Below are 230,686 nucleotides of genomic sequence, written 5' to 3' on the forward strand. Positions count from 1 at the left end.
ATGGAGCGCCTGGCCGAGCGCCGGCAGCGGCACCATGAAAATATATTTGAAGACATAGCCGATAACAAGGACTGCCAAAGTGTACGGGATGAAATATATTGCACGGAACCCATTCTTAAAAGCAATGCGTGAGTTCAGCAAAACAGCTAGGAACATTGCGATAAGGTTGATAAGGACCGTGCATATGACAGCGATAAAAATCGAAAAACCGTACGCATGCCATACACGGTCGTCCTGGAACAGGGCAATGTAATTTTTCAGCCCGATCCATTTATAGGTACCGAAACCCTGCGAATTCGTAAATGAATACAGGATACCCTGGATGAACGGTACGTACAGGAAGAAAGCAAAGATCAGCGCTGCAGGGACCGTCATCCAGTAATAGGTACGGTCCAGCCGCCTGCCTGCCCTCCCCTCTTTTTTGGAGGATACGGGGCCCGCACCTGAACGTGCAGATCCCGGCCCTGGATGCAGAGAAGTTGACACTGTTGTCATAATGGTCTCCTGTTGCCCTACTCAAAAGTCCTGGACTGGACTTTATCCCATTCTTTCTGCATGGCATCGGTAAACTGCTTCGTATTGCCTGTTGTTACCAGTGCCTGCAGGAAGCCTGCGAGATTGATGGATGAAGGTATCTGATGGTCGCAGAAATCTACGATGCGGCCCGAGCGGAAGAAAGGAAGTACGGGGGCGATCTCCCTGCCGCCTGCCTGCGTTTCCTTCAGCGGCGTAAAGGCGTACTGGGCTTTAGCATATTCAGCTACATTCTTCTCACTGAGAAGGAATTCTATAAACATGCGTGCTTCCTTTTCATGCTTGGTGTTTGCGCCCATAGTGAGGAGCACATCGTCACCGGCAACAAGTTTCTGCTCATTGGCATTATTGGTTGCAGGCATGTTGGCGAAGCGCAGGCTGATATCCTTATTGACCGATGTGACCTGCGGTATGGCATACGTCCCGAGAGGGAGGATGGCAGCCTTGCCGTTGGCGAAGTCCTGCGTGGCCTGCTGGTATGTTACGCCTTTGTTTGGCTGCGCATACGTATACAAAGTATGCTCCTTCTGAGCAGTCTCAGTCCACAGCTTGCTGAAATCGGTTTCCTTTTTCTTGAGTTTCGTATAATCGCTCAGCGGTACAAGGGTACCGTTCAGGGAAGCCAGGGGGGCCTGGAGGGTCCATGTATCCGCCCACGATGCCTCAACCGGCGTGATCCCCGCGCTTTTGAGCTTCTGCAATGCTGCGATAAAGCTGTCCCACGTCTGCGGGGGATTATCAGGGTCAAGTCCCGCTTTTTTCCACAGGTCAGTATTGATGATATAGCCTGAAGCATTGCCGGCGTATGGGAGGGCATACAGCTTTTTCTTTGCCGGATCGGACGTCTGGACGAGATCCCTTGATATCTGCAGCATGCCGGTATTGAGCCTTTTCGTGATCGGGTCGCCTTCCCAGTTATGATAGACCCCCGAAGCTGCAAAATATCCGTAGCTGATATCGCCGTTCAATGTGATAACATCGGGTACCCGGCCTTTTACCAGCCGTGTGCGCATATCGGTCTGCGCATTTGCCGTGTTATTGACATTGATTGTAATATTGGGATGAAGCTTCTCAAATTCACGCGCCTTCTGGGTAAACCATGAAGCAGCTTCCGCCTTAAACTGGAAAAAATCAAGGGTGACCTGCTGTGACTGGAAGCTGCCGCACGCCGCGAGCGCTGAACCTGCTAACGCTACGGTAGCCACTGTACTGATAAGCCGTCCTATTATCTTCCTCATTTTAAGGGTGCCATTCCTCATAATGACTCCTTTTACCATGGTACGGCAGCCATGCCGCAACTCACTACAACACTGCCCAGTCTAATTTCTTTCGATTTATATTCCTACTTTGGGCATGTTCCTATTGTTTTGAAAGTAAAGCATGATAATTTAGTATATATGGAAAATAATCGCATACCTTTATGGTTCAGTCACTCAGAAAATACACACGCAATCGCTGCCGATATCATGCGGAACAGCCCTGTTTCACGGTCGCAGCTGGCACGGAAACACAAGCTGTCACAGGGGACATTATCGAAGATAACCAGCGAACTGCTGTATGACGGCATCATCGAAGAAAGCGATGCCGCAGCTTCTCCCGGCAGTGCAGAAATGCGCACGGGAGATGCCGGCAGGGGGAGGCCGCAGACCGCACTGCAGATAGCGGCAAAATCCCGGACTTATATAGGCGTCAATATACACACCTACGAATGCATAATGGCAGTGACCGATGCAATGTGCTCTGCAATCTGTGAGCCCCTTATCATCCACTATGCCGATAACCGTCCGGAAAACCTTACGGCCCTGATCTCCCAGGGAATAGGGCAGCTGTCACAGGCTGCTGCAGAGCGCGGTTTCCCCCAGCCCTCGGCAGCAGGGGTCACAATAGGCGGGCATATCCTCAACGACAATACTGTGACTTTCGCACCGTTCCTCCAGTGGAACAAGAATGTCGATTTCGGCAATATGGTACAGGAAGCCGCACATATGCCGGCAGCAGTATTCAATGATCTGGATTCCCTGCTCGCATACGAAAGCTGGTTCGGTGCAGGCCGCAGTTCCCGGCGGTTCGCCCTGCTGACCGTCGGTCTGGGGATCGGGTATGCGCTGTGCGACGGCGGGGAGCCTGTTGATTACCCTGATAAAAGTTACGGTATGGCAGGGCATGTGCCCGTTGACCCCGACGGGCCGGTCTGCTACGCCGGGCACAAAGGCTGCTCGCAGTGCCTGACTTCACCGTCAATAGCCATGGAATATTCGCAGCTTATCGGGCATGCATCTACATTCGAGGATTTCGCCCGCAACGCGGAATCAGGCAAACCCATAGCCCGCTACCTTGTGGAACGCACATGCTACAGGCTTGGGGTCCTCATAGCGACAGTTGCCAATATGGCGATGCCCGAAAAAATACTTATTGGGGGCGAATCAGCATATCTGGCTGAAAGCGCACTGGAATCCATCAGGACGGGTGCCGGCCGCTACCGGCACAGCAGGGCTCAGCAGGTGCAGTTTGAGATCCTGAAATACGGGTGGGAACGCTGGGCACTCGGCGGGGCTGCGCGGGTTATCGCCATGTCTGTTAAAGGATAGGGCGCAGTGTACTGCTCTATCCCCTCATGCAGGCCTCGCACACACTTACACTTTTTCAGCTGCAAAAATAACAGCCTGTGCAGGATGGAGCTGCGGAGGGCGGATACCGTAATTGGTGAGCGACTGCGCAGACAATGTGACCCCCTCGGGCGTCCACCAGTATAACGGCCCTTCTCCATTGCCTGTACCGGAAAGGTCCCGGCTGGCCGCAAGCGGGTAAACACGGTATGACCCGTCCGGGTCAAGGCCGGGCAGGCGGACAGGTGCAGCAGGGTAATTCGGCGATGTGGACACCTGGATAAAGCGGAAATACCCGCGCGACCTGTCGGCAGAGACCACACCGTCCACGCGGACGGAATCATCGTTGGTATCAGACTGGACCAGGCTGCCTTCAGCAACCAGGGGACGTATGTTTTTATACAGCGAGATCCATGAGGATAATTCATCAAGCTGATCCTGCCCGACAGCATTAAGGTCCCATTCCACACCAAGATGGCCGAAAAGCGACGTGACGGCCCTCATCGACAGCGATGTTGCACGCCGGGTAGAATGTGCAGGGGAAGCGCCAATATGTTCGCCTATCATTTCAGGCGGGACGAGCAGGGCCGTGTACTGCTGTATCGCAGCGCGTTCAACAGGGTCCACGCAGTCAGATGCCCAGATACGGTCGCAGAATGCGAGGATCCCCATATCTACACGCCCTCCGCCCGAACTGCACGACTCGATCTCAAGGCCCGGATGGCGGAGTTTCAGCGCTTCAATGATCGCATAAACAGCCAGGGTCTGGTTATGGACTGCCGGGGTTCCGGAATGCCGGGAAACGGCTTCGGATACAAGCTTGTTATGGTCCCACTTGATATAGCTGATCCCTATTTCGCTGACCAGGGAATCCATAGCATGGAAAATATACGACAGAGCAGCAGGATTGGTCAGGTCAAGCACCTGCTGGGACCGGCCCTGGACGGCACTGCGCCCCGGCGTAGGGGACAGTACCCAGTCAGGATGGGCACGGGCGACCCGGGAATCGGGATTGACCATTTCAGGTTCAAACCACAGGCCAAACTCCATACCCCGGCTGCGGACATAGTCGGCAAGCGGGCGGAGGCCTTCCGGCCATACGTCTTCAGAGACCTGCCAGTCGCCCAGCCCTGAAGTATCATCCCTGCGGGATCCGAACCACCCGTCGTCTACCACAAAACGTTCCACACCGCATGACTGCGCAGCATCGGCAAGCTTCTTCAGCGTATCGAATGAATGGTCAAAATATACGGCCTCCCATGTATTCAGGATGACCGGCCGCGGCTTGCTGCGCAAATTGGGGTGGAGCCGGCGCAGGGTCCTATGGAACCTGCGTGCAACTTCGTTGAGCCCCCGGCCGTAGCTGCCGTATACCCATGGAGTCGTATACCCTTCGCTGGCCTTAAGCTCCACTTCACCGCCCAGAAGCAGCTCTCCGCCGCCTAAAACAGGCAGGCTGAACGGCGTCGAATCTATGCTGAGCGTACTGTTCCCGCTCCATCCCACATGCACGCTCCATACTTCGCCTTCCTCGAAGCCGAATCCGCGGGTACCGGCGCTCATCAGCAGGGATGCATCAAAATCAGGCCTGCCCATGACTGAATTCTTTTCAAAACGGCCTTTAACAAGAGGCTGCCGCTGCGGCGAGCGTTCCCGGAGATGATGCCCTGTCGCAGTCATGATTTCGCTGGCCGCGGGCGGTACCGGGAAACCCAGCTCGACAGCCTGCACAGAAAGGGGGGTTCCACCTTCCGGCTTCCCAATATTCCTGACCTCGGCTTTCTGCCTGACTAACCCGGAATCAAGAACCTGTATTTCCCAGACAAGCTCCACACCCTGCTCGCTGTCACGCGCCACAACTACAGCATGGGGCACTGCAGCCTGATCCGGATATGTACTGCTCTGCGCCTGTGCGGAACGGAGCTCATCATCACCGAATCCGGCAAGGGTGCGCGCCTGCCGGGAAACTTCATCAACAAGCCTGCCGGCATAGTCTGCTGTAAAACTGGTTACGTCAAACTTGCAGAAAAGCTCTGTCCCCTGTGAACGGACAACAAAACGGGATCTGCCGCTCCACGCTTCAGCCTGTACCGGCATGATGCTCGGGAATGGCGTTATATCAAGATTGCCTGAGACCCTTTGGGGGTGGAGCGCATCATACAGGCCCCGGGACGAAGACGGATCGCCCATCTCCCTGCCCCAATGGACTATATGCGGCATATCGGAACCGCACGCCGCCAGGGCAAGCGCGACCCCGCCATTGGCGAGGTATACCGTGCGCAGCGGCATGCCGGCGGATGACTTGGAATCGAATGTATGGGCAGCAGTGGCCATTGGTACCGTTCTCCTGATATATCCTACATTTTTTACACTATAGCTTTTATAGCTTTAGCTTTACAGTGTGCCTGCCTGCGGGGGATACGCTGCATGGCTGGCCCCCATAAGCGTTTCCACTGTTTTCCTTCTGCCACTATATAAGCTGAGCTAACGATACGGAAGGTTACTTTCCCTGCCCGGGCGTGGCACGGTACAAGGGAAAGTAAAGCCAGACCGATTAGCATGGACTGCCGGGATGATGCCGGGAGCGCGGGCGGTGCTGTTCAAAAAAACTGTTGAGCAGCCGGGAGCATTCCTCTTCGCGGATGCCGCCTGTAACCTGCGGATGCGCCCCGATATGCGGGTCGCGGGGGATGTCCCACACAGACCCGCAGGCACCCATCTTAGGGTCCCACGCACCGAAAACGATACTGCCTACATGGGCGCTGACAGCTGCGCCCGCGCACATGGGGCACGGTTCAAGGGTCACAACTAAAGTAAATTCTGCCAAATTCCAGGACCCATTGACGGCGGCGGCAGCACGGATAACTTCGATTTCAGCGTGGGACAGCGGGTCGCCTTCCTGCTCACGCCTGTTATAAGACCGCGCGGCTATTGCACCATCCCTGTCAAGCATCACAGCGCCCACAGGGACATCTGCGTTCTTCCCAGCCTCGCGGGCGCAGCGCAGCGCCTCTCCCATTGCTGTAGCCAGCGCTTCTCTGTTGATGCCCATATCCCGCCTGACTGTATCTGCAATAACTTACAGCACCAGTATAAGACACCGGCATGGAGAGGATGGTATGGATGGATCGGGGGCGGGACCGTGAACGCCTTCAATCAGGTATCTTCCGGAAGGGAATGCCTTATTATTGTTGTTTGCGCAATTGTTATTGTTTGCGCCTGCGTGATATGCCGCTGCCCAGCCGCTTAAAATGCTGTTCAAGGACCAGGGCTGCAGAAAACAGCTCCGCAGGAGTGGCTTCCAAAGCCGTGCACAGCTGCCATATCTTATCGAGGCTCACTGATTTTTCGCCGCGCTCCACGCGCCCAACGTACGACCTGTCCATTTGAGCCGAAAGTGCAAGATCCTCCTGGCTCATATTCTTTCTTTCGCGGAATTTCCGGATAGCCCGACCAAAAGAAAGCCTCTTAATATAAGCATCGTTCGCTTTCATGCGGTTCATCGTCCGTCCGAATCGGCGAGATATCAACGGATTATAAGCCGTAAATCTAAAAACAGCCTGTGAACTTCCCGGCTGTCCCGTGCCGCTCTCTAGCCTATGCCGTGACGTATCATAAAAGTATGACTATGCATCTTACAGTTCTGGATCATCCGCTGGTAGACCACAAACTTACTGTCCTGCGGGATAAAAATACGCCATCCAATATTTTCCGCGAGCTGGTCAGCGAGCTGGTGACCCTTGAAGCATACGAGGCGACCCATGACCTTGCCGTTGAAGACCGGCCTATTGAGACCCCTGTAGCATCTGCAACGGGAAGGCATCTTGCCGGCCCCAGGCCGATGGTCGTGCCTATACTCCGTGCCGGGCTGGGCATGCTCGACGGCATGACACGCCTGCTGCCCACAGCCGAAGTTGGCTTCCTCGGCATGCGGCGCGATGAGAATACGCTTGATATCATCACTTATGCAAACCGTCTGCCCGATGACCTGACTGACCGCCAGTGCTTCCTGCTTGACCCGATGCTCGCAACAGGCGGGACACTTGTTGCTGCAATCAAATACCTCAAAGAACGCGGCGCCAAGGATATTACCGCCATTGACATCCTTGCCGCCCCGGAAGGGCTGGACCGCCTTGAAAAGGAAGTGGACCCGTCCATAGACTTCAAAGTGGTCGTCTGCGCGGTGGACGAAAAGCTTAACGATAAAGCGTATATCATCCCTGGCCTGGGCGACGCCGGCGACCGCCTGTACGGGCTGGCAGAGTAACACAGCTCTCCCCTATCGTCCAGGGCCTGACGGCAGTATGCCCGGCAGCAGTTTTATAAGACCTATATGAGGTGAAACATGCTCAGCATTTTTGACATGTTCAGCGTGGGCATCGGTCCGTCGTCATCTCATACTGTAGGGCCTATGCGCGCGGGGAAAGCTTTTTCCGATGCCCTTGTCCGGAAGGGCCTGCTCGGCTCGGTTGCGCGGATACATGTTGTACTGTACGGATCGCTGTCGCGCACAGGCAAAGGCCATGGTACAGACCGTGCTGTCGCTGCCGGGCTTGGGGGCTGGGAACCTGAAACCGTTGACCCCGGGCACGTATTGGCCGTGCTTGACGAGTGCTGCCGGAAGCAGGAAATAACCCTTAATTTCACCCATACGATCCCCTTTTACAGGGAAGACATCGAATTCGACCTGTGGCGGACCCTTGATTACCATCCTAACGGTATGGAGATGAAAGCCTTCGATTCGTCCGGCAATGAACTTTACAGCGACACAGTCTATTCGGTTGGCGGCGGTTTTATTATCCACGGCAGTGAGATCAGCGGGGTTTGCTGCAAAACTGCAGAAGGGCAGGGTCCGGCTGCGGTCCCCTACCCTTTCGCTAATGCGGCAGAACTGGTTGATATCTGCGGGCGCGAATCAAAATCCATTGCTGACATAGTATTGGAAAATGAGCTGGTGTCCCATACGGAAGACGAGATAAAGGACTATATCCACAGGGTCTGGCACTTTATGCATGAGTGCATCACAACCGGGTGCCTCAGCGAAGAAACCATACTGCCGGGCGGACTCCGGGTACACCGCCGGGCGCCGGGCCTTTACAGGGCCCTGGCAAAGACCGGCGATACCGCCATATTCGGAGAAAATAAAGAGCTTATCAGCAGGCCGCTGAGTACAACAAACGGCAGCGTTATGGAATGGGTTGACCTGTTCGCGCTTGCGGTCAATGAAGAGAATGCCGGCGGCGGACGGATAGTGACTGCCCCGACAAACGGCGCTGCAGGCATCGTCCCGGCTGTCCTGCACTACTACTGGTATTTCATTGACAATGCTGACGAGGCAGGTGTAACGGAATTCCTCCTCACTGCCAGCGCTATAGGCTACCTGTTCAAACGCAATGCATCCATTTCCGGTGCTGAAGTCGGATGCCAGGGTGAAGTGGGCAGCGCCTGCTCTATGGCTGCCGGCGGCCTGTGTGCAGTCCTTGGCGGAACGCCTGCCCAGGTGGAGAATGCTGCCGAAATAGGGATCGAACACAATCTTGGGCTGACCTGCGACCCAGTGGGCGGGCTGGTGCAGATCCCCTGCATTGAACGCAACGCTATGGCTTCCAATACTGCCGTCAATGCCGCACGTATGGCGCTGCTCAGCAACGGTTCGCATATCGTATCGCTGGATTCCGCAATTGAGACAATGCGCCAGACGGGGCATGACATGATGTCGAAGTACCGTGAAACTTCCGAAGGCGGGCTTGCCGTTAACGTTGTTGAATGCTGAAGCCGGTGCGGGCTGACCTGACTAGCCGGCTATCCGGCGCGCGCAGGCTGTCCGCCCTATTCGACTTCTAAACCGTAGTTTTCTGCCATGCTCCGGATATCAGGGGCGCCGTATCTGTCAACAAGCTCATGCCAGCGCCGCACATTAGCTTCCCCGAAACGCGCACAACGGCGGGAATACCCCTCAACAGATACGAATACGATGGGATCTGACTTGCTGTTGAATTTATCCGCATACATGACGATCTCCTGCTCACGGGTAAGCGGCACGTAATCAGCCGCGGGGAGATCCAGATGCTGCCGCTCAACCATATCCCTGGTCAGCCCAAGGCCTGTATGGTTGCGGGCAAACTGCGCCACCGCTTCATCGGCGCCGGAATCACGCAGATATGTATATCCCAGTATCCCGTGCCGAATATAGTCCCTGCGGAAAGTCACAGGATGGGCAGGATCAGCCTCCCTGCCCCCGTACGATCCCAGATCATCGATGACCTGATACGTACCGATGTCGTGGATAAGCGCGCCTAGCACGGCCAGGGGAAGGTCAACCGGGCGGCTGCCGTCCGTTGCTGTCCCATAGCCCCCGGCACTTCGGCCCGCAGTATCTTGCCCATAGGCACCATGCCCTGCAGTGTTCCTGCTTGCAGTACTGTGGCCTGCGGCGCTTCCCCCTGCGATACTTTTGCAGATGCGCTGGGTAAGGAGCGCAACGATTGCACAATGCGAAGCGATAAGGTCGAATGCCCTGTCGCCCGGCGCCTGATCGCTGTGGAGGCTGAGGGCCCAGCCCAGGGCTTCCTCTGATATCTCAAGCTGCGGAAGTATATCGTCGAGTATCCGCGTATTCCATGTGCCGCTCCGCGCACCAGGCCAGGGGATACCTGCTCCACCGGTTGCGTCGGCCTCGCCAGCCGCGCCTGCCTTACCGGCCATTCCTGGCACGCTGGCTGTATTATGCCTGCTGTCCCTGCCGGTTTTCCCCGACCCAAAACCCAAATCCATATCCCTATCATAAAACGCGCGGAGCACCGGCAGCATTTGCTGCCTGCATGTGTGCCGTCCATAAGCGGTTCCGGCGGAAATAGGCGGACAGCACAGTTCAAAAATCGTTACCCCTTATCGTTACCTTTATACTGGATACATAATGTTTTAAAGTGTTCATCAAGCTTAGCGATAGCCTATATGTTACGTTACCGCAGCTTCATAAATTCCACTCTGTTCAGCGACAACCCGGAGGCTGCCGGCAAAATGCCGCCTGGCATTTACCTCAGGCGGATTGGATAAAATGGATGCATGATTGGAAAGCCGCATATCAGGGCCGCCGACTGGCGGGCGCATAAGCACGATTTTGCGGCGCTCGTTGTCGGCATGATAGCGGCAGCGTGCATCATCCTCGGGGCGGCAATAGGCATTATCCGCCTGTTCCAGTCTTCACAGCAGGGGCGCACCCCCAATGATGCAGGCATAACAACACTAAGCTCGTCAGCCACACCCGGAAATACAGCCCAATCAGCACGGTCCGCGAAGCCTGCCCGATCATCCGGATCTGCTGCAAAGACGGCAGAACCGAAGGCGCCGGGCAGAAAAATCGACTGGCATGGCCCAACCGGCGGGGTGCAGCCGAACCTTGCCGACTACGGCGATCTCTCAATTGACGTAGACCTCAAAAAACAGCGCGTATATGTTAAATCAAACGGCCAGACTATTTACACGATGATCGCCAGTACAGGGATGGACAACACTACGCCAACCGGCAATTTTGTAGCAGGCGGGTATGCGCCCAACCCTCGCGGGGCATCTTTCTACAATACTGCGGAGCGGATGGGCGCGCAGAACTGGATCTGCATCCATGACAATATCCTTTTCCATTCCGTCCCTACTGACATCAACGGCGAATACATCACCAGCGAAGCTGAAAAACTGGGCAGCCCGGCATCGCACGGCTGTATCCGCCTGAGCATCGCAGACAGCAAATGGCTCTACGACCAGCTCCCCACGGGGACGCCCATCCATATCTACTGAGCACTAAAGTGCTGCTATAGGTATCCCGCTTTTCTAAGAAAATTCGCCAACATATTTTCTACCTGGCTTGAACCAGCTCCTGAACTTCTTCCGTTTCGCTCACCAACTCTGGTAATTATTAAACCTCTTTTTGCCCGAGAAATCGCTACGAAAAAGGTGCTCATTGCCTCTAAAATACTACCCTCTGTATGCTTATTGTCCCACCACGAATTTCCCTCAAGACCAATCAGATAAACATATTCATATTCAAGCCCCTTACTCCTATGTATCGTCATAATCGGTACAATACCAATTCCGCGAAGGGAATCAATAGCCTCCGACCAATCATTCTCAGATATCTCAAGCTCTTGCTTGAAACAATGAATAAATTTTTTACGGCACGATTCCAAAACCCCTTCCTCCTCATATTGAGGATATGCTTTTTTCAAAACCGCTTTACCCCCTAATGCAGTATCAAGCTTATCAAGCACCTTAAGAGAATTATAGGAGCGCCCTTCATTACAAATACTGATGCATTTAGAATATACTAGCTCTAATTTTTCAAGTTGCTTATCATCCTCTCTGGCGTCAGGGAGCCCACAAATTCTCATTAATTCATTTTCAACATTCCTTCTGATATCATCAGGATCGCTAGGGTTGATACTCAACCTAATTAGATCAATAACTAATCGGGTAAATGGATCATCAAGAAGCATCTGGAGCTTAGCTGCATCTTGGGAACGGATATTGAATTGATCCAGTTTTTTCTGAATTTTTGATGTATACTCTCTAACCTTCTTCCGCGTTAAAATACAAATATTTTCAGGGGCAATACCGGAATTAATTTCCTTTTTTATACTTTCAGCCACTTCGTCTGATTCGATGTCGTCATTCCTTGAACTTAGAACGCAGATATTCGTATCATTTCTGTCACCCATTACCCCTGTCTTCGGGCACGGCTGTTTAAGCAAAGGATAAAATTTCCTCTGAAAATCTACTAATGTCTCTGTAGAACGATAATTTGCTAAAAGTATATAATCGTTTGGAGAATAGTCATCTTCGAAACATTCAAACGCATCCTGTTTAGCTCCCGCCCATAGCATTATCCTTTGCTTAACGTCACCAACGGCAGTAATCCTGCTATCAGTATCTTTAAAAACTTTTTTGAGAAAATTATATTGCGCACTTGTCGTATCTTGAAATTCATCAACAAAAACATAAGGATAGGTAGCACGAATTGCCCACTTCACGTATGTATTTCCAGTAATGCTACCCGCAAGATAAAATATCATACGAAACGTTAATTCACTTGATGAACCATCGGAAGGATGTAGCAATTTATTCCATAGCCTTTCCCACTGTCTGGTATTTTCATCCTTCATGTATTGTTCTAATGCCTTATCTATATCCTTCCTTCTTTTATTATCATCTATAATTTTATAATTATAACTTGGACGTAATTTATCCGGCAGGATATTTAGAAACTGATCAACAAGCTTCTTCGCAAAAGCATCAAAAGTGTAAGAATCAAACCTCCTATACTCATTGTTTTTGCAGCGCTCCGAAACACGAGCTCTAAGGTTATCTGCTGAACTATTTTTAAAACTTATGGCTAAGACACGATATGGAGACGGGCAGAGTTCTGTCTGTAACAAATAACATGCTTTTTGAGCTAAAAATTCTGTTTTTCCAGCTCCTGGGCCTGCTGTTACCACAACATTATGGTCAAAATCGCGAAGCGCCTTAACGGCTTCCTGCTCAAGTACAATACCACCTACAGTTTCCCAATCACGACTATGCATTTGTATCTTCTCCATTTTGCTTTAGTATTTCCGAGACTTTACTCACTAACCTTTTTAGAACACCTGGGACATTTTTCTGGAAAGTATCCTCGTCTAGCAATGAAAGGACACGTATATGAGTAGCCGGTTTACCACGATTTAAAAATAAATAACGATACCAAACCATATATTTCTTTTGCTCACTATTATATGTCGCACCAACACCTCCTTTTTTATGTAATACAGCCCGTATAGCATCACGTATCGCATTTTCACCTTCAGTGTTTCGCGGACCTTGCAAGCCTCTAGCCAGCGACTTATATTTTTCCGGGTACGCCTCTAACATTAAAAAATCAATATCTAATGGCGCAGAAAAGAAAACACCATACTTTTTTTCCAGATAACCTATCCACTTTTCTATATCTTCCGCAGTAGCACTATCTCTCGCTTCAAGCTCTGGCAATTCTATAATTTTTCCTGTTACTGGATCCGCATCCGCAAAATCATTATCTAAAAGCTGCAACTGTTCTACAATATATACTATTCGTCCCCAGCCACCTCCATAACGCTCCTGATCAAAATCTAGAAGCGTGACATAAGGGATATTTAATCTACGTAGCAATTTCCAAAAATAGTTGACATGCCGCCCGCCTAAAGGAACAACTGATATTCTCTGGCTGTCGACATTTCCTCCCAGACTCTCCAATACCTTAGGAAGAATTATTTCTTCGCTGTCTCCTTCCCCTAGAACTACTAAATCAGCAAAATACAGTTCAGGATAAGCCATAATGGCCTCCTTTACATATTTTTGATCCTCTGCATCGCTATTATGATCCAAGGTAATCGGTACACAATTTGTGCAAGAGCCCTTATCTAATCTAAAGTAACAAATGCTTTCAGGATCTACTCTTTTCACAATCGAAGAAGAATGTGATGTAATAATTACCTGGCATGCTTTTTGGCCTGCAATCTGTTTCAAGCGATTAACCAACTGTCCAAGTAAATGGGGAGCAACATGATTCTCTGGCTCTTCTACTGCAATAAGAGTCAAGCAACTAGTAGGCTTATTACGAATAAACATCTTTTGTTTATTCTGGTACTCAAAGTCAATCGCACTCCCGATAAGCGAAAAATATAACAATGATCTCTGTCCATCACTAAAATAATCAATTGTGTAGTCTTTATTATTAATTCCAGGAGAAAAGGTTACCTGGGGGGATTTAACCGTTGACGCAAAATCAGTTGTCGAAAAACTTAAAGAAGCTTCCTTATACCTGGGATCATTCTCATATCCGCCCCAAGACTCAGTAATAAAATTTCCCAGTTTCTTGGCATCCTCCTCATTCATAAATGTATCATTGAGTTCCTTAATTTTCTTCTCAATAATGTTTTTCGTGTCTAGGCTCCAGCCAATCTGCTGGATGCTTTCCTGAAGAATATTCCTTGAACCACTTCTTAAAAGATCCCCCGGATTCCTAACGGCTGGAATATATATTAAACGTATTCTATTCAGCCTGGTACGCTCCGCCGGTTCCTTTCTCTCATCTTCCTTCTTAACATTTTCAGGGTTCTTAACAAAATATGTCTTAGAATCAATATCTCCCTCAATTGACGTGCCGAAAGACCACGTAGCTTCAAGCCGGACCCTTAATATAGGCTCCTTCTCCTCCTTATCAATTACAAAACTATCAAAATATTCAGGGATATCTTCCTTAAAGGAACTTTGTTCAAACCCAAAAACCGCCTCTATAAACATTTCAATATTCTCAACACTTGAAGGATCCCGATCCTCATCAATATGAAAATCTTCACGAACTAATGCTCTTACCCGCATATCTGTAGAAAAGATTTTAGAGAGAGCAACCAAGGCAGCCGTTTTACCCGATCCATTCGAACCAATAAACGTCGTGCATTCATTAAAATTAATAGTCTGTTCGCTGCCGAATGACTGAAAATTCTTAATTTTTACTTTTTTCAAATACACAGTAATATCCCTGTCCTTCCCTGAATTACCAGTAGGTTTACGCAATAAATCTACCACTCAACCCCTACTGATATCAATAGCCCCTAAGCCAAAAGAACTTGGCAGACAGATAGCCTATGATTGTCTGACTACCAGCAAATGAACACAACGTATATCCAATCTCCTACTTATCAGTATGCAGACATACACTATTGAAGGAAAGGGAACGTAATGGCATCACAACTTGAGATAAAAACAATTGAAGAATTTATCAACCGTTGGCAAGGACATGGGGATGAGAAGCAAGAGACACAACGTTTCTGGATAGACCTTTTACAAAATGTTCTCCACCAGGATAAAGTAACTGAAACTACATTATTCGAGCATAAAACAAGTGCCAACGGATATATAGATGTGTGGGTTCCTAATGCACGTTTCCTTGTAGAGCAAAAGAGTGCGGGTATTAATCTTGATAAGCCAGAAATTCGGCAGAATACTCCCGTAACCCCCATAGAACAGGCACTACGTTACGCTAATAGTCTTAGACCTTCTCAAAAACCAGCAATAATATGTACCTGTAACTTTGAAAAGTTCAGATTTTACGATCTCGAACAAGATCCCGCAGCAAAATCACCTATAGATGAGTTTACACTTAAAGAACTGAAAACGCATATTGATACTCTCCATCAGATTTTCAGCGAGACAAATTCTAAACTTGTGGTCCAGCAAAAGCTATCCGAAAATGCTGGGCTTTTAGTCGCAAATCTCCACAAGTCGATTGCTAAACAATACGGAGATTTTGATGATAAGGGTATACGCCGTAGTCTTGCAACTCTGACCGTACGCCTTGTTTTTTGTATGTATGCTGAAGACTCTGGATTATTTCAGCCAGACTCATTCACTAATTACATCAAAGAAACTCCAGCTCCACAATTACGGCGTGCTTTGATTGAACTTTTCACAGTCCTAGATACAAAGCCAGAAAATCGCGACAGGTATCTGGAACCTTTCCTTAAAATCTTCCCTTATGTTAACGGCGGGCTATTCAGTGATAGTATCGCTATCCCTCCACTTACGGAAGATATCCGTAACGCAATATTAAATGCCAGCGAAACATTTCAATGGCACGATATCAGTCCCGTAATTTTCGGCTCGCTTATGGAAGAAACTCTTTCACACACTGAACGTCGACGTGGAGGTATGCATTATACTTCCGTAGAAAATATCCACCGTCTTATTGACCCTCTATTTTTGGATGATCTCAAACAACAATTTTCCAATATCGAGAATAATAATGCACTCACCGCAAGGCAAAAAGTAAACCGATTTACAGAGTATCAAAATATGCTCGCATCATTAAAGTTTCTTGATCCTGCATGCGGTTCAGGAAACTTTCTGACAGAAACTTATATCCAATTACGTCAGCTTGAAAACAGGGCACTCCAATACATTCTCAAGGACCAAGGCATGTTCGATCTTGGTGGCAGTGAATCTCCGATCAAGGTTAGTATCGACCAATTCCATGGCATAGAAATCAACGATTTCGCAGTACAAGTAGCTAAAACAGCCCTCTGGATAGCAGAGCAGCAGGCACTTGACGCTACAGAGGCTATTGGCGGGCAAGCTCTGCCCCATCTACCACTTCATGATTCGGGGAACATTGTGGAAGCAAATGCCGTACGCTATGACTGGAATGACCTTCTCCCAGCAGAAGAGTGTTCCTATATCATGGGAAACCCGCCATTCATCGGACATTCGCAGAAAACCAAAAGAATATCTGAAGAACTTCGAGATATCTGTGGAGTAAAAGATGTAGATTATGTTGCTGCATGGCTACATAAAAGCTCAGCATACTTGCATAAGAACTCTTCTGCGAGCTTCGCCTTTGTATCTACTAATTCAATCACACAAGGCGCTCAGGTTACACCCGTGTTTAAACCATTATTTGATTCCGGATATCGTATTCACTTTGCCCATCAAACTTTCAGGTGGAACGCACAATCAACAGACAATGCTAATGTTCACGTTGTAATAGTTGGATTAACTAAACGGGTAATATCAAAAGCAAAGTTATATTCCTACACAAATATATCTGGAACTCCACAAATCAGGATAGTAGATAAGATCAATGCTTACTTAATCTCCGCACCAAATATTTTCATTACCGCGAGATCGCAGAAGAACGGAACACGTAATACCAATTTAGACATAGCAGTTTTCGGCTCGATGCCTGTAGATGGTGGAAATTTATTAATCAATACCCAATCTGAGTACGATGAGATAACGCAAGATCCAGTAGCATATAAATACACAAAGCGATATGTTAACTCGAAGGAGCTAATAAACAATATTAACCGTTGGTGTTTTTGGCTTGTTGATGCAGAGCCCTCAGAAATACGAAATTCAAGTATTTTGGCACTCAGAGTTTCAAGATGCAAAGAGTTTAGAGAGGCTTCCCCTAAAACCGGAGATGCCTATAAAAACCGGCACACACCATGGTTATTTAGAGATAACCACCAACCATCTAGTAACTATATTTGTATACCCAGCGTATTTAGCGAACATAGAGAATATGCAACTTGTGCATATCTTTCAAAGGAATATATTACTGGTAATGCCTGCTTTGTCTGCCCAGATCCGAAAGGTTTAACTTTCTCAATCATTGAGTCCAAAATGTTTATGGTCTGGCAAAAAACAATTGGAGGAAGGCTGAAATCAGATTGCAGATTCTCAAACACTCTAGTCTGGAATAACCTTCCTCTACCTCCTCTTAGCGAAGAAATGAAACAACAACTCATCCTAGCAGGAAAGAACGTTCTTGAGGCACGCAAGAATCATCCCGGACAGTCATTAGCAGATATCTACGATCCCAATTTTATGCCACAAGATTTACGTAAGGCACATCTCGCACTTGACAAAGTAGCAGATGTGGCATTCGGAGCAAAACAGCTGTGCACTTCCGATGATGAACGCCTTGAAATTTTGTTCAGAAGTTATGCGCAATTAACTAACAACTGATATCGGATTTGAATTATTCTTGCAGTGCGCGAAATTTCCCGATATCAGGACGCTGCGGCTACAGCGGACGTTAGAATAGCAGATATGATTACAGGTTCAACAGGTTCAATAAACTCAGCAGATTCTGCGCGCACCTCGCAATGGAAGAACCCGCTCCGTGATTCGCGCGATTTAAGGCTACCCCGTATTGCAGGGCCTTGTTCCCTTGTACTGTTCGGTGTTACCGGCGATCTGTCGAAAAAGAAACTTCTCCCGGCCGTATACGACCTTGCTAACCGCGGCCTCCTGCCGGCAGGGTTCGGGCTGGTCGGTTTTGGACGGCGCGACTGGTCGCATGACGATTTCGCGGGATTCGTTAAAGAAAATGTCCGGGAACACTGCCGTACTCCCTTCAATGATTCCACCTGGAAGCATCTGAGCGAAGGGCTGCGTTTCGTTCAGGGCACTTTTGATGATGCTGATGCATTCGCACGGCTGAGCAGCACAGTCGCAGAGCTGGATCAGATAAGAGGCACCGAAGGCAACCATGCTTTCTATATGTCCATCCCGCCGAGGGATTTCCCTGTCGTAGCGAAGCAGCTTGCCGATTCAGGGCTTGCGAGGTCTGCCGGCGACGCATGGAGGCGCGTTATTATTGAAAAACCTTTCGGGCGCGACCTGGCGAGTTCGCGGGAACTTGACCGCGTTGTGTCGGAAGTGTTCGACCCAAACTCGGTATTCCGTATTGACCATTATCTCGGTAAGGAAACTGTGCAGAACCTTCTAGCGCTGCGTTTCGCCAATATGATGTTTGAGCCGGTATGGAATTCGAACTATGTCAGCCACGTTGAGATAACTATGGCTGAAGATATCGGCATCGGAGGCCGCGCAGGATATTACGACGGGATAGGTGCCGCCAGGGATGTCATCCAGAACCATCTTCTCCAGCTGATGGCGCTCACTGCCATGGAGGAGCCGGCCAGTTTCAACGCGAAAGACCTGGCGATAGAGAAACTCAAAGTCCTTTCCTCTGTACGGCTGCCGGAAGATCTTGCGGCACATACTGCGAGAGGGCAGTATTCAGCAGGCTGGCAGGGCTCTGAGAAAGTTGTCGGATACCTGGAGGAAGCCGGCATCAGCCAGGATTCCACTACAGAGACTTATGCAGCCGTAAGGCTTGATATTGATACCCGACGCTGGGCGGGAGTCCCGTTCTACCTGCGCACAGGCAAACGGCTGGGCAAGCGCGTCACTGAGATCGCCGTAAACTTTAAGCGCGCCCCGCACCTGCCGTTCGATTCCACGTCAACGCAGGAACTTGGCGAGAACGCTATCGTCATACGGGTGCAGCCCGACGAAGGCATTACCCTGCGGTTCGGTTCCAAGGTACCGGGCACTGCCATGGAAGTGCGCGACGTGAATATGGATTTCACCTACGGCAACTCGTTCACTGAAGCTTCCCCCGAAGCCTATGAACGCCTGATCCTGGATGTCCTGCTTGGAGATCCGCCACTGTTCCCCACATCCCGGGAGATCGACCTGTCATGGAAGATCCTTGACCCGATAGAAGAGTTCTGGTCGGCCCAGGGCCAGCCGGAGCCATACCGTGCAGGAACATGGGGTCCGGCGCAGGCAGATACCATGCTGGCTAACGATGGGCACAGCTGGAGGATCCCGTAAACCCGGAAGGGATCTCACCCATCCCTTATCCCCAAACCCCTGTTCCGCGGGTGCTGCGGAATGCGGAGTGCAGGATCCGCAGCTGATACAGGGACCTAAGAACAGGATTCGGGGCTGCAGGGTGTGGGGACTGGAGAACCGCAGGGACATATACAGGAACAAAAACATACAGGAGCATATATGAAAGCCAGACTTAATAACTGCACTACAGCACAGATCACTGCAAAGATCAAAGACCTTCACGAAGAACGCGGAGAATCGACGGAAGGCCGCGTCTTCACTATGCTTATCCATACTTCAGAAGATGATCTGGAAGACGCACTTGCTGCAGCAAACGTAGCGAGCCGCGAACATCCATGCCGCATTATCGCCATAGCAACATGCAGCGGGAAGGGCAGCGACCCCGACACCCCGCTCAATGCTGAGATCCGCTTCGGTGCCGATGCGGGCGCGGGCGAGATAATCGTCCTGTTCCCGACCGGCGGTCTCCTGCGGCACCTTGATACCCTTGTTATCCCTCTGCTTGTGCCTGATGCCCCGGTACTCGCATGGTGGCCGGAAGAAGTGCCCGGAAATCCGTCTGAAGACCAGATCGGCAGGATGGCACGCAAGCGCATTACCGATGCCCAGCAGACAGAAGATCCTGAAAGGACCTTTGAAAACCTGCGCGCGCACTGGACAAAGAATGACACTGACCTGTCATGGACACGCCTGACTATCTGGCGCGGGCAGCTTGCAGCGCTGATCGACCAGCCGCCGCATACAGCTATACAGTCTGTAACCGTCCGCGGCGCCAGGCATTACCTGCCGCTGGAGCTCCTTGCCGCATGGCTTGCATGGTCGCTGAAAGTCCCCGTTACCGTTGACCGCCAGGATGATGCCGCCAGTGTGACCAGCGTTGAGATCACGCGTGAGAACGGCGTTGCCAGCATCCAGCGGACGGGCATTGACGAGCTCCAGGTACAGGAGCCAGGCAGGAACCCGCAGAAAATATCGGTCCCCCACCGCACACTTACTGACAGCATCAATGAGGAGATGCGCAGGCTTGACCCCGATGCCATTTACGCGGCCGTCATCAGAGATGGCTGGGATCTCGTACCGCACGAGTAGGCAACACGTCCCCAGAACGCAGATTATACATTATGCAAAGCGTCGTCTAAACTGGGTATATGAGTGTCAGTACATGGGAATTTGGGTTTAAAACTGCTTATGCGTATTCCAGCCGGGAAGAAACCGTTGCTGCTGTAACTGCTGCGCTTTTCGAGCGCACTGCACAGCTGTGCATGTCACAGAGCCGTGTTGATATCGCCCTGACCGGCGGGACTGACGGTATCGCCGTCCTGTCTGCAGCGCATAGCGTTATGTCCAGGGTCCGGAAATCCGATGCAGATCCGCTGTCCCACATCATTAAGGCGATCGATTTTTCTAAAGTTCATTTCTGGTGGGGCGATGAACGTTTCGTCCCCGCAGATGACCCTGACCGCAACGCTCTGCAGGCGCGGACAGCCTGGCTGGACAGCCTTACAGCGCACCACGGCCTGCCGGAGGGGAATATCCACGAGATGCCTGCTGATACGCGGCCAAAAGGGCTGATCGAACAGTGCCGCAATGATCCCGATGCCAATTTGAAAGCCATGAGGGCAGCTGCTTCACATTACCAGGATGAGCTCGGTTCACAGCTTGGGGATAAGGGGCATCTGGATATCGCACTGTTCGGGGTAGGTCCGGACGGCCATTTTGCTTCGCTCTTCCCTGATCGCCCTCAGATATACAATACGGACAGCGGTACGCTTGTACTCCCTGTTACTGATTCCCCTAAAATGCCGCCGCTCCGGCTGACCCTGACCGCGCAGTTCATCCAGACAGCTTCCTGCGTATGGGTAGTCGCTACCGGCCAGCGTAAGGCGGAAGCCGTCGGAAGGGCACTCCGCGAGGCAAATAACGGCGATGTGCCAAGCTCATTCGCGCAAGGTGCTGAAAGGACTATCTGGTTTCTTGACCGGAAATCCGCAGTACATCTTCAAAAGACAGCGGAAGCGCGCCTGTAATCAGTTCCACGTCATGGGTCACCCCAGCAAGACGCCCGCTGCCGATCGCAGTATAAGTTGACACCCAGGCATCAGGCTCCCAGTCCGGCACATCGTACTGTGCCCTGCGGCTGGCGTACGCTTCTTCAAGGGTCTCATTTTTATAGGTGACTGCTGTGCCGGTCTCCCTGGACAGTATCCCGGCAATCTCACCAAGCGTCAAAGACTGGGGGCCGGTAAGGGTATAGGTCGTATTGCTGTGCAGGGCGGGATTCCTCAATATCGCCGTGACCGCTGCAGCTACATCCCTCTGCGATACCGCAGACACCCGCCCGTCGCCGGCAGGGCCTGCAATAATGCCGGACTTTCCCCACTCTATAAAAGCTTCGATGTAGAAATTATCGCGCAGGAACGTATATGGCAATCCTGATTTTTTGATATATTCTTCAGTTGCATAGTGGTCGCGGCCTAAGGTGAAGTCAGCGTCTTCGGAAGCACCGTCGAAAGACAGGTAAACAAGATGCCTGACACCCGCCTCCTGTGCAGCGTCAACGAATCCCTTATGTTCCTGCACCCTGCCGGGGCCTTCATGCGCGGAGACCATAAACACAGTCCCCACACCCCGCAGGGCTTCCACTGTCTGAGGATCATACCCGAATATGAACGGGGCCGCCTGCGCACCTTTAAGCCGCGGAACCCGGCCCAGGGAGCTAACACGCGCCAGAAGCCTGAGCGGGTACCCTTCGGCAGAAAGTGCTGCCGCTGCGGCGCCGCCGATATTCCCTGTTACCCCTGTTACAGCAATAAGCGGCAACTGATCCATATCCTGCCCTGCCATAGTATCCATATTTTCAGAGTATCCTTATCTTTGCTGCCTGGTGCCTGTATATTACGCCTGCCCACCTTACCGTACCGGGTATTGTATTGTGTTCTATGCATTGCGTCACATCAGGCAAAGCCTATTTCCGTTTGCGGGCAAATCTTTTGCCTGCCTTACGCGGCTGCCCGTTTCCTGTCCCGGCCTGTTACCGTCATCAGGAGACGGTCTATCCCCTTGATCACCCAGCATACGGCAATCGCGATCACAATAATAATGAGGATATTCCGGGCTGCAACCAGGTAGCCGATCCTGACCACATTGACGAAAGCATACGGATAAGCATGGAAAACCAGGCCGTGCAGGAACATCCAGCCGACCCAGATGAGCGGGATAACTACACATCTCGGGATGATACCCGGGCCTGACATATCGCGCGGTCCCCAGATGAGCCAGACAGCCCAGGTCAGCGCCGGAGTAACAATATGCTGCCACGGGTTCGTGACCAGGGACCAGCCGCGGAGGGGGTTCGTGGGCGCGATAGCAACCGCATACACAACAGCGGTCACCAGTATCATCATGAGCGCGCACATATGGAGCGCCTTGCGCCATGGGGTACGTTTCTGCGGGTTCAATGCAAGCATGAGCGTTACGGCAGCAACCATAATATTCGACCACATGGTGAAATAGGTGAGCTGCTGCATACCGCGTAAAGCCATGCCGGGTGTGCCTTCCGGCAATCCTCCGAAAAGGCCTTCGCCCGTTTTCTTATTGTCAGCTTTGCCGAGAAGCGTAATCGTATTGGTGAGGATCACACCGCCCCACGCAACAGCAGTATTTACCCACAATGCAGGGCGGGTACCTTTAATAAGTTTCACAGATACTAGTTTTCCTGTATCTCTCGACGTCCTTCCTGAGCCCACAATGTATGGAAAGTGCCGGGCCTGTCTACCCGCTTGTATGTGTGCGCGCCGAAAAAGTCACGCTGCCCCTGGATAAGCGCCGCGGGCAGGCGTCCGGAACGCAGCCCGTCATAGTATGCGAGTGAGCTTGAGAAAGCAGGGACGGGGATACCCGCCTGCGCGGCCGCAGCCACCACCTGGCGCCAGGCATCATGGGCGTTTTCCACTGCATCCTTAAAATACTCGTCAAAAAGGAGGGAGGTGAATGTGCGGCCTGAACCGTAAGCGTCCGAAATGCGGTTGAGGAACTTCGCGCGGATAATGCAGCCCCCGCGCCAGATACGGGCTACAGCCCCAAGGTCGATATCCCATCCATACTGCCTGGCGCCGGCGCTGATCTCGTCGAACCCCTGGGCATACGCCACGATCTTAGAGGCATACAGCGCCTTACGGACAGCTTCGATAAACGCATCCTTCCCTTCGTCCCCAAGCGCGATATGCCCGTCAGGCCCCGCAAGCGGCGTCCTGCGGCTTTCCTCACGCTGTTCCTTCTGCCCGGAAAGCCCTCTGGCGAATACGGCCTCGGCAATGCCCGTAACCGGTATGGCGAGGCTCAGCGCCGTCTGGACTGTCCAGGTCCCCGTCCCCTTCATACCTGCTTCATCAAGCACAATGTCAACAAAAGGCTTGCCCGTATCCGCATCCGTGTGATGCAGGACTTCCGATGTGATCTCCACAAGATAGGAATCAAGCTCGCCCTTATCCCACTCGTCAAAAATGTCACCGATCTCCTGGGGGGAGAGCCCGAGGCCGCGGCGGAGCAGGTCGTAGCTTTCGCCGATCAGCTGCATATCCGCATATTCAATGCCGTTATGCACCATCTTGACAAAATGGCCGGCCCCATCCTCACCAATATGTGTCACGCATGGTTCGCCTTCAGCCTTGGCAGCGATAGACTCGAATATCGGCTTCAGGTAATTCCACGACCAGTCCGTGCCCCCCGGCATCATCGAAGGCCCATTCAAAGCGCCCTCTTCACCGCCGGAAATACCGCAGCCGACGAAATGCAGGCCGCGGGCACGGACATCTTTTTCACGGCGGATAGTATCTTCAAAATACGAATTGCCGCCGTCAATAATAATATCTTCAGGTTCGAAAACGCCCAGAAGCTCTTCAATAACAGCATCCGTAGCACGGCCTGCCGTGATCATCAGGATCACTTTGCGCGGTTTTTCAAGTGAATCTGCCAGGCCCTGCAGACTGTCCGAAGGGATGAATGCACCTTCGCTGCCATAGTTCTTCATGAACTCTTCGGTCCTGTCAGTATGCCTGTTATACACCGCGACTGTATTGCCGTGATGGGCCAGGTTACGGGCAAGGCTCGCGCCCATAACACCCAAACCTATAACACCGATGTTTGCCTGAGCACCCTGGGAAGCTGTGGAAGCCAGCCCGGCTGCACCGTTATCTGCTTCTGTTGTATCCGTCATTGAAACCTCCTGTATGTTGCCTGCCTGGATTGCAGTACTATCTACAATTCTAATGCAGGCTGCGGAGGCAGGGGCCGGTTCCCGGTGATTTCGGCTCAGAGAAATTTCTTCCTGGCAACAGCGTCATCTGCCTCTTCGCGCAGGTCTGAAGAGACTGTCTTCAGTGTATGGATATCAACAGGGTCGATTTCGCCCGTATCTGCCTTATGCTGTTCAGCCTTGCGGGTAAGGATAGCCTCAAGGGTGATAGGCCGTTTCGTTTTACGCAAAGGTACATATTTCAGCGGAGGGATCGGCTGCACCCTGACGAACAGCGGCTGCACTTCCACCTTCGGGTTGAAGGCAGACAGCCCGAACCATTTCACAGGCGACCCTGCTACACGGCGGATCGCATACTTCACACGCAGCGAGAATGCGCCGCGGGTATCGATCTTCGATTCAGGCATAAGCGCTTTATGGATAAGCACATAATTGATCGTCCCCAGCTGCGGGTCATTGTCTATCTTCGGATAAATCGTTTCCTGAGGCGGCAGGGTGCCCGAATCGATCAGCTCATGCATGATCTGATGCAGGTATGTAGATATATTCTGATTGACCTTGAAACCGATCCTCACACGGACCCTGAACAGGAAATCGGTGCCGAAATTCTCTACAGAATATTCGCGCGTATACGGATCATCAGTTACCAGCACGGAGACTGCCCACCATGCGTGCGCACGTTTAGGATGGTCCGCAAAGATCGAGAAGAAAATATCTGTATCAAGCCTGCGCAGCTCGCTGTCAGATGTCAGATAAACCAGGTTGTCTGCATACAGCGGGACAGATTTATCCTGGTGGAGGATATTAAGCGCGGGGAGGAAATCTTCAGGGGCCATATGGCGCCGCTGGGACCGCTCCACTTTGGTGCCTGTGTCCCACGTGTACATGATAAAGAAGATCAGCAGCGTGATAATAGTAGTGAACCAGCCGCCGGTAAAGAACTTCGACAGCGACGAAATAAAGAAGAGCGTCTGGATCGCCAGGAATACTATACCGAAAATGACTGCAAACAGGCGCCTGCGCTGGACAAACCACATATGCGCCATAAGCAGGACGACCGTAGCGATCATCGTTATGGTGAGCGCAAGGCCGTACGCATTGGTGATACGTTCGGAATCCCTGAACAGGAGGAGCACGATCAGGGTGGCCGCGCACAGGACAAAGTTGACCAGAGGGATATAAAGCTGCCCCCGTGTACGTGCAGGATAGCGCACCTGAAGATGCGGCATCCAGTTCAGGCCGGTAGCTTCGGAAACCATAGTGAACGCGCCTGTTATCAGTGCCTGTGAAGCAATGACGCCGGCAGCCACGGAAAGGATCACGGCCACATACCGCAGATTGGGGCTGATCGTCTGGAAGAAGGGGTTCAGGTTCTCCACGTTCCACAAAGACCTGTTATTCTGGTTGCGGATCATCCATGCGCCCTGCCCGAAATAGTTGAATACAAGGCAGATGAAAATGAACGGCCATGTAGCGTATACATTGCCGCGGCCGACATGCCCCATATCGGAGTAAAGGGCTTCTGCACCGGTTGTCGCCAGGAAGACAGTCCCCATGATGGCGATCCCTGCACGGTTGGCACCGTTGAGGTTAAGCAGATATTCAAGCCCGTACCACGGGTTGAGCGCCTCGAAGACCGACCAGTCGTGGCCTATGGAAATAACGCCTACAACTGCCATGAAGGTGAACCAGGCCGCCACGACGATGCCGAAGACGCGGCCTATCCGTTCTGTGCCGCGGGACTGGACAGCAAAAAGTATAACGATGATAACCACAGTGATGATCACCGTGAGGTTAGAGTTCTGAGCAAAGACCCCCTGTATTGCAGGAAGCGTTTTCAGGCCTTCGACTGCGGAAGATATGGATACTGCAGGGGTAAGCACGGAATCGGCAAGGAAAGCCGCGCCGCCTACCATTGCGGGGATCCACAGCCATTTTGCAAAACGTTTGACCATGGAGTACAGGGCGAAAATGCCCCCTTCTCCTTTATTGTCGATCCGCATGGCGATCAGCACATATTTTACTGTAGTGATAAGTGTGATGGACCAGAAAAGCAGGGAAAGCATGCCCAGGACGGATGTGCGGTCAACATACCTGATACCACCCTGCCCTGCTACGAATGACTGGGAAAGGTACAGCGGCGATGTGCCGATATCGCCGTACACAACGCCCATGGTGACGATGCACATACCGAGAGAGATCTTGTCAGGCGATGCCTGCACCCTGTTCCACCAGCGGCCCAGCGGCGTGCGGGCTTTGACGGTTTTCATGCGGGCAGACTTGCGGGCTTCTTCTTTAGCACGCTCCGTCTCTTCGCGCTCCTCCTGCGAGATCGCCTCCTCGGAGACCTCGGAACCGCTGATGATCTCTTCTTCAGGGATTATGGACCCTGTCTCGTCCAGGACAGCAGCAACTTCTGCAGGTTTCGCCTCTTTTGAAGCTGGGGAGATCTTCTTTTGGGGAGTACTGCTGCGCGGGGCAGCATTTACAGCTTTTGCCAGATCCGTGTCATGCACAAGGTGCTGGAGGCCTTTGTCGTTGCCCTGCCCGTTATGGATCTCCGGCCTGGGGTCCGGTCCGGTGCCGGCAGGGTCCTCCTGCCCGGTACTGCCATCCTTCCGGCCGATACCCTGTCCGGCATCCCGGTTCAGGCCAGTACCGCTGCTATGGCCCTCGCTGTCCTGGGGGCTGGCATTATGGCTGGTACTGCTGTTCTGGTCAGCCCCGGGGCCTTCTCCGGCATCCTGCCTCCGGCCGGACGCCTGCTTATGGCCATCAGTACTGCCGCCTCCGCCATTCCCGTTCTCAGCTGCCATACGGCTAACGCGCTTACTATCCTGCTGCGCCATGTGAAATCCTCCTGGCTTTCGCCGCGCGGTCTGCGTACACACGTCCGTGTGCATGCCTCCCGCGAATCACCCATGCCATGCCTATATTGTCACGCATACTGCCATGCTGCGCATGGACCCTCGGGGCATATCATCTCATGTGAGCTGATACCCGCAGATGGCTACTTTATCACGGTATACTCACATTTTACCGGCTGGAATGCGAAAAACCATTGTTTCCAAGGGGTCTGGAGAGGATTTGGCGGTTCATATGCCGTAAACTTCACGGGTATTGGCTTCAGCCATCCGGGCAAGGCTCGCAGCATCCATGCCCAGCGTACCTGCCATGGAACGCAGGGTATACGGGATCATATACGGGGAATTTGTCCGGCCGCGGTACGGCACAGGAGGCAGGTAGGGGGCGTCTGTTTCTACAAGGATATGATGCCTGTCAATGATGCGCAGGGCCTCGCGTATACTGTCGTTGCCTTTGTACGACACCGTTCCTGAGAAACTCAGATACCAGCCATGTTCGTTGGCGGCGCGCGCGACATCAGGCCCGGCTGAGTAAGAATGGAATACGGTCCGTTCGGGGGCGCCGTTGCGCAGGAGCAGGTCAATAACATCGCCATGGGCATCGCGGTCGTGTATCTGCATGGGGAGGCTGAGCTCCCTGGCAAGCGCCATATGGGCGCTGAACGCTTCGCGCTGGAAACGGCGGGCAGCCTCCCCCGTCCTGAAGTAGTCGAGCCCCGTTTCGCCAATAGCCACTACAACCTTCGGGTTTTCACGGGCAATACGTTCAACTTCGCTGAGCGCCTCATCGAAGGGCACATCATGCCATGGCTTGTAATCCAGCTCCAGCCCGTCGGGGCCAACCGCTCCGCGATGCCCGTGCAAAACCGCTTCATTCGGATGGATCGCAACGGCGCTGAACACTGTCCCGGGATGCGCGCGCGCCAGATCAACTGCCGTGTGCAGATACGGAAATTCACATCCTACGTCTATCACCCTGTGCACACCCACAGCTGCGGCCTGGTCCAGCATGATGTCAGGCGTGTAGACAGGAACCGGTTCCTGGCCGCGCTCCGCAGCTTGGCGGCTCATCTCTTCGGCAAATTCCTTCACTGCAGCCAGATGTGTATGGTTATCAGTTACAGGGGTCCCCAAAGGTTCCGGCGCCGGCGGCCAGGACCTGTCCCGATGTTTTTTCGACATGCCCATCGCCCCATTCCATAGTCCTATAGTTCCCGTGGCCTCATACCGTGGCCCCATAAGCGGTTCCAAAGCGGCCCCATGATCTGCAAGCCGGCAATGCCGGCCGCCTCCGGAGGCCTGCCGCCTGGCGGCTTACCCGCGATAATATACCATCCCCATAGCTTCGCGCACCTGCCGGAGCGTTTCTTCAGCTATGGCATTAGCGCGCTTATTCCCCTCACGCAGAACATCCCGGACATAATCCATATCCTGTGCGAGCTCAGCACGGCGTTCGCGGTGCGGGGCGAGGAAACTGTTGACAGATTCAGCAAGGTAATTTTTCAGCGCGCCTGCACCTGAGTCACCGATCTCTTCGGCAATAGTGCGGGGGTCCCTTCCCGTAACAAGCCCTGCTGTTGTCAGGAGCGCTGATACCTGCGGCCTGCCGGCAGGGTCGAATGTAATGCGCCGCTCAGAATCTGTGGGGCTCTTCTTTATAAGCTTTGCCGTTTCTTCAGCAGTAGCCCCAAGTGAAATAGCATTCCCGTACGATTTGCTCATCTTGCGCCCGTCAAGCCCGGGGATCTCCGAGATATCAGACAGGACTGCCTCCGGCTCGGGGAATACCGGATCACCTTTAGCATATCGTTCGTTGAACCGCCGGGCGATAGTCCTGGTCAGCTCAATGTGGGGCAGCTGGTCCTTGCCCACTGGGACTATATTCCCTTTGCAGAATAAAATATCGCACGCCTGGTGCACAGGATATGTCAGCAGCAGCCCAGTCAGAGCATGCCCGGATGCTTCCATCTCAGATTTCACCGTAGGGTTGCGGTGCAGCTCGGCTTCAGTCACCAGCGACAGGAAAGGAAGCATCAGCTCATTTTCTGCCGGTACTGAAGAATGCGTGAAAATCATCGTCTTTTCAGGGTCTATGCCTGCCGCAAGATAATCCATGATTATATTGAGCACGTTATCTTCAATATGCTCTGTCGTATCCCTGTCAGTGATCACCTGGTAATCAGCAATAATAATATTGGTATGCACACCGAGGTCCTGCATTTTCACGCGCTCAAGGACCGTCCCAAAATAATGCCCCAGATGCAGGCGTCCGGTCGGCCTGTCCCCGGTAAGCATAGTAAACTTCCCGGGATCTTCATGCAGCTTCTGAAGCGTTTTATCTGAACGCCTCTTTGCTTCTTCATAACTTGCACTGATCTCATTCCCCGCCGCAGTCAGCCGGCGGCCGGTATCCTGCGATATGCTGCCTGTGTTCGCCATGAGTCAACTCCTTCGCGGGGAAGCGCAACACCCCGAAAAACGTAAAAAAATAGTTAAAATCTTGCTTTAATCATAAAAATTTCGGCAGACAATCATAATTCGTGGTATCCTACTTGTTGATGATCAAACACTGTGTGAGATAGCCGTAATCGGCAAAGGAGTTTTTATGGGCCGCGGACGTCAGAAGGCAAAACAAACAAAGATGGCTCGGAAACTCAAATATATGACCACCGATACGGATTATAACGAGCTTGAAAGGGAGCTGTCTTCCCGCGAATCTGACGCTGCCGGTACAGCTGATGACGGTATCAGTGCTGCGAACCCCGACCATGACGCACAGGAGACCGGAGCCGGCGGCGCCAGCACCAGTCCTAACATGGCAGACAGCAGCACGGCGCTTGACAGAACTTCACCCGAAAACACTTCTGATGATCTTGATGAGTACGCAGCATGGGCTGCAGAAGCGGCTAAAAAAGCCGGATCACAGCCGCCGAAAAAACCTGCCATGCATAAGCCATTCCCCAAAATGCCTTTCCCGGGCAAGCTGAAGCCTAAATCCGGCCGCGATAAGGAATAGCTGTTTGCGGGAATACTGAGCGGATCAGCAGAAGGGCAATACGTTTACAGCTCTGAGAGTGTATGCCCTGTTCGCTCCTGTTCTGCAGCCTGATCATGGGCTGCTTCACGTCTGTATCTTACGATCCCCCATGTTCCCCGGATGATCATATAAGCAGACAACATCAGGAGGAGCACAAAAACCGCGGTGCCTGTCCAGATATTCATCTGATGCTGCTGTACCCTGTCCCCGCCGAAAGTAGAAAACATGGCAAGCTGCAGGGTAAACATTGAGAAAATTGCTGTTGACAGGGTAACCATCGTGCCTGCTGCGTACACAGGATTGCTGTATTTATGGTATTTGACCATGTTGATTATCGCTGAAGCCAGATTACAGAACGAACACAGGGCAATCACGTATATCATATGGCCCGGGTATGTGATCGTCCTGCCATCATGGATAGCGATCGCATTCATCCCTGCTGCCGCAACGGTAAGGGCGATAAGGAGGATACCGCAGAACCTGTACCGTTTATACAGCTGGACAGTATTATGCCTTCCTTTACGTATGTATCTGAACAGCGAGAACCGTTCAGCGCTCAGGATTGCATAATAAAAAGCCAGGGTTATAAACCAGGCGGAATGGTAAAAGACACCGGAAAAAGCCTCATAAAGCGAATACAGTACGTTGACAGCCAGCGCGGTATATAACGAAACCTCCGCCTTGAATTCCATATCCGTTACATACTTATTAAAGTAATAATACTTCTGCAGCTTCTTTTTCCACGCAAGGAGGTATTCCCTGATGCGCAGGATAACCGTTACCAGGGTATAGGCGGAAAACGCATAAAAAACATAAGCAGGGATAGTATCTTTTATACCCCAACCAAAAAATGAGGAACAGGCAGGCCGCTGTGACTGCACACATAACTGCTATACCAGGAATCGGAGGATACAGCAGCTTCCTCATAAACCGTTTCCATCTGCCCATGTAAGAAAGTATATGTTATCTGCGAAACTTCCCCGTCCACACTTATACGTCATAGCGCCAGCTGCGGTCTGTGAGGATGCGTGCGGCAGCCAGGCCTATCGGGAGGCATACCACCACAAGCAGGGCGCGGAAAGTCCAGTCCAGGGCCGCGGCAGAGTTGAACTGCCCCAGATAGTAGACAGCCTCATACATATACAGCCCCGGCACCATGATCACAATAGACGGCACAGTCAGTGTGATACGCGGGAAACCATATTCTGCGGGGATAAGCCCGTGACGCACAGCAATGCGCCAGCCGCTTGCCAGCAGCCCGGCGATAAGCGCCCCCAGGAAAGCTGCAGCCTCAATAGGCATATGCCACAGATCAATGATCTCCAGGCGGAATGTGTCTGCGGCTGCACCGATCAGGGCAGCAATACACGCCATTTTCTGCGGTGAGTTGAACAGTACCGAGAATCCCCATACGCCGCCGAAAGCGGTGATAAACCGCAGGCCTGCGGTCAGCCAGGGAGCCATATATAACGCCTCGAACCCTCCGGGGGTCAGATGGACGATATCCGCCACAGCCCACGCAGCCAAAGTTGCGGAAGTGATGATAGCAAGGAAATATACGCCGCGCTGGATCCCTGAAGAAATATCCAGCTTAGCAATATCAAGCCCTCCTGTGATCAGCGGAAACCCGGGTACAACAAATAGGATCGCACCGATATACGCTGTATCATGCGCAAGCGCAGGCGGGTATACGAACCCAAGCAAACGCAGCGACCCAATACTGACAGCTGCCGCTGCAACGACTGCCAGGGCGGTAACAAAAAACTGGTTCATATGCCGTCTGCCGAGAAGGCTGCGGACGAACTGGCCGCAGCCGGCGCCGATAAAAGCAGCAAACATATCAACTATCCCGCCGCCCAGCAGGAATGTGAATGATGCGCAGGAAACCGCAGAGGCCAGTACCTGCATTGCCGGTTTGTACAGCCGATGGCGGTATTCAATGGCATCCAGCCTTTCATGGACTTTCCGCACTGTAACACTTCCGGCATCTGCATGAACACTTCCGGCACCCGCATGCATGCCGGCAGGACGGGCAGTATCCGCTTCCCCGCCGGCAGGCTGGCTGCGGCCGCCGCCAATAATATCGGAATCCGGCGCAACAGCCATGCTCTTTTCATTCGGAAGCCCCGCAATGAAATTCTGCGATGCATCCGCAGCCTTGTGATACGTGCCCTTCCGCCCGAGGCTCACCGAAAGCCAGTCAGTAAAATGCTCCATCAGCCATATCCGCTCAGTGTTGACACCTACTGTAGGCAGATCTACAACTTCAGTTATCCTCTCGCTGCTGTCAGAACACGAAACTTCGATATCAGCAATATTGACATCGGAACGCACATCAACATCAAGATCCTGCCCTATACGGCCCATAAGCTCACGGACGCGGTAGCTCCCCGTGCCGCTGGCAAGTTCCAGAGCACCCGCCCGGACAATAACGCTGGCTTTCGCCGCCAGGTTCGCCTGGCCAAGCGGCTTGTCAAGGTCTGAGACCACATCATCAACAGCCAGAGGGACAGAATGGCTGTGCAGCCGCCGGGCATCAAGCAGGCTCCTTTCGCGGATACTCTCTTTACTGTATTTTTCGCGGTATTCTTTCACCGAATCTGTTATAGAGTCTTTTAAGCCCATACCCTCATTGTTGCCCTCAATAACGACAGTAACGACAGCCGGTGCAGTACAGCCTGCGGCAGCAGTCAGCCCTCTGGAACCTGCCTGTGCGTAGAATAGTACCGTTATGGCCACAGGATTTAATACGAAAAATACGCGGAACAGGCTCATCAGCCTTGCTGTACCTACTTTCGGGCAGCTTATTGCTGAACCGGCTTTTGTGCTCATTGATACGGCGATCGTAGGGCATATATCAGTCAGCGCGCTTGCAGGGCTTTCCGCAGGGTCCACTATTATCCTTACCGCAGTGGGGCTGTGCAATTTCCTCGCCTACTCCACGACCTCCCATGTATCCAAACTTATTGGTGCCGGGAAAACCGTGGAAGGCCTGCGCTCGGGGATAGACGGGATGTGGCTGGCACTGGGGATCGGCATTGTTTTAGCTTTTGGGCTATTTACCTGGGCGGGACCCCTGTGCTGGGCTATAGGTGCGCGCGGTGCCGCCCTTGGACAGGCTGTACTGTATACGAAAGCGGTCGTACTGGGCGCGCCGGGGATGCTTCTCGTTTATGCGGCCAACGGAATATTCCGCGGCCTCCAGAAAGTACAGGTCACGTTATGGGCAGCGGTTGCGGGTGCCATACTGAACACTGTTTTGGATTTTACGCTGATCTACGGCGCGCATATGGGGATACTCGGGTCAGGTATCGCTACAGGCATTGCCCAGTGGGCCATGGGGGCAGCCCTCGCTGCGGCAGCCGCATGGCATGCCTGCCGCCATCATGTCAGCCTTCTGCCGTCAAGGGGAGGCCTTGCCCAAAATACTTCTGACGGGCTGCCGCTGTTCATCCGTACACTGGCTTTACGCATCGCAATGGTGTCTACTGTGGCTGCTGCCGCTTCAATGGGCACCTACGTTTTTGCAAGCTACCAGGCAGTGAATTCTGCATGGAATTTTGCCCTGAATGCCCTGGATTCAGTGGCGATTGCCGGCCAGGCGCTTGTAGGCGCTGCCCTTGGGGCAAAGGATATCGGGCAGGTGCGGTATCTGACACGTTTCATTGCGCGGTGCGGAGCTGAGCTCGGCGTTATTGCCGGGCTGGTTTTTGCAGCTCTGGGGATATGGGGGCCGGGGCTTTTCAGCCCGGACCCGCAGATACAGCATCTGATCAGCATATCCATGCTTGTTGTAGCTGTTTTCTTCCCGCTCCAGGGCTGGATGTGGGCCCTTGACGGGATACTTATCGGGGCAGGTGATTTTGCTTATCTTGCCGCCGCATGTTCCGCAGCGGCTGCAGTATATATCGCCGTATTGTGGGCGGCCGGGACCGCCTTATCCCTGCTGCATGCAGGTTCTGCAGATATAAAAATCGCTGTTTTATGGCTGGTGTTTAATATAGCCCTTATGGGGCTCCGCGGCCTTGCCAACGGCCTGCGGGCGTACAGCGACAGGTGGATCATCAAAGCTACGGCCCCGTGATCCGGAGGGTTGGGGCGGGCACCGGGATTTGCGGAGCCGCCGGATCCGAGCCGGTCAATCGCCGAGGATACCGTCTACAAAACCTTCGGGATCGAACGGGGCAAGGTCATCCGGCCCTTCACCCAGCCCGACAAGCTTAACGGGAACGCCTAAAGCTTTCTGGACGGAGACCACTATGCCGCCGCGTGCAGACCCGTCAAGCTTGGAGAGCACAACACCGGTTATGCCTATCGCTTCAGCAAACACCCGCGCCTGTTCCATACCGTTCTGGCCTGTTGTAGCATCAAGGACGAGCAGGACCTCATCTACAGGCATAGTCCGCTCTGTTACCCTTCGGATCTTCCCAAGCTCATCCATAAGGTTGGCCTTATTCTGCAGGCGGCCTGCAGTGTCAATAATAAGCACATCTGAACCGGTTTCCTGTGCTTTTTGCGCTGCATCAAAAGCGACTGACGCAGGGTCGCCGCCTTCCTGGCTGCTGCGGATAACAGGAACGTCAACACGGCTCCCCCATGTTTCCAACTGGTCTGCTGCTGCAGCACGGAAGGTATCAGCCGCTCCCAGGACAACGGATTTCCCTTCAGACACGAACAGCCGAGCCAGTTTTCCCGCTGTAGTCGTTTTGCCGGAACCATTGACGCCGACCATAATTATTGCAGACGTCCTGCCTGAGTTGCTGTCCCGTTCAGCAGCGAGGGAACGGTCAAGGCCGGGATCGACCATTTCCAGCAGCTTGGTGCGGAGCATCTCATGGACTGCCGCAGGGTCTTTCTTCCCCTGGACGCGGGCATCAGTGCGGAGCTCATTGACCAGCTGTTCACTGGTCTCGGCACCGACATCAGCAAGGATCAGGGTATCTTCAACATCATCCCAGTCTGATTTGGTCAGCGTATCCTGCGACAGGATAGTGAACAGTGCCCGGCCAAATGGGTTGCTGGTTTTAGCAAGCCTGGCACGCAGGCGGACCAGCCGGGACTGTTTGGATTCAGGCTCATCGCGTTTGCCGCCAGTTTCACTGCCTGCAGAAGACCCGACAGAAGTCTCTGCCGTCGCATGGTCCTCGACGGCAGACGGGAACCCTGCTTCGGAAGGTGCAGGACCGGCAGCAGGCTCGCTTTCAGTACCGGCATCGCCGGGCGTATCAGAAAGCCCTGATGGGGATGTACTTACAGCAGTGCCTGTACCGGTGCCCTCATCATGTTTCCTGCGGGACCTGATAAAAATAAAGATCCCTGCTGCCGCAGCTGCTATTACGGCCACAGCAACGCATATACCAATCACTGCCAAAGAATTCATAACTCTTCCTTACATTAAACCTGTTTTAACCATCAGCCCGCACGATACGGTCAAACGTACTGTTCGCATCATCGTCCAATGTCTTCTCTGCCTTACTAGTATCAGCAGCCTCCACAGGTCCCGCTTCCGGTTCGGCACTGTCCGGTGCCGGCCCCTCCACATTCGCTGTGTTCCTATCAGGACTATTATACCCCCTGCCGCCTTCACGGGGCTGGACCGCACGTACTGCAACAGCAGTCGAGCCTTTCCCCAGATACACGGGTGATTCCATCGTAGATTCCGTCGAAGCCTCTTCACGCTCCTGCCGGGCGCGTTCACCGATATCCGGCTGCGGGGAAAACGACATAGGCCTGTGTCCTGTCATACGGTTTGCCTGAGGCCTTGTATCCTTCTCATCGTCAGCGGTGCCGTCATCATGCTCGACTGAACTGATACCGCTGAGCATGCCTGTACGCTTGGAATCACCCTGGACCCGCCACAGGATAAACCCGAACGCCGCTATAACAACCAGCGCCCAGAAAAGGATAATCACCAAGCCAACACTCATGGTTCTTATTGTACCCATCTGTACGTGAAAAAATAAACATGGCCCCAACACGCCATAAGCGATGCCGTACAGGCGCTACATAATTACATTACCATTACATAACACCGCTTGATGCGCCCAGGTCCATCAGCCACTGACGTATATCGTTGCATTCGTCAAGGCTGACAGCATGATCCAAAGGGGCGTATTCGCACAGCTTCAGAAAAGTCTTCTCTTCAAGGAATGCTGCGAGTGCTGAGGATTCAAACCGGGCAATCATATCATCCCGAAGCCCGTAGCCATAGAAAACAGGCGGAGCGATCTGCGCAAGCCGTGCATCTGCAGGGGCAACCCCGGGGACAACAGCGGGGGCAAGGAAACCTGACAGGCAGACAGCACCTTTATACCGTTCAGGGCGCATCCGCAGCATATGGACTGTCAGCGCGCCGCCCTGAGAAAAACCGAACAGGACAATATCACGTTCCTGCGGGACTGACTCCTCTATCCACCGGTCTACTGCGCGTGCAGCCTGATATATGTCACGGTCAAGGTCATCCCCGTGCGGGACCGGATCATGGAACCATGTGTATGCGCCAGGCCCTCCGTCCGCACCCGCATCCTGCGGTCCGGCCAGGGCCAGCGGGGCGCGGAGCGAAACATAGTCGCTGAAGGGCGATACGTAGCTTCCGAAGAATCCGGCGATATCCTCCTCGTTGGAACCCCACCCGTGCAGAAGCACAAAAAGCGGCCGCCGGGGGCTGTTCATGCCGCGCCCCCGCGAAAACAGTGCTTCACTGACCCTTACGGGGTCCCCAAAATGCCCCTGTACAACACCTGATTCCCGCCCTATGCCAATATCCGTAAAGCCTGCCATACCTTTACGATAGCAGCGAGTATGCCAAATACTCCATGGAAATGACATACTTCACAGTTACACTGGATATGTAGGATGTACATCAGATACACAAGGTATCTGTATCACCTTAGAAACGAAGGATGTTTATGCTTCTGAGCGATCGCGATATCAGGAAGGCTTATGCCGGCGGACGCATCAGCCTGGCTCCGTGGGACGACACCATGGTCCAGCCTGCATCTGTCGATGTCCGTTTAGACCGGTTTTTCAGGGTTTTCAATAACCATAAATATACTTATGTTGACCCTGCGGAGAGCCAGGGCGACCTTACGCAGCAGTTTGAAGTCGCAGCTGACGAACCGTGGATACTGCATCCCGGAGAGTTCATTCTGGGGTCTACCTGGGAATACGTAAAACTTGACCCGACGATTGCCGCACGCCTGGAGGGGAAAAGCTCCCTCGGGCGCCTGGGTATCCTCACCCATTCGACTGCCGGGTTCGTTGACCCTGGTTTTGAAGGGCATATCACTTTGGAGCTGTCCAATGTCAGCAATCTTCCGGTCAAACTGTGGCCGGGGATGAAAATAGGGCAGATGTGCTTCTTCGATCTGTCGTCGGAAGCTGAATTCCCTTACGGCAGCGGTAAGAACGGATCCCATTACCAGGGGCAGCGCGGCCCAACACCGTCGCGCTCTTACGAGAATTTTTACCGTGCCGATGTCAGCGGGCAGGAAGGGAAAGCCGGCAGCTAGTAACACGCCCGTGCAATACTAGGTAATATGACAGAACGAATCCACTACACTGCAACGCGGGCGAAATACCCTTCATCGGTGCACCCTGTGCGCACGGCTCTCCCCCTTTTCTTTCTTGCAGCCGGAGGGCTGGTTGCGGTAATTGACACCATACTTATTTTTACACATGCGTCCCAGGGGATTGACAGTACTGTTTTAGCAACGATGGTAGCTTTCCGGTTCAACGCCCTGGTGAAAGTCGCACAGGCTTTTACTGCTGTGGGTTCGATTAAGGTCACTATTGCCCTGGTTGCTGTGGCTGCTGTGGCTTTGTGGTTTACCAAACACCGCACCCAGGCATACGTCCTTGCGGGGGCCGTAGCAACTTCTGCTGCTTTCACATGGGCCGTCAAGATTTTTGTACACCGTGGGCGGCCTGATCTCCAGTACCGCATTGGGCAGGTAGAGGACCCCTACTCCTTCCCTTCCGGGCATTCGCTTAATTCAACTGTTTTCTATGGGACGCTTGCAGTAATTGCCTTGTATTCTGCTATTTCTATGGCTAAAAAAACCGTTATAACTATCCTATGCGTCCTCATGCCCCTGCTTATCGGCGTCGGCCGGCTGTATCTGGCGCACCACTGGTTTACCGATGTGCTTGCCGGCTGGGCTGTGGGTATTGCATGGGTAGGGATAGTCGGGCTTGTGTATGCACGGCTTGAACAGCGTGCATATAAACGCAGCCAGCCCGTGGGCGCACAAACACAGCAGGCTTCCCATGCCGTACATACGCCGCAGCCAAAGCATCAGGTGCAGGCACAGACACAGGCACAAATGGCGGACCACCCCCGGCCGCAGCCCTCTGCGCATCCGGGGAGCTCTGCCCAAGTAGAGGTACACAGGTATCCTCAACATCAGCCGCAGCAATCGGAGCAGTCCCGTCAGGTCCAGCGTTTCCCTGCGCACAACGAACCGGCTGGCGGCCCCGCATCATACCCGCCGTCTTATCCGCCGCAATCCAAAAATTGAAAATACCTAATTCGCACCTGTGCGCCACACTACCTCAGGCTTAAGAAGCCTATGCCATTTTTCATCGGCAGTGACAGCCTGGCCGTTAGCCATATCAAGGATCATCCGGATAAGCAGCTGCGATACTTCACCCAGCGGCTGCCGTACTGACGGTATAGAAAATGCACGGGCGAGGGCAGAATCATCAAAACCGGTTACGGTGGCTGCCTGAAGGCTTGGGACAGAAGGGATACCGCCATCTATATTAAGCGACAGCTCCTTATCGGAGAACCTGCTCATAGTCCAGATCACCCCAACAGCCAGTGTGTCTGAAGCGCAGACCACAGCATCTATATTATCGTGGCGCGAGAAAAGCTCAATTGAAGCATGCGAACCCGCATCGATTGACTCCTGCGTCCCGATAGACCATGAATCAAGGTCTTCCGTATCGGCTGCAAGATTGGCTTCAAGCATAGCATCCCGCCAGCCGCTTTCCCTGTCCTGCGCGGTGCCGGTACCCGAATCCCAGCCGATGAAGCCTATACGCCGATGCCCTGAGGAAATCAGGCGGGACGTTACTGCCTTGATCCCTGCATATCCGTCAACATCTACCCAGGGTATATGTTCTGCTGTTTCCGCCGGGATATTCCATGGACGCCCAAACAGCACAAACGGCTGATGATGGTTAAGCATCCACTGCGGCCTGCCGTCATACTTTTCAAGTTCGTTGATAATAATGGCGTCAACATCGGACTGTTCACGCAGGCTTGCAATATGCGCCAGCTCACTCTGTTCATCTTTGCGCGCATACAGGACGATCTGCTTGTTGAGATCATTTGCATGCTCTGCCAGGAGATGCAGGAATGCGTCGAAAATCGGCGATGGCGCACGGTTCTCACCAATGGAGATACCAAGCGCAATTGTGTCCGACTGCCCTGACCTCAGCCTCCGGGCTGAAGCGTTAGGACGGTATCCGAGCTGTTTGATTGCTGCCTTGATGCGTTTGCGTGTACTGTCTGAAACCATATCAGGCGAATTGATGGCGTTGGATACGGTTTGATGGGACACCCCTGCTACACGCGCAACATCGCGTATGCTGACCATGGCATCCCCTTTTTTGATTAATATGTAATCTTATTACATAACTATGTTTTGATTATATTTTGTTGTCCAATCATTTTAAATCCATATAATTAACAGCCAAAATGCCTGCTGATGACTCCGTCGCCTCGTTATATGAACTTGGAAATGGTTCCTGAGAGCTATCTTAGCAATAATTATGAGCATACGGGATACGGCGTTTCTCATATTCTCATAACACCGGGGCATGGAATGTATTCCGGTCTTTCAGAACCTCGCCCGGGCTCAGGAATTTATAAAAGCACCTGCCCCTTTTTACTGAAATTTTTGCTGAAAACGCGGACGGCAAGTTTATACAGCTCGGAGGCGGCCAGCACACAGGCTGCCAGTGCTATTGCTTCAAACCACTGGTGCCAGTGGAGCGGCGTTGTCCCGAAAGCTGTATTCAGCACAGGTATGTAGATCACCGCGAGCTGCAGCACTATTGACAGTGCAATAGCGCCCCACAGCCAGCGGTTGGTGAACATGCCGCTGAATGCAGATTTCACGGCGGACCGCGAAGCCAGAGCATTAAACAGCTGCGCAAACACGAGGATCGTGAACCCCATCGTACGGGCCATAACCATCTGCTGATCGTGGGAATGCCCAGCTGCGGCAGCAAGCGCAGGGGTATCAGTAAAAAGCCCGCCAGGCAGGTACAGGTCCATGCCGATAAGCGTTACAGCAGCCATCACTATGCCGATAAAAGCGATGTTGCCCCACATTGCCGCATCGATCACACGCTCGGTTGTTTTGCGAGGCCTGCGCGACATAACATCATCAGTCTGCACGTCAACGCCCATGGCAAGCGCGGGCGCCGCGTCGGTAAGGAGGTTGATCCACAGGAGCTGTGTTGCCAGAAGCGGCACAACGACACCGGAGGAATCCCCGGACGTGATCCCCAGGAACCCTGCGAAAATGACCCCGAAGAAAACTGTGAATACTTCGCCGACATTCGAGCTGAGCAGGTAGCGCAGGAATTTACGGATATTGTCAAATATCACGCGGCCTTCACGCACTGCAGCCACGATAGTAGCAAAATTATCGTCGGCAAGGATCATTTTGGCTGATTCTTTGGTGACTTCGGTCCCTGTGATACCCATTGCTACACCGATATCAGCTGTTTTTACTGCCGGCGCATCATTAACCCCGTCGCCTGTCATTGCAGCAATATTGCCCTGCTTTTGAAGGGATTTGACAATGCGGAGCTTATGTTCGGGAGACACCCGCGCATACACGGAAACTTCATTGACTGCCTTATCAAACTCAGCTGTATCCATGGCGTCAAGCTGGCCGCCGGTGAGGGCGTGCGCCCCTTCTTTGGGGATGACACCAAGATCGGTGGCGATCCGCGTAGCCGTCAGCGGGTGGTCGCCTGTGATCATAATAGTCCGGATACCCGCACGGTGGGCCTCGGCAATGGAACCTGCCACTTCGGTCCGCGGAGGGTCAATAATGCCTACCATACCCGTCCAGATATATCCCTGTTCAATGATGTCAGCCTGCAGCGAGATATCAGGCACGTTACCTGATGCATCAGTGCGCACGCCCTCCACATCGCCAAGTGCGCGCACGTGCAGCGGCCTGTAAGCCTGCCCGAGCGTACGGTATGCCTGCAAAGAAAGGCGCTCCACATCGGCCAGGATATCCTGGCGGTCCCCTTCGGTCAGCCTGCGCACAGCACTGCCAACGAGTATCTGGGTGCAGTGCGCGAGCAGCACATCGGGAGCGCCTTTCGCGAGCGCGGAGAGCTCATTATTATTTGATTTATCCCGGAAAATCACGGTCTGCATTTTCCGCTCAGATGTAAAGGGGATCTCTCCTACGCGCTCGTATCCCTGGAACCGGTCGAGCGCGCGCACTTTCCGCGCCGCTACGATCATCGCCGCTTCCGTCGGATCCCCTATGATCTCCCACTCATCCCCGCTCTTCCTGCCTTCCACTTTCCCATCACGGGTACCGTTCCCCATGTTCCCAACTCTGCGCAGGTCTGCATTATTGGCCAGCGCCCCGTCAGCCAGTGCGGTAATGATCTCATGATGGAGGTCTGACCCCTCTTCGATCTGGGAACCGTCTGCTGCAGCCAGATGCCCTACGGGAGTATAGCCGGATCCGGTGAGGGCCGCTTCCCCGCTGGGGGTGACGACTGTCTGCACAGTCATTTCGTTGCGCGTCAACGTGCCGGTCTTATCTGAACAGATGACCGATGCCGATCCCAGTGTTTCTACGGAGCTCAGCTTTTTAACGATCGCATGGTGTTTCGCCATCCGCTGCACTCCTGAGGCAAGCACAACAGTCATGATGGCGGCAAGCCCTTCCGGCACGGCTGCTACGGCAAGGGATACTGCCAGCAGCAGGGAATCGATGATATCTTTGCCGGAATGGAACCCTTCTGTGAGCCACAGGGCAAGCACAACAATAACAGCAATGGCGATGACCGCGATGCCGAGCATTTTGGTCACTTTATCCATTTCTTTCTGCAAAGGCGTGGCATCTTCTTCTGTTTTCGACAGCATGTCTGCGATCTTGCCAACCTGGGTGCGCATGCCTGTATTTGTGACTATAGCCCGGCCTGTGCCCTGTGTAACGGATGTACCGTTGAAAACCATATTGGCCCTGTCTCCCAGGGCCTTCGCAGTTTTCAGGGTTGCAGGGTCTTTAGCTATGGGGAGGGATTCACCGGTAAGGGATGCTTCAGCGACCCGCAGGCTTGCGGCGGCAAACAGGCGCCCGTCAGCAGATACGGTATCGCCTTCGCCTAAAACAAGCACATCGCCGGGCACTATATCCGTCGTACTGACAGTTATGACGCGCCCATCGCGCAGGACTGCAGACTGCGGGGCCGTCATTTTTGCCAGCGCTTCCACTGACTGCTCCGCCCTGGCCTCCTGGACGTATCCCAGAATAGCGTTGATAATAAGGATCAGTACTATAACGATGCAGTCAAAAGGTGCGCTTTCAGCAGCCTGCGGGCTTGTGGACTTCTCAACAGCCCATGCGATAAAAGAAATCACCGTTGCTGCAAGAAGCAGATAGACCAGCGGATCCTGGAACTGCTGCAGGAACTTCTTCCATGCAGGGTCTTTGGGCGCGCTTTCCAGCTCGTTCTTCCCGAACTTTTCAAGCCGCCGGGCTGCTTCTGCAGAGCTCAGCCCCTGCCGCATATCTGTATTAAGCTCTTTTTCGACGGCTTCCGCACTGGCAAGCGATGGATCCGGGCCGTCCTGGCCCCAATCCCCTTTGCGCATCTCCCCTTCAGTAGCCTGTGGAGCATTGGTGCTGTTGAGCGTACCCGACATCATTTCTCCTGATTATGCCGCGGAGTAGTCAGCATACGGAGCCGCCGCATGCTGCGCGGATATGGATAACGTAATTGCCAATCTTATATAATTGCGTTGACTGCTGCAGCAGCACCAACAGCTCAGTTTTCCGGCTTTTCACAGCTGTTCCCCAGCTGTCGGTCTGTTTCCTGATATGTAGCCGGTATATTGTTACAATACAAAGAAGAAAAGAGGAACGTTATGACACAGATGCACCCACAATCCCATATACCGCAGGAAAATCCGCAGCAGGAACGCGATGGTGAAACCGGCAAAACACTGCCGGCGTATATCCGGCAGGGGCAGCACCTGCCGCCGTCAGAACAGCAGGGCTCAGCCTGGTATCAGCCGGCACCGCAGGCCGGGCAGGGGAGGCAGTCAGCGCCTGCAGCCGCACCACAGGCACAGTACAGTCAGTATTCCGGCCAATCCGCGGCACCGCAGGCTGATGAATCGCAGACGCCTTCTGCGGGTTACGTGCCGCAGACAGGGCAGCGGACGTTCGCTGCGGGCTACACTGCCGTCCAGCCGCAGCAGGCCCCTCAGCCGCAGGCCCAGGAGCACCACGGGATGCAGGCGCAATCGGCACCTTCCCCCTACCAGGCTCCGCCATCCCCGTATCAGACAGCTTCTGCCCCTGCGGTCGGCGCTGCTTTCCAGCCGGCACCGCAGGCAGCCCGGGGTTTAACCCCGCCATTTGCGCAAAAGCCTGATAAGAACCGCCTCCCACGTGATTTCGGATTCTTCCACTTTACCGATGCGGTCAGTTATCTCCGCGAAATAGCGGGATACCAATGGTGGCGCCCCCTTTTCACACTCCTTATCGTACTCGGATGGATAGGGGTGTTTGAGCTTGCCGCCGTACTTACGCTGCGCAGCATCATAAGGGAGCTGGTATACGGCGGCGCGATCCGTTACCTGGCAGCCATGGAAGGATCTGTCCCCCTGTGGCTCTACATACTTATCAACTTCGGGGTGACGGCTGTTATTTTCCTGCCGCCGACCCTTATCGGGACTGTTATGGCTGACGGAAGGCCTGTCAGCACGCTTACCAGCCGTTACGGCAAAATGCGGTGGAAAACACTTGCATGGTGCACAGGCGTTGCATTCTTCTGGGCGTTCCTCATCATACTTCTCCCGAAGATAATAGCAGGCCCTGATTTCCTCATTTCCAGGCTTGATACCAGCGGTTTTCTTGTCAACTTCATTGTCGTGATAACCGTTATCCCCGTGCAATGCGCTGCCGAAGAATACCTGTTCCGCGGCGTTGTCCTCCAGGCTTTCGGGCGCTGGATACCCCCGCGTTACGTCCTTACCGCACCTGTTATCCCGGCAGTGATATTTGCTTCACTGCATACCCAGTATGGGTTCTGGGGAAAGTTTGTAGTCTTCATTATGGGGTTATGCACAGGTTACCTGGTGCTGTTCACGGGCGGCCTGGAAGCCGGCATAGCAATACATACCGCTAATAACTGCACTATCGGCCTCGCACTCATTCTGGGCCTCACCAACCGCAGCGGGAGCGGAGCGCTGAGCGAACCCGTAAGTATAACCTTGGATATCCTTATGGAGGTACTTTTCTTTGTGACTGTCCTTGCCCTTGGGCACCGTTTCAAGTGGTTCGCCGGCACCCCGGTGCCTCCCTACGCTATGCGCAATTTCAAGAAGCCTGTACGGCCAGCCTTCATAGGCGGGCAGGTGCCGTATCCCCCTCAGCAGACGCTGTGGCAGGGGCAGCAGTCCGGTATGCAGCCTCAGCCCGCATATGCGTATCCATCTGCACCGTTTGCACCATTTGCAGCGAACGCGCCGGCCCAGTACGGCTATCCGGATGCCAGCCAGAACCAGAGGGCAGGGGTACCGGCAGGTACAGGAGGCACGGCAGGGCCATCGTCGGCACCGTACCAGCCATATCAGCCGCAGCAGCCGTCCCCATCACCGGCACCGCGGCCCTATTATCCGCAACAATAACTGATAACGTCCGGGCAGATCCACACAGCCAGGGCCTGCCCGGACAGCCGTTTGAAAGGCTCCATAAAGTGCTCCCTATTATTTAACGAAGTCATACAGGATCACATTACAGGGTCCGCAATCCTCACAGAGCCTGTATGCCCTGACCGCGGTGTGCCGGACAAACGCCTGGCCGGCAGCAGCGGTTTCCCCTGCCCCCGCCCGGGTTGCTACGTCCGGGTATTATAAACAGTTATGGTTTCAAAAAAAGGCCCTGCTAAAGGTTCGGGCGGCAAACACCGCAGCAAGCTTCGCGGGCATGGCCCCACTCCGAAGGCTGAAGATCGCGTATATCACAAGGCGTACCGTGAGAAGAAAGCGGCTGAACGCAGGAAAATTTCTGACCCCCGCCTTGCTGCCCGCCGGCGTGTGGCAAAGTTTGTATCTGACTCTGACGAGCTGGTCATCGGCAGGAATTCGGCGCTGGAAGCGCTGCGCGCGCATGTGCCGTCTACAGTGCTCTACATACTGAACCGTATTGAGCATGATGGCCGTACCCGCGAAATAATACGCCTTGCAGGGCTTGAAGGCTTGAAAATACTGGAAGCTGACCGGTTCGAGATGGACCGGATAGCACACACAGGGAACCATCAGGGTGTAATCGTCAAGGCTGCCCCTTACCGGTACCATTCGCTTCTGGAGCTTGCAGACCGCGCAGAAACGAAGGCGCGTGCCATGGAATCCGCCCCTGCAGGTACGCGTGCCCTGGCACGTCCGCTGTTCATTGCCCTTGACGGCGTTACTGACCCTCAGAACCTGGGGGCGGTTATCCGTTCCGCCGCCGCATTCGGCGCAAACGGTGTCATCCTTCCGGAGCGCCGGAGTGCTTCTGTGACTGCTGCTGCGTGGAAAGTGTCTGCCGGTGCTGCTGCGCACCTGCCCGTTGCGCGCGTAGTTAATCTGACTAAGGCGATCGAAAGCCTTAAAGAGCGGGGATACTATGCTATAGGCCTTGATGGCGGCGGAACGGCCCAGGTGGGAGGCAGCGGTTTTGAGACAGACCCTCTGATCGTTGTTTTGGGTTCAGAAGGCAAGGGGATCAGCAGGCTTGTCCGCGAACAGTGCGATGCTGTCGTGTCTATCCCCATGACTGCTATGGTGGAATCCCTTAACGCTTCTGTTGCGGCGGGTATCGCCCTTTACTGCGTACATGCTGCCCGCAGGACTGCTGAAGAGGGGTAGCCGGATCCGGGGAAGCGGATGCCCGGTTACCCGCCGCTGCCCAGTTATCCTGCTGCCCACACGGCGGCATCAGGATCATCTTCCGGATCGTAGGGCCGCCCCTCCGTCCCTCCGGCATGCGCAGGGTCATCAGCGTCATAACTCTCACGGTCATCAACGACCCCTGAATCCTGTTCTTCAACAATGGCTTTCATAACCTGGGTATCTATCTTGTAATCGGGGAGATACTCTTCAATATAGCTCTGCACCGCGGCGCCCATCGGGACGTCGTGCCCTGCCGCTTCAGCCAGATACCAGCGGTGGGTAAGCACTTCATGGAAGAACTGGGCGGGTTCGATCTGATTGTGGTATTCAGGCGGGATCATGCGCACGGTCGGTTCGAAGACTTCCCGCATCCAGTCTGTTGCCACGATCTCCAGAGGCTCATCCTGCCGCCATGTGGATGCGCGGTACGCATCCAGATCGTTGAGCAGGCGGCGGGCCTGGTTCTCCTGCACGTCCAGCCCGGTAAGGCGCAGCAGCTTGCGCGACGCATACCCTGCGTCCACGACCTGCGGCCGTACATGGATATGCGCCCCGTCTTCATCCGTATTGACAGCAAGCTCATCGACGTAAAAGCCAAGCTCATTAAGCTCATTGACACGCTTTTCGATTTTCCACATCTCGTCAGGCGTAAATGTATCTGTCCCTGTCAATGCTTCCCACAGTGAATGGTAGCGGTCTGCCAGGCGGTTGCCGACTTCGACCTCATCCACTTCGCTGGGAAGCAGCGCACCTGCCTGCAGATCCATCAGTTCACCGATGATGTTGGTCCGCGCCAGATCAATATCATATTCACGCTGACCGTCGCTCAGGTTGGCATATAATGCGCCGGTCTCCGCATCTACAAGCACGGCAGTAAAGGAATCGGCATCGCGCAGGAAAAGGACGTTCGACAGCGACACGTCCCCCCAGTAGAACCCCTGCAAATGCAGCCTGACCATAAGCACCGCCAGGGCATCGATAAGGCGCTCCGCCGTATCTTCGCGGATATTGCGCGCAAACAGTGCGCGGTACGGCAGGGAGAACTTCAGCTGCTCAGTCACGAGGATCGATTCAAGCGAGTCCCCCTGAGGGTCATGCCTGCCGGAAACTACGGCAACAGGTTTGACTGCCGGAAGATCAAGCTTTTCAAGGCTTCGAAGGAGTTCATACTCCCTTTCCGCAACATGCATGTTGATCTCTTTCATTGCCATAATGGAATCGCCAACACGCACGAACCGCACGACATGCCTGGAGATACCGCGCGGCAGGTTGACCAGGAGGTCTTCGGGCCATTTGGCGAGGGGAAGGTACCACGGCAGGGTGAACATACGCGGGTTCGATGTTGCTGCAGTGATTGTCAGAGCTTTAGGTTCTGCCGACGGTACGGCTTCCCCTTTCGGCGGCGCATCAACGAGTGCTCCGCTTGCCTTCACAGACGTAGCATTCCTTAAACGGGGATCCAGTGAGCTGTCCATATATACCATGCTACCTGCCCTCTGCCCTATAACACTCGCGGCGCATCAAAAAGCCCCGGCTGGCAAAGCCAGCCAGGGTGATAGTAATAAATAATATCCGATCAGGGACAGTCCTGAAACTAGTTCAGACGCATCTCAGTTGCAGGAGAGAACAGATGCATCTTCGTCGGGTCAATATGGATACGTACAGTATCACCAACCTTCGGAAGCTGGCGCGGGTTCACGCGAACAGTTGTCATCTTGTTCTGGTCAGACATCATCGTATCCTGCGATGAATCACTGTCACCGGTCACAATGTTACCGTAAATGTAACCATCCGAGCCAAGATCTTCAACATTGAGAACATCAAGCTTGAATGCATCCGGATCAGCATCGGAAGCAAGGGAAGCATCCTCCGGACGGAACCCGAGGACAATCTTGCCGCCGTCTTCTGCAGTGAGTTTATCAACAACTTCAGTTGGAAGCGTGATAGTATCATCACCGATCTTTGCCTTGCCGTCCACTACCGGATAAGTATTGATATTCATGGAAGGCGAACCGATAAATCCGGCAACGAACACATTCGCAGGACGGTCATACAGCTCAGTCGGTGCACCGACCTGCTGCAGGACGCCGAGCTTGATAACAGCAATACGGTCGCCCATCGTCAGGGCTTCTGTCTGATCGTGGGTCACATACAGTGTGGTGACTCCGAGCTGACGCTGCAATGCTGCGATCTGTGTACGTGTCTGGACGCGGAGCTTTGCATCCAGGTTTGACAAAGGCTCATCCATAAGGAATACCTTCGGCTTGCGGACGATTGCACGGCCCATAGCTACACGCTGGCGCTGGCCGCCGGACAGTGCCTTTGGCTTGCGGTCCAGATACTCGGTCAGATCGAGGATCTTAGCCGCCTCTTCCACGCGCTTGCGGATCTCAGCCTTAGGCGTACCGGCAATCTTCAGGGCGAAGCCCATATTGTCTGCAACAGTCATATGCGGATACAGTGCATAGTTCTGGAAAACCATTGCAATATCACGGTCTTTTGGCTGCATATTGGTGACGTCGGTATCACCGATCATAATGCTGCCCTGATTGACTTCTTCCAGGCCGGCAAGCATACGAAGCGTTGTAGACTTACCGCATCCAGATGGACCAACGAGGACGAGGAACTCGCCATCCTTAATTTCCATGTTCAGGTCATCGACTGATGGCTCTGTGTTGCCCGGATAGATTCGGGTGACATGATCGAATTTTACTTCTGCCATAACTTTCCTTTCATAGGCAGGTACGTGCCTAACGATCCGTTGTGAGAGGTTTCTTTTTACTTGTCAGGCCTTGGCATACCCGTCCTGTCGTCGGAGCACGCCGATGGTCCGATGGTTCTCGAAAGTAACTCTTCCTTGAGCCATGTGTTAACTCTACACGATAGTACAGATAATTACAAATATGCAAACATGGCGGGGATACCGGACCGGAGAGGATTGGGTGCCTCCGCAGCCCGGGCAGGGGCGGGCCGGTCAGATGTGAAGCCTAGAATAGAACCATTATGTCGGATATGAATACTCTGGACCTTGAACCCGGGAATATCGTCGGCGGGTATACGCTCGTATCCCGGCTTGGCGGCGGGGCTATGGGGACAGTATGGCGCGTAAAGGACGACGGCGGCCAGATCTACGCTATGAAGATCCTCAGGGATTCCTTTGCCGAAGAAGATGCCGGGGACCCGGGCTCTGCAGAATCGCGCGAACGCGCGACTGCCCGCGAAAGGTTCCGTCGGGAAGGCCTGGCGCTGAAGCGTATCGACCATCCGGGAGTATGCCAGATCGTTGATATGGAACTGGATGATTCCCTTGCATTTATTGTTACGGAGCTTGTCAATGGGCTCAATCTGCGCGATGATGTGCGCGACAACGGGCCGTACGCCGGGGAGGATCTCGCCCGGCTGGCTGAAAAGCTGATTGACGCTGTGGATGCTGTGCACGCTGCGGGGATTATTCACCGCGACATCAAACCGACAAATGTCATGATCTCCGCGCGCGGACCGATCCTTGTAGATTTCGGCATTGCAATGGGCGAAGGTGAATCCCATGTTACCCGCACTGGCCTTGTTATGGGGACACCAGGGTTCATTGCTCCTGAGATCATTGATGGTGCGGAGTCCGATGAAGCGACAGACTGGTGGAGTGTTGCCAGCGTCCTCGGTTTCGCAGCAATGGGTGAACCTGTATATGGAACAAAACCAATGATGGCAGTCCTTGAACGTGAAGCCGCCGGCAACGCGAACCTATCCGGCCTCCCTCCCCGGACAACATACATGCTGCGGGAGGCGCTTGACCCTGACCGCATGAAACGCTGCAGTGCGCAGGAACTCCTCCATACGATCAGGCAGGATGCTATGGAGGGCGCGTGGGAAGAAGATTCCGGGGACCCGGGCACAGACGAGGTGGTGCCCCCTTTTTACAGTAGCTCCGCGGGGCCAGCAAATCCGCGGAAGCTGTGGACAGACCCTGTTGCAGACCCTGTTGCAGACCCTGCCGGCGGCACCCCTGCTGCAGATGGCACCCCCGGCAATGCAGACGGTCACGACGGCCGTACACGTATTCTGGCGTCGCACCGGTATCCTCTGATACATGACGTACATGACGGCAGTACCGAAGCCCTGTCATCAGCATCCATGCCCGGCGAAACACAGATCATACAGCCGGATACCCCTGCAGCGGGAAGGGAAAGCAGATCTTCCTATTCCGGGGATCCCATGAAGGAAGATACATATGTTTCGCCTACGCGGGTGTACCGGCCGGATGTACCAGATATATCCGCCCCCCGGACAGAATTATATCCTCAAGGTTACGTGCAGGCTCCCCCGCCATACCCTGCAATGATGCCGGTACAGGCTGCCCAGCCGACATACAGCCAGATGCAGATGGGCCAGCCGCTGCTGCAGCCAGCCTTTACGGCACCGCCGGCCATGCAGCAGAATCCTGTTATCCCTGCTGAACAGGTGATGTGGTGGTACCGCCGGCACAGCCTTCTGCCAATCGTTATAACGGCTGCCCCGCTTGCCCTGCTTGCCGCTGCTGCCCCATGCATATCATTCATTTTCGTGTTCCTCATTTTCTGGGGCATGGCTACAGCAGGCTACGCTGCGCATGCACGCGAACGCCGCCGCGAAAATAATGGGGGCGTATTCAAACGCAGCGACAACGCACGCACTCTTATCGGGCTTCCTTGGAACGCAGCAAAAGGGCTCATCCCTGCCGCAGGGGCAGCCGCTGTTGGCTGGGCAGGCTGGGCAGCAACGCTGGCCTTCCTTTCCCTCGTATGCAATGCTGTATCCGGCTACACACATGTATCCCTGAAACTGGGCTCCGAGCCCAGCACACTTTTTATCCCCCTGCCGGCGGGGCGTCTGGCTTCTCTATCCGGCGGTATCCTGGTCCTGTCGTTCCTTGCAGGATGGGTGTGTGCACTGGCCAGCCGTCCTGCGCTGATCATCAGATGCGGATTCGGGGCAGTGCGGAACGCTGATATCCCAGGCTACCCTCAAAACAGCCATCTTCAGGGCAGCCGGGACAGTGCAGGCGGCTATTCCCCTCAGAGCATAGGAGGCAGCAGCCCTAGCCAGAGCAAAGCCCTCGGCATCAGGCGCAAAACACTGGTATCAGCTATTATCTGGCTTATTGCTGTGCTGATCGCTGCAGGCTATATCCTGCCCGGCATAATCGACTGGGCACCACTCGTAGTCAGTTATGCCGGATAGGGTTGTTATAATAGCAGGCGATAAATATGCCGCAGGTATACGGCAAGGAGAACTATGGCACAGCCTAAACAGTCTAAAAACAGTACGCGGGATTCACGGCAGCAGGGACGTATCCGCGCCCGGCAGAAACGGCGTGAGGCGCAGCTCGAAGAAGAACGGCTCCTGCAGGAGCAGCGCGCCTTGGAACGCAGGCAGCAGACGGCCATCGGCGCTGTAACCGCTGCCATTATTGTTATCGCCATCGCTGTTATCGCAGGGACTGTTATCTATAACAATATCAGGAACAGTAAGGCCAGTATCAGGGATTCTGCCTATGCGGCCATGCAGGCTGTAAAAAATAAGCCGTCCTATGCAAACAGTGAGGGCGGGTTCGTTTTCTCCAAAAACGGGATCGGCAAAAAAGTCAAAGGCGCCCCGACTGTTGAAGACTACATGGATTTCATCTGCCCTGCATGCGGCAGTGCGAACCGTGCACTTGATGCCACTTTCATCAAAATGGTTGATTCAGGCCAGCTTAATCTGGAAGTCTATCCTGAAGGGTTCCTTGATGCGTCATCAACGGATAACTACTCCACCCGGGCTGCTGCCGCAGCCATCTATGTCATCCAGAATGATCCTAACCATGCGCTGCAGTTCATTTCCAAAATGTTCAGCACCGAGAACCAGCCTCAGGAAGCATCCGGCTATATCCCTGTGACAAATGCCAGGATACAGCAGATCGCAAAGGATGCAGGGGTAGACGCAGATGTTGCGAAGAAATGTACGGACGGCACCTACACTGAATGGGTCAGGACAGCTGCAAAGTACACCCCATACCGTTCTGAACTCTGGAACGTATCGGGCTCCAATAAAGGCTCAATGACCACGCCTACGTTCCGTATCAACGGCCATTACTGGGATTTCTCACGGGCAACGGGCCCGGACTGGCAGACAAACCTGCTCAGGGCAATAGGCATGAAAAAAGCCGATATCGGCATCGCAGGGAAGATGCCGTCCATCGGCTCAGACAAAGGCCCGATCTACTAGATCCGGGCCACTTTCACTTCTAGGTATTCTCAACAATGACCTGTCCTGCGGGGCGGTTTCTCCTCACACGTCGTCAACTATATCCCGGTACACCACTGTGGAATCATACACCGTAAAGTACTTACAGCGTTTAACCTTGATTTCCCAGCAGCATTGAAACATGGGGGATACCGTCCAGAAGGAAAACATCTGAGACCGCCCGGAAGCCAAACGATCCGTAGAAATCCTGCACATAATCCTGCGCTTCGATCTGTAGTTTTTTGCCTGGGAATAAAGCCTGTGCGATAGTGATGGCTACAAGCTGACGCCCATAATGATGCTTACGGTATTTCTGGAGGACGAGGACCCTTCCAAAAGTTACATAATCGCCCCTGTCAATGATCCGCGCATAACCTACGAAATTTCCAGTATCATCGGAAAGGGTCACATGATAGGCACAGTAGTCTTCTGAATCAATCTCCTGATAAGCGCATTTCTGCTCAACAACGAAAACACGTGTCCGTTCCTCAGCAATTTTACAAAATTCCTGGGCCGTCAGCTCCTGCAAAGTTTTAACAGCAGCCTTCATATCTGCCATCCTTTCAGAGGACTGGAGTTTTAAGACTTTTATTAAGCCTTTACACTGTATACCTGATTCACCCTACGCCGCACATAGGTAATATGCATATTGCCGGCGTGTTATCCAACCATTCGGCTATTGTGTATTAGGTCGCAGCAAGCTGCGAGTGCCCCCCTAGCTCAGCTGGCTAGAGCAGCTGATTTGTAATCAGCAGGTCGACGGTTCGAATCCGCCGGGGGGCTCCGCTAATACACGGTCTGGGAGAAAGGGAGTATGGAATATGAAAAGATACAATAAGAGCTATATCGGTTCCCTGCTTGGCTTAATGCCGTCACTTATCCTGATCATATTCGATATATGGTTCACCCTATGGTTCAATCCCTCCATTATCTCAAAACATAACTTTGATACAATCGGAGCCAACCAGGCTTACGGCTGGATGATGCTTTTCATACACTTTTTTGCCATACCTATATGCCTAGGAGGGGCAGTTATTGCGTTTATTTTCTCTATTTTAGGAAAGCAGAGGCAGGAACTGAACAAGCCTCTGCAGTTAAGCAATATTATTTCTGTTGCAGCGATTATTGCTGCAATAGCATGGGTATTTGCCGGTGCGGTATTTCCTGACAGTTTATCAGGCTACATGCGTGCAGTTATACTGATCTTCTCCCTAAACACGATATCCGGGATAATATCGTCAATAGTGCTCCTTACTCCGCGATCGGGAGGGGTACGGTTCGGCCGTATCTGGCTTATTATCACTGCCATCATTATTATCGCGCCTATTGCCGCAGACACCATACAAAACGCTGTCCTGCAGCAATAAATAATAAAGCAGCTTGCCGAGCCCACAGAACGGAATAAAAGCGGAACTGTATGGGAAAGGGGACCAATCCAGCCTGCTTCAATACACCGTCCGGAAGCCCGGCAAGCTTTGCTGCTACTGGGATATTCAATTATGAGCTGACTCCGGCTGCATATCCTGCAGCCGGTGTTTACAGCCGTCTCAGGGTTATCGTGCTGCTTCAGTTACCTGTTTGGTAATGCCGATCATCCATTCTGAAAGCGTCGAATACTGGGAAGGCATCGATTCGGTAATATGGACTACCGGGACCTTCGCAGAATCTGCTGCTTTAGTGATCGTTTCAGTTGTGGAATCAGTCTCCTGATCGTTGACGAAAAGGAAGGATACTTTCTTCTGCGACAGGATATCCGTGAACTCCTTGATATCGTTTGCTGAAGGTTCGCTCTCGTTAGCCGCAGCATTCGCATATCCGGAAGGGGTAGAATCTTCCAGGCCCAGATCGGAAGCCAGGTAGCTTGCCACTGATTCGGTTGCTGCGTACTTTTTTCCTTCTATGCTCTTTTTAGCTTCCGCAGCTGCCTGGGTGAATTTCTCTTCGGATTTCTTCCACGCATTATACTGGCTGTCAAAGTAAGCGCTGTCAGATGGCCTGGCTTTCTTGAAAGCTTCCGCCAGTTTCTTAGCGGCGGTTTCACGCGCTTTTGCCATAAACCAGATATGGGGGTTCCCGCCTTCCTTGACGCCGGACTCCTCGGCAACATCAATGACTGTTGCTTTGGTGCCTTTGGCAGCTTTGGCTGCCCATGGGTCATAATCAGCACCGTTATAAATAGTGACGTCGGTTTTGGAGAATTGCGCAACATCATTAGCCTTCGGCTCAAATTCATGCGCCTCAACATTGGGGTTGCTCAAAATACTGGTAACTTTTACCTTGTTCCCGCCGATCTCTTTAGCCAGCGATCCCCACTGGTTTATGCTGGACACCACATTGATAGCCGATCCTTGGGTACCGGAACCGCTGCCCTGTTGGGATGCATTATTCCCGCAAGCACCTGCCGCAATAATCATGCTTAGCCCTGCAGTAAGTGCGAATGCGCTGCGGATTGTTTTCTTTCCTGCAAACATAGTATTCTCCTGATAGTTCGTATACCTTGCCTGTATTCTGCTGCCTGCGGATGTTCCAAAGCATCGGGTACCCGCCGGCTTTTCTCTTATGTGTTATTAATAATAATTCTCATTACCGACATAAACGGATAATCCGGCCCTGTCGGCGATTCGCCCCGACAGGCAAACAGGCCGGAAAGCCGGACGCGCTGTATTCCCGGCAGTATGCCGCACTTCCGATATGCGCCCGGGCCATAACGTCGGGATTCAGGCTTTCGCCTCCTTCGGCAGACGGTGAAGGTTTTTCGCAGTCCATGAAAATTGGGAAACATACGGGTTGCCGGCAATAACAAAACGACGGAGACGGTTGGTTTCCTTGGAAATACCTATGCGTACAGTTGCGGCCGCACGCTCCCTTTTACCCAGCTCGGCATACGCGAGGCGCAGGGGTTCCTGCGACAGATCATGGCCGTAAAGTGCCTTATCAATATCCAACGCTTTGCACAGCTTTGCCGGACCGTTGGTCAGCTCATACCCTTTTCTGCTGCGGCGTTCCTCCATAAACCCGATTCCGCTCACAGGCTCGACCGCACGGATAAGGGCCCCTGCGCCGAATCCGTCATCATTGCATGCGATATTCATACAGAAATGTATGCCGTGGATCTGATACACATAAGCATGCCCGGCGGGCCCGAACAGCGCCTTATTCCTCTCACTCTTACCGTGATATGCATGGCTCGCCTGGTCATTTTCGTCATAGGCCTCAGTCTCGACGATCCGCACAGCAGATCGCCCCTCATACTTGCCTTCAGCATCATAAAAGTCGCGGACAAGGAGGCAGCCTAACAGGCGCACCGCAACATAATCCGCAGTCCCGCCCAGGAAATCAGGGAATACCAGGCCACCGTACGCCTGGTTCCTGCATCCAATATCCGAGATCTTAGTATCCTTATCTGCCATTGCTGCCCTCGCTTCCTTGGTTTTAACTTCTGCTGCCAGTTTCCTGTCCTCTTTTAATCCATTAGCTCAGTTGAACCCGACAAAATGGTTGGCGATCGCATACACGCGCCTGACAAGCGCACGCCCCACGGGGCTTGGCATATTTACCGCCCTGCATAATGTAGTTTTCCGGACATCGTGGCTTATCTGCGGGGAATATTCATACAGATCATCCCACATATGCGATTTCCGTACGTAATTCTCCTTCTTTTTCGACAGGATAAGGAAGATCGACACTACTACGCAGTTGATCGACAGATAGTGGATCATATATTTATAAAGCCCGTAAGGGACTGTAGACGCATCAGGCGTTGCATGTACCATGAACGAATTGACCCTCAGCAGCTCGTCCACACGCCGGATCATCGTCTCTTTCGCTACGGACTGACCCTCACGCCCAATAAAATACCTGTAGAAATCTACATCAAGGTATGTCATCGTTTTGACATACGGCAAAGGCTGATATGCATAAATAAAATCCACATAAAATGTTTTCTCGGGGAGACGCATTCCCGATTCCCTGAGTACGGAAGCCCTGTATATGATTGAGTGCATAAGAAGATACTGGTTGATATAGAACGTCCTCAGATCATCCCAGGTCAGGACGCGCCCTGTGGGGATAGCATGCTTATAGTTAATAACTGTCTGGATATTCTCTGCCTTTTTCTCATAAACATAATTTGTGACAACCATATCTACCGGCATTGTATTCATGGCCTGCAGACGCAGGAATCTCAGGACTTTTGCATACGCACCGGGATCAAGCCAGTCATCAGCATCAACGATTTTGATATACATGCCCTGGGCAGCATCTATCCCGGCGTTTACAGCACCGCCATGGCCTCTGTTCTCCTGATGTATGACACGGACCACCCCCTGGGAGCCTTGTGCCAGTTCGTCTGCAAGCGCAGGGGTGGAATCCGTGGAGCCGTCGTCAACAATAACTATGTCTATATCGGCAGTACTGTCACAGTTAAGCAGGGAATTGACGCATCGGCGCAGGCATTGCTCAACATTATACGAGGGCACAACAATAGTCAGGGTCTTCTGCCGCACTGCAGGTATTGCGGGATGAGGAGCAAGGCCAGAGCCAGCATTTTCAGGTATGTCCGGATTCTCGTCATCCGACGGACCTGCTGTGCCTGCCTTATCCCTCAGATCCATAATTATCCTTTCCCCGCATACACCTGCCACTTTCCAGCTTCAACAGCAGGTATCTGCTCAAAACCGCGAATATCCCTTTATATTTTACACATGATGCATTATCGCCAGAAAACGTTTCACGTGGAACATTTCCTGCCATACTTACAGCCTGTTGTCTTTCCAGGATGTAGGTACCTTATCCGATCCATCAGCACATACAGATCACGCCCGGGAAGCTTCCTGCCGGGCTTTTCTGATCTCCTCCTCATGCTTTTTGCTTTTCGGCATGATCCACCATTTGAGCAGCGGATAGCTGACAATGACAGCCAGAAGGGTGTTGACAACAGAAGCGACTGTTGCTGCAACCTGGTCATTCCAGCCCCAGCTATGGCACAGGCTGGTGACCCATGGAGGAAGCACAAGGTTAACGATAACAATGATTACAGCCAGGATAATATATTTCCATGCAGCATTTTTAAAGCTCGAATCAGATTTGAATACCCATTTCATCTGGACAAAGAAGTTGACCACCTGGGCTATGGCTTCCGCCATAAGGAATGTCAGGAACCCGCCCAGGCCATTGGATTTGGGAGAACTGTAATTGAAGATAAGGAAACTGAACGGCTGCGTTATATGTAAGGCATTGACAAAAACAGCTGTCCCAACCCATGCCAGGATAAAGCGCGTGATCGTGGAAATATTCGACAGGATGTTGAAAAGGATGAATTCCCACAGGTTTGGATAGCGGTCCATAAAACGCCTGAATGGGTTTGAAGGTTTCTTTGCTCCAGGGCTTCCCGAATGGATATCCGGCGCCGCGGGATCCGCCGGAGTACTGCTGTCCCGGGCAATCCTGCCGGTAAATACCTGGCTGTCGTCTGGATTAGTATTACTCATTGCTGATCATTCCTCGATTTCTTTGTGAGTCTGTTTATTTTTTATCTGGTTACCGGCATAGCCGGAAACAAGATGCCCGATACCGCGCCAGAAATGCTTATTAGGGATATCCAGGATGCCTTCCCTGACCATCTGGGGACTGACCATGCCATGGGTCATTTTTGCTATCGCCCGTGCAGGCATATTAAGGGTGAACAGCATATTGAGGTCCGGGGAACCTGTTTTCCTGAGCACCGCTGCAGCCCTGCGCTCCAGTATCCGGACGATCATCCTGGCAACCCAGCTGCGCGAACGCGACCATGAAGAGATGATATCTTCTGCCTGGAAAACCCCGTGATTATCATACTTTTTCTGACGGTGCCCCAGAAGATAGGCAACATCACCGTCAGTAAGATGCCTGATATCAGCACCGCGGTAATGCCCAAACTGCCCAGGAAGCACGCCGGGATCGACTGTCCCCCTGACAACATGGGTGATATGCAGAGGAAGCGTATCGGCATCAGTCCCGACCCACACATCCCACGCTCCGGATTCTACCTGCCATGAACCTGTCTGCGTATCAAAATGGCGGAAAGTGTATCCATCAAAACTGAAGCGGATATCTTTGCTCTCACCGGGCTCAAGGTGGACTCTCCTGAACCCTTTGAGTTCACGTACCGCACGCAGCACACCGGATGTATCCTGGCTGCGCCCAACATACATCTGTGCAACTGTATCTCCTGCCACCTGTGAAGTATTTCTAACAGTCACGGACACGCCGTCATCATCCGCCCGTATCGCATTGTATTCAAAAGTGGAATAGCTCAGGCCGTATCCGAAGGGGTACCGCACAGGGATACCTGCAGTTGAATAATACCGGTAGCCGATGAAGGGGCCTTCACGATACACTGAATCGCGCTCGGCAGAAGGGAAATTCCCTGCACTGGGGACATCCTCGTATCTCAGCGGCCACGTTTCCGCCAGATGCCCTGAGGGGTTTACATCGCCCATAAGTATGTTGGCGGCTGCGCATGCGCCAGCCTGCCCTGACAGCCCGATATACACAGCAGCCTGCGTACCTTCAAGCCAGTCAGTTTCCACGCTGGAGCCCGATACCAGCACAATAATGATTGGCTTGCCCGCTTTTTTAAGCTCTTCAAGCATACTGACCTGCGCACGGGGTATCTGCATAGTACTGCGGTCAAGCCCTTCAGATTCCGACCGTTCATCAAGCCCCATACACACAATCAGTTCGTCCACATCCTTACGGCGTGCAAGTGCTGCAGCTTCAGCAGCCAGCTCAGGGTGCGATGCACCTTGCCGGTCGTATCCCTGGGCGTATCCGGAAACCGTGATCCCCTCCCTTCTGCTTAACTCATCAAGGAGGTTATCCACGCGGGCGGCATTGACTTTGGAAGACCCGGATCCCTGGTACCGTGCTGTTTGTGCCATATCACCAATAACAGCCAGGCGCGCCCCCCACCGTATCGGCAAAACCGGGACACCGTCTTTACCCGGTTCATTCTTGAGAAGGACAATGGACTTTTCAGCGATCTCCCGCGCGATCCTGTGATGTTCTGCGATCTGCCGGTCTGTGAGGAACCCATCCTTCCGCTGTCCGGAAGGCTGTGTGCGGCCAATAAGATCAAGGACTTCCTGGGCACGCTCAGTAACATCTTTCTCACTGAGCTCCCCGCTTTCCACGGCCTGCATGATCTCGCGGACCGACGCCAGCCCCGCAGCAGGCATCTCAAGGGATGCGCCTGCAGCTGCTGAAGCCGCAATATTATTGGAGCCGCCCCAGTCCGAAACGACCATGCCTGTATAGCCCCATTCCCCGCGGAGGATATCTGCGAGCAGATGCTTATTTTCGTGTGCATACACGCCGTTGACCATGTTGTAGGACGTCATCAGGGTCCAGGGGCGCGCTGCTTTTACAGCGATTTCAAAAGCTGTCATATATATCTCACGCATCGTGCGCTCATCAATAACGGAGTTTGATGCCTGGCGGCGCAGCTCCTGGCTGTTCACCGCAAAATGCTTGGGGCATGAGCTGACCCCCTGGGACTGTATCCCCCTGATAAACCCTGCTGCCAGATATCCGGCAAGCTGCGGGTCTTCGGAATAATATTCAAAATTCCTTCCACACAGGGGGTTCCGCTTCATATTGATCCCTGGGCCCAAAAGCACCTGGACTCCAAGGGTCCTGGCCTCTTCCCCCAGAGCTTTGCCCATTTTTTCTGTTTCCTTGGGATCCCATGAGTTAGCCACCGTCCCGGCAGTCGGGAAACATGTTGCAGGTTTGGATGCCCCTAATCCCAGATGGTCTCCGGAACCAGTCTGCCTGCGTATCCCGTTCGGTCCGTCGGAAAGTACAATCGGCTCAATACCCGCCTTTACTATCCTCCGTGTTTCCCATTCAGATTGGCCGGAAAGCAGTGCTGCCCGCTGAATAAGAGTAAGGTCCTGTGCACGTAGGCCCATAAAAATCACTTTCCTCATATAATAGTTGCAATAGTATTTCCATCGGGTGCAGATAACAGGATCCGATCCTGTTATCTGCACCCGTATATAGCCGGGACGCTGTTTTATGATTGCTCAAAGCTACAGCGCTAAAGCATAAGACGGACGGATCCGTTAATTATCCGGCTGCTTTTCAGCAGAGCCTTTCTGCATATCTGAAGCACCTTTGAGCTCCCTGCGGCGCCTGAAATAACGGCGGAATGCCAGGACCTCAAGCAGGATAACAAGCACTGCCACTACTGCCAGAGCGATATAGAATGCTTTCTTCCACCACGAAGCATCCATGCTTGGCTGCCCATCTTTGTACAGCCAGCTGTTCACAGCTGTATACAGGATATTATGGGATGCTTTGCGCATCAGCTGCACAGTTTCCGCCTCATTCGTCCTGGTAATGTAGTTGGTCGTCTTCGTAGTAGCAAGCATTGCATCATTGCCGCCGCGGATGGCTTCATCTCCAATCATGGGGCCGCCGGCAAAGTAATCAGTTTCAACGAAGCCTCGGAACCCCCACTCCCCGCGGAGTACGTTATTCAGGAGATTGGGATTGGAAGCAGACCAGCGCGCGCCAATATAGTTGAAGGAACTCATCACAGCCGTCGCGCCGCCGTCTTTGGCAGCCATTTCAAACTGCCTGAGATACACTTCACGGATCGCCTGCTCGTTGGACCATGTGCACAGCATATTCATGCGGTTATCTTCCTGATCGTTCAGGGCAAAGTGCTTCATAAAGCCGTACACCCCTTTGGCCTTGGCGGCTTTCAGCTGCTGTGCCGCCATACTTCCGCCAAGTACCGGATCTTCTGAGAAATACTCGAAATTGCGGCCGGCAAACGGGGTCCTGTGCGTATTCATCGCAGGGGCATACCAGCCGGTTACATGCATCTCCCGGCCCATCTGCCCGATCAGGTCGCCGTACCTCTGTGCAAGGCCCTTGTTGAAAGTATTGGCTACCGTCGCAGAAGCGGGGAACCCGATCGACCCTACCTTGGTAAAGTTGTTATTCAGCGCTGCAGGGCCGTCAATATCGCTCTGGCGCGGCTTGCCGATAGAAGAGACTTCTGCATTGTTATAGCCTGCCATAGAGATGAGTTCGTTCATCTCGTTCACAGTCAGGTTATCAAGGAGTTTGTCCCACAGCGGGTCATCATATGATTTCCCGTACAGCTGGTAAAGCCTGGTACCGTTTTTCGCACCGGTCACCGGCATTTTTGCAGATGATTTCCCTTCGGGTGCCTTATAATCTGCGCCGACAAACTCTTTCATCTGGTCTTTCGGCATCGTGCTGGAAGCCGGTTTTGCTGTCGCCTGGCTGTAATTTGCAAAACTGTCTTTGCGCGACAGGTAGGTAACATGCCCTTCAGCATTATCAAACTGGTTAGTCACATCAGCCCTGTCGCTCCTGCGATGGTTGCCTTTGCCATAGGTAACAGGTGAATCAACGGTTACAGCTTTGGAATCGATCATATTATGGGAATCCCTGTTGATGGATATCCCGTATGATCCGGATTCAAGCACATATGCTTTCACGTTTTTGTAATCGTAAGAGGCCATCTCTTCAAGGTCAAAGCTGATCTCAAACCTCTGCGAAGCGCCGGGGGCAAGCTCTTTTGTCTTTTCGAAACGGATCAGGTTAGCAGATGCTTTTTCGATCCCTCCGTTGGTATAAGGCGGATTATAGTAGACCTCAACGGTATCTTTGCCTGCTGTTGTGCCGGTATTCGTCACAGTCACATTAAAAGTGACCTTGCCGTTATTTACCTGCGGCTGGGTCATTGTCTGGCTGAAGGTGGTGTAGCTCATACCATAGCCAAACGGATACTGGACAACATCATCATAAGTGATGGCACCATCCATGGCAGCGGTCTCGTAGAACCGGTACCCCACATAAATGCCTTCAACATAATTGACATAAGAGGGGACAGACGTGCCGAACATCCCTTTGACTTCATACTTCTGCATATTGTCATAATTGAAACTCCCAAAATTATTCCACCATGGGGTTTTGGTGAAGTCCTTGACAAAAGTATCTGTTGTACGTCCCGAAGGGTTCTGTTTCCCTGCAAGGATCTCGCCCAGAGCATCAAAACCGGTCTGTCCTGCAGGCGGGCACCATAAAACAGATTTGATCTGCGGATACTGCGAAACAAAATTCAGGTTAAGGTTATTGGCGCCGTTGTACACAAGGACTACCTTCCGGAAGTTTTTTGTCACATAGCCGATAAGGTTCTTTTCTGTCTGGCTCAGGGAAAGATAGCTGTCGCCGGCCTTGAAATCGGCATAGTCATTAGAATTATTGACGTAATGGGTCCCGCGCAGATCGAACCCGCTTCCCTCTATTTTCGTGCCGGGTTTGGAAGTTTCTACTGTGCCCATATCTGAGGGGAGGTCTGCCCCTTCACCGCCGGAGCGTGCAATAGTGATGACAGCAGTATCAGAATAGTTTTTTGCCTTGGACAGCATAGAATCCGGATACGTATCTACAGGAGGTTCCGGGAGTGTCCAGTCCTGCCCGTTCATACCGACTACGGGGCGGGTGCTGTTATATTTCGTATAGAAATCAGAAAGCTCAGTGTTATAGCTGATGCCTGCATCTTTTAAGCCCTGAAGCAGTGACGTTGTTGCGTAGCTGTCATTCATTGACCCGGAACCGGTGCCGCCATAGATCGGGTTTGTTGAAGCCCATCCGAATACATTGACTTTCTTTGTCTGCAGCGGCAGCTGGGAATCGTTGTTCTGCAGCATGACAATGCCTTCACGCTGGATATCGACAGCGAGTTTGCTGGCTTTTGTTATGCTTTCCTTCGAAAGTTCATATTTTGGAGTAGTTACCGATGTTACTATGGTGTTCAAAGGCCCGAACAGCATTGTTGCCACTGCAGCGAATACCGCGATCAGTGCGGCAATCCATGTCTGGGAACGGACCATCTTTTTAGCTGCGACATCCTTTACTGTTCTTTTGTTGACAAAAATACTGATAAGGACGGCAAGGATCAGGACAATACCTATCACAATAAGCTGAGGCCGTACTGATTTCAAGACATTAATAACATCGCTGATATTGATGCCAAGCATGTTTTTCCTTTCTTTAGCTTCCGTCCATCCGCGCAGATGGGCAGGAACCTGGTCATTTTAATACGGCGGGTCTTGCATATCCTGCTGTACACCTTCGACAGCCCAGGAAACCGGCCCTATACTTCTACAGTACCCGCAAATCTGAAGGGAGAGAAAGGATTTCGCCATAAAACCGCAGCCTGGGACCGGTTCTGAGCACAAACAGCACTTTTAGACGCACAAACAGCATGACTAAGGAATACAATAAAACCCTGCTGCTTTCAGACCGCAGGCAGCAGGGTAGAAAGGGCAGAAGGATATTTCAGGCTGCAGGGGTGCCCTGAGGATACCCTTTAGAAATGCCCGTTAAGCCGATAATACACATCGCTGAGCTGAAGCCCTTTCTCGAAGCCGGCAGCGGATGTATCCTCATCAATAATAGCAAGCTCTACACCGGCTATGCGTGCAAAATCTTCCCAGGCCTCACGACCGGCAGCGGTAGTCATGCATGTATGGTGGGCGGCACCCGCAAGAAGCCAGCACTGGACAGATGTTTTCAGCGACGGTTTAGGCTCCCACAATGCACGTGCGGTAGGAAGCTTGGGAAGCTCCCGGTCCGGCTGCACAACGTCCACCACATTCATAACAAGGCGGAACCGCTCGCGCATATCGGCAAGGGAAACAACAACAGCGTCTTTCTTAGGCGTAGCGGTAAAAACCAGACGCACCGGATCTTCTTTCCCGCCAATACCAAGCGGATGTATCTCAAGGCTGGCTCTGCCGTCAGTCTTCAGCGTTGGCGAGACTTCCAGCATATGTGCTCCCAGTATTTTTTCTTTTCCGGAAACGAAATTGTAGGAATAATCTTCCATCAGCGAGCAGCCGCCTTCAAGGCCATACCCCATAACATTCCCCACGCGCACGAGTACGGAAGTTTTCCAGTCTCCCTCTGCGCTGAAACCGTAACCGTCCGCCATCAGACGCTGTGCACCGACACCGGGGAGCTGCCTGAGCGGCCCGAGGTCTTCAAAATTATCCGTTGCTGCCGCTGCGCCAATATCAGCAAGCATATTGCGCATGCCTGCTTCCTCCCGGGCAGCTGTAACCAGGGAATCATACCGTGAATCAAGAAGCTCAGGGGCTATATCATATTCACGCTTATAATCGTCGATGATCGCCCTGACCTGGTCATCGCCTGCCTTATCAACATATGCTGCCAGTTCATTGACCGGCCAGGTATTGACGGAAGTCCCGAATACACGCTCTGCTTCCGTTTTGTCGCCTTCAGTCACAGCGACATTGCGCATATTGTCGCCCCAGCGGCAGACCTTCATAGTGTTGGCGGCATTCCAGCCCGCACATGCCCGTGCCCACACACCGATACGCTGTGCAACATCAGGGTCGGTGTAGTGTCCCGCAACGATTTTACGCGGTATCCCAAGGCGGGTGACAATATAGCCGAATTCACGGTCGCCATGGGCAGCCTGGTTAAGGTTCATGAAGTCCATATCCATGGTATCCCAGGGGATCTCAAGGTGATGCTGGGTATTGAGCTGGAGCAGCGGCTTATGGAGTTCGTTCAGGCCGCGTATCCACATTTTTGCCGGGCTGAATGTGTGCATCCATGCAATCACACCGATGCATTCCGGGTGCGATGAAGCATCGATCATAAAATTCCTTATAGAGTCGGAATCTTTCAGCGTCGGTTTCAGGACCAGCTTCACGGGGATATCCGGAGAGGCATCCAGCGTTTCCACAATATCATGGGACTGTCTGGCTACCTGCTGCAGGGCTTCTTCGCCATACAGATCCTGCGATCCGACTGCAAACCAGATCTCTTTGCCCTCAAACGGGTTTTCCATTGCCATAATTACTCCTTGGTTATTAACTATTTGCCTTGCTGGCCGTATACGTTCTGATAACGGTCATTGAGTCTGTCGATATCTTCCTGCGGGATAGGGATCACTCCCCCTATCATCTGCGCTGCCCACACTGTATGGGCAACTTCTTCCGTCATAGCTGCCGCCTTGACTGCTGCTTCAGCACTCCTGCCAATAGTGAACGGGCCATGGTTCTGCATGATGACAGCGGGGGATTTCGGATATTTTTTCAGTGTTTCGACCACACCTTCGCCGATAGCTTCAGAGCCGATAAGCCGGAATGGCCCTACCGGGACTTCTCCGCCAAATTCATCACCCATCATGGTGAGTACGCAGGGGATATTCTTCCCTGTCGCTGCCCAGGCCGTGGCATATGTGGAATGGGTATGGACGACACCGTATACTTCCGGCATCATGCGGTAGATATATGCATGGGAAGCAGTGTCGGAAGATGGGGCTGCCTCGCCGTCTACCACATTCCCTTCCAGATCGCACACCACCATAGATTCCGGCGTAAGGTTTTCGTACCTTATGCCCGAAGGTTTGATAACCATGAGATCCGCGGTATGCAGGCGCTGTGATACATTCCCGGCAGTCCATACTACAAGGTTCCATGCAATCAGCTGCTGGTGGAGGTCTGACACTTCTTTCCGCACGCGCATGACTTCGCTGCGGGTTTCCTGAGGATAATCATTGAGAGTTGGCATATTGCTCCTGTCTGTCTATTTGTTTTCCCAATAGTTACGGCATCGTAGTTTTCACTGCTGCCGGTTTCCGACGCTTCCCACCTCACTGTTGCTGTGCAGTGTTTTCATCGGCACTGTCATCACTGATAGTCCTGACGGCTTCCTTTTCCACAGGAAGGGCTGCGGTAAAACGCCTGAAGAACTTTTTAAAACCTTCAACGTCGTCAGGGCAGGGCTGCTCTGTGGATGGCCGGGCATCAGCGAATACTTCCGTATCAAGGAAATCCGCAAGATCCTGCGTTTCCCCGGCTCCCGCGCAGCGCAGCAGATATGCTGCAAGGACTGCCATGCCCCAGGCACCGCCTTCAGAAGCAGTGGGCATTACTGTGACAGGAACGTTGAATGCTGCGGCAAGTATGCGCTGCGCGACTACAGGGGTGGTGAATATACCGCCATGGCCAACCAGGGTATCTATAGCCACATGCTCATCTTTCACCATAATATCCATGCCGATTTTCACCGGACTGAATGCAGAGAACAGCTGCGCCCGCATAAAATTCCCCAAAGTCATGCGGCTGTGCGGGCCGCGGGCAAATACCGGCCGCCCTTCTTCCAGGCCGGCGAGAAACTCCCCGGAATAGAAACAGTAGTTGATAAGCCCGCCCGCATCAGCATCCGCACTTATGCCGGACGGAAACTGCGGACTGGAACGATCAGAAGGGCTGTCAGTAAGCGCCGCAGTGAACAGTGTGGAATACACAGTATCCATATCCATTGCCATACCTGCAGCCTGTGCAAACTGGCTGAAAATACCCACCCATGCGTTGAGGTCTGAAGTGAAATTATTGGCGTGCGACATCCCCGCAGGATCCCCTGAAGGGGTAGCGACGATATCGATTTCAGGATGGAGCCGTTCAAGCCTGTGTTCCAGGACGACTGTAGCAAATATCGATGTCCCTGCTGATACATTGCCTGTACAGGGACGTACTGAATTTGTCGCTACCATGCCGGTCCCCGCGTCGCCTTCCGGAGGCGCCATCGGGATGCCCGGTCGAAGCCTGCCGCTGGGATCAAGAAGCTGCGCACCTTCTGCAGTCAGTGTCCCTGCATCCTCCCCTGCTGCAAGCGGCTGAGGCAGGATACCCCGGATGTCCCAGGGCTGCTGTGATACTTCCGGAAGACTTCTGAACCGGCTAAGGAAGCCCTCTTCCCATGTATGTGTCTGAGAGTCTATGGGGAACATGCCCGATGCATCGCCGACCCCCAGGACTTTACGCCCGGTAAGTTTCCAGTGGACATATCCTGCAAGCGTAGTGAAATACGCCAGCTCAGGGACATGCTCTTCCTTGTTGAGTATCGCCTGGTACAGATGCGCGATAGACCAGCGTTCGGGGATATTGAACCGGAACAGATCCGACAGCTTTTCGTGCGCTTCGCGGGTACTGGTATTGCGCCATGTGCGGAACGGTACGAGAAGTTTGCCATCTTTGTTAAAAGCCAGGTATCCGTGCATCATTGCAGAAAAACCGAGCGACCCGACAGCAGTAAGCTCTGCCTCGTATTTCCCTTTAAAATCATCAGCCAGGCTGGCATATGCATCCTGAAGGCCGGACCAGATATCATCCAGTGAATACGTCCACAGCCCGTTTTCCAGACGGTTTTCCCAGCCATGCTCCCCTGAAGCAAGAGTCTCATACCTGTTATTAATCAGGACAGCTTTGATCCGCGTGGAGCCGAACTCGATCCCCAGTGAAGTCCTGCCTTCGGCAATATCCTCGGCAGCACGCCCCGTATTCGGCAACATATGTGTTTCAGCTGCCATTCCCGCTGCCGTATCAGCTACTGTGCCAGCCATGCGGCACCACCTTTCGCGTATCCGGCCCGCAGCACTGTAAATGCGGACCCGTCCAGTAGTCCAGTACCCCTTAGTACTGTTTTTGGAACCGTCTCACCGTTCCCGTCTGTGGAAACATTACGGATGGATTCTGTTTCTGCTTTTCTTTTCCGTATTTATATGTGAGCGCTCACACATCAAGTATAGCACTAAAGAGATTCTATACACGCGCCGTGTTGTCTATTCCACTATCTTTACAGGTACTTTTACAGGCTTTCCCGTCGGATAAACTGTGCAGGGACCTGGATAACACCGTGCCGCTGAGGCAATACAGCAGCATCCCTGTTCCCTGTGAGGCCTTTCTTCCAGCCCTTTATCCCATTCCCTGCTTCTGCGCCACTGGATACATCCCCTGCAGTTTCTTCCGGACCTTCTGCGCTTCCGGGATCCTCAACAGCATTAAGGAGTATCTCCATAGCCGTTGATCCGAGCATCCCAAAATCCGGTTTTACTGTGCTCAACGGCGGGCATGTACTGTCTGACCCGGGCATATCATCATATCCGGCGATTTTTACCAGCCTCCGGCCCGTATCCCTGTTATCTATATCCAGGCCCGGGTATTCGCCTAAAGCGCGTAAAGCACCAAAGGCAAGCAGGTCATTGGCACAGACAACTGCGATATTACGGCCTTCACGGAACTTGCCGCTTTCAGGCCCTTTGTCCCCGAAAGTCTCTCCCAGTATGGCCTCTACTGCCGAATACCCTGCCTGGGCATCCCATGAGTCCGCGTCAATAACAGTGCTCTCCATCCCGAGTTCCGTACACGCTGCTTCCCATGCTGCACGCCGGGTATACGCATCGCGCCACTGCAGGGGCCCTGCAAGATAATAGGCTGCATTATTCCTAGCTCCGGCGGCTGCGGAACCCGAATCCTTAGCCCCCTGATGCCTGAAACAGTCAGAATATACTGTTTCTGCAATACAGCCCACTGCATCCCATTGGTCAATACTCACAGCATACACGGTACTGTTTGCCTCAAGATACCCTTCAATATCCTCATCCCCATCCGATCCGGTAATGATCACACAGGGGACATCAAACCGCACCTGCTTAACGGCATGGAGCATGGCATCAGTCGGAGCAACGATCACATATGCCTCGGCACCAAGCTGGGAGAAACCTTGCATAATAGAGGAAAATTCAGTATCTGACAGCCCCCGTTCGTCAACATTGGCCAGGGAAATAAAATATCCGCGGGCACGGGCCGTCTGTTCCAGTGCTGATATCGTAGATAATGGCCCGAAATAATTGATGCCGCCTGCTATGACTGCGATCATCCGCGAATGCCGTGTTGCAAGTGCACGGGCAGACTGGGAAGGCTGATAATGCAAGTGCCTGATGGCATCTTCAACTTTCATCCGCGTCTGTTCAGCTACATATCCGGAATTATTGATCACACGGGAGACTGTCTGCCGGGAAACACCGGATGCATATGCCACATCATCAATCGACGCACGCCTGCTGCCTGACGGATTATCACGTTCCATAGGACCCGCCTTTACCTGCTGTTTCCAGCCTGGCATAACCGGGTACCCGGACCTGGTCTGTTAATCATCACCAAGCGTTACGTGGATCCCGCCTACAAGGCGGCTGGAAACATTGTACAGAAGTGCCCCAATTGCTGCCATCACGCAAATAATAACGATTTCGAATACCGACAGGATCGTTATTGCACCAATGACCCTTGGAAGGCTGAGGATATCTGTCAGATTGAATGAAGAGCTGATCCTGGTACCAAGCTCGTTGACAACATCAAACAGGCCTACCGCATCTACAATAAACCAGATAAGGGTTACGGCAACAAGCTGGATTATGGCTCCGGCAATAGAAAGCATGAACGCCATTTTGGTGACAGACCATGGATCCACCCGGGTTATTGACAGGTTCATCCGGCGGGCGCGGGGCACACCTGAGCCTGTACCGGCTGAGGAAGAGCTTCCGGCACGGCTGGTATCCCCCGGCTGCTGGGAAGTTCTCGCATGACCTCCGGAATTTGCTGCCGGACGGACAGCAGACCTTGCCGCAACCTCCTGGGCATCACGTGTAGTGTACTGTGTTTCGGCATTAGGATCCGCCATCTGCTGGGCAGATGCGTCCTGCCGGGCGTCGTACCGTGGATCCTGCGGCTGCGGAGTTTCTGCCGTCATAATACCCTCCTACTCAGCTGAGCTTGTGCCCGCTGCGCTATCGGTTGTTATTCCTTGTTCAACTGTACTCCTGGTGCTGCCATCCCGGTCCGCAGCGTCAGAGTTATTTACTGAATCTTCAGTATTCTGTCCGTCACCAGTTTCATCATCTTTTTCAGCATTCCGGGCGATAGACAGGATCTCATCATCCTTACCGGTTTTCGCTAGGGTCACACCCTGTGTATTCCTGCCGGTACGTTTGATCTCCGAAACATCCGAACGGATGACCTTGCCTGATTTCATAATGGCCATCACCTGGTCATCTTCATGGACTACCATAGCGCCGACAAGAGATCCCCGGTCCTCCACAAGATTGATGGCTTTAACTCCATAACCGTTGCGCCCCTGCAGACGGTATTCGCTTAACGCAGTACGCTTGGCAAAACCCTCATTGGTAACTACAAGAAGGTCTGAATCCGAATCAGCCGGGATAACGTCCATGCTCAGCAGGAGGTCATTGCCGGGCTCTCCGCGGAATTTCATCGCCTGGACACCTGCAGTCTGGCGTCCCATAGGGCGCAGGGTCTGGTCATCTGCCTGGAACTTAACGCTCATGCCTTTCCGCGAAACAACAATGATTTCATCATCACTGTTGCATAGTGCGGCACCGATAAGTTCATCAACGACCGCTACCTTCTTGCCGTCGGCATCAGTCCTGTAAGCACCTTCGATCTCGCGCAGACGTACGGCGATCAGGCCTCCCTGGCGGGCAGAATCATATTCTGAGAGATGGGTCTTCTTGACTCTGCCGCTGCGGGTTGCAAGGACCAGATACTGTGCTGCGGAATAATCCCTGATAGAGAGGACCTGCTGTATTTTCTCATCAGGCCCCAGCTGCAGGAGGTTAGCAACGTGCTGGCCTTTGGAATCGCGGGAACCTTCCGGGACCTCATAGCCCTTGATACGGTATACCCTGCCCTGGTTGGTAAAGAACAGCAGCCAGTTATGGGTACTGGTAAGGAAGAAATGGTCCACAACATCATCTTCACGCAGCCGGGTCCCTTTGATCCCTTTGCCGCCCCGATGCTGAGCCCGGTATTCATCAGCTTTTGTACGTTTGATATAGCCGGAATGCGTTACTGTTACAACAACATTCTCCTCAGCTATAAGATCCTCAACATTGACTTCGCCGGAGAACGGGAGTATCTGTGTGCGGCGCTCATCACCGTATTTGTCAACGATTTCATCCATTTCATCGCCGACAATGGCGCGCTGGCGCTCCGGGCTGGCAAGGATATCATTATAGTCAGCGATCCGGCGCATCAGCTCATCGTGCTCATCAATGATCTTCTGCCTTTCCAGTGCAGCCAGCCTGCGCAGCTGCATGGCAAGGATGGCGTCCGCCTGTACCTGGTCAACATCAAGCAGCCGCATCAGGCCCGCACGGGCCTCATCTACATCCGGCGACCTGCGGATAAGCGCTATGACTTCCTCGATCATATCCAGCGCTTTCAGATACCCCTGGAGGATATGGTCGCGCTCTTCCGCCTCACGCTTCAGATACCGGGTGCGCCGTTCCACAACATCAAGCTGATGCGATACCCAGTGACGGATGAATGCGTCAAGGCTGAGCGTACGCGGCACGCCGTCCACCAGGGCAAGCATATTGGCGCCGAATGTCTGCTGCAGCTGGGTGTGCTTATAAAGATTGTTGAGCACTACCTTCGGGACAGCATCACGTTTAAGGACGAGGACCAGACGCTGGCCTGTACGCCCGGAAGTCTCGTCGCGCATATCAGCGATACCCTGGATCTTCCCGTCACGTACTGCTTCCCGTATTGAAGATGCCAGCCGGTCAGGGTTCACCTGGTAAGGGAGTTCAGTCACCACCAGACACAGGCGGCCGTTGATCTCTTCAGTATTGACTACGGCACGCATAGTGATCAGGCCGCGCCCGGTACGGTACGCCTGCTCAATGCCTCTGTGGCCGAGGATCGTTGCTCCTGTTGGGAAGTCAGGCCCCTTAATAATGGCGATCAGATTGTTGAGGAGCTCTTCACGGCTGGCATCCGGATGGTCCAGCGCCCAGTGGACCCCCTGCGCGACTTCACGCATATTGTGAGGAGGGATATTCGTCGCCATGCCTACAGCAATACCTGCCGAACCGTTCACCAGAAGGTTGGGGAACCGGCTTGGCAGCACTGTAGGTTCCTGGGTCTTGCCGTCGTAGTTGGGGACAAAATCGACGGTATCTTTATCAATATCACGTACAAGCTCCATAGCCAGCGGTGCCATGCGGCACTCTGTATATCGCATGGCAGCTGCAGGATCATCTCCAGGAGACCCAAAATTGCCCTGGCCGTCCACAAGCAGATACCGCATCGACCACGGCTGTGCCATACGTACCAGCGTGTCATAGATAGCAGCGTCGCCGTGGGGATGGTATTTACCCATCACATCACCGACAACACGGGAGCATTTGTTATAACCGCGGTCCGGCCGGTATCCCCCGTCGTACATCGCATAGATCACACGGCGGTGCACAGGCTTCATGCCGTCGCGGACATCAGGCAGTGCGCGCTCAACGATCACTGAAAGGGCATATGCAAGGTATGATTCCCGCATTTCCTGCTGCAGGTCCATTGCCCTGATACGGGTGCCTTTCAGCAGTCCGAAATCTTCGTCGCCTGCCTGAGGGCTTACAGGTTCAAGCGAATTATCCGCACCGTCTGCCGGTTCTTCGCTGCTGAGATCTACTTCATTATCGTCTGCCACGGTTCTTCCTTACCTTTGATGTTCCTGTTCCTGTCGATATCTGCACTATAGGGATTGGCTATGCATCTATGAAGCGCGCATCACGGGCATTACGCTGGATGAACAGACGGCGCGGCTCCACATCCTCACCCATCAGCATGGAGAATGTCTCATCCGCCTGTGCAGCATCCTCAATATGTATCTGCTTCAAAATGCGGTGCTCAGGGTCCATTGTGGTTTCCCATAATTCCTGGTATGTCATTTCACCCAGGCCCTTATACCGCTGGATACCTTCGCCTTTAGGAAGCTGCCTGCCGGAAGCCCGCCCTTCCTCCAGCATACGGTCACGCTCAGCGTCGGTATAGACGAAATCGTGCGCGCCTTTCGTCCATTTCAGCCTGTACAGCGGAGGCATTGCAACATATACATAGCCTTCAGTGATCATAGGCCGCATATAGCGGAAGAATAATGTCAGGTTCAATGTTGCAATGTGGGCGCCGTCAACATCAGCATCAGCCATAATGATGATCTTATGGTAGCGTACCCTGCTCACGTCGAAATCTTCCCCATATCCTCCGCCAACTGCGGTAATAAGGGATTCAATGGTGTCTGACTTCATCATACGGTCAAGCGAAGCACGTTCTGTATTGAGGATTTTCCCGCGTAAAGGAAGAATAGCCTGGGTTATCGGGTTGCGCCCCTGGATTGCGGAACCGCCTGCCGAATCACCCTCTACAATGAACAGCTCGCATTCTGCAGGGTCTGAAGACTGGCAGTCTTTCAGCTTGTCAGGCATCCCGGCTGATTCAAAGATCGACTTGCGCCTTGTTGATTCACGCGCTTTTTTGGCTGCCAGGCGTGCCCGGGCGGCTTCCATGCCTTTCTGGATGATCGACTTCGCTTCGCTCGGATGGGCATCGAACCAGTCGGCCATCCGTTCTGTCATAACGCGCTGGACGAAGGTTTTAGCGATCGCATTGCCGAGCTTGGTTTTCGTCTGCCCTTCGAACTGCGGGACTGTCAGCTTAACGGAAATCACCGCCACAAGCCCTTCACGCACATCATCACCGGAGAGGTTTTCATCTTTATCTTTAAGGATGCCTTTTTCACGGGCATACCGGTTAACAAGGCCGGTAAGCGCGGCGCGGAAGCCTTCTTCATGGGTCCCGCCTTCAGTTGTTGAGATCGTATTGGCAAAAGTGTGGACAGATTCAGAATACCCTGAAGTCCACTGCATGGCGATCTCAGCAGAAATACCCTGCTGCGTATCTTCTGCATCAATATCAATGATATCTTCTTCGATCACAGCGGATTTTTTGGCTTTGACCAGATAATCGACATAATCCTTAATGCCGTTGACGTACTGGTACGTAACCGTACGATGCCCATTTCCAGAAGGATTATTATCCTCTGAGGCAACTTCATCTACAGCTTCATCTACTGTGCGCAGATCAGTCAGGGATATTTTCAGCCCTTTATTCAGGAAGGCCATCTGCTGGAAACGCGCGCGGAGGGTCTCGAAATCATATTCTGTTGCATCAAATATCTGAGGGTCTGCCCAGAAAGTTACAGAAGTACCTGTGCTTTCGCCCTCATCCATAGCCCTGCCTTTTTTCAACGGGGCTGAGGGCCTCTGATCGATATACGTCTGGGTCCAGTGGAATCCCTGGCGGCGCACTTCAATATCCACTCTGGTAGAAAGCGCATTCACAACGGAAATACCTACACCATGGAGGCCGCCGGACACAGCGTAGCCGCCGCCGCCAAATTTGCCTCCTGCATGCAGTTTGGTCATAACTGTTTCCACACCGGACCGGCCTTCTCCCGGAACTTCATCAACAGGGATTCCGCGGCCGTCATCTATTACCTGCACACCATTATCCGGCAAGATCGTCACTTCAATATGCGAAGCATACCCCGCAAGCGCTTCATCAACTGAATTGTCAACTATTTCATAAACCAGATGATGGAGCCCCCGCGGGCCTGTAGACCCTATATACATTCCCGGACGGATACGTACAGCTTCAAGCCCTTCAAGGACTCTGAGATCGCTCGCATCATAATGGTCCGGTTTTATATCGTCGTCAAGCTGCTCGCCGTTGCCCTCACGCTGAGTTTCCTTCTGTACCTGTCCATTTTCTTCACTGCCAGCCAAGCTGTCCTCCTTAAACCCCAATATCGCCTTTGCCACATAAGCAATTTCGGAGTACTTTCCGCAAGTACTTCACGCTAAAAAGCACAGAAACGGCTCTTAAACGCATTCACACACAATATATATAGGGTACCAAAAGAAGTAGACGTTATGCTGCTGAAAAGCCTTCAGCGGATTATTTTGATGACCGGAGTCGGATCACAGGCCCCGCCGGTTTCCCCGATGCCTTCCTGCCGAAGATTGCGGACCAGTCACACGGATCTGGGTTACAGGAAGCCCCTGAAGCCGCTGTGATATTACTTTTTTCAGCTGCGGCACCATATATGTCAGCTGGGTAGCCCACACAGGGGAATCTGCTGTAATAACCAGAAGCCCGTCCGAATACGATCCCACACTCGTGTGCTGCGCAATATGGTTTCCGACAACGCTTCCCCACTGCGTCTGCAGTTTGGCAAGCATAAGGTTCTTTTTCCATATACCGCTGCCCGAAGTAAACAGTTTTTCCAGAGCTGTATCAAGATCCTTGGGGTCGCGCCCTTTTTTGCCGAAGCTGTCCCTGGCCTTTTCATTCATCAGGGCATAATCACGTTTCTGGGTAAACAGTTTTCTATACCGGCCGAATATCTGCGCAGGAAGCTTTTTCTGCGGCAGCCCGAGCCGCTCTGCTACGGGTGTTACAGATTCCCGGTTATTTTCTGCCATCAGCCGCCCCATATATCATCAGTATTGTCCCTGACTTTTTCAACATCAATAAGCTCTACGCCAGCATGCGTATCCATGTTGCCGGAAATAAATTCATCAGGTATATCGCTCTGTGATGCAGCAGTAATGATAACCTGCCCCTGACCTGCAGCAAAATCAACGATTTTTGTGCGTCTGTATATATCAAGCTGGGAGAAGACATCATCAAGGATAAGGATAGGCTTGTTCCTGGTCCCGTGAAAATTATTGTCGGAGTCGGACGGTGTATTTCCGGTATCATTATGGCGTTCATTATGCCCGGCAGCCATTTTCTCTGATAATACTTCAAACAGGGCCATTTTCAATGCTAAAGCCAGGGTCCATAATTCACCGTTTGACGCATATTCGCGTGCCGGCATTGAATTGAGGAAAAAGCCTATATCGTCGCGATGCGGTCCTATCAGGTTCCGTGCCTGGGCGGCCTCCCCTTCAAACAGCCGCTGGAAATGGCTGCTTATAGCGGAAAATGGATCATCAGGGAAATCATACACTTCCGTAAAAGACGGGGAATATTTCAGCGTTGCTTTCTGGCTGTCCCCTGCAATATGGGAATAGATCCGCGAAAACGGCCCTTCCAGCTGATCACAGATACTGGCCCTTAACCGGGTCAGCTCTATACCTGTGCTGATCAGCTGCCCGGTCCATACTTCCAGACTCGAATAATCCTGCGCGATACTCTGGCTATCATACCCCTGGCTGCTATATCCGCTGTACCGGCTATCGCCTTCAGGACCATAAGTACTGCTGCCCATATCCCTTCTGTTCGCAATGTTCTTCAGAAGTGCTGACCTCTGCTTTGAGACATGGGCATACTTCTGCAAGACCCTAAAATAATCCCGTATTATCTGTGACCCTGCACTATCAAGGAAACTGCGCCGCCTTGCCGGATCAAGAGAAATAAGCCATTGGTCTTCAGGGGTAAAAGAAACAGTTTTGATATTCCCCACTATATCGCGCAGATAAAGTGCAGGGCCGTTGTTGATGCGGGCACGGTTTGCACCTTTTGCAGGAATAGTTACCGTATACTGATCAGGTTTTGTTCCCGTCTTTTTTTCAGAGCCGGAAATATCAGGATCAGAAACATCCCGGCCTGATTCCACATTTGCCCGTATAACTGCACTTTTCTGCCCATGCTGTATAAGCGGCTGTGATGAGCCCGCCCTGTGGCTGGACCCTGTTGAGAGGAACTCTACTGCCTCAGCAATATTTGTTTTGCCCAGGCCGTTATGCCCAAAAAGTACATTGACATGGCTGCCCAGATCAAGGACGCAGTGGTCCCACGACCTGAAATAGTCAAGGGCAAGCCGCGAAATATGCACAGAATACTCTTTACTTTGGTTCAATAAGCCCGGGATGGTCAGTCAACAAACCGGACCGGCACCAGCAGATACCGGTAATCCAGCGATTCATTGCCATCCTGCTCCTGTTGTCCGTTAAATTCCACTGCCTTTATAGGAGAGACCATCTTTACGCGGACATACGGTTCATAAATTGCCCCCAGGCCTTCAAGAAGATAATTAGGGTTGAAAGCGATCGTAATGGGGTCTCCATCCATATCAACCGGGATCACTTCTGTTGCCTGGGATTCGTCAGCCGATCCTGCAGACAGGGTCACTTCGTTATTATCGAAAACCATACGGATAGGGGCATTCCGTTCTGCTACAAGGGATACACGCCGTATAGCATCAATAAGGGCATTTTTGTCAATAACCGCCTGGATCGGGTATTCAGAAACAAAAAGGCGGTCAACTGACGGGAACTCGCCATCAATAAGCTGAGTCGTTGAAACTTTCCCAGCGTTGGTAAAACTTACCAGTGTCGGCGACTCGCTGTTGAACCCAAGAACAACGTTCTGTGCAGTATCCAGGGAGCGTGAAATATCACGCAGGAGGTTTCCCCGCACAAGCAATGCTGTATCAGTATCATCCTGCGCAGGAGACCACGTAAAGGTTGACCGTGACAGACGGAAACGGTCTGTTGCAGTCATTTGCACTTTATCACCAGAAAAGGCTACACGGACCCCGGTAAGCACAGGCCTTGATTCTTCACGGGAAATAGCAACAGCTGCCTGGGCGATAGCGTGCGAGAAAGTATCTCCGTCTATAGCGCCTAAAGAGGAAGGTATTTCAGGAAGTTCAGGATAATCGGATTCAGGCATCAGCTGGAGGGAGAAGGTGGATTTTCCTCCTGAAACTGTTAATTTTGAGCCATTTGTTGATAAGTAGGTCTTCCCGCTCGGCAGGGCTTTAGCTATATCTGCAAGGAGCTTTCCCTGTACTATAACAGTGCCGTCTTCATCGATTCCTGCTTCAATGTGATGGCGCGCAGAAATTTCATAATCAAATGCTGAGAGCTGGAGGGTACCGTCAGCTGCTTCGAGCTTTACACCTGTAAGGATAGGTGTCGCAGGCCTGGCAGGGATAATACGGGTAGTCCATGATACAGCCTCTGAAAAAGCAGAGGAATCAATCTCAACCTTCATTAGTACCTCAGTTCGTAGTCTGGCAAACTTTAAGTCTTATGAGTCTATTGTAACGGGCGAACGAACATATACGAAACGGGATGGTGCATGCGGTTATGGCTAAAAGGGCAAGTATATAAATTAGATAGTAGTCGTAGTAGAGGCTGTGGAAGATGTGGAAATGGTGTATGAACCGCATGATATCAATTGTGAAGGCAACGGTTGCATGTGGAAAATCAGTTTAGAAAATGTGGATAACTTTGATGTTACTCACATGCAATATGTTATGGATTTTTTATCCTCAAAAATGTTAATTTTATTAACGTTTTTTGCCCATGTTTTCCACGCCAATATCTTACTTATCCTCAGGGTTATCATATATCTGTGGAAAGTATTGTGGATAAGTTTCTTCACAAAATGGAGAGGATGTAAAGGGAGGCAGCAGAAAAATAAAGCAAAATAGAAGCACAGTATATTTCTGTGAAAAGACGTAACAGGGAATTATTAATGAGGAAACCGTATAATCTATATATTTCAGGGATCGGCAGAATAGGCAGAACTGTACTGTTACATCCGTCCTGATGTATCTGAGCCGCGTAAATACTGGTCAATTACGGGAAACAGGGCTGATTGAATCTTTCTGTTTGATATACATAGTGATTTCATTGACGTTATTGTAGAGGGCGCGTTTTTTGCCCATCTCATTTGCGATCTTCTTGCAGGCATGCATGACTGTGGAATGGTCGCGCCCTCCGAATATTTCACCGATATCAACAAGGGAAAGGCTTGTCATTTCACGGATAAGATACATGGATACCTGCCGGGCTTCGGCAACGTTTTTTGTACGCGAAGGCCCGACGATATCGTCAAAAGTAAGTGTATAGTGATGCGCTACATTGGTGATAATGCTTGTAGGGGTAACTTCCACATCGGAATTGAAAAAATCATGGAGAGTCTGTTCTGCTAAAGTACGGCTCACCGGCTGGTCATTAAGCGTTGCTATAGCTGTAACGCGGGTAAGCGCTCCCTCAAGCTCGCGGACACTGTCTGTGATTTTGTCGGCGATATAATCGAGTACATCATTAGGGACAGGGACAGTACTGTTGGAGACCTTCAGCCGCAGTATTGCCAGCCGTGTCTCTTTTTCCGGCGGTGCAACATCAACAACGAGCCCTTTGTTGAAGCGTGTCCTCAGCCTTTCATTGAAGCCTTTGAGGTTATTAGGTGCAACATCGGATGCGATGACTATCTGCTTGCCTGTACTGGTCAGTTCATTGAACGTGTGGAAGAACTGTTCCATTGTTTCAGTACCGCGGAAAAACTGGATATCATCAAGCAGCAGGACGTCGACATTCCTGTATTTCTTGGTAAAATTAGCTAAAGCTGCCTGTTTCCTTGCCCCTGCAGCAAGAGCACTGACGAAGTCATTGACGAATTCTTCTGCGGTAACATACCGCACTGTTGCTTTAGGGTCCTGTCTGAGCACATAATTGCCGACAGCATTGAGCAGATGGGTCTTCCCCAGACCTGAACCGCCATAAATAAATAATGGGTTATAGTCTGCAGTTCCCGGAGCCTCAGCAACTATTACTGCTGCTGATTTTGCAAAGCGGTTTGATGTCCCCTGGACAAAAGTATCAAAAGTCGCGTAAGGGTTAAGGTGGGTGACGGCATTCCGCGATATCTGGGTTTTAGGGAGATGCGGCTGATTTTGTATATTATCGGCCGGCTGAGGTTCCCTGCCGCCTTCATATATCGGGTCATGGAACGGTGCATCCTTATGCTCTGCGGACGGCTCATTATGTAAAACCTCAGATGCGTGCTGCCCGTAGTGGGCAGGTGTGTACGGCTCTGTGTAGCCTTTTGTTTTACGCGGTGCAAAAGTGCTGCTGGTCCCGGTCCCTTCCGGGTTTTCCACATTTCCGATGAGGCCCGGATCAATACCGATATTTTCCGATATGCTCAGGTCCGGCTCATAAGGGTTTATCCCTGTTTCGGTTCCCAGTTCCGCATATCCGCTGCCGCCGTTATCTTTATACCCTGCATTGTTTCTGTTGATATCGCTGTCCGCAGTATTTGCAGTATCCGTATAGGGATTGTTCGGGGTATTGACTTTAACAATGAAAGTCATGGGTTTGTCAGACACAGTTGACAGGCATTCGTTGATATCATCATGGAGCTTGTTTTCCAGAGTAGAACGGAGTGAATCTGCGTCAACTGAGAGGATAATCATATTATCGAACACGCCCAGTGCGCTTACTTCGCTAACGAGGTTTGTATCGCGGGGACTCAGATACCCCTGGTCCTTCATATAATTCCGGGTCCGCGACCATAGCTGTTGAGCGGTAGGCTCAGTATTGCTATGATGTAAGGCCATAGTCCCTCCAATAATGAATCTTTCCGGTTCCAAATAAGTTCTCTGATGTGTACCAACATTTATAATCGCACCCACAGAAGTTATCCACAATTGGGCGTGTTGTAAATACATGAATGTGAATAACACGCGTGTAATTTGTGGATAAATTAAAATCAAGATCCTTGAGATATCCACATATTCACAGCGTTGATGTTGATAAGTTACATCAGTGTAGTTTTACTGTTGCTTACTGATACCCATTTTCAAATTGATCACAAAGAGGGGAAGAATGTGAAGAAGTTTGATTACGGTGTGATTCGTGGTATAAAGTAGAGGTTCTCCATAAACATAGTCATACGATTATGTAGAGTGGTAATAGTAACTTAATAGAGATTGACTCATGAGGAGCCACGTTTAAGCGTGGCAGGAAACGGGAGCGTTTTACTATGAAGAGGACTTTCCAGCCGAACAATCGCCGCCGCCATATGAAGCACGGTTTTCGTCAGCGTATGCGTACACGCACAGGGCGTGCGCTGATCAACCGCCGCCGTGCAAAGGGGCGTAAGGTACTCTCCGCTTAAGGATATAGTCTCAGGAGAGTGTGGACAGCAATATAGCCAAGGCTGCAGGCAGAGGTAAACTGCGGCTTTGGCTGTTTTACTGTACCTGCAAGTGCAAAGGTACACAGGTTTACAGGAAATACAGATAATGCAGCATAGTAACATAGCTCTATAAACAGGCACTGCACAGCAGCGCTTTGTTCATAATAGCCGTTTACTATTATCCATTTATTATTTGGGCGGTACTGGACCGGAGGCAACAGCGAATGGACAGACTTAAGGGCCATAAAGATTTTGTTGCTGTTCTGAAAAAGCACCAGAAGTTTTCCTCCCGGGATATTGTGCTCCATTACAGTATCTATCGTCAGCCGGAGCCTGGCAGTCCCCGGAAAGGTATAAAAAGCAGCCCTGTTACTGGATGCCGGGATATTGATATCAGGTTAGGGCTTGCCGTTTCCAAATCTGTTGGGAATGCAGTGATGCGTAATACAGTTAAACGGAGGCTCCGCGTACTGGCGAAGAAATATGAAGGCTATCTTACTGACCTTCCTTCGGCAGGAACGCTCTGTATTGATATAGTTGTACGGGCAAAGCCTTCAGCAGCTTATGCGCGTTTCGATGCGCTGGATTCCCAGATGGAAAAAATATATGCAGGGTTAAGGGAAAAATCCGCCGAATATCCTGCAGACAAGCCCGCCGCGTAATACGGTTTAGCAACTGGCTTGTAGAGGATCAGCACATGGCATCACAAGTACCGCAGGTATCACAAGGCCCCAGCAACGACGTACCTGAGGGAAATCCGCGCAGCAGCACAATGCTTCTTTCCAAGCATAAGGGTAATACCAATGCTGCGGATGCTGGCAGAAATACTGACGGAATACATAGGATACAGGTAATGCGCAAAGATCCATCTTGGGCACAGAAGGCCGTTATACGATGTATCAGTTTTTATCGCCGCTGTATTTCCCCCAACACTCCCCCATCATGCAAATATTATCCAACGTGTTCCACGTATGCACTGACCGCGGTAAAACGGTTCGGGGCTTTCCGGGGGTCGGTTCTGGCACTGCTGCGGCTGGCCAGATGCCGGCCATGGAGTAACGGCGGCATTGATGACGTGCCTCAGAAATTCTCGGTTTTTTACCGGTTCACGTGGTCGAAGGCGCATGAAGAACTCCGTATTGCTCCGTTAGCAGGAACAGATAGTTATGACGATAATAGTTCGCCACACGTTCATGTATAATTTAGACAGTACGAAATACGGAAAATAGCGAAATAGCAAGGAATACTGAACTTTTATTCAGATCTGCGGTATTAAGGGGAACCTATGTTATTAGATAGAGGCTTTTTCGGCTGGTTCTATACGATCCTGCGCCCGATCGAAGCAGCAATGGCGTACGTGATCAAGTTTTTCCACGATGTCCTTACAGCAATCGGATTGAGCGGGGCTCAGGGGCTCGCATGGTCCATTGCAGTTATGCTCCTGGTGGTGCTGGTCAAACTGATCATCCTTCCGCTGTTTGTACGGCAGATGCTGTCCATGAGGAAAATGCAGGCACTCCAGCCTCAGCTGCAGAAAATACAGAAAAAATATAAAGGCAAAACGGACAGGGCAAGCCGCGAGGCAATGAGCCGCGAAACAATGAAGGTGTATCAGGATAATCATGCGAACCCTATGGGTTCCTGTGTACCGTCTCTGATACAGGGACCTATATTTATGGCGATGTTCTACACGCTGTCTGCGGTGATATATATTGCCGATGGCAGGCGCGGGCCTCTGGGGGCGTTCGATAAGGCGGCTGCCCAGGGATTCTCCAATGCGCAGCTGTTTAATATCAAACTGTCATCAACATTTGCAACAGCTGATTCGGGCGGTAAAGTCACTATCGGTATTTTCGTTGCATTGATGTGTCTAACTATGTTTTATTCACAATGGCATAATGTCCGCCGCAATATGCCGAAAGCGTCTATGCAGGGCACGGCTTATCGGACGCAGATGCTTATGTCGTTCATTTTCCCTGTTATGTATATCTTTTCTGGTATCACATTCCCGTTCGCGGTACTGGTCTACTGGCTGACCAATAACATCTGGACTCTGGGCCAGACCCTCTGGCAGGTTTACAATATGCCAACTCCGGGCTCCCCTGCTGCTGAAGCTAAAGAGAAACGCGATTACAGGAAAGAACAGGCCCGCCGTGAGCGTGCCGGGGAGATCTCCCTTGAAGAAGAAGAGCTCCTCAAAGCGAAAGAAGCCGAGGAACGCCTTTCCGTTGAGGGTCACCAGCGCAAGCAGCCTTCACGGAAAAAGAAGAAAAAGTAGGGTCCGGGGCGGAACCTGTTATGTAAGGGAGTGTGCGTATTGTACAGAAAAGGTGCAAATATGATACATTACAAGTAGCAGTTAAAATTGACGGCGGTCCGTAAAAGGCCCGGAGAAAAATATTAACGGAAAATAATAAAGAAATATAGTTATTTATAAGAAGTACAGAAGCCTGGATCATAAAGGAGCATATTATGGCAGATGAGGACGTAAAGACAGTAGACCAGCTCAATGAGGAAGCTGATATCGCTGCTGATTATCTTGAAGAACTGCTTGATATCATTGATTACGATGGGGATATTGAGCTTGCTGTGCGTAATAACAGGCCGACCGTACAGATAGTGGCTGACGATGATGAGGATATCAAAAATCTTATAGGCAGGCATGGTGAGGTTGTTAACGCACTGCAGCAGCTTTCCCGCCTTGCTGTTCAGCAGAAAACAGGTGACCGCTCACATCTGATCCTCGACGTTGACGGTTATCTGACACGCAGGCGGAAGCATGTAGAGGATATTGCCCTGGATGCTGTTGATGAGGTACGCGAAACAGGTGAGCCGGTTTCACTGCGGTCAATGAACTCTTTTGAGCGCAAGATCGTCCATGATATTGTCCGCGAAGAGGGATTGAAATCGCGGTCCCATGGTGTTGAGCCGGACAGGTACGTCACTGTTTACCTGAGGGCGCAGGACAGCAGCGTTGATGATGGCTATGATGGTGAACTTGATAATGGCGGACCTGATGATCCGGAGTTTGATGAAGCTGAAGATTTCGTCAGTGGATCCCAGGACGGTTCCAGCACTGATGGTTTCGCAAACCGGTATGCCCATAATGCTGCAGATACGGGCAGTGTTTCCGTTTCGCGTGATTATGCTGATGAAGATAACGATGATGAGACTGAAACTGATGCTGATGAGATTGATACTGCCAGAGATGGCGATGCCAGTGACGCAGGTTACGTTTATCATGCAGGTGATGCCGATATTGCAGGGAACAGTAATGTTTCAGAATAACGGCAACTGAAATACCGGCAGAAGTACGGGTATCCTCACTATAAAATAAGGCTTGCGTCACATAAGGTCGTTGCAGTATATGGCTGATCAATTTGATAACTCCCCTCTTATTAAGAGTATTTTCAGGGATTCTTCAGAAAGGATGGAGTTTTTCCATAAAAAGCTGGAAAGCGAGGGGGTATTACGGGGAATTATTGGGCCGCGTGATGTTGATATCCTGTGGGAAAGGCATATCTTTAATTCGGCTGCCCTCCTCCCCTATATCAAAGCTGCTGCGGGGCAAGTCAGTAAAAAAGGAGGATCTGGGAAGAAAGCTGCTGTAGGTGATATTGGCAGCGGCGGCGGATTTCCTGGTATCGTGCTTGCATCCACCCTTCCTGATATTAGTTTTTTCCTTATTGAACCCATGGAACGGCGTTGTGAGTGGCTTTCTGAAGTAATCGATGAATTAGATCTTGTTAACACACAGGTCGTACGTGCCCGTACTGAAGAACTTATTTCTTATAAGAAGGCTGTTAATGGTGTATCTGGGGCACAATACCGCGGTGATCGGAAACAGAAGAGAAATCCAGGGTGTCGTTTGAAACGAAACGGCAAAAACAGCTATAACCGGAACCAGGATTTTATTGGGAATCCGAAGCTTGATCACAATCACGAGGCTGTTTTTAAGCAGGAGTTGGCTTGGGGCCAAGAACCGGTCTGGGATCGGGAACCTGCTCCAAACCGTGAGCCTGCCTGGAACCAGGGCTTAGCCCGGAGCCAGAAGCCTGATCGAAGCCGGGAAGCGGCCTCTGAACAGGATAATGGAAGTTCTTTTGATTCATTCAAAAGGGAAAATCCTCATTTTATGGGGTTTGATATTGTTACGTGCCGCGCTGTTGCACCAATGTCTAAATTATCTGGAATGGCTTTGCCGCTATTGAAAAGGCATGGTGAGCTGATTGCCCTTAAAGGCAAATCTGCACAGAGTGAGCTTAATAAGGCTGAAAAAGAGATGAAAAAGAATTATGCCGTATCGTGGAAAGTGGAGGAAGCATCTGTGGCTGAGGGGCTTGAGCCCACACATGTAGTTACAGTAGTAGTGCGTTGATTGTTGGTCATCGATTCTGTGTGTATTCCATTATGTATGATCTCTCGTTGAGTAGTATACGCCTGGAGCAGGGATTTCTGTGAAAAACCGTAAATAGGGTTCCATTACGTAAAGTGGTATCTTGGATTAGCGGCATCTTCGGAGAATACAGTAAATAGCCGAATACCATTAGCAGTATCGTATTGTGTAAATTATGTAAGATACTTTTGTCCATATACCTTTTTTACTCTTCCTCATCCACTCTTAATACTTCTTATATTCCTATATTTCCTATGCTTTCTATATTCCAACTCTCCATATACCTGCTTATATACTTTTTTACTTTATATCTGAGACCTTTTCTACTCAGTTTTCCACAGGCCTTATCCACATCAGCTTTTGAAAGTTGCGTGTGTCGAGGAAGTATAGAAGAATAGAAAAGACGACCAAGGAGGTATTATGTCCGATGTTTCACGTGAAACATTTTCAGACGAAAACGTCAGAGACGGTTCTGAGGAGCCAGTTTTTGAGTCTGCTCAGGACATACTGAAGCGTATTTTTGGCAATTCCTCCAGCGGTTTTGGTTCGGAACTGGCGGATGAGAAAGACAGGCTCCGTAAGCTGGACGAAATTGAATTCCAGCATCCCAGCGAGACCCGATACATTGCTATATCCAATCAAAAAGGCGGAGTTGGGAAAACAACTTCGGCTGTTAATCTTGCAGGAGCATTTGCTGACAGCGGATTGAATGTCCTTGTTATTGATATGGACCCTCAAGGGAATGCTTCCACTGCTTTAGGTATCCCCCATGGTTCCGATGATATCACAGTTTACGATGTGATCGAAGGCCGAAGCAGCATACAGGATGCTGTAAAAGCGTGTCCGGAGTTTGATACTTTGGATGTAGTGCCATCAAGTATTGACCTAAGCGGCGCTGAGCTGGAAATTGTTGATATGGATAACCGTACGGGGCTCCTTAAACAGCAGCTTGATAACTATATCAATAACAGCGATAAGCATTATGATTATGTCATCATTGATTGTGCACCGAGTTTGGGGCTGCTGGTTCTTAATGCTTTATGTGCAGTACATGAAGTACTGATTCCTATCCAGGCTGAATACTATGCACTTGAAGGCCTTGGGCAGTTACTCAATACTATCCAGCTTGTCCAAAATTCATTAAATCATAATCTGGTCATCTCAACTATGCTTGTAACGATGTTTGATAAACGTACACTTTTGAGCAGAGAGGTTTATGGTGAGATTAAGGAACATTACAAAGATATTGTCCTTGATGCCACAATTCCACGGTCAGTGAGGATCTCCGAGGCTCCTAGTTTTAATCAGACTATTATTACGTATGACCCTAAAGGGAACGGATCGATTGCATATCGTGAAGCGGCGTTAGAAATCAATAACAGAGCAGAGGGAATTATTGCAAGGCTAACAGAGAAAGGAAATAAATAATGGCGAAAAAATCACGCCTTGGTAAAGGTGTTGGAGCGTTGTTTCCCACGCTCCCAACGTTTGAGGAAAATGCAGGCGATGTTTCGTTCAACGAAGGACAGAAACATGGATTCGAAGGCAAGGATGCATCAGATAGCCCGAAGAGGCTGCATGGGAAGGATACTTCGTATTCTAACGGACAAAATGTTTCACGTGAAACATTCCACGGTGATGATGCTTCAGCTGAAGCAGACAGCAGTGATGTCCTGAGCAGGATCCGCGTCGGGAAGCGCCGTATGCCTTCGCTTGCTGAATCCATTCATCCAAGTAATTTCTTTTTCGAAGCAAGCGGTGTCCGGGAAAGCGATGTTGCAGCAGACAGCGAACAGTTAAGTGATACTGAGAACCATAAAGCTAAATCGGATACCACTGATCTTGAGGATACTGCAGCTGATAAACATAAGGATAACAGGGCAAAAGCAGCGGTTTCGGAGAGCGTGCAGCAACCGGAGCGGAATAGCGGTACAGCGGATGGCAGCGGAGTAAAAACTTCTGCTGTAAAGCAGCAGAAAAATACCAATACAGCGGAGAACCATACAGAAGACCTAGTTCAGAATCCGTCTGAAAATGTTTCACGTGAAACATCGGCTGCGAAAATTGTGGAAAAGAGCAAGGATCCTCATAAACAAGGTACATCTGAAAGGAATGTGCATAATAAAGGCAGTAAAGCAAAGCAGGGATCAAAAGCATTTGTCGCCAAAAATGGTAATGTTTCACGTGAAACATTAAAGCGCAAATCTTCTGCGCATGGAATTGAACCTTCTGTGAACAATGATGAAGAGCGGACTCAGCATAATAGAGAGGGACAGGCTCAGCATAATAGTATTCACAGTGCCGGCGAAAGTTCTCAGGAGATAAAACAGGAGTCTGCGAATCCTGAAAATAAGGGAAAGGACACCGGGGCTAGGCTCAGCAGCAGTGCAACCGGGAAAGTTAAAGCAGAAAAGGATAAGCAGCTGACGGATAACGGCAGGGATAAAACAAACGACGGGAATAAAACAAATAAGGATAAACAGGATAAGCCCTTAGGCTCAGCAGATAAGGAGTCTAAGAACAGTAAGACTCCGGTTAACCGCAGCGGACAGGGTAACCCCGATCAGCTTTTGCCGGTTCAGGGCGGGTACCTTGCTGAAATCCCGATATCGGAAATATCACCAAATGAAAAACAGCCCAGGACAGTATTTGATGATGGTGAACTCAGGGAATTGGCTGATTCAATCAAAGAAGTCGGTGTCCTTCAGCCGGTAGTCGTCCGCCGTCGCGGCACGGAACATGATGATAACCGTGATTTGGGTAGGAACAAGCGTACCGTGCAGCAGCCTGATGGCGATGCACGGAGACAGGATCAGGAACGTAGCCGGAAATATATGCGCCAGGAGCAGGATCGCAGCAGCCCTGCACCTCAGTATGAGCTTATTATGGGTGAACGCCGTCTCCGGGCAAGCATTTTAGCGGGGCTTAAGACGATCCCAGCTATAGTAAAAACTGCTACAGACGATAGTATGCTGCGCGATGCCTTGCTGGAGAACCTCCATCGGGTTGCATTGAACCCGCTTGAGGAAGCGGCAGCATATCAGCAGATGATGGAAGATTTTGGCCTGACCCAGGAGCAGCTGTCAAAATCTATTTCTAAATCGCGCCCGCAGATCGCGAACACACTGCGTCTGCTGCAGTTGCCGGCCTCCGTCCAGAAGAAAGTAGCTTCCGGCGTCCTTTCTGCGGGGCATGCTCGCGCATTGCTGTCTCTCTCGTCTTCTGAATCGATGGAAAAGCTTGCTACCCGGATCGTTGCTGAAGGATTGTCAGTCCGAAGTACGGAAGAACTTGTTGTGATGCAGTCGCACAGGGCAAGCCAGAAGAAGCATAAGCCTTCTCAGAATGTCTGGGCATCGGCACCGGAGATTGAGCAGTTAAGCAACTATTTTGATACAAAGGTAGATATTAAAGGTACGTCCAGGAAAGGGCGTATAGAAATAACATTCACATCCCAGGAAGACCTTCATAGGATCATCAGTGTCATCCAGCAGGGAAGCGGACAGCAGGACGGCAGCCAGGGACAAAGCTCATCACAGGGTACTGCAGACGGCTGGTTTTGATCTGATTGTGACCAAGATCAGTCATCTTTGCCTATCTTGTCTGGTGTCCTGGCCGGCTGGGTACTGCCCGCATTGTACTTTTAGTAAAATTGCAATTATGCGCATATAAATACATCAAGCTGCGTCTGTTAAATGGATGCAGCTTCCCTGGAAAACCGTTAAACTGCTGGTCGGAGGCCGCCTGTCATCCCGATATTTTCCAGATATCCCTGTGCGTCAAGTGCCGCCCGGCTGCCCATACCGGCTGCTGAAATTGCCTGCCTGTATACACTGTCAACAACATCACCGGCAGCAAATACACCGCTCAATGATGTCTGCGCAGTCGCCCCGGATGTCCTGATGTATCCGCCATCATCCAGGTCAAGCTGCCCTGAGAGGAAACCTGTGCGCGGTGTGTGCCCAATCGCAATAAATATACCGTTAGCCGGCAGTACGGTGTCAGTACCGTTTTTAAGATCGTGGACATTAACAGACTGGGCTGAAGTACCGTCCCCATTGATTTTGGAAACAGTACTGTCAAGAACAAAAGTAATATTTGGATCCTGTTCAGCACGGTCAACGAGGATCCGGGAAGCCCGGAAAGTACCCCTGCGGTGGATAACAGTAACAGATAAGCCGAAACGTGAAAGGAACAGGGCATCCGACATGGCGGTATCACCACCGCCAATTACTGCAATAGGTTTGCCCCTGAAGAAATAGCCGTCGCAGGTTGCGCAATAGGAGACCCCTTTGCCGCTGTACTCTTTTTCACCGAGGACTTCCAGCTTCCGGTAGTCTGATCCTGTTGTAACGATAACCGTTCGCGAGCGGAAAATCCCGTTGTTATCTGTCTGAAGGGACTTGATGCCTCCTCTCAGATCTGCTGAAACAACATCATCATTAATAACCTGCGCCCCGAACCGTTCGGCCTGTTTGCGCATGTTATCCATAAGCTCAGGGCCCGCTATGCCATCGGGGAAACCGGGGAAGTTTTCAATTTCTGTAGTGTTGACCAGCTGGCCTCCGGGGGACAGTGCGCCTGCCAGGACAATAGGGGAATAGCCGGCCCGTCCCAGGTAGATTGCTGCAGTATAGCCCGCAGGCCCGGACCCTACGATAACTGCATTGGCAACTGCAGGACCTGTTTCAGCTGCCTGGGCAGCAGATGCGGCAATTTCTGCCGAATTTTTCCGGCCAGCCGGGTCTGCCGGATCATTAACCTTCCGTGATGGACTCAGCGATATAAGGTTTTCCATGGTTCCTCCAATGCTTCTGCCGTCAGGACGGCTCATTGCTGAGGATAGTCCACAGTATCATCCGCCATTATCGGTACTGTAACTTTCCTGATGCCGCCTTTATAAATCTATCTACAGGTAAGAACCGCCTGAATGCCGTATTATTCCTTCCTATGCTCTGGGCAAGGCCTGCAGGATTAGTTCGTAAACTATGCGGGCGCTGTGCAGGAATGGACGGCAGCCACATTAAAACAAGATACAGCCGGTACAGTTGCACGGGGAAAAGTGTATATTCGGCGTGAACCCAGCTCTGTATATAGCGTGAGCTGGACTGTGCCGGCTTACCGGTCAGGACACAGAGATGCGGTTGAAATATACCCTGTTGTTTGAGGGCATTGATTCAGATGGGACCCATAGCACCAGCCGATCCGTGGAAACAGGACGGCTGAGTGTAATCACCGTATCCCCGGATCCTGAGAAGCTGAACTGCCCGACCGGATACCCGTTATTCGGGTTTGAGGAATCAGAATCCGCATACACGTATCCTGTGCCGCCGGAAGAACGCGAGCTGAGCCGTATCTTTGTAATGGTCTGAGTGCCGCGGAAAGTCAGTGCCATTCCGTATCCTTTGAGCCCGTTAGGCTTATTCAGGAAACGTGTGCTGGCAAGCCGAATGGTGGCCGTGCCTGAAGGCATATTCGGATCAGGGACACCCTGTGCGGCCTTGGTCTGAGGGAAAGCTGCAGCGCTCTGGACACCCTGTGCGGCAGGCCCTGAATTAGCTGGCTGAGATGATGGGGAAGAGGATGATGGCGCAGCCGGGGATGTGCTCTGCGAACTACCCCCAGATGATGAGGTATCCCCGGAACTTGACGGTCCGGAACCGGAAGAAGAGCTTGATGATGGTGCGGAGGGGCCTGAAGACGATGTATCCCCGTTAACACTTTCATTCGCCTGCAGGCTTGGCCAGGGAGAGTTCCCGTTACTTATTGAGGAACGGAAGCGGAACAGCCCCATAGTGTAGGATGCGGCAACCAGCGCAACAATGAGTATGACGCCGACGATCATAACTGTTACAGTCCTGTGGCGTACAACAGAATCCCTCTGTTCCCTGGCAGCACGTTTTTGCTGCCTATCATATGATCTTTCGAGCTCAGGATCATTGGCAGCGCTTTCATTTAGCCTTCTGTCCCCAACGGAGCGGCCTGGCAGGCCGGATACAGAAGGTCTGGTATGTGATAGCTGGGCAGCATATCCGTGGGAAGCGTCAGACTGTGCATGGGAAGAGCCAGCCTGTGCTTCAGCCTGACGCGGGCCGGAGGAAAGCGGATTCTGGGGCTGCTGTGCTGCAAGACGGGCGAGCCTTTCTGAAGTTGATGCAGCAGTACCATACTGGTTATCATTGGCTGGCGTAGATCCTGGACCTTCCGTCCCGGAAAGCGGTCCGCTGGTATTTGTATACGTATCCTGCAAAGATCCGATGTTGATTGCATGGGTACTGCTGTTAGCTTCTTCCGGATACGCTGCCGGGACTATTTTCGGCGAGTTCCCTGTAAGAGGGGAAACATCAGCGCCTCTGCCGGAATCATCGAATGCGCCGAAAAGGTCATCTCCCTGAGGGCTGAGTTTTACTTCATTATCTTTCTGGAAAAGCTGGTCACGGTTCCATGACGATGAGTGGATGACACGCGCACTCCTGCGGGCAGATGGAGCCGCTGAGCTATGGAACAGATAGCCGGGGACTGTGAGTTTATCATTGATGCCGGCAATCTGCAGGCTTATCTGTGATATTGAAGCCCGGGAATCAGGGAAAGGCCCATGGGCGTCAGAGAATGACAGCCCTTTCCATGGGGTATAGGAACCAAGGAGTACTGACAGCTCAAGCAGCGTAAAGATGGGGGTAGGCACTGTCCCGCCTGATGTTTCCTGGGATACTCCCTGGGACTGGGATGGATCAGGAGAGCCGGCATCCCTCAGTCCGAGTGCGCGCTCGCAGATCAGGAGGAATTCCGGCGGGATCTGTTCACCCTGGCCGAGAAGTGAAGAATACTGTATACCTGCTGTCTCCGGTACAGGATTTGCCTTTCCTGAAGCTGCAGGCGTACCTGCTTTTGCTGAAGCCCCCGCTGCAGTATCTGAAACAGCAGGCTTGGCGGTAGGGCCAGAAGCAGGATCATTCCCGGATCCGGAAGCAGCCTGTGCGGAAGATGGCTTCAGGGTGAGTGCCGCCGAAGTCGTATCTGCTGAAGGGTCAAATTCCCTTCCTGTAATGAGCTGGAACAGGACTGCCGCTATCTGCCTTACAGTAGCCAGTTCCGGATCTGTGACGGTATCCTGGATGCTTTCATTGGCGTACGTGCTGACCATGCGTGAAACCGCTGTATCGGCGATCATAAGCTGCGTACCGGTCAGGCGTATTGTTTGCGCAGTGATAGCGTGATGTGCGATACCATGGTCTTTGAAGGTCTGCCCGATCTGTACCAGTTCGCCTATAATGCTGCGGACTCCGGCCACACTGACAGTATGCTGCCGGGCATCCGGGCCATGTGCAGCCTGCCCGTGTGCAGCTGCTGTCTGCGTGGCTGATGAAGCCGGCTGGGGCAGATTACGCCGGCCAGGCTGCTGCCCTGTGCTTTCCGTGCTATCGAGCCGCGTATAATCAGCAAGGCTTATGCCTTTATCACGCGGAATCGCAACTATATAAGCCTCGGTATCACGGTATGACTGGAGGATCTGCTCACTGAAAGTAAATTTTGCCAGAGTCAGCTCTGAAGCGCTGTTGCCTATTTCATCGAACAGATGCTTATTAGTGGTTATGAAAATCTGGCATTCCTGCGAAGAAGAGATATCAAAAGCCCTGAATGCAGCGATCCCGGTCCCTTCGTTAAGAAGTTCCAGCAGTTCATAACGGTTGAGGACGGTATCTCCCGGATGGATATTCATAGTATGGCTGTCCCTGTGCGCAGTGCCGGACTGGTGCAGGATACCGGATGCAGTATTACCCCTGCCAGTTTCTGCCCCTGTTCCCGCCGGGACAAGAGGGGACGCCGCAGATGCTGCTGCGGCAGGAGAAGAGGCATCCTGTCCGGCAGCGCGTACAGCGGAGGGGATGCGTGCGGCTGCAGGTGATACGGTATCAGATGAAACAGTCGTCTTTCCGATACCGTCAGTACCCGCAATACCCTGCCGGACCTCATCCGGTACGGCCCGGGGGGCAATATCGGATACCGGAAGATCAGACGCACCAGCAGCTGCTGTACCTGCACTGTTTCCAGAACCTCCTGCAGTATGGATATCCGTACCGGCCCGGCTGGTGAGGCCGGCGTTTTCCGGACGGCCCGTACGTCCTGCATCACTCTTGTCCTTTCCGGCTTTCCGGTCAAGGCCTATAAAAGCCGCATTGCGTGAGGCCACCGTGCGTACCGGCCGTGGATCAAGGTTATATGATGCATCTGTTGACTGGAAAGTATCCATCTGGGGGAGTGCCTGAGGCTCGGCTGTAATGCCGTCGTTGAGGTCAGCAGCATACTCAGAAACAATAATACGCTTCTTGGTCTGCCGCTTTTCAAGCTGGGCAAGGAGCTGCGCGCCCAGGGGGAACCGTTCAAGATGGAGGCGCTTTACGGCAGAAATCCCGATATCGACGAGATCGTTCATCCTCAGCAGTACAAGGATACCCGTGTAGAGCGCAAGCGCAATTATCCCGATGATTATGCAGATGACAAGCGACTGGATCCATGACATATGGCCATGTACGCCTGAAAGCTGTATATGCATAATCCGGATAAGGATAGCGTACAGGGAATAGCTTAGCAGAGCGGTTATGACGGCGGCAATAACGGTTTTCCCGAAGGACAGCACGATCCGTGCAATATTGAGCGTACCGTTGAAGAGCTTTTTCTGGCTGAGATAGAACAGTACAGGAAGGCTGACGGCATAGCTGACAGTAACGGAAATTGCTACACCAAGTGTCCAGTACCGGGGTGCAAAGCTGAACTGTGCGATCATGATCCCTATGATCTGGACAGCGTTCTGGATAACAGTGAAAATAAAAGGGTATTTGCCGTTTTCAAAGGCATAGAAAGTGCGCTGGAGGAAAAGGAATGCCGATGCGGCCCAGGAATTGATCCCAAGGGCAATAAGCAGCGGCGCAATAAGGTTAATTTCTGACAGCGGTACTGACGGCAGGAGGGCTTTGATGATCGGTACGGGTATTGCGACGAACATGGCGGTGATGAACAGCATAATAATACCGCATCGCCGCAGTGAATAGCTCAGAGTATCGCGGACGTTGTCAATACGGTTTTCGGTGACGTATAGCGACAGGCGTGGGAAGATAGCAGTAGCGATGGAAACAGCTACAAGTGCGTAAGGCAGCATATAAAGGGTGAATGCATTCTGATATGAAGCGTTTCCGGCGATACCATACAGATCGTTCCCCTGGATGGGTGCGCCGTTGGTAACGCGGGTGGTCAGGATGCCTACAACCTGGTTGATAACAACTATGCTCAGGCTCCACATAGCAACATTCCCCATGGACCGCAGGCCGATACCGCGGATACCCATACGCGGGCGGTACTTGTACCCTGTTTGAAAGAGAGGGATGAACAGCACGATTGCCTGGAAGGCAACCCCTAAAGTCCACATGCCTGCAGTCAGGAAGATCTTGTTCTGATCCCACCATCCCATAGGCTGGCGGGATGCGTTGCCAAACATGGCAATGAAGATCCCGAAGCCGGCGCATGCAATAATATTTGCCCCAACAGAGCTCCATGCGTATGCTGCGAACCGTTCATGGGCAGCCAGTATCTGCCCGAGGATTGTGTACAGGCCGTAGAAGAATATCTGCGGCATGCACCATAACGTAAAAGCATCTACAAGCGCATGCTGCTGCGCGTTCCAGTTTGAATTCAGGTATAAAGACGTGATAAGGTGCGTCCCGGCCGCCATAATAGCGGTAACTCCGAAAAGGAGGATGATAGACAGGGTAATAAGCTTATCGAGCCGCTCGTTCGCGTCTTTTTCCTTAAGGGATTTGACTATCTGCGGTACAAGGACAGCATTGAAAACACCTCCCGAAAGGATAGTGAACAGTACCTGCGGGATCATCGTGCCTGTCTGGTATGCATTGGCTGCAATACCTGTTGTCCCAACGGCTGCAGCGAGCAGAATAGTTCGTAACTGCCCCGTGATACGGGACACAAAAGTGCCCGATGCCATAATCAGCGAATTGCGTCCAACTGATGATGCTTGAGAGCTCATATGTTTCCTCTGTATTCTGCTTTATTGCCTGTTGCGTACCGTCCAGTTGCGCCTACTGTACCTATTGTAATTTACTGCCTTGAAAGATTAGTGCTTTTCAGCTACTTCATCGCCTTTATTCACAGCACCTGTACGAATACGCCTGATCTGGCGGTACAGGCCGAGAGCACCCAGGATCACAGCGATCGCGATTATGGCATATCCGGTAATATCATTAACGGCAAGTGCGCTGGTGATCTGCGTAGTGACTGCCCTGCCGAATTCCTTCCCCTGCGAATCGGTAAGGGACAGTTTTGCTGAGGCCCGCCTGCCTCCCTGGGCAGTTATTGTAAGCGTTGTCTGTTTACTGCTGTGTGCGTGGACGGTGATGTCTTTAACAGACGATATCTCAATACCTGTATTCTGTGCTGTTTCTTTCAGCACTGTCCCTTTTATGCCGACTTTTACGCTGAAGGGAAGGGAATTGGTAATGGTAAGGGGAAGGTTGGCTTTATCGGAAACTGCACTGACCGAACCGGGATGCATAAGCGAAACTGAGCTGTACAGCGTATCAACAATGCTTTTTGCAGGACCTGCAGCTTCAGCGGCAGCATCCGCATTTTTCTGTGTTGTAGTATCCTGAGCTGCAGTATTTTGCGCTGTCTGTCCGGTGTTTACTGTGCCAGTACTGCCGTCGTCAATAGTGAATGACCGCAGGGAACAGGTGTCGAAGGCTGTGTAAAGGGCGCCCATCCATGTTGCAGAATTCTCCAGGGTATAACCGCGGTTTGCGGCCAACCTGTTATTTTGGGCATCCCCTCTGGAAAGCCCCTGTGCCCCTGCAGATGATGTGCGCCCGCCTGCAGATGAGTGGACGAGGATGGTACGGTCGAAAACAGTCAGCTTTTCCCGGAGGCCGGCAAGGGTTTTCAGTGCGGATGCGTAAAAGCGTTGTTCCGCAGCAGCTTTACCGGTGCTGCTGGCCTGGGCAAAGTCTGCTGCCTGCTTGGATGTATAGGGGCTGTCTGCTGTGAGCAGGGAGTTGAGCGTATCTGTCTGAAGCCAGGGGGACTGGCTGACCAGTTTGAGCAGGGAACCGGTATACTGCCGCTGCTGTGTATCTGCAAGGCTTCCCAAAGTGATAAGGAAGGTCCGGGACTCATAGGGCGCCTGGGTCTCATAGAAAGCTGTTTCAGCTATAAACCTGTTGAGCCTTCCGGCTTGCGACTGCTCTGCGGCCGAAGAGGAGGAAGTTGCCCTGTTCTGTGCCAGTGCGCTGAGTTTGCTGTGTGCACTGAGTACGGTGATATCCCCGGACTGCGTGGGGACCGTGAGTTTCCCCGTGTGTGCTGCAGTGCTGCCTGTACCGGTAAACCCGCTTGTCGCAATAACGGCAGTATATCCCTGCTGCCTGGCCTTGGCGAGGGCATCCGCTGTCCAGGAGGAATGCGGGCCCTGCCATGCTATGGAAGGCGCCTGTGCGAACGGGTAGCCGCTGCTGTTCCCCTGGTCCGGGGAGCTGCCTGTGCCCTGTGCTTTAAGCAGTTTCTGGATAGCTGCCGCATCCCACAGGTGGTCATGTATCCCGGCTGAGTCCCACTGCAGGGACGGATACTGCGATACTGCGCTTACGTTAGTGCCGTAAGGCTGCATGACTGCGGCGGCAGGGTAATCCTTGTACTGCCCTGCGACTGCGGGATCAATAATGTTCTGGATAAAGGGATAAGTATCATTGAGTTTTTTAATATATTCAGTCTGCCGGGCACAGTCGGGGGTTCCCGAATAAATGGAATTTGCTGCAGAATCGGTGCGCACAGCACCAGCACCATGTATCAGGCTGGACGCGGAAACGGTCGTGCGGGACAGCTTCGGGGAAGTGACAGGCAGTGCAAAAACAACGTTAAGCTTTGGCAGCGAGCTTTCGGGGAGATCGGAGTTCGTCCTGGTGACAAAAGTTCTCAGTTCCACCTGTCCCGGCCCTGGACCGCTTGAGTTGCTGATATTGCCGGTTCGGCGTGCACTTGTGCTGCTGCGGCCTGTATAACTGCCGGTGCGCTCGGAACCGGCCGATGCAGCTTCTTTATGGGTATACCGTATGAGGACAGGTTTTGCCCCCCACGTAGTTATCCGCGAGATTGCACGTGCATCAGGCTTCACGGAAATAGTTACGTCAGCAGACTTCCCCGGCTGTATTGCCGGCGTATCGCCTGATCCCAGGACACTCATTGCATCCAGGCGGAAATCAGCCTGTGCCCAGCGCTGCACAGTGTCACTGTCCCGGAACACGAAATCGGGGCGTGTATAGGCTGTCAGTTTGCCGGTATCAAGCGTACGGAAAGTATTATTTGTGATAGTGACTGTTGCACTGTAACCGGATGTAGCACTGATGACCGAAGTTGATTTTTTCAGGGCCAGAGTGACCCCGGAAGTATTTTTCTGTGTTCCGGCGGCCGTCAGCTGGCGGGAATCTGCAGAGGCTGACGGCGCAGCAGGGCTGATAAGGGCAAGGACCGCAAAAACAAGTACAGCCAGTACAGCACAGCAGCTGCGGAAGCAGAGGTGTGCAGAAGATCGGGAGGTGTTTTTGGCGCCGGTGTCACTCATCAGTTTCGTGAGCCTTTTTGCTTTTCCGGGAATACAGCCATACGATCCGCCGTTCGTTGGGGTAGCTGAGGATATCAGCGAGGTCGTCAAAATTTACCCATATAGCATCTTCTGCTTCGTGGTCAGGATCCCCCTCGACGCTGAGCTCCCCGCCAGTCTGACGCAGCACATAGTGATGTACGAGCTTATGCACACGCTGTGTAGTCCCGGTAAACCAGTAGTCGATCGTCGCTATGGAATCAACGACTTCCCCAAGGATCCCGGTCTCTTCATGCACTTCACGCACAGCGGTCTGTTCGGGTGTTTCCCCCTTCTCAATATGCCCTTTCGGCAGGCACCACTCAAGATGCCCGGAGCGTGAGTGGCGGGCGATAATAGCAACATGGTTATTGCCGTCAAAAATAAGTCCTCCGGCAGAATATTCGCGCGCTATGGGAAGATTACGGTTGTCAAGCGATGGGAAAGTCGCTGAATTTTCGCGCCTGCCGGCCATTACAGCAGGGGTAGCAGGGCTCCGGCCGTCTGAAGATATCTGTTCGGTACCATTCTCAGGGTCCAGGCTGCCATCGTCAATATCCGTATCCGCTTCCTCTTTCAGCAGTTCTTCATATACGGCAGTAAGCAGGGAATGCGGATCATCGCTGCCGTATGAGTACTCGCCGTGCGGACGTATCTCAACTGATGAATGAGGGGTTTGCGAACTGTATACCGGCGTGTCGTCATCGTCTTCCAGCAATGCCTCATAAGAAGTATCCGGGTCTGTATATCTGAAATAAGCAAGTTTATGGTGATGCCGGCCGTCTGCGGTATCTGCTGCGTCAGCCGGTTTTTCGTTCTGAGACGACGTTTTCAGGGTATGCTTCGGGTCGCGCATGGCGCGTTTTACCATGCGTGCAATATCGCCCGGAGTAATTTCCATACTTACTAGTTTACGTGCAGTTTGTGCGAATGGAGTAATGGAAGGGTAGAATTCTTGGAGAGCGCATGAAATTTTGACATTTCCTTCCCGTCTCCGGTTGATGTGCCGGGAATACGGGGGTGTATATTTACGCATATTATAAAACGTAGAATACAATAGCAGATAACAGCGGAATATTGCTGCTGCATCGGGCAGCAGCCGGAGGTATGAAGTGTCTGACCATAATGAAAACGACTGCAGAGTGCGTGCAGCACAGGGGATGCAGCATAAAGCACAGGGAGTGCATGCTCAGGAGGCAGGACAGATAGATATGTCCGCTATCCCTCCGGCTGCCGTGGAATTAGGGCATATTTTTGCAGATGCAGGGTACGAGCTTGCCCTTGTGGGGGGATCTGTACGGGATATACTTTTGGGCCGTCCGGCGCATGACCTGGATTTCTGCACATCTGCAAAGCCTGAAGAGTTCGAACCCCTGCTGCGGCAGTGGGGCGACGGTTTCTGGGATATGGGGCGCAAATTCGGTACCCTGGGTGCGCTTAAGCATATGCAGGACGGGGCAGATGTATCCATTGAAGTCACTACGTATCGCAGTGATGTTTATGAGCCGGAATCCAGGAAGCCTGATGTCAATTATGGAACTTCGCTTGAAGGGGATCTTTCGCGGCGTGATTTTACAGTGAATTCCATGGCGGTCAGGGTACCGCAGATGGAATTTGAAGACCCTTTCAATGGCCGGGATGATCTGGAACGCAGGCTTTTAAGGACCCCTGCTGAACCTGAACAGTCTTTCAGCGACGACCCGCTGCGTATGATGCGTGCTGTGCGGTTCGTTGCCCAGCTTGATTTCCGTATTGCCCTTGATACGGCGGAAGCGCTCAATGCCATGGCCGGGCGCATTGAGATCGTGTCTGCAGAACGGGTACGCGACGAACTGGTGAAACTGGTCTTAAGCAGGCATCCCCGCAAAGGGCTTGAAGCCTTTGTTGAATCAGGGCTGGCTGATTATGTGCTTCCTGAGCTTCCTGCGCTGCAGATGGATACGGACCCTTCCCATCATCATAAAGATGTCTTCGACCATACGATGAAAGTACTTGAGCGTGCTATTGCTTTGGAAACGGACGATAATGGCCCGGTCCCGGCACCGGACCTTGAGCTGAGGCTTGCCGCGCTTATGCATGATATCGGGAAGCCGCGCACTCGCAGGTTTGAGGTCGGCGGGAAAGTCAGCTTCCACCACCATGATGCAGTTGGCGCGAAAATGACGCGGAAGCGCTTGAGGCAGCTGCATTTTGACAACCGCATCACTGACGATGTTTCTAAGCTGGTGCAGCTCCACCTCAGGTTCCATGGTTATGTTGATGAGCCATGGTCTGATGCTGCGGTACGGCGGTATGTAAAAGATGCGGGTACCCTGTATTACAGGCTCAACCGCCTGACGCGGGCTGATGCGACTACTCAGAACAGGCAGAAAGCGCTGATGTTTGAGCAGGCGATGGATGAGCTTGAAGAGCGCGTGGAGCAGCTTAAGGAGAAAGAGGATTTTGACGCGATCAGGCCTGATCTCAACGGCAGCCAGATTATGGATATCCTGGGCCTCCAGCCGGGGCCTGATGTGGGCAGGGCATACAGGCATATGCTGGAGTACCGGCTTGATAACGGTCCGGTGGATGAACAGACAGCAGCTGCGGAACTTAAAAAATGGTGGGACAGCCAGCGCTGACTTCACGGGCAGACTCTAAACTCCGTGATTCCCCTAAAAAGGATGCCTTAAAAGCCGGCAATCCCTGGTCAGAACTGCTGGCCAGCTTTATGAAGCCTGATTGTCGCCCGGCCATACTTCAGTATGTTCCTGCGCCTGAGGGACCTTGGTGAGCTTGTCGGGGGCAACGCAGCCTTCTGTGGAAGTAAGCCTTTTCTTCGTTTTTTCTGTAACCTTCTGCGTGGTCTCAAGGTTCCGGAAATCGTCCCCGATAACTATATCCAGGAGGTAATCCTTGCGGTCATCCATACGCAGGATAACGTTATTGGGGAATTCAGCCCGCAGCGTGTAGGCTTCAGCAACCGTATTCCTGCCAAAGTAGATAATAGATTTTTTAGAGACTGTTTTGGAATTCCAGTTTCCGGTGCCCTGCACAACGAATCCTCGGTTTGTGAATTCCTGGCCGACAGCTGTGGCAAACCCTGCATGCTTTGTGCCGTTCAGGACCCGAAGCGTAATATGGTTCGCCGCGACTGCGGTATCATTATCGCCGGCCAGGCAGGCAGTCCGTTCCCCATAGTTATTGGCCTGCGAACCCGAATCGTCCTTTTTGGGGGCGCCGATCCAGCCGAGGGCAAGCGGTACAGCAATAAGTGCTGCTACAATAATGCCGATAACCGCTGTAGTGATAACAAGCCGATGCCGGTCACGCAGATACCGTACACGGGCTTCGCGCTCTTCGCGGGTGGTGGAACTTGGCATTATCGGTCCTCCTGGTTTCTTGTAATACCTATCATAATCACCACTAAGCACAGATGTGCAGACAGGGATGTGGGGAGCCGCAGGGTACAGGTTCTGTCTGCATTCCCTGCCGGGAATGGTTATAGTGTATTATGGAGTGCCTGCGGATATTTTTGCCTGGGCGAGCGCCGCGAATTCTTCAATCGTCAGTGTTTCGCCGCGGCGGGAAGCATCGATACCGGCTTGCCTGTAAGTGTTATCTCCGACGATCCCTTTCAGGGCTGAGCGCAGGGTTTTCCGGCGCTGCCCGAATGCTTTGTCAATAAGCAGGAAAGTACGGTATTTTAAGGCATGGTTTTTGCTGCGCTTCGCGGCCTGCGGATCTGTGTGCCGATGGAATTCCACCAGGGCAGAATCAATATGCGGGGCCGGCCAGAAAACATTGCGGCCAATAACGCCCGCAAACTGTGCAGTGCCATACCAGGCCAGTTTTACCGACGGGACGCCGTATACCTTCGAGCCCGGCTGTGCCGCCAGCCTTTCAGCCACTTCTTTCTGTACCATGACTACAAAAGAACTGAGCCCGGGGAACCGCTCAAGGAGCGTGAGGATAATGGGTGTCGCAGCATTGTACGGGAGATTTGAAACGAGCATAAGGGAAGCAGGAGCACTGCTGATCTGTGACGGTTCAAGTTCCAGCGCATCCGACCGGATCACGTGCAGCCGGCCGGCAGCCTGCGGCATATAGGTTTCCACGGTACTGGAGAGCAGCCCGGCAAGCTTAGGGTCTATCTCTACTGCGAATACAGCTGCGCCGGTTTCCAGGAGTGCCAGCGTAAGGGATCCGAGGCCGGGGCCTACTTCTATAACGGTGCTTGAAGGTCCGGGCCCGGCCAGGGCAGCGATCTTCCTCACCGTGCCGGGATCTATAACAAAATTCTGCCCGTATTTTTTGGCAGGTGAGATCCCCGCGCGTGAAGCTATGCTGCGGATATCTGAAGCACCTAAAAGGGATGAAGCCCCGGATACTGTTCCAGGTGCTGTTCCGCTTGCTGTTTCGGTCATTTTAATACCAGTTGTGTGTCAGATGGAAAGCTTTTGCCTTTGACGGCGTCCCATAGCGGTTTTTGATATAGTTCAGCCCCCAGTTGATCTGGGTTGCCGCATTATCATGCCAGTCTGCACCGGAAGTTGCCATTTTGCTGCCGGGAAGCGCCTGAGGGATCCCATATGCCCCGGAAGACCGGTTACTTGCATCCCAGCGCCAGCCGGACTCTTTATTGAACAGCCATGCGACTGCCTGCCATTCATTCCCGGTCCATCCATACTGTGCTGCCGCAGCCTGCCCGTAGATCCGGGCCTGTGCCGGCGTAGCATGCCATGTTGATCCTGCCTGCTGCTGTGCCTGCTTTTTCTGGGCTTCGGCCGCATCTCTGCGGGCTTTCTCTACAGCTTCCTTTTTCTGCTTTTCTTCCGCAGCCTTCCGCTGTTCTTCAGCTTTTTTCGCAGCTTCAGCCTTCCTGTCAGCTTCGGCTTTTTTAGCTGTGTCCTGGTTTTTCCCGTCAGCAAGCTTGTCAGGTTTACCGGATTGCGAAGGCTGGCTGGGGCCGGATGGGCCGGATGGAGAGGAAGAAGGCTGCGGGTCCTGTGAAGGCCCGGCCGAAGGGGTTGGCTGCGCCCCGGTATTTTTACTGGTATCGTCAGTTTTTGGAGCGGCAGCCTGAGGCTCCTGCTTCTTTTTAGTCCCGATAGTGATAACTTCATTGACTGCGTATGACGTGACTGCCTGTTTTACCATAACGGAGCTTTCCACCGCGCCGTCAACAACAACATTACGGAATGTCTGTATTTCTGAGCCTTCCTTGCCGGCCTGTGATACTGTCCGCACCCCTTCATCCAGTGAAGGGTCTTCAACGTACTGTGTAGCGTAGGGGAGGGGGACCTGTTTTGTTGATGTAGTGTAGGAAACGCGCTGCACCCGAAGGATGGTTTCGCCGCTGCTCTGTATCACGTTCACACGGTCATCTTTACCGAGCTGGATACTGTGGGCGTCAAGGACAGCTGCAGCAGTCGTATTCCCATCATCTATTTTGATTTTCTGCCCATCCACCTGCAGATACGCGGATCCGCGGGAGCTGATAGTGAAGCCGCCGGTCAGCGTATTGTAGATATTGTTGATATCAACGGAAACTTTAACGGCATTTTCCTCATTCTGCTTGAAAAAGCTGAGTATCTGTGATGCATCTGTTGCGTATGTCCAGAAATTGACTACTTGGCCGTCAATGGTGATCGTAGACTGATAGGCAGTCCGTACCGTTACCGTAGATCCGTTTGACAGGATATCCCCGCTGTCCGAAGTAATAAAATCATGGGTCTTTGTCCTGATACCCTGTTCCCTGAGCATGCCTTGTGCGGTGACTGCTGTAGTGTGCACGGTAGATACTTTGCCGTTATAGGAAAGCTTCACGGTTTTAACTGAGACGGTGCAGAACGCGATAATGGCTGCAAGCACAGTGACAGCAGCACACACAATAATGCGCAGCCGGCGGTTCCGGATGAACCGCTGCGGCGTCCATCGACGTGCCATATTTCCCCTTATCTGCTGTAAATACTTGCCTTTGCCGGGATTCGAACAATTGTGTGCATACCCGTGTCCCCTCCAGTCTACAGTTTTTCCGTATGTTATAACGGATTTGCAGGAAATAATAACGATTTCATCATATTTTACGGGCGCATCCTGTTATTATGCAGCGTGCTTCTATGGGCGCACCGTTTCGGTACTCGTTGTGGTATTAAAGTGGTATGACAACAATGAAGCAGATCGCACAGGAGACCGGGGTATCGGTATCTACGGTATCGCTGGTGCTGAACGGTCGTGATGAAGGGCGTGTCAAGCCGGGCATCGCATCTCAGGTGCGTGACACTGCGCGGAAGCTGGGTTACACTCCCAACCCGCTTGCGCGGTCTTTGCGGACCAGTAAAACAAAGATACTGGGGTTCCTCAGTGAAGAGATCGCTACTACGCCTTTTGCCGGACGGATCATCCTGGGCGCCCATGATGCTGCAAGCGCTTTAGGCTACATGATGCTTACGGTCAATACCGATAGGGAATCTGATGAGAGCGAGGAGATCTCTGCACTTAAACGCTACGGTGTTGACGGGTTCCTGTATGCGAAAATGTTCAACAGGGTCATTACGGTACCGAAGTCATTCGGCGGGTATCCGGTGGTCCTTGTTGATGCGACAGACAGCAAAGGTGCTGTCCCCGGGATCACGCCCGATGAATTCCGTATCGGGTATGATGCTGCCCGGCACCTTATTGATGCCGGCTGCTCGCAGATAGCGTATGTGGGGAGTGATTCGCCTATTGTCGCCCAGGAAGGAAGGCGTAAAGGGTACCGGAAAGCGCTTGCCGATGCGGGGATCCCCTATAATCCCGGCCTGGATATTGGAGTGGGCAATAACCGGCCTGCTTTGGACGCGGTAAGCAGCCTTTTTGACAGGGCGCATCCTGACGGGTTCTTCTGTTTCAATGATGCGCGGGCATGGTATGTCTATGAATGCGCTGCAAGGCGCGGTCTTGCTGTTGGCCGTGATATCAGCGTTGTGGGGGTAGATAACCATCGTGTATTCGCTGAGACTTTTGCGCCTGACCTTACTACTATTGAGCTGCCGCATTATGAGATGGGATATTGGGCTGCTTATAAGCTTATTTCACTGATCGAAGGCAGGGATCCCGAACCGGATCTGCCTGAAACAACAGCAGGGATCCCTTCTTTAGACAGCCCGCTTCCGGTACGTATACACTGCATGCTGATCGAAAAAAATTCTGTTGCCTGAAGCATCCGGAGCTATTTACTCCGTGTATACCCTGTGTTCGTAAGCCTTTAAGGCACAACACGTCAATCGATTGACGTAGGGCGATTGGCATGATACTATTACACTGCTGCCAGGCAGGGACACAGCAGTCCTGCAAACCGTGGCAGCATGAGTGGGCCACATGCAGCTCCTCAATAAAATAACAGTGAGGTATTCGGGTTTCCATACTTAGCTCAGCCGCGTAATACCACATAAAGAAAGGACAATTATGTCACGGGAGATACGGCACACTGCTCGTGCTCTGCTCGCTTTCGTACTCGCAGTGGCAGGTACCTTTGGTCTGTCAGGCTGTGGCGAAGCTGCCCGGCATGCAGCTAAAGCCAGCTCAAATGATATAACTATCTGGACCCATACTGCCGGATCGGAAGCGGAGCTTGAAGGGGTAAAGCAGATAATCAAGGATTATAATGCCTCTCCGGATAAAAAAGCTACAGTCCATCTCCAGGCATTCCCTCAGAGTTCCTATAATGATTCGGTCATATCGGCATCGTCTGCAGGGAACCTCCCTTGCCTTGTCGATGTTGACCAGCCTAACACGCCGTACTGGGCATGGGCCAATGTACTGACACCGCTGACGGACAGCAGGCTTCTGGAGCGTGCACAGGATCTGATGCAGTCGGCAAAGGGGACGTGGAACAAAGACCTGTATACTGTAGGCTATTTTGATGCGACAACAGCATTGTTTGCGCGCAGGACGGTACTGGAAAAGTTAGGGATCCGCGTTGCTACTGTTGACAAACCGTGGAGCAGGACTGAGCTGGATGATGCCCTGGCAAGGCTCAAAGCGAGCGGCACATGGAATACCCCGTTTGAGATCGGCACAGCTGACAATAAAAGCGAGTGGTATGCATATGCTTATGCGCCTATCCTGCAGTCGTTCGGAGGGGATCTTGTAAACCGCAGCAATTACACAAGCGCAGAGGGGAAGCTCAACGGCACAGCTGCCCGGGAATTTGCTTCATGGATGCGCTCGCTTGTGGAGAAAGGCTATATCAGTTCCCGGGGCGGGTCTGATACAGCGCTTGATTTTGTTAATAACAAATCAGGGCTCCTGTATGGCGGCATCTGGTCAATGAGTACTTTCCAGAAGTATGCAAAGGACTACAAAGATATAGTCGCCATGCCTCTTGCAGATTTCGGGCACGGCCCTGTTGCCGGCGGCGGTTCATGGACCGTGGGGATGACAGCAGCGTGCGGCAATAAGGAAGCTGCCCAGGATTATATCCGGTTCTCTCTGCAGGATAAGTATGTTGCGACCATGGCTAAGGCAGGCATGAACATCCCGGCAACCAAAGGCGCGCAGAAACTCGTACCGCAGTTTGCCAACGGGGGCGATATGCAGGTTTTCACTGAGATATCAAGACGGTACGTAAAAATGCGCCCTGAAACGCCTGCATACAATTTTATCTCAACTGAATTCCGCAAGACTATCGGGGATATCCTTAACGGCGCTGATATTGATACATGGCTCAATAAAGCAGTCAACCATATTGACGGCAATATTAAAGGTGCTGACGGTTACAGGAAAAATCCGGGGCACTGACTGCACCGGAGATATTTATACATTGTACTGATAAGGAAAAATAATCATGACACAGACTACTCAGACGGGCACTGTCCCGACAGCTGCTGCGCCCGCGGATGCAGCAGGCATACGCCAGAAGCACGTATTAAAACTGCGCGGGTCCGGCAGGCATGGATCAGACAGGGGTGCATCGAGGGGCAAAGGGCCCAACAGGCGTGCATCTGAACAGCGCCACGAAAATGCTGTTGGCTGGGGGATGCTCGCACCCGCATGCATCCTTCTCCTGCTGTTTATTGGTATCCCGGTACTTCTGGCCTTTGCCCTGTCATTCACCAATGCCCGCACTATCAGCCCGAATCCCACAAGGTTCATTGGCTTTGAAAATTTCACACGGCTGTTTTCTGATCCGACATTCTGGTATGCCCTGCGCAACGTTGCGGTATTTGCTGTTGTTGTTGTCCCAGTGCAGGCTGGGTTGGGGCTTTTCCTGGCAGTGCTCATCAATAAGCAGGTACGCAGCTCGGTGTTCTTCCGTACTGTCTATTTCCTGCCGGTCGTGACCTCTATGGTAGTCGTTTCCCTGCTGTGGATGTTTATCTACCAGAATGACGGCATGCTTAACCAGGTGCTCTCCAAGCTGACTTTCGGGCGCTGGCAGGCTGTTGACTGGCTGAATGACCCGCGCACAGCAATGGGGGCGATCATAGTTATGTCTATCTGGCAGGCTGTAGGACAGCATATGCTGATCTGGCTGTCCGGGCTGCAGACGATCCCGGGGGAGCTGTATGAAGCTGCCGAACTGGACGGCTGCTCCCCCTGGGAACAGTTCAAAAATGTGACCTGGCCATGCCTGCGGTCTACAAGGAATATGATCCTGATAACTATCACGATCGCAGCAATGAGCCTGTTCACGCAGATCAACGTTATGACGCAGGGCGGACCGCGTGACGCCACTACAACTGTTGTCTTCGAGGCTGTCCGTTCAGGGTTCCAGCAGCAGGAAATGGGGTACGCCAGCGCTATCACCCTCGTGTTCTTCCTTATCATTATGGCCGTTACCGCTGTACAGCGCCGTATGACACGTGATAAATAGCGGGGCCGGAAAGACCTAAGTTTAAGGACTTTGACAGGAGTTTGAAAATGTCAGACCAAGTAAAATCAGACCAGATAAAAAAAGCAGCATATAAAAGGAACAGGCTGAGTGTATGGGGATGGATAATACGCATCATCTTTGCGTTTATCTTCGCTTTTCCCCTGGTATTCATGGTTGTATCAAGCTTCAAGCCCGATGATCAGATCATGGGGGACCTTGGATCGTTCAGGGCTTTCCTGCCTGTTGGGAAAACTACTTTGGATAATTATGCCCAGGTGTTTACCCGCGTGCCGGCAGCAACATTCCTCCTCAATTCAGTGATTATTACTGTAGTGACTGTGGTGCTTGGAGTATTTATCAATTCAATGGCAGCGTTTGCTATACAGCGCCTCAACGTCAGGTTCAAGAAAATCATTTTTGTTTTTATCCTTGCCACATTGATGGTCCCGTTTGAAACGTATGCCATCCCTCTGCTATGGTGGGTAAACCAGCTTCCGCGGCCTGCAGTTGACCAGTTCGGGCTGTACTTCACCCGCGGATGGATCGATACCCTTGCTGTGCAGATAGTGCCGTTTATAGCTAATGCTTTCTCGGTTTATCTGTATATCCAGTATTTTGAGACTATCCCCAAGGAACTTGATGAAGCGGCAAGGGTCGATGGGGCGGGATGGTTCCATATATACTCCCGCATTGTTATGCCCCTTTCAGGGCCGGCAACTGCAACCGTAGTCATCTTAAGCTTCCTGCCTATGTGGAACCAGTATGTATGGCCGCTTATGGCTGTACAGTCGGAAAATCTGCGGCCGGTAATGATAGGGATACAGTACTTCCAGCAGATGACCACCTCGTGGGGGCAGATAATGGCATATAGTTCTGTAATAACAGTCCCGATCATTATTGTGTTCGTCCTGTTCCAGAGGCAGTTCGTCAGCTCCATTGCTTCCACAGGCGTCAAGGGTTGACGAGGGTCAGCGGGGGCGGGCAGGGCAGCAGCTCAGGAAAGGAAAGTTATTCATTATGGATACGGATCATGTGAATAAGGATCACGCACAGGCCCTTATAAGGGCAGAAGCTGGGGTGGCTGCACTTGCTGCCCGGCGCAGCGACCGCTGGTATCCGCAGTTCCATATTGCCTCTGACGGCGGGTGGATCAATGATCCTAATGGGCTGTGCTACTATCATGGGCGCTGGCACGTGTTCTACCAGCTGCACCCTTACGGCACGCAGTGGGGGCCGATGCACTGGGGGCATGTTTCCAGCGAAGATATGGTTACATGGCGGCGTGAACCTGTTGTCCTGGCGCCCAGCCTTGATCAGGACCGTGACGGTGTATTTTCAGGCTCGGCAGTTATAGGGGATGATGGGCGGCTCCGCCTGTTTTATACGGGGAATATCACTCTCCAGCAAAGGGATGAAAACCATGCGGAAGAATTATACGAAGCGCAGATGCTTGCTGAAGCGCAGGATGATGATGCGAGGGTTTTCACTAAGCGGGGGGTAGTGGTAGCTTTTCCCGAAGGCGCTGTGCACAGTGACTTCCGCGATCCAAAAGTGTGGAAACAGGATGGATACTGGTACATGATCATCGGTGCGCGTTCGGCTAGGGAGCGCGGGCAGATATGGCTTTACACTTCGCAGGACCTGGTGTCATGGGGGTTTTCCCGCGTGCTGTATGAGCACCCGGACCCTGATGTGTATATGCTTGAGTGCCCGGACTTTTTCGCCCTCTGCAGTGATTCAGGCGGCATGAAGTGGGTCCTGTGCTTTTCTGCAATGGGCTCGAAGCCCTGCGGATTCATGAACCGTAATGCGAATAATGCCGGGTATATGATAGGGACGTGGGAACCGGACGGGTGCTTCCAGCCTGAAACAGGGTTCCGTTTATGGGATTGGGGGCATAACTTCTATGCGCCCCAATCCTTTGAAGGACCGGATTCACGGCGTATCATGTATGGGTGGATGAGCCCGGAGGCCAGCGGGCCGGTACCTGTGCAGGAAGACGGCTGGTGCGGGAACCTTACCCTTCCGCGTGAACTGACTCTTGATAAGGACGGCAGCATCCGTATCACCCCTGTAAAAGAAACAGAGGCATTGAGGACGTCGCAGTACAAGTTTGGCAGGACCAGCCTGGGTGCTGAAGAGCAGCTGGTTGTTGCTGAGGAAAGTGCAGGCACTGAAATTGAGATGGTTATTGATCTCAGCCGTTCCACTGCTGAGCGCTGCGGGCTGAAGGTACATGCCGGCGGGCAGGGTTCATATACATATATTGCGTATGATGACCAGATCCAGCGTATAGTGGTTGACCGGCAGGCAGCCGCTGAAGGCGGACGGGGATACCGTGCGGCTCCGCTGAGCAGCGAAAGCCTTTCCAGCGGAAAGGTTGCCCTGCGGGTCTTTATTGACCGGGGCTGTGTTGAAGCCTATATCAATAACGGGGAACAGGTAATGAGTTCCTTCAGCTATCCTGTGGAAGGCCCGGGGAAATCTATCTTGCTGGCAGAACGCGGGACAATGGAAATTGAATCCCTCACGGTCCACCGCCTGAAGGGGATAGGCCTCAGCTAACGGTACTGTTTACTTTTTACCCGCGGAAGGCATACCGCTGCCAAGCGCCCGAAGGCCTGTATCCGCCGTGTGTAGCCCTCCTGGGCTGCTTTGCTGAATGCCCCTTTGAGGCTGTTTTCCATGCTGTTCACATATGATGTGGAATCAGCCGCTGCACTGTTAAGGAGACCCTTTATTCCGTTCCGGTATTCAGCAAGATATTTCTTCATAGCAGATTCTGAAACTGATGGGCCGATATCGCTCACCATACTGTACTGGATCCCTTTAGCGTAACTTTGAGTATCCCCTTCAACGGCAGATGTCCCCTGTGTCATACTTATGCTCATAGCGGTCCTTTATGTTTTACTATTAGGTTGATTCAGTTTATTACAGTGTTGACTTTTATTGCCGATCCTCACGGCTGTATTTTTTCTCTTCCTCGATATGCTCCTCCATTTTCCTTATCTCAGTGATAATCTCGTCCCGCTGCCTTTCTGCAAGCGCTATCTCCCTCAGATTTTCATCACGCAGCCGCTGCAGACGGGGAATTGCCCGTGCTTTGATATCAGAGGCCGATCCAGGGTACCGCCGGGCAAGCTCATGGATCCCCTCTTCCCACTTATCAATGATCTTGTTCTTGCGGTATATGAGCTCCCCAAGCTGTGTGTAACTGTTCTGCACATCATACAGTGTATGCTCCAGATGTTCATCAGGCGAAGAACAATCCGGGCAGGCCCTGTAGTCAATAATATCCTCGATCGGGGAATGCATAAAGTCATCCATTATTTCCTGTTAGCCTTCCACGAGAGAATGTCGCTGTCAATACCGCCGGAGTTGTAATTATTGAACTGCCGCGCAAGGTCTTCATCTTCATCAACCAGCCTGGTGATGCCGGATTCCACCTGGCTGCCGACATTATGTATCTCCTGGCACTCAAGTTCTACGGACTCTTCCAGCTTTTCAATTTCTGCCTTGACCCCGCCTATAAGGAATTCTTTAGTGCACCCGGCAGAGGCCAGTCCCTGCTCAATTTCATCATGCGACAGGTATCCCCCTAAAGTTTCGCTCAAGGATTTTATGACGTTATCCCATTCACGGTCCATCTCGGCCAGCACCTTTTTCTTCAGAGCCTGTGCCTTGAACTCCAGCGAGTCCATCCGGGAGTCAATCGCCCGGACGACTGCGCTGGCCTGCATGCTGTCTACATATATGGACTGGCTTTCAGAAAGTGCCTTCCGTGTTTTTATCCAATGGGAAGCATCCTGTTTCAGCATGTCCAGGATATTTTCTTCACCCTCTTTGATCGACAGGGTAGTTAGTATGAGTTTGCCGTCTTTCGTGAACTGGTATCCGCCCCACATGTGCTGATTAACAATACGGTCTTTAGTGTTCTTTCCGCCTGTCCTGATACTGTCGACCCAAAACACGCTGCCAACGGCATACTGCCGTGTGGAGTAGCCGAATGATGCAAGGTCTCTGGGGTCAAGATAGTTATTGATTTTATTTCTGCACATATTCACTTGCTCTTTTTCGGCCCGGTTCAATATCCGGTACATGTTTGGCCCTTCGTACAGCCATGCACCTTTTAAACGTGTAGTCTGTTCTGCATCCAAAGAGGCTATGGCATACTGCCCATCCATAGACCTTAAGGAATGGCCGTAAATCTCTATGCTGTATCCTTTATTCTCGTCAAATACCTTTTTTGTAAAGCCGGCAGCAGCTCTCAACTGGCCTGTAGGGCCTTTAATTTTTGCAGCAGCTTTGAGAACTAACAATATATCATTATCTCTCCAGTCCTTCCGGCTCTTCGAGCCCTGAAAAATTATTCGGATAGTCTTCGTTTTCTCATCTTTGATGGCAACAGCATCCAGGCCATTAGGGTCATCGCCCTTGACATCGTCGCGTCCGCGGACAACCTTGGCGACTGTGCCTACATAAGTCTTGCGATTGTCAATTTTGACTAGATTCCCCTTCTTCCAAATATCAGAAGCATAGCCTTTATCAGCGATTTGTTTACGTTGATAGTCAGTGAATTCCTGTGTTTCCATAACATATATCCCTTCAATAGTGCAATAAAAAAATTAAATTACGTTCTTATCTTTCTAGGTACCCTTTTCCATATCGTTTTTCTAGCAGAGTGACGAGCTCTTTACTTGTGACACCACCCTCATCTGTAAGTTTTCCATCCGGGTGCTCCTCATCGAAAGTAAAAGATGGTTTATTTACGCTATAGCTGGTTGTTAGTTTCTCATTGCCGTTAATTACAACGCGAAATTCAATCCCTCCCATAGGATTATGCTTGATTGACGACTCATCAATCTTATACGTTTTAATAACACCTTTGTCAGTTAATGCATCGGGGTCAAACGTTTTTAAACCGTCCTCAATCAGTTTCCTACATTCAGAGGAATGCACGATGCTTACCATCTCCTGCTGGAATGCATCCTGCTCCTGCTGCTGAAGTTTGTTACGGATCATGATAAAACCTCCAATACCAGTGACTGCTAGAACAGACACAACAATAATGGCCACATGCCACCATCTCAAACGCGGACGCCCTGCATCAGCTGCAGCTGCCGAGGGGCTGTCGGATCCCCAAGAGGCGTCGGCACTTGACGAAGAGTTCGTATTATTCGTATTATCTGTATTATTAATGCCAGTCATAAACTGTGCCCTCCATTACCCCATAGCTTAGCACTGTCTTTGACAGCGGTGCAGGGAAGGCATAAAAATGGGGGCGGGGATCAAGGGGAATAGAGGAACCCGCCCCCACCGCGAGAGCTTTTACTATCTGCCTACACTCCCGCGTATAGCCCAGAGTTCAACCGGAACTCAATGGGCTTATCCTAGATACGTTTATACTTCTATAGTACACCATAATACGCAATTTTGCGAGGGATCGCCAAAATTAATTCAGGCGCAGATTCTGCAGAGGTATAAGCGGAAATGGGCGGGAAAGGGTAATGCGGTGTAGGGTGGATCATGAGTGATATTTGTTGTATATGAAAGTCGGGTATGGGCAAGGAAACAAAGCACAGCGGTACCGCGCACGGAAAGATCATCCTTATAGGGGAGCATTCCGTTGTACATTTCAAGCCGGCTATTGCGCTGCCTCTGATGAGTACTGAGATCCGTGCCGAAGTAAGCGGAAACGGTTCGCCTGCTGATGATCCCAGGTTTGCCGTTGACTGCGAGTATTTTACAGGCAGTCTTGCGGATGCGCCCGGAAACTTGGGCAACCTCCAGAAACTCGTGGTGACGCTGTTTAACAGCCTGTGCGTCCCGCAGGGATGCGAGGGTTTTGATATAAAGATCATTTCTTCGATCCCGCGCGAACGGGGGATGGGGTCCTCTGCGGCGGTGGCTATTGCCGTTATCCGCGCAGTAGCAGATTATGCGGGTGTGGTCCTTGGCAGCCAGGAAGTTTTCGACTACGCGCAGATCAGCGAAAATATAGCCCACGAAAATGCTTCAGGCCTTGATACTATTGCGACTGCAAGCAATCAGGCAGTCTGGTTTGAGAGGGGTGAAACGGCGGAGGCCTTTGACTGCGAGTGCCCGGGTACGCTTATTGTTGCGGATTCAGGTGTGAAAGGCGGTACACGGGAAGCTGTCGCGGCGGTCCGGTCTATGCTGTACAGCAGGGAACGGGGGAAAGCGCGCGAGGCGGCACAGCAGATAGACAGGCTGGGCGAGCTGGCTTATGCGTGTCTGCAGGCGTTGCGCAAAGGTGATACCGCCAGCCTGGGATTCATTATGGATGAAGCGCATGAGATCCTTACAGGCCTGACGGTGTCAGACAGGAAGCTGGATACACTTGTAGCCGCTGCCCGTAAAGCCGGCGCAATAGGGGCAAAGCTGACTGGCGGCGGCCGCGGAGGCTGCATGATTGCTCTGGTCGCTGATGACCTTCGCAGCGGTGTGCCCGCCACTGTAAAATCTGTAGAATCAGCATTAAAGGCTGCAGGGGCAGTGAATACATGGCGCCTCCCTCTGCATACAGGCCCGGATACGGATGCAGGGCGGGCAGCAACGGTAAAATAAAATAGGAGAGGGTAGAATAGGAGTGCATCAACGGAAAAGTGATCGGGGCTGAAATGACAGATTTTGCTGCTGCACGCGCCCATGCCAATATTGCGCTTATCAAGTACTGGGGCAAGCGTGATGCTTCGCTTATCCTTCCTACAAGCGAGAGCCTGTCGCTGACGCTTGATCCGTTATATACAGACACCGCGGTTTCTTTTATTGACGGCGCTGAAGACCAGTTTATCCTTGACGGTGCTGAGCAGGGAGGTACCCCGCTTGAACGTGTCCGCGCATTTATTGGCCTGTTCCGGCAATACATGAGCGCGCATGGTAAAGCGGGCAGCACTGCTGGCAGTGAAGTATCCGGTAGGGATTGCGACAGCTTATATACCAGGGCTGTGCGCGTAGAAAGCCATAACCATGTACCGACGGCGGCAGGTATGGCGAGCTCAGCGTCAGCTTTCGCCGCACTTGCATGGGCTTTGCGTGACCTGTATGGCCTGCACGGTATAAGCGACCGCCAGCTGTCTACTTTTGCACGGCGCGGTTCCGGTTCAGCATTGCGCAGTATATTTGGCGGGTTCGTCAAGTGGAAGTATGGTACCGGGGATAATGATTCGTATGCGATCCAGGTAGATGATGCCCAGTGGGATGTTGGTGCTGTTATTATTGCGCTCAGCACTAAACAGAAAAAAACAGGCAGCCGCTCAGGTATGGCGCATACGGTAAATACTTCAGCTTTTTATCCCTTGTGGCGTGAGGCTTCCGAGGCTGACCTTAAACTGGTCGAAGAAGGCATCCGTGAGCGGGATATCAACAAAATCGGCAAAGCCATGGAGGCCAATGTAATGAAATTCCATGCCGTGATGTTTGCTGCCGATCCCCCTCTGACATATATGACTGCTGAGAGCTGGAAAGTAATCGAACATATCTGGTCCCTTCGTGAGCAGGGGGCACCCTGTTATTTCACGATGGATGCCGGCCCTAATGTGGTTGCCCTTTGCCCCAGGAGCCATATGGACCAGGTAGCTGCAGATATGCGCAGTGCTTTCCCGCAGGCAGCGGTCATCCCTGCAGCAAGCGGGCCGGCACCGGAGGGTATCCCCGCACATGAGTGGAGAAGACTTTATGGAAATTAATAAGGCCGGGATTACCAGTGTTCCTGCTGCCCCTATTGGCGCTGGCCTTTATGCTTCCTGCTCGGTTTCCGATACGGCCTCTTACGCGGCATTCCGTACCCGGACAGTAAAAGTTCCCGGCAAACTGTACATCCTTGGAGAGTACGCGGTAGTTGACGGGTATCCTGCCATTATTGCCCCTGTGGACCGGTATCTTACAGTTACTGTAAGCGGCTGCGGCGAAAAGGATAGCCCTGATGGCACTGTGGCTGATGCTTCTGTTCGTGAGGACAGCGAAACTTTTGCCCGCGGAAAGGATGCCCTCCCTGCAGCTGCCGACGCATCTGCCGAGGCTGTTATTTCGTCGTCATTATTTCCCGATGAGGAATGCCGGATCCCGCTAAACAGGTTTATCCAAGGCACTTCATTTTACGGAGAGGTCTCCAGCAGTATCCGTGCCCATACCGACCGGGGGCATATGGCGAAAGTAGGAACTGCAGCCCGTGTCGCGCTGGAGTACCTCAGCGAGAAAAGTATCCCTCTACAGCCGTGCACTATCGCTGTTGATTCCCAGCTTGACGATAAAAACAGCGGGCGGAAATACGGCCTCGGCTCGTCAGGGGCAGCTGTTGTTGGCGTTATTAAAGGTATCCTTGAGTTTTATGCAGATCTGTATCCCGCTGTTTCACGTGAAACATTTGTGAACGGATTAGTGGTCTATAAGTTGGCTGCGCTGGCCCTTCTTGCTTTGGGGGACAACGGGTCTTACGGCGATGTTGCCTGCTGCTCATACTGTAGGCCGGTTTATTATGTCAGGCCCGATATGCAGTGGCTGGAGGACCACGCGAATCTTCCGGTTGCAGCCGTACTCAATTCAGAGTGGCCGAAGCTTCAGATCCGGCCTCTGACAATTTCACAAAATATCACTTTTATTATTGGCTGGACGGGGGATCCTGCATCTTCGGCAGAGCTTGTAGAGGCAGTGGGGTCATATAAGCGGGTGTGCCCCGATGACTTTGAGAAGTACTGCAGGGGTGTTGCCCAGTGTGCAGATATTTTTGCGCGCTGCTGCACCGGCCTCCGTACTGCCGATGTACAGCATGCCCTGGCAGCAATTTCTGATGCTTCGCAGCTGATGCATGGCCTGTCAGATGCGGTGGAAAAATATCACTATAGCAGTGATGGCAGCGCAGGGCTTTCCAGCACTCAGGAAACCAGCATAAAAATCGAGACAGATACCCTGAAAGAACTTATTGATATAGCGAGGCGTTACGGTTTAGCCGGCAAGGTTTCGGGTGCCGGGGGCGGTGATTGCGGTATCGCAGCGGGTGCAGATCTTACACGGGATATTATTAGGAACATGCAGGGAAGCTGGGAAGCCGCAGGGATAATCCCTGCTGATTTTACTGTAATGCGCGGCTGATCAGGACAAGGAAGCATGCTGTAAATACTGCCGGGATCTGCCTTCCGAATACTGGGAGGATCCCTGTCTGCTGGATCTGTCGGTTTGCGGAGCCTATAGGCCAGCGGAATCCTGTTAGGTTGCGTACTTTGTGGTGCTGCAGGCACATTATGGAGAAATGGCGTTTGCTGTCAGCTATCCCGGTAGCATCAGAGGCTTCATAAATTACGGCAAGGGCAGTCCCATTAAGGCCTCAGTGAAAAGCTTATCAAGCCGGGCATCACGGATCATGTCAAACTCATGTCTGTTCCCAATCTGACCTGGAGGCGCTTCACAATGGGCTTGCGGACCGTACGCGCGCTTTGGGCGGGTATCTCTTCTGCAGTCTGAGATCTTCAGCTTCATAGGTGCTGCTGTTGTACGTGTACAATAGGTGCAGCAGCAATACATGTATGGCGTGCGGATAGCATGGGCAGGAAAGCGAAAGGCTTTATGGCAATGGATAATCTTGAAAAGGCTGATACTGAAGCGGGCGGTATCATGGACGACCGGGCAACTATCTCAAGCCGCAAAGATGACCATGTCCGCCTTGCACAGAGATTTGCGCAGGAATACCCTGCCGGGTACCAGAAGGAAGTCTACAGGGAACTTGATGGATGCGAATTCATCCATCGCGCGCTCCCTGAAACATCTATTGACGAGGTTGACATCAGTACCTGTGTTGCCGGCATCGCACAGCCGTCCCCGTTTTTTATCAATGCCATGACCGGCGGTACGGAGGCGACGAATAAAATCAATATGGCACTGGCTCAGGCTGCTTCCAGGACAGGGATAGCTATGGCTCTGGGGTCGATGAGTATCCTGGTCAAGAAGCCTGAAGTCCGCGATTACTACAGGGAACTGCGCGAGGCGAATCCCCACGCAAAGTTTATTGCTAATCTGGGCGCTGAGCATACAGCCGAGTCGGCCCAGCTTGTTGTGGATGCTGTTGGCGCACTGGCGCTGCAAATACATGTGAACGCTGCGCAGGAGATAGTGATGCCCGAGGGGTCGCGCGATTTCCGGGGCTGGCTGGGCAATATCCGTGAGATCACGGCAGCAATGGGCGGGCGAAAGGTTCCCGTCCCTGTGATCGTTAAGGAAGTCGGTTTCGGCATGGGCCGGGAAACTGTCGCTGCCCTGCATGAAGCGGGCGTCCGGTACGTTGATATCGCAGGCAAGGGCGGGACTAATTTTATCAGGATAGAGGATGCCCGTATCCGTGAGGCGGCAAAAGGAAGCCTTGCGGATGCAGCCGGTAAAAGTTGTGAAAATACAGATGATAGCGACTGCGCAGGTACTTACTGTTTCGGCCAGGATTTCTCATACCTTCAGGGATGGGGGATATCCACATTGCGCTCGCTTGTAGAGGCACGGAGCGTTGACGGTATGGATATTATTGCTTCCGGCGGTGTGCGTAATCCGCTTGACGCAGTGAAGTACCTGGCTTTAGGCGCTCAGACGGTTGGGCTGTCGGGGGCTTTCCTGAGCACAGTACAAGGCGGCGGTACGTTTTCCGGTTCTGGCGAGGACAGCGGAATCGGAATATCAGTCAGTGATGATGCTGTGGCCCGGCTTACACAGTTTATTGAAGTCTGGAATTCCCATATTACCCGTATCTTTACCCTCTTGGGAGCCCACAGTATCGCCGATCTGCAGGCTACTGCGCGTATGGTGTACCCTCAGTCGCTTGTGGAGTACTGCCGGCAGCGGGATATCGCCCTGCATTAGGGCTTCGTATGAATAATAATCGGTCTTATGTATATTAACTATCCTCAATACCTTGCAAAAGCAATGTTAAATCTTTGCCTGCCATTAGACAGAAATTATGCAGGAAGTAGTTGAGCGCAAATCGCGTTATACCTGGGCGGAGTATTAGGTGAAATTACTTTATTTCTTTTACCTATCATAATAGTGATAGGAAAATTAAAATTGCTCTTGCCTTATTTTGAGCATAAGCCAAATGAGAGTGTTTTAAATCTTAAGAAGGATAAAAGTTCTTCCAGCATGAGTCCGGCAAAGAAGAAGAAAGGATCGCACAGCCGAGGCGGGAAGGGCACTGCTAATAGACGGCAAAAACGGAGCAGGAACAGGCGGAAGAAAAAGAGCAGAAAGTAGGGTAAAAGATGGTATGGTGAATACTTTGGATTCTTAAAACTTAAAGAATAGTATTATGATTTCCGGTTCGGGTGAGGATAAGGCATAAACGATCTTTATCAATACTATAGATAAGAAGCCAATCTGTGTCAATATGCAGTTCCCTGTACCCTTTTAGATTCCCTTGCAGGGCGTGGTCATGATAGTGTCTTTTTAACAGTTCAATATTGTACTTTTCTAAATCGTCTATCACGGTATATAATTTTCGCATATCATAATGCTTGCGTTTAAGACGTTTGATATCTCGTAAAAATTGTGGTCTGTATTCAAACCTATACATTACCGATGACCGCTTTCATACTGTCAGCCGTTCCGGCATGTATTGCAGGTTCGCGCTCGGCGCGGAGTACAGCTTTCTCAAAACGTATCCTGCTTGTTGGCTGGAAAGGCAACCGTTCTTCGGTGACCGTTTCAGCCAGAAACATGTTGATTGCAGTTCCGAGATCCATGCCCATAGACTCGAATAAGTGGGTTGCCTGTTCCTTTAGCTCAGGTGTCGTCCGTACTTGGATGCGTGCAAATTCTGTCATAATAACTTCCTTAATACTTCGTATGAAGTATTTTATCACTATTTTTGACAACTGTATAGACCTAGTACTGAATTATTCCGGCTGAAAGCTCCTGCTCCTGGACGAAATGGTCTGCAGAAGGTTGTCCTCAAATCCTTTACAGTATTGCCTATGTATTACGCGGTACAATATAGAAAATGGCGGAACTTAAGATATCGTACAAGGCTTTTGCAGGGCGGATCCTGCATTTTTACGATGAATTAGCTCACACTTCCCTTTCCGTACCTGCCGGTTTCCGGATAATCAACCCATTTAGAGGGGATCATAGCAGGCAGGTCAAAGACGCAGTAAGAAAATTTTACACAAAATATTACAATGATACTGCCTCCCGACGGCTTATACTTGGAAGCTCTCCGGCCCGGCTTGGTTCTGCCGTCACCGGTATCCCCTTTGAAGATGCGAAGCATATCCAAGATGAAACCGGAGTCTGTATCGATGGACGTCACATCAACCGGCCTTCTGCCAGTTTTCTGGACGACGTGATTGCGGGGTACGGTGGGCGGCAGAAATTCTATTCTGATTTTTATATGGGCTTTGTCTGCCCGCTCGGGATTGTCAGGACCAATGCGAGGGGTAATATTGAAAGCACCTTGCTGCATCAGAAACGAAAAAATTCATCAATATCTTACTTTGGGGCTAGGAAGTTAAGTAGTTCTGTGCTAAACTGAGTCATAAGAATAAATCTCTTTCTAGTAATGTTTCGCAACTCTACTATAACGGATTTATTCCTTTTTGTGTTTGCACAACCTATTTTACACCACCGTACATTTTTAGGCAGAGTCTTTTTTATAATAAATTACGAATTTTTTCTTTTATAAATGGGTTAAGAGAATAGTGTTTATCCAGATATTCTAGGAGTGCTTGAGCAGACTCAGAAATGCGTTCGTAACCTTGCAAAAAGTGAGGCAATTGCTTGGCTTCCTTTGGATAACCTTCTTCAAATCGTCTGTTGGTATTAAAGATATCTATAAAATTAGATTTAGAAGTTGTTTCCAAACTGATTAGTTCAGTCCAAAGCTTGACGGATCTGTTTTGGATCAAATCATAAGCAGCTATTTTTTCGCCTCGCTGATAGCGACCTAGCCCTAAATATAGATTACATGAAATTTCTCCCAACAGCCATTCACGGTCTCTATTTTCTTTTGATGGCAGTCTTTGTGGCTGACAGATTGTTTCATCAAAACCGACCTCCTTCCAGATAATCTTGCCTTCAGAGAAGGGAATGTTTACTAGTTCATGAGCTTCAAAGACAGCAAATTCACAAAAAACATCATCTTCAAATAGAACTTTATGTCCGTCCACTGTATTTTGGTAGTGAAATGCAATTGGTTCTAGCTTACTTAACCAGGTTAGGTCTTGGATATAGGTCTGCTTGTAGCCATCTTTTACAATAACAAAGAAGTCTAAATCTGAGTACTGATCCAATCGTTCTCTTTCTGTTCCGCAAGAACCAAGTGCCAGCAAAGCTAGTGCTTGGTTCGAATCTTTTAGAGACTGACCAATCTCATCTAGTCTTTGTAACAGTAATTCTGTTTTATTCATATCGTTACCTCATTCTTTCTTGTTTAACAAAAACTATACATATTAGCGCTTTCAAATGTCAATTTCCGATACTGTCAATAATTTTGTGTAAACACTCTAGTAGAGTTATGGAGTGTTAATCAAATAAGCTTTCAAGTGTGTCAGAACATTGGCCAAACCCTTTATGGATTCGTTGACTTTGCTTGAAATTATAATCTTCAAACAGGGTAACTAAGTAATGTTCCAGAGCCTCCTCGTTAGGAAAAAGAACCTTCTTTTTCGTTTGACGTTTGATTTCTTTGTTGAAAGACTCAATGAGGTTTGTCGAATAAATGCTGTGCCAAATCTGGTAGGGAAACTGATAAAAAGTTAAAAGATTATCCGTATTCTCCAGACTTTCCATTATTTTCTTATACTTTGGTTTCCATTCAGCGATAAAGTCCTCCAAAGCTTGGACTGCCATTTCTAAATTTTCAGCACGATAAATCGTTTTAAATTGCTCCAGAATAACTGCTCGATCAGATCGCTTCACTTTACTAGCTAGATTTCGTATTATTTGCGAAACATGAATTTGTCCAGGAATTTTTCTATTCATGGTATCCGACACGCTGAGGAAATCTGATTTTGATATTTTGGTACATCGGAGTACCATATCATTGGTACACAGCTGTACCAATTGAAAAATATATAAAATTAAAAGTAAAGGAAACGCGGACTAAGCGTGTATGCTTCAGGGGCGGCCACAGCAGGCCCTCCCGGCGGCAAGACCCGCAAAGGAGTAAATATGCGGAATATCAGAAAGATCTTCGCAGCAGTAGCATCAGCAGCTATGCTGGCAGGTTTCGGCGCCTGCGGCAACACCAGCTCATCCGGCACGGATACCGGCAGCGCAAAGGGTACTGTCACCGTCTGGGGATGGGATTCAGGGAATTCCATGAACCAGATCATCGCAGAATTTGAGAAAGAGAATCCCGGGATCACCGTGAAATTCAACAATACCGGTACGGCAGAAAAGACCTCTACAGCGCTGACCAATGCCATTGCTGCGGGTAATGGTGCGCCGGATGCAGTTATGCTGGAAGACCCTACAGTCACCCAGTTTGCTGTGACCGGCGGGGTTATTGACCTGAGCCAGTACGGTGCGGATAAATACAAGGATGACTTTGCTGACGGTCCATGGAACAAACTGCAGTATAACGGTAAGCCGTATGCTCTGCCCATTGATTCCGGACCTGAAGTTTTCTTCTACAATAAGGCTGTTTTTGACAAAGCAGGGGTTGACGGTGAAAAGATCAAAACATGGGACGACTATTATGAGGCTGCCAAGAAGATCCGTGCTGCAGGTTCTTATATAGCCAATGCAGGCGGGACCTCCAACGATTATCAGCCGTTTACCGCACAGGTCTGGCAGACAGGTGCAAAACCCTGGAAAGTCGATGGTGAAAATATCACCATCAATATGACCAGAGATACAGGAATGAAAAAATATATAGCATTCCAGCAGAAGCTCATTGATGAAGACCTTGTTAATACGAAGATCCCCAACTGGTCTGATGAGTGGAACCGCTCCCTTAATGACGGGACGATCGCTTCACTGACGATCGGCGCATGGATGCCTGTCAACCTGATGAGCGGTGCGCCGGACCAGAAAGGCAACTGGCGTGTTGCGCAGCTTCCCCAGTGGAAAGAAGGGGAGAATGCCTCTGCTGAGGACGGCGGCTCTGCCTGGGCTATTACCAAACAAAGCAAAAATCCCGGTGCCGCATGGAAATGGATCGATTTTATAACGCATGGGAAAGGCGCACAGATCTCAGCAGATACAGGCACATTCCCCAGCCTGAAGAAAATACTCAAATCCAGCTCTTTTGTTGACCCAAATACGGCATCAAACAGGAAAACCAACGAATACTTCGGCGGGCAGAATGTGAACAAAACGCTGTCTGAAGCAGCACAGCGCCCCACACAGGTATTCCAGTACCTGCCGTATAACCCATACGCCCAGTCCATGTATGGAGATTACATCTCCAAGGCGTATTCCAAGCAGATGACACTGGAGAAAGCGATGGACAGCTACGCCAGGGTACTCGCTGAGCACGGCACCCAGGAAGGGTATAAAGTCACAGTTAAATAATACCGGAAGTTGTGTGCGCGCCGGATTTCGGACAGTTCAATACAGATTGGTCCGGCACCGGCCGGCGCGCATAGCTTTTAACCGGTTGGCCGAGCCGGTCAGCAGGTACATGCTGAAAGGCCCGGCCAGCTGAACGGTAAACATCAGGCACATACAACGGCATCCGCCATTGTCCGCAGTTCCGTGCGGCTCTCATTTCAGGAAAGCAGGATTACTATGGCTGGGAAAACAGCTGAGGCGATAGTTCGTACAAAGGGGAATACATATCCCGGCACAATACTGCCGGAGAAAAGCCGCAGGGCCGGCAGCCCAAGGAGTAAACCGGCGGCACGCATCAGACGGCGTGTTGATTGGCGTGGGTGGGTGTTTATGGGGCCGTTTGTGGTGGTGTTTGTGTTTGTGTTTGTGGTGCCGGTGGTTTATGCGGTGTATTTGTCGTTTTTCCAGCAGAGGATGGTTGGGGGGACGGTTTTTGCGGGGTTGGCTAATTACCGGCGGTTGGTGGCGGATACGCATTTTTGGCAGTCGGTGTCCCGTGTTGCGCTGTTTACGCTGGTGCAGGTGCCTGTTATGCTGTTTTTGGCGGCTGTGCTGGCGTTGGCTATTGATTCGATGAAGCTGCATGGTATGAAGTTTTTCCGTATCACGACGTTCCTTCCGTATGCGGTGCCTGCGGTGGTATCGACGTTGATCTGGGGTTTTGTGTATGGCTCGAAGTACGGGCTGGTCGGTTCTGTTAACAGCCTGCTGGGGACCCAGTGGGATGTGTTCAACCCGAGGGTGCTGTTAGCAGCGATTGGTAATATCAATACGTGGGAATACACCGGTTATAACATGCTGATCTTTTATAGTGCTTTATCCGTGATCCCGCATTCTTTGTACGAGGCCGCTGCTATAGACGGGGCTTCTGAATGGCAGATTATCCGTAAGATCAAACTGCCCGAACTTCGAGGCTCGCTGGCTATCACGGTGATCTTCTCGATTATTGGCAGTTTCCAACTGTTCAACGAGCCCTCGATCCTGCAGAACATGGTTCCGGGCAACGCGATCACTACGGATTACACGCCTAACATGTATGCCTATACCCTGAGTTTTACCGGTAACCAGAGCACCTACGCGGCAGCATTGGCTATCGTGATGGCAGCCATCACCATGGCTATCGCGTACACCGTGCAGATCAGCAGCCTGAAAAACACCATGAAATAACCCCCCCCTCCAGGGCAGCACTACCCATAAAACGATTACTACATAACAGTGGAGTATCCCATGACAAACCCATCACCATCACAGCATCCGCACCCCTTAGAGAACACAGCCTCCACAGCCCCAGTGTCTGTATCAGGCAACGACCAGCCTGCCGGTACGGGCGGGCGCCTATTGTTTTGGCACTCCCCAGGGCATCAGGCCAGAACAGCAGACAAACACCGCTATTGGCAGATCCGCCATGACGAGAAAGCCGAACGGCGCCGCTACCATGACAAAGGCTTATCCAACCCGACCAACCCCCAACGGTCCTGGGGCCTGACGATCATCACCGGCATCTTTGCCCTGTACTGCCTGCTGCCTTTCGCGTACCTGATCATCAACGCCACCAAAACACAAGCCGATTTCACCAGCACCTTCGGCCTGGGCTTCGGACACACCTTTGCCCTATGGGACAATATCACTACCGTGTTCACCTACCAGAACGGTATCTTTGCCAGATGGCTGCTGAACACCATCCTCTACGTGGTTATCGGCGCCGGGGGAGCGACCCTGCTGTCCATCATGGGAGGATACGCCCTGGCCAAATACCGCTTCCCCGGACGTAAAGCCATCTTCATCCTCATCATCGGCTCTATCAGCGTCCCCGGTATCGCCCTGGCCGTACCTCAATTCCTCCTATTCGCCAAACTCGGCCTGACCAACACCCCCCTAGCCATGATCATCCCCAGCCTGATCAGCCCTTTCGGCCTCTACCTCATGTGGATCTTCAGCGACCAGGCCATCCCCCCAGAACTCATCGAAGCCGCCCGAGTCGATGGCGCCAGCGAATGGAGAACCCTATGGCAAATAGCCCTACCCCTACTCACCCCAGGAATCGTAACCACCAGCCTATTCACCATCGTGGCGACCTGGAACAACTACTTCCTACCCCTCATCATGATCAAAGACTCCACCTGGTACCCCCTAACCATCGGACTGAACCAATGGAAAGACCAAGCCAACACCGCCGGAGGCCAAGCCATCCAAAACCTCGTCATCACCGCCAGCCTACTAACCATCATCCCCCTGACCATCGCCTTCCTCACCCTCCAAAAATACTGGCAAAAAGGCCTCACCACCGGAGCCCTCAAACAATAACACACACCACAAAACACACCACACACAAACAACTGCTAAACCCACGAACCACACACCAGACATCAAACCCGATACAACCAAACTACCCAAGGAGGAAGGCACGTAAAGGCCTGAAATTCTTGCGGATACACCATGTGAAACGCTACCGGCGTGTTCTGGGGGGATACCCTTTAGAACATTTGGGTATGCAGGTGCTGGTGGTAAAACACGCAGATGTAAAAATAGATATAGCGGAAAATAAAGGAAATTGATTATGTATCTGCGTGTTTTACCACCGTGCAGAAAACGGCACTGAAAACATTGTCTCGGGTTCGGGATGCGCAACAGCTGGGACAGGCGGAAAGGGCTGCCGAACGTGAAAGGCCGGTAATATGAAAGGACGGTATGAAATGTCACAGAACACCACAGAAAACGAGACACAGGATATAAGTACGGCGACAGCTCGCTGCTACTGCTATCAGCAGCACCAACCGCGGGTGTCTTCGCAGGCTTGGGCGTTAGGGCATTCCGGCCATGCGGCCCGCCGCCCTTTCCGCTGGCCTGAGCTGCTTACGCCTGACTGCAGAGGGATAGGCTTCGGCGGTGATTATAACCCTGACCAGTGGCCGGAGGAGGTCTGGGATGACGACATCCGCCTCATGAAAAAGGCGCATGTGAATACTGTCGCCCTGGCAATTTTCAGCTGGGATCGTATTGAACCGTATGAGGGTGTGTTTGATTTCGGCTGGCTTGACCGCATTATCACCAAGCTCGGCACCAACGGTATCGCCACAGACCTCGCCACAGCAACCGCAGCTGCACCGTTGTGGCTGTATAAAGCGCATCCGGAGGTGTTGCCGGTGGAAAAAGACGGCAGCATTATCAACCCGGGATCCCGCCAGTCATGGCGTCCGACCAGCCCGGTGTTCCGGGAGTATGCGCTTACCCTGTGCCGGGCCATAGCAGAACACTACAAAAACAACCCCTACGTCATCGCCTGGCATATCAACAACGAATACGGATGGAATAATTCCCATGATTATTCAGATGATGCTGAGCGCGCCTTCCAGCAATGGTGCAAAAACCGCTACCACACTATCGACGCCCTCAACACCGCCTGGGGCACAGCCTTCTGGGCGCAAGAGGTCCGCAGTTTTGATGATGTGATCCTTCCGCGCCACATGGGCAATGATGCGATGGCGAACCCCTCGCATCAGCTTGATTATGAGCGTTTTTGTTCGGATGCGCTGAAAGAGTTCTATATTGCCGAGCGCACGGCAGTCGAAAGGATCTGCCCCGGCAAGCCGTTCACCACCAACTTCATGATTGCGGCGGGGCAGTGTGAGCTGGATTATGCCGACTGGAGCGATGAAGTTGATTTCGTGTCCAACGACCACTACTTCACCCCGGGGGAAGCCCACCTTGACGAACTCGCCTGCTCAGATTCCCTGGTCAATGGTCTTTCGCTCGGCAATCCGTGGTATCTGATGGAGCATTCTACGTCATCCGTCCAGTGGAAGCCGGTCAATGCACGTAAACGCAGCGGTGAGCTTATTCGTGATGCTGTTGTGCATGTGGCGATGGGCGCCGATGCCATCAACTTCTTCCAATGGCGCCAATCACACTCCGGAGCAGAAAAATTCCATTCAGCCATGCTCCCCCACGCCGGAGAAAACAGCCAAATATTCCAGGACGTGTGCGAGCTCGGCAGGATATTAGACCGTTTGTCTGCTGAGGGATTGCAGGGAAGCAGGGTTTCGCGTTCGCAGACAGCCATCCTGTTTGACGCGGATTGCGAGTGGGCATCCCGGTGCGGGACTTTGCCGAGTTCGCAGATAAGCCATTGGGATGATGTCTGTACGTGGTACAGGGCATTCCTTGATGTTTCTGCCCGCGCTGATGTGGTACCGCTGAGGGGGGACTGGTCGGGTTATGGGACTGTTGTTCTGCCTGCTATGCTTGTGCTGTCTGACCGTGAGGCAGAGCGGCTGAAAAGTTTTGTGCGCGCCGGCGGCCGTGTGATAATTGGATACGCTTCGGGTCTTGCTGATGGTAATTTCAGGGTGGCGCTCGGAGGGTATCCGGGTGTGCTCCGTGATGTTGCGGGCGTGCGCAGTGAAGAGTTCAATATTATTGGCGATCTGCCCGGAGAGCCTGCGATGGTCATGCTGTCGGACGGATCCGCTTCCCGTTTATGGCAGAATGTCGTAACATCTGTTGGGCCTGATGCGCAGACGCTTGCGGTATATGAAGGCGAAGCTGCTGCCGATTGGGAGGTTGAGGGGCTGCCTGCAGTAGTCAGGAACCGGTACGGGGATGGCACTGCATACTATATCGGATGTGATCTGGATCGGGCTGACATCTCACAATTTCTGCGAAAAGAATTGGGGCTGGGCTCCGGATTCCCCGGGCTGTCTGGATCTGCTGGGGATAGATGCGGGTCAGACAGATCCCCTGCGGAGGTGGTCCATATACGCCGGGAATGCGATACGGCAGATTTTGATTTCTATTTCAACCGATCGAAAGATACTGTCAGCCTTTCTGACGTTGCAGGGAAGCAAATCATGATCTACCGCGGGAGTTTTGACGGTACAGATGAAGGTTTTTCGCAGGATACCTGTCAGAAGTATACTCTGGAACGCAACGGCTTCCTTGTTACGAAAACCGGCCATACTGCGGGCGAGGGGAATAGTTAGAATAGATATAGATGGCTGCAGCCTGGATACTGCGGCCGGGGCTGGACTTTGGGCTTCAGAAGTGCAGATATCATATATTTATATATGTATAGTATGCGCTGCTGCAGTGGTTCCGGCTTTGGAAATGTAAGGACAGGGATGCGCATGGGCGAAATATCCGCTACGCAGGAGAGCGGCGGAGGGAAGCGGCGGCTTACTCTGCGCGATGTAGCCCACGAGGCAGGCGTATCTTTGAAAACTGCGTCGAACGTGATCAATGGAAGCGGCCGTATGGCTGATTCTACGCGGGCTAAAGTCGAAAAAGTGATCAGAGATATGGGGTATCGCGTGAATGTTGCTGCCCGCAATCTCAGCCGTGACCGCACGGGATTCATCACCCTTGCTGTGCCTTCGCTGACGCCGCCTTATCTGGCTGAGCTGGCTAACCGCACTATTGACGCCGCTCGTCAGCGCGGGTATTCGGTGTACGTCACAACATACGCAGAGGGTTCTGCGCGGGGGGCTCGCGAAGTGCTGCGCTCCTTTAATTCTACGGTTTCTGACGGTATGATCCTGTCGCTGGGCGAAGTGGACGATGTTACCCCGGAAGACCTGGAAGTGGATTTCCCCCTGGTGGCTGTTGGCGCGCGCAGCACGTGGGGGAAGGCCGACCATGTCACCCCTGATGACGTCCAGGCGGCGGCGTCAGCTTCGGCTTACCTTTTTGACCATGGCTCCAGATCCCTGGCTGTTGTGGGGGCAAGGGAGCCTTTTGATGAGGGTGCTTTGCTGGAAAGCGTGGAAGGGAATGCGCAGCTGCGCCTGCGTGGGGTCATTGAGGAGAGCCGCCGCCGTGGGGCGGTTCTGGACCCTCGGCTGGTAGGCCTGACCGGCAGGGACTGGACGATCGGTGCCGGTGCGCGGGCGGCGCAGAAGCTGGTCGATTCAGGGATCCCCTTTGACGGTGTTATTGCGCTGAACGACCAGCTGGCTATCGGCGTCCTGTCTGTTTTGCGCGCTTCCGGCCTGCGCGTCCCTGATGACGTCCAGGTGATTGGTTTTGACAACATCGAGGAATCGGCATACCTGCAGATCCCTCTTACTACGATGGATTCACGCCTTGATTGGACTGCCCCCACGGCGGTTGGCCGCATTTTGGGGCGCATCCAGGGTGATGCCGCTGAGCCGAAGCTCCTCACCACGCCTTCGTCAGTCATCGTCCGCAGCAGTACGCGGTAAACTGCCGGCAGCATAAAACAGCATAAATCTTGATCCGGGTTGCTTTCGGACAATATATATTGTACAATATCCGGTACAAAAAAGAAAGGATAGCATTTTATGGTCCAGGCAGTGGCTTACAGCAATTTTCGGAAAGAGTTAAAATCGTATATGCGCAAAGTTAACGATGATGCTGATACGATTTTAGTGACTAATCAGGATCCGGATGAGAATATAATCGTTATGGGGGCAGATGATTATGACTCATTGATGGAAACTTTGCGCATTTATCAAAACAAGTACTTGTATTCTAAGATTTCCCGTGGTTTGGACAGTGTACGCCAAGGGAAAACCGAACACCATAGTTTGATGGGTGAATAGGGTGGTCCATAGCAAGTGCAGCAGCGTGAGTGTGCGTTGTGAATATTGAGTGGACTGAAGATGCATGGCAGGACTATCTGTACTGGCAAACGCAGGATAAAAAAACCGTAAAACGCATTAATATGCTTGTCAAAGATATATTAAGACAGCCTTTTGGCGGGATTGGCAAGCCGGAACCTTTGAGAGGCGATCTGCAGGGGACGTGGTCCCGCCGGATCGATTCCGCCAACCGTATTATCTACACGATAGTGGATCACAGATTATGTATCCTATCTGTTAAAGACCACTACTAAGGTTGCCGCCAGTTCGGAGAGGCCTCTCAGTCTGACTTTTGGCTGTTTTACATATTTATTGTTGTATTGCCAGGCTCCGGCTATTTCGCCTGAGCCCGCCCGTTGCGTTTATGCGCTCGGGCGGGCCTGGTTCCGGCTATACCCACTCGAAATTGCCTTTTCCGGCGCCCAGCTCGAAATGATACCTGACCAGGCCCAGATTCGCGCCTGCATAGGGGTTGTTGGCAGCCTTGATATGTACCGTATTGCCTTTCCCCGTGATGAAGAAATCCTGCCTGTTAAGTGCAGTTGGTGCGAGCAGCGCCATCTCGACACCTTTCGTGAACCATTCCGGGCAGCGGGCCTGGCTGCCTTTACCACTCGCAGAGCCTTCGTACTTCGAGATCTCGGATGCACTCCTGGACTTATGCGGTACGCCGGCTGTCTGCCCGTAGCCCACGACGACTATGCCGATAGTCTTCTTCCCATTCACATACCGCGATACGCCGTGATTGTACGTGGCGCCTATGTACCAGGAATTCAGCCCCAAAGTCTGTGCATACAGCATAAGATCAGCCGCAGAGTACCCCAGGCGCTCGCCGAGGTCAGGCGCATCATCGCCGGCAAGGATAAAGTAGTTTTTCACCCCTTGTGCGCGGAGGATCTTGACTACAGCGGGGATCCCATGCCCATCATTAGCCATCAGCTTGATAGCCAGGCTGTATGCCGCGTTATTCGCATCTGCCCGGGCGCTCAGTTTGCTGATAATGTCATCAGGCAGTGCGGCATCTGTGTATTTGCGGACCAGGTGCCGGGCCCTTGCTGCCTGCGCAAAGCCTTCTATATCTTCTGTATCCATATTTCCTCCTTTAGCAGCTGCATTGTCGGTTGGCTGTTAAGCCACTCTGCTCAGTCTATTATGGTCAAACCTAACAAAACGGAGTGACTGCAGCGGTAAATATCAATATCAGCCGCTGTCAATTGAAGGGTTTTTAACTGCTTTCCTGAGCGCGATTCCTTTAGAATCAGCCTTTTGAGCTCAACTCGCTTGACCGTATTCCGTTTAAGTGTGGTTCGGATAGCTGGGGCGGATTTAATAGGATGGTTTAACAGGGGTGATGTAGTAGGGTGATACGGGGGTGGTAGATCTAACCAGGGAAGGCAGCCTCTTGATTTTCGGCCGATATTTAGTTTCACCCCGGTAGGGTTCAGGGCGGGTTTAGGATGAGAGAGGCGGGTGAAAGATGGGCATTTTCAGTTGAATAGTATTCTTCAGGATTAGCTAGGCGATTACGTTTATCTCGGCAAATGCCGGTTTACTATCCAAAATGATTTATGGCGATGCTTTATCTTAGATTTTATGAAAGCCTCTTTAATATCTCTGTTAGATTCTCTGAAAACAATTTATATTGTAACTTTTGGATTTTATCTTCCATGGGCTTTTGCATATCGGCATTGATGAGGCGCAGAAGTTTTTCAACCGACGGGGCGTCATTTTTAGAAAAAGCTTTTATATTGTCATTTTCAGACCCGTATATCGCTAAAAAGATATTCCTGATATGATACTTCTGTACGGGACTACAGTCCGAAAACATCCGGGCAAGTTCCGGAATATCAAGTTCTTTAGCAAAATAGCCATTTCTAAAAATTGCCTTTCGATTCTCTATGATATTGTTAAAAGATTGTCCGGCTTCTTCCGGTAAATATTTAAAACGGGGGATAGCTTGTGTATTCTTCTTAAGTGCAGATTCCATTTTTTGTTGGATCTCTTCGCACTCGTATTTAACATTGGGATCTTCAACCTCAGATAATATGTCGTAAGAGGGGAAGAATAATTCTTCAGGCACCAGATCATCTTCGCGGCCATTCAGATTTTCGATTAGCAATGATTTCGCAGTTTCAATATCAATATCTTTCTCCAAAAAGTATTTTATTTTTACCAGATAAACAGCGAGTTTCGCGTAATCGTAGAATGATATATCTTCAGGATCCTTGAGCCTTTCTGTAATATTTATAATTGCCTTTTTTACATCAGACTCATAGTGCTGTTGGTAGTTGAAAAGGGTTTGCAGATCACGATCGTACTGGGTCTTGTCCTTGTCATATAACCGTCTCTTCTTTAGTGCTGCCATCGCGGCTGGGATCTTAGAAGTATCTAATTTATGGTATGTAATATAGTTAAAACAAAAATCAAATAGGGGAAATTTCTCAGTCCCGAGATCAATGGAGTATTTTTCAATATTGTAGCCCCACTCAGTATTTTTACCAGCCTTGAGTCGTAATGAGAATGAAATAATCCCGAAGAAAATGCACTGGACGAAGGAGGTATCCTTGGTGTATTTCTCTTCCATCTGTTCAAATATATCAACGCTTTTCTGGCAGGCGAAGATAAAAGAACGCAAATTATGATTTTTGCATAAACTCATGATGTTACAGATATTCTCTGCTGAACTTTTATCCGCAAATCTGCTTAAAATAGGATTATTATAGGATCTTATAATTTGCTGAACTGCAGCATAACAATTACCTTCAAATGGAATAGTATCGCTTACTGTCTTTTCCTTTATTGCGAGATATTGCTTTGTTGTATTTGCGGGTAAGGCGCTATCTTTATTATTTTCCGGATTTTCTTTTACGGATATGGATTTGGTAATTTCATCTTCATTTACTACTAAAAGTAATTTTACTCCGTCCCGTTCAACGAGATTATTAACGTAACCGAGTAATTCTAAAATATCGATCTGGCTTCGTTCAACATCTTCTAAAATAATGAGTTTTTCTGATAAATCGATCGATTCGTATAATTTTTTCATTTCGTCTTGTGAGATGCTTAAATCAATCCCAAAGCGGTTTATAAGTCCTTTCACTATCGTTTTTGCTATCAGCCTTCCGGTAGCTGTAGTCTCATTCCTGGATTGAAGGGATTTTGCACGAAGCTCCAGATAAATACTCTTGCTGATTTCTGAAACTGATTTAAGGCCATATAAAGATATAGTGATACACTCATTAGCCTTCTTTCTCTGAAGCGCAGGAGTAAGCTCATTCTGAATATAGTAGCTTTTCCCAGTTCCCCAACCTCCTGTAAGCATGATGGCACTTCTGGTCTTATCCTTTTCAAGATAGTGCTTTATATATTCAGTTAATTCGCCGTTATCCATTACATGTCCTTCTTATTAGTGGAGCCATATGTATTTTACACGTTTCCTCAATTATTTTACGGCCTTCTGGCGGAGGATCTAGGCATGTGAATATTTGAATCTGTGAAGGAACTACATTGTTTCTTATTACGCCCATGGTAGAACGGTCCGCATAAAAAAGCCCCTCCGCAGTGCGATACCGCAGAGGAGCTGTCCATCAGTGCTACAGAATAGCACTGATCATTCGTTGACTGAACCCAGTAGTCAAACGAAGCGTCTTCTACCTCAACCTATTTCGTTACACGGCGACGCAGTACAAGAGCACCGCCCGCAAGAAGAAGAACAATGCCGCCGGCCACGATTGCCCATACGCCGGCACCGGTCTTTGCCAGATGCTTCTGTGGAGCTGGCGCAGGAGCAGCCTCAGGGGTCTGCGGTGGGGCCGATGGGGTAACGGGAGGCGTCGGAGGTACAACAGTCTTAGTATTGACCATTGTTACGTTTACCGGGTCGGAAGCCTTATGGAAATGTGTTGTCAGCAGGTTCTGGATCGTTTCATCTTTTGAACGGTACAGATCCAGTGTCATATTTGCCGGTGCTGGGGTCTCCGAGTTAATAAGCGCTTCAATAGCGTCAAGATGCCCGCGCGTAAAATCGCCGACATTCTTGTCATGCAAATCAAAGGAATCAGTGTAATACCAGAGTGCCCGCTGGGTTACCTTGTAGAAGTCCTCGTTGCTCAGGCTGAACTTCTCTTTGATCTTTGAAGCGTTATTTGGATATCCGTTGTAAATGACACGCAGGACGTTGGAATACAGATCTACACCTGTGCGCTTCTGCTGTGCCATCTTCTCGAAAAGGTCCTTGGTGCCTTCGGACTTCGTGTATGAATTCCCCTGGCGAGGCTGGTGTTTACCATAGTTGAAGCAGTACCATGGGCTTACGGTTTCTGAACCATTGTCAGCTATCAGTGATGATTTTGGCAGCATTGAATACTCGCCTACAGTGTAAGTCCCGCCGTTATTAGTGACTTCAGGAGCAACTGCTTTGACCTCAAAAGTCTGATCAGGAGCCTTATTGTAACCTGCAGGAGCCTGGACTTCAGTAAGTGTGTATGTTCCGGCTGCAAGGCTCAGGGTATGGGCTGATGTTTCGCTGATCCACTCAGCGTCGGTAACAACGGTTCCGTCAGCTGCTTTGTGGGTGACTTTCAGCTGTGCGCCTGCAAGTGCTTTCCCGGTATTATCGGTCTTTGAGATGTTTACTACACGTGTCGCTTCTTCTGCGTGGCTCATTGTTGGGGTCGCAAGAGCAAAAGCGACAAGTCCGAACAATGCGGCTACAGCTGTAATAGCAGCAAGGGTGCGGCGTTTTAATATACGCATATTATCCTTAATCCTTACTTTATAAATACTATATCTGCGTAGAAAGATTCAAATCAATCATGGAATAGAGAAACTTATCCCAAATAAGTACATGAAAGATCTGACCCCAACTCGCGGTTTTTAGTCTACCGCAAGGGGTGACAAAGCTGTGAGCATAAAGGGGGAAGCGTATGCGGCTTCGCTTGCGGCACAACAAATCCCTCGGCGCGTCACGTCGGAGGCGTTGATACAGAAGGGGTCTAGCAGTTTCGGAGATAGTATTAAGATTATGTCAAGAAATAAATGAGTTTCTGCTTAGAAGGTAATAAGTATTCTATAAAAATACAGTAAGTATGCAATTCCAGTGCATTAAAATTACATAAACTGGTTAAGCCAAGATACAGCAGCATGCCTGTACCTTAAGCGTATACGTTCAGATCTGCACGGATCCGCTACAACCATCGGTGCGGGTTTGCTGCGGTTCGGGCTGTGTACGCAGGGGAGAGGTGAATACCAGGTCTGAGGGGAGGGGCGAGGGACCGGAGCTGTGGATCAGGGAAAATGGGGACGGAGTAACGTGAGGAGCTGAACTTGCCGGTATCCGGGCTGCGTACGAGGCCGCATCCTCGCCTGCTTGGAACGCGGCTATGAGATAATACAGGGTATGCATACAGACCCGGATTTTTACGCTATCATACCCGCGGGAGGGGCAGGGTCGCGCCTGTGGCCGCTGAGCCGTGCAGCAAAGCCCAAATTCCTTCTTGACCTTACATCAGACGGTCGCACCCTGATCCAAAGTACGTGGGACAGGCTTCTGGGCGTATGCCGGAGTAGCCATATTGCAGTGAGCACCGGAGTGCGTTATGCAGACGCAGTCCTCAGCCAGCTGCCCGGGCTTGCGGAAAATAATGTATTCGCTGAGCCTGTTGGGCGAGACTCTATGGCGGCGATCACACTCGCAGCCGCGGTGCTGGCGAAGCGGCACGGGCGCTCCATTATTATAGGGTCTTTCGCTGCTGACCATGTGATAACAGATAACAGCAGGTTCTGCTCGGCAGTCAGCCAGGCAGTTGCTGCCGCACGCGCAGGCTTTATAACGACTATCGGTATAACCCCCAGCAGCCCTTCTACAGCGTTCGGGTATATCCGCGGAGGGGAGCCCCTCCCTGATATCGGCAGACCTGGGGATCCCGAGGATCCTGAAGATCCTGAAAATCCTGAAAATTCTGAAGATACGGAGCGCGCGTGGGCGGCTTCAGCAGCTGCCGGCATCGCAGCGGACCGCCCCAAAGTTTTCAAGGTGGAGAGCTTCGTTGAAAAGCCGGATCATGATACGGCCAAAGCTTACGTAGCTTCCGGAAAATACCGATGGAATGCCGGGATATTCATCATGCAGGCCGGCATCCTCCTGGATGCCCTTGAGAGGCTCCACCCGCACATGTACTCGCAGATCATGGAAATAGCAGGCGCATGGGATACACCGGAGCAGGAAAGCACGATGCTTAAGGTGTGGCCGGAAATCGAAAAGACTGCATTCGATTATGCTATCGCCGAACCCGTTGCTCAAAAAGGCGGGGTTGCTATGGTCCCGGGGGATTTTGGGTGGGAAGACATTGGCGATTTTGCGTCGTTGTCATCTTTCGCTCCTGTAGCAGACAGCCACGGGAACAGGGTACTTCTGGCGTCTGCGGATAACGATAACACTGCAGATAACAGCAGTATGGCGAACAGCAATGGTATGGCAGACGGCAGCAGGCCGGCAGACGGCCCGCGGCTGGTTTCTGTCGGTTCGTCCGGCAATCTGGTGGTATCGGCCCCGTCACTCTCAGGTAAAGTCATTGCCCTTGTGGGTCTTGAAGATACAGTCGTGGCAGACATGCCCGATGCGCTTCTTGTTATGCCCAAATCCAGGGCACAGGATGTCAGGGCTGTATCAAAAATTCTTGAAAATAAGCCTGAAAGCTAGAATACAGAGAAGCCCGGGTGTCCTTTAAATCCTATAAAATATTGTACGTAAATTGCAATCCATATCGCGTAATTAACGTAACAGAAAACAGGAAAGGGGAAGCCAGATGGCTATCAATCCTCCAGTAGACGCAACACGCACCCAGGCATGGGCGCAGCTCCAGCAGCATTTCAACCAGCTCCAGCAGCAGGGGATCAGCCTGCGGCAGTGGTTTGCGCAGGATCCTCAGCGGGTACAGCGGATGAGTTTTGATGCAGGCGACCTGCATTTTGATCTTTCCAAAAACCTGATCACTCCGGAGACCCTTCAGCTGCTGGCAAACCTTGGACGCCAGGTAGGCCTTGAACAGCGTATCCAGGACCAGTACCACGGTGTGCACATCAACAACACAGAGGACCGTGCTGTGCTCCACACTGCCCTGCGCCGTCCGGAATCAGATGAAGGCAAGTTCGTAGTAGACGGCCAGGATACCGTTAAAGATGTCCGCGAAGTGCTGAACAGGATCTACGATTTCGCGCGCAAAGTGCGTTCAGGCGAGTGGACAGGCATTACCGGCCGGCGTATCACTACTGTTGTCAACATTGGCATCGGCGGGTCAGACCTGGGCCCCAGCATGGCGTACGAGGCGCTGAAGCCCTATGCGGACGCGGGCATCACAGCACGGTACGTCTCTAATATTGACCCCAACGACCTGGCAGAAAAAACCAGGGACCTTGATCCTGAAACAACGCTTTTCATTATTGTTTCCAAGACTTTCACTACTCTGGAGACCCTGACGAATGCACGCTGCGCCCGCACTTGGCTGCTTGATTCGCTGCGCGCAAAAGGCGCGATTTTTGGTGACGGACAGGATGCTGATGCTGTCCGCAGGCATTTCGTTGCAGTCTCTACTGCGCTGGACAAGGTCGAAGCTTTCGGCATTGACCCGGCGAATGCTTTCGGCTTCTGGAACTGGGTTGGCGGTCGGTACTCAGTCGATTCCGCGGTAGGTACCTCGCTTGCTGTAGTCCTTGGCCCTGATAATTTTGAGAACTTCCTCCAGGGGTTCCATGCAATTGACGAATATTTCGCCAGCACTCCTCTGGAACAGAATGTTGTAGCGCTTCTCGGCCTCATGAACGTATGGTATGTGAACTTCTTCGGTGCGGCATCGCATGCAGTGCTTCCGTATGACCAGTATCTGCACCGTTTCCCTGCATACCTGCAGCAGCTGACCATGGAGTCGAACGGTAAGTCGGTACGCTGGGACGGTACCCCGGTCACATATCAGACCGGTGAAATTTTCTGGGGCGAACCGGGAACGAATGGCCAGCATGCTTTCTATCAGCTGATCCATCAGGGTACCCGGCTGATCCCAGCTGATTTTATAGCATTTGCGAACACGCCTCATCCGGTGAAGGACGGCGGGCAGGATGTCCACGAGCTGTTCCTCGCTAATTATCTGGCACAGACCCGCGCGCTTGCCTTTGGCAAGACGGCGGACGAAGTGCGTGCAGAGGGGACGCCGGAAGCCATAGTCCCGGCCCGTATCTTCTCCGGTAACCGCCCAACTACATCTATTTTCGGCGATACCCTCACCCCGTATGCGCTTGGTGAGCTGATTGCCCTTTACGAGCACATCACCCTTGTGGAAGGCACCGTGTGGGGCCTCGACTCCTATGACCAGTGGGGTGTTGAACTTGGCAAGGTACTCGCGAAGGAGATCACTCCTGCAATCTCCCAGGATGACAGCGCGCTGGCACAGCAGGATGCTTCGACCCAATCGCTTATCCAGTTCTACCGCGCACACAGGCGGTAGCAGCTATGCGCGTGCAGGCATATAACGCGCATTAACGCGCAGAACAAGCCGTTGCAAGATTGATCAGGGTGCCCCGGATGTCTGATCCGGGGCATTTCTGTTACCGGCAATAAGCTATGCCGCGGAACACGCCGTGCATTGGAGCCTGATTTAGTCCCAGGGCAGTTTTATAGTTTAAGTATTCAGCCAAGTTCGGCATGGATTCATCAGATTACCTTCAATGATGAGTCTCCCATACGAAAAGCCCGATGTGCGCTAAGCGCCGCATCAGTATGGTTGTATATATCAGAACAAAGAAAGGTTGGTCCAGTGGCAGAGAGCCAGGATCTTTCTAAGATGAAGCTCCCGGAGCTTCGTGAACTCGCAAAAAGAGTAGGATTGAAGAGTATAACGGCATTGCGCAAACCGCAGCTTATAGCAGCGATCGAAAATGTGCGCAGCGAAGCTGTTGCGTCTATCCAGGCTGAGCATGAACACCAGCCTGACCAGCAGCGTGTATCAGGGCAGGGGCCTCAGGCTCCGCGGAACACGCGCCAGACACGCGGCCGTAAACGCAAGAATGCTAATGAAAACATCCCTCGCGTCCGTGTATCTCACCCCGTACCTGAAGAGGGGCCTGCGGATCTGCTTGAAGATCTGGGTATTGAGCTCCCGGATTCGCGGTCCCGCAGCCTTGAAGATGGGGGTACCGACAAGCTTGCACAGCTTAACGCTGATCTCGATAACCTCCTCGCAGCTATCCCGGACCGTTCGGGGCAGAATGGCAGTGACACCGCCCGCACAGCTTCACCGCAAAGCGTAGAGCATGCAGATCGCCGCGGCCGCGGAGAAGACCGCCAGGCGGTACGCCGTGACCGCACCGAGCAGCCTGAACACCGTGGGCGCAAAGGCTATGGCAGCCGTGATGATTCTGCCGATTTACGAGGCAGCCGCGACAGTCGTGATCCCCGCGCAGCACGGCGCGAGGCAGACGATCAGCAGCCTGCAGAATCCATGGTCCCTGTCGCCGGGATCGTTGATATCCTTGATTCCTATGCTTTCGTCCGTACAAGCGGATATCTTCCGGGGCCGAGCGATGTGTATGTGTCAATGGGGCAGGTCAAGAAATATGGCCTGCGCAAGGGTGATGCGGTGCGCGGATTCATCAGGCCCCAGCGCGAAGGCGAAAAGCCGAACAAGCGCCAGAAGTTTGTACCGCTGCAGGTCCTTGATTCCATCAACGGTATGACGGTAGAAGAGGCTTCCCGCCGCCCGCAGTTTTCAAAGCTGACTCCGTTGTATCCTCAGGAACGCCTGAAGATGGAAACCGCACAGAACAAGCTTACCGGGCGCGTTATGGATATTTTCGCGCCGATCGGCAAAGGCCAGCGCGGCCTTATCGTATCTCCTCCTAAAGCAGGCAAGACTATTACCCTTCAGGATATTGCGAATGCGATTTCGGCGAATAACCCTGAAGTGCATCTCATGGTCGTGCTTGTTGATGAGCGTCCGGAAGAAGTTACCGACATGCAGCGTACGGTCCAGGGCGAAGTGATCTCCTCGACTTTCGACCGTCCTGCTACTGACCATACGACAGTTGCCGAGCTTGCTATCGAACGTGCTAAGCGTCTGGTAGAGCTTGGCCAGGATGTCGTCGTCCTGCTTGATTCCATGACGCGCCTTGCACGTGCATACAATATTGCCCAGCCGGCTTCCGGCCGTATCCTTTCCGGCGGCGTGGACGCCCAGGCGCTGTATCCGCCGAAGAAGTTCTTCGGTGCTGCCCGCAATATCGAAGACGGCGGCTCGCTGACGATCATCTCTTCTGCCCTTGTGGAAACAGGTTCCAAGATGGATGAAGTCATCTTTGAGGAATTCAAGGGGACCGGCAACATGGAGCTGCGGCTGTCCCGCGAACTGTCCGAGAAACGCATGTTCCCGGCTATCGATATCAATGCGTCGGGTACCCGCCGCGAGGAGCTTATCACCCCTCCGCAGGAGCTTGCGATCGTATACCGCCTGCGCCGCGCACTGGGCGGCCTTGAGCCGGAAGCCGCTTATCAGCAAGTGGTCACGCGCCTGAAGCAGACTAAGTCTAATCATGATTTCCTTGCCCTGATGGCTCAGGGTACTGCTTCAAACTGATGTGTCAGGCTGCGATGGCTTATAATGCCAGCTTGAAGCTATGCCAGCTGCATTGACAGCTGTACAGTGTTACTACAGTACATTGCAGCGCACGAATATTGCAGTATATGAATGCCCCCGTATTTTACGCGGGGGCATTCTGCTATTTTATTTTTTGTTTAAGAATGTTGGCTGAAGCTGCCAACAAAGCATGATACTAGTCTATATATCTGCAAGTGAGTTTGCAAGGATCCCTAGTTGAGGTACCTCCACAAGCTTGTAAGAAGATATTATACTTGTATAATTAATGGCAATCTCCATCTGTTGGAAGCTGGAGTTATTCATTCCCATCGTCGAAATCGATGTCCACATCTGCTTCATGGTAGAGTTCAATGCTAGTGTTTATGTCAAGCTCCTCGACAATCCACGGTTCTTCTTGGAGTTGACAGTTCTGTTTAAACTCATCATAGTGATTGCGTCCGTCCATACCCCGTAGGGTTACCACGATGCCAAAGCGCATACCGTTGCCCGTGTTCTTTCCCGCGGAATTAATCTTGTCAAGCGACGGATTGAAACGTTCAGTCTTGCGGATTTTGAATCCCCAGTAGGGGATACCTCGGGTAATGCGTGGTATAAATCGGCTTTTTTCAATATCGCTAATATGTTTGACGTTATCCCATTTGCGATAGAGTCTACGAGCATCGCCTTCGTAGGTTCGGGCAGTTGGATCATCCTGCACGTTGTTGTTGATTGAATCAATGCCATCAGTCTTCATACGGCCAAAATGGAGGTCTAATTCTGTATCTGTGTAGTCAACGCCTTGGTTTTTGTCACATTTCGGGAAATAGCAGAGCGTAGCTCGCGCCATATAGTGATATTTACCGTTCGTGATAGGTACAGGTATGCGGTAATTATAGGTCTCAAAAGCATTAGCGGTGCCTTCCAACAGAAACCGTATTTCATTAGATGGTGTGGCCAGTACATCCTTGATATGCGTGGGTACGATACCGTAGCCAAGTCGAAGATTATCATCGGGTGCAGGAAGCCACCCAGATGCAGAGTCAATGAGCAGCGCTTTAGCAGTCTCGCGAGACAGGTTCATGATGTAAATCAGATACGCCATCTTTCGAGTAACCCATGGGGCAGCGAACGAGGTTCCAGCACTCAGAGCTATGCCGCCTGGTTTGTATACAGCCATGAATTCGGTATCGTCGCCGCCGAAGCACGAGATATCTGGTTTACGGAAAAAGCGAAGTACTGGTCCCTGTCGTGTATAACTTGCCGGTTCTCTAAGTACAGATGTGGCGTTGACGGTTAGCGAGTTGATAGAGTCCGCGGGTGCTCCAACTCGTTTGGGCTTGTTACGATCGTCTGTCGCGATCTTATTGGTCCCGGCAACGATAAAAATTACGCCGTATTCGTTTTGCAGTTCGTCCAGAATTGCCGCCTCGGGCGAGATGGCGTTTTCAGGTACTTCCAAGGCTGAACCGAGACTTAGATTCCAGACGATTATATCTCGGTTCATGGTGACAATGCTCCGTATAGCTGTGAGGATAGAGAACGAACTATTTCTACCTTCTCTAGCGACAGCGAAATGGCGTACTCGGAAGCGTCCACATCCGTCGTCAAGAGTTGGATTCAATCCCGGACCGTCAACGATGAGCGACGTAACTTCAGTACCATGCACATAATCAGCGGGGTCATCACCCAACTCAGGGTTGATTTCGTCGTGGTATTCGACCCAATCAGAGAAATAGGTGTTTGTGGTGTCAAACCGTGTGTCAATAACACCAATGATAGGCTCATTACCGGGTGCAGGGATATCTGGTACATACTCGTTACGCGTGGATGCGGATTCGAACACCAGCTGTGAGGTATCTTTCAGCGACATGGCAATCAGATATGGTGCAGACTGAGCGAGTTTGCGATACTGGTCCGGGGTCATGTTAATGGTGGTAGCATCAAGCATATTTGCCGAGATCACATTCACACCGAGAGAATTCAGTAGTGCTACTGTTTGATCAGTGTTGCGTCCAGTATTATAAATAGTGACTAGAGAGCGCTCTTGTTGATTTTCGGCGTGGGTCTTGATGTCGAAACGTGCAACATAATGCACATCTCGAACGATCTGAGCGAACGCGGTCTTCCTCAACGCAACGTCCACATCACTTTTGTCAAGTCCATTTTTTGTAAATATATTTAGCTCATCGGCATCAATAGCACCACCATGTCGTTCTAGTATTGTTTTGCACGCCTCTAGTTTTGTGAGAGTTGCCTTAATAGATTGCATGGTCACGTAATGTGTAATTACGTGACGTTTGTAACCATCTATCGTCTCAAATCGGGCTCCGACAATGGAATTGTTAGGCGATTTTCTACCCTCCGTTAATAGTTCTCGTATGCGGTTGCTTTTTGCGACTACAGTTATGTAATGTACCTCAATCAATGGGTTGATAGTTGTCTCCTGCATCGTCCAGAAATCCTGAACTCTTCGGAGCTGCGCTATTAGGGCTTTCACATCGTCCACAGCAACCGTTGTGTGTGCTGGTAGTATGGGAGGGCCGGGGCGTTGGGCTCCTCTAGTTTGAAATTTACCTTTCAATCTCAGCGTGTTATTCATTGCTGACTCCTTTCACTTCTCTAGCGATGGTGCTGCGTGAAACTCCAGTTAGGATTTCTACCTCGCGTAACGTGAATCCCTGCCTATACAGCACGCGGATATCACAGATATTCGTTGCTCCGCTTGGTGTTAGTGCGATGTAGAGACGCCGTAGATAGTCGAACTCATCATTGGGTTTACTGAAAGCTATAGCCGAGCGTATGAGATTCTTCATTTCACCCGGATAAGGTAGTCGTTCAGCAACAAAGAGAATCTTACGGAACAAGCGTATGTTTCTACCGATAAACGAGAATTGTCCCGCATAATCGTTCATAATAGCTTCGGCTACATCAGTCAGATCGCTGTGCGTATACCTGCCAAAGTCAATAGTAGCGTCAAAACGACGGACAAATGCTTTGTCGAACTTGGCGAACAGGTTAGTGGTAGCAAACAGCATAACTTGTTCCGACAGTTCGTCCATCTGATGCAGTAATGCCGATGTAGCTCTACCCATTTCACGTACATCATGTGAATCAATGCGGTCTAACGCTAAGGCGTCGATTTCATCGAATAGTACCACCACGTGATCTGGCCGCGAAAAGTTGTTGATTTCATCGAACAGTTTCGCAATGTTCTTTGCCGTTTGGCCGAGACGGCTGTCTACGACAGAGTTGAAATCTACCACATATAACTCACGCTGCAGTATAGCTGATATTTGTTTTACTGACTCAGTTTTGCCTGTGCCTGCTGGGCCATGGAACAGAAATCGATGGATACCGGCGCTTCTGTCAATCGCATTGATTATCCCTTGGATGTCGTTCGTAATAGCTTCCGGCAATGGTAGTGAGGTTTTTACTACTGGACGCCTCGTGAGGAATTCTGAGTGTACGGATGAATCTGCTGACTGGGGCGTGAAGGTGTTGGCATCCGACAGAAGTGCAATGACATATGCCGCCAGTTGCACGTCCCCAGAATGGTCAAAATCCTTCGCAATTCCATAAGCTTCATTGCGGAATGCTGCGTCGTTATGCTCGGTATGATAGCGAATTAGATTCAATACGGCTTTCTTTTTCATGGCTGTTACAGCCTCCTATGTCTGTTTAAGTGATTCATGCATGTCACTCATCTTAGCTCTATATGTAGACTAACTGTGTCTCAATTTTAGTATAATTTGTCTATTTATGTTTTGCGTGTTGTAGCGAGATAAAGCCACCCGTTATGGTGGCCGAAACAATAGAACTCCAACCTATTTACACAGATTGGAGTTAAAAATGAGTCTTAGTCTCGCATGCCGATTGTAGGAATGATACACAGTACTATCATAGAAGATCGTTGTACAATCACCTCTGTGAAATAAAGGCGCCTGAACGTGGAAGATTAATAACGAATATATTAGCATATAAACCTGGTGAGGATAACCATCTCCCAGGAGCACGTGTGGAAGTTTGTCCGTGTGGAGGCGCTATTCATAATCCAAGTATTGTACATATTGATTCTGGTGATAGGCTCCCACCTACTCAAGAGAGTCTACATCTGTGGAGGTCCTTATCCTCATTAAGGTGATAGGAGCGATCTATGAGAAACCTTAACGTAAATAATATCAGCAGTATTGTTAATACTAACGATTCATCTCAATACAGTAGACCTCTGGAAATCCTGTCCAATGCAGATCTCGTTTAGGAGGAGAACTTTCGTATAGCTCAGCTAAAGTAGGAGTGTATCAAACGTATGAAAAGTTACTAACGGTGATTGTAATTGCGGTAGTGCTTGGGATGACTACTTATAATTACCTACATCATTTGGGGAGTTTGGCAACCTGTAAGCATTTTACTAGGGGTATGTTCAGCCGCAATCGTATATGTTGGCTTCAAAGGCAGGGCGTTCCTAATTGTTTCGAGAAGGAGCATGCTGAGGCAGTTCACACCATTCATGATCTTGTATAAGTTAAGAGGCTGCTACTTTCCACGGGTGTAGCGGATTGACAGCAATATTCGCTGACGTATACGCTAGGTTATCTCCTTCGGATACCTAAGACAGCATATGCACCAGTAGCTGAAGGGTATCTAGAAGAGAATTATTCACCCGTCATTGTTGAATCTTTTATTATCTTATTGATGCCCAAATTAGGCATTGAACGTGCCACGTATATGGTGTCGATCTTTCATCTTTGTGAGCACAGTGATGCTCCTTGTGAGATAAGAATTGATGGTAGCGGAAATGAAGGCGCAGTGCATATCGGGATAGCGCTGTCGGAAATTCTACCGAGCCATTTAGAACAGTTAAATAGTCTAGTCCGTTTAAAATAACCTCAATTCTATAGTTCTTATAATCATTGAATGAGGCTTTTACCGGTCATTTCCAATTCTTTGGGATGTGATTGGTATAAAAAATGATATAGCGGCTTTCATGTCCAACTGTAAGAATTGAGAACCATTAATATAAATTAGCTTGGAATCGATCGATGGTACGCAAGGGATCTTAGTTCATCTTTAACGACAAGTGCATCCAGCCCCGAATCCCTGTCTCCGTTAACGCCGGTCCTGCCGCGGACAAAACTGTCAACCGTGCCGACGTAAGTTTTACTGTTCCCCTCGCCAATTGTGACATCGCGATTGACCATATAATTCATGTCGTTGAATTCTTCCCGCGCAAGTTGCATACGTTGTTTGTCGGTAAACATTCCTTCATACATAATACTTATGCCCCTTATCAATATTGTTGTGTTACTTGCTTAAATAATCGTTGCCATACTTTGCCTTCAGTAATGTGCTAAGCTCGCCGGATACAGAACTCGATGATTCTTCGAGTCGTCCTGCTGAAGGGTCGGCAGATGATGATGTATCTTTATCAATGGTAAAACTCACATCCAGTTTTTTGTCTTTATTGATGATGGTATCAAAGCTAATCCCACCCATAGGATTTGATTTGATTGAAGTGTCATCAATTTCGTAAGAATTGATGACACCCTGGCCGCTCAAGGCTTGTGGATCTAACCATTTCAGTCCGGCTTCAATAATTTTCCGGCATTCCTCAGAGTGTACGATCCGCTTCATTTCCTGATAGAGCTCCAGCTCGCGCTGGGCGTGCATCTGTTCCTGATAATGTATCTCATTTTTGACCACTATGGCGCCTCCTGTTCCCACTATGAGTATTGCGACGATAAAAGCAATGGCCGCCTGCCACCACGTAATGTTTATACGGCGATGGTTTCGGGCAGCACTTTCACTTTCGGTGAGCCTTGAGGAAAGGGCAGATAGCGGAGACTGATCGGAAGTATCAGATGCTGTATCAGGGACTGCGGCTGAAGAAGTATCCCCCTCCTCAGGCAGGGATGCAATACCTGATAACGTACCGTTTCCGTCAGAATTATAAGAATTGTCTTCTGAAGAGCCTGGCATAAACTGACCTCCTAAAGTTTCTTCATCACTATAGTATCACCAGTTATTACTGGCTACCATTAACTATGCGCAGACCGGGTACAGCACCGTGGCCGTCTGCGCGCAGAAGCACAGGTTCGCGGAATAGGTCCCTCGATTGCAGACGCCTACGTAGCCTTTATAACTTCTATAACTTCGCCGGCAAAACAGCAGAAGAAAACGGCCGGGGGCGAGGTAAGCACTTACTTTTACTGCTTACCTCTCGCCGGAGCTTCCCCGAGGGTGCTTGCGGTAACAACTACCGCGTCTGTATCCTGGGCTTCTTCCGAAGGGCTTGCCGGTGCTGCTGTGGCTGTTGCAAGAGTAATAGGCCCCGTAACGCGGCCTGCTTCCGCAATATCAGTCAGTGCCTCGCGTATAAAAGCTGCCCCGGCTTCAGCAAGCTCAAGAGTAGCATCCAAAATCGGGGTCTTCATGGAGACTTTATTCTCAGATTTGATCTTGCGAAGGGCAGCGAGCGCATTCCCGCTCCATTCCAGCATTGCAGGGTCAACGCCATGTGCGGCATTGCGGAACATGCAGGCATCCGGCCATGGCGCGCGGTGTACTGAACCGCTGTCCTCATGCATCCAGCTCCATACTTCCTCGGAAGCGTAAGGCAGATAGGGGGCGAACAGGCGCGCGAACGTATCTAGCGCGATACCCAGAGTAGTGCGAGCTGACAGGATCCCGGCCTCATCGGGTATGCGGCCTGTTGCGTTAGCCGTACCGTATGCGCGGTTCTTGGCAAGTTCAATGTAGTCATCGCAGAATTGCCAGAAGAATGCCTCTACAGTTTCCAGCGCCCGCGCATGGTCATAACTGTCCAGCGCCTGCGTGGCAGTATCAATCACATCTGCCAGTGCGGCCATAACCGACCGGTCCAGCGGCACGGTAATATCAGAGAATTTCCACTCAGCCTGTGCGGAATCGGCAACATGATGGCTGTCGTCTTCGCGCCCAATGGATAACGCAAATTTTGTGGCGTTCAGCAGCTTGATCGCGAGGCGGCGGCCAATTTTCATCTGTCCGATCTCGTAAGCCGCATCGGTCCCGAGCCTTGCGCATGCCGCCCAGTAGCGGACTGCATCGGCGCCGAACTTTTCTATCGGCTCGCTGGGGACAACAACATTGCCTTTGGATTTGCTCATCTTTTTATGGTCAGGGTCAAGGATCCAGCCCGACAGTGCAGTATGTTTCCAGGGGAGGCAGCCATTTTCAAGGTGTGCGCGGTCAATAGAGCTGAAAAGCCAGGTGCGGATAATATCCTGTCCCTGCGGGCGCAGATCCATAGGGAATGTAGCATTGAACAGCGCCAGGTTCCCTTCGCCCTGCTCGCCCCAGTGTGTCACTATCTGCGGAGTCAGGGAGCTGGTTGCCCAGGTGTCCATAATATCCTTTTCAGCGGTGAAGCCGCCCGGCTGGTCGCGCTGGCTTTCGGTGTATCCGTCCGGCACATCTGATGCCGGATCTACAGGAAGCCTTGATTCATCTGGAGTCAGCGGATGGCTGTAGTCTGCAGTGCCGTCTTCCCCGACCGGGTACCATAGCGGGAAGGGGACCCCGAAGAACCTCTGGCGCGAGATCAGCCAGTCCCCATTCAGGCCATTGACCCAGTTCTCATAGCGCACACGCATAAAGTCCGGATGGAAATCAAGCTCTGTGCCGCGTCGGATAAGTTCGCTGCGGAGCACTTCGTCGGTACCGCCGTTCTTCAGGTACCACTGGCGTGATGTGACGATTTCCAGCGGCTTATCGCCTTTCTCATAGAAATTGGCCATACGCCGTGTAGGCGTCGGCTCGCCTTCCATATCTCCGGACTCCCGCAGGGCTTCGACAATTTCCTTACGCGCTGAGAATGCTGTTTTCCCCGCAAGCCGTGCAAAGGTCCCGCGCCCGGCTTTATCGGTTATCCAGTCCGGGGTATCCATAATAATACGCCCATTGCGCTGGATAATAGAGCGCAGAGGCAGTTTGAGGTCACGCCACCACTGCACATCGGTCACATCGCCGAAGGTGCAGCACATGGCTATACCCGCGCCTTTGTCCATTTCAGCAGCCGGATGGGCGACAACAGGGACTTTAACGTGGAAAAGTGGGGAATATACATGCTGTCCAAAGTATCCCTGGTAGCGCGGATCGTCTGGATGGGCAATAAGCGCTACGCACGCCGGGAGCAGTTCGGGGCGGGTGGTCTCAATATAGAGCGGTGCCCCGTCTTCAAAGCGGAAAGCTATCTTATGGTAAAAACCGTCGTATTCGCGGCTTTCCAGCTCCGCCTGGGCAACTGCAGTCTGGAATGTGACATCCCACAGACCGGGGGCCTCCTGCTGATACGCTTCCCCACGTGCCAGATTGTGCAGGAAAGCGCGCTGGGCCACGCGCCGCGGATGTTCGCCAATCGTGTGGTATGTCTGCGACCAGTCAACAGATAGGCCAAGGGTCCTCCACAGGTTCTCGAACAGCTTTTCGTCTTTTGCGGTGAGTTTCTCGCATAACTCAATAAAATTTCGGCGGGAAACAGGGACCTGGTCTTTGGCCTGGATCTTTTTGCCTTCAGTGCCTTCAAAAGGGGGCTTGAAATCGGGATCGTACTTGAGAGAAGCATCTACGCGCACACCGTAATAGTTCTGGACACGCCGTTCTGTAGGGAGGCCGTTGTCATCCCATCCCATCGGATAATATACGTCGAATCCGCGCATGCGTTTGTAACGCGCAATAATATCGGTGTGCGTATATGAGAATACATGCCCGACATGCAAGGAACCCGAAACGGTAGGCGGTGGGGTATCAATAGAGTAAACACTGCTGCGGTCGCTGGAATAGCCGAATTTATAAGTCTGGTCGGAATCCCAGCGTGAAGCCCACTTATTTTCCAGCCCCTCCACCCCTGCGCGGTCAGGAAGGGGGCTCAGCGCGGCGCTGATAACGTCCTGCCCTGCAGCCGCAGACTTCCCTGTACCGGTGTGGTCAGCGCTGCCAGCAATATCCCTGGAATCTTCAGTATTTTCAAAGTATTCACTCATGTCAGCCATAATGTGAATTTTACGGTTTTGACCTGACATGGGGACGTACGCGGGGGTGGCATAGGGAAGGACAAGGCGCGCCCTTGGAAGGGTGTAGGGGAAGGGTCTAAAATTAAATGGGTAGTGCAATGGTGAGGGAAGCGCGCGGACGGGCGCCGCGGCGGTCGGCGGATAGCTATCCTGCTTCGGGATCCCGCTTGCCCCCTTATTTTTTCTTCTGCAGCCCGGCAGATAGGGGCAGATAGGATGCGGGGGATGTCGTCTTGACCGCACTGATCGTGTTGCGCCGGATAACAGCCGCATTCTCCTGATACAGCCATGCAAGCGCAGCCTTGTCTGTGATCCGTTCGGCAGTTTTTGTAAGGTTTGCGTAGTACTGGCTCAAAGTCCGCGAGGATTGTGCCGCTGCCCAGTCTGCATCGGTCTGTGCGTCGGTAAAACCAATGAAATAGTTAGGATCGACTATCGTCCCCAGATCCTGTCCTGAGGTATACCGCACAAGGGTCATATCGAATTTCTTTTTGACTTCGACCTGGGTATGGTATTCTGCATCGTCCAGCATTTTAACAGTGATTTTCTGCCCTGCGGCAGCGAACTGTACTTTAAGCAGTTCGCCGATTTTCGGCCCCATGCTCCTGGGGTAGACGAGCGTACTTGAAGTAAAATTGAAATACCAGAGTTTCTGGCGTGCTCCGCTGATATCCTGCGGATACTTGATACTGAGGTCTTCGTATCCCGGATCAACAGTCGATATAGGGCCGGTTATCGGGGAAGCGGAGTATCCCAGGCCATTAATGAGCGTAGGTTTGCTGACGATATCCCTGTAGGCCTCGCGGGCACGCTGCTCAGAGAATTTGGAATCTGCGCTCCCGTTGAATGCCAGCGCTACCCGCGTGCTGGTATCGGAAGTATCGGCTACGAGGCTGCTGTCTTTTTGGGCCTGCGATACTGCTGACGCGGCTACGGGCTGCGGGGGGATGTACACATCAATTTTCCCGCTCCTGATATCTTTCAGCGCAGCATCAGCATCTGAATAGTAGGCGAAATTGACATCATTCGTGTTCGCTGCGCGGTACTGATGGTCTATCCGGGCTTTCAGCTGCAGTTTCCTGCCCTGCTCAAAAGATTTGACGGTGTAAGGGCCGGTTCCGACGGCACTGGAATCCTTGGCCCCTCCTTCTGCCCTGCTGTATACGGCCCCTACGCGCCCGGTAAGGAGCCATGCCAGATGCGGTTTGGGGGAGCTGAGCGTGATCTTGACGGTGTTATCCCCCGAAACAGAGATGGACTGCGCATCTTTCAGCTCATCGTATCCAGGGTACTTTTTCCGGATCCCGTTGCGGAGCGACCATACTACATCGTTCGCATCCATCTTCCTCTCGTTGGAGAAATATACATTGTCTTTAAGGGTGAAAGTATATTCGAGGCCGTTGCTGCTTATTGACCATGATTTCAGCAGGGGGGATGTCTGCGCAGGGATATTTTTAGTCTGTTCACGTTGCAGGAGAGGCTGATATACGTTCCCGAGAAGCGCCTGGCTCGTTGGATCACTGGAAGAAGCAGCAAGATTAAGATTTTTGGGTGCCACGCCAACTCCGACAGTTACTGTTGGAGTGTTGTCCTGCCAGGGGAGCAGGACTTTCCCGTAAATAATGAATCCGTAAGCAATATAGGCAATAAGGCTGAATACAACAGTGAGGGCCACGAAGATAAGCCACTGGCGGGGCGTTGTGGGAGAAAGCGCAGCAGATGCAGAGGAAGCTGCGCTGGAATTGGGGACTGCGTTTGAAGCTGTATCGGAAGCCGGACCGCCCGTAAACTGCTGGTTTTCTGCAGGCCTTGCGTGGGCTGCGCGAACGGCCCCTTTGGCCCTGCGATCGCGCCTTAGGGTTGCGGTGCCTTGGGACGGGCGCCTGTGCGAATCATCCGGATCAATAGTTCCCACAGGTTCAATGGTACTCTGGGGAGCGGGAGAAGAGGTTACTGTATCCTCAATATTTTCTGAATGTTCTAATATTGTTTTCTCGGCATCTGCCGGTTTATTAATATTCCCTGGGTTGTGAGACTTTCTTCCCATAGTAAGTCTTTCCGCGTCTTCAGCCTTTATACCGTGGCTGTGGCGCGTCGGCTCACCGAAATCAAATCTCATAATGTATAAGTTTACTGATACATGCCGAAACATATCAAACGTAACGGGATTTTACGCGGTCGGCGTGCCGGCCTGCTGCCGCGGGCTGATTCCTCGGAAAGTATAAGAATCCTGAAAATATGCGGTTTTTATGCATCAAACAGCCTGCGCTCCGGCCAAATATGATTAAATATACAATCCAAAACTCGGGCATGTCTCACGTAGGGGGCATATCAGGCACTCCGGTTTGCGTGCGTGACAGGTATCGCGTCCGAAATTGATGAGGCGATGGCTCAGGTCCTTCCACTCTTGCGGCGGGAATGCTGCTGTGACTTCCTTTTCGATCCTGACGGGATCGCTCTTTGCAGAACGCCAGTCGCTGCGCCAGTGCAGGCGTTTAGTCACGCGGATAACATGCGTATCGACCGGGAACCCGGGAAGGTTAAAAGCATTGCCGAGCACGACATTTGCGGTTTTGCGGCCTACCCCGGGCAGCGTCGTAAGCTCTTCCATGGTGTGAGGTACTTCACTGTTGAAACGCTGAACAAGCTCGTTTGCGATGATGATTGCCCGCTGCGCTTTGGTGTGGTAGAAGCCGATAGTCCGTATGATCTGTTCGACATCCTGGACAGGGGCGTCTGCAAGGCTTTCAGGTGTGGGGTAGCGGCTGAAAAGTTCCGGCGTTACTTTATTGACCTGTACGTCGGTAGTCTGTGCGCTCATCATAGTGGCGATAAGGAGCTCGAATGGGTTGCGGAAGACCAGTGCCGAGGCGGGGTTTTTATAGATTGAGCACAGGATGCTGTATTCGTCGTGCATGCGCCTGTATCGTTCCGCTTTGGATTCCCTCGACATAGTGCAATGGTATCGCAGAATTAATAGCGGCACAATGTGATATAGCCCAATACGATGAGCGGAGGGTGAACGCGAGTGAGGATAAGAAAGGGTTTTGTAATGGGGGGGGCAAACGTGAGCGAAGGCGCGACGTGAACCGAAGCTCTGGAGCCACATGCGGGATCGGGCGCATATGCGCTCGCCCAACATGCAGGTACATGGGAGATGTCCCGGCTGATCCCGTACGGTGTCTCCGCGTGGGGGCCTGCTGTCCGGCCTGTCCATGTACTCAACGTTCCCATTCGATGGGCTCACCCAACTCAAAGAAACGCAGTCCTGTATCAGTTGTCCGCATGGAACGTACGGGCCGTATCCGCATGCCGGATGAGCTTCGTAAGTTATCTGACGGCAGTACGATATGCATGTTGGGTGAGCCTGACGGGACAGATAGTATCGCTGAGTTGGGTGAGCCCGGAGAATGCACGCTTCGGCTATGCAATGCATTAAACTTACGGATAGGTACGTGAAAACTGCAAAAGCTCAGGGCATGAGCAGGGAGGCATACACTCTATGGCTGCCAATACTTCTCAGGGATCTCCGTTTGACGGGCCTTCCTCCAGCAGGCCTTCTCCCGATGGGCCCCTTTCCGGTGCTGAAACGCCTGGAGTTCCGCGGCAGAAGCCAAATGCGCGCAAAAGTATCGGGCGTACTCACAGCATAGCATCTGCGGTAATGCTGTGCATGGTTATTCTGAGGTACCTTACCCCGGGACGCGGGCCTTTCAGTATCTATACCGCTGCAGCAGCGTGCTTTATAGTTATCGTTTATGCATATTTTTATCCGTTCGGGCGCGTGTCGCCCACTGTGCTGGTCCCGAGGATAGCTGCTATATGGGAAGCCTGCGCGGGACTATGCATGGCAATCATTGCTGCAGATATTAAAACATGGCTCACTGGGATAGGCACCGCAACAGCTGTTATGGTCGTGGGTGCATTCCTCGTTGAACTTCTCCGCAGGGAACGCAGGCATCTGATTGCATCGCTGTCATCGACACTTGCAGCAGGTGCAATGGGGCTGTTTGCTGCAGGGTGGGGTGTTTTCCCCTCGCCGAGAGGCCTGGGCGGCATTTTTTCCGCACATCCCGCTTTTGCCTGGGCTGTGACAGCTGTAGTAGCGCTGTCTGTGATCATCCTTATGGGAGTCAGCGCGCTCTGGGTCAAAAATGAGATAGAGGCCGGCAGCGGGGAAAGCATCCGGGATACTGCCGGGGGCAATGCCAATGGTAATCTGCGCAATAATAATGATCTGCACGATCACGATAATGGCCCGGACAATTCAGCAGCATACTCCTATGCAGACAGATATACATGGTCGGGCATTGCCATGATCCCCGTAATGGCCGCGGGCATTTTCCCGCTGCTTATCAGTGCCGCTCAGGTGCTGTTCCTGAAGTGATAAGGCAGCTGATGATGACCGGGTATGCCCGTATGATAAAGGCAGTACTTGCAGTGCTGGTCTGGCTATGGTGCCGGTACCCGCACAATGGCAGCTGTGGAGGCGCAGCATATTGCAGCCTTCACAGCTGCAGCCGTTCAGCTGGCAATGGGCGGCAGATTAACAGTTAACAGTCCGCAAGGGGGAGCTATGGACCAGGCACATGCAACTTATCGGCATGGCGTTTCTCTTTCCGGGGATACCGCAGATAGTGGCTCCGGCAGAGTTTCGGGTGTACAGGCGCGTACCGCGGGGCAGGTTTCACAGGCTTTCGGCAAAAAGCCCGGCCGTTTTGCGGTCAGGAATGCCCGTAAAATTGATGCGCGCGGTATCCAGGAAAACTTCTGGCTTATTTCGGAGGACGGTGTTATAGCTGCTGCCGGTACGCGCAGCGGCGATTTCGAGGCTGCTCTCCGCAAGTTTTCAGCTGAAAATACAGATGGGGCCGATTCCGGTATGGCTATTATTGATGCCGCAGGAAGTACGCTTACCCCCGGATATATAGATATCCATGCGCATGGGGCGTGGGCACACGCATACGATGATGGTGCTGAAGCGATTTCGCTGGCGCGTGCAGGACATATGGTGCATGGGACTACCCGCCAGGTACTTTCGCTGATCACGAACCCTATAGATGTGATGTGCAGGAATGTGTCGGCGGTCAGGCAGGCGACGGAGGAACGCCCCGATATCTTGGGCGCGCATCTTGAGGGTCCGTTCCTCGCTCTTGCACGCAAAGGGGCCCACGACCCGCAGTGCCTTAAAGACCCTGTACCGCAGCTTGTTGACCGTCTGCTGGAAAGTGCCGGCGGCTGTATGCGCCAGATCACCATAGCTCCCGAACTCCCTCACGGCATCAGCGCTGTCAGGCAGTTTGCCGGGGCTGGTGTGATCCCGGCTGTAGGGCACTGTGATGCCGGTTATGAAACAGCTCAGCAGGCATTCGATGCCGGTGCAGGCATTATGACCCATATCTTTAATGCCATGAATGGCATCCATCACCGCGATCCCGGGCCTATCCCGGCGGCTGTTGAAGACCCGCGCATCACGATTGAGATGATCAACGACGGGTTCCATGTGCAGGATCCGGTCATTAAGCTCGCTTTTGCAATGGCTCCGCACCGCATTGCGCTCATAACTGATGCCATGGCTGCAACAGGATGCCCGGATGGGGCGTATAAGCTTGGATCGCTTGATGTCAACGTTGCTGACGGGCATGCGCGTTTAGTAAGTAACGGGGCGATAGCAGGCTCTACCCTGCTTCTGGAAACTGCGGTGCAGCGTGCCGTTATTGAGCAGGGTATCGCACCGGCTGATGCCGTGGAAGCTGCAACCCTTACCCCAGCAAAAGCTTTCGGTTTTGACCGGCCAAATGATGTTACGGGAGCTCCTCTTGGCCTGGCAGCCCCGGGGTATGCGGCAGATATACTTCTCAGCAGCCGTGATACATGGGAAGTCCAGTCTGTATGGTGCGCAGGCCGCCCGATGCCCGTTCCCGGACTTTAGTTCCGCGGCTTAAGCAGTTTCCCTGTTTTACGCGGACGGGCAGTTGAATTTCTTATGATCAGCTGCGTAGGGAAGATACTGTGCGGGTCTTCGACCGGCTGTTTCTCAATAAGCGACAGTGCTTTGTGCGCAGCGCTTGCAGCCATTTCGCGCGGAAGCTGCCTTATTGTCGTCAGGCCGATATCCCGGGCAAATATGCTGTCATCAAAACCGATAATGGAAATATCTTCGGGGACTGATATCCCTGTCTCCCTGAGCCTGAAAAAGAAGGGGACCGCTATCGAATCCTGATGGAAGCATATAGCAGTAGGAGGGGTTTTCTCCCCAAGGATCCCCGAGATAGCTGTGTCGAAGGCTGCATCTGCCGGCGATACAGGGATGAGTTTCCCTTTCATGCCTGCAATCTCTGCGCAGGCATGGGCGAAACCGGTTATGCGTTTGCCCGAGCTGAACTTCAGCCCCGGTGAAAACTCTTTGTAAACGTATGCGATATTACGATGCCCGAGAGCAGCAAGATGCCGTACCGCTAATCGGATACCGTATGCATCGTCAATGCCGACGGACGCTGATAAAACCCGGGAAGTTGCACAGTTTATCCCGATTATGGGGACATGGGCAGTACCCAGCCTTTCGGCCTCTGCCTGGCTGATGTCAAAAGATGAAACGATCACAGCATCAGCATTCCCCCGGACTGGCAAATCATCAAAGAATTCAGCCCGCGCAGCGACCCCTGCAATAGGATAGATGACCAGATCGTACCCTGCCTCCCGGAATATAGCGTTCAGCCCCTCAATGATTGACGCGGTGAACCATTCTATCCGGCTGTTCCCCACAAGCAGGGCTATCCGGTATGACTTCCCTGATTTCAGGACCCCTGCGCTGCGTGAGATGGAAAAATCAAGCTGTTCAGCGGCTTTAAGCACTTTATCCCGTGTCTTTGGCGAGACTTTTTCAGGGTGGGAAAATGCGCGGGAGACTGTTGCGGTAGATACTCCGGCTTTAGCGGCTACATCGTCAATGCTTGCTTTCATCCTTAACCTTCCGTTGCTGCCTGCTTCCCTGTGTGTAGCGCAGGGTACCGGCGCATGCCTGTATGCTATATTCAACCATAGCGGCAGTATCTTCCGGGTATCCGGAGGAAGTGCAAAGGTTTCCCTATAACGACACGCCGGTAATAAAAATATTTTTTACCCGGATATATTGAATGTAAAGGGTTTCAAATGTAAACCTTTACATTATTGATTTGGAAAATAGGACATACCCTCAGCAAAGAGGTATCATAGTAGTGCAATCTAATACTTACAAAGCAGTAAGGAGGATCTATGAAGATCAGAAAGATAGTGTCATCGGTTATTGCAACCGTTGGCATTTTTGCGTGTGTTGCAGCGTGCGGAAGCGGGAACGGGTCTTCCGGCACCACTGATACGAAAAAAGACAAAGGCCTGCCAACCATGGGGCAGGCGATCACATATAACCCGAACCATCTGGTCAACGGCGGCAAACCGATCTCCCTTGAGTACTGGAGCTGGGGTGACAACGGCACAGACCCTGTATACGACATGGTCAAGGAGTATCAGCGCATATATCCCAATGTAAAGATCAAAACTGTCAAAGTATCGTGGACTGACTACTGGACCAAGCTCCCGCTGGCGCTTAAAGGTTCCCGCGGGCCTGCGATCTTTAATATCCATAATTCGTATGATTCGCTGATCCGCCCCTATGCGGCAAACTATGATATAGACAAGTCAGCGCTGGAATCTGATTATGCGACTGCGTCAGTGCACGAAGATAAGGATGGGAAGGTCAAGTATATTGATTCCGTTATCAATACAGGCAATATCTACTACAACAAGAAGCTGTGGAAAGATGCGGGGCTTACCGACGCTGATATCCCAACGACCTGGGATGAGCTCCGTGCAGTTGCAAAAAAGCTCGCCAAATGGAACGGCAGCAAAATGACCCAGGCCGGATTCAATTTCAACGGGGATGCGTACAGCGCCATCTACCAGGGCCTGAATTATCAGAAAGGGCAGCTCCTGTTTGATTCCAGCGGGAAGAAAGCCAACTATGATAACCCTGCGACCAGGGAAAACCTGCAGTTCCTGAAAGACCTGTACGATAAAGATAAAGTCGGTTCTATCAATTTTGGCAACGATTACATCCAGAGCTTCGGCAACGGCCAGTCGGCAATGGTGTATGCCTGGGGCCACATGGAAGGGACCCTGAAAGAGAAATACCCTAAGATAGAGTATGGTATTTTCCCCACTCCGACCTTCGATAAAGGGATACCATTCGCTTACGACCGGTATAACGGGGAATCCACTCCCGGCATCAACGCCCGTCAGAACAAGGAACAGCAGGCAGTCGCCCAGGACTTCATCAAGTTCATACTTGCTAATGACGTCTATATCCGCAGCGCTGTTAAAGTCCTGAACTCATTCCCCGCCAAGAAAAGCCTGCAGAATGATGCAGAGATACTCAAACAGCCTGTGATGGCAGCCATCAAACCTCGGGTAGACCGCCTTATCTGGCCGGGGCCTGCACCTGCAACTGTTGAAACAAGCGGCAAGGAAGCTTTCCAGAATGTGTTCCAGAATGGAAGGCCGATTGGCGAGGCTGTTAAAGATGCCCAGAAGACGATGGACAAAGATATGAAGAATTCAGGTTTCATGTCGATGGAATCCAAGTACGGGTTCTACAGCGAACACAAGTAAACGGAGTATCAAATTGTAGGCAGGTAATATCAGGTAATATGAGGCCATAGGGCAGGGGTGTACAGGGCGGGGCTAACCCCCTCATCCGGCATCCCTGCAGCCTCCCGGCTCCTGTGCTCACAGGCCCTTATGCCTCTGCAATACCCCTGCAGTACTCCTGTTCTATATATGCATATTTTTCCGATTGGGAATATCCCATATACCTCCTTAAACCCGCGTAACACCCTTATATCCGCTTATACATCTGTAAAAGGAGCAGCGCAATGAAACGCAGCGATACCAGGCCTACCGGCAGTCCGGCCCGCCGGAAGCGTTCCGCAGGCCCGGTACTGTCCCGGATCATTACCTTCCGGACAATGGCCGTCACTTTCCTTATCGTATATTTTGCGATATTCCTTGTGTATCCGATCTATAAAGCATTCGCAGGGAGCCTCCATGACTGGAACCCGCTGTCGGGCACATATACATGGGCAGGTCTGGATAATTTCAGGCAGATACTGACGGACAAGCTGTTCTGGAGTGCCATGTGGAATACGGCAGTTTTCACATCAATAAGCACAGTCTGCAGGATCGTCCTCGGCCTGGGGCTTGCGCTGCTTCTGAGCTCACGGCTGGTGCGCTGCAAGGATACCCTTCGCGGGCTTTTCTATATGCCAACGATTACACCGCTGGTAGCAGTGAGCTTTGTATGGATGTGGATGTTCGACCCGCAGTTTGGGATGATAGATAAGGTCACAGGGCTCAACGTCAACTGGCTGCATGATGCTGCCTGGGCGATGCCGGCTATTATCATCATGACGGTCTGGAAAGATTTCGGGTATGCCACGGTGCTGTATCTGGCCGGGCTTATGAACCTTCCCCGTGATGTGTATGAAGCCGCGGCAATCGACGGGGCCGGTCCGGTGCAGATATTCTTCAGGATCACCCTGCCGCTGCTCAAGCCTACAACGCTGTTTATCGTCATCACTTCAATGATCAGCTATCTGCAGGCATATGTGCAGATACTGGTTATGACGGAGGGCGGCCCGGGAACATCGACCTATACCATCAGCTACCTGATATTCGACCAGGCCTTCCAGAAATACAATTTCGGCGTTGCTTCGGCTATGAGCGTTGTCCTGTTTGTTTTTACGGGGGCGCTTACCCTGCTTATGTTCAAGGCTTCAGGGGAGTCAGACCTGTCATGAAACGTCAGCATATTATTACGCAGATCATCTTAACATCCGTGCTGTTTATACTGGCACTGGTTACGGTCATCCCGTTCATCTGGATGTTTGTTTCCTCGTTCGCCCCTAACAGCGATATCGTCAGTGTGAACGGCGGCCTTTTCCCCGCACCCAGCACACTGGGCAACTATACAGGGATACAGGAGAAATTTGATTTCTTCCGCCTGTTTGCCAATTCGCTGTTCATTGCCGGCATCAAAACTGCTGTTGCCATATACACCAGTGCTGCGCTGGGGTTCGTTTTTGCAAAGATGCGCTTCAGGGGCAGGAACCTGCTGTTTGCAGTTGTTATGGGGACTATGATGATCCCATGGGCTGTTACTATTATCCCGCAGTATGACATGATGGTCCGGTTCGGCTGGCAGGATACATACCGGGCGCTCATTGTGCCCGGACTTATCAGCGCTTTCGGCATCTTCCTCTTCCGCCAGTCGATTTCGGGGATCCCCGATGAGCTTATTGAAGCGGCAAAGATCGACGGCGCATCTGATACCCGGATATTCCACAGGATCATTCTGCCGATGAGCCGCAATACCGTGGCAGCCCTGGCAATCTTTACGTTCCTGTGGAACTGGGAAGATTATCTGTGGCCGTTCCTTATGATCACTGATGAGAAAAAGCAGCTGCTTGCCGTTGGGCTTAAAGCGTTCAATGGACAGTACGGTACGGACTATGGCGGCCTTTTCGCTGCAACTTCGCTGGCTATTGTCCCAGTGATCGTTGTGTATGTGATTTTCCAGAAACAGTTTATCGCCGGTATTGCTTCAGGGAGCGGGAAGTAGCTGCTGCCGCTGCAGATTCGTACTGCATTATGCAGTTTTCCGCGGCAGTCTGCCTCATCCCGCCGCTTACCGGGATGGCACGAAACCTGAAAGCACAGTAACATATTGATAAAGGGATACTGATAAAAAGTTCCCGAACTGGGTAAAGACTAAGGAGTAATGGAGCTCATGACGCAGTCTGCGGTTTTCCTTTCTTATGCGCATCAGGAGCATCTTTCTGTGCCTCCTGAAAGGGTAGTCCAGGGTGACCGGTGGCGTATCAGTATCCTCGGCGAAGCACTGATAAGGCTTGAGTGGTCAGACGATAACATATTTGAAGATGCCGCCACTCAGATGGCAGTATGCCGTGATTTCGGTGAAGAAGTGCAGTTTGATGCGTCGGAGCAGGACGGGCGGCTGGTCATTGATACCCCGGGCCTCCATCTGGTGTATGACCGCCAGCCGTTCAGCAAGGAGGGGCTGAGCATTGTTGTTAAAGGGGTTCCGGGTTCCCAGTCCAATACATGGCATTATGGCGATGCGCAGAGCGGGAACCTTGGCGGGACTGCCCGCACGCTGGATTTTGCCGACGGTCCGGTCAGGCTGGATGCGGGGGTGGCATCGCGCGACGGCTGGGCTGTGATCGATGATTCGGCGTCGAATATTGTTGTTGATGCCGATACGGTGAATGGCATCGCGAACCCTTATAAAGCATGGGTCATGCCGCGCAGCCACAGGGAAACTGACATATATTTCTTCGGATATGGGCATCGTTATATTGAAGCTGTACAGGATTTCTGCCGGCTGGCCGGCCCGATCCCCCTGCTGCCGCGGTATGCGCTCGGCAACTGGTGGAGCCGTTTTTACAGGTATACCCAGAACAGCTATCTTGAGCTGATGGACCGTTTCGAAGAGGAAGGCGTGCCGTTTACAGCGGCAGTCATCGATATGGACTGGCATCTTGTGGATATCGATCCTGTGTACGGTTCCGGCTGGACAGGCTATACGTGGAATACCGGCCTGTTCCCTGACCATAAAGGGTTCCTGCGGGAGCTCCACCGCCGCGGCCTGGCGGCGACGCTTAATCTCCATCCCAGGGATGGGATCAGGGCTTTTGAGAAGGAATACGCGAGGGTGGCGCAGGAAGCAGGGCAGGATCCCCGGAAAGGGAAGGCTGTCGAGTTTGATCTCACAGACCCCAGATTCGTCCGTGCGTATCTGGGTATGCATCACCGTATGGAAGATGATGGCGTTGATTTCTGGTGGATAGACTGGCAGCAGGGAGGCGTTACGCGGCAGCGGGGGCTGGATCCCCTATGGATGCTGAACCATATCCATTATTATGATTCAGGGCGTGACGGGAAGCGTCCGCTGATTTTTTCACGCTATGCCGGTCCGGGTTCGCACAGGTATTCCATAGGGTTTTCAGGCGATACGATAGTTTCGTGGAAATCACTGGAATTCCAGCCATACTTCACCTCAACGGCATCAAATATCGGATACGGGTGGTGGAGCCATGATATCGGCGGGCATATGCTGGGGTCCTGCGATGACGAGCTTGAAGCCCGATGGTACCAGTTTGGGGCTTTCAGCCCTGTAAACAGGCTGCATTCAAGCAATTCGCCGTTTTCCGGCAAAGAACCGTGGAATTTCAGGACCGAGGTCCGCGAGTCAATGGACAGTTCACTGCGCCTGCGCCATGCATTGGTCCCTTATCTGTATACGATGTGCTGCCGTGCAGCTGACACTGCGCGGCCTCTGATAGAGCCGATGTACTGGCAGTCGCCTGAAAACCTTGAGGCGTATTCAGTCCCCCATGAATACCGGTTCGGCACGGAACTGATTGCTGCACCCATCGTTTCCCCAAACGATCCGCAGGTGCAGCGCGGGCATACAGATGTCTGGTTCCCCCAGGGGCAATGGTTCGATTTCTTTGACGGCAGGCGGTACAGTGCTGCTCCGGAAACCGGGCGCTGTATGGAAGTATGGAGGGGGATCGGTAGGATCCCTGTATTCGCACGGTCTGGAGGCATTATCCCTATGCAGGATATGGACGCCGGCAGCGCGCACCATGGGGCGGGAAATCCCCGCAGTATGGAAGTCCTTGTTTTCCCGGGTTCTGACGGCTCTTTCACAATGCGCGAGGATTCCGGGCAGGCCGGCAGCATGCCTGCCGATACGGTCCTGAAGCTGGTATGGCGCAGCAGCGAAGGAGGGGATGGCGGATGCAATGGCGAGGCTGCTGCATGGAACAACGGTGACTGCAGCGGCAGCTGCGGCGGTGAAAATACGGTATTTACGATAGGCCCCGTTTCCGGCAGTACACAGGGTATCCCGCAGCAGCGCGACTGGAAGGTCACTTTCAGAGGCGTGTCCGATGTGCCGGGCCGGGCTGCCGGCTGCAGCCCGGCTGACAGTGATCCTGCTGGCCGTAGGCCAGTTGACAGCGATACTGCTGCTTCGGCAATGGCTGGCGGGAGCGCAGGGGGCAGAGCTGATGCGGATATGGCCGCCGCTGATAATAAGAACGCGGGTAACGGCAGTGATATCTGCGTGTTTGCCGGCGGCAGACAGGCCAACGCAGAAATATCGTATGATAAGCAGACGCTGAGCCTGGAAATCAGGATACCGAACGTCAGCATCGCTGACCAGATCCGTGTGGCGGTCCGCGGCGGGCTGCATATTGCCGATGACCCTGTTGACATGGATGTATTTGAGCTGCTGCTCCATGCACAGATCCCCTACATTGCCAAAGATAAGGCGTTCGATGCTGTGCGTAGCCATGGGATCGGCGCTGTGGGTACTCTCAGTTCGCTCAGTTATGACCACAGCGGACGGAACGGTGTATGGCAGGACATTCCGGTGTCGGATACAGCCATGCCCGCTGCCGTTATCCAGGCGATCGAAGAAATACTGTCCCGCGGCGTGTAACGCCAGTGCTGACGTGGGCAGGGCGAGTCCTATGTTGTCAGATATCTGTTATGTTATATATAATATAGTGTGTACAGCCAATGAGGATACAGGCAGAAGTGTGCTCCCCAGTCTGCACTGACCCATCAGGCTGCCTGATCGGTACGTGTACGGGGGAGTGCTTCGGGGACATCCCCGCAGAAGCACAATCGTCGAAGATGACGAAAGGAGTTATGATGTCTGGAATGCCATTCGTAGTTGGCGCTTATGCGTCTATGCCGCCGGACGCTCAGGAACAGGAAGAATATTACAGGATTTTAGGGGAGCAGGATTGGATATCCGGGGCAGAACTGCCGTTCCCGGGCGACCTCGCCGATCTGGCGATGCTGAAAAAGCTGTCGTATATGCTTCCGGACCATTGGACGCATAATACGGTCACAGCGATACCGGGTACTATGAAACGGGTGTGGGCAGACCCGGCTGTGGGACTCGCCAGCCGCGACGCCGGCGGACGTGCTGCTGCACTGGAATTTATCCGAAGCATACGTGACGCTGTTGACCGGCTTTCGCAGCTCAAAGGGAAAAATACAGTTTCGTATATTGAGCTCCATTCCGCCCCTACAGCAGGTGCCTGTGCTGATTCAATGAGGGCATCGCTGGAAGAGGTCCTCCGGTGGCAGTGGAACGGATCGCGGCTGGCCATAGAACACTGCGACCGCTATATTGAGGGGCAGAAGCCGGAAAAAGGTTTCCTGCCCGTAGAAGATGAAATAGCGGCTGCAAAAGAACTTGGCATCGGCATTATTATTAACTGGGGCCGCAGTGCTGTTGAAGGCCGCGACGCCGTTGCCCCGTACAGCCATATAGCGCAGGCCGGAGATTCCGGCGTGCTTGCAGGAGTTATGTTTTCCGGCGCCTGCCCGGCCGAAACGCAATATGGGTACAGCTGGATTGACGGGCATCTGCCCATGGCCCCTGATGAACCTGCATCGCTGATGGATGCTGAACGGATACGCCGGTGCGCTGACCGTGCACGTAAAGCGGGCACGGTGAAGTATCTCGGGGCGAAAGTGTGCGTCCCTTCCGGCAGCAGCCTGCCTGAGCGCCTTTCGTTCCTCAGGCATATTTATGAAGCCGCGTGCGGAGCCGACACCGGCGGTGAGGGCAGCGATGAGGCCGGCGCCGGCGGTTATGCTGGAACCGGCAGCAACACCGGAGCCGGGCTCGGGGCAACCGGTGCTTCATTCGCAGCCCCTGCAATTGCGGCTATAGTACTGGCGGCTGCAGCATGCGCGGCTTCCCTCGTCTGTTCAGTATGGCGCAGGAGGGGTGCGGCCGGATCATAAATACTGCACACTAAGGCGTACACAGACACTAGATATTAAAGTATTGTGCAGCGCCGGGTTGGCAGGCCGAAGGCCCGGGTTCCTCCAGTGTTTGCAACGGGTGTTTTATAAGTAAGCACAAGTGTGGGGCAGGCGTTTCGGCAGCAGTGGCGGGCATCTGTCAGACAGGCGGGTGCCCGCCTGTTAACTTATGGGTTTATAAAGCCCGCGGGTTTATAAGATGGGCCGGAAACTCATCCCAGCCATCCCAGCCACCCTAATTATCCTGGCCGCCTCAACTTACCCCAGGTAGGAATTCAGTATCCCTTCAATAGGCTTGTAGTGTTCCACGACAGCATCTCTGTAGGCATCAACATCCCCGGCGATTGCTGCCTGAAGCATGTTGTTATGGGAAGCGGCAGCAGTCCCAAGATTTTCACTGACAGTCAGGCCAAGCTGGGGAAGGACCGCCATGTGCACCAGCCACAGGCTGTGGGCCAGCTGCTTAAGGACTTCGTTATGGGTCTCATCAAACAGTCGGGAGTGGAATTCAATATCCTGTTCAAGGAAAGTTGTATGCTTTTTCGCCTGTTTTTCCATATGTCTGACAAGCTTCTCCAGGTCAGGCCGGGGAGTGCCTTCCATGGCGTCAACGACCTGTTGTGCTACCCCCAGGTCGAGGATCCGGCGGACTTGGATCACGTCGCGCAGCTTGGTCAGATTGGCGTCCTGGTTAACTATGGTCCGGAAGCTGAGTGTTTCAACGAGGGGTTCCAGAGAAAGGTCCCCAACGAATATCCCTTTGCCGTGTATAACTTTGACTATATGGAGGGCCTCAAGTTTGCGGACAGCCTCGCGTACTGATGACCGCGAGACGCTCAGCTCTTCACATAAGGTTGCCTCGTTGGGCAGCGGATCCCCCGGTGAGAGTTTTTTCTGAATAATATATGATTTTATGGCATCAATCGCGATATCGTACCGGTTCCGCAATGATGCCGGGGCAGTTTCAGCAGTATCCAGGGGAAGCACGGCCAGTGAAGATAATTGTGATTGTATGCGCTGTCCTGCTGATTCAGTTTCATTTGCCATATTTTGTATCCATTTCCCCCAGAAGCAGTTTATGTAAATCGTACTTCGCCGTATGAATATATATATGATATCAGATGACAGAGGGCAAAACGCAAGCGCGGTATGAAAACCGATAATTGTAATAACTGAGCGGGATACCGGGGCAGCAGTACAGTGCGCTACAGTGCCGCAGGGATGATAGTAAAAATACCCGTTATCGCCGGCCTGGTATCCTCGGCCCGTTTTTATTGCGCCTGGCAGCCTTTCTTGGGCGGCTTCCCCTCTCAGACAGTACCCTCTCTTCTTCCCCTTTTCCTTACTTATTACTTGCTTCCGGTGCTTTTAGTCCGCAAATGTAACGGGGGGGGGGTATCATGGAAACACAGTTTTCTAGGGATTAGTGTGAGGAAGGAGTTATTGAAGAAAGGAAGTACGATCAAATGGGTGGTCATACTTATTTAGATACCAGGCGTAAGCCTGCCGTAACGAGGTGGGGTGCTGCTGTGGCACTCATCGTTGCAGCGCTTGTAAGTATTGCGGTGCTTGCATCCCCGCAGGTACGTCTGTCTCAGGCATCAGCCGCAGAGCTAACTGAGAATATCATTACCAGTGCAGAAGTGACTAAAAAAGAGCTGACGCCCCGGAGCTACACGACTCAGCTGAAGATGGGCTTTAAGCTGCCCAGCGGCATACATGCCGGTGACACATCGACTATCAAGCTCGCTAATACTGATTTCAAATATTATCTTAAACTTGATTTCAATGTTATGAGTTCAAACGGCAGCGTTGTTGCCAAAGCGCATGTCGACCCTGACACCGGTACGCTGACGCTCACCTATACAGACTATGTTGAGAAGCATTCCGATATAACCGGCAAGATTGATGTCTCCGTCAAAATTGATACTGACAAGGTAAAAGATTACGGCAAGAAGTCTGTAGATCTTGATGTTAACGGGCACAGGGTCCCGGCAGGTGAGATCAATTACGGCCCGTGGAAGGGTGACAACCCGGATGAAGTTCTTGCGAAGTGGTCAAGCGGCAATTATGCGCATAATTATATTACGTACACTCTTCGCGTCAACGCCAAGGGCGAGGACATGAAGGACGTTACGGTCTCTGATGTCCTCCGTACATATGGACTGACATATGATAAGTCAAGTTTCGAGGTCCTGAAAGGGAGCTGGACAGTCAATCCGGCAAGCAAAGCTTTCGAATTCCACCAGCAGGCTGATGTCTCCTCTTCAACGACAGTGAACTTTACTAATGAAGGTAAAGGCGGGTTTAATATCAAACTCGGCAATATTGGTACAGATGGCTACCTGATCAGGTACAAGGTCAATATCAACCATACCCCGCTGAACAGGGAGGCTTTCAAGAACTCTGCGAAAGTCGATTACAACGGCAACACCAAAGAGGTCAACTGGACCGCTGTATGGGAAACCGGAGGAGGCGAGGCTAATGGTTACAACTATTCTATTAAGATCAGGAAGACTGATGAGAATGGCGTTCCTCTGAAGGGTGCTGTTTTTGAAGTCAAGCGTGATTCCAGCGGCGAGGTTGTAGGGACTGTGACGACTGACAGCAACGGTGCGGTTACGCTCGGCGGCCTGCTTGCTGACAGCTATACCCTTACCGAGATCACAGCCCCTGAAGGGTATGAGAAGGCTGCCCCAGTAAAGATCACGGCAGGCAACCTTGAAAACGGTGCAAAAACAGCAGAAGTAAAGATTGTTGACAAGAAAATCCCTCCTGTTGTACCGCCTACGCCGCCAAATCCTCCCGCGCCGCCAGTGGTCCCTCCAACTGTCCCGCCGGCAACGCCTCCGGCCGTCCCGCCGACTCCCAAGCCGCACAAGCAGCTGGCGAGGACTGGGGTAGGCCTGTGGTCTGTAGCGGCTGCCGGAAGTGCGTTATTCCTTGCTGGGGCAGTACTTATGTTCCGCCGCCGGGCATTAAGGAAGGAATAGCAAAATACTGGAATTGCAGGCAGGACGCTCTGTGAGCTTTCCTTTCAGAAGCTTTGTCTGTGTGCCATATAAGGGCTGCCTTTGAGGCAGCCCTTTTTCCGTTGTGCCCCTTTATCTGCTGTCTGCTGTTACAGCGGCGATGCCGAGACTGCCGGTACGTAGACGCAAAATAGTACATTTACTTTCTGCTATTCCGGCAGCGTTACCGCAGCAAAGCTATGAATTTGCGGTATTTCGGCTCAGCATGTGGGGAGAGCGGCTCTTATTTTCCTCATTCCACTCTGAAACCTTTTCTCAAAAAACAAATTCCCTTTATTTCAGGCAGTTCAGGTATTTAGGCCGCAGTTGTCCGGGGGGGGGGGATCTTAATTGCATACATTCTGGATATAGAAGGAATAGAAGGGTCTTTGAGGAAAGGATTGTGTTTTATGAGGAATCATGCGGACACTTCTCTGGCGCGGAAGCCGGAATGGCTTAAATGGATGGGTGCCTGCCTTGCTGCGCTCGCCATCCTTCTTGGGAGCTTGGGTTTTAACACACTCCGTCTTTCTCAGGCGTCAGCGGCTGAGCTTACGGAGAATATTATTACTGATGCGAGTGTGACAAAAAAAGAGTTGAATCCCCAAGACTATACGACGCAGCTGGATATGGGTTTCAAGCTGCCGAATGGTATCCATAGTGGCGATACCTCAACTATTACGCTCCCCGACGACTTCACATTCAATGCGAACCTTGATTTTGACGTTAAGAGCAGCGACGGGCATACAGTAGCGAAGGCTCATCTTGATGCTGCGACAGGCAAGATGACCCTGACTTATACAGATTATGTAGAATCCCATTCTGATATTACCGGTAAGATTTCTGCAGCTATCAGGATAAAAACTGATAAAGTAAAGACATATGGTAAAAAGGCTATCAATCTGGATGTCAATGGGAAGTTCGTCCCTGCTGGTGAGATCAATTACGGACCATGGAATGGGGACAACCCTAATGAAACTATAGCTAAATGGTCAAACACGGATTATAATACTGGAACGATTAAGTATTTTATCCGTGTGAGTGCCCGGGGCGAAGATATGAAGAAAGTCACAGTTTCTGACACCCTCCGTTCTGCCGGTATGTCTTACGACAAGTCCAGCTTTAAGATCACCCGGGGTAAGTGGGTCATGGATCTGGGTATTAAAAGTTTTGTACTTCAAAACGGTACTGATGTTACCGCTTCAACAGCAATAAATTATACAAATGAAGGTTATGGCGGTTTCAGTATTAATCTTGGAGATCTTGGTACTGATGGGTATATGATTGAGTATAAAGTGAAACTTAACCATGCTCCGCTTAATGGTGAACAGTTCAAGAACCGTGTTCTTCTTAATTATAATGACAAAACAGAGGAATTCAACAGCACTGTTACATGGCAGTCTGCATCCGGCGAAGCTAATGGATATAACTATTCGATCAAGCTCAGGAAAACAGACGTAAACGGCAGGACACTCAAAGGCGCCATATTCAGTGTTGTCCGTGACAGTTCCGGTGAAACGGTAGGGACGATAACAACAGGTGAGGATGGTACAGGTTCGCTTGGCGGCCTGCTCCGTGACAACTATACTATCACGGAAACTACGGCTCCTGACGGGTATGAGAAGGCCGATCCTGTAAAAATTACTGCTGAACAGCTTAAGAATGATGCTAAGACGGCAGAAATAACGGTCGTCGATAAACTGGAGGAAAAAACTTCAGTGAAAGTGACGAAAGCCTGGGATGATTCGGATAACACTGACGGTGTGCGCCCGGACTCCGTCCAGGTGCAGCTCCGCGCTGACGGCAAGAAAAGCGGAGACCTGGTGACTCTCAATGAGGCAAACCACTGGACTTATACGTGGACAGGCCTTAAGGCTAAGAATAATGGGCAGGATATCAAATACACCGTATCTGAAGTACTCCCTGCTAACGGCAAGTATACATTCAAAGTCACCGGTGATGCTGTTTCTGGGTTTATTATTACGAATTCTCATAGGGTGGAGAGGACTTCTGTTTCTGTTTCCAAGGTGTGGGATGACCGGAATGACCAGGATGGTGTGCGTCCGTCTTCTGTGTCTGTGCAGCTGTATGCGGATGGGAAGGCTTCCGGTGATCCGGTCACGTTGGATGCGGCTAACAGCTGGAAGCATACCTGGGGTGGTTTGGATAAGAATGCTTCAGGCAAAGCCATTACTTATACGGTGAAGGAAACCAGCGTTCCGCACGGGTATACGTCGACGATCTCCGGTGATATGGCTTCCGGGTTTACGGTAACGAATTCGCATACCCCGGTGGTGCCTCCAACGCCTCCGGTTACTCCTCCAACAGTGCCTCCGGCTCCGAAGAAACCACAGCTGGCCAGGACAGGCACAGGCCTATGGGCCATAACAATCGCAGGGACAGCCCTTCTCCTTTCAGGTGCGGCATTTATCCTGCGCCGGAAGGATAGGGGACAGCGTAATACTGCGGCGAACAGGTAAAAATAAATAAAAGACGTGTGTGGAGCGCCCCATTCAAGCACTCCACACATGAGGGCAATTTCTTACTTTGTTGTCCTTCTCCCTAGAAAACAAGAAGCGGCCTCCTATACCGGCAGATTATCAGCTGTCCGGGAGGCCGCTTCCTCTATTATTAGCTTAATAATCGCCTATACTCTATACCCAATAACATCATGCTCAACCTGAGCAATGGTATCAGCAGGGATATCCTCAACTGCCATGCGGTATATGATATTGAGCCGCGGGTTATAAAGCCCGAGGTACTTTACTTCCTGATACTCGGGATGTATGGAATGCAGCTCCATACGCCAGTACATGAGCAGCTGCAGAGTTTGCGTATTCTGGATCTTTTTCTTTGCAACTTTGAAATCCCATAGCGTATCTTTGGTGAGGAAGTCGCCATCGCCAGTACTGACGTAACCTGTGTAGCCTCCTTCAAAAGTGAGTCCGTCTAAGATTTTTGGCCCGTACTCTTTGAAGAAGCTGCAGGATCGTTCAACCATTGTACGGATATTGGCAATTGTGGGAGCGTCAGGTTCAATGCTTTCTACCGGACGATATCGCTCAACTCCTACACGTTTGCAGACATCAAAACCTGTAAGTTTTACTGCTGCCGTGATTGAATCGGTATCCAGACCCTTGACCTTAGCCAGGAGTGATTCACAGAGTCTCATCTCCCCAATTTCTCTCGCGCCGAGAATGGAGATCCGGAAGCTGTCTTCTGCCGGTGAACCTGTCATAAAGCGTGTCAGATAGTCAACAGCTGTTCCGACAAGGCCGGGGCCTACATTCTCCTCAGGATTAAGATCTTCAATACCGCCGCCTTCAAGTTGTGTTGGCATAAATTCTTTAGTATTGATGTATCCGCCGTATGGTTGTTTGATTTTCTTGATACGTTCTGTAACAGAAAGCATGCATCCGTTAGAGCGGATATCGGCTTTTGAAATTTCTCCGCTGCGGACTTTTTCCACCATCTCTGCTGGAGTCATAGGTATTCCCTTCTATTGAATTTTAGTATTTAGTTGATTTATGGCTTGATCGTACAGGCGATTCGTTGCCGCTTAAATTCTAATAGGGGGGGGATTTCTAAGATCAACAATTTAGTATTCGTGTTTCTTTCAATTATAGATAATCGAATGTTACGGCTATTTGAATTAGCGTTAATTGAGTATGCTTATAGTTGCTGATACTGCCGAAACAGGAGTTTCGGCAGCGTTCTATTACTGTTTCTTATTTTAATCTTCGTGGAGCTGAGGAGAGTCGAACTCCCGACCTCTTCGATGCGAACGAAGCGCGCTACCAACTGCGCTACAGCCCCATTGGATCCGCCGGTACCAGCATGCCGCTGGTCAGTGCCGTGCTGCCATATGCTGCGGTTACGCTGCCCCGGCAACATTCCATACTATACTCGGTGCTCTGGTCCCAGATATGGGGCGAGTGTTATTCACCGGCGCCGGTACCGGCAGAAAGCCCCTCCGCACCAGATTCCGCTGCCGCTTCCTTTTTAGTTTTGCTCTTGATCAGTTTTACTTTGATGAGCCCAACGAAAGTTGGGATGAGGGAGATGAGCAGTATCCCTACTATCACAAGCTCAAAGTGTTTCTGCACTGCGGGGATGCCGCCGAAGAAGTATCCGAGCAGGGTGAACAGCGAGCCCCAGACCAGCCCCCCAAGTACGCTGAACGGCGCGAACCGGTGCCATTTCATGCCCGTAATGCCGGCGAAGAACGGCATAAAAGTACGGATAAAGGGGAAGAAACGCCCGAGGAATACCGCAAGCGGACCCCACTTGTCTATCATCCCCTCGGTTTTGGCGATCCTTTCCGGTGTCAGCGACTTGACTTTGCCGGATTCGACGATCCGCCGGCCGAAGAAATGGCCGATAAAGTAGTTGCACTGATCTCCCAGGATCGGCGCAGCAAGCAGGATGGGCAGCAGCACAGGAAGGGTAATGGGGTATTTCGAGTCGGCGGCAAAATACCCTGCGGCAAACAGTAGGGAATCCCCGGGGAGGAAGGGCATAAACACTACGCCGGTCTCAATGAAGATTATCAGGAAGATAATAGCGTAAGTAGGCCCGAGGCCAAGCATCGTGATCAATCCGGCGATTGCGGTGCGCGGATCTCTGAGAAGCTGCACAAAAAAGTTAATAACGTTCACTGGAACTCCCTTATTGGTATCCGTGCCCTGGCTCCCGTGAGGAGCCTGTACGATCAGAAACTATATAAGCATACACGATACGCCTGTAACGCCGTCTTTCAGGGCTAAATCTAAACCAGATACTAACAATTACGGATATTAGCAGCGCCGATACGAAAGCCGGCAATCGGCAGTAGCCTGGTTCCGGCACTTAGATCCAGCTGTACAGCCACATATGTGCCGCCCAAAGCCCGCGGGGGAGCGGTATCCCTGTCCAGAGCGGGAAGAAGAAAACTGATGTCAGCACTATGGCGGCCACGCCTATGCCTACAATCGCATGGTATGCCCGCTTTTTAAGCTGGGCTTTGAGCCAGCTTGCCATATATATCACAGACAGGATCACCCAGGGGAGAAGCACTATCGCGTAAAAATTGAATGTTGTGCGATTCAGGTACTGCAGCCACGGAAGCCATCCTCCGAGCCAGCCCGCAAATACAGCCCACACCCGCCAGTCTCCGCGCCGGCTTGCAAAATGAACAAGGGCTATGATAATGACCAGGAGCGCGCACAGCGTCCCGATCCACCACAGCAGGGGATTTCCTAAAGCTGTAACATTGCTGTAACAGGGCGATCCGGGGGATATCGCGCACAGCCCGGTCCCTTTTGCTGATTCTGACAGCCAGAAGTTCGTCGGGCGGATCTGCAGCGGCCACATCCATGCATTCGCCATATATGGATGCGGTTCGCTCAGGTTAACATGGAACTGCCACATCTGGCGGTGGTATTCAACGAACGACCGCAGTGTTTCAGGGAGCCATGTGATCCCTTCCCCGGGATGCGCCGCCGCCCAGTTGTGCATATAGGAATCCGGATGAATGAACCAGCCGGCCCATGTCGCACAGTATGACAGCGTTGCCGTGGGTACCATATACAGTGCTGCGGGCAGGCCGTCGCGGATAACAGCGCTTGCGAACCAGAAGCGGTATCCGAGCGTATGCCTGTTATATGCATCCCATAGTACGGAGATAAGGGCGAAAACAGCAAAGAAATATATTCCAGACCATTTGATCCCGCAGCTCAGCCCAAGCAATACGGCAGCTGCGAGGCGCCACCATGAGAAGAATACGGATGGTCCGGCTAGGTTTCTTGAGTTTTGAGGAGTCTGCGGCGAAACGTGATGGGCATCGGCATACGCGGTGAGTTTTGCGAGTGCCCATTCGCGGTGATTGAGCAGGCAGAGGAAGGCTCCAAGTACCAGGCTCATAATGAAGATATCAAGGATTCCGGTGCGGCTCATAACTATTCCGAGGCCGTCAATACTCATGAGTATCCCGGCAAGCGCTGCCAGCGGAAGGTTACGGAACAGTTTAAGCGCTATGCGGCATATGAGGAGGATGCCTATAGTGCCTGCTGCCGCGGTGGCTACCCTCCATGCGGCAATGTTTCCGGCGCCGCCAAAAAGTTTGAGCCCCAGGGCTATGAACCATTTCCCCAGGGGAGGGTGGACCACGTTCTCCGCCTGGGGCAGCCAGTTATCGGTCTGCCCTGCTGCGAACAAAGCATTAACAGCTGTCCCGTGTATGGTTTTCGGCCAGTCCCGCGCTTCTCCCGTCATAAGCATGGTCCAGGCGTCCTTAACGTAATATGTTTCGTCAAAAACCAGGCCTTTAGGGCTGCCGAGCCGTATAAACCGCAGAAGGCCGCCAAAAATAGTGACTGTAAGCGTGACTATCCAGCCCATCGCCTGCCGCCCGCGGCTAGTATGCGTGTAAGCCTGCAGCTGGCTCCATCCGGGCAGCAGTTTCCGATGATGGCTGGGGACCAGAGCTATACGGGAACCGCCGGTACTGCTGCCGTGCAGTACGCGCATGCGGGATTTTGTGCGTATACCGGGGTGGTACCGCCGGCCGCATGTACCGGCTGCGGGCCCTGCGCTGCCGGCCCCGTCAATATTATTGCTGCTGCTCTCGTCTGGTTCCATAGTTTAAGATACCGTGTCTGGCTTGTGATGTGTTCTCAGCCCTATTATATCTGCTGTGTCCAACACGCGGCATGCTTGCCGATCCGCAGTACGGTGTGTCCCGGCTGATTTTTATCCACGGGTTTTGTAAAACTGTTTTTAGTATTAATGATATTAATTCTCAATATATAATTATTGAGGATGGATTGTGCAGGAAATTGGGCGGAAAGGCAGATAGGTACCGGTAAATACCGGCAGATTTCAGCAAAGGCTGAAAGGCGGCAGCTGATATCAGCAGGCAGTGGAACGGATGCAGGAAAGCATCAAAAGCAATATCAGAAAAGGATATAGGATGGCGTCAGAACAGACGGAAGGGAAGGGGGTCCTGCAAACAGGAACAGCAGTGCGGAAAGCAAGCAGGGCAACAGGCGGAAAAGGAAGGTCCTGCTTATTGTGGTCCCTCTGCTTTTAGCGCTTGCGGCAGCCGCAGGGCTTGCTGTAGCATACCGGATCGGTATGCGGCAGCACAATGGGCCGCAGGGTACGCAGACATCCCGCATAGCGCGCGGCAGCCATAGCGCACGCGGTGATAACTCCAATCCTTCTGCTTCGCCCGGTACTGACGGGCGGGAAGGCAGCGATGCCGGCAGCTCCGGACGTGTAAACAGCAGCGGCAAAGGTACCGGCAGCGATGCCGGCGGCGATAACAGTATCGAGGATTTCCCCGGCACGGATGTGTACAAGCCGTATATCCCTTCAAACAGTCCCCGCGCGCCGAAGGATGCTGAACGCGGGCAGGGTGCCGGCAGCACTGCAGCCTCCGACGCAGGCCCCTCCTCTGCGGCAGGCAGAAAGCCCCGGTACGGCAGCTACGTTAAACTGACCTTTGTTGATCAAGCTGAACGGAATGGGAAAACCCTGCCGAAGGTCGTTAACGGCGAACTTACGGTCAGCAAGGACGATGTCCCGAATGCATACGGTATCGACACAGAGATCTTCGTGAACCGTAACGGATTCCGCAACACAGAGATCCGGGTAAAAGTGCCTTTCTATGCTGAGGCAAGCCATGTCCATGTTTCGGCACAGGATTATCTGAGCAACACTGCCGCGCAGGTAGCGCTGACCGGTGCTTCAAGCGATATCCATCAGATCACTTTCGCCGACTACCTGAGCCAGCTCAAGCCCCATGGTGCGCAGATATCAGTCAACGGGACAGAGGTAAATAGCCCTGTTACCGCTGTCGATACTAAAAAAGCTGAGGTAACGGTAAAGCTGCCTGGGAACAGGCATATTTCGGATCTGTATATGCAGGTGCGCGGCGCAAAAGAATATATCCTGCGCAACAGTACCTTGGATGATAGCAATGCGCAAAAATATAAGTTTGCTTACGACAGCGGCACAAATACACTGAGATTCTCTGTTGACCCTCTTGACCGTGACTGCGACATACATACGGCTGTCAAAGACGGTGCTATGCCTGACCTGAAGAAAGCAGATATCTCTGTAGGGTTCGGCAGGGATCATCATGCCAGGTTCAGAGAGCTGCGGGTCGATAATACGAAGCAGGCGGTGGATGCCGGGAATTCGGTGAAGCTGAAACCCGGAAAGCACGTGTTTACTTTGTATTTCCGTGAACCTTTCCGCGGGAAGATCAAGGAAGTTGTCGTTACCGACCGTGAGCATCGTACAAACCTTGTCCGCAGAGGGGCGCTGTTTGATGTCGAGGAACAGAAAAACGGATATTACTATTATCTTGGGGCGCTCCTGATAGGGACTGAGCTTCAGTCTGATTCCACGATTGACATCGTGTATGAAGACGGGCCGGATTCTCCGGCGCAGGGCCGCGGGCAGGACGGTCTGCAGGGGGATCAGGATGCTTCCGGCCGCGATAAACGGGAGGAGAGGCCCAGTCCCGGCCCCAACTCTTCAGATACCGGCTCCGCTGACCCTGACGCTATGAAGGAAACCAACAACCTTAAGGATAAATATCCGGCAGTATTCCTCGAAAGCCCAGGCCTTCTGGCGGTCAACTCCGGTATGACGACTGAGGGCGACATGCTTGACGTGACCGGATTCATCGGGTATGTCAAAGATGATGACGAGATCAAAGATATCAATGTCTATCTTGTGGATAACCGGGGAAACATGGTCTCAGACCCGGTCCATCTGACAAAAAATGATGTGACGAAGAAAGCCATCAGCCGAAGGGCCGGCAGCGCGGCTTACTCGGGTAATGCTTACCTGTTCAGTACCAGGCTGAAAATGACGGCATTCAATATCAATGTCAAAGTTGAAGTTACGACCAGGAAAGGTGAAACTGCAAGCATCGTCCGGCGTACGTTCTTCGACAAACTGGCTCCGGAAGTGGAATATGAAGTCCATGACCGCGCACCTGATTCTGATTCCGTGCGCCTGACCGTCAGGTCAACTGACAACTCCCTTAAACTGGGTCTGTATCAGGACGATTCCCTGATCGTAGATGAGGATAAGACCGTTATTTCGTTTGCGGATGGCGGGGTAGAAGTGGTGAAGGAAATTGTTGTGCCGCTGAAGGCGGGGCAGAATACCATCACCCTTAAAGCAACCGACCTGGCGAATAATCAGACGGTTAAGCGGCTTTATGTCTATCGTACAGGCGAGTAACTAATCCATATAGGTATTAGGGATAAAGTATAGGAAAGAATGTCAGTAATACGTACTATCACTTTTACTTTATGTGCAAGACGACTAACGATTAATAGCGGATTGAAATGTTTCACTCTTTATCATCTAGCACGGCAAGGATCATAATTATTTTTGCGGCATCTTGAGCATCCAGATATGGTAATGATACTTCGTCAGTTGTTGCAGTTAGTTTCACTTTCTCGTGGTGGAATAATCGAGAAACCGGACTGGAAGTTTTTGTAATAAGCATTATTCGTTTTAATAGTCTGATTAGCTAAGGTATCTTTAGTATTTAGTAACGAATTTGTCATTTTGCATATCTTGGTATGAAAGAAATCGCTGCATAGAACATCACTTATTTAAATAGTCAAAATAAATTGACTCTAAAGAATCGTGCTGCGGCGCTAGAAAATCAAGTGTCGTCTTGGACTCTACTGCGTACTGGAATAACTCTCTTGTTGAAATATTCAATGCGATGTATTTATTTTTATGAGTATTATCAGTAACATGTGACACAGATATCCCATGGTAATTGAGTGAGTCTAATAGGCTTGTTGAATTATCTGGTATACCAAAGACCACAGCATTTTTTTGATACTGAAGATTCTCAAGAGAATCATAAACTTGGATCTTTCCATGGTTAAGTATTGCTACATGTGTGGCGGTCAGCTCCACTTCACTCATAAGGTGTGATGACAATAATACGCTTTTGCCTTCTTGAGCAAAATTAGTTAATTTCTTGCGCATCCATGCGACTCCGTTCGCATCAAGTCCATTTATTGGTTCGTCAAGTATGAGCATTTCCGGGTTACCGATTAAAGCTACACCTAGAGCAAGGCGTTGTTTCATGCCGAGGGATAAATCATCTACACGTTTATTCGCACTAGCCTCTAATGAAATCTGTTTAAGAATATCTTGTGCAGCATGGTCGGGCGATTGCAGCATAAGCCGATGCGCATGAAGCTCCAGTAATTTTTTACAGGTTAACCTGGTGTCTAACCAAAGTGGGTTAAGCAGTGTACCGATTTTTGTTATCGGAGAGGGAAGTTTGGGATACCTATCATTGTTGAACAGTGCCTCTCCCTCATCTGATGAGGTGAGACCGCAGATAATATTCAAAAGTGTACTTTTCCCTGCTCCATTGGGGCCGAGCAAGCCCACTATCTGTCCTGGCAAAACGTTAAAGGAAATAGAATGAAGTACTATATTAGAGTTATAGGACTTTTTTATGTTTTTAACTTGGAGTTTCATCGCCATGGTTTATATGTCCTTAATCGAATTATTCCCAGTAACTGTATCGCAAAAGACCATATGAACAGCCCAATAACACCCCAATACCAATGCAGTTGTTGTGAAGAAGTTATCCATATAGTTAGGGAAGCTGGAGTATATTGTAGGAAATGCTGTATAAGAAGCGGATTGATAGCTCCAGATAATGCAGCTAAGATAGGCAATCCCCACATGATTCCGAGATATACAAATATTGTTCCTGCGGTTGAAATAATTGTGAACCCGAGTCCTGATCCGATGAGTGAATAAGTAATTGCTAGCAAAAGTATATTTAAGAGGCTAAAAAGCATGTTCTGCAAAGGGACGAAACTTAACTGCAACTTTCCAATTACCACGATAGCTTCGATAATACACCAGTTTATCAAGTAAGCAAGGATGAGAGATGCTACAGAGACTATTGATACGGCGCTGATTCTTCTCAATTGAATTTTGAGTTTATTCGGATTCGCTAGTATGTCAAGCACTATAGTGCCGTGTGAGAAATAACCTGTTATGGCGACTACCGATAGAATTCCTATTAAAAATGGGGTAGTGTCATCTCCAGCGGTAATCGGTATAAGAATACTCGTTCCAGGTTTGCTAGTAAATAGAATCCCCAATCCGAGCGTTAGCTTAAGGCATATAGTAAAAACCGCAATGATCCTAGTTGATTGCAGAGCGAGTAATTCTCTTAGATGAGTTGTCACTGGAATCCCTATATTTATTATTTCTCTATTTATACTGGTTTTTATTATTTTGGTGATGTTTCGAAATTGCTGCGCCAATCAACAGTACGATGGTCCCTATAATTAATGACACAACACCAACTAATATACTTTGGGCAAGGAGTATTTCTGAGTGGGATGCGTTTGTCTCTCGCGTGACATCATCGGTGACTTGGCCTGTTGCATACCACATAAGGAGTCCTGATAATATAGTGAAAACTATCGCTGTAATCCATGCTGGACGAGATTTGAAGTTCATATTAGGCCTTTCTATAATTTAAAACGTAAATGATTAATGTATTATCTATACTAGTATAATTTGTAAACAGCTATTAATATATCAATATTCAAGACGGCCTACTTTACTCTTACCGTAAAAACACCATCCAGAGAATGTGTATAAAAACAATCTGCTACAGCTGTTAGTCAATTTTACTTTAAATGTAATAGCTGTAGCAGATAGAGAATCAAAGTTTATCGGATTCCCAAAAGTCGTTTGATTTGCTTAATGACCCAGTCAATTGCCTGTCCTGCTCCTATCCAGCGAAGAACAGTCCCTCTATGGGCCCAAGCCCACTGTACAGCTCTTGCGCCGTACCTTGCGAGTATGCTTAAGAGTCTGAAAAATGCACCCATTTCTTATATCCTTTCTTAATTTGTCTTACTGGGGCCAGTATCAATACCGGTCCCAGTAAGCATTCTTTCATTGGTAAAGGGATGCTACAAATCATGGCCTAAAAGTTGTAACAAATGTTACATCCGGCAAATATAATATTTTCAGGATTGTTAAGTTAATAATTTTCTCTTTTTAATCGTAATTTAGCTTTGATAAAAGTAAAAGTGTCTGTGCTATATTACTGTGTATCAGTAGTTTGCCTGCAGCCAGCCAGAGTGATAGGTTACTTGTATGACCGAAACAGATGGGCCAAGCATGGATAATAATGCCGAGGCGGCAGATAGCCCTGTTGCCGGCGGGCATAGCCCCGGCAGCGTATCCGGCAAGGCTGGCAGTCCCGGCAAAGTGTTTGAAAAGATGCGCGGCAAAGTAGTGCTTGCTGCTACGCCTATAGGAAACACTGCCGACGCCTCGTACCGGCTTGCAGCCCTTATAGAGAATGCGGATATTATTGCGGCGGAGGACACCCGCAGGCTGTATGATCTGGCTAACCGTATGGGTGTGCACGTTAGCGGGCAGGTTGTTGCATACCATGACCATAACGAGCGCGGCAAGGCAGATCCGCTTCTGGACCGTGTGCAGGAAGGCGCAACCGTACTTGTGGTTTCTGATGCCGGGATGCCCACGATCAACGATCCGGGGCTTGCTATTGTCCGGCGTGCGATAGCCCGCGGCCTTTCTGTTACCTGTGCCCCCGGCCCTTCGGCGGTGCTGGATGCACTGGCGCTGTCAGGGCTGGCCACTGACCGTTTCTGTTATGAAGGCTTTCTGCCCCGCAGGCATAACGAACGGCTGAAAGCACTCCGTGCGCTTAAGGCAGAAACGCGGACGATCGTGTTCTATGAGGCCCCGCACCGCATCCGTGAGTCGATGGATGACCTTTTCAGCGTGTTCGGTCCGGGGCGCTCAATGGCTCTGGCCCGTGAACTGACGAAAGATTATGAGGAAGTCCGCCGCGGTACGATCGCACAGATCCGTCAGACTGTAACGGATGATCCGCCTCGTGGGGAGATAGTCCTGGTCATCGCCGGGGCAAGTGCTGAGGAGGCGGCACAGGTTACCGGGCAGGTTTCGCCGGCTGCGAGTGCTGAGGGCCTCGCACGGGAAGCTGTCCGTTATTCCGAAATGCATAATGTGAAAGTCAAGGATGCTATCGTCCGTATTGTTCAGGAGCATCCCCTCCCGGACGGTTCATTGCCTAACCGGAAAAAAGTGTATGCCGCAGTACTCGCCCTCAAGGATGTGGGAGCAGAAGATACAGGACCAGAGGGCATAAAGGGCGCGTGAGACAAGACAGTCAGGGCTGATCAAGGGAATCAAAGAGGACAGCAAAGCATTCCTTAACATGGGGCCCTCCGCTTTGTGAAATATATTCCAGCAGCTCCGGGGTAGAATTCGGGTTTGCTATAAGCCAGCACCGCAGCTGGGGGATATTGCGTGCTATATACCACAGGATCTCAGCGTCACTGTGTGATACAGCGACATACGGAGTCAGCTTCAGCGGCGGCGGGGGAGGTGCCGGCATCATGCTACTGATTTTGTATTTTCGCATCATAAGAGATGCCTTTCCTGCCTTTCTTGCCGCGCTGGTCTGTGTGGCCGCCGATCTGCGTGGCATTGCCCGATGGGAGATAGCGTTCGCGCTGTGCATCAAGTATTGCCCTGAGCTGCGGATTGCTGAAACAGATAACCCCTTCGTCATGGCCGGGCCATCGGGGGTGGTCCCACAGCATTTTGAGACAGTCAGTATACGTGAAATTGAATATCCCCGCGAGTCTACCGATTGACAGGTATGCTTTTTCCTCGGCTTTTTCACTGATGCTCAGGCAGGCAAGGTCGCACGCGGTCCTCACAGGTGAGGTCAGGCGCTGTGTGCCGAGGTATGACAGATGCTCCTGCGGGATATCCCGGTTGGTGACGCGGATAGCCCGGCCGTATATTGGTGTGCGGAAATGCGACCGCGAGATGATATCAATAGTACGCGGGAAATCACCGCCGACCCATATCCAGGAGGCGACTAACCCGCAGGCAACAGCATTGTAGGGCAGAAGGCTCTGTATGATAGCAGCCCTCCCCTGGGTGCTTGCCGCCTGGACATTGACGAAAAATGAGTGGTTATCCAGCATTGTGATAGCCCCGGTATTGATAAGGCGTCTCAGACCTATGCTTCCGCTTATCTGGTTCGCCCTGAAAATCGGTGTCCTGGAGTAGCTGATTTTTCCGCGGAGTACGTAAAGGGCAGAGTTTTTAGGTTCGCTGAGGCTGCGTGTTATTTCATAGATGTTCTCGGCGAGCGTGAGATCGTCATGGCCGGTGCTGCCTGCAGCCCGGGCCTGCTGCGCAGGGACCCTGCGATTATGCGTATATCCGCCGGCTGCATGGTGCTGTATTCCTGCAGCGGCCAGTCCTGTTCCCATAACGGCTCCTTTATTTTGACATTACAGTTGCCGGCGTTGCACTATCTGTATCTGTATTGCCGGCTTTGGCGCCGGGGCGTTCCCCGGTACAGCGTTTCAGTTTATGCACTTTTTACGGTTATGGGCCGGAGCTTGAGGAAAATGTGGATAATGCGGATAAGTCTGTAAGATTGCAAAATTTTTGTGGACAGAGTGCAGCGGATAAACAGGAGGATATTGGTTATCCTCCTTAACCCACAGTGGATAATATATGATCCGCAGGTATCCATATGGATAACCCGCGGGATAACTTTATATATATTTTTGTCTGCGTTGATAGGGATAATCAGCCTTATGAGTCATGTATTAGTAGCAGTTGCCTGGCCTTATGCGAACGGACCGCGCCATATCGGGCACGTTGCGGGGTTTGGTGTACCGTCAGATGTTTATGCACGGTATGAACGCATGAAGGGCAATGATGTACTGATGGTCTCCGGGACAGATGAGCACGGTACCCCTATTCTGGTGCAGGCAGAGGCTGAAGGCGTATCGCCGCAGGAGCTCGCTGACCGGTATAACCGTGTGATTGCACAGGACCTGTGCGACCTTGGCTTGAGTTATGACCTTTTCACGAGGACTACTACGAAGAACCATGAAAAAGTGGTCCAGTCCATGTTCACCCAGTGCCTTAAAAACGGATACATATATAAAGGTACACAAATGGTCGCTATCTCGCCGTCCAGCGGGCGCACGCTCCCTGACCGTTATATCGAAGGGACCTGCCCCATCTGCGGTTATGACGGTGCACGCGGGGACCAGTGCGATAACTGCGGTAATGGGCTTGATCCCGTTGATCTTATTGACCCGCATTCTAAAATTAATGGGGAGATACCGCGGTTTGAAGAAACTGAGCACTATTTCCTTGACCTTCCGGCATTAGCTGAAGCGAACCTGGCCTGGCTGAAAACCCGCAAAGGCTGGCGCACTAATGTGATCAATTTTTCTATTGGCCTGTTTGATGAGGTCAAGCCCCGTGCAATCACACGTGATATTGACTGGGGTATCCCGGTGCCGGTTGACGGATGGATAGACAATCCCAATAAAAAGCTTTATGTGTGGTTCGATGCTGTTATCGGCTATCTGTCTGCTTCTATTGAATGGGCGCGGCGTAAAGGCGATCCCGGCTTATGGAGCGAATGGTGGAATAATGCCGATTCCCCGGCTTATTACTTCTTAGGCAAGGATAATATTACTTTCCATTCCCAGATATGGCCTTCGGAGATACTCGGGTATAACGGCGAAGGCAGTAAAGGCGGAAGCCGCGGTGATATGGGGAAGCTCAATATGCCCTCCGAAGTCGTGGCGTCTGAGTTCCTGTCCATGGAGGGCAAGAAGTTCAGTTCTTCGCGCGGTATCGTTATTTATGTCAGGGATATCCTTTCGCGGTATCAGGTGGATGCCCTGCGGTACTACATTTCAATAGCCGGTCCGGAGTCGTCTGATTCTGATTTCACATGGGCCGAATTCGTCCGCCATAATAATGAAGAGCTTGTGTCCGGCTGGGGCAATCTGGTCAACCGTGTTGCAGTTCTGCTTTATAAGAATTTTGGCAGGATCCCCCATATCGACCCATCGGATCTGCGCGATATCGATACCGGGATACTGCATACTGCTGCAGATGGCTTTGAGACAGTCGGCAGGCTGCTGGATAACCAGCACCAGAAAGCAGCGCTCTCCGAAGCCATGCGTATCGTTGGAGAGATCAATAGGTATATCTCAGCAACAGAGCCATGGAAAGTCAGGGATGACGAGGTACGCCTCGCAGTTATCCTACATACTGCTGCGCAGGCTGTTATGGATGCCAATACCCTTCTTGCACCGTTCCTCCCGCATTCTGCGCAGAAAGTCTATGAGGCTTTGGGCGGATCAGGCACGTTCTCTGCCCTGCCGCATCTTGAAGAGGTGTCTGACCTGGATGATCCCAATTTCACTTATCCTATAATTACAGGCGATTATAAGCTGGGCGTCAATGTACATCCCTGGGGCAGGGAAGCGATCGTTGACGGAACTGAAATACACAAGCCTGAACCTGTTTTCCAGAAGATACCGGAGGAAGCTGTTGATGAAGAGCTCAGCCGCTTCAACCAGGGCCTTGCTGAACGTCAGGAGAAGGAATCCGCGCGGCTTGAAGCTGAAAAACGGAAACTGAAAACTGCTGAATAATTAGCGGATGAACAGGTTGTGGTTGAATGGCCGGTTGGGCAAACAGCTAAATAGCCGGGCATAAATAGCTGGGCAGCGAGCGGCCAGGCTGCGCGGCATTCACGCGGCATCCGTCCAGTTATTATACCCCGCAGCTCAAAATTCACAGGCTGTTTTAAGGGAAATCAGGGATAAGCATTAAGGTTAGTGCCGTTTAATAATAACTAACAACGTAAAAGTTGGGTAAGAGAATCCTCTCTTAATAATTGAACCTTTCTTCTCTCCTTCTCTCTGATAGCCCGGTTTCACCGGGCTTTTTAATTTTCTGCGATCCTGCCCATCCCATCCCAATTCCGCAGACTCCTGCCTGCTTGAAGCCAGTCCTGTAAGGCCGAGCCTGCGAGCCTGTGTTGAAGCCCGAATCCTCACAGTTCAGGATTCATACGTTTTATGTGGTACTGGTATTTATGTATCAGCGGATCAAACCCATGCTCGCTGAGCACACTGTGCAGCCGGTCAACATCCCAGGGCTTTACAGTAAGCGTATGGGGTTTCGGCAGCAGATGGAGCGTCGTAGTAAAATGCCGCAGGACTGTGTCGGGCCGGGTCTTCAGCTGTTCGTTATAACGGCGGGGGAGGACCGCCCTGCTGCGTGCAAGCCGGTTGATCGCCGTCTGATCGCATAAGAACATCCGTTTTTCAGCGCACAGTTCGCGGCATCCTGCGAATAACCCTGTACTTCGGATTTCGGGCATATTCAGCAGGAGCACACCTGAATTGAGATAATCCCCGGGGATCGTGAACCCGGCTGTCGGCATCAGCCTGCCATAGTGGTCAGGAACCCCCGCAATCTGGACGTTGGAAATATCTGCAGCATAAAGCTCGCCAGGGTCCTTCCGGCATACAACGTCAGTGTCTAAATACAGCATGCGGTCCGGGAGCTCAATGAGATCAGCGTACAGCCGCAGCATACAATACGGAGAAAAACGCGTATCCATATTTGCGTATGGCAGCTGGGTATTGAACTGTACGCTTATATCAATAAGTTTCGCGCTGCCCCCGCATGCGGAATCCTTTATGAGGCTGTCTATATACGATATATCCCTGCTGTCTATGGGCTTCCATACGTGGCCGGGGGTGGTCAGCGACGCTGTAAGCACATAAACGTTAACCGGCCCGCTGGAATGGTCCAGCAACGACAGGACCGAGATGAGCAGCCCATCCCGCATATTGCTGTCTCCGCAGTACAGGATATTCATGATGCAGGATGCACCTTTCTGTAAGCGGCATACTCGTAAGTTGACTCGCTGCTCCTGTCAACCATCGCAGCATATATCTGGTCCCTGAGCTTTTCCGACTTGACGTCCTTCTCTCCGTCCATTTCGGGGAAGAAAGGGCCGTCAATGTAGACGGTGACCTTCGGGCGCTTGAAAAACCGCCTGCGCTGATATGTTACTGTCGAGCAGAAAACCGGTACCCCATACCTGACAGGGTATGCAAAGGATTTGGCGGAAAAAGGCCTGATATGCGTGTAGAAAGGCCACACATGGGCCTCAGGATAGATCGCAATGGCAGTCCCCTCGTCAATCAGGCTGTCCATCCCCTTGTGGAAATCTTCGTGCTGGTCTTGAGTTGTCGGGACGGGGAGCATATTGGCCCATTCGAGGACCTTGCCGATTACGGGGATGCCGAAATTGGCGGGGCTCATCATAGCGGATACTTTGTTCGGATAATTCAGCGTGATAGTCAGCGCTACATCGCCGAAGGGGAGGGTATGGTTGCCGTATATGAAAAGGGATTTTCCGGCCCAGGGGCTTAATGCTTCTTTATTGACGAACCGGACACCCAGCCAGATGTACGTGTAAAACCATGACACGGCAAAAAAAATCGAGTAGGCACACTGGTACATGAAGCGGAACTTCCCGCCTTCCCTGTGCCATACATGGGAATCTTTGATCTTATACTGCTGGTTGGCGGTCTCGACCATATCGTCGGTAATGCTTGTATAAAGGTATTTTTTACGGGGCATTCTATCCCTCGGTTTGCGATGGGGATTGCGGCTGCTGCGGCTGCGGTTCCTGCGGGCTGGATGCATCCTCCTTCTGCCGGGCATTCTCAGGGTGCCAGCCGGCAATATCGGAGACATCAAAGGGGGCATCAAGGGGTTTGCCGTAAATACGTTCGTACGCTGCCTTCCTTTGGGCATCATCGGCCCGGCGCAGGGCCTTGCTCCTTTCGTCAGCCGGCAGGCTGGGATCCGGGTACAAAGTATCAAGGACATGCACTACATAGCGGTTCTTGTTGAATTCAGGGTCAGAAGGCTCCGGTTTCCCTGTATCGATGATCTCTGTGAAAAGCGACACGATAGGGATATTCAGCTGCGCCGCATAGTCGTACACCCCGTGGCGTCCCGGACGCGGCCTGCGGTAGTTGAACCACATCTGCTCCTCAGGATAGATGAGGACAGCCCCTCCGCCGCGGAAGACGCGCATCAGTGCCTCCGGGAAAAGGTTCGACAGATAGTCATGGTCCTTGGCGATGGGGATAGTATCAAAGTATTTGAGGATAAACCCGACCCAGCCCGTCATCCTCAGATTCAGGGCCTGGCTGACTACAAAAGTACGTTTCCATCCCGCGCGGCGCATCGCTTCGCGGATCGCCAGATTCTCAAGAGGATTGAAATGGTTGGCTGTTACAAGTACGCCTTCATGCCTGGAAGCAAGCTCAGACAATTTTTCCAGCCCGTCATATTCTGCAGAGGAGTTGATAATGCGTTCTGCTACCCGCATCGAGGCCCGGGCGAGGCAGTTATTGACCTTGAACCTGAAAGTACGCATGGAATGAAGCTGTCTGACTGACAGATCAAGTTTTTCCTGACGGGTAGCTGTCGGGTCTTCAGTTTCGACGGGTTTATAAGGGGTATTATTTTCGATTGCGTGGCGGATATTTTCTGCGACAGCATGCTTGCTTCCACCAATGATCATGGTTGTACCTCTGTCCCTTAAATCGTGCTATCCTCTGGACAGCTTACCTGCAGGCTACAGAACATTAATTTTACCTAAAGGGTTAGAAACCCGTGTCTGCCCGAAAATCGCATTATGCTCATAGAGATAGCCGGGCATGTGCTGCGCCGGTATTTCGTTATCCGTTAAGACGGGATACCGTCGGTTATCCATAACAGAAATCTTATGCACATGTTAAATATATTGGAGGAATTATGGCCGCCCCGGATGCGCATGACACACCTGTAAAAACATCGAATATCCAGCTTATTGGGAATACCCCGCTTCTCGAATTCACCCATTTTGAATCTGACCTGGATCTTAAGGCTAAGGTTTACGGCAAAGTTGAAGCTTTCAACCTGACCGGTTCCATAAAAGACCGTGCTGCCCTTTATATGATTGAAGCTGCCGAACGTGAGGGGAAGCTCAAACCCGGTTCGACTATCATTGAGCCGACATCGGGCAATACCGGTATTGCCCTTTCGGCAATAGGGAGCGCCAAAGGATACAAGGTCATCCTTGTTATGCCTGACACTATGTCGGTGGAACGGCGCCGCCTGATGAAAGCATACGGTGCTGAGATAGTGCTCACTGATGGGGCAAAAGGTATTTCCGGCTCTATAGAAAAAGCCGGGGAACTCCTTGCAGAGATTGAAAGTTCCTTTATGCCTGACCAGTTCTCAAATGCTGCGAATGCGCAGGCACATTATGAGACGACAGGTCCGGAGATTTGGCGTGATACTGACGGCGATGTTGATGTGCTTGTTTCGGGCGTCGGCACTGGCGGGACGATTACGGGAGCCGGGCGTTATCTTAAGGAACAGGATTCCCATGTGAAAGTGATAGCTGTGGAGCCTAACTCTTCTGCGGTGCTTTCTGGGGATAAGCCGGGGCCCCATAAGATACAGGGTATCGGCACAGGCTTCATCCCAGGCGTCCTGGATACCGCAGTTTATGATGAGATCATCCGCATAACCAATGAAGATGCTTTCGCTACCGGTGCCGCTGTTGCCCGGAAGGAAGGTATCCTGGCCGGCATTTCTTCGGGTGCCGCTGTTTCTGCCGCCCTTCAGATCGCCCAGCGTGAGGAGAATGCGGGCAAGAATATTGTTGTGATCCTTCCGGATTCCGGCGACCGGTACTTGTCTACGCCATTGTTTGCGGCAGAATGATGGAAAATAAAATAATGGAATAAGTACCGTAAGGCAAATGCGGCGAAACGGCAACGTACCTGTTTTCCCGCGTACAGTATAAAGCCTGTCTGTGTCACAAAAGTGGTACAGACAGGCTTATGCATATTAACTTATGCATATTAAACAGATATTTATTTGGCACATCTGGCAGGCATCCTTTTTATAAGGAGGGCGTCCGCCGGCTTCTCTATGCAGATTGGTATAAGGGTATTATGTCCAATAACGCAGACCTTGACCGTATACGTGAAGCAGTCAATAACGTAGATACTTCGGAGCTGGAAACGCCGATTGCGGTTCCGGACAGGAAGAAAACTGTTGCGCTGATAAAACTTACACAGGCTGTGCTGCTGCCTCAGTTCTACCACTATAAAGGGCTGGATCAGGGCCAGGCGCTGGAGGCCCTTTCGGAGCAGATGGAGGCTCAGATCTACCGCGCGCTTCAGATGCATTCCCTTGACTGCTCCCAGTGCGCAAGCCTCCGCGACAGCTTCCTCGGCTGTCTCGCGCAGATAAAATCAGACGCGATGACTGATATCCGGGCGATCTATAACGGGGATCCCGCAGCGCCGTCCCTTCCTGAGGTCGTCGTATGCTATCCGGGATTCTACGCCGCATTCATCTATCGGATCGCGCACGTACTCTACAGCCTGGGCATCCCTTATATACCAAGGATCATGTCTGAGTTCGCACATGAGAAAACAGGGATCGATATCAATCCGGGGGCTTCGATTGGCCAATATTTCTGTATAGACCATGGCACCGGTGTGGTGATAGGTGAGACCGCGCGTATAGGGTCCCATGTAAAGCTGTATCAGGGCGTTACGATAGGTGCGCGCTCTTTTGATAAGGACAGCAGCGGGAACCCGGTCAAGGGCGGCAAGCGGCATCCGGATATCGGCGACAGGGCCACTATTTACGCTAACGCTACCATACTCGGCGGGGATACGGTGATAGGGGATGACTGCGTGATTGGCGCGAATGTATGGCTTACACAGTCTGTTGGCTCTGGGCAGAAGGTATTTTATACGCCGCAAAATCGTTCTCGTTAAAGGCGTGAGCAGGTATTTCGACGCATATAGGCGCATATATGCGACACGCCGAAAAATTGTGAGGTTGAAAAATCTCATAGTTATTGTATAGTTATCTATGTCGGCATTGCCGACCAGGTTAAACCTGATAACTGAACCCTTCTTCTCTCTTCTCTCTCAACCTCCCATGTTTTGCATGGGAGGTCTTTTTATGCCCGCTGGGTTTCTGAGTTTGCCTTTTACAGCACCGCAGCTGTCAGGAAGCTGTGCATTGGACAGAATGGAACAGCAGGTGTTATCGGGCGCTGGTTCAGCGTTGGGTGTTATTTGTTACGGCAGATCCAGAAGCTGATCCGGAGAGTGTCAGAGGTTTTGTGCGCGGTTGCCAAAGTGCTTACAGCGGCAGGGGGAGGAACCGCGATAAATCATCGCGTACCCCTACTGCGCTGATATGCCCGGCGTCTTTCTCCTCCTGCCATGTTGTGAACCCGCAGGCCATGCGCAGCCAGACTGCGGGCTCAAGTTCAATAACATCAGGAGGGGTGAGGTTATGCGGATCGCTTTTGGGGCCTTCGAGTATTTTGACTGCAGCGTAAGGGGCTATACGCAGCTCCACACCGGGGCCCGGTGCCAGTTTTTCCATAAGGAACAGCGAGTATCTTACAGCCATCGCGTAATCTTTCCGCGGCAGCTGCGGGGCTATCCCTATGCCGGCAGCGGATTGTCCTGCCTGCCGGGAAGCTTCATTTTTCCATGTGCGGAGGGCATGTTCGCCCGCAAGGATATCAGAGTCTTTGATCACGGCCATATTACGATTGTGCCACACCGTCCCGCCTCATTCCTGCGCATAGTGTAATATTCGTGTATTGCATGCGTTAGAACGTGCAAAAAATTAAGAAAAGAAATATAATGAGAAGCTGGGCTGGGCGTATGCACTGTATGCCTGGTCCGCTAGCAGTAGAAATCGGCAGATGGAAATGACTGGTTTCTATAGCTGTCGAAGCTGCATACTTTGCGCAGTACAGTGCCAGCCGCAGGGCAGGGGCATTATGCGGAGCGAGGTGTGCGGCAAGGCATATGAATGTGTTAACAACAGAAGGATTATTGTTATGACACAGATTACTGCGCCTCATGAGCAGATCTCAGCTGAGGCTTTCGCGGATGAAATCCGTGACTATCTTCTTAAAGGGCAGGGAGTTAAACCAGCTGAGGCTAAAGTTGAGGATGTGTATGTAGCAGCAGCTACCGCAGTCCGCAACCATCTGTTGGATGCATGGGCAAAGACCCGCGAAGATATGGTCAGTGGGAATACCAAAGCCGTGGGCTATTTGAGCGCTGAATTCCTTATGGGACGCCAGCTTCGCAATGCTCTGCTCAATGCAGGCCTTACAGAGCAGTTTAACAAAGCAGTTGCTGAGCTGGGTTTTGACCCGCACGATGTGATCACTGCTGAACCTGAGCCGGGCCTGGGTAATGGGGGCCTTGGACGTCTTGCAGCATGCTTTATTGATTCTCTGGCATCTATCGGTGTTCCCGCATTTGGGTACGGCATCCAGTATCAGTACGGTATTTTCCGCCAGGAATTCGATGATAAGGGCCGCCAGTACGAACGCGCCGATTACTGGCTTGCTAACGAGAACCCGTGGGGCCATACTGACTATAACCGTGATGTCCGCGTTAATTTTGGCGGGCATGTAGAGGATAACAACGGCAGGCGTGTGTGGAATCCTGACTGGTCTGTCCGTGCGGTCCCTGTAGATTATCTTGTACCTGGCTATGAATCGGGCCGTGTCAATACTTTGCGTTTATGGACTGCAAAGGCTTACCATGAGATCGACCTGCGCGCATTCAACCGCGGCGAATATTATCAGGCTGTAGAAAACCAGGTAAAGGCTGAGGATATAACCAAGATCCTGTATCCTGAAGATTCAACCCCCCAGGGCAAGTCCCTGCGCCTGCAGCAGCAGTATTTCTTCGTTGCCGCTTCACTGCACGACGCTATCCGTACTTTCTATCCGGGGCAGGATAAGCCGGATATGGCTACCTTCCCGAATAAGATCACATTCCAGCTCAACGATACCCATCCTGTAATCGGGATCCCGGAACTTATGCGTATCCTTATTGATGAATATGGCTATGACTGGGATACTGCGTGGGATATCACTACGCGCACTTTCAACTACACATGCCATACACTTCTTCCTGAAGCGCTTGAGATCTGGCCTGCACGCCTGATCAGGGAACTGCTCCCGCGCCATATGGAGATCATTGAACAGATCAACGAGCGTTTCGTGTCGCTTTTGCAGACGCTGACTGATGACAGTGCAAAGATCGACCGTATGAGGATCGTGACTTCCGGCGATGATCCGCAGGTCCGCATGGCTTATCTGGCGACTGCCGGCGGCACACATGTTAACGGCGTTGCTGAACTGCATTCCCAGCTTCTGAAAGATGTGACGCTTCGTGATTTCAGTGACCTTTTCCCGAACAAGTTCACAAATGTTACTAATGGTGTTACCCCCCGGCGCTTTGTGCGCCTTGCCAATCCGCGTATGTCTGACCTGATCACCGAAGGACTGGGCACAGATACATGGATCTCTGACCTGTCAAAGCTTGAAGGCCTTGTACCGCTGGCGGATGATGGGGAGTTCGTGCATAGGTTCGCTGAGGTAAAGCGTGCCAACAAGCGCGATTTCGCTGGGTTCGCAAAAGAGCATTATGGTTTTGATGTCAATCCTGACACCATGTTCGATTCCATGATCAAGCGCTTGCATGAGTATAAGCGCCAGTCACTCAAGATCCTTGCTGTTATCGCCCGCTATGCTTCGCTGAAGTCAGGCGAAACGGATGTGAACACCTTCACTCCGCGTACCGTGATTTTCGGGGCAAAGGCTGCGCCCGGCTATGCCATGGCCAAGGAAACGATCCAGCTTATCAACAATGTTTCCCGTGTTATCAATAATGACCCCGATATCCAGGGCAAGCTGAATGTGCTTTTCCCATGGAACTACAACATTGAGCTTTCCCAGAACCTGATCCCTGCGACTGAGCTTGACGAGCAGATATCCCAGGCCGGTAAGGAAGCTTCCGGGACAGGCAATATGAAGTTTGCCATTAACGGCGCCCTTACTGTCGGTACTCTTGATGGTGCGAATGTTGAGATCCGTGAACGGGTTGGCTACGAGAACTTCTTCCTTTTCGGCATGACTGTTGATGAGGTCGAGGCCCTGTATGCTGAAGGCTATGATAAGGGCATGTCCCGCCAGTATTATGAGAACGATCCCCGCCTGAAGCGTGCAATCGATATGGTTGCTGACGGTACATTCTCTGAGGGCGACCGCAGCACTTATCAGAACCTCGTCAATGACTGGCTGAGCAAAGATTACTTCATGACGCTTGCCGATTTCGGAGCCTATATGGATATCCAGAGCGAGATCGAGAAAACGTACGCTGATGAAAAGAAGTGGTTCCGCATGGCACTGCTCAACACGGCGCGTACGGGGTATTTCAGCTCAGACCGCTCTATTGAAGATTATCTTGAGCGTGTATGGATGACCGGCCCCCTTCCGGAGGATCCGCAGCTGAAAGCACGTGAAAATTAGCAGCAGGCACAGAGGCCGGGCATCCTGCTGTCCAGCCTCGCCTGCATGGTATCTCTTCCCTGCCTGTGAGTGCGGGCGGCTAGTTTTGCGGGTACAGCCTGCTGATGCTGTTCTGGTACCGGCTGCCTGGAATTGAGCTGGTATCAGGATGGCTGACAGATGATAAAAAGTTTGGGGTTGCCCTCTATAGAGGGCAACCCCAAACTGTATCTAATGTGATTATATTATTGGCCTCTAGCCCGCGGCAGGGGACTAACCAGTACTGAACTGGTACTGAAGAAGTTCGCCTGACTATTCAGCTTTTTCCTGGATCTCTTCAGCAGCTTCGTTTTCCTCTTCATCGTCAAGATCCAGCTCGACTGGTGATGAGCTGTTCTCCCACGGTTCTTCCCATGGGTCGTACTCAGGGTTCTGCTGCTTATAGATATAAAAGCCAACTAATCCGGCTAACAGGGCGCCGAAAATCAATGCGAAAAACTTCCAGCCGCTTCCGGACTTGCGTTCGTCCATAAGGGCTCCTTTCTGTAAGGGATGCGTAAGGATCATCCTTTGCATCAATACCACTATTCTATTCTTATTTTGTGGCGAATGCGTAATAACACGCCGATATTGCCCTGAATTTTTATCTTTGCAGAAATTAACCCTTGTTAATAAAGGCGTGTCGCGGCGTGTCGAGATAGTGGGGGATGGCTGCGCCTTCTTCTTAGCCTTTTGTACTTAGCCCTTTGCGGTAAAATTCTCTGTATGGATATGCGGACAGCCGCGGCGTCAGCAGCGCGTATACGCAAGAAAACAGGATCGGCAGCAGCGGCAGCTGCGGTGGTATCGGAGGCAAAAGTATGGTGAAAAATAAGGCAGAAAGTACCGCCAGAAGGGCGGTAATGGTGCGGGACAACGGTAACCCATACCAGGAACCATCGCGTGGCTCACGTACCGGCGGCAATGGATGGTTTCCGGGATCGCCCAGACCGGACAAGGGCCAGCGCAGTTTTGAACGCAAGGTACGCCTGCGGAAGTGGAAGTACGACTGGGAGAACGGCGGCACTAATATTACGGTGATCCTTATTGCGTTGTGTACGCTAATATGGGCTGTTGAGGAAATCATGTATTTCATCAGCAGACAGACTCTGGAATCAGCAGCGTCCTATGCTGAGCTGATCCCCAGTTTGTCTTTCAGCCGCCCCTGGACTATGCTGACTAACCTGTTCCTGCATGCGGTGCCGGACCCAAGCCATATCCTCTTCAATATGATCTCACTGTATATCGGCGGGATGATGCTGGAACGGCTGCTGGGGCACTGGGAATTCCTCGCATTGTATCTTATAAGCGGGTTTGCCGGATCTGTTATGTATGTTATCTGGTGGACGTATTTCGGTTCGGGGAATTTCGAGGCCGTACTCGGTGCGAGTGGCGCGATATTCGGGCTGTTCGGCGCGGCGATAGTGGCTTCAGCAAAAATGGGCGTGCGATCGGGGATGCAAACAGGGATGCGTTCAAACAATCTGGCCCTTATCATTTTCCTGGGGCTTGTGCTGATCGTCCCTATGATGTTTGGAAGGGTAGCGTGGCAGGCCCATATAGGCGGGGCTGCTGCAGGGGCTTTCCTGGCCTGGCTTATGACGTCAGGGCTGCCGGCTCTCCGCGCTAAAAGCATCGGCAGGCGGATGTGGATCTACGGCAGTGCGTTGTCCGCAGCGCTTGTTGTGCTCTGGCTGGTTTTCGGGCTTTTAGGCCCGCGGCTGGTGTAGGGGGGAAGCCGATAGTATTCCCTATCTTGATCTATTGATTGTGTTAACTGGTTGTAAGCCCGGCAAAATCAGTTAAAAATATTTAATATGCTGCGCGCCCTCTGAGGATTAAGAGTATATTTGTGCTTGTTAGGAGATATACACTTTGAGCAAGGGAGCCTCAAATGGGTTACAAAGCGCCGCGGAATGATAAAGGCGAAATAGATTACGGTGTAGGGCTGGATCTGGGCAACGGTTCAGTCGGATGGGTTGCGATGGATAAAGATTATCATCTTATCCGTGCCCGCGGCCATGAACTTATTGGTGCAAGGCTGTTTGACCCTGCAAACTCTGCTGAAAACCGCCGCGAGTCTCGTACGACCCGTCGGCGCCTGTCCCGCCGCCGCTGGCGCTTGCGTATGCTTGACTCGCTGTTTGCCTCTGAGCTTGCAAAGATTGATCCTAATTTCCTGGCACGCAGGAAATATTCGTGGGTGCATCCGAAGGATGAACAGAACCATGAGAACTGGTATGGCAGTATTATCTTTGGTTCCAAAGAACAGGATAAACAGTTTTATAAAGATTATCCGACGATTTATCATTTGCGTAAGAAACTGACGGAAGATACGGAGCGGCATGATATCCGTGAAATATATGTTGCGATCCACCATATCGTTAAGTATCGCGGCCACTTTCTGAGGGAAGGCGAGATAAATTCTGAGAATCTGTTTGATCCCGAGGGGTTTGTTGAGCTTATAAAGGATGTTATAAAGCTTAATAATTCTTATGATGAAAGCACCCCGATTTTTGAAGCTTCCCCTGCTGACGTATCAGAAGCACTTCTTAATGAGCATACAAGCCGGTCTGGCAGGATCGAAGATACTCTTGATAAACTTGATTTTTCTGTTTCAAGGGTTGATAAACATGAGCTTAAAGGTATGAGAGATGCTGCCAAGGCGGTTATCGGAGCAATTGTGGGGAATACTGCCGACTTCTCGAAAATATTTAACTTGGATAACCTGGATAAAGACAGTAAAGATAATTTGAAACTTAAATTCGCTGATTCCAATTTTGATGAGAAGTATGGAGGGGTAGTAGGATCAGGGCTTCTTGATGAAACTCAGATTGAGCTGGTTGACAGGATCCACGCTGTTTATGATGCAGTTGCCTTGAAAGGGATATTAGGTGATGCGCATACTATATCTGAGGCGAAAGTGGAATCGTATGAAAAACACCGCAAAAATTGGAAGCTGATTAAAGAGGAATTACGGACAAAAGAAAATAAAGATGAAGTTGACCTATGGTATGGGGACCTTTCAGGCAGGCAGTATAAGAACCCTCCTGATCCTGAGAAAGGTCCTGATGAAGGTTCTAAGAAAGATAGTCCGATCCGTGATTCCGATCAAAAACAGAATCTAATTAAAAAGGCAAATGATTATTTTACCGAATTAATTGATGATTCCCAGTTATCAGAGGAACAGAAGAACTGCCTCAAGAATGACATCAATAACGGGCAACTTTTTCCAGTTCAGAGATCATCTGATAATGGCGTTATCCCGTATCAGATCCATCTGAATGAGCTGCGCAGGATTATTGAGAATCAAAAGCAATACTATCCGTTCCTTGCTGAGACCTTTATCCGCAAAACGGCTGAAGGCAAAAGCTATGAGGAGAATAAAATTGTTGCCCTTCTGAAATTCAGGGTGCCGTATTATGTCGGTCCGCTTGTCAGCAAGGAGGATATGGAAGAACATAGCTCCGGTAACTCTGCATATCACTGGATGGCCAGGAATCCGGGGAGGGGCGAGGCTATTACTCCGTGGAACTTTGATGAAGTTGTTGATAAGGATGAGTCAGGTGCCCGGTTTATCAGTCGTCTGACGGGGACTGACACTTATCTGCTTGGTGAGCCAACTTTACCTCAACATTCATTGCTGTATGAAGAATATATGGTCCTCAGTGAGCTGAATAATGTCCGGCTCAATGTACGTCAGGGCAATCACTGGAGTGATAAAAACCGTCAGCGCCTGTCGTATAAGCAGAAAGAATTTCTTATTGAAAACCTGTTCAAAGAGCATAAGACAGTCACAAGAAAGAGGGCAGAGGATTGCCTCAGCTCAATGGGATGCGGAGAAGTACAGCTTTTTGGCCTTTCTGATGAGAAGAAGTTTGCCAGCTCACTGTCTTCGTATATTACGCTCAAAAAAATACTTGGGAAGGCCTTTGTTGATGATTCCGGCAACTCTGCCATATTGGAGAGGATCATTGAAGTCCAGACTGTATTTGAAGATAGGGAGCCTTTAACCCATCAGCTTTCCCTCATAGATAGCCTTACCGTTGAACAGCGTAAACAACTAGCTAAAATACACTACACGGGCTGGGGCAAACTTTCCAGGAAATTGCTGACTTCGAAGAAAGGCAGTTATAAGATCCATTCGCAGAATGAGATTATGCGGACCCAGCATAGCATTATTGATATTATGCGCGGCGATTCATTGAACCTTATTGAAATAATCCGTGATAAGAAGATTGGTATCGGTGAATGGATCGATAACGAAAATCTTGATCGGGAAACTGGAGAATCCGACGTTTCAAGGCTTGAATCCGTTTTTGAAGGTATAGTGATGTCTCCGCGTGTCAAACGTGGTGTAGTACAGGCTGTAAGGGTAATTGATGATCTTGCGAAGGCTATTGGCAACCCGCCTCAGCGTATTTTTATTGAGATGGCAGATGAAGTGCAGGCAAGCCAGCGTACAGTTTCACGGTTAAGCAGGCTTAAAGCATTGTATGGCAGCCCTTCGCTCCAGAAGGAATTCAATGATCTCAAGGATTTGCGGAAGAGCCTGAATGAGACAAAGGATGCGGACCTGCAGGAGGACAGATTATATCTGTACTATATCCAGCTCGGGAAAGACCTCTATACAGGTAAAGAAATCAGTATTGATTCCCTTTCCTCCGCGTATGATATTGACCATATTGTTCCTCAGGCGTTAACGCAGGATGATTCTATTGATAATCGTGTACTGGTGAGCAGGAAAGAGAACGCTCGTAAAACCGACTCGTATCTATATACTCCTGATCTTATTAAGAATATGAGACCTCTGTGGGGTAAACTGCTTGCTGCCGGTCTGATGAGCCAGAAGAAATACGATGCCTTAACGCGAGTTGATGATTTTAAAGATCGCGAAAAACAGCGTTTTGTGCAGCGGTCGCTGGTAGAAACACGTCAGATCATGAAGAATGTATCAACGATTCTCCGTACTTACTACGGTGAGGATACAAATGTTGTGACCCTTAAATCTTCCATTACGCACGATATGCGCAAATATTTGGGGTTCCCCTATAAGAACAGGGATATTAATGATTATCATCATGCACAGGATGCCTTGTGCATCTCAGCTGCTGGGCAGTTTATGCTCAACCGGCATTTCGTTTCTGGCGGTGAAGTAACTGATGGTGCTTCTAACGCTTATAACATGTATCTGGCTGAATATCTGCAGGAATTCCGCGATGCGAAAGCTCGTGGAGAGAGGAAAAGGAGTACGGCATTTGGATTTGTAGTTGGTTCTATGAGTTCAAAGGATGATGAGAAACGGACGGATCATCGTACCGGTGAGATCGTATGGTCTGAAACTAATGCAGAGTATCTCCGTAAGGTAATGAACTATAAGAAGATGCTCATCACGCAGAAGGTAGGCGATGTAAAAACACGCGCCCTTTATGATGAAACCCGCTACGGGCATAAGGAATCTTCCGCAAAATCAATAAAATTTGATAATTTGCGTAGAGACACTTCGCTTTACGGAGGATTTTCAGGCGCTTCTACAGCATATATGATGCTCGTTGAGTATAAAAAGAAAAATAAACTGGTGAGTATTACTGCCCAGGAAGCTTCATTGCTTGCGGTAGCCGATCAAAAAAATGATACTGTTTCTGTGATGGATGGCATACTTGCTAGTCATGGTTTATCTGGTGCAAAAATCCTTCTACCAAAAATAGTTACAGGGCAGCTGCTGGATTATTCAGATGCGCTTGTTACTCTCCAGTCTGCGAGTGAATTGAATACAGCCAGGCAAATGTGGCTGCCGCGGAATGATTATAACGATATAGATATCATTCTTAAAAGTAAAGACATTGAAGATGCTGCTCATAAGCTGGGATACGATAGTGATACCGTGCATGTTCTTCGACGAATCCAGAAACTTTTTGAAGCCGTGTTTCGGGTAGCTGAGAGTCAGTTCCCGTTGCATCAGCTTTCGAAAGATCAGCAGGAGGAAATCCTTAGGGATCCTCAAAATTATGGTTTCGGTAGTGCAGTGAAGCTGCTTGGCGGGTTGCTTAAGGCTTTGCATGCTAATGCTGAGAATACAAACTTGGCAGGTCTGGTTAAGGTGTTGCATGGGGATAAGGAGTACTCTGACGATGGAAAGGCGAAGGAATTCAAGAAATTTGGATTCTCGCCACGATGGAGGAGAATAAGCAATCCAACAGGCTTTACTTTGTCTGATTCAGATACCTTTATCTATCAGTCTCCGTCTGGTATTTTTGAGCAGAGGGTAACTGTCAAAGAGCTCAAAGAAAAAGCGGATAAGCAGAAATAGTAAGAATAAAAATATCCCCCTCCTTCAGGAGGGGGATTAAAGCCTTAAGGCTGAGTCTCTAAAGGACCCGGTGAAGCTTGACCGAAGTCTTGCTTTATTTCAATATTCATGTCTATCAGATCAATGATTTAGACCTTAGATTGTGACCAACAATCCTCTATTAGTATATCACGTTTTTGGAGGTGGTCATGGCGTGGCGGAATATTGTTATAACTAAGCATTCCAAAATCTCAGCTAAAATGAATCATCTGGTTATCCTGACGGATGATGATTCATTCCAGTTGCCGCTGGATGATGTTGCGATTATTGTTGTAGAAACGACCAGGGCAGTCATCACAACACATGCAATGTCAGAATGCCTGGCGCGTAATATCAAACTGATATTTTGCGATTCTAAAGGTTTGCCGATTGGGGAGAGCCTGCCTTATAAAATCAATACGAACCGTGTGGCCAATATACGGAAACAGTTTCAATGGGATCAGGAACTCAAAGATATGCTGTGGCAGCGCATTGTACAAGAGAAAATTGCGCATCAGGCATATGTGCTGAGTGAAATTGACTGCGAAGATGCGGAGACGGTCCGGAGGCTGGCATCTGTGGTTACTGCGGGTGATATGGATAACCGTGAAGCTGTGGCAGCCCACATGTACTTCCCTCGGCTGTTTACATATGAGTTTGTAAGAGGAGATGATTCAAACCCTGTGAATGCACTCCTGAATTACGGGTATTCGATCATCTTATCGGAAACTTGCCGTCAGGTGGCGCAATATGGATATCTATCTGAGCTCGGCATCCATCATGATAATGACAAGAACCCATTCAACCTGGCATGCGACCTGATGGAGCCGTTCCGGCCTTATGTTGATAAGCGTATATATGAGCTTGAAGAAAAAGAGCTGAATCCCGGGACTAAGGTCAAGCTGGTAGAGTTGCTGAGGGACGAGATCTCTGAGCAGAATACGAATCTTTCACATCTTATTGAGTTGTATGTAAGGGATTCGCTCCGCTACCTTGACGGAAGTGGAAAACTGCCTGAGTTGGGATTCATACAATGAGGTATAGGGTTATGCGTGTAATGGTTTTCTTTGACCTTCCAACAGTAACAGATGCAGACCGGAGGAATTACCGCCAGTTCAGGAAGTCTCTGATAGAGGAGGGGTTCCTGATGATTCAGGAGTCAGTATATGTGCGGATTGCTACTACACGTGAATCTGCGCAATTTCTGGAATCGCGTGTTGCCTCCTTCGTTCCGCCTAGAGGCGTTATCCAATCCCTTATCGTGACTGAAAAGCAATATGCAGGGATGAGATTCCTTGCAGGGGAGAGCGTTAAAGATATTTCAAATTTCGATACAAAGACGGTGGTCATATGATCTCACGAATCACAATCCCTCCATTAGAGCCTTTTGATTTGGATAAGGGGCTGAATATTATTAGCACAAACTCGTTGAGTGTATTCTTTTCGCTCTCGCAGGGTATTAAAGGCAAGAACGAAATGATGCATTTTTATGATGATGATAATAATCGTATAGAAAAGCTGGAATCTGAGATTTTGCTGGTCGGGGATATTGCTGGAATGCTCAATTATGATGAATGGTTCAAAAAGCAGCTGCTATCTGCGTATATCAGGGAATTTGATGATGAGCAGCTGGCAGCGCTTCACAATATCCACGCCCAGTTATTTTCTGTACTGGATAAAGCAGCTCTGGATTCAATGCTGCCAATCGCGTTGAACCAGGAATTTGACACCAAAAATCTTGTGAGTATTTTTAAGCCGACAGTCGACGTGCCGGAGTACGAAAACTTCTATGATGAGATACAGGCAGTTATTGATATTGCGGGAGCTTTGTCAGAGAAACGAATGCTTGTGCTGTTTCATATAAGTGAATATTGTACTAATGACCAGCTAGAATATTTAGTATCAGATATTAAAAGACAAGAACTACAGGTGCTCTACCTTGAGCGGACTGACCATCTGCTCAGGTTCGGCGACGAAAGAAGCTATTATGTTGATGAAGATTTTGTCCAGTTCTCATGAACTGCTCAGGATACTTCAAGGCTATCGGTTTCAGATGTCTGTCAGATCAATGAGGTAGACCACAAGCCAGAACAAATAACTACGGTAGATGTAGTTTCAGATGTCTGTCAGATCAATGAGGTAGACCACCTGGCACCTGGTCACTATCGACGATAAGGAGTTTCAGATGTCTGTCAGATCAATGAGGTAGACCACGCTGATAATGGCCAATCCGCCAACTTACTGGTTTCAGATGTCTGTCAGATCAATGAGGTAGACCACGCTTGGGAATACTCGTGTTTGGCAGTGGGGGTTTCAGATGTCTGTCAGATCAATGAGGTAGACCACAGCGTTTAAGAGTATGCAGGAGACGATAGAGTTTCAGATGTCTGTCAGATCAATGAGGTAGACCACTTAATGACGCGGAATGGCTGCACCGTATGTGTTTCAGATGTCTGTCAGATCAATGAGGTAGACCACGGCCGTGACACTATTAAAGCATTACAGCGTGTTTCAGATGTCTGTCAGATCAATGAGGTAGACCACAAACTCACTGTTTTGTAGTGCAACCTCTGTGTTTCAGATGTCTGTCAGATCAATGAGGTAGACCACACCGAAGTTGGTAGAGACGATGTATCCGAAGTTTCAGATGTCTGTCAGATCAATGAGGTAGACCACTAAGCCTGCTTATCAGCATTATCACCGTGAGTTTCAGATGTCTGTCAGATCAATGAGGTAGACCACGTGTTGTCGTGGAGGCCTTTGAAGATGAATGTTTCAGATGTCTGTCAGATCAATGAGGTAGACCACTCAACGATTTAGAACAGCTTGCACTCAGTAGTTTCAGATGTCTGTCAGATCAATGAGGTAGACCACGATCTCCGGGCGGATCACATCAGGCAAATGGTTTCAGATGTCTGTCAGATCAATGAGGTAGACCACTAGCGGCGAATCCTATCGGAACAATAATCGGTTTCAGATGTCTGTCAGATCAATGAGGTAGACCACAAAAAATACGACACCACCATCAGCGAAATGGTTTCAGATGTCTGTCAGATCAATGAGGTAGACCACGATAAGGAATTAGCTTCAGCTGAGGAGCGTGTTTCAGATGTCTGTCAGATCAATGAGGTAGACCACGCGTAGAGGATTTCCAGGCGCAGCGCGAGCGTTTCAGATGTCTGTCAGATCAATGAGGTAGACCACCGTTGTTTGTTTTCTTTTTTTGTTTTTTGTGTTTCAGATGTCTGTCAGATCAATGAGGTAGACCACATTCATGATGTCAAGCGACCTCAACAAGATGTTTCAGATGTCTGTCAGATCAATGAGGTAGACCACTAAGCCTGCTTATCAGCATTATCACCGTGAGTTTCAGATGTCTGTCAGATCAATGAGGTAGACCACTCTATTTTTATGCTGGTGAGGTTGGGGTGTGTTTCAGATGTCTGTCAGATCAATGAGGTAGACCACGATCTCCGGGCGGATCACATCAGGCAAATGGTTTCAGATGTCTGTCAGATCAATGAGGTAGACCACTAGCGGCGAATCCTATCGGAACAATAATCGGTTTCAGATGTCTGTCAGATCAATGAGGTAGACCACAAAAAATACGACACCACCATCAGCGAAATGGTTTCAGATGTCTGTCAGATCAATGAGGTAGACCACGATAAGGAATTAGCTTCAGCTGAGGAGCGTGTTTCAGATGTCTGTCAGATCAATGAGGTAGACCACGCGTAGAGGATTTCCAGGCGCAGCGCGAGCGTTTCAGATGTCTGTCAGATCAATGAGGTAGACCACATAAAGTATCCTTATCCACCACTGACGAGGGTTTCAGATGTCTGTCAGATCAATGAGGTAGACCACTATTAGCACCGTAGACCTGTCCACATTCGAGTTTCAGATGTCTGTCAGATCAATGAGGTAGACCACAATAGACGAAATAATACCCGTCAGCCTAGGGTTTCAGATGTCTGTCAGATCAATGAGGTAGACCACGACCAGGGACCAGCAGTGGGCACAGTCAATGTTTCAGATGTCTGTCAGATCAATGAGGTAGACCACGTGCAAGTAACGGAATACACCCAGTTAATTATAGTTCCTAAAAGCTAAAATACCAGTAAACCAACAGGTTCAGGAAGGTTCCCGGCAGCTTCGGCATTACTGTCGCCATCGTCATATATTTTGGGTTATGCTGAGGTAAAAATTTTTACTGAAGTGTGCAGGAGGTTATCATGGTCACGCTCAGGGAGGTTGCAGAACGGGCCGGGGTATCGCAGAGTACGGTGTCGCGTTTGTTGAATGACCCGTCTTTCTCCATCAAGGAGGAGACGAGACGGCGGATATTCCGGGTCTGCGAAGAGCTGGGCTACCGTAATGTGTTCCGCCCCTCGGTTGCAGTGCTGGATGCGCCGCCTCTCGGCGAGGAATTGCAGGATGCGTATTTCTCTGAATCCCGGAAAGTGCTGTTGGAATGCGCAGATTCAATGGGGTTGGATCGGCCAACTTTCGTGCATTCGATCCGTGAACTGACAAAGCGGGCATCTGAGTTTGACGGATTCGTGACAGTTGGTGAGAAGGTGTTCCCTGCGGATGATCTGCGGGCCCTTCATGCGGTACTTCCTCACGGTGTATGCGTAGATACAAACCCCGCGCCGCATCTGTTCGACTCCGTACGTCCGGATCTGTCGCAGACAATGCTGGATGCATTGGACGCAATGGTCGCCTCGGGGCGCAGGCGTGTCGCATTCCTTGGCGGTATAGGCAGTATTATGGGGCTGCATAATTATCCGCAGGATCTCTGCGAACTTGCATTCCGCGAATGGGCTGCACACTTGGGGCTTGATGTGGAAGGCATGGTATACGCATCGGGCAAGTTTACGGTGGAAAATGGGCGCCGTCTGGCTGAGCGTCTGGTCACAGACCGTCGCGGTAACGGAAATAACGGCAGTACAATGCCGGATGGCCTGATCGTAGCGGCGGATGTGCTGGCAGTGGGTGCATTGCAGCAGCTGAATGCGATGGGTATAGCTGTGCCGGATGAGCTGGCGGTAGTAAGCGTTAACGGCCAGTCAATTGCCCGTTACACGTCGCCGCCATTGAGCTCGTACGTGATTGATCAGTATGAGATGGCGCGCATGGCATTATCTACGCTGATTGACGGATTGAAACATGAGCGTCATCTGCGCCGCCATCTGCTGCTTACTACAGAACTGGCAGTGCGGGACAGCTTCATACCGCGAAGCTGATCCGCTGTCCGGCCCGTGCTTTGGTACTCTGGTAAATTGTGTATATATTCCATATATTAATATTACATTTGCAAAGCCTCAAATCAGGATGAGGGTCCCAGCCCCCTGTCCTAAATATGCTCAAGGATAACATCAAGGGTCAGGGGTTCGCTGGCCGGGAGCTGATAGTCTGTGTGGACGGGTGCCCCCCATGAATCGTCACCGCCGACACCCATCTGTCCGGCAAGCAGGCGCAGGTAATTATGATGAGGTTCGGGCAGATCTTCGCTGCGCCGCGTGGCCTCAATGGTATACGTGTCCCAGGGCAGGAGGCTTGCGGCAAAGGGGTGGGATCCGCGGCGGGAAACACGCAGGCCATGGCCATGGCTGTCGGTAGCCTCAAGCCAGCGCACATCTTCCCGGTTGCCAGTCTCCTGCACTGTAAGATAGGGTGCCATGCTTTTTCGGGCTGTAGTGTTCCAGATGCCGAGCTTTCCGCCGCTCCTGCGGTCGCGGTAAGTCTCTTCGGGACCCGGCCCGTAGTAACACAGGTTCGTGTATTGTTCGGGGAGCTCCCATTCTATGCCGAACGCAGGCAGGCTTGCAGCTTCCTCATTTTTAATACCGGGGTAGAAGATAGCCAGCCTCATGCGCATATCTGTCATAATATCGTATATAACGGTAACAGGTGTATGGCCTGGGTCAGCAAGCTTATATTGGTATGTAGCCGTCAGCCCGCCGTTATTTTTACGGATATCAGTATCGTCAGCGATAGCGTACCTCCCGGCTGCAAACCATGCAGCCCGGTCAAATCCCGACCGGTTGCCCCGGTCGTTATCGGTCAGCGGACGGAATGTGAGCAAATCGGGCCGACGGATAACGATCTCCCGCCCGCTATGCTTCCAGGAGACGATACCGCCCTGGGTACGGGACAGGATGATTTCTTCATCATTATGCCGGATGCCGGCGTTCCATCGGCTGAGCGTGACCGCGGCCCCCTCTGCAGTGCTGCTGTGTATGCCGGCGCCGTTATTTTCGCCTTCATGGGAAGGCGCGGCGGTGGTTTGCCCGAATACGAGCTCATATCCTGCGGGCGCCCAGGAGGTTGCCTCAGCCAGGCGCATATCTACTTCGTAGGTGATCTCATATGTGCATCCATGGGGGTCGGGGATAGGGAATGCAATATCATAGTGGGCGGTGCTGCCGGCAGGCACAGCGAATTGATAATCGGCGTGCCATGTTTCACAGCCGTCTTCCAGCAGCCGGGCTGTAAACGTGTAGCCGCTGGTATCAGCGAACAGGTTATGGTTTTCAATGGTTACGCCGTGGCTGTCAGGGATGAGCCGGACCGGCGAATAGAGTTGTCTGACTTCCTGTGCTTTAGGGCTGGGTGTACGGCCGGCAAATACGATGCCGTTGCCGGCAAACTCATAATCAGTCGGGCGGTCACCCCAGTCACCGCCGACCGTTAACCGCTCTGTACCGTCTGGAAGGCGCTGGAGCAGGCCCTGGTCAATGTAGTCCCAGATAAAACCTCCCGCATAATGATCATAGGGTTCCAGATCGGTAAATTCGCTGAGCCCGCCGCATGAGTTTCCCATAGCGTGCATGTACTCGCAGCTGATAAAAGGTTTTAGCGGCTTGTCGTTGCTGCCATTACTGTTCTCAAGCCAGTCGCGGATATCTGCAGGTTTAGCATACATGCGGCTTTCAAAATCGCTGATCTCGTCGTATGCGCGGTTCCACGTGACGCCTTCATAGTGGACAGGGCGGGATGGGTCAAGCGTATGTGCGTGCTCGCTCATGGCCTTGAGAACGTCACCGGCATAAGATTCGTTGCCGAGGGACCAGATGAGTACGCTGGGATGGTTGCGGTCCCGAAGGATCATACTGTCCAGCCGGTCGATGCAGGCGGGCTGCCAGGCCAAATCATCACCTGGGATAGATGTGCCAACTGCTTTGTCCCCGGGGCCGTTCCAGCTGCCGTGCGTCTCCAGGTTTGCTTCATCGATCAGATAGATACCGTATTCGTCGCACAGTTGGTACCAGCGGGACTGGTTTGGATAGTGGGAGGTGCGTACCGCATTGATGTTGTGCCGTTTCAGGAAGCGGATATCCCACAGCATATCTTCTTCTGTGATGGCACGGCCGCGATGTGCGTTGAATTCATGCCGGTTCACCCCGCGCAGAATAAGGCGTTTACCGTTGATTTTCAGGATTCCGTCTTCAATAGCTACCCGGCGGAACCCGACCCGCGTGCGCGCGGTTTCAATGGCCGCGCCAGCCTTGTCATGCAGCGTGATGGTGAGCATATACAGGTTCGGCTCTTCTGCGCTCCACGGTGCGATGCTGCCTATGGCCGCGTCAGTATGCAGTGTGTCAGTGCCAGTTATAGCCAAACTGGTTTGCCAGATGGGGATGCCAGTGGATGCGGAAAGCGATATTTCAGCATCGGCTGCATTTTCTGCATGGGAGATCTGCGCATCTATGGAGAATAAACCGTGCGATACAGCAGGATCCCAGTCTGCCGTTGTATGGAGGTCGGCTATATGTGCGGCAGGTTGTGCATTCAGTTCGACTGAACGGAACAGGCCGTGCAGGCGCCAAAAGTCCTGATCCTCCAGCCAGCTTGCGCTTGAGTACTCGTAGCAGGCTACTGACAATGTATTATTGTCTCTGCGGATCGCGTCAGTCACATCAAATTCACTGGGGGTGAATGAGTCTTCTGCATAGCCGATGAATACGCCGTTGAGCCACACATAGATCGCTGTTGCTGCCCCGTGAAAGGTGAGCGTTACTGTGCGTCTGTCCTGCACGGCGCTTGCCACAGCCCCTTTCGGTGTAAATGTACGCCGATATAATGCTGCATGGTTAGCCTCGGGTATGTCGGGCGCCTGCGGATCCTCGTGCCCATCCCATGGATACTGGATATTCACATATTGGGGTACAAGCAGCCCGGCGCTTTGCAGATTTGACGGTACTGTAATACTGGAAAAACCTGAGCTGTCGAAGCTGTCGAATCCAGAGGCTGTGAATAGTGGTGATGTGCTGCCGTCCTGGCCTGGACGCTTTACAGGTTCTATGCGTACCTGCCATTCGCCGTCCAGGCTCTGTTTTAAGTTGCCTGTTTCGCTGTTTTCCGGTGTATGCGTCCAGCAGGTGTGGTCTGCATGGGCTTTAAGCCTGTTGACCGCATATATACGCGGGTCGGTAAGCCATTCTGTCTTAGGTAGTGGCAGGGAGGGGATCGCTGCAGTGCTGTCCGGGGTATTGCCTGTACTCATGCTGTCCTCGCTTTCACGTGGGATAATAGCGCCGCGCCGTTGTCGCCGCAATATCAGTTATCGCAATAAAATTTTCTGCATACTGATTATAAAATATTTTACTTTTTAATGCAACTCTTATATTTGGCGTTTGTACTATATTGAGTTATCTGAATAGGGGGGATATCAAAGATTGGAGGATAGTTATCTCGCTTTCTTAAACTTCCTGCTATAGGAATATAACGTCAGTATCGCGACACGCTGTAAAACTTTTTACTTTTTTAGTAAAGCAATATACTTATTTTTACGGGATCGGTGAGGTTCCCGCATAATAAAAATTTTTACCAGTCGCAGGGAGGCGTTATATCATGGGCAAAACAACAACGCAGCATATAGGGGATATCCGGACGGCACACAAGAAAACTGTAAGGGATATAGTGCAGCGCATCGCCTACGCATTCGGCAATCTGGGCCAGGCAGCATTCTATAACACAATGAGCACTTTTTTCATCACGTATGTCACAACAGCCCTGTTCATCAATGTGGACAGGTCGCTTGCCGCGCGGCTGATCTCAGTAATCACAGGATTAGTGGTAGTAATACGTATTGCGGAAATTTTTCTGGACCCTTTGCTGGGCAACCTGGTTGATAATACAAATACCAGGTGGGGCAGGTTCCGTGTATGGCAGTTCATCGGAGGGCTGGTTCCGTCTATACTGCTGGTGATGGTGTTTACAGGCCTTTTCGGGCTTGTAGATGTAAATACGCCCGTATTTATGGTTTTGTTTGTGATAGTGTTCATCCTTTTGGACGTGGTCTACTCGCTGCGCGATATTTCGTACTGGGGAATGATCCCGGCAATTTCTTCCGATTCTCATGAACGCAGTGTGTATACAGCGTTGGGCACATTCACCGGGTCGATCGGCTACAATGGCGTCACTGTGATCGTTGTACCTGTCACCAGCTGGTTCACATGGAAGATCGCAGGGCAAAGCGGGCAGGGGCGGCCCGGCTGGGCTGCCTTCGCGGTCATTATTGCTGTGCTCGGGCTTCTGACCGCATGGAGCGTAGCATTCGGTACCCGTGAGAACCAGGGCAATCTGCGCGCTAAAGCTGAGGGCAGCGGCAATCCCATTGAAGCATTCAAAGCTATTGCCAGGAATGACCAGCTGCTGTGGGTGGCACTGAGCTATCTGCTGTATTCGGTAGCTAATGTGGCTACTACCGGTGTGCTTTTCTACCAGTTCACATACGTGCTTGGGATGCCGGACAGTTTTTCCCTTGCCGGGGTCATCCCGGTCGTCATCGGGCTGGTCACCACGCCATTCTATCCGATGCTCAACCGGCACATACCCCGCCGCTGGCTGTACACAGCCGGGATGGTATCCATGATTGCCGGATACATTCTGTTTATTGCTGCGCCTGCAAATCTTCCGGCTGTGGTTGCTGCACTCATACTTTTCTATCTGCCCGCGCAATCCATCCAGATGACCGCTATCCTGAGTATGACCGATTCCATTGAATACGGACAGCTGAAAACCGGGCGGCGGAATGAGGCCGTCACGCTGTCTGTGCGTCCGATGCTTGACAAGATTGCCGGAGCCCTCTCCAACGGTATCGTCGGGTTTGTGGCTGTTGCTGCCGGCATGGTTGGTTCTGCCACAGCCTCCAGCATGACTGCTGATAACATCCGCACATTCAAGACCTTTGCCTATTATCTGCCCCTTGGCGGCATTGTCCTGAGCCTCATCGTTTTTCTCCTTACCGTTAAGATCGATGAAAAAATGCACGAGGATATCGTCAGACAGCTCGAAGGCCAGCTTGCCGCTGATAAGGCAGATGCGGAATAAACGATCATGGCTATTGGAATATAAAGAGAAGCTGATTGGGGCGGGTAGTGCTGAGCCGTCCGCCCTTATCCTCTGAGCATTTGTAGTATACGGGGGGGGGGGGTAAGGTCGTTTCTCTAGTTTCCGGTACTCCCATCTAATTTGTATAATAGGGTTATATTTCCCGATAGGGGTTTTCTTGCGCATATCCGTCCTATTTGCCGCAATGGTACACGCCTGTCAAAGAATCTGAGTATTCGCAGAAACAGATTGCAGGGTTTGATTTCACTGCAGTAGAGAAAGGGGCAGCTAATGGCTGATAATAGTTTTATTACGGGTAACATGTCTGCCGATGATGCTGATGGCATATTTGAGGATGAACATTTAGGCCATCCCGCGCAGACCCGTGAACCTGCACGCTTGCCGTCGAAGAAAAAACTCATCATTGCAGGTATCGCAATCGTTACCATACTGGCACTTATCGGTGTGGGTGCGAAGAACTTTATAATACGTGCGCGGCATGAGCAGGAAATCAGACAGGTTACAGAGGATATTAAACGGCGGACCAGCCGGGCCCAGCTAAAGTATGCTCAGGCAAAAATTGAAGCTGCGATCCTTATTAAGCAGATACAGGTTTCCCCTGTAGCTGATGACGACGAACTTAAAACCGGTGTAGACAGTCTGCAGAAATCTGCAGATGACCAGCATCCGCAAAACAGGATCGCGTACCTTGTAGGTACAAGGATAATCGGTAAAGAAACGGAAGAACTTAAACTGCTGTATATAAATAAACAGTCCGCTAAAGTAGGTGAGATAAGTATACGCTTGCAGGATCTAGTTAACCGTGCCGACAGCTTGAATAGTGCGCCGGACAGCGATAGTAAAACCCGTATGCTCAAACTTGCTTCCGTGTGGATCAATAGAAATGTAACTATGGATAATATAGGCCGTGCGGCTAAGGCGGCAGATGAGCTGCAACGTCTGACTGATGAGGTGCAGAAGGGTGTCGATAATAAGAACACGGCCGGTGTACAGCAACAGTAGCCTTAACTCATGCCTGCAGCAGTTCCTGCATACATGAGTTACTTGATTATTCATCTATGCTGGAAAATATCTGTCCCTGTCAAAACTCGTGATTTCGTATTCGATACCTTCGGAGTCCTTAAAGAAGAAAGCATAATAATCCGGACAATAATCAGGGTAGTATTGCGGCTTATGGATAATTTCTGTCGGCAGCTTCCTCACTTCCTCATACACAGCATCCACTTCTTCACGGTTTTCAGCATGAAAAGCCAGATGATGCAGCACCCCTGCCTTCCTCCGGTTCGGCTTCTCCCTGCTGTAGGCTTTCCGCTGATTTACCAGCCCTATAGAAATAAGGTTATGGTGATACTCTATGATCTTGTACTCATGTGCAGGTACCCGATCGGTCTCTTTCAGTTTGGTATCAAAGCCGAGCAGGGGCAGCAGCCTGTCATAGAACTTTTCTGCGCGTCCGAGATCTTCCACTGTAATGTGAATGTGGTCAACGCGCGGCTTCAAAAGTTACTCCCACCACATCAGGAGGATAAAGCCGATAAAGGAGATGCCTGCGCCAACAGCCAGGTTCCAGTTGCCGATTGCTGGGATCGGGTACTGGTGGGTGAGATAGAATACTACGACCCACAGGAGGCCGAGGATCAGAAGTATGCTGAAGAGCGGTACAAGCCACGCAGGGTTAGACTTGGTATTTTCGATAGCTTTTTCTACGCGCCGTGTTTCGTCTTCCTGGCGTTTGGCTATGCGCTCCATCTGCGGCGTCATATTATCGCTGTTCATACCGTCTTCCAGGCGCTTCATTGCAGCTTCAACAGCCTCAGGGTTTTCAGGCTTGAACTCGTAACCTTTCTTCTTGCCGCGTCCGAAAAGGCCGCGCGTTTTTTTGCTGCCACTGCCGTTATCGGTGTCGGTACCGGTATCACTCCCGTCCGTCTCATCGCCGGATCCCTCGTCTTTGTCCTCGGCAGTTTCTGTTTCAGCATCCCCACCGGCGGTATCACTGTCTGCGCTTCTGCGGTCTGCAGCATCACTGCTGCCATCAGCGTTATGAGCGTCGCCGTTATCAGCGCTGCTGCCTGCTTCTTCGATGGCTTCAGCGGTTTCTTTGTCCTCAACGATGTTGTCGCTGTTAGCGTCAGTCATGCGTTCTCCTTAACCGACAAAACGTGATTCCTCAGGGATCACCGTTCCTGTTCAATACCTCAGATCATTCTAATGGTTATACTGGAAGAGAAGAGAGGATACGTGAATCGACATGTTCGTATAAACTGTTATATAAGCAGCTGCATAACGTTGGGTATTTAGGAGCGATATGGCATTTTTAAGGAGAGATGGGCGCCGCCAGGAGCGTGCGTCCAGCCATCGCGCGCCTAGAAAACCATGGTATTCTTCACTTATCACAGTTCTGATCTTTTCTCTGGTAGGCTGGATTTTTATTGTCAACCTCCAGTCGAATGCTGATTATGTACCCAGCACAAATACCCAGGAACTTCTTGCCCGGCGCGGCCAGCGTGTGACAACCCTGACCGGGGATATAAAATCCCTCACCGGCCAGATCGATGTGTTGCGCAAGAACCTCGCTTCCGGTTCATCGGCAGAAACAGGGACTGATAATACGTCCAGCGAGTCAAAGGCTGTGTCCCCCGCGATTGAGGGGCCTGGGATCACTGTTACCCTGGATGATTCCCCGCTGTGGGAACAGCGCACCCAGAATGGCGATGCAGGGGCCGGCGCCGGCGATAATGTCAATGATTACGTTGTGCACCAGCAGGATATTGAAGCTGTCGTTAACGCCCTGTGGTCAGGGGGAGCCGAAGCGATGACTATCCAGGGGCAGCGCGTCAACATGTCAACAGTTGTGAGATGCGTGGGGAATGTGCTGCTCCTTGACGGTAAGCAGTATGCCCCGCCTTACACCATCTCTGCTATCGGCGATCCGGACAGGCTGGGTGCAGCCTTGGATTCCTCAAAGGCTGTCCGGATATATAAAGAGTATGTGAAGGCTGACGGCCTCGGGTTTGATGTTAAAAAGGAAACGAAGCTGCGGTTCAGTAAAACTGTAGCAACTACGCAGACTTTAAAGTATGCTGCTGCAGTTGGGGCAGCAGGCAGAAGGAACGATTAAAGGGATCGATGCGGAGGATAAGAAATGACTGATAATACACCACAGATGGACAGCGCCACGGATGCCGGTACAGGCTTTGAGTCTGTGATCGGCGATCCGTCGGCTGATAACGCCAATGCTTCGCAGGCGGGCGGCCATCGCGTATCCGGTTCCCATCGTGCTGCACGCACCGCCTCCTCAAAACGTACTATTTCCGCTGTTGCCGGCGTTATTGGCGAGATCCTTATTACCCTTGCAGTGATAGTCGGTTTTTATCTCGCGTGGCAGATGTGGTGGACCGGTGTTATGTCGCAGCGGACGCAAGCCAGTGATGATGAAGTGCAGACATCATCGTGGACTTCTGCCAAATCGAGCGATAATACATACAGGATCGCCAAGGCCAATCCGGTCAGCACCACCCCCCTTGAGGAGGGGAAGTACCAGACGAGCAAAATAATGTCCAAGATCTATATACCCCGTTTCGGTGCGAAATGGGTGCGCAATATTGTTGAGGGGACGGATATCCAGCAGCTCAATATGCATGGGCTGGGGCATTATTCCGAGTCTCAGAAGGCTGGGGCGATCGGCAATTTTGCGGTAGCCGGGCACCGCGCCGGGTATGGTGAGCCGCTGGCGCATATTGATGACTTCAAACCGGGGGATAAGATCGTCCTCCGTACGCAGAATTACTGGTATGTGTATGAATATACGAACCACGAGATAGTAGACCCCGAGAATGTGGGCGTGATTGAGCCCGTCCCCAACCATCCTGGGCAGAAGCCGACCGAACGCCTGATAACGCTGACCACCTGCGAACCGCGGTACGCATATATCACTGCAGCGCACCGCTGGATCGCCTACGGGAAACTGGTATCCTGGTCGCGCGTTTCAGAAGGTGTCCCGAAGGAGCTGGCTTCAAAAGCGCGTGACGGCCAGGTCGTATTTGCCCAGGAAGAAGGTACTACAGTGCTTCCGCCTGATATGTCGCATATCGCTCTCGCTTCCCTGCTTTCATACGTGGTAGTCTATCTGGCGGCGCTCGCTGTGTGGCGCTACCGCGGAGTCAGGAAATACCTGGGTACGGCAAAAGAGAAACGTCCCGTGTTCAGCCTTTACGGCTGGCTTACCCGGATACAGCCGGGGCCGCTCCCGGTGCGTATAGTCCTTGTACTGCTGCTGTGTGCAACGCTTATAGCGGTATTCTTCCAATGGGGATACCCATGGATGGCGCAGAACCTGCCGTTCCTTCAGCTGACTTCGAATTATGTAGGCTAATCCTCAGGATCAGACCCTGTAGTGATCACGATAGCGGTATTTGAAGCGATCTGCGAATCGGAGATATTCTCCAGCTTCTTTCCGCCGAAGGTCACAGTATCAACAGGATCGCTGACTTTCCCGCTGATCGTTACGTTTGTAAAACCTAGCTCTCTCAGGTGTGATTCAAGTTCCGAGCCTGTCCCCGCGTATTTGCTGAGGCTGCTCTGGGACGGGGTGTCGATCATCTTAGGACCGGAAGAGATATACACTGTAATAGTTGCCCCCTGTGAAACGGTTGACCCTTCTGCCGGATTGACCCGGGTAACGTTCCCTGCAGCTACGGAATCTGAATTCTCCGGCATGATATTAGTATTGAATCCGTTGTTATTGAGCCGGCGGACAGCTTCGTTTCGTGGCTTGCCGACAAGGCCTGTCGGCACTGTAGTCTGGCCGGTAGAAATATACAGTATGACTGAAGTGCCCTGAGGCTGCTGGGTCCCTGACGCAGGGTCCGTGCGCGTAACATGGTCTTTTTCTACAGTCGCAGAATTTTCAGTAGCCACTGATGACACTTTGAACCCTGCGGAAGTAAGGGCTGAGGTAGCTGCCTGCTGTGTCATCCCCTTGACATTTGGTATCGTCCGGGCCCTAGGGCCGGAAGAGAACCATACGCGGACAGTGCTGCCTTTTGCTACGCGGGTACCCCCTGTAGGATCTTGCCGGGTAAAAGTCCCGCGCGGTTCCGATGAGTTATCGTCTGTCTCCTGCTGGAAATGCAGCCCGGCAGACTCGATAGTCTCTTTTGCCGTTGAAGCAGACATGCTTGAATCGATAGTGGGGACGCTGACAAGGTTATTCTGCGAATTATAGACAAACCAGATGCCGAGCATAATAGCAGCCAGTGCTGCGATCCCAAGGATCACGCTGATGATAATAATATTGCGGCGCTTTTTCTTATCCTGCTCCTCTTTCCTCGCCAGGGCCCGCGTGCTGGTCCCTGCTGCTGCGCCGGAAGCGCTGTCGGCTGCGGCAGGGCCGTATGCCGCGGGAAGGGATCCTGTAGAAAGGGTGCTGGTCTGCTCTACTGAGGCCTGAGGCATTGCGGCAGTCTGCGGGACATCCTGTGCCTGCGAAGTTTTCGACAGGTCTGTCAAGGGATGTGCGTTTGCTGCGATCGGCATACCGCCATGCGCAAGCGTCACGATATCTTGCCGGAAAGCCGCGGCATCGGCATACCGGTTCTCTGTATCTTTTGCCATTGCCTTGGCAACAATAGAATCCCAGCGCTTATCGAGCCCGGGGACGAGCGTGCTGATTGGCGTCGCCGTTTCTGAAACGTGCTGGTATGCGATTGCTACGGCAGAATCTCCAGTGAAAGGCGGTTTCCCGGTAAGCATTTCATACAGTACACATCCTGCGGAATACAGGTCAGACTTTGCCCCTACCTGCTCGCCGCGGGCCTGCTCCGGGCTCAAATACTGCGCGGTCCCTACAACGCCCTGGTTCTGCGTCATTGTGGCCGATGAATCATCCATCGCCCTGGCGATCCCGAAATCCATGACCTTAACTGTGCCCTGGTCGCTGATCATAATGTTCCCAGGCTTGATATCCCGGTGGATTATCCCCATGCGGTGCGAATAATCAAGCGCATTCAATACGCCGATCATTACCTGCTCAGCATCCTGCGGGCTCAGCGAGCCATTGACCTGAATGATATCCCGGAGGGTCTGCCCCTTGATATATTCCATAACGATATACGGGACCTGTACTGTGTTGCCTGCCGCGTCTTCCAGCTGTTCTTCGCCTGAATCATAGATAGAAACGATATTAGGGTTGTTCAGCTGTGCCACAGCACGGGCTTCGCGGCGGAAGCGGGTAAGGAAAATGCTGTCCTCGGCGAGGTCGCTGCGCATTATCTTGATAGCAACGGTACGTCCCAGGCGGGTGTCAGTGCCTATATGGACCTGCGCCATCCCGCCATGGCCGATGAGCTCTCCAACCGTATACCGTCCGCCTGCGAGGGACTGGGGAATAAACATACTCATTGTGCATCTTCCTTAGTGTTGCTGTCATTATTGCGGTCAATATGCATACCGGCTTCACCTGTAGTGCCGGCACCCGGAGTACCGGGATCCGTATCAGAAGCGTAAGGTTTGACAACCACCCTGTGGTCGTACTGATCAAGGATAGTCCCGTCTTTGAACATGAAGTACCGGGGGATCACCATATCGCTGCGTACCCTCCGCAGTTTGAAATTGCCGGTGATCTCGTTGAATTCCCCGGTAGCGGCACGGGCTTCCTTGTCAAGGATCCGCCTTTCGATCCTGCCCAGTTCCTTAGCAACTTCGAGGGCGGATTTCGGTCGGTCATGCGGATCCTTTGCCAGCATACGCATAACGTATTCCCTCAGCTGGGGGTCAATGCTGTCGGGGAGGGGAGGGACGGGGGAATTTACGTGGGCTGCTGCAATATCAACAGGGGTACGGCCTGTAAACGGCCTGTGCCCGCATAGCCCTTCATATGCCACCACGCCCAGGGAATAGATATCTGACTGGGGGGTAGCAGGTTCGCCCTGCGCTTGCTCGGGGGAGATATACTGCGCGGTTCCCACGACCATGCCGTCCTGTGTGATCTGCCCCTGGTTCGTGGAACGCGAGACCCCGAAATCTGTGATCTTTACTTCGCCCTCATGGGAGACCATAATATTCGCCGGTTTCACATCACGGTGGATGACCCCATGCAGATGCGCCACGTGGAGCCCTCGGGCAGTCTGGATAAGTATCGGCAGCAGCCGGGTCGGCCTGATGGCGCCTTTGGCTTTGTAAATATCTGACAGGGAAGGGCTTGGGATATATTCCATGATGATAAAGCCGATGCCGTCAGTTTCATAGTATTCAAAGAGCGCGGCAATATTCGGATGCGCAAGGTTGGCAGAATTGTGCGCTTCGAGCCGCAGCCGCTGGAGTTTCGTATTCTCCCCGGACAGGTCGCTTCTCAGAGCTTTGATTGCTACAGGCCTGCGCAGTTCAATATCATGGCCCTTCCAGACCTCGCCCATACCGCCCTGGGCGAGCCGGCGGTCTAAACGGTAACGGCGATGTATCAGCTGCCCCTCAACGAGTTTCATGGAGATACTCCTGCATCAGCTGTTTCATGATAGGGCCGGCACTGTCCGCACCCAGCTTGGTTGTCCCCGTGACGACGACACTGATAGCTATTCTGGGGTTATCTGCAGGGGCAAAAGCCGTGATCCATCCGTTATTCGTCCGTTTATCCAGTCCTACCTGGGCAGTGCCGGTTTTAGCCGCGATAGTAATCCCGGGGAGTTTCAGGTTCGGTGCCTCTTTAGTAATGACGCTTTGCATCGCTGTATTCAGGGAGGATGCCGTGTCCTGCGAGATCCTGTCTGAAGTCAGTGCTGTGGTGGAGCGTGTGGAGATGACGCTCAGGTCGCTGGAACGCACCCTGTCCACCAGAGTCGGGTGCAGCACAACCCCACCGTTTGCAATTGCAGCAGTGATCATAGCGTTAAGCAGAGGGGTCTCTTTAGTATCCCCCTGGCCTATGGCAGACAAGGCAAGGCGGTCATCGGAAAGGGTGTCAGGGAATACTGAAGGGACAGAAGCCATCGGCGTCCCCAGAGTATCATTCCCGTCAACAACGATGGAAGAGCCGAAGCCCATTTTCTTCGCCATATCAGAGATGGTATCTTTCCCCAAAGCAACTGCGAGCTGGGCAAAAGCGGTATTGGAGGAATATGCTATCGCATCGGAAAGGGATATTTTCCCGTTAGCACCGTCAGCTGCGTGTGAAGTATTGGTTAGCTGGGTACTGGTCCCGGGAAGCGTGTAGGACGCCCCTGCGGGGATCTGGGAATCGAGTGTATATTTCCCGCTCTCCAGCGCTGCGGCTGCAACTACAAGCTTAAAAGTCGATCCGGGGGCAAAGAGCTGGCGTGTAGCGTTATTGATGATAACGCTGTCAGAACCGCCTGACAGCTGGCTCCATGCAGCATTGGCAGCCTGTGTGTCATGGGTAGCGAGGGAATTCGGATTGTAGCTGGGCGTGCTGACCATTGCGAGGATACGGCCTGTAGAAGGCTCAATAGCAACAACAGATCCTCTTTTGCCTTTCATAAGGTTGTAAGCCAGCGTCTGCAGCTTCGGATCAATGGAAGTCTCAATTATTGCGCCTTTGCTCGTGCTACCCTCAATAAGGGATTTAGTGCGGTCAATCCACAGGCTGTCGCTCAGGCCGCTCAGCTGCTGGTTCCGGCTTGCTTCGATCCCGTACCGTGCCCGCTGGTTGATAGAAACGAATCCGGTTACCGGCGCATACACATCACCCTGAGGGTAAGTGCGCTGATACTGGAATGCGTCGTTTACTTTCGTGGATGTTGCCAGGACTGTGCGCCCGTCGTTGGCAAGTATCGGCCCGCGGTCAACAGCAAACTCATTGTACAGTGCGCGCACATTCCGCGGGTCAGCGTTGAGGGAGCTGGACCGGACGACCATAATAATGGAACTTGAGATACCAAGTATGGCCATAAGTGCTACAACGATGTTAAATATACGGCGAAGGTTGGCATTCATTGTTCTTCCTTCCGTTCCCCGCTGAGGTCAATAACTTCTGTAGCTTCTTCCGAAACCGCCGGCGTGTCCGGGGCAGGGCTGCCCGATGCGGAGATGCCTGATGCGGTGCTGTCTGTTGCTGCAGGGCTGTCCCCTTCAGATGCTGCAGGTCGCTCTTCAGCATCCATGCCGGGGAACTCGCGCGTTTCTGCAGGCTCTGAGACCTCCTCTGCGCCTGCTGCCGGATGGCTGTCACGGGTGAAAACATGGCGTCCTCTTGGCGCCGCATCCCGCTGGTCTCGCTCCTCAATCGCCTCCTCAAGCGCGCGGCGTTTTTCATTCGCCTGGAGCGCTTCGAGCGCTTCCATGGCCACAGTATCGGTAAGTTTATCGTCCTGCGGTTTATGGGCGTCGTTAGATACGATCAGGATGATGAATGCCAGGATCATATTGGCCGTCAGGCTTGATCCCCCTGCTGCCATATAGGGAAGTGTCAGACCTGTCAGAGGTATGACAAGGGTGATGCCGCCTACAACTATGAATACCTGGAAAGCCATGGTAAATACCAGACCGGCAATAAGGAGTTTGCCGAACCCGTCTTTGATCTTCAGGGCTGTTATGATCCCGGCAGCAATGATAATAAGGTAGATACTGAGGATGGCAAGGATACCGGTAAGCCCGAGCTCTTCGCCCAGCGATGAGAAGATGAAGTCTGAATTTGCCAGAGGGGTTATGCCCGGATGCCCTTTGCCGAGGCCGGTCCCAAACGTCCCGCCGCTTGAAAGCCCGAAAATGCCTTTGACAAGCTGTTCTGATCCTCCGACGGCAGTATAGACGGAATCATCAAAAGGATGCAGCCATGCGGTGATACGGTTCTGGACATGGCCAAACAGCCGGGAAGCGGCTGCAGCGCTTACTCCGAAGAATACCAGCCCAATGAGGATCCAGCTGGAGTGCCCGGTGGAAACGTACAGCATACAGACAAACATCGCGAAGAAGAGCAGCGACGTCCCTAGGTCGCGCTGGAGGACAAGCACGCCCATGCATAACGCCCATACGATAAGGATCGGCCCCAGGTCGCGCAGCCGCGGAAGCCGCATCCTCAGGAATTTACGCCCGCCTACTGCGAGCTGGTCACGATGGTCGAAAAGGTACCCGGCGAAAAAGACGGCGATAAAGAGTTTGGCGAATTCTGCCGGCTGGACAGTGTGGGAGCCTATCCCGATCCATATGCGGGCCCCGCCAATGGTCTTTCCCAGCCCGGGGACCATAGGGGAGAACATCAGCAGTATCCCGATGACCATGCTGGTGTAGGAGAACTTGCGCAGCAGCCGGTAGTTGCGCAGCAGTATTGACAGCGCGGCACATATTACGAGGGCAATGATCAGCCAGATGATCTGGTTCATGCCTGCGTTGATGGCACCGGAACCGCGGGTGCGGTTTTCATGGTCAATGCGGATGATCTCAGTTATCCCTATAAGTGACAGCAGGATAACGCAGAAAAATATGAGCTGTGAAGAATACCGCTGGAAAGTGCACAGCACTACCCATACTGCCACGATGACCGCGAACATGACAGTGAGCGGAAGCATGTAACGCGAGGGGATGGTCCCATTTATCCGCATGAACATCTGGAACAGCCCCAGTGCTGTGATCGCAAAAATGAAGATCAGCATAAAAGATTGCCGGACGCGGTTCCCTATCATCAGTTCGCCTCCGCTGTGCTTGAAGGTGTATCTGATGCTGTACCCGGTGAGGCCGTACCCGTATCTGTGCCGGTACCGCCGGTCTCAGAAGCGGCATTCTGTATATTGGCATGTATATGCTGCCTGGCAGCGCCCAGCGAATCAGTAACGATCCCCTGCCGAAGCTGTTGCTGCCATACCGGGGACAGCCTTGATACGCGGATATTCGTTTTTTCCTCAACATGTGACAGGCTGATACCGAATATATTTGTAGGTACGCCTCTGTAGATGGCGACTACGCCGTCGCTCTCGCCTATATAGTACCGGGTCTGTGACCACTGGTAGGCCCGCAGCCCCCCGAAAGCGATCCCTGCCAGTACCACAAGGATCGTGAAAAAGGTGAGTACCCGTCGCATTGCTGAACGCCTGTGTGTGCGCTGCTGCGCGCTCTGGCTCTGATCCCTGGCAGCTTTGACGACTGCAGGGTCGTGGGGGTCGTCGGAGAAAGAGCCGTTCGCTTTCTGTACGATAGGTATTTCACTTGTCTCAGGGACGGCATTGCCGTCAAGGGTCCTCTGAGGCATGGCGATCTGCCTGATACTGTCTGAATCCGTCCGTGGCCCGCCGCTGTTATCCGCAGAAGTGCTTTCGCTCCTGGAACCGCTGCTCTTGCTGCTGTGGGTGAGCGCTGCTGCACGCGATGCAGGCGACTCAGGGCTTTCCTTCAGCGCAGGGGCAATAGCAACAGGCCGGTCGATGATATCTGCCAGTGGCTGAGGCTCTTTACTGGCTGCACCCCCCACAAGCGGGATCTGGTGGGCTGATGATACGTCTTTTTCGCTTGAAACTACTGTAACATCTGCGATTGCGGCAGTAACGTTATCGGTACTGCCTGCGCGCAGCGCCATAGATACAAGATCTTGCGCACACTGGTTCGCGTCCTCAATGGTGGAAAGCGCTTCGCGGATAGTGCTGTCTTCCAGTACTCCGAACAGCCCGTCCGAGCATAACAGCCAGCGGTCTCCCGGGAGTGCAGTGCGTATAGAGATGTCAGGATGCGGATCTATATCAAAATCGCCGAGCACGCGCATGACGACGTTACGCTGGGGGTGGCCTTTTGCCTGCTCAGGGGTGATCCGCCCCGTATCAATAAGATGCTGGACATAGCTGTGGTCCTTGGTGCCGCGGATCAGTTCACCGCCCCGCAGCAGATAAGCACGCGAATCCCCCATATGGGCAAGTACCCAGTAATTCCCTACTAGGCGCAGGGCTTCTACGGTAGTCCCCATACCGGAAAGCTTGCGCTCACGGCTGGCTTTCCCCACAATGGCATCATGCGCAGCAATGATTGAAGTCTGCAGGACCCTGGCCATGTCATCAGGATCGCTGCCTGAAGCAACCTCTATATGTGCCAGGGAGCGTATAGCAATGGTAGAGGCCGTATCGCCGCCGGCGTGGCCGCCCATTCCGTCGCATACTGTTATAAGGTGTTCCCCTGCGAAAGAGGAATCCTGATTGTCGTGGCGCACATAGCCGATGTCGGAAACAGTTGTTGATGTGAGAATCAGAGGAAGACTTGAACTCATATACCTCCTATCTCAATTCAAAAGTAGTGCCGCCAATGCGTACAGGCACACCGGCAGGGAGGACCATACTCCGGGCAAGCCGCTGCCTGTTCACAACAGTGCCGTTTGTGCTGCCAAGGTCTTCAATAGCCCATCGCCCTGTTGTAGGGTCAACGTAAACACGGGCATGGTGGGATGATACGAATTCGTCATTAAGCACGACTACGTTGTCAGGGGCACGGCCGAGCGTAATGCTTTGCGAGCCTAAAGTGTATGTAGTGCCGGACAAGGGGCCGTCAATAATAGTAAGCATACTTGCCTGATTGCCTGCACCCTGCTGCATTTGGGGCTGCGGCGCAGGCTGCGGCTGGGATGGGGACGCAGCAGCAGCGTACTGCTGCCCGGAATTACGGGAGCTGCGCCTGCCGCCTGACGACGGCTGCGAAGTGTTGCTGTCGTTCCTCCGGCCCCGCTTGCGGGGAGGAGGGCTCATATTCAGTACGTCTTTGCGCAATGACCGTACAGCGAGAAACACGAAGACCCACAGCAAGGCCAGAAAGCCGTACTTCATGACTGCGAATGTCAGATCTGTTATCATGGTGTGCTCTTATGTTGTAGTGTTCCCATTGCGGCTGCGTCAGCACAAGTCCCCGCACCTTTGCTGCCCAGGCCGGGATGCATGTACATGGCGTGCAATGCTGCTGTCCGTAAGCGCCTTCTATTGCTGGACCTGCGAAGAGGCCCAGAACAGGATGCGCGTGCGTCCTATAGTAATTGTATTGCCATCTACCAGTGTAGCAGCGGGTACTTGATGTCCTTCAACGAATGTGCCGTTGGTGGAGCCCATATCGCGGGCGATAACGCCTTTATCTGTAATATCTATCTCAAGATGGTGGCGGGAAATTCCCGGATCGTCAATGACTATGTCGCAGTTGGATCCGCGTCCCAGGACAGTTTTATCTGCTGTAAGGAGGTACTGGCGGCCGTTGATCTCAAGGATGGGGCAGTCGTTATTATCGGCATCCGTTGTGACAGGTGCTGCATTGCCCTGTACTGACTCGCTCATAAGTTTGTAGTCGCCGCGCGCCAGGTCAAGGTCTTCTTCAAAAATGACTACTACAGGCCCTACGAATGCGTAGTGCTGGCCTTCGGCATACTTGGTGAGGTTGTCTGCAAGCTCATTGGCGAGTGCTTCAGAACCCCACTGTTCGATGTGGTCAAAGTCTGGTGTGGAAAGCTTGAACCGATACTCGTTGGGGGCTACGGTCCTGTCCCCGCGTACCGCCATTGCCTGAGAGTCGATTTCGCGTTCAAGCGCGCTCGAAAGGTCTACCGGCTGCAAATCTTTAGAACCGAACTTGGAGAATACGCCATTAACGGCGCCCCCAATACCTTTTTCGAATTTATCGAGAAAGCCCATAATAGTCCTTCCTGGCTTTTATCTACCTGCTACCATACTATAAATAAAAGAATTCCTAAAACCTGTTACATAGGAATTATTGCAAAGTCTTTGCGTGCGCATCTTTTTTGGTATAAATTTTTACTTTATTTTCATTTTCAGGCGGCGGATCATTTCATGCTGGACGGCGATAGTTGAATTTGAGGCGGTGATCCCTGAACCCAGCAGGGTATCCCAGTCCACCCACGCTCCGCGGATGTATTCCTGGGCATCAAGATGCTGTTCGGACTGTTCCCACTGATAAAGATGGATAACGGCGATATGCGCCAATTCGTTTGTCATGCCTTCTGAAGAGTAGAACGCCCCGGCATGGTCGATGGAATAGGATGCTGCAGCCCCGGAAGCCTCGGCGGGGATAATGCCGGTCTCTTCGCGAATCTCGCGCAGCATAGCCTCTTCGGGGCTTTCCCCCTCATCGATGAACCCGGCAGGTATTCCTGGTACAAAGCGGCCTGCGCCTACCCGGTATTCATACTGCAGCAGGTACCGGTCGCCGGGCACGTCATGCACCAGCATCACAACGCAGGGGGAGTGTGCAATGAGGTCGCGCTGTATGGTGACAGGGTCATCCGCTGTGCCTGCTATCCCTTCGAGCTGTACATTAAGCCGTTCGACCTTAAAGATCGGCCCTGTGAAAAGTTCCTTCCGGTTTATGACCTTTGCGCTGAATGTGCCAGGGTAGATTTGGCCTGATGTCCCAGGCGTATTTGCCGTATCTGCTGTATCTGTGCTGTTCGCCATACTTTTATTTATAACTCCAGCGTTTAACTTCGTTCCGTACTGGATATCTATAAGATAGTCAGGAACAATACTGTCATGATATATCTATAAAGATATATCCTTGATTTCGCGATAAGATGTAAGCTGTTATCTTATCGGCTGCAGAGGGATTTCCTGTGTAGCCGCCAGTTCCCGGAATGCGCGGTCGTGCTCCACAAAAACCATTGTTGGGGCATACTCCTGCAAAAGCTGCTCTATCTGCATGCGCGAATAGATATCAATAAAGTTGAGGGGTTCGTCCCAGATATAAAGATGGGCTTCCTCGCACAGGCTTTTTGCGATGAGGACTTTCTTTTTCTGCCCGGCAGAGTAATCTTCCATATCCTTCTCAAACTGGATCCGTTCAAAACCCAGCTTCCTGAGGATCGTTTTGAACAGTGTCCCGTCTATCTGGCTGTCCGCGGCAAACCTGTCAAGCGTGCCTTTAAGGAAAGATGTATCCTGCGGAACATAAGATATGACAAGCCCGGAGCCAACGGACACGGTACCGGTATGCGGGATATCCTGGCCATCCAGCAGTTTCAGGATGCTGCTTTTGCCGCTTCCATTCCTTCCTGTAAGTGTTGTCCGTTCGCCCTGCCTTATCTCGAATGAGACCGGTTCGCAGACGGGGGAGCCGTTGTACGCCGGGGCTGCGTGTGAAAGCGAGGCAAGCGTTTCGCTGTAATAGGCCAGAGGATGTATTTTCAGCTTTTCTGCAGTTTCTGTGTTTTTGAGCAGTGCAGATTTTTCTTTGATCGCCTTCATCTGACGCGCTTCTATGGTTTTGGAGCGTTTCATCATTTTTGCAGCCCTGTGGCTAATGCTGCCTCTGTCTACAGGGCCGTTCCCATATTTGGAGGCTTCTATCCTGTCTGACCAGTCAGCAGTCCTCCGGGAAGCCTGTTTCAGCCGCTGTACGTCTTTGCGCAGATGCTCGTCCTTTGCTTTCTCGAATGACTGCTGCTGTTCAAAATTCTGCAGCCAGGCGGAAAAATTGCCGTTCTGCACATCAACAGTTGCCCTGTTCAGGGAAAGGATATGGTCTACACAGCCGTCAAGGAAATAGCGGTCGTGGGAAACGAGGATGTAGCTTTTCTTTTTCCTCAGATAGCGGGAGACGAGTTCCCTCGCATCTGCATCCAGGTGGTTAGTGGGCTCATCGATCAGCAGGAAGTGCCCTTCGTTAAGGAAAAGTGCGGCGAGCAGGGCTTTCGACTGCTCTCCGTTGGAAAGGGTCATGAAAGGCCTGTATAGTGCGTCAGGGCTTACGTCAAGGTATGAGAGCTCACGGAGGAATTCCCATTCTTCTGCAGCGGGGCATATTCCGCTCAGTATTTCAAAGGTTGCCCTGCCTTTATTGCTCACAGGGTAGGGGAAATAGTCAAACTCGACTGAGCTGATGATCTTCCCGCTGTATTCGTATTCGCCCATCAGCAGCTTAAGCAGCGTGGTTTTGCCCCGCCCGTTCCTTCCTACAAAACCGAGTTTCCAGCTGGTGTCAATATGGAAAGTACAGTTTTCAAATACGTTATGGTAACTTCCCGGATAAGCGAAAGTCAGGTTTTCAACTTTGATCATTGACATATATGCCTCCTTGACGTCAGATGGATCGCTGTGCGTAAGGGGGAAGCTGCGGGATTGGTTATGGGAGGGGGAGGGGATCTGTGCTTTGACAGCTCTTATGCAGTGCAGTGTGATATATGGGAAATCAGCTTCGGTTCATGGCTGATTCAACCTTTTGATCTTGAACGCTGCGCACCGCATGTCCCTGCGGCCTTCCCGTCAGCTTCCTGCAGCGGCACAGCAGATACAAATAACAATTTAATAAAATAACTTTTATTGGATATATTTATAGTTGTATTGCTGGTTTACCTGCAGGAAAAGCTGTACACTGCTGCGCCTCTTTCTATAAGAAAATAAGAAAATATGGTCTGCCAGTAACTATACCACATAAAACAGGCTGCAGCAGCTGCCTTTACGGAACCGGTTCCGCCTGCAGCCGCGACCCCCGCGTCCTGGAAACACCCTGCGCGCTTTATACGCTCAGGAATTCCAGTGTTTTTTCAACGAAAGGTGCAAAAATATCGTTATGGCATTCGTTCAGCGTATGCGGGGCGTGCGGGACGAGCACCCTCTCAATATCCCCATCGGCGCTGAGCACTGTGTCAACAAAATCTTCGATTGCATCCAAGCGCACAGAAGTATCATTCTCTGCTTTGAACAGCAGGATAGGAGCCTGTATGCGTGCACAGTTTTCGGGTTCAAGGACCGACCTGCTTAAGGCGAAAGCTTCCGCAAGCCACTGGTATGCCGGTGCGCTTGTCTGATAGTGAACATCTGCGAGGCGTGCGTCAAAACCCCATTGCGCGCGGGCAGGCGATTTTCCGCGTACACTTTCCGCGTCAAGCACAGGGCTGAAAGGTTTTTGAGTAAATATGCGGTTTTTCCCTTTGCCCATCATGCAGATAACCCTGGCTGCCGCGCGTGCAAGGGGTGCCGGCACACCTGCGGTCTGGGGCATGACCATGGGGGAGCTGAGTACTATCCTGCTGAACAGTTCCGGGTATTGCTGCGCCAGGCTGATGCCGATCCCTCCGCCCATAGAATGGGCAAAGAGTCCCAGTGCCCCTGCAGTGTGCGGCTGTACGACCTCTCTGGTGAATTTTGCGAGGTCAAGGACGTATCTGCGCCAGTCGTCTATCCAGACAACGGACGGATCTGAAACATCGTGCGGTGAAAGCCCATGCCCGCGGTGCTCCATTATCCATACATCAAAACCCGCCTGGAAAAAGTAGTAGGACAGCTCGGCATAGTGGCCGATGATCCCGGTAATACCATGTGAAATAACAATGCCGGGCCTGCCGTCCCGCTGCCTGCTTCCATCCTCTGTCTGCCGCGTCTGTCGTGCGTGCTGTTCCTGCTGCGGCGGGGTTTTATCTTCCGCACTTTTGCTGTGGGTATATGAAACGTAATGCAGCATCCCGTTATGCGACCCGTCCGGTATGGGCAGCTCACGGAGATCCTTGTGCGTTGCGGGTTCCATCCACCCCTCTGTACGGACCTGCGCAAGTGCGGGCAGGACAATGTGTTCCATGGTGCGGGCATAATCGTTTTCACTAAGGATGTGCACATTCTTGAGGTTTATCATCGTTGAAACCATATATTTATTCTACACCATGAATGAGGATTATAAAGCGTAACAGGTAAATTAGCTGTATAACACCTTTATACCAGCTGGACAGGCAGTATTCAGCCGTTGTCCGGAGAAGAAGGGCGGCGTTTTGCAGTGCGCTGTGCTGCCATGTTATATACCTCATTTTCATCGCGGACCCCTACGATGATTATCAGCATTTGATGCTGTACCCGTTCCAGGCGATAGGCGATCCGTATTCCATCTTTGCGTAGTTTGACTTTAAGAAGGCCTGTAAGGTTATTGCCAGATCTGTTTCCCAGCGGTTTTCCATAACCGCCCTCACTCTGGGGCAGCGGATTGGCCCTGACTTTTTTGATTGCCTTGTAAACGTGTGATTTACGGGGTTCGCCGAGTTTCTTCATGTCGTCCCGGGCCTCGGGGAGCCATTTTTCAGTCCACCGGATCATTCGAAGTCTGCCTCGTAGCCATCGTCAACGGGCGTATAGTTTTCTCCCCATACGTCGTTGGGATCAAGAAGCCCATGGTGGGAGCCGCTCAGGCGCTCCTGTGCAAGCTGAAGGAGCCCGAGGTCTTCCATTGCCTCATCGTATTTTTTGAAATCTTCAGGGCTGATAATAATTGCACTGGGTTTGTTGTTTTTAAGGACGATTACCGGCGATCCGTCTGAAACGCGCGCGAATGCTTTGCTTGCGCCTCCCTGATTGAAAGTGCTGATGGGGACTATGTTATCAATAAGGGTTGCGGTATCCATCGGTCTGTCCTTTTCTTTACATTAATATATTCATTACAATAATAAGTACCTTCAGTATAGAATGGGAACAGAATTCCGTCAACAGGCATGCGGGATACCTTCTGCCCGGCAGCCTTTATATGAGGGTTCCGGGGGAGTCCGGTACATGGCACGGCATAAAGATATCAATGCCCGTACTATAGTTAAGTATTTACGGTCGTAAAACGGAAGCAGATAGTACTTAGTGCTGCTTAAGGGCTATTGGAGGCTAAAGTATGGCATGGCGTATTTTTGTGCGCGACGCTAAGCGTGTCCTGCGCAACCCCGTTGCCCTCATTGTTACTATCGCTATCGCTTTCCTGCCCGGGCTGTATGCATGGGCAAACATAGCTGCCAACTGGGATCCGTATTCCAGTTCGGGGAACCTCCAGGTCGCTGTAGCCAATGAAGATGCCGGGTCGTACAGTTCCCTGACGGGGAAAGTCAACATCGGCAAACAGCTGATGGAACAGCTGAAAAGCAACCATTCCCTGGGGTGGCAGTTCGTTTCCGGTGACGGGGCCAGGGAAGGGGTCGCTTCCGGCAGGTATTATGCTGCACTCATAGTACCCAGGGACTTCAGCTCCCATCTTGTGGGTGCACTTGAAGGTTCAGGCAGACGTCCGCAGCTCCAGTATTATGTGAACGAAAAACTGAACCCTATCGCCCCTAAGGTTACTGATATCGGCGCTTCAACAGTTGAAGGTAAAATCAACACTGAATTTACGCGGCAGGTCAGCAAAGCTGTTGTTGCCCAGCTGCGGAAGGCCCGTACCGATATTGATAACGGTCTTGCTTCAACGCGCGATGATGCAGTCTCTTCTACTGAAGATGCGCTGAAAAATATAGAATCGACGCGAAAATCAATAGACGGCCTGGTCACGTCGCTGAAAGGGTCGAAATCTTCCCTTAAAACTGTAGACAAAACGCTCGGTGACCTTGGCACATCAGTGGAAGATATGCGGAGATCCCTTAAAAATACGCAGAAACTCATATCGTCTACAAGGAAAAGTGCAGATAAATTCAATTCGTCGGCCAGCCTGCTGCTGTCCAATGGGGCGTCCAACCTGTCGCTGCTGTCGATGCAGGCAGGGAATGCCACGTCAACGATCGACCAGGCTCTTACTGATGTTTCTGTAAGCGCGAATGACGTGCAGGCAAAGCTCAGCCTGATAGTCTCCCTCAATGACAGCATCGTGTCGCAGCTGGGCAATGCACTGGAAAATTCGGGTATACCGCGAGGGTCTGATACATATAAGGCTATGGAGGCGCAGATCAGTACGCTGCGTGACCGGGCGAATGCCCAGCGCGCTGCGCTGCAGAATTTTACTTCTGCATCCCGCTCAGCGCTCAGCAGTGCCCAGACGGCGGCCAATAATATGGGATCAGCACTGTCTAACGGGGCAAACAGCGGCGCGAACCTTCTCAATACTGCGAACAGCCAGCTGAACGGGAACCTTTCTGCAACATTTTCCGCAACATTGGGGTCGTTTGAATCTTTGATATCATCTGCAGATGGGACGCTTATCGCCCTCAGCTCCAATATTTCCCAGACCAGGCATATACTTTCCCAGCTTGACGGGCTTATAGGCCGGACTTCCGCAACGCTTTCGGCTACTTCAGGTTCATTAGGCAAGGCCGCACGCCAGCTTGATAAGATCCGCACAGATCTCGTTGCGCTTGACAGCTCCCGTATCTGGCGTGAGCTCCGGAATATATCCCTTGACCCCCAGGAGATCAGCACCTTTATTTCGTCGCCTGTCTCCCTGGAAACAAAGGCCGTGTATCCGATATCGAATTACGGGTCTGCAATCGCGCCGTTTTATACCAATCTTGCATTATGGGTCGGCGGTTTTATCCTTATTGCAATCATCAAAATTGAAGTTGACCGCGAAGGATTGAAAAAGTTCAGGGCCAGGGACGCCTATATGGGCCGTTTCCTCATATTCCTGGGGATCGGCCTGTTCCAGGGGCTGATTACGACTGTTGGCGATCTGCTTATGGGCATCCAGTGCAAGGACCCGGTACTGTTCATCCTGGCCGGCGTATTCCTTTCCTTTACTTACGTCAGTATTATT

Annotated in this window: 167 protein-coding genes, 2 tRNA genes, 3 pseudogenes and 1 CRISPR repeat array (2 of these 173 running past the window's edge); of the genes and pseudogenes, 75 read left to right on the top strand and 97 right to left on the bottom strand. The window is 51.6% G+C overall.

Annotation, left to right across the window (positions count from 1 at the left end):
• A protein-coding gene (locus HMPREF9156_RS0105625) for a carbohydrate ABC transporter permease (RefSeq protein ID WP_007147805.1) crosses the window boundary here: on the bottom strand, positions 1–495 show its 5' portion. The gene continues 456 nt to the left of window position 1, outside the view; 495 of the gene's 951 nt are visible here — the first part of the coding sequence; the start codon lies at positions 493–495; its stop codon lies beyond the left edge, outside the window.
• Positions 496–512: 17 nt separating this feature from the next.
• The gene (locus tag HMPREF9156_RS0105630) at positions 513–1,793 is read right to left on the bottom strand and encodes an ABC transporter substrate-binding protein (RefSeq protein WP_007147806.1); all 1,281 of its coding nucleotides are present in this window, start codon (positions 1,791–1,793) and stop codon (positions 513–515) included.
• A 138-nt stretch (positions 1,794–1,931) separates the two neighbouring features.
• Here HMPREF9156_RS0105630 and HMPREF9156_RS0105635 point away from each other — a divergent pair, with 138 nt between their 5' ends.
• Positions 1,932–3,122 (top strand): ROK family protein, encoded by a 1,191-nt coding sequence (locus HMPREF9156_RS0105635; protein ID WP_017147560.1) that lies wholly within the window; start codon positions 1,932–1,934, stop codon positions 3,120–3,122.
• Between the two features lie 45 nt (positions 3,123–3,167).
• On the opposite strand, the gene HMPREF9156_RS0105640 is transcribed toward HMPREF9156_RS0105635, so the two are convergent.
• The 3 genes from HMPREF9156_RS0105640 to HMPREF9156_RS0105650 all read right to left on the bottom strand — a co-directional run bounded on the left by HMPREF9156_RS0105640 (position 3,168) and on the right by HMPREF9156_RS0105650 (position 6,634).
• On the bottom strand, positions 3,168–5,474 hold the full coding sequence (locus HMPREF9156_RS0105640) for an alpha-galactosidase (protein ID WP_007147808.1): 2,307 nt from the start codon (positions 5,472–5,474) through the stop codon (positions 3,168–3,170).
• Between the two features lie 220 nt (positions 5,475–5,694).
• Positions 5,695–6,192 carry a nucleoside deaminase gene (locus tag HMPREF9156_RS0105645; RefSeq protein WP_007147809.1) on the bottom strand — a complete coding sequence of 166 codons (498 nt, stop codon included), beginning with the start codon at positions 6,190–6,192 and terminating at the stop codon, positions 5,695–5,697.
• A gap of 154 nt (positions 6,193–6,346) precedes the next feature.
• Entirely contained in the window at positions 6,347–6,634 is a 288-nt protein-coding gene (locus HMPREF9156_RS0105650; RefSeq protein ID WP_017147561.1) for a helix-turn-helix domain-containing protein, read from the bottom strand.
• A 134-nt stretch (positions 6,635–6,768) separates the two neighbouring features.
• On the opposite strand from HMPREF9156_RS0105650, the gene upp reads away from it, so the two are divergent.
• Together upp and HMPREF9156_RS0105660 are read left to right on the top strand one after the other, a co-directional pair.
• Complete coding sequence (gene upp / locus HMPREF9156_RS0105655) at positions 6,769–7,407, top strand: uracil phosphoribosyltransferase (protein WP_017147562.1); 639 nt, start codon at positions 6,769–6,771, stop codon at positions 7,405–7,407.
• Positions 7,408–7,485: 78 nt separating this feature from the next.
• The gene (locus HMPREF9156_RS0105660; RefSeq protein ID WP_007147812.1) at positions 7,486–8,913 is read left to right on the top strand and encodes an L-serine ammonia-lyase; all 1,428 of its coding nucleotides are present in this window, start codon (positions 7,486–7,488) and stop codon (positions 8,911–8,913) included.
• 56 nt (positions 8,914–8,969) lie between these two features.
• Here HMPREF9156_RS0105660 and HMPREF9156_RS0105665 read toward each other — a convergent pair whose 3' ends face one another.
• The gene (locus tag HMPREF9156_RS0105665; RefSeq protein WP_231198077.1) at positions 8,970–9,914 is read right to left on the bottom strand and encodes an HD domain-containing protein; all 945 of its coding nucleotides are present in this window, start codon (positions 9,912–9,914) and stop codon (positions 8,970–8,972) included.
• A gap of 291 nt (positions 9,915–10,205) precedes the next feature.
• Here HMPREF9156_RS0105665 and HMPREF9156_RS0105670 point away from each other — a divergent pair, with 291 nt between their 5' ends.
• Positions 10,206–10,934, top strand: coding sequence for a L,D-transpeptidase (locus tag HMPREF9156_RS0105670; RefSeq protein WP_007147814.1), 729 nt, complete (start codon positions 10,206–10,208; stop codon positions 10,932–10,934).
• 14 nt (positions 10,935–10,948) lie between these two features.
• Here the strand turns inward: HMPREF9156_RS0105670 and HMPREF9156_RS0105675 are convergent, their stop codons facing one another.
• Positions 10,949–12,730: a UvrD-helicase domain-containing protein gene (locus HMPREF9156_RS0105675; RefSeq protein ID WP_017147563.1), complete on the bottom strand. Its 1,782-nt coding sequence runs from the start codon at positions 12,728–12,730 to the stop codon at positions 10,949–10,951.
• Positions 12,708–14,735, bottom strand: a complete 2,028-nt coding sequence (locus HMPREF9156_RS0105680; RefSeq protein WP_007147816.1) for an ATP-dependent nuclease — start codon at positions 14,733–14,735, stop codon at positions 12,708–12,710. Before HMPREF9156_RS0105680 ends, HMPREF9156_RS0105675 begins: the two co-directional genes overlap by 23 nt.
• 153 nt (positions 14,736–14,888) lie before the next feature.
• On the opposite strand from HMPREF9156_RS0105680, the gene HMPREF9156_RS0105685 reads away from it, so the two are divergent.
• The 4 genes from HMPREF9156_RS0105685 to pgl all read left to right on the top strand — a co-directional run bounded on the left by HMPREF9156_RS0105685 (position 14,889) and on the right by pgl (position 21,382).
• Positions 14,889–17,675 (top strand): DNA methyltransferase, encoded by a 2,787-nt coding sequence (locus HMPREF9156_RS0105685; RefSeq protein WP_007147817.1) that lies wholly within the window; start codon positions 14,889–14,891, stop codon positions 17,673–17,675.
• 84 nt (positions 17,676–17,759) lie between these two features.
• The gene (gene zwf, locus HMPREF9156_RS0105690) at positions 17,760–19,334 is read left to right on the top strand and encodes a glucose-6-phosphate dehydrogenase (protein ID WP_017147565.1); all 1,575 of its coding nucleotides are present in this window, start codon (positions 17,760–17,762) and stop codon (positions 19,332–19,334) included.
• 180 nt (positions 19,335–19,514) lie between these two features.
• Positions 19,515–20,444: a glucose-6-phosphate dehydrogenase assembly protein OpcA gene (locus HMPREF9156_RS0105700; RefSeq protein WP_007147819.1), complete on the top strand. Its 930-nt coding sequence runs from the start codon at positions 19,515–19,517 to the stop codon at positions 20,442–20,444.
• Between the two features lie 59 nt (positions 20,445–20,503).
• Positions 20,504–21,382, top strand: coding sequence for a 6-phosphogluconolactonase (gene pgl / locus HMPREF9156_RS0105705; RefSeq protein WP_007147820.1), 879 nt, complete (start codon positions 20,504–20,506; stop codon positions 21,380–21,382).
• Here pgl and HMPREF9156_RS0105710 read toward each other — a convergent pair.
• The 6 genes from HMPREF9156_RS0105710 to trpS form a co-directional block, all read right to left on the bottom strand.
• Positions 21,318–22,208, bottom strand: a complete 891-nt coding sequence (locus HMPREF9156_RS0105710; protein WP_007147821.1) for an SDR family oxidoreductase — start codon at positions 22,206–22,208, stop codon at positions 21,318–21,320. The two genes, pgl and HMPREF9156_RS0105710, sit on opposite strands and share 65 nt — an antisense overlap.
• A 146-nt stretch (positions 22,209–22,354) precedes the next feature.
• Positions 22,355–23,056 (bottom strand): Pr6Pr family membrane protein, encoded by a 702-nt coding sequence (locus tag HMPREF9156_RS0105715; RefSeq protein WP_007147822.1) that lies wholly within the window; start codon positions 23,054–23,056, stop codon positions 22,355–22,357.
• Positions 23,057–23,061: 5 nt separating this feature from the next.
• Positions 23,062–24,570 carry an NADP-dependent phosphogluconate dehydrogenase gene (gndA, locus tag HMPREF9156_RS0105720; RefSeq protein WP_007147823.1) on the bottom strand — a complete coding sequence of 503 codons (1,509 nt, stop codon included), beginning with the start codon at positions 24,568–24,570 and terminating at the stop codon, positions 23,062–23,064.
• 95 nt (positions 24,571–24,665) lie between these two features.
• A complete protein-coding gene (locus tag HMPREF9156_RS0105725) occupies positions 24,666–27,458 on the bottom strand; it encodes a KUP/HAK/KT family potassium transporter (protein WP_007147824.1) in 2,793 nt (930 codons plus the stop codon).
• 246 nt (positions 27,459–27,704) lie between these two features.
• On the bottom strand, positions 27,705–28,655 hold the full coding sequence (locus HMPREF9156_RS0105730) for a TatD family hydrolase (RefSeq protein WP_029246389.1): 951 nt from the start codon (positions 28,653–28,655) through the stop codon (positions 27,705–27,707).
• A 132-nt stretch (positions 28,656–28,787) separates the two neighbouring features.
• On the bottom strand, positions 28,788–29,912 hold the full coding sequence (trpS, locus tag HMPREF9156_RS0105735; protein ID WP_007147826.1) for a tryptophan--tRNA ligase: 1,125 nt from the start codon (positions 29,910–29,912) through the stop codon (positions 28,788–28,790).
• Positions 29,913–30,078: 166 nt separating this feature from the next.
• Between trpS and HMPREF9156_RS0105740 the strand changes: the two genes are divergently transcribed.
• Positions 30,079–30,489 (top strand): DUF3073 domain-containing protein, encoded by a 411-nt coding sequence (locus tag HMPREF9156_RS0105740; RefSeq protein ID WP_007147827.1) that lies wholly within the window; start codon positions 30,079–30,081, stop codon positions 30,487–30,489.
• 44 nt (positions 30,490–30,533) lie between these two features.
• Here HMPREF9156_RS0105740 and HMPREF9156_RS0105745 read toward each other — a convergent pair whose 3' ends face one another.
• Together HMPREF9156_RS0105745 and HMPREF9156_RS0105750 are read right to left on the bottom strand one after the other, a co-directional pair.
• Entirely contained in the window at positions 30,534–31,391 is an 858-nt protein-coding gene (locus HMPREF9156_RS0105745) for a hypothetical protein (RefSeq protein ID WP_007147828.1), read from the bottom strand.
• Positions 31,392–31,500: 109 nt separating this feature from the next.
• Positions 31,501–33,135, bottom strand: coding sequence for a threonine/serine exporter family protein (locus tag HMPREF9156_RS0105750; protein ID WP_007147829.1), 1,635 nt, complete (start codon positions 33,133–33,135; stop codon positions 31,501–31,503).
• A 106-nt stretch (positions 33,136–33,241) separates the two neighbouring features.
• Here HMPREF9156_RS0105750 and HMPREF9156_RS0105755 point away from each other — a divergent pair, with 106 nt between their 5' ends.
• Positions 33,242–34,594 carry an MATE family efflux transporter gene (locus HMPREF9156_RS0105755; RefSeq protein ID WP_007147830.1) on the top strand — a complete coding sequence of 451 codons (1,353 nt, stop codon included), beginning with the start codon at positions 33,242–33,244 and terminating at the stop codon, positions 34,592–34,594.
• A 54-nt stretch (positions 34,595–34,648) separates the two neighbouring features.
• On the opposite strand, the gene ftsY is transcribed toward HMPREF9156_RS0105755, so the two are convergent.
• The 3 genes from ftsY to HMPREF9156_RS0105770 form a co-directional block, all read right to left on the bottom strand.
• Positions 34,649–35,890, bottom strand: coding sequence for a signal recognition particle-docking protein FtsY (ftsY, locus tag HMPREF9156_RS0105760; RefSeq protein WP_007147831.1), 1,242 nt, complete (start codon positions 35,888–35,890; stop codon positions 34,649–34,651).
• Positions 35,891–35,915: 25 nt separating this feature from the next.
• The gene (locus HMPREF9156_RS0105765) at positions 35,916–36,437 is read right to left on the bottom strand and encodes a hypothetical protein (protein WP_007147832.1); all 522 of its coding nucleotides are present in this window, start codon (positions 36,435–36,437) and stop codon (positions 35,916–35,918) included.
• 94 nt (positions 36,438–36,531) lie between these two features.
• A complete protein-coding gene (locus HMPREF9156_RS0105770) occupies positions 36,532–37,290 on the bottom strand; it encodes an alpha/beta hydrolase (protein WP_007147833.1) in 759 nt (252 codons plus the stop codon).
• Between the two features lie 128 nt (positions 37,291–37,418).
• Here HMPREF9156_RS0105770 and dcd point away from each other — a divergent pair, with 128 nt between their 5' ends.
• Positions 37,419–38,021: a dCTP deaminase gene (gene dcd, locus HMPREF9156_RS0105775; RefSeq protein WP_007147834.1), complete on the top strand. Its 603-nt coding sequence runs from the start codon at positions 37,419–37,421 to the stop codon at positions 38,019–38,021.
• Positions 38,022–38,048: 27 nt separating this feature from the next.
• The gene (locus tag HMPREF9156_RS0105780) at positions 38,049–39,029 is read left to right on the top strand and encodes a phosphatase PAP2 family protein (RefSeq protein ID WP_007147835.1); all 981 of its coding nucleotides are present in this window, start codon (positions 38,049–38,051) and stop codon (positions 39,027–39,029) included.
• Between the two features lie 6 nt (positions 39,030–39,035).
• Here HMPREF9156_RS0105780 and HMPREF9156_RS0105785 read toward each other — a convergent pair whose 3' ends face one another.
• Positions 39,036–40,112 (bottom strand): LacI family DNA-binding transcriptional regulator, encoded by a 1,077-nt coding sequence (locus HMPREF9156_RS0105785; protein WP_007147836.1) that lies wholly within the window; start codon positions 40,110–40,112, stop codon positions 39,036–39,038.
• 269 nt (positions 40,113–40,381) lie between these two features.
• A complete protein-coding gene (locus HMPREF9156_RS0105790) occupies positions 40,382–43,375 on the bottom strand; it encodes a cation-translocating P-type ATPase (RefSeq protein WP_231198097.1) in 2,994 nt (997 codons plus the stop codon).
• Between the two features lie 273 nt (positions 43,376–43,648).
• Here HMPREF9156_RS0105790 and HMPREF9156_RS0105800 point away from each other — a divergent pair, with 273 nt between their 5' ends.
• Positions 43,649–45,418, top strand: coding sequence for a CPBP family intramembrane glutamic endopeptidase (locus tag HMPREF9156_RS0105800; protein ID WP_007147838.1), 1,770 nt, complete (start codon positions 43,649–43,651; stop codon positions 45,416–45,418).
• 234 nt (positions 45,419–45,652) lie between these two features.
• On the top strand, positions 45,653–46,639 hold the full coding sequence (rlmB, locus tag HMPREF9156_RS0105805; RefSeq protein WP_007147839.1) for a 23S rRNA (guanosine(2251)-2'-O)-methyltransferase RlmB: 987 nt from the start codon (positions 45,653–45,655) through the stop codon (positions 46,637–46,639).
• Positions 46,640–46,683: 44 nt separating this feature from the next.
• Here rlmB and HMPREF9156_RS0105810 read toward each other — a convergent pair whose 3' ends face one another.
• Together HMPREF9156_RS0105810 and HMPREF9156_RS0105815 are read right to left on the bottom strand one after the other, a co-directional pair.
• On the bottom strand, positions 46,684–48,138 hold the full coding sequence (locus tag HMPREF9156_RS0105810; protein WP_029246392.1) for a DUF4032 domain-containing protein: 1,455 nt from the start codon (positions 48,136–48,138) through the stop codon (positions 46,684–46,686).
• A 119-nt stretch (positions 48,139–48,257) separates the two neighbouring features.
• Positions 48,258–49,385: an ABC transporter ATP-binding protein gene (locus HMPREF9156_RS0105815; RefSeq protein ID WP_007147841.1), complete on the bottom strand. Its 1,128-nt coding sequence runs from the start codon at positions 49,383–49,385 to the stop codon at positions 48,258–48,260.
• Between the two features lie 281 nt (positions 49,386–49,666).
• Here HMPREF9156_RS0105815 and HMPREF9156_RS0105820 point away from each other — a divergent pair, with 281 nt between their 5' ends.
• Together HMPREF9156_RS0105820 and HMPREF9156_RS0105825 are read left to right on the top strand one after the other, a co-directional pair.
• On the top strand, positions 49,667–51,880 hold the full coding sequence (locus tag HMPREF9156_RS0105820; protein WP_007147842.1) for a serine/threonine-protein kinase: 2,214 nt from the start codon (positions 49,667–49,669) through the stop codon (positions 51,878–51,880).
• A gap of 54 nt (positions 51,881–51,934) precedes the next feature.
• Positions 51,935–52,906 carry a DsbA family protein gene (locus HMPREF9156_RS0105825; RefSeq protein ID WP_007147843.1) on the top strand — a complete coding sequence of 324 codons (972 nt, stop codon included), beginning with the start codon at positions 51,935–51,937 and terminating at the stop codon, positions 52,904–52,906.
• A gap of 130 nt (positions 52,907–53,036) precedes the next feature.
• Here HMPREF9156_RS0105825 and HMPREF9156_RS0105830 read toward each other — a convergent pair whose 3' ends face one another.
• Positions 53,037–53,483: a GNAT family N-acetyltransferase gene (locus HMPREF9156_RS0105830; RefSeq protein WP_231198079.1), complete on the bottom strand. Its 447-nt coding sequence runs from the start codon at positions 53,481–53,483 to the stop codon at positions 53,037–53,039.
• Positions 53,484–53,633: 150 nt separating this feature from the next.
• Between HMPREF9156_RS0105830 and HMPREF9156_RS0105835 the strand changes: the two genes are divergently transcribed.
• Positions 53,634–53,707, top strand: a tRNA-Thr gene (locus HMPREF9156_RS0105835).
• Between the two features lie 38 nt (positions 53,708–53,745).
• Positions 53,746–54,291: a hypothetical protein gene (locus tag HMPREF9156_RS0105840; RefSeq protein WP_007147845.1), complete on the top strand. Its 546-nt coding sequence runs from the start codon at positions 53,746–53,748 to the stop codon at positions 54,289–54,291.
• A gap of 186 nt (positions 54,292–54,477) precedes the next feature.
• On the opposite strand, the gene HMPREF9156_RS0105845 is transcribed toward HMPREF9156_RS0105840, so the two are convergent.
• The 16 genes from HMPREF9156_RS0105845 to dnaN form a co-directional block, all read right to left on the bottom strand.
• A complete protein-coding gene (locus tag HMPREF9156_RS0105845) occupies positions 54,478–55,395 on the bottom strand; it encodes a metal ABC transporter solute-binding protein, Zn/Mn family (protein WP_007147847.1) in 918 nt (305 codons plus the stop codon).
• Positions 55,396–55,641: 246 nt separating this feature from the next.
• Positions 55,642–56,334, bottom strand: coding sequence for a DNA-3-methyladenine glycosylase (locus HMPREF9156_RS0105850; protein ID WP_007147848.1), 693 nt, complete (start codon positions 56,332–56,334; stop codon positions 55,642–55,644).
• A gap of 66 nt (positions 56,335–56,400) precedes the next feature.
• A complete protein-coding gene (locus HMPREF9156_RS0105855) occupies positions 56,401–57,537 on the bottom strand; it encodes a glycosyltransferase family 2 protein (RefSeq protein WP_007147849.1) in 1,137 nt (378 codons plus the stop codon).
• 201 nt (positions 57,538–57,738) lie between these two features.
• Positions 57,739–58,413, bottom strand: coding sequence for a GtrA family protein (locus tag HMPREF9156_RS0105860; protein ID WP_007147850.1), 675 nt, complete (start codon positions 58,411–58,413; stop codon positions 57,739–57,741).
• A 6-nt stretch (positions 58,414–58,419) separates the two neighbouring features.
• Positions 58,420–60,894, bottom strand: a complete 2,475-nt coding sequence (locus HMPREF9156_RS0105865) for a glycoside hydrolase family 3 C-terminal domain-containing protein (protein WP_017147568.1) — start codon at positions 60,892–60,894, stop codon at positions 58,420–58,422.
• Between the two features lie 135 nt (positions 60,895–61,029).
• Positions 61,030–63,987: a glycoside hydrolase family 3 protein gene (locus HMPREF9156_RS0105870; RefSeq protein ID WP_007147852.1), complete on the bottom strand. Its 2,958-nt coding sequence runs from the start codon at positions 63,985–63,987 to the stop codon at positions 61,030–61,032.
• 332 nt (positions 63,988–64,319) lie between these two features.
• Positions 64,320–65,834 (bottom strand): L-arabinose isomerase, encoded by a 1,515-nt coding sequence (gene araA / locus HMPREF9156_RS0105875; RefSeq protein WP_007147853.1) that lies wholly within the window; start codon positions 65,832–65,834, stop codon positions 64,320–64,322.
• A gap of 20 nt (positions 65,835–65,854) precedes the next feature.
• Positions 65,855–66,553 carry an L-ribulose-5-phosphate 4-epimerase gene (locus HMPREF9156_RS0105880; RefSeq protein WP_007147854.1) on the bottom strand — a complete coding sequence of 233 codons (699 nt, stop codon included), beginning with the start codon at positions 66,551–66,553 and terminating at the stop codon, positions 65,855–65,857.
• 82 nt (positions 66,554–66,635) lie between these two features.
• Positions 66,636–68,354 carry a xylulokinase gene (locus HMPREF9156_RS0105885; RefSeq protein WP_029246395.1) on the bottom strand — a complete coding sequence of 573 codons (1,719 nt, stop codon included), beginning with the start codon at positions 68,352–68,354 and terminating at the stop codon, positions 66,636–66,638.
• Between the two features lie 278 nt (positions 68,355–68,632).
• A complete protein-coding gene (locus HMPREF9156_RS0105890) occupies positions 68,633–69,913 on the bottom strand; it encodes a LacI family DNA-binding transcriptional regulator (protein WP_007147856.1) in 1,281 nt (426 codons plus the stop codon).
• Positions 69,914–69,973: 60 nt separating this feature from the next.
• The gene (locus HMPREF9156_RS0105895; RefSeq protein ID WP_007147857.1) at positions 69,974–70,573 is read right to left on the bottom strand and encodes a DUF3566 domain-containing protein; all 600 of its coding nucleotides are present in this window, start codon (positions 70,571–70,573) and stop codon (positions 69,974–69,976) included.
• A 9-nt stretch (positions 70,574–70,582) separates the two neighbouring features.
• The gene (gyrA, locus tag HMPREF9156_RS0105900) at positions 70,583–73,327 is read right to left on the bottom strand and encodes a DNA gyrase subunit A (RefSeq protein WP_007147858.1); all 2,745 of its coding nucleotides are present in this window, start codon (positions 73,325–73,327) and stop codon (positions 70,583–70,585) included.
• Between the two features lie 58 nt (positions 73,328–73,385).
• Complete coding sequence (gene gyrB, locus HMPREF9156_RS0105905; RefSeq protein WP_007147859.1) at positions 73,386–75,461, bottom strand: DNA topoisomerase (ATP-hydrolyzing) subunit B; 2,076 nt, start codon at positions 75,459–75,461, stop codon at positions 73,386–73,388.
• A 195-nt stretch (positions 75,462–75,656) separates the two neighbouring features.
• Positions 75,657–76,160 carry a DciA family protein gene (locus tag HMPREF9156_RS0105910; protein ID WP_007147860.1) on the bottom strand — a complete coding sequence of 168 codons (504 nt, stop codon included), beginning with the start codon at positions 76,158–76,160 and terminating at the stop codon, positions 75,657–75,659.
• Positions 76,160–77,518 carry a DNA replication/repair protein RecF gene (locus tag HMPREF9156_RS0105915; protein ID WP_007147861.1) on the bottom strand — a complete coding sequence of 453 codons (1,359 nt, stop codon included), beginning with the start codon at positions 77,516–77,518 and terminating at the stop codon, positions 76,160–76,162. Before HMPREF9156_RS0105915 ends, HMPREF9156_RS0105910 begins: the two co-directional genes overlap by 1 nt.
• A gap of 38 nt (positions 77,519–77,556) precedes the next feature.
• A complete protein-coding gene (gene dnaN, locus HMPREF9156_RS0105920) occupies positions 77,557–78,681 on the bottom strand; it encodes a DNA polymerase III subunit beta (protein ID WP_007147862.1) in 1,125 nt (374 codons plus the stop codon).
• A 145-nt stretch (positions 78,682–78,826) separates the two neighbouring features.
• Between dnaN and HMPREF9156_RS0105925 the strand changes: the two genes are divergently transcribed.
• Complete coding sequence (locus HMPREF9156_RS0105925) at positions 78,827–79,123, top strand: hypothetical protein (RefSeq protein WP_155998868.1); 297 nt, start codon at positions 78,827–78,829, stop codon at positions 79,121–79,123.
• A gap of 144 nt (positions 79,124–79,267) precedes the next feature.
• Here the strand turns inward: HMPREF9156_RS0105925 and dnaA are convergent, their stop codons facing one another.
• Positions 79,268–81,037, bottom strand: coding sequence for a chromosomal replication initiator protein DnaA (dnaA, locus tag HMPREF9156_RS0105930; RefSeq protein ID WP_007147864.1), 1,770 nt, complete (start codon positions 81,035–81,037; stop codon positions 79,268–79,270).
• A gap of 425 nt (positions 81,038–81,462) precedes the next feature.
• On the opposite strand from dnaA, the gene rpmH reads away from it, so the two are divergent.
• The 8 genes and pseudogenes from rpmH to HMPREF9156_RS07280 all read left to right on the top strand — a co-directional run bounded on the left by rpmH (position 81,463) and on the right by HMPREF9156_RS07280 (position 89,577).
• Entirely contained in the window at positions 81,463–81,597 is a 135-nt protein-coding gene (rpmH, locus tag HMPREF9156_RS0105935) for a 50S ribosomal protein L34 (RefSeq protein WP_007147865.1), read from the top strand.
• 245 nt (positions 81,598–81,842) lie between these two features.
• Positions 81,843–82,280 carry a ribonuclease P protein component gene (gene rnpA / locus HMPREF9156_RS0105945; RefSeq protein WP_007147866.1) on the top strand — a complete coding sequence of 146 codons (438 nt, stop codon included), beginning with the start codon at positions 81,843–81,845 and terminating at the stop codon, positions 82,278–82,280.
• Between the two features lie 191 nt (positions 82,281–82,471).
• Positions 82,472–82,819 (top strand): membrane protein insertion efficiency factor YidD, encoded by a 348-nt coding sequence (yidD, locus tag HMPREF9156_RS07080; RefSeq protein ID WP_081482459.1) that lies wholly within the window; start codon positions 82,472–82,474, stop codon positions 82,817–82,819.
• A gap of 84 nt (positions 82,820–82,903) precedes the next feature.
• The gene (gene yidC / locus HMPREF9156_RS0105955; RefSeq protein ID WP_007147868.1) at positions 82,904–83,896 is read left to right on the top strand and encodes a membrane protein insertase YidC; all 993 of its coding nucleotides are present in this window, start codon (positions 82,904–82,906) and stop codon (positions 83,894–83,896) included.
• A 194-nt stretch (positions 83,897–84,090) separates the two neighbouring features.
• A pseudogene (locus HMPREF9156_RS07345) lies at positions 84,091–84,615 on the top strand (Jag family protein); the annotation flags it as partial.
• Positions 84,616–84,985: 370 nt separating this feature from the next.
• Positions 84,986–85,996, top strand: coding sequence for a 16S rRNA (guanine(527)-N(7))-methyltransferase RsmG (locus tag HMPREF9156_RS0105965; protein ID WP_007147870.1), 1,011 nt, complete (start codon positions 84,986–84,988; stop codon positions 85,994–85,996).
• Positions 85,997–86,434: 438 nt separating this feature from the next.
• Positions 86,435–87,442 (top strand): ParA family protein, encoded by a 1,008-nt coding sequence (locus HMPREF9156_RS0105970; RefSeq protein ID WP_007147871.1) that lies wholly within the window; start codon positions 86,435–86,437, stop codon positions 87,440–87,442.
• 791 nt (positions 87,443–88,233) lie between these two features.
• Positions 88,234–89,577 (top strand): ParB/RepB/Spo0J family partition protein, encoded by a 1,344-nt coding sequence (locus tag HMPREF9156_RS07280; RefSeq protein WP_390156911.1) that lies wholly within the window; start codon positions 88,234–88,236, stop codon positions 89,575–89,577.
• 158 nt (positions 89,578–89,735) lie between these two features.
• Here the strand turns inward: HMPREF9156_RS07280 and trxB are convergent, their stop codons facing one another.
• The 4 genes from trxB to HMPREF9156_RS07285 all read right to left on the bottom strand — a co-directional run bounded on the left by trxB (position 89,736) and on the right by HMPREF9156_RS07285 (position 99,690).
• A complete protein-coding gene (gene trxB, locus HMPREF9156_RS0105980) occupies positions 89,736–90,812 on the bottom strand; it encodes a thioredoxin-disulfide reductase (RefSeq protein WP_007147873.1) in 1,077 nt (358 codons plus the stop codon).
• Positions 90,813–91,139: 327 nt separating this feature from the next.
• A complete protein-coding gene (gene murJ / locus HMPREF9156_RS0105985; protein WP_007147874.1) occupies positions 91,140–96,053 on the bottom strand; it encodes a murein biosynthesis integral membrane protein MurJ in 4,914 nt (1,637 codons plus the stop codon).
• A gap of 87 nt (positions 96,054–96,140) precedes the next feature.
• A complete protein-coding gene (locus tag HMPREF9156_RS0105990; protein WP_007147875.1) occupies positions 96,141–98,636 on the bottom strand; it encodes a DUF6049 family protein in 2,496 nt (831 codons plus the stop codon).
• Positions 98,629–99,690 (bottom strand): NUDIX hydrolase, encoded by a 1,062-nt coding sequence (locus tag HMPREF9156_RS07285; RefSeq protein WP_007147876.1) that lies wholly within the window; start codon positions 99,688–99,690, stop codon positions 98,629–98,631. The genes HMPREF9156_RS0105990 and HMPREF9156_RS07285 overlap by 8 nt, the downstream gene beginning before the upstream one ends.
• Positions 99,691–99,865: 175 nt before the next feature.
• Between HMPREF9156_RS07285 and HMPREF9156_RS0106000 the strand changes: the two genes are divergently transcribed.
• Entirely contained in the window at positions 99,866–101,275 is a 1,410-nt protein-coding gene (locus tag HMPREF9156_RS0106000; RefSeq protein WP_193378067.1) for a CCA tRNA nucleotidyltransferase, read from the top strand.
• 87 nt (positions 101,276–101,362) lie between these two features.
• On the opposite strand, the gene HMPREF9156_RS0106005 is transcribed toward HMPREF9156_RS0106000, so the two are convergent.
• From HMPREF9156_RS0106005 to HMPREF9156_RS0106015, 3 genes are all read right to left on the bottom strand, one after another.
• Entirely contained in the window at positions 101,363–102,016 is a 654-nt protein-coding gene (locus HMPREF9156_RS0106005) for a LytR C-terminal domain-containing protein (protein ID WP_007147879.1), read from the bottom strand.
• Positions 102,017–102,145: 129 nt separating this feature from the next.
• Complete coding sequence (rsmA, locus tag HMPREF9156_RS0106010) at positions 102,146–103,060, bottom strand: 16S rRNA (adenine(1518)-N(6)/adenine(1519)-N(6))-dimethyltransferase RsmA (RefSeq protein WP_007147880.1); 915 nt, start codon at positions 103,058–103,060, stop codon at positions 102,146–102,148.
• A 1-nt stretch (position 103,061) separates the two neighbouring features.
• Positions 103,062–104,582, bottom strand: a complete 1,521-nt coding sequence (locus tag HMPREF9156_RS0106015) for an aggregation-promoting factor C-terminal-like domain-containing protein (protein ID WP_007147881.1) — start codon at positions 104,580–104,582, stop codon at positions 103,062–103,064.
• 215 nt (positions 104,583–104,797) lie between these two features.
• On the opposite strand from HMPREF9156_RS0106015, the gene HMPREF9156_RS0106020 reads away from it, so the two are divergent.
• From HMPREF9156_RS0106020 to HMPREF9156_RS0106040, 5 genes are all read left to right on the top strand, one after another.
• Positions 104,798–105,835 (top strand): LacI family DNA-binding transcriptional regulator, encoded by a 1,038-nt coding sequence (locus HMPREF9156_RS0106020; protein WP_029246398.1) that lies wholly within the window; start codon positions 104,798–104,800, stop codon positions 105,833–105,835.
• A 247-nt stretch (positions 105,836–106,082) separates the two neighbouring features.
• Positions 106,083–107,417 carry a sugar ABC transporter substrate-binding protein gene (locus HMPREF9156_RS0106025; protein ID WP_007147883.1) on the top strand — a complete coding sequence of 445 codons (1,335 nt, stop codon included), beginning with the start codon at positions 106,083–106,085 and terminating at the stop codon, positions 107,415–107,417.
• Between the two features lie 46 nt (positions 107,418–107,463).
• Positions 107,464–108,492: a carbohydrate ABC transporter permease gene (locus HMPREF9156_RS0106030; RefSeq protein ID WP_007147884.1), complete on the top strand. Its 1,029-nt coding sequence runs from the start codon at positions 107,464–107,466 to the stop codon at positions 108,490–108,492.
• Between the two features lie 47 nt (positions 108,493–108,539).
• On the top strand, positions 108,540–109,454 hold the full coding sequence (locus tag HMPREF9156_RS0106035; RefSeq protein ID WP_007147885.1) for a carbohydrate ABC transporter permease: 915 nt from the start codon (positions 108,540–108,542) through the stop codon (positions 109,452–109,454).
• 55 nt (positions 109,455–109,509) lie between these two features.
• On the top strand, positions 109,510–111,057 hold the full coding sequence (locus HMPREF9156_RS0106040; protein WP_007147886.1) for a glycoside hydrolase family 32 protein: 1,548 nt from the start codon (positions 109,510–109,512) through the stop codon (positions 111,055–111,057).
• On the opposite strand, the gene HMPREF9156_RS0106045 is transcribed toward HMPREF9156_RS0106040, so the two are convergent.
• The 4 genes from HMPREF9156_RS0106045 to HMPREF9156_RS0106060 are packed head-to-tail and all read right to left on the bottom strand — an operon-like array spanning position 111,054 to position 113,700.
• Positions 111,054–111,383 carry a hypothetical protein gene (locus HMPREF9156_RS0106045; protein WP_007147887.1) on the bottom strand — a complete coding sequence of 110 codons (330 nt, stop codon included), beginning with the start codon at positions 111,381–111,383 and terminating at the stop codon, positions 111,054–111,056. The genes HMPREF9156_RS0106040 and HMPREF9156_RS0106045 overlap by 4 nt on opposite strands.
• 55 nt (positions 111,384–111,438) lie before the next feature.
• Positions 111,439–111,819, bottom strand: coding sequence for a hypothetical protein (locus HMPREF9156_RS0106050; RefSeq protein WP_007147888.1), 381 nt, complete (start codon positions 111,817–111,819; stop codon positions 111,439–111,441).
• Positions 111,819–113,084, bottom strand: a complete 1,266-nt coding sequence (locus HMPREF9156_RS0106055) for an alpha/beta hydrolase family protein (protein WP_007147889.1) — start codon at positions 113,082–113,084, stop codon at positions 111,819–111,821. Before HMPREF9156_RS0106055 ends, HMPREF9156_RS0106050 begins: the two co-directional genes overlap by 1 nt.
• A gap of 46 nt (positions 113,085–113,130) precedes the next feature.
• Positions 113,131–113,700 (bottom strand): DUF1310 family protein, encoded by a 570-nt coding sequence (locus tag HMPREF9156_RS0106060; protein WP_007147890.1) that lies wholly within the window; start codon positions 113,698–113,700, stop codon positions 113,131–113,133.
• Between the two features lie 351 nt (positions 113,701–114,051).
• On the opposite strand from HMPREF9156_RS0106060, the gene mvk reads away from it, so the two are divergent.
• The 4 genes from mvk to HMPREF9156_RS0106090 all read left to right on the top strand — a co-directional run bounded on the left by mvk (position 114,052) and on the right by HMPREF9156_RS0106090 (position 119,352).
• On the top strand, positions 114,052–115,080 hold the full coding sequence (gene mvk / locus HMPREF9156_RS0106065; protein ID WP_007147891.1) for a mevalonate kinase: 1,029 nt from the start codon (positions 114,052–114,054) through the stop codon (positions 115,078–115,080).
• A gap of 53 nt (positions 115,081–115,133) precedes the next feature.
• Positions 115,134–116,201, top strand: coding sequence for a diphosphomevalonate decarboxylase (gene mvaD, locus HMPREF9156_RS0106070; RefSeq protein ID WP_029246399.1), 1,068 nt, complete (start codon positions 115,134–115,136; stop codon positions 116,199–116,201).
• Positions 116,191–117,603, top strand: coding sequence for a GHMP family kinase ATP-binding protein (locus HMPREF9156_RS0106075; protein WP_007147893.1), 1,413 nt, complete (start codon positions 116,191–116,193; stop codon positions 117,601–117,603). Before mvaD ends, HMPREF9156_RS0106075 begins: the two co-directional genes overlap by 11 nt.
• 471 nt (positions 117,604–118,074) lie before the next feature.
• Entirely contained in the window at positions 118,075–119,352 is a 1,278-nt protein-coding gene (locus HMPREF9156_RS0106090) for an isopentenyl-diphosphate delta-isomerase (RefSeq protein ID WP_231198080.1), read from the top strand.
• A 427-nt stretch (positions 119,353–119,779) separates the two neighbouring features.
• Here the strand turns inward: HMPREF9156_RS0106090 and HMPREF9156_RS0106095 are convergent, their stop codons facing one another.
• Positions 119,780–120,058, bottom strand: coding sequence for a type II toxin-antitoxin system YafQ family toxin (locus tag HMPREF9156_RS0106095; RefSeq protein ID WP_007147895.1), 279 nt, complete (start codon positions 120,056–120,058; stop codon positions 119,780–119,782).
• The gene (locus HMPREF9156_RS0106100; protein ID WP_007147896.1) at positions 120,051–120,308 is read right to left on the bottom strand and encodes a type II toxin-antitoxin system RelB/DinJ family antitoxin; all 258 of its coding nucleotides are present in this window, start codon (positions 120,306–120,308) and stop codon (positions 120,051–120,053) included. Before HMPREF9156_RS0106100 ends, HMPREF9156_RS0106095 begins: the two co-directional genes overlap by 8 nt.
• A gap of 176 nt (positions 120,309–120,484) precedes the next feature.
• Between HMPREF9156_RS0106100 and HMPREF9156_RS07085 the strand changes: the two genes are divergently transcribed.
• On the top strand, positions 120,485–121,015 hold the full coding sequence (locus tag HMPREF9156_RS07085; RefSeq protein WP_007147897.1) for a uracil-DNA glycosylase family protein: 531 nt from the start codon (positions 120,485–120,487) through the stop codon (positions 121,013–121,015).
• A gap of 118 nt (positions 121,016–121,133) precedes the next feature.
• Here the strand turns inward: HMPREF9156_RS07085 and HMPREF9156_RS0106110 are convergent, their stop codons facing one another.
• Together HMPREF9156_RS0106110 and HMPREF9156_RS06945 are read right to left on the bottom strand one after the other, a co-directional pair.
• Positions 121,134–121,889, bottom strand: coding sequence for a hypothetical protein (locus tag HMPREF9156_RS0106110; protein ID WP_007147898.1), 756 nt, complete (start codon positions 121,887–121,889; stop codon positions 121,134–121,136).
• Between the two features lie 115 nt (positions 121,890–122,004).
• Positions 122,005–122,418 (bottom strand): annotated as a pseudogene (locus HMPREF9156_RS06945) (transposase); the annotation flags it as partial.
• A 234-nt stretch (positions 122,419–122,652) separates the two neighbouring features.
• Here HMPREF9156_RS06945 and HMPREF9156_RS0106120 point away from each other — a divergent pair.
• From HMPREF9156_RS0106120 to HMPREF9156_RS0106155, 7 genes are all read left to right on the top strand, one after another.
• Positions 122,653–123,999, top strand: coding sequence for an ABC transporter substrate-binding protein (locus tag HMPREF9156_RS0106120; RefSeq protein ID WP_007147900.1), 1,347 nt, complete (start codon positions 122,653–122,655; stop codon positions 123,997–123,999).
• Between the two features lie 216 nt (positions 124,000–124,215).
• A complete protein-coding gene (locus HMPREF9156_RS0106130) occupies positions 124,216–125,205 on the top strand; it encodes a carbohydrate ABC transporter permease (RefSeq protein ID WP_007147901.1) in 990 nt (329 codons plus the stop codon).
• A gap of 60 nt (positions 125,206–125,265) precedes the next feature.
• Positions 125,266–126,342 carry a carbohydrate ABC transporter permease gene (locus HMPREF9156_RS0106135; protein WP_007147902.1) on the top strand — a complete coding sequence of 359 codons (1,077 nt, stop codon included), beginning with the start codon at positions 125,266–125,268 and terminating at the stop codon, positions 126,340–126,342.
• Positions 126,343–126,731: 389 nt separating this feature from the next.
• Positions 126,732–129,017 carry a beta-galactosidase gene (locus HMPREF9156_RS0106140; protein ID WP_007147903.1) on the top strand — a complete coding sequence of 762 codons (2,286 nt, stop codon included), beginning with the start codon at positions 126,732–126,734 and terminating at the stop codon, positions 129,015–129,017.
• A 138-nt stretch (positions 129,018–129,155) separates the two neighbouring features.
• Positions 129,156–130,235: a LacI family DNA-binding transcriptional regulator gene (locus HMPREF9156_RS0106145; RefSeq protein WP_007147904.1), complete on the top strand. Its 1,080-nt coding sequence runs from the start codon at positions 129,156–129,158 to the stop codon at positions 130,233–130,235.
• Between the two features lie 99 nt (positions 130,236–130,334).
• Positions 130,335–130,595, top strand: a complete 261-nt coding sequence (locus HMPREF9156_RS0106150; RefSeq protein ID WP_007147905.1) for a type II toxin-antitoxin system Phd/YefM family antitoxin — start codon at positions 130,335–130,337, stop codon at positions 130,593–130,595.
• 38 nt (positions 130,596–130,633) lie between these two features.
• On the top strand, positions 130,634–130,888 hold the full coding sequence (locus HMPREF9156_RS0106155; RefSeq protein ID WP_007147906.1) for a Txe/YoeB family addiction module toxin: 255 nt from the start codon (positions 130,634–130,636) through the stop codon (positions 130,886–130,888).
• Positions 130,889–131,024: 136 nt separating this feature from the next.
• Here the strand turns inward: HMPREF9156_RS0106155 and HMPREF9156_RS0106160 are convergent, their stop codons facing one another.
• The 3 genes from HMPREF9156_RS0106160 to HMPREF9156_RS0106170 all read right to left on the bottom strand — a co-directional run bounded on the left by HMPREF9156_RS0106160 (position 131,025) and on the right by HMPREF9156_RS0106170 (position 135,389).
• Positions 131,025–131,726 (bottom strand): nitroreductase family protein, encoded by a 702-nt coding sequence (locus HMPREF9156_RS0106160; RefSeq protein ID WP_007147907.1) that lies wholly within the window; start codon positions 131,724–131,726, stop codon positions 131,025–131,027.
• Positions 131,727–132,225: 499 nt separating this feature from the next.
• Complete coding sequence (locus HMPREF9156_RS0106165; protein ID WP_007147908.1) at positions 132,226–134,025, bottom strand: P-loop NTPase fold protein; 1,800 nt, start codon at positions 134,023–134,025, stop codon at positions 132,226–132,228.
• A gap of 269 nt (positions 134,026–134,294) precedes the next feature.
• Positions 134,295–135,389, bottom strand: coding sequence for a prealbumin-like fold domain-containing protein (locus HMPREF9156_RS0106170; RefSeq protein WP_007147909.1), 1,095 nt, complete (start codon positions 135,387–135,389; stop codon positions 134,295–134,297).
• Positions 135,390–136,032: 643 nt separating this feature from the next.
• Between HMPREF9156_RS0106170 and HMPREF9156_RS0106175 the strand changes: the two genes are divergently transcribed.
• From HMPREF9156_RS0106175 to rho, 3 genes are all read left to right on the top strand, one after another.
• Complete coding sequence (locus tag HMPREF9156_RS0106175; protein ID WP_007147910.1) at positions 136,033–137,334, top strand: mannose-1-phosphate guanylyltransferase; 1,302 nt, start codon at positions 136,033–136,035, stop codon at positions 137,332–137,334.
• A 106-nt stretch (positions 137,335–137,440) separates the two neighbouring features.
• Positions 137,441–139,132: a glucose-6-phosphate isomerase gene (gene pgi, locus HMPREF9156_RS0106180; RefSeq protein ID WP_007147911.1), complete on the top strand. Its 1,692-nt coding sequence runs from the start codon at positions 137,441–137,443 to the stop codon at positions 139,130–139,132.
• 309 nt (positions 139,133–139,441) lie between these two features.
• Entirely contained in the window at positions 139,442–141,256 is a 1,815-nt protein-coding gene (gene rho, locus HMPREF9156_RS0106185; RefSeq protein WP_029246401.1) for a transcription termination factor Rho, read from the top strand.
• A 316-nt stretch (positions 141,257–141,572) separates the two neighbouring features.
• Here rho and HMPREF9156_RS0106190 read toward each other — a convergent pair whose 3' ends face one another.
• Both HMPREF9156_RS0106190 and HMPREF9156_RS0106195 read right to left on the bottom strand, forming a co-directional pair.
• Positions 141,573–143,855, bottom strand: coding sequence for a S8 family peptidase (locus HMPREF9156_RS0106190; protein WP_007147913.1), 2,283 nt, complete (start codon positions 143,853–143,855; stop codon positions 141,573–141,575).
• Positions 143,848–144,909 (bottom strand): AAA family ATPase, encoded by a 1,062-nt coding sequence (locus tag HMPREF9156_RS0106195; RefSeq protein ID WP_007147914.1) that lies wholly within the window; start codon positions 144,907–144,909, stop codon positions 143,848–143,850. Before HMPREF9156_RS0106195 ends, HMPREF9156_RS0106190 begins: the two co-directional genes overlap by 8 nt.
• Before the next feature lie 257 nt (positions 144,910–145,166).
• Between HMPREF9156_RS0106195 and HMPREF9156_RS07320 the strand changes: the two genes are divergently transcribed.
• Positions 145,167–145,397 carry a YjzC family protein gene (locus HMPREF9156_RS07320; RefSeq protein ID WP_267878470.1) on the top strand — a complete coding sequence of 77 codons (231 nt, stop codon included), beginning with the start codon at positions 145,167–145,169 and terminating at the stop codon, positions 145,395–145,397.
• Positions 145,398–146,277: 880 nt separating this feature from the next.
• On the opposite strand, the gene HMPREF9156_RS0106200 is transcribed toward HMPREF9156_RS07320, so the two are convergent.
• The 5 genes from HMPREF9156_RS0106200 to nth form a co-directional block, all read right to left on the bottom strand.
• Complete coding sequence (locus HMPREF9156_RS0106200) at positions 146,278–146,493, bottom strand: hypothetical protein (RefSeq protein ID WP_231198081.1); 216 nt, start codon at positions 146,491–146,493, stop codon at positions 146,278–146,280.
• A 64-nt stretch (positions 146,494–146,557) separates the two neighbouring features.
• The gene (locus tag HMPREF9156_RS0106205; RefSeq protein WP_007147917.1) at positions 146,558–147,232 is read right to left on the bottom strand and encodes a DUF1310 family protein; all 675 of its coding nucleotides are present in this window, start codon (positions 147,230–147,232) and stop codon (positions 146,558–146,560) included.
• Positions 147,233–147,459: 227 nt separating this feature from the next.
• Complete coding sequence (gene valS / locus HMPREF9156_RS0106210; RefSeq protein ID WP_007147918.1) at positions 147,460–150,285, bottom strand: valine--tRNA ligase; 2,826 nt, start codon at positions 150,283–150,285, stop codon at positions 147,460–147,462.
• 196 nt (positions 150,286–150,481) lie between these two features.
• Entirely contained in the window at positions 150,482–152,425 is a 1,944-nt protein-coding gene (locus tag HMPREF9156_RS0106215) for an ABC transporter substrate-binding protein (protein ID WP_007147919.1), read from the bottom strand.
• Between the two features lie 165 nt (positions 152,426–152,590).
• A complete protein-coding gene (gene nth / locus HMPREF9156_RS0106225) occupies positions 152,591–153,259 on the bottom strand; it encodes an endonuclease III (protein WP_231198082.1) in 669 nt (222 codons plus the stop codon).
• Positions 153,260–153,808: 549 nt separating this feature from the next.
• Here nth and HMPREF9156_RS0106230 point away from each other — a divergent pair.
• The gene (locus HMPREF9156_RS0106230) at positions 153,809–154,693 is read left to right on the top strand and encodes a hypothetical protein (protein ID WP_007147921.1); all 885 of its coding nucleotides are present in this window, start codon (positions 153,809–153,811) and stop codon (positions 154,691–154,693) included.
• A 189-nt stretch (positions 154,694–154,882) separates the two neighbouring features.
• The gene (gene nagA, locus HMPREF9156_RS0106235) at positions 154,883–156,238 is read left to right on the top strand and encodes an N-acetylglucosamine-6-phosphate deacetylase (protein WP_007147922.1); all 1,356 of its coding nucleotides are present in this window, start codon (positions 154,883–154,885) and stop codon (positions 156,236–156,238) included.
• Here nagA and HMPREF9156_RS0106240 read toward each other — a convergent pair.
• Positions 156,235–157,269 carry a LacI family DNA-binding transcriptional regulator gene (locus HMPREF9156_RS0106240; protein WP_007147923.1) on the bottom strand — a complete coding sequence of 345 codons (1,035 nt, stop codon included), beginning with the start codon at positions 157,267–157,269 and terminating at the stop codon, positions 156,235–156,237. The two genes, nagA and HMPREF9156_RS0106240, sit on opposite strands and share 4 nt — an antisense overlap.
• Positions 157,270–157,560: 291 nt before the next feature.
• Between HMPREF9156_RS0106240 and HMPREF9156_RS0106245 the strand changes: the two genes are divergently transcribed.
• The 5 genes and pseudogenes from HMPREF9156_RS0106245 to HMPREF9156_RS0106265 all read left to right on the top strand — a co-directional run.
• Entirely contained in the window at positions 157,561–158,952 is a 1,392-nt protein-coding gene (locus tag HMPREF9156_RS0106245; RefSeq protein ID WP_007147924.1) for an extracellular solute-binding protein, read from the top strand.
• A 356-nt stretch (positions 158,953–159,308) separates the two neighbouring features.
• The gene (locus tag HMPREF9156_RS0106250; RefSeq protein ID WP_231198100.1) at positions 159,309–160,139 is read left to right on the top strand and encodes a carbohydrate ABC transporter permease; all 831 of its coding nucleotides are present in this window, start codon (positions 159,309–159,311) and stop codon (positions 160,137–160,139) included.
• A complete protein-coding gene (locus HMPREF9156_RS0106255; protein WP_007147926.1) occupies positions 160,136–160,960 on the top strand; it encodes a carbohydrate ABC transporter permease in 825 nt (274 codons plus the stop codon). The genes HMPREF9156_RS0106250 and HMPREF9156_RS0106255 overlap by 4 nt, the downstream gene beginning before the upstream one ends.
• A 168-nt stretch (positions 160,961–161,128) precedes the next feature.
• Positions 161,129–163,870, top strand: a complete 2,742-nt coding sequence (locus HMPREF9156_RS0106260; protein ID WP_007147927.1) for a glycoside hydrolase family 31 protein — start codon at positions 161,129–161,131, stop codon at positions 163,868–163,870.
• A gap of 215 nt (positions 163,871–164,085) precedes the next feature.
• A pseudogene (locus HMPREF9156_RS0106265) lies at positions 164,086–164,994 on the top strand (DUF4862 family protein); the annotation flags it as partial.
• 480 nt (positions 164,995–165,474) lie between these two features.
• Here the strand turns inward: HMPREF9156_RS0106265 and HMPREF9156_RS0106270 are convergent.
• On the bottom strand, positions 165,475–166,263 hold the full coding sequence (locus HMPREF9156_RS0106270; protein ID WP_007147929.1) for a FadR/GntR family transcriptional regulator: 789 nt from the start codon (positions 166,261–166,263) through the stop codon (positions 165,475–165,477).
• 419 nt (positions 166,264–166,682) lie between these two features.
• Here HMPREF9156_RS0106270 and HMPREF9156_RS0106275 point away from each other — a divergent pair, with 419 nt between their 5' ends.
• Positions 166,683–168,209, top strand: a complete 1,527-nt coding sequence (locus HMPREF9156_RS0106275) for an Ig-like domain-containing protein (protein ID WP_007147930.1) — start codon at positions 166,683–166,685, stop codon at positions 168,207–168,209.
• A 428-nt stretch (positions 168,210–168,637) separates the two neighbouring features.
• A complete protein-coding gene (locus HMPREF9156_RS06950; protein ID WP_050958434.1) occupies positions 168,638–170,707 on the top strand; it encodes a Cna B-type domain-containing protein in 2,070 nt (689 codons plus the stop codon).
• Between the two features lie 167 nt (positions 170,708–170,874).
• Here the strand turns inward: HMPREF9156_RS06950 and HMPREF9156_RS0106285 are convergent, their stop codons facing one another.
• The 4 genes from HMPREF9156_RS0106285 to HMPREF9156_RS0106300 form a co-directional block, all read right to left on the bottom strand.
• Positions 170,875–171,714 carry a hypothetical protein gene (locus HMPREF9156_RS0106285; RefSeq protein WP_007147932.1) on the bottom strand — a complete coding sequence of 280 codons (840 nt, stop codon included), beginning with the start codon at positions 171,712–171,714 and terminating at the stop codon, positions 170,875–170,877.
• A gap of 256 nt (positions 171,715–171,970) precedes the next feature.
• Positions 171,971–172,043, bottom strand: a tRNA-Ala gene (locus HMPREF9156_RS0106290).
• A 122-nt stretch (positions 172,044–172,165) separates the two neighbouring features.
• Positions 172,166–172,885 carry a DedA family protein gene (locus HMPREF9156_RS0106295; protein WP_007147933.1) on the bottom strand — a complete coding sequence of 240 codons (720 nt, stop codon included), beginning with the start codon at positions 172,883–172,885 and terminating at the stop codon, positions 172,166–172,168.
• 190 nt (positions 172,886–173,075) lie between these two features.
• On the bottom strand, positions 173,076–174,845 hold the full coding sequence (locus HMPREF9156_RS0106300; RefSeq protein WP_007147934.1) for a dolichyl-phosphate-mannose--protein mannosyltransferase: 1,770 nt from the start codon (positions 174,843–174,845) through the stop codon (positions 173,076–173,078).
• Positions 174,846–175,277: 432 nt separating this feature from the next.
• On the opposite strand from HMPREF9156_RS0106300, the gene HMPREF9156_RS0106310 reads away from it, so the two are divergent.
• Positions 175,278–177,467, top strand: coding sequence for a hypothetical protein (locus tag HMPREF9156_RS0106310; protein WP_007147935.1), 2,190 nt, complete (start codon positions 175,278–175,280; stop codon positions 177,465–177,467).
• Positions 177,468–177,839: 372 nt separating this feature from the next.
• Here the strand turns inward: HMPREF9156_RS0106310 and HMPREF9156_RS0106315 are convergent, their stop codons facing one another.
• The 3 genes from HMPREF9156_RS0106315 to HMPREF9156_RS0106330 all read right to left on the bottom strand — a co-directional run bounded on the left by HMPREF9156_RS0106315 (position 177,840) and on the right by HMPREF9156_RS0106330 (position 180,118).
• Positions 177,840–178,745, bottom strand: coding sequence for an ABC transporter ATP-binding protein (locus HMPREF9156_RS0106315; protein ID WP_007147936.1), 906 nt, complete (start codon positions 178,743–178,745; stop codon positions 177,840–177,842).
• A 744-nt stretch (positions 178,746–179,489) separates the two neighbouring features.
• Positions 179,490–179,741 carry a hypothetical protein gene (locus HMPREF9156_RS07095; RefSeq protein ID WP_231198084.1) on the bottom strand — a complete coding sequence of 84 codons (252 nt, stop codon included), beginning with the start codon at positions 179,739–179,741 and terminating at the stop codon, positions 179,490–179,492.
• A gap of 215 nt (positions 179,742–179,956) precedes the next feature.
• Positions 179,957–180,118 (bottom strand): aureocin A53 family class IId bacteriocin, encoded by a 162-nt coding sequence (locus HMPREF9156_RS0106330; RefSeq protein WP_017147590.1) that lies wholly within the window; start codon positions 180,116–180,118, stop codon positions 179,957–179,959.
• Between the two features lie 397 nt (positions 180,119–180,515).
• Here HMPREF9156_RS0106330 and rsmI point away from each other — a divergent pair, with 397 nt between their 5' ends.
• Positions 180,516–181,445, top strand: coding sequence for a 16S rRNA (cytidine(1402)-2'-O)-methyltransferase (gene rsmI, locus HMPREF9156_RS0106335; RefSeq protein WP_231198101.1), 930 nt, complete (start codon positions 180,516–180,518; stop codon positions 181,443–181,445).
• A gap of 10 nt (positions 181,446–181,455) precedes the next feature.
• On the opposite strand, the gene HMPREF9156_RS0106340 is transcribed toward rsmI, so the two are convergent.
• Both HMPREF9156_RS0106340 and HMPREF9156_RS0106345 read right to left on the bottom strand, forming a co-directional pair.
• Entirely contained in the window at positions 181,456–181,713 is a 258-nt protein-coding gene (locus tag HMPREF9156_RS0106340) for a variant leucine-rich repeat-containing protein (protein ID WP_007147940.1), read from the bottom strand.
• Positions 181,688–182,575 (bottom strand): hypothetical protein, encoded by an 888-nt coding sequence (locus HMPREF9156_RS0106345; RefSeq protein ID WP_007147941.1) that lies wholly within the window; start codon positions 182,573–182,575, stop codon positions 181,688–181,690. The genes HMPREF9156_RS0106340 and HMPREF9156_RS0106345 overlap by 26 nt, the downstream gene beginning before the upstream one ends.
• A gap of 333 nt (positions 182,576–182,908) precedes the next feature.
• Here HMPREF9156_RS0106345 and metG point away from each other — a divergent pair, with 333 nt between their 5' ends.
• Entirely contained in the window at positions 182,909–184,777 is a 1,869-nt protein-coding gene (gene metG, locus HMPREF9156_RS0106350) for a methionine--tRNA ligase (protein ID WP_029246406.1), read from the top strand.
• Positions 184,778–185,181: 404 nt separating this feature from the next.
• On the opposite strand, the gene HMPREF9156_RS0106355 is transcribed toward metG, so the two are convergent.
• Genes HMPREF9156_RS0106355 through HMPREF9156_RS0106365 form a run of 3 tightly spaced genes read right to left on the bottom strand, consistent with a single transcriptional unit; the run spans position 185,182 to position 187,740 of the window.
• Positions 185,182–186,015, bottom strand: a complete 834-nt coding sequence (locus HMPREF9156_RS0106355) for a glycosyltransferase (RefSeq protein ID WP_017147592.1) — start codon at positions 186,013–186,015, stop codon at positions 185,182–185,184.
• Positions 186,012–186,785: a lysophospholipid acyltransferase family protein gene (locus HMPREF9156_RS0106360; protein WP_007147944.1), complete on the bottom strand. Its 774-nt coding sequence runs from the start codon at positions 186,783–186,785 to the stop codon at positions 186,012–186,014. Before HMPREF9156_RS0106360 ends, HMPREF9156_RS0106355 begins: the two co-directional genes overlap by 4 nt.
• 1 nt (position 186,786) lies before the next feature.
• Complete coding sequence (locus HMPREF9156_RS0106365; protein WP_007147945.1) at positions 186,787–187,740, bottom strand: lysophospholipid acyltransferase family protein; 954 nt, start codon at positions 187,738–187,740, stop codon at positions 186,787–186,789.
• Between the two features lie 233 nt (positions 187,741–187,973).
• On the opposite strand from HMPREF9156_RS0106365, the gene cysK reads away from it, so the two are divergent.
• Together cysK and HMPREF9156_RS0106375 are read left to right on the top strand one after the other, a co-directional pair.
• Positions 187,974–188,930 carry a cysteine synthase A gene (cysK, locus tag HMPREF9156_RS0106370; protein ID WP_007147946.1) on the top strand — a complete coding sequence of 319 codons (957 nt, stop codon included), beginning with the start codon at positions 187,974–187,976 and terminating at the stop codon, positions 188,928–188,930.
• A gap of 233 nt (positions 188,931–189,163) precedes the next feature.
• Positions 189,164–190,000, top strand: coding sequence for a DapH/DapD/GlmU-related protein (locus HMPREF9156_RS0106375; protein ID WP_007147947.1), 837 nt, complete (start codon positions 189,164–189,166; stop codon positions 189,998–190,000).
• Between the two features lie 373 nt (positions 190,001–190,373).
• Here the strand turns inward: HMPREF9156_RS0106375 and HMPREF9156_RS0106380 are convergent, their stop codons facing one another.
• Positions 190,374–190,787 (bottom strand): sterol carrier family protein, encoded by a 414-nt coding sequence (locus HMPREF9156_RS0106380; protein WP_017147594.1) that lies wholly within the window; start codon positions 190,785–190,787, stop codon positions 190,374–190,376.
• A gap of 301 nt (positions 190,788–191,088) precedes the next feature.
• On the opposite strand from HMPREF9156_RS0106380, the gene HMPREF9156_RS0106385 reads away from it, so the two are divergent.
• Entirely contained in the window at positions 191,089–193,581 is a 2,493-nt protein-coding gene (locus HMPREF9156_RS0106385; protein ID WP_007147949.1) for a glycogen/starch/alpha-glucan phosphorylase, read from the top strand.
• Positions 193,582–193,872: 291 nt separating this feature from the next.
• On the opposite strand, the gene HMPREF9156_RS0106390 is transcribed toward HMPREF9156_RS0106385, so the two are convergent.
• A complete protein-coding gene (locus HMPREF9156_RS0106390; protein ID WP_007147950.1) occupies positions 193,873–194,091 on the bottom strand; it encodes a hypothetical protein in 219 nt (72 codons plus the stop codon).
• A 329-nt stretch (positions 194,092–194,420) separates the two neighbouring features.
• Between HMPREF9156_RS0106390 and HMPREF9156_RS0106400 the strand changes: the two genes are divergently transcribed.
• The 6 genes from HMPREF9156_RS0106400 (at position 194,421) to HMPREF9156_RS0106425 (ending at position 205,173) form a co-directional block, all read left to right on the top strand.
• Positions 194,421–195,329: a rhomboid family intramembrane serine protease gene (locus HMPREF9156_RS0106400; RefSeq protein ID WP_007147951.1), complete on the top strand. Its 909-nt coding sequence runs from the start codon at positions 194,421–194,423 to the stop codon at positions 195,327–195,329.
• A gap of 164 nt (positions 195,330–195,493) precedes the next feature.
• Positions 195,494–199,909: a type II CRISPR RNA-guided endonuclease Cas9 gene (gene cas9, locus HMPREF9156_RS0106405; RefSeq protein WP_007147952.1), complete on the top strand. Its 4,416-nt coding sequence runs from the start codon at positions 195,494–195,496 to the stop codon at positions 199,907–199,909.
• Between the two features lie 188 nt (positions 199,910–200,097).
• The gene (cas1, locus tag HMPREF9156_RS0106410) at positions 200,098–200,964 is read left to right on the top strand and encodes a type II CRISPR-associated endonuclease Cas1 (protein ID WP_007147953.1); all 867 of its coding nucleotides are present in this window, start codon (positions 200,098–200,100) and stop codon (positions 200,962–200,964) included.
• Between the two features lie 11 nt (positions 200,965–200,975).
• A complete protein-coding gene (gene cas2 / locus HMPREF9156_RS0106415; protein ID WP_007147954.1) occupies positions 200,976–201,281 on the top strand; it encodes a CRISPR-associated endonuclease Cas2 in 306 nt (101 codons plus the stop codon).
• Positions 201,278–201,946 (top strand): type II-A CRISPR-associated protein Csn2, encoded by a 669-nt coding sequence (csn2, locus tag HMPREF9156_RS0106420; protein ID WP_007147955.1) that lies wholly within the window; start codon positions 201,278–201,280, stop codon positions 201,944–201,946. Before cas2 ends, csn2 begins: the two co-directional genes overlap by 4 nt.
• A gap of 27 nt (positions 201,947–201,973) precedes the next feature.
• Positions 201,974–203,989: direct repeats of the CRISPR family, unit length 36 nt; unit sequence GTTTCAGATGTCTGTCAGATCAATGAGGTAGACCAC.
• 170 nt (positions 203,990–204,159) lie between these two features.
• Positions 204,160–205,173: a LacI family DNA-binding transcriptional regulator gene (locus tag HMPREF9156_RS0106425; RefSeq protein WP_007147956.1), complete on the top strand. Its 1,014-nt coding sequence runs from the start codon at positions 204,160–204,162 to the stop codon at positions 205,171–205,173.
• Positions 205,174–205,283: 110 nt separating this feature from the next.
• Here the strand turns inward: HMPREF9156_RS0106425 and lacZ are convergent, their stop codons facing one another.
• Positions 205,284–208,436 carry a beta-galactosidase, LacZ type gene (gene lacZ / locus HMPREF9156_RS0106430; RefSeq protein WP_007147957.1) on the bottom strand — a complete coding sequence of 1,051 codons (3,153 nt, stop codon included), beginning with the start codon at positions 208,434–208,436 and terminating at the stop codon, positions 205,284–205,286.
• Positions 208,437–208,783: 347 nt separating this feature from the next.
• Here lacZ and HMPREF9156_RS0106435 point away from each other — a divergent pair, with 347 nt between their 5' ends.
• Positions 208,784–210,265, top strand: coding sequence for a glycoside-pentoside-hexuronide (GPH):cation symporter (locus HMPREF9156_RS0106435; RefSeq protein ID WP_007147958.1), 1,482 nt, complete (start codon positions 208,784–208,786; stop codon positions 210,263–210,265).
• Positions 210,266–210,556: 291 nt separating this feature from the next.
• Positions 210,557–211,288, top strand: a complete 732-nt coding sequence (locus HMPREF9156_RS0106440; RefSeq protein WP_007147959.1) for a hypothetical protein — start codon at positions 210,557–210,559, stop codon at positions 211,286–211,288.
• 54 nt (positions 211,289–211,342) lie between these two features.
• Here HMPREF9156_RS0106440 and HMPREF9156_RS0106445 read toward each other — a convergent pair whose 3' ends face one another.
• Complete coding sequence (locus HMPREF9156_RS0106445) at positions 211,343–211,786, bottom strand: VOC family protein (protein ID WP_007147960.1); 444 nt, start codon at positions 211,784–211,786, stop codon at positions 211,343–211,345.
• Between the two features lie 3 nt (positions 211,787–211,789).
• On the bottom strand, positions 211,790–212,425 hold the full coding sequence (locus tag HMPREF9156_RS0106450; protein WP_007147961.1) for a cell division protein CrgA: 636 nt from the start codon (positions 212,423–212,425) through the stop codon (positions 211,790–211,792).
• A 169-nt stretch (positions 212,426–212,594) separates the two neighbouring features.
• Between HMPREF9156_RS0106450 and HMPREF9156_RS0106455 the strand changes: the two genes are divergently transcribed.
• Both HMPREF9156_RS0106455 and HMPREF9156_RS0106460 read left to right on the top strand, forming a co-directional pair.
• Positions 212,595–213,407, top strand: a complete 813-nt coding sequence (locus HMPREF9156_RS0106455; protein ID WP_007147962.1) for a DUF881 domain-containing protein — start codon at positions 212,595–212,597, stop codon at positions 213,405–213,407.
• 24 nt (positions 213,408–213,431) lie between these two features.
• Positions 213,432–214,661, top strand: a complete 1,230-nt coding sequence (locus tag HMPREF9156_RS0106460) for a class E sortase (RefSeq protein WP_007147963.1) — start codon at positions 213,432–213,434, stop codon at positions 214,659–214,661.
• Here the strand turns inward: HMPREF9156_RS0106460 and pknB are convergent.
• From pknB to HMPREF9156_RS0106525, 12 genes are all read right to left on the bottom strand, one after another.
• Entirely contained in the window at positions 214,658–216,688 is a 2,031-nt protein-coding gene (pknB, locus tag HMPREF9156_RS0106465; protein ID WP_007147964.1) for a Stk1 family PASTA domain-containing Ser/Thr kinase, read from the bottom strand. The two genes, HMPREF9156_RS0106460 and pknB, sit on opposite strands and share 4 nt — an antisense overlap.
• Positions 216,685–217,770, bottom strand: a complete 1,086-nt coding sequence (locus tag HMPREF9156_RS0106470; RefSeq protein ID WP_007147965.1) for a serine/threonine-protein kinase — start codon at positions 217,768–217,770, stop codon at positions 216,685–216,687. Before HMPREF9156_RS0106470 ends, pknB begins: the two co-directional genes overlap by 4 nt.
• Positions 217,757–219,235: a peptidoglycan D,D-transpeptidase FtsI family protein gene (locus tag HMPREF9156_RS0106475; protein WP_007147966.1), complete on the bottom strand. Its 1,479-nt coding sequence runs from the start codon at positions 219,233–219,235 to the stop codon at positions 217,757–217,759. The genes HMPREF9156_RS0106470 and HMPREF9156_RS0106475 overlap by 14 nt, the downstream gene beginning before the upstream one ends.
• Positions 219,232–220,920, bottom strand: a complete 1,689-nt coding sequence (locus tag HMPREF9156_RS0106480) for an FtsW/RodA/SpoVE family cell cycle protein (RefSeq protein WP_007147967.1) — start codon at positions 220,918–220,920, stop codon at positions 219,232–219,234. Before HMPREF9156_RS0106480 ends, HMPREF9156_RS0106475 begins: the two co-directional genes overlap by 4 nt.
• On the bottom strand, positions 220,920–222,485 hold the full coding sequence (locus tag HMPREF9156_RS0106485) for a PP2C family protein-serine/threonine phosphatase (protein WP_007147968.1): 1,566 nt from the start codon (positions 222,483–222,485) through the stop codon (positions 220,920–220,922). The genes HMPREF9156_RS0106480 and HMPREF9156_RS0106485 overlap by 1 nt, the downstream gene beginning before the upstream one ends.
• 7 nt (positions 222,486–222,492) lie before the next feature.
• On the bottom strand, positions 222,493–223,062 hold the full coding sequence (locus tag HMPREF9156_RS0106490; RefSeq protein WP_007147969.1) for an FHA domain-containing protein FhaB/FipA: 570 nt from the start codon (positions 223,060–223,062) through the stop codon (positions 222,493–222,495).
• A gap of 120 nt (positions 223,063–223,182) precedes the next feature.
• Positions 223,183–223,884: an FhaA domain-containing protein gene (locus HMPREF9156_RS0106495; RefSeq protein WP_007147970.1), complete on the bottom strand. Its 702-nt coding sequence runs from the start codon at positions 223,882–223,884 to the stop codon at positions 223,183–223,185.
• A gap of 120 nt (positions 223,885–224,004) precedes the next feature.
• Positions 224,005–224,664 carry an NUDIX hydrolase gene (locus HMPREF9156_RS0106500; RefSeq protein ID WP_007147971.1) on the bottom strand — a complete coding sequence of 220 codons (660 nt, stop codon included), beginning with the start codon at positions 224,662–224,664 and terminating at the stop codon, positions 224,005–224,007.
• 126 nt (positions 224,665–224,790) lie between these two features.
• Positions 224,791–226,269 (bottom strand): ribosomal protection-like ABC-F family protein, encoded by a 1,479-nt coding sequence (gene abc-f, locus HMPREF9156_RS0106505; RefSeq protein WP_007147972.1) that lies wholly within the window; start codon positions 226,267–226,269, stop codon positions 224,791–224,793.
• 451 nt (positions 226,270–226,720) lie between these two features.
• Positions 226,721–227,845, bottom strand: coding sequence for an alpha/beta fold hydrolase (locus HMPREF9156_RS0106515; RefSeq protein WP_007147973.1), 1,125 nt, complete (start codon positions 227,843–227,845; stop codon positions 226,721–226,723).
• 89 nt (positions 227,846–227,934) lie between these two features.
• Positions 227,935–228,285 (bottom strand): type II toxin-antitoxin system RelE family toxin, encoded by a 351-nt coding sequence (locus HMPREF9156_RS0106520; protein ID WP_007147974.1) that lies wholly within the window; start codon positions 228,283–228,285, stop codon positions 227,935–227,937.
• Positions 228,282–228,590, bottom strand: a complete 309-nt coding sequence (locus HMPREF9156_RS0106525) for a type II toxin-antitoxin system Phd/YefM family antitoxin (RefSeq protein ID WP_007147975.1) — start codon at positions 228,588–228,590, stop codon at positions 228,282–228,284. The genes HMPREF9156_RS0106520 and HMPREF9156_RS0106525 overlap by 4 nt, the downstream gene beginning before the upstream one ends.
• A 254-nt stretch (positions 228,591–228,844) precedes the next feature.
• Here HMPREF9156_RS0106525 and HMPREF9156_RS0106530 point away from each other — a divergent pair, with 254 nt between their 5' ends.
• On the top strand, positions 228,845–230,686 hold the 5' portion of the coding sequence (locus tag HMPREF9156_RS0106530) for a YhgE/Pip domain-containing protein (protein WP_007147976.1). The gene runs 846 nt beyond the window's last position; the window shows 1,842 of its 2,688 coding nt (coding positions 1–1,842); it begins with the start codon at positions 228,845–228,847; the stop codon falls past the right edge of the window.

This window comes from Scardovia wiggsiae F0424 (assembly GCF_000269605.1).
Taxonomy (GTDB): Bacteria; Actinomycetota; Actinomycetes; order Actinomycetales; family Bifidobacteriaceae; genus Scardovia; species Scardovia wiggsiae.

Coding starts and splice junctions, on each gene's coding strand:
- HMPREF9156_RS0105665 (WP_231198077.1), bottom strand. CDS start 9,914: ATGGATTTGGGTTTTGGGTCGGGGAAAACCGGCAGGGACAGCAGGCAT.
- HMPREF9156_RS0106215 (WP_007147919.1), bottom strand. CDS start 152,425: ATGAGATTTGATTTCGGTGAGCCGACGCGCCACAGCCACGGTATAAAG.
- HMPREF9156_RS0106385 (WP_007147949.1), top strand. CDS start 191,089: ATGACACAGATTACTGCGCCTCATGAGCAGATCTCAGCTGAGGCTTTC.
- yidC (WP_007147868.1), top strand. CDS start 82,904: ATGTTATTAGATAGAGGCTTTTTCGGCTGGTTCTATACGATCCTGCGC.
- HMPREF9156_RS0106230 (WP_007147921.1), top strand. CDS start 153,809: ATGGCTGCCAATACTTCTCAGGGATCTCCGTTTGACGGGCCTTCCTCC.
- HMPREF9156_RS0106300 (WP_007147934.1), bottom strand. CDS start 174,845: ATGGAACCAGACGAGAGCAGCAGCAATAATATTGACGGGGCCGGCAGC.
- HMPREF9156_RS0105850 (WP_007147848.1), bottom strand. CDS start 56,334: ATGGCAGATAAGGATACTAAGATCTCGGATATTGGATGCAGGAACCAG.
- HMPREF9156_RS0106485 (WP_007147968.1), bottom strand. CDS start 222,485: ATGAGTTCAAGTCTTCCTCTGATTCTCACATCAACAACTGTTTCCGAC.
- gndA (WP_007147823.1), bottom strand. CDS start 24,570: ATGACGGATACAACAGAAGCAGATAACGGTGCAGCCGGGCTGGCTTCC.
- HMPREF9156_RS0106030 (WP_007147884.1), top strand. CDS start 107,464: ATGACACAGACTACTCAGACGGGCACTGTCCCGACAGCTGCTGCGCCC.
- HMPREF9156_RS0106375 (WP_007147947.1), top strand. CDS start 189,164: ATGTCCAATAACGCAGACCTTGACCGTATACGTGAAGCAGTCAATAAC.
- trxB (WP_007147873.1), bottom strand. CDS start 90,812: ATGGAAAACCTTATATCGCTGAGTCCATCACGGAAGGTTAATGATCCG.
- HMPREF9156_RS0105865 (WP_017147568.1), bottom strand. CDS start 60,894: ATGAGGAAAGTGATTTTTATGGGCCTACGTGCACAGGACCTTACTCTT.
- HMPREF9156_RS0106355 (WP_017147592.1), bottom strand. CDS start 186,015: ATGAATATCCTGTACTGCGGAGACAGCAATATGCGGGATGGGCTGCTC.
- HMPREF9156_RS0106170 (WP_007147909.1), bottom strand. CDS start 135,389: ATGCGTATATTAAAACGCCGCACCCTTGCTGCTATTACAGCTGTAGCC.
- HMPREF9156_RS0106315 (WP_007147936.1), bottom strand. CDS start 178,745: ATGGCGATGAAACTCCAAGTTAAAAACATAAAAAAGTCCTATAACTCT.
- cas2 (WP_007147954.1), top strand. CDS start 200,976: ATGCGTGTAATGGTTTTCTTTGACCTTCCAACAGTAACAGATGCAGAC.
- HMPREF9156_RS0105800 (WP_007147838.1), top strand. CDS start 43,649: ATGACACAGATGCACCCACAATCCCATATACCGCAGGAAAATCCGCAG.
- HMPREF9156_RS0105965 (WP_007147870.1), top strand. CDS start 84,986: ATGGCTGATCAATTTGATAACTCCCCTCTTATTAAGAGTATTTTCAGG.
- pgi (WP_007147911.1), top strand. CDS start 137,441: ATGGCTATCAATCCTCCAGTAGACGCAACACGCACCCAGGCATGGGCG.
- HMPREF9156_RS0105630 (WP_007147806.1), bottom strand. CDS start 1,793: ATGAGGAATGGCACCCTTAAAATGAGGAAGATAATAGGACGGCTTATC.
- HMPREF9156_RS0106040 (WP_007147886.1), top strand. CDS start 109,510: ATGGATACGGATCATGTGAATAAGGATCACGCACAGGCCCTTATAAGG.
- HMPREF9156_RS0105765 (WP_007147832.1), bottom strand. CDS start 36,437: ATGAGTGTTGGCTTGGTGATTATCCTTTTCTGGGCGCTGGTTGTTATA.
- rlmB (WP_007147839.1), top strand. CDS start 45,653: ATGGTTTCAAAAAAAGGCCCTGCTAAAGGTTCGGGCGGCAAACACCGC.
- HMPREF9156_RS0105890 (WP_007147856.1), bottom strand. CDS start 69,913: ATGGAACGTGATAATCCGTCAGGCAGCAGGCGTGCGTCGATTGATGAT.
- rnpA (WP_007147866.1), top strand. CDS start 81,843: ATGGACAGACTTAAGGGCCATAAAGATTTTGTTGCTGTTCTGAAAAAG.
- HMPREF9156_RS0106045 (WP_007147887.1), bottom strand. CDS start 111,383: ATGAGCATAAGTATGACACAGGGGACATCTGCCGTTGAAGGGGATACT.
- HMPREF9156_RS0106400 (WP_007147951.1), top strand. CDS start 194,421: ATGGTGAAAAATAAGGCAGAAAGTACCGCCAGAAGGGCGGTAATGGTG.
- HMPREF9156_RS0106205 (WP_007147917.1), bottom strand. CDS start 147,232: ATGCCAGGCTCTTCAGAAGACAATTCTTATAATTCTGACGGAAACGGT.
- upp (WP_017147562.1), top strand. CDS start 6,769: ATGCATCTTACAGTTCTGGATCATCCGCTGGTAGACCACAAACTTACT.
- HMPREF9156_RS0106330 (WP_017147590.1), bottom strand. CDS start 180,118: ATGGGTGCATTTTTCAGACTCTTAAGCATACTCGCAAGGTACGGCGCA.
- HMPREF9156_RS0106480 (WP_007147967.1), bottom strand. CDS start 220,920: ATGATAGGGAACCGCGTCCGGCAATCTTTTATGCTGATCTTCATTTTT.
- HMPREF9156_RS0105840 (WP_007147845.1), top strand. CDS start 53,746: ATGAAAAGATACAATAAGAGCTATATCGGTTCCCTGCTTGGCTTAATG.
- mvaD (WP_029246399.1), top strand. CDS start 115,134: ATGACAGATTTTGCTGCTGCACGCGCCCATGCCAATATTGCGCTTATC.
- HMPREF9156_RS0106055 (WP_007147889.1), bottom strand. CDS start 113,084: ATGGAAACACAGGAATTCACTGACTATCAACGTAAACAAATCGCTGAT.
- HMPREF9156_RS0106470 (WP_007147965.1), bottom strand. CDS start 217,770: ATGAAACTCGTTGAGGGGCAGCTGATACATCGCCGTTACCGTTTAGAC.
- HMPREF9156_RS0106240 (WP_007147923.1), bottom strand. CDS start 157,269: ATGAAAGCAAGCATTGACGATGTAGCCGCTAAAGCCGGAGTATCTACC.
- HMPREF9156_RS0106495 (WP_007147970.1), bottom strand. CDS start 223,884: ATGGGCTTTCTCGATAAATTCGAAAAAGGTATTGGGGGCGCCGTTAAT.
- zwf (WP_017147565.1), top strand. CDS start 17,760: ATGATTACAGGTTCAACAGGTTCAATAAACTCAGCAGATTCTGCGCGC.
- trpS (WP_007147826.1), bottom strand. CDS start 29,912: ATGGCGAACACAGGCAGCATATCGCAGGATACCGGCCGCCGGCTGACT.
- valS (WP_007147918.1), bottom strand. CDS start 150,285: ATGGCTGACATGAGTGAATACTTTGAAAATACTGAAGATTCCAGGGAT.
- HMPREF9156_RS0106345 (WP_007147941.1), bottom strand. CDS start 182,575: ATGGGAACAGGACTGGCCGCTGCAGGAATACAGCACCATGCAGCCGGC.
- HMPREF9156_RS0106145 (WP_007147904.1), top strand. CDS start 129,156: ATGCGCATGGGCGAAATATCCGCTACGCAGGAGAGCGGCGGAGGGAAG.
- HMPREF9156_RS0106200 (WP_231198081.1), bottom strand. CDS start 146,493: ATGCAACTTGCGCGGGAAGAATTCAACGACATGAATTATATGGTCAAT.
- HMPREF9156_RS0106090 (WP_231198080.1), top strand. CDS start 118,075: ATGGCAATGGATAATCTTGAAAAGGCTGATACTGAAGCGGGCGGTATC.
- yidD (WP_081482459.1), top strand. CDS start 82,472: ATGCGCAAAGATCCATCTTGGGCACAGAAGGCCGTTATACGATGTATC.
- HMPREF9156_RS0105675 (WP_017147563.1), bottom strand. CDS start 12,730: ATGGAGAAGATACAAATGCATAGTCGTGATTGGGAAACTGTAGGTGGT.
- nagA (WP_007147922.1), top strand. CDS start 154,883: ATGGACCAGGCACATGCAACTTATCGGCATGGCGTTTCTCTTTCCGGG.
- HMPREF9156_RS0106390 (WP_007147950.1), bottom strand. CDS start 194,091: ATGGACGAACGCAAGTCCGGAAGCGGCTGGAAGTTTTTCGCATTGATT.
- HMPREF9156_RS0106000 (WP_193378067.1), top strand. CDS start 99,866: ATGTCCGCTATCCCTCCGGCTGCCGTGGAATTAGGGCATATTTTTGCA.
- HMPREF9156_RS0106525 (WP_007147975.1), bottom strand. CDS start 228,590: ATGGATACCGCAACCCTTATTGATAACATAGTCCCCATCAGCACTTTC.
- HMPREF9156_RS0106270 (WP_007147929.1), bottom strand. CDS start 166,263: ATGGCAAATGAAACTGAATCAGCAGGACAGCGCATACAATCACAATTA.
- ftsY (WP_007147831.1), bottom strand. CDS start 35,890: ATGAATTCTTTGGCAGTGATTGGTATATGCGTTGCTGTGGCCGTAATA.
- HMPREF9156_RS0105990 (WP_007147875.1), bottom strand. CDS start 98,636: ATGAGTGACACCGGCGCCAAAAACACCTCCCGATCTTCTGCACACCTC.
- araA (WP_007147853.1), bottom strand. CDS start 65,834: ATGGCAATGGAAAACCCGTTTGAGGGCAAAGAGATCTGGTTTGCAGTC.
- HMPREF9156_RS0105910 (WP_007147860.1), bottom strand. CDS start 76,160: ATGGCAGAAAATAACCGGGAATCTGTAACACCCGTAGCAGAGCGGCTC.
- HMPREF9156_RS0105740 (WP_007147827.1), top strand. CDS start 30,079: ATGGGCCGCGGACGTCAGAAGGCAAAACAAACAAAGATGGCTCGGAAA.
- HMPREF9156_RS07085 (WP_007147897.1), top strand. CDS start 120,485: ATGGCGGAACTTAAGATATCGTACAAGGCTTTTGCAGGGCGGATCCTG.
- HMPREF9156_RS0105895 (WP_007147857.1), bottom strand. CDS start 70,573: ATGACGGCAGAAACTCCGCAGCCGCAGGATCCACGGTACGACGCCCGG.
- HMPREF9156_RS0106440 (WP_007147959.1), top strand. CDS start 210,557: ATGGCTGATAATAGTTTTATTACGGGTAACATGTCTGCCGATGATGCT.
- HMPREF9156_RS0106140 (WP_007147903.1), top strand. CDS start 126,732: ATGTCACAGAACACCACAGAAAACGAGACACAGGATATAAGTACGGCG.
- nth (WP_231198082.1), bottom strand. CDS start 153,259: ATGTCGAGGGAATCCAAAGCGGAACGATACAGGCGCATGCACGACGAA.
- HMPREF9156_RS0106250 (WP_231198100.1), top strand. CDS start 159,309: ATGGCCGTCACTTTCCTTATCGTATATTTTGCGATATTCCTTGTGTAT.
- HMPREF9156_RS06950 (WP_050958434.1), top strand. CDS start 168,638: ATGAGGAATCATGCGGACACTTCTCTGGCGCGGAAGCCGGAATGGCTT.
- HMPREF9156_RS0105855 (WP_007147849.1), bottom strand. CDS start 57,537: ATGGATCTGAGGGATAAGGCAGGCACAGCAGGTCCGTCGGATGACGAG.
- HMPREF9156_RS0105700 (WP_007147819.1), top strand. CDS start 19,515: ATGAAAGCCAGACTTAATAACTGCACTACAGCACAGATCACTGCAAAG.
- rpmH (WP_007147865.1), top strand. CDS start 81,463: ATGAAGAGGACTTTCCAGCCGAACAATCGCCGCCGCCATATGAAGCAC.
- HMPREF9156_RS0106025 (WP_007147883.1), top strand. CDS start 106,083: ATGTCACGGGAGATACGGCACACTGCTCGTGCTCTGCTCGCTTTCGTA.
- HMPREF9156_RS0106245 (WP_007147924.1), top strand. CDS start 157,561: ATGAAGATCAGAAAGATAGTGTCATCGGTTATTGCAACCGTTGGCATT.
- csn2 (WP_007147955.1), top strand. CDS start 201,278: ATGATCTCACGAATCACAATCCCTCCATTAGAGCCTTTTGATTTGGAT.
- HMPREF9156_RS0106135 (WP_007147902.1), top strand. CDS start 125,266: ATGACAAACCCATCACCATCACAGCATCCGCACCCCTTAGAGAACACA.
- HMPREF9156_RS0106005 (WP_007147879.1), bottom strand. CDS start 102,016: ATGCCAAGTTCCACCACCCGCGAAGAGCGCGAAGCCCGTGTACGGTAT.
- dnaA (WP_007147864.1), bottom strand. CDS start 81,037: ATGGCCTTACATCATAGCAATACTGAGCCTACCGCTCAACAGCTATGG.
- HMPREF9156_RS0106425 (WP_007147956.1), top strand. CDS start 204,160: ATGGTCACGCTCAGGGAGGTTGCAGAACGGGCCGGGGTATCGCAGAGT.
- HMPREF9156_RS0105870 (WP_007147852.1), bottom strand. CDS start 63,987: ATGCTTGGCATCAATATCAGCGATGTTATTAATGTCTTGAAATCAGTA.
- HMPREF9156_RS0106190 (WP_007147913.1), bottom strand. CDS start 143,855: ATGAATAACACGCTGAGATTGAAAGGTAAATTTCAAACTAGAGGAGCC.
- HMPREF9156_RS0106175 (WP_007147910.1), top strand. CDS start 136,033: ATGCATACAGACCCGGATTTTTACGCTATCATACCCGCGGGAGGGGCA.
- HMPREF9156_RS0105785 (WP_007147836.1), bottom strand. CDS start 40,112: ATGGTCAGCATACGCGATGTTGCGCGTGTAGCAGGGGTGTCCCATCAA.
- lacZ (WP_007147957.1), bottom strand. CDS start 208,436: ATGAGTACAGGCAATACCCCGGACAGCACTGCAGCGATCCCCTCCCTG.
- HMPREF9156_RS0105825 (WP_007147843.1), top strand. CDS start 51,935: ATGGCACAGCCTAAACAGTCTAAAAACAGTACGCGGGATTCACGGCAG.
- HMPREF9156_RS0105880 (WP_007147854.1), bottom strand. CDS start 66,553: ATGCCAACTCTCAATGATTATCCTCAGGAAACCCGCAGCGAAGTCATG.
- HMPREF9156_RS0105635 (WP_017147560.1), top strand. CDS start 1,932: ATGGAAAATAATCGCATACCTTTATGGTTCAGTCACTCAGAAAATACA.
- HMPREF9156_RS0105670 (WP_007147814.1), top strand. CDS start 10,206: ATGATTGGAAAGCCGCATATCAGGGCCGCCGACTGGCGGGCGCATAAG.
- HMPREF9156_RS0106275 (WP_007147930.1), top strand. CDS start 166,683: ATGGGTGGTCATACTTATTTAGATACCAGGCGTAAGCCTGCCGTAACG.
- mvk (WP_007147891.1), top strand. CDS start 114,052: ATGGGCAAGGAAACAAAGCACAGCGGTACCGCGCACGGAAAGATCATC.
- rsmI (WP_231198101.1), top strand. CDS start 180,516: ATGCGCGGCAAAGTAGTGCTTGCTGCTACGCCTATAGGAAACACTGCC.
- HMPREF9156_RS0106035 (WP_007147885.1), top strand. CDS start 108,540: ATGTCAGACCAAGTAAAATCAGACCAGATAAAAAAAGCAGCATATAAA.
- HMPREF9156_RS0105885 (WP_029246395.1), bottom strand. CDS start 68,354: ATGGCAGCTGAAACACATATGTTGCCGAATACGGGGCGTGCTGCCGAG.
- HMPREF9156_RS0106500 (WP_007147971.1), bottom strand. CDS start 224,664: ATGGCGAACAGCACAGATACAGCAGATACGGCAAATACGCCTGGGACA.
- HMPREF9156_RS0106360 (WP_007147944.1), bottom strand. CDS start 186,785: ATGCCCCGTAAAAAATACCTTTATACAAGCATTACCGACGATATGGTC.
- HMPREF9156_RS0105660 (WP_007147812.1), top strand. CDS start 7,486: ATGCTCAGCATTTTTGACATGTTCAGCGTGGGCATCGGTCCGTCGTCA.
- pgl (WP_007147820.1), top strand. CDS start 20,504: ATGAGTGTCAGTACATGGGAATTTGGGTTTAAAACTGCTTATGCGTAT.
- HMPREF9156_RS0105640 (WP_007147808.1), bottom strand. CDS start 5,474: ATGGCCACTGCTGCCCATACATTCGATTCCAAGTCATCCGCCGGCATG.
- HMPREF9156_RS07285 (WP_007147876.1), bottom strand. CDS start 99,690: ATGCGTAAATATACACCCCCGTATTCCCGGCACATCAACCGGAGACGG.
- HMPREF9156_RS0106380 (WP_017147594.1), bottom strand. CDS start 190,787: ATGGCCGTGATCAAAGACTCTGATATCCTTGCGGGCGAACATGCCCTC.
- HMPREF9156_RS0106255 (WP_007147926.1), top strand. CDS start 160,136: ATGAAACGTCAGCATATTATTACGCAGATCATCTTAACATCCGTGCTG.
- HMPREF9156_RS0106285 (WP_007147932.1), bottom strand. CDS start 171,714: ATGACTCCAGCAGAGATGGTGGAAAAAGTCCGCAGCGGAGAAATTTCA.
- HMPREF9156_RS0105860 (WP_007147850.1), bottom strand. CDS start 58,413: ATGAGTAATACTAATCCAGACGACAGCCAGGTATTTACCGGCAGGATT.
- abc-f (WP_007147972.1), bottom strand. CDS start 226,269: ATGTCAATGATCAAAGTTGAAAACCTGACTTTCGCTTATCCGGGAAGT.
- HMPREF9156_RS0105710 (WP_007147821.1), bottom strand. CDS start 22,208: ATGGATACTATGGCAGGGCAGGATATGGATCAGTTGCCGCTTATTGCT.
- HMPREF9156_RS0106160 (WP_007147907.1), bottom strand. CDS start 131,726: ATGGATACAGAAGATATAGAAGGCTTTGCGCAGGCAGCAAGGGCCCGG.
- HMPREF9156_RS0106100 (WP_007147896.1), bottom strand. CDS start 120,308: ATGACAGAATTTGCACGCATCCAAGTACGGACGACACCTGAGCTAAAG.
- HMPREF9156_RS0105770 (WP_007147833.1), bottom strand. CDS start 37,290: ATGGCAGGCTTTACGGATATTGGCATAGGGCGGGAATCAGGTGTTGTA.
- HMPREF9156_RS0106260 (WP_007147927.1), top strand. CDS start 161,129: ATGACGCAGTCTGCGGTTTTCCTTTCTTATGCGCATCAGGAGCATCTT.
- HMPREF9156_RS0106515 (WP_007147973.1), bottom strand. CDS start 227,845: ATGGTTTCAACGATGATAAACCTCAAGAATGTGCACATCCTTAGTGAA.
- HMPREF9156_RS0106120 (WP_007147900.1), top strand. CDS start 122,653: ATGCGGAATATCAGAAAGATCTTCGCAGCAGTAGCATCAGCAGCTATG.
- HMPREF9156_RS0106340 (WP_007147940.1), bottom strand. CDS start 181,713: ATGATGCGAAAATACAAAATCAGTAGCATGATGCCGGCACCTCCCCCG.
- HMPREF9156_RS0106130 (WP_007147901.1), top strand. CDS start 124,216: ATGGCTGGGAAAACAGCTGAGGCGATAGTTCGTACAAAGGGGAATACA.
- HMPREF9156_RS0106165 (WP_007147908.1), bottom strand. CDS start 134,025: ATGGATAACGGCGAATTAACTGAATATATAAAGCACTATCTTGAAAAG.
- HMPREF9156_RS0105815 (WP_007147841.1), bottom strand. CDS start 49,385: ATGGCAGAAGTAAAATTCGATCATGTCACCCGAATCTATCCGGGCAAC.
- pknB (WP_007147964.1), bottom strand. CDS start 216,688: ATGAGTATGTTTATTCCCCAGTCCCTCGCAGGCGGACGGTATACGGTT.
- HMPREF9156_RS0105650 (WP_017147561.1), bottom strand. CDS start 6,634: ATGAAAGCGAACGATGCTTATATTAAGAGGCTTTCTTTTGGTCGGGCT.
- HMPREF9156_RS0106450 (WP_007147961.1), bottom strand. CDS start 212,425: ATGACTGACGCTAACAGCGACAACATCGTTGAGGACAAAGAAACCGCT.
- HMPREF9156_RS0105645 (WP_007147809.1), bottom strand. CDS start 6,192: ATGGGCATCAACAGAGAAGCGCTGGCTACAGCAATGGGAGAGGCGCTG.
- cas9 (WP_007147952.1), top strand. CDS start 195,494: ATGGGTTACAAAGCGCCGCGGAATGATAAAGGCGAAATAGATTACGGT.
- HMPREF9156_RS0106020 (WP_029246398.1), top strand. CDS start 104,798: ATGACAACAATGAAGCAGATCGCACAGGAGACCGGGGTATCGGTATCT.
- HMPREF9156_RS0105790 (WP_231198097.1), bottom strand. CDS start 43,375: ATGCGCAAAGGGGATTGGGGCCAGGACGGCCCGGATCCATCGCTTGCC.
- cysK (WP_007147946.1), top strand. CDS start 187,974: ATGGCCGCCCCGGATGCGCATGACACACCTGTAAAAACATCGAATATC.
- HMPREF9156_RS0106475 (WP_007147966.1), bottom strand. CDS start 219,235: ATGAATGCCAACCTTCGCCGTATATTTAACATCGTTGTAGCACTTATG.
- HMPREF9156_RS0106490 (WP_007147969.1), bottom strand. CDS start 223,062: ATGATAACAGATCTGACATTCGCAGTCATGAAGTACGGCTTTCTGGCC.
- HMPREF9156_RS0106365 (WP_007147945.1), bottom strand. CDS start 187,740: ATGATCATTGGTGGAAGCAAGCATGCTGTCGCAGAAAATATCCGCCAC.
- HMPREF9156_RS0106075 (WP_007147893.1), top strand. CDS start 116,191: ATGGAAATTAATAAGGCCGGGATTACCAGTGTTCCTGCTGCCCCTATT.
- HMPREF9156_RS0105685 (WP_007147817.1), top strand. CDS start 14,889: ATGGCATCACAACTTGAGATAAAAACAATTGAAGAATTTATCAACCGT.
- HMPREF9156_RS07095 (WP_231198084.1), bottom strand. CDS start 179,741: ATGAACTTCAAATCTCGTCCAGCATGGATTACAGCGATAGTTTTCACT.
- cas1 (WP_007147953.1), top strand. CDS start 200,098: ATGGCGTGGCGGAATATTGTTATAACTAAGCATTCCAAAATCTCAGCT.
- HMPREF9156_RS0106050 (WP_007147888.1), bottom strand. CDS start 111,819: ATGGATGACTTTATGCATTCCCCGATCGAGGATATTATTGACTACAGG.
- HMPREF9156_RS0106435 (WP_007147958.1), top strand. CDS start 208,784: ATGGGCAAAACAACAACGCAGCATATAGGGGATATCCGGACGGCACAC.
- HMPREF9156_RS0106060 (WP_007147890.1), bottom strand. CDS start 113,700: ATGACTGGCATTAATAATACAGATAATACGAATAATACGAACTCTTCG.
- HMPREF9156_RS0105820 (WP_007147842.1), top strand. CDS start 49,667: ATGTCGGATATGAATACTCTGGACCTTGAACCCGGGAATATCGTCGGC.
- HMPREF9156_RS0106095 (WP_007147895.1), bottom strand. CDS start 120,058: ATGTATAGGTTTGAATACAGACCACAATTTTTACGAGATATCAAACGT.
- rsmA (WP_007147880.1), bottom strand. CDS start 103,060: ATGACCGAAACAGCAAGCGGAACAGCACCTGGAACAGTATCCGGGGCT.
- HMPREF9156_RS0105830 (WP_231198079.1), bottom strand. CDS start 53,483: ATGGCAGATATGAAGGCTGCTGTTAAAACTTTGCAGGAGCTGACGGCC.
- HMPREF9156_RS0106520 (WP_007147974.1), bottom strand. CDS start 228,285: ATGATCCGGTGGACTGAAAAATGGCTCCCCGAGGCCCGGGACGACATG.
- murJ (WP_007147874.1), bottom strand. CDS start 96,053: ATGAGCTCTCAAGCATCATCAGTTGGACGCAATTCGCTGATTATGGCA.
- HMPREF9156_RS0106195 (WP_007147914.1), bottom strand. CDS start 144,909: ATGAAAAAGAAAGCCGTATTGAATCTAATTCGCTATCATACCGAGCAT.
- dnaN (WP_007147862.1), bottom strand. CDS start 78,681: ATGAAGGTTGAGATTGATTCCTCTGCTTTTTCAGAGGCTGTATCATGG.
- HMPREF9156_RS0105755 (WP_007147830.1), top strand. CDS start 33,242: ATGGCCACAGGATTTAATACGAAAAATACGCGGAACAGGCTCATCAGC.
- HMPREF9156_RS0105730 (WP_029246389.1), bottom strand. CDS start 28,655: ATGTCGAAAAAACATCGGGACAGGTCCTGGCCGCCGGCGCCGGAACCT.
- HMPREF9156_RS0106110 (WP_007147898.1), bottom strand. CDS start 121,889: ATGAATAAAACAGAATTACTGTTACAAAGACTAGATGAGATTGGTCAG.
- HMPREF9156_RS0105810 (WP_029246392.1), bottom strand. CDS start 48,138: ATGGACAGCTCACTGGATCCCCGTTTAAGGAATGCTACGTCTGTGAAG.
- HMPREF9156_RS0106455 (WP_007147962.1), top strand. CDS start 212,595: ATGGCATTTTTAAGGAGAGATGGGCGCCGCCAGGAGCGTGCGTCCAGC.
- HMPREF9156_RS0106460 (WP_007147963.1), top strand. CDS start 213,432: ATGACTGATAATACACCACAGATGGACAGCGCCACGGATGCCGGTACA.
- HMPREF9156_RS0105845 (WP_007147847.1), bottom strand. CDS start 55,395: ATGTTTGCAGGAAAGAAAACAATCCGCAGCGCATTCGCACTTACTGCA.
- HMPREF9156_RS0105725 (WP_007147824.1), bottom strand. CDS start 27,458: ATGGCGCAGCAGGATAGTAAGCGCGTTAGCCGTATGGCAGCTGAGAAC.
- HMPREF9156_RS0105780 (WP_007147835.1), top strand. CDS start 38,049: ATGACAGAACGAATCCACTACACTGCAACGCGGGCGAAATACCCTTCA.
- HMPREF9156_RS0106015 (WP_007147881.1), bottom strand. CDS start 104,582: ATGGCACGTCGATGGACGCCGCAGCGGTTCATCCGGAACCGCCGGCTG.
- HMPREF9156_RS0105750 (WP_007147829.1), bottom strand. CDS start 33,135: ATGGGCTTAAAAGACTCTATAACAGATTCGGTGAAAGAATACCGCGAA.
- metG (WP_029246406.1), top strand. CDS start 182,909: ATGAGTCATGTATTAGTAGCAGTTGCCTGGCCTTATGCGAACGGACCG.
- HMPREF9156_RS0105970 (WP_007147871.1), top strand. CDS start 86,435: ATGTCCGATGTTTCACGTGAAACATTTTCAGACGAAAACGTCAGAGAC.
- dcd (WP_007147834.1), top strand. CDS start 37,419: ATGCTTCTGAGCGATCGCGATATCAGGAAGGCTTATGCCGGCGGACGC.
- HMPREF9156_RS0106150 (WP_007147905.1), top strand. CDS start 130,335: ATGGTCCAGGCAGTGGCTTACAGCAATTTTCGGAAAGAGTTAAAATCG.